Raw genomic sequence first — 222,317 nt, forward strand, 5'->3', positions numbered from 1 at the left:
CGGGACAGGGGCGGGCGATACACCGAACGATCCTGCCTGATGCGCCGGAATTGACCGTGGGCCAGCTGCGGCACCGGTTGCAGGCGGCGGCATTGGCGGTAGATGCCGAGAACGCCCAGGCGCGCCACGAAGAAGCGGTCAAGGACCGGTATGTGCGCGCCGAGCCGACCGAGGATGGGATGGCGTACCTGACGTTCTACCTACCGGCAGTGGACGCGGCGGCGGCGATGAGTGTGCTCGACGCGCTGGCGGTGAAGGACGGGCCGGAGGATGAGCGTCCGATCGCCGCGCGTCGGGTGGATGCGTTCATGGGGATCATCCGCCAGATTCTCAGTAGCGGGACCACTCCAGACGGGCAGGACCTTCCCACCCAGCACCGTAAGCGCCCGCAGATGGTCTTCACCGTGGCCCAATCCACCCTCGACGGAGACGATGATGCTCCGGGGTATCTGGCCGGGCACGGGCCGTTGGCCGCCGACATCATCCGTCATCTCGTTGGCACCGCCGATATCACCAGCAGGGTGGTGCACACGGATCTGCTCGATGGCACCGCGCAACCGCCGCCGGTGCCACCACAGCACACCACAGGGGAGCGGGCTGCGCTGCGGCGAACCGCGCCTGAGCAAGGCCTACCGGAGGGCGTCCCATCACAGCAGGGTGTACCGGAGCACGTCCCACCGCAGCCATGCCTACCCGACGATCCGGCGGCAGCGTTAGCCGCGATGGGGGTCCTCGCGTGTGACTCCTACCAGCCCGGGGTGGCGCTACGGGAGTTCATCCTCGACCGCGATGTCACCTGCAGGTTCCCGACCTGTCGCCAGCCAGGGCGGCGCTGCCAGATCGACCACATCGTTCCGTTCACCTCCGACCTGCCGGCGTGGGCACAGACGCATCAGGGCAACCTGCACCTGCTGTGCGCACGCCACCACGGGCTGAAGACCGCCGGAGCCTGGAGCGTCACTCGTGAGCCGGCCACCGGTGACACCCACTGGACCTCCCCGCTCGGCTACACCTACACCCGCGCCGCGCAGGTCGTCGACCCCGCTCATGACCTACCGGTCCTGCATCGGCAGCTCCAGGCGATACGTGTCGAGCACGCCGACCAGCCAGAGATGTTCACCGAGTCCGCCCCCCTGTCACCCGGGATAGTCAGCGAAGTCGAATGGGCACGAGCGATGTGCCGAACCCCTGCCCATGCCCGGCCCGGCGTCTGTGATTGCGCCGAACGCGCCGAGGACATCACCGCCATCCTCGCCCGGCTGCAACCGCCTGGCCTGCCCGATCGGCCAGACGCGGCCGGCTCGCCCGAGTTACCCCATCCGCCCGGCTCAGTCGACCTGCGCGCGGAGCCTCCCGCCACCAGCGACCCGGGCGAGTTCCCGACCAGCACCGACCCGCCGCCATTCTGAGCCCGGGCCCGCCGGGCGGGTTGTCCGCGACTCACAGAAGCGCGAACCCCGCTAGAGCTGCCAGCAGCACCACCGCCCAGGAGGGGGCCTTCCACCATGCCAACGCGGCGAACGCGGCCAGCGCGAGCACCAGCCCCCACAGGGTCGTGACGCCCTGGGTGATCACCGGGTTCACCAGGGCCGCCGCCAGCAGCCCGACCACGCCGGCGTTCACCCCGGCCAGCGCCCGGCGCACGCGGATCCGACGGCGCAACCGGTCCCAGTACGGCAGCAGCGCGAGCACCAGCAGCGCCGAGGGCAGGAAAATCGCCACCAGCGCGATCGCCGCACCGAGGATGCCCGATGGCGGCACCGAGCTGGCCGCGCCCAGGTAGCCGGCGAACGTGAACAGGGGGCCGGGCACCGCTTGCGCGGCACCGTAACCGGCCAGGAACGCCTCGGCATCCACCATTCCGGTGGTCACCACCTGGGTCTGCAACAGCGGGAGCACCACGTGTCCGCCACCGAACACCAGGGCGCCGGTGCGGTAATAGACATCGGCCATCTCCACCACACCGTGGCCGCTCCACCGGGCCAGCAGCGGCAGGGCAGCCAGCAACAGCGCGAACAGGCCCAGGCTCACCGCCGGCAGCGTGCGGCGCCCCCCGACGCTGCGGTGCCCCTCGGTCGCGCCGCGCCCGGCATTGTCCCGGCCGGCCTCGGTGGCGTCTTCGCTCGTCCCGGTGCCATTCCTGGTGCTCTCAGCCGCCCCCGCCCCGAAATCGCGGGGAAGCACGATCAGCCCCAGTAACCCGGCCGCCACGATGACCCCGACCTGCACCAGCGGGTGCGGCACGGCCAGGACGAGGACGAGGGCCGCCACCGCGATGAGGGCGCGGCGAAGGTCGGGAGTCAGGGTGCGCGCCATGCCCAAGACGGCGTGGGCCACCACGGCTGCGGCAGCGGCCTTCAGCCCGGCCAGCCACCCCTGCCCGAAGGCATCGAGGGCCTGCACACCGAAGGCGAAGGCCACCAACACAACCGCCGAGGGCAGCGTGAAGGCCAACCACGCTGCCACTAGCCCGGCCGCCCCGGCCCGCTGCAGCCCTATCGCCATGCCCACCTGGCTGGAGGCCGGTCCGGGCAGAAACTGGCACAACGCCACCAGGTCGGCGTAAGCGGTGTCGGTGAACCACCGTCGGCGCTGGACGAACTCGGTGCGGAAGAAGCCCAGGTGCGCCACCGGTCCGCCGAAACTGGTCAGGCCCAGGCGCAAGAAGATCCAGAACACCTCCAGCACTGAACCGCCCGAACGCGCCGAGGCAGGGGGAGCCACGGGTATCAATCGTCCTCGGCCGGCGCGGGAGCGGGCGCAGGCTTGGGAGGATCAGTAGCAGCGCGGGACGCAGGGTTCGCCGTCGCGCCGGGCGCAGGGCCGGGGCCGGCAGGCTTGCGTGCGAGCAGCCAGAACCGACGCCGCTCCACCAGCAGCGGTTCGCCCCGGGCCGGACCGCGCTGGTGCAGGGAGTGCAAGGCCTGCGCATAGCGGTCCACGGTGAAGTCGGCCGGGGCCTCCCAGGGGATCAACTGCAGGTAGGCCACCAGGGCGGCGATGTCAGCGAACGCGTAGTGGCCCACCGACTCGGCGCCGTCGACGATCTCCAGACCAGCCCCGAGCAGGCCCTCCCGCAGCACCCGGTAGGTCACGCCCGGAGCGTGCGGTCCCAGGCCGAAGGCCCCGCGGACCTCACCGAACTCGCGGCCGTCCACCTGCTGGGTGAGGAAGTACCCCCCGGGCCGCAGCACCCGGGCAACCTCCACCGGGTGATAGGACTCGTGCCGGTTCAGCACCAGGTCGAACCGGGCGTCGGGAAAGGGCATCGGAGCCGGGTCGGCCGCATCATCCGGCTGGGCGAAGGCCACCAACTCGATCCCGTGGCCGGCCAGTGCTGCCCGGGCGATCGGCACGTTCGGCTCCCACCCCTCGGTGGCGATGGTGTCGGGAGGTAGGAGGTCGACGAACCGCAACAGGTGCTCGCCACCACCGGTGCCCAGGTCCAGGACCGACCGGGCGCCGGCGAGGCGCTCGCGGTAGAGATCGTCGAGGTCCCATGGAACCGGCGACTCCTCCACCCGGCCGGCCAGCGCGGAGAAATCCCACCCCTGGGCCGGGCCGGTCTCCTCGGCCCGCCACGCTGTGAGCAGGGCCTCGGGTATGGCCATGGGCGGCAGGTCCGGGGCCGAGTTGGATCGGGGTGGTGTCATCACCGCCAGGCTAGCGCGCGGGCAGCACAGCCTGCCGGCGGCCGGAGCAGCACGGATATGTCCGCTCCGGCCCACCCGGCCGCGCCCGCCCGCGGACCACCCCATAGGCTGGTGAACAGTGGCGTGCACCGGCCCCAGCGGCCGCGCCGGCGGACCACCCGGCCCGCCCCAAGCCCCGAGCGACGACTTTCCAAGGAGTTGGCACCGTGTCTGCCCCGAAAATCCCCTCTACCGCCGCGCCCACGGAGGGATCTGGCCGAACGTCTCACCAGCTTCACCCCGGGTGCCGGTCGCCTCGCACCCCGGGCCACCGCCCGGACCAGCGCCCAGGTGATCGACCTGGACGGCACCTGGAAGTTCCATTACGCACCCAGGGCGGACGCCGCGGTCGCCGGCTTTGCCGAGGAGGCCTTCGATGACGCCGGCTGGGACGACATCACCGTGCCCAGCGCCTGGCAGATCGAAGGGCTGCGCGACGCCGACGGCACCCTGCTGCCGCGCGGCCGGGCCCGCTACTCCACCCCCGCCTACACCAACGTCATCTACCCATTCCCGCTGGACGTCCCGCACGTGCCGCACGACAACCCCACCGGGCAGTACCGCACCACCTTCACCGTCGATGACCCGGGCCTGGACCGGTGGGTGCTGCGGTTCGAGGGTGTCGACTCGATCTTCACCGCCTGGGTCAACGGGGTGGAGTTGGGCTGGTCCACCGGCTCGCGGCTGGCCGCCGAGTTCGACGTCACCGAGCACCTGCGCGCCGGGGCGAACACCCTGGCGGTCCAGGTGCACCAGTGGTCGGCCGCCAGCTACCTGGAGGACCAGGACATGTGGTGGGTCTCGGGCATCTTCCGCTCGGTCTCGCTGCGCCAACGTCCGCTGGGCGGTATCGAGGACGTCCGGGTGCGCGCGGGGTATGACCACGCCACGGGCACCGGCACGCTCCGGATCGATGCCGACCTCGCCGAAGGGACGACATCGGCACGGGTGGCCATCCCGGAACTGGGCATCGACGGGGAGGCCGGTACCGACATCGACGCGGGCCCGGTGCAGCCGTGGAGCGCCGAGTCGCCGCAGCTGTACACCGCGACCGTGACCACCGACGCCGAGACCCTGACCCTGCGCATCGGGTTCCGCTCCATCGAGGTCAAGGACGCGCAGGTTCTCGTCAACGGCCGCCCGATCCGGTTCAAGGGTGTGAACCGGCACGAGTGGCACCCCGACACCGGGCGCACCCAGAGCGAGGAGATGATGCGCACCGACGTCGAGTTGATGAAGCGCCACCACATCAACGCCGTGCGCACCGCCCACTACCCGCCCGACCCGCGCTTCCTGGACCTGTGCGATGAGTACGGGCTGTGGGTGATCGATGAGTGCGACCTGGAGACCCACGGGTTCGAGCAGGTGGGCTGGGTGGGCAACCCCAGCGACGACCCGCGCTGGACCGAGGCCTACCTGGACCGGATCCGGCGCACCGTGGAGCGGGACAAGAACCACCCCAGCATCATCATGTGGTCCCTCGGGAACGAATCGGGGACGGGAGCGAACCTGGCGGCCATGGCTGAGTGGATCCGTTCCCGCGACGATGACCGGATGGTGCACTACGAGGGCGACCGGGAGAGCACCTACGTGGATGTGTACTCCCACATGTACACCCATCCCGATGAGGTGGCCCGGATCGGTGTGCACGCCGAGGACGCCACCCGCGAGGGCGCAGCGGACGCCCGGCGCCGCCAACTGCCCTATCTGTTGTGCGAGTACGGGCACGCGATGGGCAACGGCCCGGGCGGGCTGGTGGACTACGAGCGACTGTTCGATGCCCACCCGCGCCTGATCGGGGGCTTCATCTGGGAGTGGATCGACCAGTGCATCCGGCAGGTGGACGAGCAGGGCCGGGAGTTCTTCGCCTACGGCGGGGACTTCGACGAGCCGGTCCACGACGGCACCTTCATCGCCGACGGCCTGATCTTCCCCGACCGCACCCCCTCCCCGGGGCTGGTGGAGTACGCCGCGGTGATCGCCCCGATCCGGATCACCATCGGCGAGGGCACCGCGGTGATCGAGAACCGCCGCGACATCATCGACACCTCCGACGTCACCTTCACCTGGACCCTGCACCGGGACGGGCACGTCGTCACCGAGGGCGAGTTGGACGTCCCGGCGGTTCCGGCACGCTCGGCGGTGGAGGTGGACCTGCCGCTGGAGGCGCTGAAGGCCGAGGGCGCGGGAGAGTGGTGGCTCGACGTGCGGGCAACTTCTGCCGCTGAGGCCCCCGGGGTGCCGGCGGGCCTCCAACTGGGCCTGGGCCAGCGACGCCTGGCCGAACCGGCTGTCGTTGATCTGGCCGGTGGGGTCGCCCCCGAGGCCGACGACGACGGGTGGCGCCTCGGGCCCGCGCGGTTCAGTCCCGATGGGCTGCTGCAGGCAGTGGGACAGGTGCGTCTGGACGGCCCCCGTGCCGACCTGTGGCGCGCCCCCACCGACAACGACCTGAGCAAGCGGGGGCAGGCCCGGAACTGGCGCCAACTGGGCCTGGACCGGCTGCTGCACCGCACCGAGTCGGTGGCCGCCGAGGGCGATGAGTTGGTGGTCGTGACCATGTCGATGGCCGCCGGCCGGGACGCCGGGGTGCGCACCACCTACCGCTGGAGCAGCGACGGCACCGCGCTGGGTCTGCGGGTGCAGATCGACCCGGTGGGGCAGTTCCGCACCAACCCCCACGACCGGGGACGCATCCCCGGCCCGGTGATCACCTGGCCCAAGGTGGGTCTGCGCCTCGCGGTGGCCGGCCCGGTGCAGCAGGTGTCCTGGTTCGGCCGCGGCCCCGGCGAGGCCTACCCCGACACCTCCGCCGGCACCCGTGTGGGGCGGTTCAGTTCCGACCTGGCCGGGCTGCAGACCCCGTACGTGCACCCGCAGGAGAACGGCAACCTGACCGACGTGCGGGAGCTGGCGCTCGGGGCTGAGGGCGAGGCGGGTCTGCGCATCCGCGCCGCCGGAGGTTCCCCGGGGTTCAACGCCACGGTGCGCCCGTGGACCGCCGAGGCGCTGACCGCCGCCGCCCACACGCAGGAACTGGTACCCGATGAGGTGTCCTGGCTGACACTGGACCCCGCGGTGAACGGCATCGGTACCGCCGCCTGCGGTCCCGACGTGTTCGTGGCCGATCGGTTGGTCCCGCAGCGGGTCGGCTACGCCGTCACCATCGAAGCGGTCTGAGCCCGGCACGGCCGGCCTCAGATCCCGAGCACCAGCCTGGCGGTGACGAAGTAGATCACCAACCCGGTGGCATCGACCAGGGTGGTCACCATCGGGGCGGACACCACGGCCGGGTCGATCCCGAACCTGCGGGCCAGCAGCGGCATGGTGCCCCCGATCGTGGCGGCCCAGGCGCAGATCAGGATCAGCGAGATGCCCACCACCACCGCGATCGGGAAGTCCACGAACGCCGCACCGATACCCAGGCCCAGCACGGCGAGCATGGTTCCCAGCAGGAGACCGACCCGCGCCTCACGCCAGATCACCCGGCCCAGGTCCGAGATCCGAATCTCACCCACCGCGATGGCGCGCACGCACGCGGTGGCGGCCTGGGCGCCGGCGTTGCCCCCTGCGCCGATGAGCATCGGGATGAACAGGGCGAGGGCGGCCACCTGGGCCAGGGTCTCCTCGAACGCCTGCGTCACACCGACCGTGAGCGTGGCCGCGAGGAGCAGCAGGCTCAGCCACACCGCACGGGTGCGGGCCAGGCGCAGCACGCCCACCGCCATGTAGTGCCCCTCCCACGGGGCCGACCCGGCCTGGCGGGCCACGTCCTCGGACTCGGCCTCCTCGAGCACCTCGATCGCGTCATCGAAGGTGAGCATCCCCACCAGGCGCTTCTCGGAGTCCACGATCGGCAGGTTCAGCAGGTTCGCCTCGCTCATCAACCGGGCGGCGTCCTCGGCCGGGTCGGTGGCGAACATGTAGGTCGGGGCCGTCGAGACCAGGTCGGAGACCATCGCCGTCGGGTCGGACAACACCAGTTCGCGCAACTCGGCCACGCCGCGGAGCCGGCGGGAGGAGTTCACCACCGGGAGGGTGTAGACCGTCTCGGCTTCACCACCCTTGGCGCGCACCACCTCCAGCGCCGCGGCCACCGACAGGTCCTCGGCCAGGGCGACCACCTCCGGCGTCATGTAGTGGCCCACCGAGCCGTCCGGGTAACCGAGCAGAGCCGCCGTCATCTGGTGCTCGCTCGCGCTCAGGCCGGCGAGCACCCGCTTGGCCACCTTGGCCGGGGCCTCCCGGAGCATCCGGGCGCGGTCGTCCGGGTCCATCCCCTCCACGAGCTCGGAGAACCGGGGCCCCCGCATGCCTTCCAGCAGGGCCTGCTGGTCGGTGGGTTCGAGCTCCTCGAACACCTCCAGGGCGTCGTCCTTGGCGAGCATCCGGAACGCGACCGCTGCGGTGTCCGGGGGAATCCGGGCCAGTTCGTCGGCGATGACGTGTGCGGCGTGTTCGTTCAGCCAGGCGGCCGCCGCGGTGTACTGGTGCTCGGTGAGCAGGTCCTCAAGCGAACCGGTCGGTTCGGTGCGGCGCTCGCCGGGAAGGGTGTGCTGTGGCATGGCGGATCCTCGAGGTCAGCGGGACGAGACGCGGGGCGCCGCGGGCACCGGTGCGTCAGCGGGTGACGACGATGCCGCGCGGCCGGCAACTAGGAGGGTCGGTGCGCATCGCACTCACCTCCTGCGCTCGGGACTGCCGGGATCTGCTACCAGTGTGCCCTTGTCGCGGGACGACGGCAATCGTGAGCGTCACACCGGGACGGATCGCCTGGTGCTCAGCCCCGGTGGTCTCCGGTTCGGAAGTGCTCGGCGGAGCTGTCGATCCAGGTCGTCATCGTCCCGATGAGGAGTTCGGGGCGCCGGGCCCACCGCAGGTGTCCCGGCGGCTCCTGCTCCTTCGCACCCAGGTGCAACCGGGTGATCCGGGCGCGGTCGAACTTGGCCAGCAGGCCCTCGAGGGCCTTCGGTGGGGCGAAGGAGTCCCCTTCGAAGGAGACGGCCAGGATCGGCAGCTCCAACCTCGCCAGCCCCGGGTCGTGGTTGACGCGGGGAGCGCCGAATTCCAACCGCCCGGTCCGGTTGAAGCGGATCCAGTCGCGCATCTGGCCGCGGGCCTCCCGGCCGGCGAAACCCAGCCGGTGGCCGGGGAAGTACCCCAGCAGCGCCGTCAGCAGGCTCATCAGCACCCCGATGGCGTACATCCGCCAGTCCCACAGCCGCCACCACACCGACCCCGTGGCCACCAGCATCAACCCGGCCAGGGTGCCTGGGTGCTGGGCGGCGTAGACCGACCCGACGTGTCCGCCGAGGCTGTGCCCGAGCAGCAGGATCTGCGCCCCGGGCACTCGCACGCGCAGTTCGTCCACCGACCGGCCCACGTCCTCGACCAGGTCGGCGTAGCCGAAGTCGTAGCGGCGCGAGGGCCTGCGCCCCCCGGACGTCTCGTGTCCGCGTAGTTCGGTCACCGCCACCGACACCCCCGCCTCGCGCAGGGCCGGTGCGAGCTTGTTGTAGTACCCGGCCTGCACCCCCATCGCCGGCACCACCAGCACCACGGGTGCACCGGCCGGCCCCGGATACCACCGCAGGGTGAAACAGGTGCCCTCCGGGCGGTGGATCAGGATGTCCTCTGGGCTCGGAGCGCTCACTCCGCCTACGCTAAACCCCTACGAGGAAGGTGGGGACATGAACACCACGACCGACGCCGGTGCGGGCCTGGGCCACCCGGTCCCGGTGCTGCGCATGTTCGATGAGGGCGCCGCCGCGCGCTTCTACCAGGACTTCCTCGGGTTCACCGTGCTGTGGGACCACCGCTTCGAACCCGGCCTGCCGCTGTACCGGCGGCTGCGCCGGGACCAGATGGTCCTGGACCTGTCCGAGCACCACGGCGACGGCACCCCGGGGACGGTGGTGTGGGTGCCGGTGGCAGACGTGGCCACCCTGCACGCCGACCTGTCCGCCACCAGCTACTCCGCGCAGTTGCCCGCTGTGGAACCGGACGCCGCCGGTGGGCCGACACTGAGCGTGACCGACCCGTTCGGGAACGTGCTGCGGTTCTGCCAGCCCCAGACCTGACCCGCGGTTCGGACCCTGTGGGTGGGACGACGTAGGCTCAGCGGTGCTATGACCTCACTGTTCGACAACCTGCACCTGGCCTCCGGCGAACCGAGTGCGGCCGCCCACCTGCCCACCACCATGCCCCCGCGCAACGGCCACGACGGTGAGGAGATCCCGGTCGGGCCGGAACCGGTGGGACCGGAGCAGGCCCAGGAGGCCGCCGCCCGGGCCGCCCGGGAGCGTGCCGAGGAACTGCTCGAGGGCCTCAACCCCGCCCAACGGGCCGCCGTGGTGCACGAGGGCGGGCAGCTGCTCATCATCGCCGGCGCCGGGTCCGGGAAGACCCGGGTGCTGACCCACCGGGTCGCCTATCTGCTGGCCACCGGACGGGCCCGGCCGGGCCAGATCCTGGCGATCACCTTCACCAACAAGGCCGCTGCGGAGATGCGCGAGCGGGTCGCGGACCTGATCGGGCCCAGGGCGCGGTCGATGTGGGTGTCCACGTTCCACTCCGCGTGCGTGCGGATCCTGCGCTCGGAGGCCAAGACGCTGGGTCTGCGTTCCTCCTTCTCCATCTACGACGCCGCGGACTCCCAACGGCTGATGACCCTGGTCTGCCGGGAACTGGACCTGGATCCCAAGCGGTTCCCGCCCGCCCAAGGCCTTCAGCAACCGGGTCTCGGACCTGAAGAACGAGTTGATCGACCCCGACGACTACGCCGCCACGGTCAACGACTCCAACCCCTATGAGCAGAACCTGGCCGCCGCCTACCGGGCGTATCAGGAGCGTCTGCGCCAGGCCCACGCCCTGGATTTCGACGACCTGATCATGACCACGGTGAACCTGCTGCAGGCCTTCCCCGCCGTGGCCGAGCACTACCGGCGCCGGTTCCGCCACGTGTTGGTCGATGAGTACCAGGACACCAACCACGCCCAGTACGTCCTGGTGCGCGAACTCGTCGGGGTCTCCCAGAACGACGACGACGCAACCGGCGGCGGCGGGGTGCCTCCCGCAGAACTCACCGTGGTCGGTGATGCCGACCAGTCGATCTACGCCTTCCGCGGCGCCACCATCCGCAACATCGTGGAGTTCGAGGCCGACTACCCCCGGGCCACCACCATCCTGCTGGAGCAGAACTACCGCTCCACCCCGACCATACTGTCCGCCGCGAACGCCGTGATCTCCCGGAACACGGGCCGCCGTGCGAAGAACCTGTGGACCGACTCCGGCGCCGGACCGCAGGTGGTGGGCTACGTCGCGGACAATGAACACGAGGAGGCCCGCTTCATCGCCTCCGAGATCGATCGTCTCGCTGACTCCGAGGGCATCACCCCGGCGGATGTGGCCATCTTCTACCGGACCAACGCCCAGTCCCGGGCGCTGGAGGAGGTCCTGATCCGGGTGGGCCTGCCCTACCGGGTGGTCGGGGGCACCCGGTTCTACGAGCGCCGCGAGATCAAGGACGCCGTGGCCTACCTGCGTGCGATCGCCAACCCCGACGACGCCGTGAACACCCGCCGCATCCTGAACGTGCCCAAGCGCGGCCTCGGGGACCGTACCGAGGCGATGCTGGCCGCCCACGCCGAGCGGGAGCGGGTCAGTTTCGGCGCCGCCGTCGACGACGCCGAGAACGCGATCGGACTGGGCACCCGGGCGCTGTCCGGGGTGCAGGCGTTCGCGGAGATGATGGCCGGCCTGCGCGCGCTCGCCGACGGTGGGGCCGGGCCGGCCGAGGTGCTCGATGCCGCCCTGGAACGGTCCGGCTACCTGGCCGAACTCCGCGCCAGCGAGGACCCCCAGGACGCCTCCCGGGTGGAGAACCTCGCCGAGTTGCACGCGGTGGCGATGGAGTTCACCGAGGCGGAGCCGGAGGGCGACCTCGGTGACTTCCTCGAGCGGGTGGCCCTGGTGGCCGACGCCGACCAGATCCCCGACGCCGAGGACTCCGGCGTGATCACCCTGATGACGGTGCACACCGCCAAGGGCCTGGAGTTCCCGGTGGTCTTCGTCACGGGGCTGGAGGACGGCACCTTCCCGCACCAGCGGTCCCTGGCCGACGAGGACGAACTCGCCGAGGAGCGGCGCCTGGCCTATGTGGCCCTGACCCGGGCCAAGCAGCGGTTGTACCTGTCCCGGGCGGCGGTGCGTACCTCCTGGGGGATGCCGAACGAGTTCCCGCCCAGCCGTTTCCTGGACGATGTGCCCGTGGAACTGCTGGACTGGAAGCGCGCGGAGTCCTCGATCAGTCTGCTGCGCGGCGGTCCCTACGCCGGCCGCGGCAGCGGCGGGCCCCGGCACGGAGGTTCGCGCGGCCCCTCCGCCCCGCCGAGCGCGGGGGAGGGCACGCCGTCGTTCGGTTCGGCCACTCCCCGCACCGACATCCCCTCCCTGGCGATAGGGGACCGGGTCACCCACGACTCCTACGGCATGGGCCGGGTGGTCGGGCTGGAGGGTGCCGGGCACAACGCGGTGGCGAAGGTGGACTTCGGCGGTGAGACCGGCACCAGGCGCCTGCTGCTGCGCTTCTCCCCGGTCGCCAAGCTCTAGCGCGATTTCTCCGTGACGTCCGGCGGCGTTCGTGGGAAGGTGCCGATGTCAGTCGTGCGTCCGCACAGGGGAGGACCGATGGAGGCCAGCACGGGGTCGTGCCTGGTGATGATCGCGGCGGGAGCGCTCCTGCTCGCCGGGTGCACCGGAGCCGAGGGGGACGAACCGACGCCCGAGCCCACGAGTGAGGGGCCGAGCGCGCCCTCGGAAGCAGAGGAGCCCGAGGAGAAGGCTGAGGAGGAGCCCGAGGAGGAGCCGACCGGTGCGACCACTCTCGGTGAGTGGGCCGAACTTCCGGCGCGGACCTACTTCGTCACCGCCACCGCGGATCTGGCGTTGCTGGCCACCGGGGACCAGTCCTTCGGTGAGGTGATCACCCGGGACGTGATCGCCGTCGACGCAGACGGGCAGCAGGTATGGACCCACGCCGATGTGCGGGAGCGGCACAACCTTCCCGAGGCCGCCTCGGCCGGGGAGTACGTGGCGCTGATCGACGCCGACGGCGACGTCACCACGCTGCGCGGCCTGACCTGGGCCGAGGGGAACCAGGTGTGGGAGCAGCCCGTGGCGGCGTTGTTCTCCTGCACCGAGCAGGCCTCGGTGCACCGGGCGCGCCCGGCTCGGTCCTGGTGGACGCGCTCGGTGAGCCGTGTGCCGGTGCCGGTGCCGAGCCTCGCGCGGCAGCGGCCAGCATCGACGCCGCCACCGGCGAGGTGCTGGGACTGCTGGAGGTCACCGGCGAGGTCACCGGGGTGTCCTCGCCCGATGGCACGCGGGCCTGGTACTGGCAGATGGACGGGAACGAGGTGCAGGTGCACAGCCTCGACCTCGACACCGGGCAGGTGGGCACCGACGTGATCGAATTCGACACCGAAACCCGCGTGGCGCTCACCGAGGGTGCGGTCGAGATGATCTCCATGTGGCCGGTCTCCGAGCACCAGGTTGCGCTGCAGGCATGGCACAGTGCCACCACCAGCGTGCTCGCCCTGGCGGACTTCGACACCGGCCGGGCGCGGATGTACCCCGAGGGCCAACCCTGCGGGCACTTCACCGCGAGCCGGGACGTGGCCAGCCGCACGTGCGTGGTTGAGGACGAGGGCGCCGTCGCATATGACTTCGATGGCAACGAGTTGTGGAGCACCGAGGGCTCGATCGGGCTGACTCTGGACACCGGCGTCCCGGTCCGAGCGGTGGAGGTGGACGGGGAGCGTGCCTGGCTGGTGAGCGTGGGCACGGACCTGATCCAGGCCCGCGCAGCCTCCACCGGATCCCAGTTGTGGGCGGCCGGGGCCGGGGAGGGGGCCGGGTCGCCCGGTTCACGACAGGTCTCCGGCACCGACGTGATCGTGCTCGGTGTCCAGAGGGGTTCTCCGGCCACCGAACTACTGCGGCTGGACGCCGCGACCGGCGCGGAACTGGACCGGACCGGCCTCACCGACGCCTGGGTGCACGGCAACGACGACGCGATCGCGGTGCACGCCGACGAGGCCACCCTCCTGGCGTTCCCCGCCGCCGCGGAGCACTGACGTACACCGCCTAGGGTGGGGTGGTGACTGTCGATGAGCCGGGCGTGCAGGCGCCGCCGGGTAGCGGTCCGCACTGGGGGGGGGTCTTCCTGCGCAACGCGGCGCTCGTCGTCGTCGTGCTGGTCATGTTGTGGCTGGCATTCAACGTGCGCCTGCCCGCCATCGAGGACTTGCGTGAGGGTCTGGAGCAGTGGGGCTGGGCGGCCCGGATCGTCTTCGCCGTCTCCTACGCCCTGGTTGCCACCACCCCGATCCCGGTGTCGATCATGGCGGTCAGTGCCGGTGTGCTGTTCGGGGTGCTGGAGGGCTCGATCCTGTCGGTGATCGGGGTCCTGGCCGGGTGCTGGGGGGCCTACTGGCTCGCCCGCGGCCTCGGGATGGCCACCGTCGAGCGGATGCTGGGCCGGCACGGACCCACCGTGAAGGAGCGACTCAGCAGCAAGGGCTTCCACGCCGTGTACACCTTGCGCCTGATGCCGGGGGTGCCGTACTGGCCGGTGAACTACGGCAGCGGTGCCTTCGGCGTGGGCCAGCGCGACTTCGTGGTCGCCAGCGTGCTGGCCACGGTTCCCGGGCAGGTCTCGCTGGTGGCCGTCGGGGCGTTCGCCGCCGACCCCACCGTGGTCACTGGGGTGGTCGTGGCGATCGCCTGGGCCGTGGTCCTGGCGATGACGATCTGGGCCTGGCGAAGCTGGCGGGGTACCTCACGGCGGCCGCTGCCGGGTGCCGGGCTGCGGTAGCGGACAGGTGTGATGCCGGCCTCACGAACGTTCAGGCCCATGTGAAACCGCGATAGGCTGCGATGCGGTGACCCGTGGCTGTCACGGAGGGAACAACGGAAGGCGCACATGGACCTGTTCGAGTACCAGGCACGTGATCTGTTCGAGAAGCACGGGGTCCCCGTGCTCGGCGGCATCGTCGCCACCACCCCCGAGGCGGCCAGAGCAGCCGCCGAGGAGTTGCTCCCGGCCGACGGCGGGGTCGTCGTGGTCAAGGCCCAGGTGAAGGTCGGTGGCCGCGGCAAGGCCGGTGGGGTCAAGGTCGCCCGCTCCGCCGATGAGGCCCAGGCACACGCCGAGGCGATCCTGGGCATGGACATCAAGGGGCACACCGTGCAGCGGGTGATGATCGCCGAGGGCGCCGACATCGCCGAGGAGTACTACTTCTCGGTGCTGCTGGACCGTGCCGAGCGCCGCTACCTGGCCATGGCCAGCGTCGAGGGCGGCGTGGAGATCGAAGTGCTCGCCGAGGAGCGCCCGGAGGCGCTGGCGCGCATCGCGGTGGACCCCAGCGAGGGCATCGACGAGGCCAAGGCCGCGGAGATCGTCTCCGCCGCCGGGTTCGCCGACGACGTGTCCGCCGGCGTGACCGAGGCGATCAAGAAGCTGTGGACCGTCTACGCCGAGTCCGACGCCACCCTGGTGGAGGTCAACCCGCTGGTACGCACCGCATCCGGTGACGTCGTGGCACTGGACGGCAAGGTCACCCTGGACGACAACGCCGAGTTCCGCCACCCCGAGTGGACCGAACTGGCCGAGGTCGCCGAGACCGACCCGCTGGAGGCCAAGGCAGCCGAGTCCGGCCTGAACTACGTCAAGCTCGACGGTGAGGTCGGCATCATCGGAAACGGCGCGGGCCTGGTGATGTCCACCCTGGATGTGGTCGCCTACTCCGGCGAACAGCACGGTGGTGTCAAGCCCGCCAACTTCCTCGACATCGGAGGTGGCGCCTCCGCCGCCGTGATGGCCGCCGGCCTGGACGTGATCCTGGGCGACGAGCAGGTCAAGAGCGTGTTCGTGAACGTCTTCGGTGGCATCACCGCGTGCGACGAGGTCGCCAACGGCATCGTGCACGCTCTGGAGATCCTCGGCGACGCGGCCACCAAGCCGCTCGTGGTACGCCTGGACGGCAACGCCGTGGAGGAGGGCCGCCGCATCCTCGAAGAAGCCGGCCATCCGCTGGTGACCGTCATGGACACCATGGACGGTGCCGCCGACAAGGCCGCCGAGCTGGCCGCTTCCTGACCGAACCCGCACACGACACAGAACGCAGAGACACACACCATGGCGATCTTCCTCAACTCCGCTTCCAAGGTCATCGTGCAGGGCATGACCGGCGCCGAGGGTCAGAAGCACACCCGGCGCATGCTGGCCTCGGGCACCACCATCGTCGGCGGGGTCAACCCGCGTAAGGCCGGTACGTCGGTCGACTTCGACGTCGACGGCGAAACCACCTCGGTGCCGGTCTACGGCACCGTGGCCGACGCCGTGGAGCAGACCGGTGCCGACGTGTCGGTGCTGTTTGTGCCGCCGCCGTTCACCAAGGCCGCGGTCGTGGAGGCCGTGGACGCCGGGGTGCCGCTGGTGGTCATCATCACCGAGGGTGTGCCGGTGGCGGACACCACGGAGTTCTACAACTACGCCACAGCCAAGGGCGTTCGCCTGATCGGCCCGAACTGCCCCGGCCTGATCAGTCCCGGCAAGTCCAACGTCGGCATCATCCCGGCCAACATCGCCGGCGCCGGCCCGATCGGGCTGGTGTCCAAGTCCGGGACGCTGACCTACCAGATGATGTACGAGCTGCGCGACTTCGGTTTCTCCTCCGCGATCGGGATCGGCGGTGACCCGGTGATCGGGACCACGCACATCGACGCGCTGGCCGCGTTCGAGGAGGACCCGGAGACCTCGGTCATGGTGATGATCGGTGAGATCGGCGGGGACGCCGAGGAGCGTGCCGCCGAGTTCATCAAGGCCAACGTGACCAAGCCCGTGGTGGGCTACGTGGCCGGGTTCACCGCCCCGGAGGGCAAGACGATGGGACACGCCGGCGCCATCGTGTCCGGGTCCTCCGGCACCGCCGAGGCGAAGAAGGACGCCCTGGAGGCCGCCGGGGTCAAGGTCGGCAAGACCCCCTCGGAGACCGCCGCGCTGGTGCGCGAGCTGCTGGAGTCCCGCGCCTCCTGAGGCGCCCACCGCGGAACCGGGGGCGGCCCCGCTGCGCCCAGGCGGCGTCGTGTGGCGCCGCCCCGACGGTGAGCCTAATCTGATCCTGTCGGTATGTTCGGTGACCCGTGAGGGGGCGTTGTTGTGGTGTCAGGCACTTCGGCACGTCTGATCGCTGCCGTCTTCGTCGGGACCGGCCTGCTCGCCGGGTGTGCGAGTGCCGAGGCGGACGAGGAGACCGCCGCCTGCGCCGCGCCCGTGCTCAGTGTCAGCCCGGCCAGCGCCACCGCCGGCGAGGAGGTCCTGGTGATGGGGGAGAACTTCCTGGACGGATGTCCGGGGGCCTCGGCCTCGGACCGGGAGGTACTCCGCCTCGCCGAACCGGCCGTGCCCTACCTCGACGTCGCCATCCAGATGGTCGACTCGGCCGGGTCGGTAACCCTGACGACGGTGGACGCCGGCACCGACGGCACCTTCGAGGTCACCGTGCCGGTTCCGCAGGACCAGCAGCCCGGCGTGGTGGAACTGATCGCCGACGTGCCCGGCACCAGACCGGCCGAACTGGTGATCGGCCTCTCCTGAGGCCCACCGCCCGCCGGCGGAGCGGTGCAGACACGCCGTTGCCCCTCGGCCCGTGAGCGCCCTGGGCAGGCGACGATGGGTCTTGTCATGACCACCACCGCCAGACCACCGTCCTATCAGCCGCGGTTGATCGAGCACGTCGGGGACCACGGCCGATCCGGCCGAGCCATCCGACTGCCCGCCCAGTGGCTGCGGGGACTGCTCGCCGGTGCCGAAGCACTGATGCTGGGCTGGTTGGTGCTGGTGGTGCCGGCGATCGCGACCTACATCGCCACCGCGGCCTCCCCGGCACTGGGATCGGCGGGCTGGGTCGAGGCCGCCCAGATGGGCACCGCCGGCTGGTTCCTGGCGCACGGGGCCTCACTGCACGGTGCGGATGCGGCGATCTCGGTGACCCCGCTGGGACTGACGGTGTTGTACACCTTCCTGGTCTCGGCCGCTGTCCGCCGGGCCCGGCTGGTCAACTGGGCGCCGGTACTGGTGGCGATCTGCACCTACGTCGCCCTGGGAGCGCTGCTGCTGGCGCTGGCCACCCCGCCGGGGGCGCCGTTCGGGCTGAGGGGGGGCGGGTGTGGTCGCCGTCGTCGGTTCGGTGTGGGGGATGCGGGGACGCTACCCGCGGGCGCCCGGAGCCCTGGCACGGTGGCGCCTTCCGCAGTGGCTGCGGCTGGCAGGCCGGGCGACCTGGCGGGCCACGGCGGCGCTGCTGGCCGTGGCCACCGCGCTGCTGATCGTGGCGGTGGCGCTCGGCTTCGACCAGATCGTCCAGATCCAGCGCAGCCTGCAGGCGGACCCGGTCAGCACGGTGGTGATCGTGCTCGCCCAGGTGGTGCTGCTCCCGGTGCTGATCGTGTGGGCGCTGGCGTTCCTGCTCGGGCCCGGCTTCACCGTCGGTGCCGGCACGCTGTTCTCCACCGCCGGGATCGAGTCGGGCCCACTGCCGGTGATCCCGGTGCTGGGGGCGCTTCCGGAACCGGACAGCCTGGCCGGGAGTCTGCCGCTGACGGCGGGGGCCGGGGTGGTGGTCGGTCTGCTGGTCGGCTGGTGGCTGCTGCTGCGTGGGAACGCCAGGCGCCGCTGTGGCAGTCGTTGGCCGGTGCGGTGCTCGCCGTGGTCGCAACGGCAGCGCTGGTGGGCGGGCTGGGCTGGTTGTCCTCCGGTGGGGTCGGCCCGGGTGCGATGGCCGTCACCGGTCCGGAGCCGTTCCGGATGGCCCTGGCGGTGGCGTGGCAGGTGGGTTCCGGGGCTACCGTGGCCGTGATCGGCCTGCACCCCGGCACGCATCGCGCACTGGTGCGCCTGGTGCAGTGGGTCCGCGCGCAGGTGGGCGCACGAGCGAGCGCGGAGGCAGGCTCGGCGAAGGACTGAGGCGGTTCCCAGGTTCACCTCCCAGGTTCACCTCCCCACTGCCACGACCGGCAGGAAAATACTCATCCATTACGCTTCCTTTGCGTGCGCGGGTGTCATAGGGTCCTGAGCATCGACACGGGAGGGCTTCATGGTCAACGTTTCATCGACGGTGGATGTGGCAGATCTTGACCTGGGCGGCGGGTACCGCATCCGCGGTAGCGATCTGCGCGGGGAGGTGACCGACCTGGCAGCCTTCCGCGCCGCCGCCGGGGACGACCCGGCTGCGGAGGTCATCATCGCCCTGAGTGAGGAGCGCTTCGACGACGCCCTCCAGGAACTGGACGAACTGCACACCAAGGACCCGGACTCGGTCCGGTACCAGGCGCTGCGGGCCGACGTCCTGCGTGATCAGGGTCAGCTCGACGCGGCCGAGGCGATCTACACCGACCTTCTCGCCCGTGCCGGTGACGATCCCGTGCGCAGCGCCGTCATTCGTCAGCACCGGGCCAAGGTGTGGTTCCACCAGGGCAGGCTGCGAGATGCCGAGGCCGAGTTCGCCGAGGTGCTGGCCCTGCGTGAGGCCGCCGGCGTCGACGAGGGCCAACTGGCCTCCACCCGGCAGAGCCTGCAGCGGTTGGGGATCGCCGTCGCGATGCAGGACGCGGCCGAGTAGGGGCGACCGAACCGGCGACTCACGACGGTGGGGCTACCGCCGGGGCGTCGTCGTCGTCGGGCATCCGGGCGGTGCGGAAGGGCGAGAAGGTGACCACGCACGCCGCCACCACCAGCCCGCCGACGGCCAGCGCGATGGTGGCGCGATTGCCCCACCACACGGCCAGGAACCCGGCCAGCGGGGCCGAGAACGCCAGCATGCCCCAGTTGAAGGTGCGGATGGTGGCGTTCATCCGGCCTCGCAGCCGGGCGGCGGTGACGGCGTTGCGGTAACTGCCCTCCAACGGCCCCTTCAGGCCCATCCCCACCCCGTGCAGGGCGAATGCCGCGCTGAGCACCACCACCGCCATCGGGCCGGCCGGGGCCAGCAGCACCACCAGGTAGGCCAGCGGGCTGAGCCAGTCGCTGAACACGCACACCCGCCCGATGCCGAAGCGCATCCCGGCCCACGGCGCCAGTCCGGCGCCGACCACTCCCGTGACGCCGGCAAAGCCCAGGGTGAGGCCGACGGCGAAGGAGTCCAGACCCAGGTCCTGGTTGGCGTAGAAGACGTACAGCGTCATGACCAGGGAGTTGAAGAAGAACCACAGGTGCAGCCCGATCGCGTACGGCGCCAGCGTGCGATGCCGGTAGACCCAGGAGGCCCCTTCGCGCAGGTCGGTGATCAGGTGCCGGCGGCCGGCCGCCTCCGGTGCGGTCTCCGGTTGGCGGATGCCGGCCAGCAGCAGCGCCGAGGCGGCGTGCGTGGCCGCGGCCACCACGATCGCCACCGGCGCGGAGGTCAGGCGGATGAGTGCACCGGCCAGGATCGGACCCACCGACTCGGCCGCCGTCATGGTCTGCTCGATGCGGGCCCACGCGCGCGGCAGGACCCGGGTGGGCACCAGGGCCGGCAGGTAACTCTGCTGGGCGGCGCGGAAGAACATCGTCGTGAACCCCAGCACGAACACCAGGGCGGCCAGCACGGGCACGGTCAGCAGATCGGTGAAGGCCAGGCCGGCGATCGTGCCCAGCACCACCGCGGCCAGGGTGTCGGCGGCCACCCAGCACCGGCCGGCGCCGCATCCGGTCCAGCCACACCCCGGCGAGCAACCCGAAGATCAGGGTGGGCAGCCACTGGGCCGACCGTACGATCCCGATGTCGGCCTGGTCGGCACCCAGGTGGTGGATCATCAGGAACTGCATGCCCAGGTTCACCACGAACAGGCCCAGGCTGGATACGGCGTCGGCGATCCACAGCCGCACGAAGGCCGGGTAGGCCAGGATCGGGAACCGGCGACGCGGTTCTGCTGGCACGCCGCAGTCCCCTTCCGGCGCGTCGATGGGATGGCATCGATGGGATGGATCGGTGACGAGGAATCGCCACCGCCCGGCCACCCTATCGGCCAGCGATTGGCGCCTGGCAAACCGCGCTGGCACACTACTGCGCGATGCGTGCCGCGAACCAGCCCGAGGTGCCGTGGTGGGCCCGAACCCCGGAATTGATAGCCGGAATCGGCGTGGTAGCCCTGGTGATCAGTGCACTCATGCCCTGGTTCACCGGACCCTACGACCATGCCCGCCCAGGGCCATGGGTGTCGATCTGGCTGGTCGTGGCCAGCGCGGTGCTGGCCTTGGTGCTGATGTATCGCCGCTCGCGTTGGTCCTGGGCGCCGGGTGTGTTCGTGCTGGCCGCGACGTTGATGATCCTGATCGGACTGCATGCCCAGGTGGTCTGCCCCACCGACGTGGAGATCGAGGGCAACATCGCCCAGGCGTGCTTCACCGAGGAATGGACCTCCGGTTCGACGTTCTTCGCCGTGGGTGGCTCCGCCTCATCCCTGGCGAGTTTCATCGCACCGTGGCTGATGGGCTACGCCGAGGACCGCTCCTGGGAGGGTCGCGGCCCCTGACCGCCCGGACCTCACGGCAGCGAACCGATTTGGTCGGGCGTGTCTGTGCGTCGACGCTACCGGCTCGACTCGTGGCTCGGCCCTGAGCCGTTTACGCTGGCGAGCAGGTCGATGTCGCTCAATCCGCACGATCTGGAGGTGCCCGTGCCCGACTTCCGCAGCAGCGCCCGCGCCCGGCGGCAGAGTTGGTTCGGGCTGAAACGCCACATCAAACGTGCGCTCAGCCTTCCCGGTCTGCACCCGATCATGCGCACGGTGGCCCTGCGGGTGCCGGGGGTGCGGGTGGGCCGGTTGCCGGCGCCGTGGCGGGTGCGGGAGGTGCGCGGACAGGTCGACGGCGGTGAGTACGTCCTCGTGGGCCCGGACCGTTGTGAGATCGCCAAGGAGATGTACTGGGGGCAGGGCCGCCGTCCCGAACCGGCCGATGCCTTCGCGCTCGATGTGATGGTGGCCCTGGGCAAGCACGCCCGGACGTTCTTCGACATCGGTGCCTACACCGGGGTGTTCACCATGGCGCTCACCGCGGCCAACCCGGCGTTGCGCGCGCACGCCTTCGAGATCGTCCCGGCGGTGGCCCAGGCCCTGGCCCGCAACGTCGCGCGCAACGATGTGGCCGAACGCACCCAGGTGCACACCGAGGGGGTGGGCGATCCACGGATGGGCATGCTGGTACCGGCCGGTGACCACGGGTCGGCGCTGCCCTCCTTCTACTCCTCCGACATGGCCTTCGACGACGGGGTACGGGTGGATTTCGTGGCGCTGGACGACTTCACCGACCAGGTGGCCGGCCCGGTGCTGCTCAAGATCGACGTGGAGGGCGGGGAGGAGACGCTGTTGCGGCACGGGCAGCGGTTCCTCGCCGCACACGCTCCCGACATCCTCTGTGAGGTGCTCACCGATGCCGACGGCCGGGAGCTGGAGGCGCTGCTCACCCCGCACGGGCTGGGCTGCTACGCCGTCGGTGAGGAGGCACTGCACCCCCGGGAGCACCTGCGCCCCAGCGCCGAGCACCGGGACTGGCTGTTCAGCGCGCGCAGCCCCGCCGAACTGCGCGCCCGGGGAGTCTCCGTGGCCGATGCCTGAACCGCAACCCGACCCGGCGCGGCGCACCGGCGCGCGGACCGTGGTGCGCGCCGTGCTGGGGTCGGGGGTGGTGGCCCTGGGGGGTTACTCAGCCTGATCTGGTCCTGGCAGCGTTCACTGATCTACTTCCCCGACGAAGGCACGGTTCCGGCGGCACATCAGGTGCTGCCGGCAGGTCAGGATGTGCGGCACCGCACCGCCGACGGCCTGGACCTGGGCGCCTGGTACGTGCCCGCACAGCCCGAGGCGGATCGGCAGAAGGCGGTGCTGTACCTGCCCGGCAACGGTGGCAACCGCGCCGGGCGCACGCAGATCGGCGAGGAACTGGCCCAGCGTGGCTTCGCGGTGCTGCTGGTGGACTACCGCGGCTTCGGCGCCAACCCGGGCCGTCCCAGCGAGGAGGGCCTGGCCGCCGACGCACGCTCCGCCCAGCAGGCCCTGACGGAGCTGGGGTACGGCCCCGATCGCACCATCTACGTGGGGGAGTCGCTGGGGACCGGGGTGGCCGCACGGTTGGCCGCGGAGGTGCCGCCGGCCGGGTTGGTGCTGCGCTCCCCGCTGACGCACCTGGCCGACGTGGCACGGGCGCACTATCCGTTCCTGCCGGTGGGAGTGCTGTTGCGGGAGGACTACGACGTCGTGGGTCACCTGGGGCGCGTTCGGGCTCCGGTGGCGGTGATGTACAGCCAGGCCGACGAGGTGGTCCCGGCCGAGCAGAGCGCCCGGGTCGCCGGTGCCGAGCCGGTGGTGGACACCCTGGTCCTGGACGGTGCCGGGCACAATGACCCGGTCATGTTCGGCGCGCCGTTGGCCGATCTGGTTGCGGACCTTGCCGACCGCACCGGCGGTTCGTAGCCTGGCGCCTCCAGCACCTCATCCTCGAGGTGCTCGGCTACGCCGCGGAGGAGGCGCAGGCCCTGGGGCGCCCCGGGCGGTGCGAGGTGCGGATCCACCCGGACGGCTCGGTCTCGGTCACCGATGACGGGCGCGGCCCGGCGATCCATCGGGACGACGACGGCCGGATCATCCGCAAGCCCGTGATGGCCACCCGGGATCTGCGGTTCTTCGATACCGACGAGCAGGTGCTGCCGGACGGTCGACCCCGCCGGGGCATGTCCACCGTGGCGGCCCTCAGCGTGTGGCTGGAGCACACCAACCACCGACTCGAGGGGGCCTGGTGCCAGCGCGACGAGTACGGCGTGCCGGCCTCGGACCTCGTGGAACGGCCAGCGGGGGGGGCGAACCGGGACCACGGTGCACTTCCTGCCCGCACCGGACGTGCCGGCCGGCTCGCGACCGGATCCGGCGGTGCTGGGTGCGTTCGACTCCCTGACGGTGAACCTGCAGGAGTGAGTCGAGCCCGCTCAGCCGCCCGGGATGGTGCCGAACCGGTCCTCGATCGCCTCCTGGTAGATCCGCTCACACCGGTCCTGGGCGGAGACGGTGATCGCCGAGCGCAGGCACTCCTGACGCTCCATCTGCTCGTTCCACACGGCCAGGCTGCCCAGGGTGGTGACCACCAGCATGCCGCTGAGCATCAGGCCGAACACGAGCAGGACCACGATCCCCGCCGCGGATCTGCTCCTTGAACACCCGAACCAGGGCCCTGACCCCGACGACCACGGCGCCGATCGCGAACGCCAACGACATCAGGTGCCAGGGCAGATCCACCTGCATGGTCAGCACCGCCGCCAGCATGAACAACCCGAAGTGCAGCACCGAGCGGGAGACCGAGGCCAACTGCTCCGGGGTGGGCTTGGGGCGTTCGGGCCGCCCGGCCCGACCCTGCCGGCCGGGTGCCTTCCCGGGGCCCGGTCCGCCGTCGGCCGGGCTGGGCGCATCAGGGCCGGTGTGTTCGCGCTGCTTCGGTGGGCGGGATGCCGGATCCGGTGGCGCATACGGGTTCGACACCCATGACCCCTTCCCAGTTCTGTGGATGCGATGGTTTCGACGGCTGCAGGTACGGCGCCGCTATTGTCCCAGATCGCGGCCGTGCTACTAAAGTCGGCTCTCGTGACCACCCCAGCGCGCCTCGTCGTCCTGATCTCCGGCGGGGGATCGAATCTGGCCGCCCTCCTGCGAGCGTGCGACGATCCCGGCTACGGGGCCGAGGTGGTGGCGGTGGGGGCGGACCGGCCCAGCGCCGCGGGCCTGGCACTGGCCGAAGCCGCCGGCGTGCCCACCTTCGTGGAGCGCGTGGGCGGCTATCCCGAGCGTGCCGACTGGGATGCGGCCCTGACCGATCAGGTCGCCGCGCACGAACCGGACCTGGTGATCGCGGCCGGCTTCCTCAAACTGGTGGGCCCGAGGTTCCTGGCCGAATTCTCCGGCCGGTACCTGAACACCCACAACTCCCTGCTGCCGGCGTTCCCGGGCATCCACGGGCCCAAGGAGGCGCTGGAGTACGGGGTGAAACTCGCCGGTGCCACACTCTTCGTGGTCGACGACGGCATGGACACCGGCGCGATCATCGCCCAGGTGGCCGTGCCGGTGCTCGACGACGACGACCTGGAGGCACTCACCGACAGGATCAAGGTGGCCGAGCGGGAGCAGTTGGTGCACACCCTGGGACGGATGGTCCGGGAAGGGTGGCGCGTGCAGGGGCGCCGGGTCCGCCTCGGCTCGGCCTGAGGTGCCACCGGGCGGGCGGTCCCGCACGCTAGGCTGGGCGGTGGCCGTGACTGGCGCCTGAGGTGGAGCACCACCGGGGAGCGGCCGCCTGGAGAACTCCTCGTGCACCGCTCGCCTGGGTGCCGGGGCGATGAGACACCACCCAACCCAGGAGCCCGCCGAACCATGACCGACAAGATCCGCCTGCGCCGCGCCCTCATCTCCGTCTACGACAAGACCGGGCTGGCCGACCTCGCCCGCGCGCTGCATCATGCCGGCGTGGAACTGGTTTCCACCGGTTCCACCGCCGGGGTGATCGCCGGGGCCGGAGTTCCGGTGACCCCGGTGGAGGAGGTCACCGGGTTCCCGGAGTGCCTGGAAGGCCGGGTCAAGACCCTGCACCCGAGGGTGCACGCCGGCATCCTGGCCGACCGGCGCAAGCCCGACCACGTGGACCAGCTCGAGGACCTGGGCGTTGCCCCGTTCGACCTGGTGGTGGTCAACCTCTACCCGTTCACCCGGACGGTGGCCTTCGGCGCCGGCCCCGATGAGGCCGTGGAGCAGATCGACATCGGCGGCCCGGCGATGGTGCGCGCGGCCGCGAAGAACCACCCGAGCGTGGCTGTGGTGGTGGACCCGTCCAGATATTCGGACGTGGTCGCCGCCGCCGGAGGGCAGGGCTTCACCCTCGCGCAACGACGACACCTGGCCGCCCAGGCGTTCCGGCACACCGCCACCTACGACGTGCACGTGGCCTCCTGGATCGGCAACGTGCTCGCACCCGACGACGACGGATCGGGCTTTCCGGGGTGGGTCGGGGCCACCTGGGAGCGTGCCTCGGTGCTGCGCTACGGGGAGAACCCGCACCAGCGAGCCGCGCTGTACACCGACGGCTTCGGACCGAGCGGGCTTGCCGGGGCGGAGCAGTTGCACGGCAAGGAGATGAGCTACAACAACTACGTCGTCGACGCCGATGCCGCCTGGCGCGCCGCGCACGACCACGGTGACGTGGCCACCGTGGCGATCATCAAGCACGCCAACCCGTGCGGGATCGCGGTGGCCGAGGGCATTGCCGCCGCCCACGCCAAGGCCCACGCCACCGACCCGGTCTCGGCCTTCGGGGGAGTCATCGCCGCGAACCGCGAGGTGGACGCGGCGATGGCGGCCCAGGTCGCGGAGGTGTTCACCGAGGTCATCCTCGCCCCGTCCTTCAGCGCCGAGGCGCGCGAGATCCTGACCCGGAAGAAGAACGTGCGCCTGCTCACCGTCCCGGGTACCGGGGCCGAGGGCGGCACCGAGTTGCGCAAGATCTACGGCGGCATGCTGATGCAGAGCGCCGATGCGATCGACGCCGACGGCGACTCCGCCCCGAACTGGACCCATGCCGCAGGTGAGCCGGCGGACGAGGACACGCTGGCGGACCTGGAATTCGCCTGGCGGGCGGTGCGGGCGGTGAAGTCCAACGCCATCCTGCTCGCCGATGCAGGCGCCGCGGTCGGGATCGGTATGGGCCAGGTGAACCGCGTGGACTCCTGCCGGTTGGCGGTGGAACGGGCCAACACCGGTGAGCACGAGCGGGCACGTGGGGCGGTGGCTGCCTCCGATGCGTTCTTCCCGTTCGCCGACGGGTTGCAGGTGCTGCTGGACGCGGGCGTGCGCGCCGTCGTCCAGCCCGGCGGGTCGGTGCGCGATGACGAGGTCATCGCCGCCGCCCGGGAGGCCGGTGTCACCCTGTACCTGACCGGCACCCGCCACTTCGCGCACTGATTCGGGTGCCGGTGGATCATCCCAGCACAGCGGCGCGCAGCCGCACCGCGGGGTCCTCGGCAGCAGCCAGGTCCAGGTCGGGAAGGGCGCCGGTGCCGAGGAGTCTGCGCGCGGCGGACACATCCCGGGGCATGTCGGCGATCACCGCCCCGACCAGCTTGGGGCCATCGGTGACCAACGCCGTCCAGGGTCCGGTCTGCGCCATCGGGGGCTCGCCGTACTCGCGGACGACCAGATCGCCGTGGACCCGCCCGAACACGCTCAGGTGGTGGCCCAGTTGGGTGGAGTAGATGAACGGGGCCGGGCGTTGCTCGGGTACGTCGAGCCCGAGCATCGCCGCACCGAGCCGGTCCGGGTCGTGCAGCGCGGCGGACCAGTGCCCACCGGGGACCTGCCCGAACAACGGGTCCTCCCGCCAGGCACAGTCACCCACCGCCCACACCCCGGGCACCTCGGTGCGGCCGTTCGCGTCGGTCAGCACGTGCCCCCTGGCGCCCAGCGGCACCGCGCCGGTCAGCCACCCGGTGGCCGGCACCACCCCCACGGCTGCCAGCACCACATCGGCACCGATGCGCTCCCCGTCCCCCAGTTCCACGCCGTCGGACCGGACGGTCGCCACCGATGTGCCGGTGCGCAGCTCCACCCCGGCCTCGGCGTACCAGGGGCGGGTGCGTTCGCCGAGCTCGGCGGGCAACTGTCGCGACAGGGGCTGGGCGGCGGCCTCCACCACCGTGACCCGGCCGCCGGCAGCGGCCGCCACACCGGCCACCTCGGCCCCGATCCAGCCGGCGCCGATGATGAGCAGGCGCTGCCCGGTCGCGGCCAGTCTGGCCCGGAGACCGACCGCGTCGGCGGCGGTGTGCAACGCTGAGGCCCGCGGCCAGGGGTTCAGCGGCACCGAACCGCACGCCAGCACCACCGCATCGGCGTTCAGCTCGGCGCCACTGGCCAGGCTGAGCCGGTGGCGGCGCCCGTCGGGACGCAACTCCACGGCGTGCTCGCCCAGGTACACCTCCTGGGCCAGGTCGTGCAGGTCCTGGCCCAGTTCCTCGTGCAGCCACGCCGGCTCGGGCCGGCTGAACAGTTCCTTGGACAGCGGTGGCCGGTCGTAGGGGCCCACGTCCTCGGCCCCGACCACGCTGATCCGGCCCTGGTAGCCACGTTCTCGGAGCGCCGCGCAGGTGCGCAGGCCGGCGAGGCCGGCGCCGACGACCACGACATGCGCTGGGGGCGTGCTGGTGTTCACGCACACAACGGTAGTCTCGGTGCCGCCATGAGCCGCAATCCCGCGCCGGAGATCCACCGGCCCCCGCCGCCCCGGACGTGGGCGTTGTGGTGGGCCCTCGGCGGGGTCGTGGTGGCGGTGCTGCTGGCCCTGATGGTCGGGGCGCGGGTGGCAGGGGTGGCGTTCGCCGTGCACCTGGGAGTGCTCGGTGCGATCCGTCTGGCGCTCCCGGCGCCGGGCCCGCTCGGGATCAGCGCGCGCTCACGGCTCTTCGATGTGGCCTTCCTGTGGCTGGGCGCCGTCGGTATCGCGCTGATGGCGCTGACAGCGGACAACCTCTAGCCGGGTGCACCCGAGCCGGCTCAGCCCCGTCGGCCCGGATCGGCGCCGGCGTCGCCGAACTCGTCCTCGTCGACGTCCACCTGGGCGACCGGCTCGGCGTCATCGGGGTCGAACTCCACGGTGGTGCGCTCCTCGGCGTCCAGGTCCGGCAGCGCCGCGGCACTGGAGACCTCCTCGGTGTCGGGAACCTCCTCGGCCCAGTCGTCGTCCCCGGCCCAGTCGTCCTCCTCCACCAGTGCCATCTCCGGGGTCGGCGCGAACAGCAGGTAGGCCAGTCCGGCCACCCCGCCGCCGATCATCGGAGCGAGCCAGAACAGCCACAACTGCCCCAGTACGGCCGGCTCGGCGAAGATCGCCGCAGCGGTGGAGCGGGCCGGGTTCAGACCGCCCCCGGTCACCGGGTCCAGGGCCAGGATCAGCCCGGTCAGGGTCAGTCCGGCCGCCACCGGGGCCACGTGCGTGCGGCCGCGGTGGGAGGTCGCCAGCACCACCGCGGTCAGCACCGCGGCACCCACCGCCTCCAGCAGCAGCACCTGGACCAGGCCGAAGCTCATCTGCCCGCCGGAGATCTGGGCGAGGTAGGACTGGTCGCCGAAGGTGTTCGCGGCCTGGCTGAACAAGGCCTGGCACTGGCGCCCACCTGGGTCGCCAAACCGGCCGGCAACGTGGCGAACAGCACCGCCGCGGCGGCGATCGCACCGACGAGCTGGCCCAGCCAGTACGCCGGCAGATCACCCCAGCCCAACTGCCCCTTGACCGCCGCGCCCAGGGAGATCGCCGGGTTGATGTGGCCGCCGGAGACCCTGGCGAACAGCGCGATGGCGGCCGCGAACGCGACCCCGAAGGCCAGTGCGTTGATCAGCGGGTCCACCTCCCGCAGGGTGCCGCTGTACAGCAGCGCCCCCAGTCCGATGAACACCAGGATGAAGGTCCCGGCGGCTTCCCCGGCCACCCGCGTTATCAGCGGGTACGCCGCCGGGGCGGCGGCCGGGACAGTGGTGGGCTGTTCGCTCATGGTTTCCTCTCGAGCGGAATTGAGGTCGCAGTTGATCCTCTCACCCCGACCACGGTGGCCACGCCACCGGGGTCGGGGTGCAGGTGGAAAGGTGGTTGTGAGCGCCCGCGGCGGCTGCCAGGGTTGTCAGGTCACCTGTCAGCCCGGTCTGCGCCGGCCACGCAGCAGACGAACCAGCCGGCCACGCAGCAGACGAACCATCCGACGACGGCGAGGCACCCTCGCGAGGAGTGAAGGCATGCACGACACCACCGACCGCACCCTGGGGCGCCTGCGGCGATTCGTGGACGAGTGGCTGTTGGCGGCGCAGTACCGCCACCGCGCCGCGCTGGAGGTCACCTCCTGGGAGGTGCCGGACGAACCGGTGCCGTTCAGCCAGGCCATCCAGGGCCGGTACCGGCCGCACCCGACCGGCACCCCGTGGGGCAAGCCGTGGGGCACGGTATGGTTCCACGTCACCGGCACGGTCCCGCCGGAGTGGTCCGGCGAGATCGGTGCTGGGCAGGTGCGTCCGGAACTGGTGGTGGACCTGGGCTTCTCCGGGGCCAACCCGGGGTTCCAGGCCGAGGCGATCGTCTACTCGGCCCAGGGGGAGATCCTCAAGGCGCTGGACCGCGCAACCAGTACGTGGTACTGCCGGCGGCCGCGGGGGACCGGATCGATGTCTACATCGAGGCCGCCGCGAACCCCGACGTCCCCCAGGGCTCCTTCACCAAGCCCACCACGATGGGTGAGAAGTCCACCGCCGACCCCAGCGAGCTCTACACGCTGCGCACCGTGGACGTCGCCCTGCTCGATGTGCCGGTGTGGGAACTGGTCCAGGACGTAACCGCACTGGGCGGGCTGGTCGAAGAACTCAGCGCCCAGGTCCCCCGCCGCGCCCAGATCGTGGCGGCGCTGGAGGACATGCTCGACGCGATCGACCCGGCCGACCTGCCCGGCACCGCACAGGCGGGCCGGGCGACCCTGGCCAAGGTGCGGGCCGCCCCGGCCTACGCCTCCGCCCACTGCGTCCACGCCGTCGGGCATGCCCACATCGACTCGGCCTGGCTGTGGCCGGTGCGCGAGACGGTGCGCAAGTGCGCGCGCACGTTCGCCAACGTGCTGGCGCTGATGGAGACCGACCCCGACTTCACCTTCGCCTGCTCCTCGGCCCAGCAGTACGCCTGGATCGAGCAGTACTACCCCGAACTGTTCGCCCGGATCGCCGAGAAGGTGCGCGAGGGCCGGTTCATCCCGGCCGGCGGGATGTGGGTGGAGTCCGACACCAACATGCCCGGCGGGGAGGCGATGGCCCGCCAGTTCCTCGAGGGCAGCGGCTACTTCCTGGACACCTTCGGGGTGGAGACGACCGATGTGTGGCTACCGGACTCCTTCGGCTACACCGGTGCCCTGCCGCAGATCGCAGCCGCCGCGGGCAAGGACGCCTTCTTCACCCAGAAGATGTCCTGGAACGACACCAACGCGATGCCGCACCACACCTTCGACTGGGAGGGTATCGACGGCAGCCGCATCTTCACCCACCTCACTCCGGTGGATACCTACAACTCCGACCTGTCCGCCCGGGAACTGGCCCGCGCCCAGCGCCAGTACACCGAGAAGGGCCGGGCGAACACCTCGCTGGTGCCCTTCGGCCACGGCGACGGCGGGGGCGGACCCACCCGGGAGATGATCGCCGCCGCCCGGCGCACCGCGGACCTGGAGGGTTCACCCACGGTGGTGCTGTCCTCACCGGCGAGGTTCTTCGCCGCCGCCCGGGCCGAGTACACCCACCCGCCGGTGTGGTCCGGGGAGCTCTACCTGGAGTACCACCGCGGCACCTACACCTCCCAGCACCGGACCAAGGCGGGCAACCGGCGCACGGAGCACCTGCTGCGCGAGGCCGAGCTGTGGGCCGCCACCGCCACCGTGCGCACCGGAGCGGCCTACCCCGCCCAGGACCTGCAGCGGCTGTGGCGCCTGGTGCTGCTGCACCAGTTCCACGACATCCTGCCCGGCACCTCCATCGCCTGGGTGCACCGCGAGGCCGAGCAGCGCTACACCGAGACGATCGCCGAACTGGAACAGATCATCGCCACCGCGCTGGCGACCCTGGCCGGCGCGGGCAGCGAGGAGGGAGGTGACGTTCAACTCCGGTCCGTTCCCACGTGGGGCAGTGCCCGCCCTCGGCGCGGGCACGGCTGCCGGAACAGCCGACGACGGCGTGACCGACCTGGTCCGGGACGGTACCGGCGTGGTGCTGGACAACGGACGGCTGCGGGTCGGTATCGACGGGCGCGGGCTGATCACGTCCGTCCTGGACCTGCGCACCGGCCGCCAGGCACTGCCGCCGGGGCAGGTAGCCGGCCTGCTGCAGGTTCATCGGGACATCCCGAACCAGTGGGACGCGTGGGACATCGATGAGCACTACCGGCGCAACGTCCGCGACCTGACCGAGGCGACCTCGGTGCAGGAGATCACCGAGACGTCCGGCGGCGCGGGGGTGCAGGTGCAACGGCGGTTCGGCGACTCCCGCATCGTGCAGCGCTACCTGCTGCCCGACGGCGCCCACCGGGTGGAACTGACCACCGAGGTGGACTGGCACGAACGGCACACCCTGCTGAAACTGGCCTTCCCCCTGGATGTGCGCGCCGAACAGGCAGCCAGTGAGATCCAGTTCGGTCACATCCACCGCCCCACCGCGGCGAACACCTCCTGGGACCATGCCCGGTTCGAGACGGTGGCGCACCGCTGGGTGCACGTGGGTGAGCCGGCGTACGGCTTCGCCGTCGGCAACGACTCCACCTACGGCCACGACGTCACCCGGACCACCCGCGCCGATGGCGGCACCACCACCACGGTGCGCCAGAGCCTGCTGCGCGCCCCGATGTTCCCCGACCCCGACGCCGACCAGGGCAGGCACACGCTGCGTTCGTCCCTGGTGGTGGGCGCGGAGATCGCCGACGCGGTCACCGAGGGGTACCGGATCAACCTGCCCGAGCGCACGGTGACCGGTTCCGGGGCGGTGGACCCGCTGGTGCAGGTGAGCGATCCGGCGGTCGTCGTCGAGGCGGTCAAGTTGGCCCGCGATGGCAGCGGGGACGTGATCGTGCGGCTGTACGAGTCCCGGGGCGGGCGGGCCAGGGCCACGGTGACGCCCGGGTTCGAGGCCACCGGCGCGCTCGCCACCGACCTGTTGGAGCGGCCCGGCCGGGACCGCGGGGTCGAGGTGAACCCGGACGGGCGGGTCGAGCTGGACCTGCGCCCGTTCCAGGTCGTCACCCTCCGGTTCGCCCGGTCCTGACCGTCTCGCCGGTCCCCGGTGCGACGACCGGTCGATTCTGCCCTCAGCGGTCGTGCACTATATAACTAGGGAGCACCGCACCACATCCCCGGAGCGCACCCGGGCCGACGGCACCGACCCGGGGCCCGTGCAGCGCCCGGCTGCGACCAGGCAGTCCCGGGGCAACCCGACCTCGAAGGAGCACCGATGTCTGAAGCACCCACCACCGCGCCGGTCAACGTCACCGTCACCGGAGCCGCCGGTCAGATCGGGTACGCCCTGCTGTTCCGGATCGCCTCCGGTCAGCTGCTCGGACCCGACGTGCCGGTCCGGCTGCGGTTGCTGGAGATCCCGCAGGCGGTCAAGGCCGCCGAGGGCACCGCGATGGAACTGGAGGACTGCGCCTTCGGCTTGCTGCGCGGGGTCGACATCTTCGACGAGGCCGCCGCGGCGTTCGACGGCGTGAACGTGGCACTGCTGGTCGGCGCCCGGCCCCGCGGTGCGGGCATGGAGCGCGGCGACCTGCTGGAGGCCAACGGCGGCATCTTCAAGCCCCAGGGTCGGGCCATCAACGCCGGTGCGGCGGACGACGTGCGCGTGCTGGTGGTAGGCAACCCCGCCAACACCAACGCCCTGATCGCCCAGGCGCACGCCCCGGACGTGCCCGCGGAACGCTTCACCGCGATGACCCGCCTGGACCACAACCGGGCGGTCTCCCAGATCGCCACCCGCACCGGGGCTGCCGTAGCGGAGATCGAGAACCTGACCATCTGGGGCAACCACTCCGCCACCCAGTACCCCGACATCTTCCACGCGCGCATCGCCGGGCGCCCCGCCCCCGAGGTGATCGACGACGAGGACTGGCTCGCGAACACCTTCATCCCCACCGTGGCCAAGCGCGGAGCGGCCATCATCGACGCCCGCGGTGCCTCCAGCGCCGCTTCGGCCGCCAACGCCGCGATCGACCACGTGCACGACTGGGTGAACGGCACCGGAACGGACTCCTGGACCTCGGCGGCGATCCCCTCCGACGGTTCCTACGGGGTGCCGGAGGGGCTGATCTCCTCCTTCCCGGTGCGCAGCACCGATGGTCGATGGGAGATCGTGCAGGGCCTGGAGATCAACGAGTTCTCCCGCACCCGGATCGATGCCTCGGTGGCCGAGCTCACCGAGGAGCGCGACGCGGTGGCCGGACTCGGGCTGATCTGAGCAACGCGCACTAACCTCTCGGCCATGACCAGTCACACCGATCGTCCCCACCCGGATCAGCTCGCTGCCCTCGCCGGGCGGCGCCGACGCAACCTGTTCATCACCACGGTGATCCTGGAGGTCATCGGCTTCACCCTGGTGGTGTGCTGGGCTGGGTGGTGGTCGAGGAGATGACGCTGGTCTGGGTCGGTGCGGGACTGGTGTTGCTGGCTGCGGTCTACCTGCCGGTGGGGCTGGTGGCGCTGAGCCGGGTCGGGGCGGATGCCCGGCACATCACCCCACCGGGCGGGCGCACCTGAGTCGAACGGGTCGCCGGTAGGCGGTTCTGCCGGCCTCCTCGCCTTTCGGGCCGGGCCCGGGTGAACTATCGTCGGGTTCATGGCGCGCGTCTTCAACCCCCCACCCGGCTGGCCCAAGCCCGAAGAGGGCTGGACGCCGCCGCCGGGATGGAAACCCGACCCGAGTTGGCCCGAGCCGCCGCAGGGTTGGGACTTCTGGCTGGAGAAGGCAGACGACGTCGGCTCGAGCCTGTTCGGCAGTTCGGCCCTGTCGTCCGGATCCTCCCTGTTCGAGACCAGCGACACCGCTGCCTCCTACGGCAGCGTGTCCCCTTCCGGTGAGGCACACATCCCCGGGGCGCCCAGCGGTCCGGACTTCCACGTCTCCAACCGCGAGCCGCGGTCGGCCTCCGACGGCGTGAGCCAGTCCTCCGCCGGGGCGCCGGCCTCACCCTCGAGCGCCTCGCCGGGTCCGGGCGGATCCGCGGGCGGGTCGCCGTACACCGCCGGTGCCTCCACGCCGAGCGGGGTGCGCGCCGGTGCCACCTACGGTCAGAACGGCCCGACGGTGTCCACCCATTCCGGTTCGTCCACCCCGGGCGGCAACCCCAACGCGGCGCCTCCGGTGGGCCCGCAGGGTGGTGGCAAGACGGTACTGCTGGGTCTGGTGCTGGTGCTCGTCGGCGTCGGGGTGACCGGTTACAGCTACTTCAGTGCCACGCCCGGTGAGGAGTTCCGCCTGCTGTGGGTCCCGGTCGTGTTCGGTCTGATCCTGATGATCCAGGGCGCGGTGCGGATGGCGCGTGCACGTGCGAAGCGACAGCAGTTGGGCACCGTGTCCACCGGGTACAACCCCGGCGGGCACCTCACCCAGCCCGGCGGTGGCGGCGATGCCTCCGGCGGTCTGCAGACCGGTCACTCCTCCACAGTGCCGATGCAGAACCCGACCGACCCCAAGGGCTACAAGAACCGCTGAACCCGACCCCGCGCGCAGGTGTCAGCGGAACACCACGGTGCGGTGACCGTCCAGCAGCACCCGGTGTTCGGCGTGCCAGCGCACCGCCCTGGCCAGCACGCGCCGCTCGACGTCCTGGCCCATCGAGACCAGGTCGGCGACCGTGTCGGCGTGGGTGACGCGCTCGACGTCCTGTTCGATGATCGGACCCTCGTCGAGGGAGGCGGTGGCGTAGTGGGCGGTGGCGCCGATGAGCTTGACGCCCCGGTCATGGGCCTGGGCGTAGGGGCGGGCGCCCTTGAAACTGGGCAGGAACGAGTGGTGGATGTTGATGACCCGCCCGGCCAGCTCCGCGCACAGCCAGGGTGAGAGGATCTGCATGTACCGGGCCAGCACCACCAGTTCCACGTCCAGGTCACGCACCAGGCGCAGCAGCCGGTGCTCGGCGGCGTCCTTGGTCTCCTTGGTGACGCCGATGTGGTGGAAGGGCACCTGGTAGAACTGTGCCAGCGGCGCCAGGGTGGTGTGGTTGGAGACCACCCCGAGGATGTCCACCGGCAGGCGCTGGGAGCGCTGCCGGAACAGCAGGTCACCCACACAGTGCTCGGTGGTCGAGCCCAGCACCAGGGTGCGCAGCGCCCGTCCGGCCACATCCAGTTGCCACGTCATCGAGAACCGCTCGGCTATCTCGCCGATCGCCCAGTGCAACTCTCCCCGGGGTGTGCTCGCCTCCACCTGCACGCGCATGAAGAACAGTCCGGAGTCGGGATCGCCGAACTGCTGGGACTCGGTGATGTTGCCGCCGTGCGCGGCCAGGGCCCCGGCCACCGCGTGCACGATTCCGGAGCGGTCGGGGCAGGACAGCGTCAGCACCCAGTGCACCGGGGAGGAAGTCTCGATCGTCACGCCCACGGGGTACCGGCAGGGCCCAGCGCCCGGATGCGCCCCACCGGCGCCGTTGGCGCAACGGACGCGCCCGCGGATGCCAAGATGGGGGTATGGATGACCAGTTGCGGATCGACGTCGTCGACGATGCCCACGCCGGGGAGTTGCTCACGGTGCGCCGGGCCGCGTTCGTGACCGAGGCCCAACTCTACGGCGACGCGCACATTCCTGCGCTGACCCAGACCCTGGAGGAGTTGCGCGCCGACCTGCAACGCCCGGACGTGGTAACCCTGGCCGGTTGGTCGGGCACACGCATGGTCGGTTCGATCCGGGTGGGCCTGGAGGAGGACCGTGCCCTGCTGGGACGCCTGGCGGTGGTGCCGGACCTGCAGGGCCGGGGCATCGGCACCCGGTTGCTGATGGCGGTGCTGGCCTACCTGCCCGAGGGCACCAATGAGGTGTGGGTGTTCACCGGCCAGGACTCCAAGCAGAACCTGTCCCTGTACGCCAAGGCCGGCTATGAGCACCAGTACGACCAGAACGCCGGCGACCTCACCTATGCCTACCTGCGCAAGATCCTCGGTGACGTGGAGGTGGCCGAGGACGGCGACGACGGTGACCCGGAGGCCGACGACGGCGACCCGGGGCCCGACGACGGCGGCCGGGAGTCCGATGGCGACCCGCAGTCCCACGGCCGTGCCCCGGGCGAAGCGGCGCAGGGCTGACCCAGCCGGGGGACTACCGGTGGCGGCCGGGCCGATCTGCGGTTGTTAGGGTAGTGCCGTCGCGACTGGCGCCGAGGTGGAGTCACCACCGGGGAGCGACGGCAACAGGACTGCAGGTCGCCCGCCTGGGCCGAGGTCCACCACCTACCCTTGTCGATGCGTTGCCGAACCGGAGGAACCGATGAGCCAGTCCCCACATTCCGACGTCCCGATCAACGAGCAGTCACTGGCGGACCTCGATCCGCAGATCGCTGCCGTTCTGGAGGGAGAACTGACCCGCCAGCGGGACACCCTCGAGATGATCGCCAGCGAGAACTTCGTCCCGCGTGCGGTGCTGCAGGCCCAGGGCAGCGTGCTGACGAACAAGTACGCCGAGGGCTACCCGGGCCGGCGCTACTACGGCGGCTGTGAGCAGGTGGACATCGCCGAGTCGTTGGCCATCGACCGTGCGCTGAGCGTCTTCGGAGGCACCTACGCCAACGTTCAACCACACTCCGGCGCCAGCGCCAACGCGGCCGTCCTGCACGCCCTGATCCGCCCCGGGGACACCATCCTGGGCATGGAACTGGCCCACGGCGGGCACCTGACCCACGGCATGAAGCTCAACTTCTCCGGCCGGTTGTACAACGTGGCCGCCTACGGTGTGGACGAAACGACCCACCAGGTCGACTACGACGCGCTGCGGGCCAAGGCCATCGAGGCCCAGCCCAAGGTCATCATCGCCGGATGGTCCGCCTACCCCCGGCACCTGGACTTCGCGGCCTTCCGCGAGATCGCCGATGAGGTCGGTGCCTACCTGTGGACCGACATGGCCCACTTCGCCGGCCTGGTCGCGGTGGGGCTGCACCCCAACCCGGTGCCGCACTCCGACGTGGTCTCCACCACGGTGCACAAGACGCTGGGCGGGCCGCGCTCGGGGATGATCCTGGCCAACGACGCCGAGCGGTTCGGCAAGAAGCTCAACTCCGCCGTCTTCCCCGGCCAGCAGGGCGGGCCCCTGATGCACGTGGTGGCCGCCAAGGCGGTGGCGATGAAGGTGGCCGGCACCGCCGAGTTCGCCGAGCGCCAGCAGCGCACCATCGCCGGTGCGCAGGCCCTGGCCGAGCGGCTGGGCGCCGAGGACGTCACCGACGCCGGGGTCTCGGTGCTCACCGGGGGCACCGACGTGCACCTGGTCCTGGTGGATCTGCGCCACTCCGAACTGGACGGTCAGCAGGCCGAGGACCTGCTGCACGCTGCCGGCATCACCGTCAACCGCAACGCGGTGCCGTTCGACCCCCGGCCCCCGATGGTCACCTCCGGGCTCCGCATCGGCACCCCGGCACTGGCTGCACGCGGGTTCGGCGAGGCCGAGTTCACCGAGGTCGCCGACATCATCGCCGGGGTGCTGGCCGCCGGCGAGGGTGCCGACATCGACGCCGCCAAGGCCCGCGTGCAGGCACTGACCGCCGCCTTCCCGCTCTACCCCGGCCTGGAGCAGTGAGCAGCCGATGACTGAGGCAGCACCTGTCGGTGAAACGTCGCCCGCCCGCATGCTCCCGGGCCGCCCGGTGGCCGATGCGGTGATCGCCGAACTGGCCCCACGGATCACCGCCCTCACCGGGGCCGGCCGGCGCCCCGGGCTGGCCACCATCCTGGTGGGAGGTGACTCGGCCTCGGCCGGGTACATCCGGATGAAGCAGGACAAGGCAGCCGAACTCGGCATGACGTCCCCGCACACCCATCTGCCCGAGGACGCCACCCAGGCCGACCTGGAGTCCGCGATCGCCGACTTCAACGCCGCCGAGGAGGTGCACGGCATCCTGGTCCAGCACCCCACCCCGTCGCAGATCGACTTCGACGCGGCGATGCTCACCATGGACCCGGACAAGGATGTGGACGGGTTGCACCCGGTGAACATGGGTCGCCTGGCCCTGGGCATGCCCGGTCCGGTCCCGTGCACCCCGGCGGGCATCGAGACGCTGCTGGCACACTATGAGATTCCCGTCGCCGGCCGTGAGGTGTGCATCCTGGGCCGGGGTACCACGCTGGGGCGGCCGCTCGCGCTGCTGCTGTCCCAGAAGCGGCCCACCGCCAACGCGGCCGTCACCGTGGTGCACACCGGGGTGAGCGACTGGCACCGCTATACCCGACGGGCCGAGGTGGTCATCGCCGCGGCCGGGGTACCGGGGATCCTGCAACCGGAGCACATCAGCCCCGGCGCCACCGTGATCGGCGGCGGAGTGCGCTACTCGGGACGCAAACTGCTACCGGACGTGGACGAACGGTGTGAGCAGGTGGCCGGGGCGATCACCCCGGGCGGGGGAGTGGGCCCCACGACGATCGCGATGCTGCTGCGCAACACCGTCGAGGCCGCGGAACGGTGACTCCCCTCACGCTGAGCCGGCGTGGGCCGGGCGGTGACCCCCGCTGAGATGCTCAGGTACCCGGCCGGCGGTCCAGGCGCTCGGCCTCGGCCCGTGCCTGCTCCTGGAGGCGGGCCCGCTCGGTCTCATCCAGGCTGTCCAGTTCTTCTTGGTGTCTGGCCAGGCCCTGCTGGGCGACCCGGGCGAAATCCTCGGACTCGGCCAGGTCCCGGGCCGAACGCCGTCCGGCGAGGATGTCGTCGTAGAACGCGGCGGACTGAGCATCGGGTGCCTGGTCGCGTAGGATCCGCATCGCCTCGGCGAGTTTCTTGTGCGCCGGGCTGCCGACCGGGATCGAGGACAGCATCGGCTGATCGGGTTCGGGGGTCTGATTGCTCATGAGGTCACCAATGCGTGGTTGTAGCCGGAGGGGAGTTCGGTGTCCCTGAATCCGTGGATGGCGCCCAAGTACCCGGGGACCACACCCGCGAAGACGTTGATCACGGCCTGCCCGGCGGAGAGTGCGTCGGCCGCGGTGCTGACGGTTTGGATCGTCTTGGCCACCGCGGCCGCGGTGGCCCCGCCGCCGATGACCGCGCCCACTCCCGTCCAGGAGGACGCGGCCGCGGCGGCGGCGACCGCGGCGGTGTAGATGATCCAGTCGGTCACCGCGGTGAACGCCGAGATCGCCGCTTCGGAGGTGCGGTGCATCCCCACGGCGACGGCGCGGAAGTCCCCGGCGGAGTTGTTCAGCGACGCAGCGAGCTCGGTCAGCGCCGGGATCAAGGTGTCGTTCATGTAGCCGGCGGCGGCCTCGGCGGCCTGACCTTCCCAATCGGCTTGGACCTTGCGGGTGTCGGCACCGATGTGGGCGCCGGCCTCGCTGGAGAAGCTCGCCAGGTTCTCGTACGCCCGGGCGGCCTGGGCCACGGAGTTCCAGTCGCCACTGAAGGTCTTGGACACCTCCGCCAGCGGGTCCCAGTCGAAGACCCAGTTCACCACGGTGCGGATCCAGCCGCTGGGGCTGAGGATCGTGCCCATCGAACTGATCACCAGTTCGGCCAGATCCGGGATGATCGGCTCGTCACTCGGCGTGACGAGTGCGTCGGCCGGGCCGCTCATCTGGGGTACTTCCCGTCCATCTCGGCGGCGACGTCGTCGTCGGTCTCGGCGTAGTAGTCGGCCGAGGCCTCCAACTCCGCCCCCGAGGACCGCAGGACATCCTGCATGTGGTCCAGGGCGTCATCGACGGCGCTCCGCACCTGCGCGGCGAGGGAGGTGAAGTTCTGGAAGATCCCGTGGCCGCCGGTCAGGGTGCACCAGGTTCCGTGGTAGGTCTTGGCGGTTCCGGTGTCATCGGCATAGCCATCGATCGACCTGCCGAACTTCCGGAGCGCCTCCGGGTCGACGTACAACTCAGTCACGCGCGTCTCCTCCTTGTTGGGCTCGGTCCCAGTGGACCATGCTAGGAGGGTGAGACACCAGGGGAGAACTACCCACCGCAGCGCCGTGATCCACCTCCTGGCCGCCGGGGTGATCGGGCTGGTGGTGATCGGCATCCAGTTGGCCACCGCCGGCGTGACGCCGTGGTTAGTGCCGACGGTGGCGCTGGTGGGCTTCGGGGCCTACGCACGCTACCGCGCGGCGCTGTCCCAGGCCCGGGTGGTCGAGGCCCTGGGCTCCGGCCCCCCGGCGCCCTCCGGCGCTGCCCTCGGCTGGGTGCTCGGCGCAGCAGGATCGGTGATCGCGGCGCTCGCGATCACGTTCTGGTTGATGTCCTAGCCCCCGCGCCAACCCATCGCACCGCCGGACCCGAGGTCCGCGGTCACGCTCGGATGCCGCCTTGCCGGCCTTCTTCCGCGCCCTCGAGTACCGCCTCCGGTGCGGGTCGACGGCGTGCACGGCTTGACAGGGACGGCGGATGCAGTTCATGATTCATGAAACCTGAATCACCTGTCATGTCCGGGCCAGACGCCCGGCACGGCACTCAACGAAGAGGCGGTCCCCCGTGCGTGTACGAACCAAGACCCTCGTGGCCACGATGGGCCTGGCGGCCCTCCTGGCCGTCGGCGCCTGCGCCCCCAGTGCCGACGGTGGTGGCGGCGGAAGTGATGACGGCGACACCGACGGCGACCAGGGCGAAGCCGATCCCGCCTCGGCCGAGGACGCGGCGGGCGGCGGCGATCCGGTCGAGGTCGCCCTGATCACCTCCACCACCGGCCCCCTGGCCGCCTACGGTGACACCTTCATCGAGGGCTTCCACGCCGGCTTGGACTACGCCACCGACGGCACCGGGGAGATCGACGGCATGGAGATCGTCGTGGAGATCCTCGACGACGGCGGCGACACCGACCGCGCCATCACCGCCGCTCGCGACGTCATCGGCCAGGGCTACACGATCATGACCGGCACCGCCGTCTCCGGTGTGGCGCTGGCGCTCGCCGAGCAGGCCGAGCAGAACGAAGTGCTCTACATCTCCGGTCCGGCCGCTGCGGACGCGGTCACCGGGATCAACGACTACACCTTCCGCTCCGGGCGCCAGTCCCTGCAGGACGTGGCCACCGCCGGCTCCTTCATCGACGTCGAGGGCTCGGAGATCCTCGTCTTCGGCCAGGACAACGCCTTCGGTCAGGGCAACTTCGCCGCCGTCGACGGCATCCTGGGCGCCCAGGGCGCCGAGGTCTCCTCGGTGATGATCCCCGAGGACGTCACCGAGTTCACCCCGTTCGCCGCGCAGGTTCTCGATGCCGATCCGGACATGGTCTTCGTGGCCTGGGCCGGCGCCACATCCGGTGCGATGTGGCAGTCCCTGAGCCAGCAGGGCGTACTGGACGACATCACCGTGGTCACCGGACTGGGCGATGCCTCCACGTTCAACGCCTACGGCGAGGCATCGGACCAGATCGACTTCCTGAACCACTACTTCCCCGGCGCCCCGGACAACGCGATCAACGACTTCCTGGTCGCCCACGTCGAGGAGGCCGGTGGCACCCCGGACCTGTTCACCCCGGACGGGTTCACCGCAGCCCAGATGGTCGTGCACGCGATCAGCACCGCCGGCGGCGGCGATGACGTCGACGCGATGATCGCGGCGCTGGAGGGGTGGAGCTTCGAAGGGCCCAAGGGTGACTACACCATCCGGGTCTCCGACCACGCCCTGATCCAGCCGATGTACCAGGCCCGGCTGGCCCAGGACGACGAGGGCAACTGGGTTCCGGAGCTGGTCTCCACCGTCGACGGCGCGGACGTCGAGCCGCCCGAGGCGAACTGACCCTGCGCTGACCCGGGCCGGTCCGCACCAGGCGCGGACCGGCCCTACCCAGGAAGGCCCCCCATGGCTCCCACCCCAGTTGCGTTGAGCGTGCAGAACCTGAGCTTCGCCGTCGGTGGTATCAGGATCCTCACCGACGTGAACCTCACTGTCCCCGCCGGGGAGATGCTCGGCGTGATCGGCCCCAACAACGGGGCAGGCAAGACCACGCTGTTCAACATGATCTCGGGCATCCACCGGCCCACCGCCGGCAGGATCGAACTCGCCGGCCGCGACATCACCACCGCAGCGATCCACCACCGGGCCCGGGCCGGGCTGGGCCGCACCTTCCAGACCTCCAACCTGTTCCCGGGACTGAGCGTGCTGGAGAACGTGCGGCTGGCGGCCCAGCGGGAACTCGGTGGCAACCTGTCGGTGCTGCGCTTCCCGCGCTGGCGCGACGAGGCCACCACCATCGCCCGTGACCACCTGGCCGAGGTCGGCCTGAGCGATCTGGTGGACGTGCAGGCCGGCGGCCTCAGCCACGGGGACAAGCGCAAGCTCGAGATCGCGGTGCTGCTGGCGATGAACCCTCGCGTGATCCTGCTCGACGAGCCGATGGCCGGGGTATCCCGCGCCGACGTGCCCGGACTGTCCGAGGTGATCCGTGGCATGCACCGTGACCACAACTGCACCGTGCTGATGGTCGAGCACCACATCGACGTCGTGATGGACCTGGTCCAACGGGTGGCCGTACTGCACCAGGGCGCCATCCTGGCACTGGACTCCCCGGAGGCGATCATGGACGACCCGGCCGTGCAGAGTGCCTACCTGGGGACGGCGGCATGAGCGCGCTGCTGCAGGTCGAGCACCTGTCCGCCGCCGTCGGTGGCCAGCAGGTCGTCGAGGATGTGTCGTTGAGCGTGCCGGAGGCCGGGGTGACCGCGGTGCTCGGCCGGAACGGCGTGGGCAAGACCTCCACGCTGAAGGCGATCATGGGCTTGATCACCCGGTCCGGCCGGGTCACGTTCGCTGGTGAGCGCATCGACTCCGAGCACACCCACAAGATCGTCCGCCGCGGCATCGGGTACGTGCCCGAGGACCGGGAGGTGTTCGCCGGGTTGACCGTGGCGGAGAACCTGCGCCTGGCGGTCCGCGACGCCGACCCCCGCCACGATCTGGTCGAGGCCCTCTTCCCCGACCTGGCCCGCGGGCCGACCAGCGCGCCGGGACGCTGTCCGGCGGGCAGCAGCAGATGCTGTCCCTGTCCCGGGCCCTGATCAACCACAACCGGCTGCTGCTGGTGGATGAGCCCACCAAGGGTCTGGCGCCACGGATCGTGGACCAGGTGGCGCAGGCGCTGGAGGAAGCCGCCCGCACCGCCCCGATCCTGCTGGTGGAACAGAACCTGCCGGTGATCGAACGCCTCGCCGACGACGTCGTGGTCATCGACGCCGGCGTGGTGGTGCACACCGGCAAGGCCGCCGACCTGCTGGCCGATGAGGACGCCGTCCAGCGCTTCCTCGGCGTGGCCACCCACCCGACCACGGAGGTGCAGACATGAGCACCGTGGTGCTGCTGCTCGTGACCGGCCTGGGACTGGGCGCGCTGTACTTCCTGATCGCCTCCGGGCTGTCACTGATCTACGGCCTGATGCACGTGCTGAACTTCGCGCACGGGGTGTTCCTGTCGCTGGGCGCGTTCGTCGGCTGGGAGGTCGCCAAACGGTTGGATCCCGGCACCTGGGGCGGCTTCGGCCTGGCCCTGCTGGCCGGGGCGGTCGCTGGCGCCGTGATCGCCGCGCTCACCGAGTTGTTCCTGATCCGCCCGCTGTACAACCGGCACATCGAGCAGGTCCTCATCACCGTGGGCCTGGGTCTGGTGGGGGTGGCCCTGTTCGAGGGTGTCTGGGGCACCGACCCGGTGTTCATCTCCGGGCCCAGCTGGTTCGGCCAGACCACCTCGATCATGGGGGCCAGGGTCCCCAACACCGTGTTCATCACGATCGCCGTCGCCGCGGCGCTGCTGCTGGGCCTGGTGCTGTTCCTGCGACACACCCGGTACGGCCTGATCATCCGCGCGGGCGTGGAGAACAGGTCCATGGTGACCGCGCTGGGGATCGACGTACGCCGCTCCTTCACCCTCGTCTTCGCCATCGGCGGCGCCGCCGCCGGCCTCGGCGGGGTGCTGGCCTCGCAGTACTTCGGGTACGTCTCGGCACACATGGGCCAGACGCTGCTGATCTTCGCCTTCATCGTCACCGTCATCGGTGGGCTCGGCTCACTCGGCGGTGCCGCGATCGCCGCGATCCTGGTGGCGGTGCCGCAGCAGTTCGCCAACTACTACTGGAGCGTGGGTGACCTGATCGCGGTGCTGGCCCTCGCCGTCGTCCTGTTGCTGCGCCCCTCCGGCCTGCTGGGAGTGAAACGAGCATGAGTACCGACACCCGGGACCACACCGAGGCCACCGCTGCCGCCGAGCCGGCCGAACCCGGCGCCGACCGGGTACGCCGACCCAGCCGCCGGGCCCCACTGATCGTGGGCCTGGCGATGGTGGTGGCCGTGGCGTGCCTGCCGCTGCTGGATGTCTCCGTCCCCGGGGCGCTGCCCGGCGCCACCTATACCCCCGGCACCATGCACCTGCTCGCCCTGTGCATGATCTACGGCGCCCTGGCGCTGACCTACCACCTGGTCTACGGGGTCGCCCGGGATGCTCAGTTTCGGGCACGCGCTGTACTTCGCCGCCGGCGCCTATGGTCTGGCGATCGTGCTGCAGCGCACCGACATGCCACTGCTGATCGCCGCGGTGCTGGTCCTGGTGGCCGCGATCGCGCTGGCCACCCTGGTGGGGGCGGTGTCGTTGCGGGTCTCGGGGGTCTCCTTCGCGATGGTGACCCTGGCCTTCGCGCAGGCCGGCAACGTGATCGCCCGGCGGAACCTGGGCGGCTACAGCGGCGGGGAGGAAGGCATCGGTCTGGCCACCGCGAACGTGCCGGACGCGCTGGTGGGCGTGGTGAACACCCGCAACATGTACTGGTTGGCGCTGATCCTGCTGGTGGTGGTCTACGTGGTGGTCACCTGGGTGCAGCGCTCCCGTGCCGGGCACGTGGTGGAAGCCACCCGGGAGAACGAGATGCGGGTGCGGGTGCTGGGTCAGGCGCCCTACCTGATCCGGCTGCTGACCTTCGCCATCGCGGGCACCCTGGCGCCGCGATCGGGATGACCTACCTGCTGCTGCAGTCCCAGGCGGTCCCGACGATCTCCTCGGCCGAGTTCACCATCCAGGCGCTGATCATGGTGGTGCTGGGCGGCGTGGGGTCCCGCTGGGGCGCGATCATGGGGGCGGTCACCTTCACCATGCTCAACCAGCGGTTGTCGGTGCTGGCCTCCTCCGAGGCCGTCGAGGGTCTGCCCACGGTGCTGCGGATCCCGATGAGCGAACCGGCCTTCATCCTCGGTACGCTGTTCATCCTGGTGGTGCTCTTCCTGCCGGGTGGCATCGCCGGCGGGCTGCGGCGGGTGGCCACCCGGGTGGTCGGTGGCAAGGGTGCCGCGCAACGGCGCAAGGCACGCGAACGACGCCGGCTGGAGGAGATCGCGTGAACGCACTCGAGCCCGGCGGTCACACCCTGGGTCGTTGGACCGCCGATCACGCCCGGTTGACCCCGGAGAAGGTGGCCATCGACGAGCGCGGCGTGCGCACCACGTACGCCGACCTCGACGCCCGCGCCGCTGCGCTGGCCGACCGGCTGCTGCGGGCCGGTTACCGCAGTGGTGACCGGGTGGCCACGCTGACCCGCAACAGCACCGCACACGTGGTGCTGTTCTTCGCCTGCGCCAAGGCGGGCCTGGTGCTGGTGCCGTTGTCGTGGCGGCTCGGCACCGGTGAACTGACCTATCTGCTCGGGCACGCACGCCCGGCGCTGATCGCTGTGCAACGCCCCTTCGCCGACGATCTCGACGCGACCGGGGCCTCCGGTAGCGCGCCGGTGGTGTTCCTGGAGGACCTGGACGAGGGGGAGGTGCCGGCGCCGGCCCGCACCCAAGCCGGACCGGGCCGTGCACCCCGGGACGACGACCCGCTCCTGATCGTCTATACCTCCGGCAGCACCTCCAGCCCGCGCGGGGCGGTGCTCACCCACGCCAACTGCTTCTGGACCAACCTGTCCCTGTCCGGGGTGGCCGGGATGACCACCGAGGACGTGGTCCTGGCGGTGCTGCCGCAGTACCACGTGGGCGGGTGGAACGTGCAACCGTTGCTGGCCTGGTGGCGGGGGGCCACCGTGGTGCTGGAACCGGACTTCGACCCGGAGCAGGTGCTCGGCGTGCTCACCCAGCACCGGGTGAGCACCATGATGGGCGTGCCCTCCCACTACCGCATGATCTCCGAGGTGCCCGGATTCGCCGAGGCGGACCTGTCCGGCCTGACGCACATGGTGGTGGGCGGTGCCCCCATGCCTGTCGGGCTCCTGCGCACCTGGCACGATCGCGGGGTGCGGGTGATCCAGGGCTACGGCCTCAGCGAAGCCGCCCCGAACGTGCTGCTGGTGCCGCCCGAGGATGCCTTCACCCGCGTCGGCTCGGTCGGCAAGCCCTACCCGCACGTCGAGGTGGCGCTGGCCGAGGTCGGTACCGGGGACCTGATCACCGGCGCCGGTAGCGGGGAGCTGCTGGTCCGCGGCCCGGCCGTGTTCGCCGGCTACCACGACGACCCGGAGGCCACCGCCGCCGCGTTCACCGGCGACTGGTTGCGCACCGGCGACCTCGCCACCAGGGACGAGGCCGGCTACTACCGGGTGGTGGACCGGCTGTCGAACATGTACATCACCGGCGGGGAGAACGTGGCACCGGCGCAGGTCGAGGACGTCCTGCGGAGACATCCGCAGGTGGCCGACGCCGCCGTGATCGGGGTGCCCGACGAGCGCTGGGGTGAAGTGGGCCATGCCGTGGTGGTGCCCACCGACCCGGACCGGCCACCGGCATCGGAGGAACTGCTCGCTCATTGCCGCGCCGAACTGGCGACGTTCAAGGTTCCCCGCTCGGTGCGGTTCGTCACCGAGTTCCCGCGTACCGCGCTGCACAAGATCCGCCGCGGCGCCCTGATGCCTGAGCCGAAGGAGACCCGATGAGCGCCCCACCGCGTACCGAGCGAGGATCGCGGACCCGCACGCGAATCCTGGCCGTGGCCACCGAGGTGTTCGCCGAGTACGGGTACCACGAGGCCTCGATCGTGAAGATCACCACAGCGGCTGACGTCGGGCAGGGCACCTTCTACCTGTACTTCACCTCCAAGCAGCAGGTGTTCGAGGAAGTGGTGCGGGACCTGAACTCACGGGTGCGCCAGGCGATGCACGAGGCCTCCAGCGCCGAGACCGGCCGCATTGCCGCTGAGCGTGCGGGCTTTCGCGCATTCTTCCGCTTCACCGCCCAGAACCCCGCGCTGTACCGGATCATGCGCCAGGCCGAGTTCGTCGCCCCGGACGTGTTGCACGTGCACTACGAGACCATCGCCCGCGGTTACGTCGCCGGCCTCACGGCCGCCCAGGAACGTGGCGAGGTGGCCGCCGACCTGGACCCGGAAGTCACCGCATGGGCCTTGATGGGCATCGGCGAACTGGTCGGGATGCGCTGGGTGACCTGGACCGAGGGCCAGGCTCCGGAGGAACTTCCCGAGGATGTCTTCGACGGCATCATGACGCTGATCGAGCGCGGGCGCTGGAGCCCGGAGAGGCAGGGCAGGGCGATGACTGACCTGACCGGGAAGCACGCGGTGGTGACCGGGGGCGCCGCCGGGATCGGGGCGGCCTGTGCCCGCGCGCTCGCGCGGGCCGGTGCCCAGGTGCTGGTCGCCGACCGTGACGAGCGTGCCGCCGAAGCGCTGGCCGCCGAGATCGGGGGCCGGGTCTGGGCCGTGGACCTGGACGAGACCACCGTCCTGACCGAAGCCACCCTGCAGGCCGACATCCTGGTCAACAACGCCGGGATCCAGGTGGTGGCCCCGATCCAGGAGTTCGACCCGGCCGACTTCCGCCGGATCCAGCGGATCATGGTCGAGGCCCCGTTCCTGCTCATCCGGGCCGTCCTCCCGCACATGTACGCCCGGGGTTGGGGTCGTATCATCAACATCTCCTCGGTACACGGGCTGGTGGCCTCGCCGTACAAGAGCGCCTACGTCACCGCCAAACACGCCCTGGACGGGTTGAGCAAGGTGACCGCCCTGGAGGGTGCCGCCCACGGTGTGAACAGCGTGTGTGTCAATCCCGGGTACGTGCGCACCGCCCTGGTGGAGAGGCAGATCGCCGACCAGGCCCGGGTGCACGGCATCGGTGCGGAGGAGGTGCTGGAGAAGGTGCTCCTCACCCAGCAGGCGGTCAAGCAACTGGCCGAGCCAGACGACGTCGCCGACCTGGTGCTCTGGCTCACCGGCCCGCACTCGACCATGGCCACCGGTTCCTCCTTCGGCCTGGACGGGGGGTGGCAGGCCAGATGAGGACGCACACCTACCGCACCGTGGACGTACCGGTGGACGGGGGGTACCTGCGCGCGGGGATCTGGGAGCCCGAGGCGCCCGCACCCCTCACGCAGGAACCCCCGGTGCTGGCCGTCCACGGCATCACCGCCACCCACCAGGGCTGGTTACGGCTGCCCGCGCTGCTGCCCGGCAGGCGCATCATCGCCCCGGACCTGCGCGGCCGGGGCCGCTCGAACACGCTGCCCGGCCCGTATGGCATGGTGCGGCACGCGGCGGACCTGACCGCCCTGGTGCGGCACCTGGGCCTGACCGAGGTCACCGCGCTGGGTCATTCGATGGGCGCCTTCGTGGTCGTGGTGCTGCAGGACCGCCAGCCGCACCTGGTGCGGGACATGGTGCTGGTCGATGGCGGTCTCCCGCTGGAGATCCCGGCCGACGCCGACCCGGACCTGCTCATGCGGGCCGTCCTGGGCCCGGCGCTGCAGCGGCTGCGGATGACGTTTCCCGACCAGGAGGCCTACCGCGACTTCTGGAGCGGCCACCCGGCCTTCAGCCCCGGGCTGGTGGCCGAACTGGCGCCCTACTTCGACTATGACCTGGAGCCGGACGGCGACGGCTGGCGGCCGACCTCGGCCGTCGAGGCGGTCGCGGCCGACCAGCGCGAACTGGTCACCGGAGACCTGGTGCACCGGGCCCTGGCGCATCTCGCGACCCCCACCACGTTCGTGCACGCCCCCGCGGCCTGCTCGATGACGCCCCGTTGTACCGTCCCGAGCACGTACGGGCCTGGGCCGAACGTCTGCCCTGCCTTACTATGGAATGGGCCGACGACGTCAACCACTACACCGTCGTGATGTCCGCCGCGGGAGCGCGGCTGGTGGCCGCGCACCTGGCCGGGCGCCCCGCGGCGGATCCGACGATGACGACGGAAGGAGTACGACGATGACGACGACCACAGCAGGGCCGCCGGCGCAGAGCGCCGGCTTGGACAAGGTGGTGGATTCCCCGGCGACCGCGGTCGACGATATCGCCGAGGGGGCCTCGATCGCGGTGGGCGGGTTCGGGTTGAGCGGTAACCCGGTGGCACTGATCGAGGCGTTGCTGGCCCAGGGGGCGAGTGAGTTGTCGGTGGTGTCGAACAACTGCGGGGTGGAGGACTACGGTCTCGGGCTGCTGCTCGGGGCCGGACGGCTGGCGAAGATGACCGCCTCCTACGTGGGGGAGAACAAGGACTTCGAGCGCCAGTACCTCTCCGGTGAACTGGAGGTGGAGTTGACGCCGCAGGGCACGCTGGCGGAGAAACTGCGAGCCGGAGGATCGGGGATCGCGGCGTTCTACACCAGGGCCGGGGTGGGCACCCAGGTCGCGGAGGGCGGATTGCCGATGCGGTACGCCCCCGATGGGTCGGTGGCCAAGGCCTCCCCGGCCAAGGAGGTGCGCACCTTCGGTGCCGGCGGCACGGAAGCCGAGTACGTCCTGGAGGAGGCGATCAGTTGCGACTTCGCCCTGGTGCACGCGATGAAGGGGGACCGCTACGGCAACCTCGTGTTCAACAAGGCCTCGCGCAACTTCTCCCCCTTGGCGGCGATGGCGGGGCGGGTGTGTGTCGCCCAGGTGGAGGAGCTGGTGGAGCCGGGCGAGATCGATCCGGACGAGGTCCACCTGCCGGGCATCTACGTGCACCGGCTGGTGCATGTGGGCAGCGACTTCGAGAAGCGGATCGAACGGCGCACGGTGCGCCAGGAAGCGGGGCGGTGACCATGGCTCTGACTCGTGAGCAGATGGCGGCCCGGGCGGCCCTGGAGCTGCCCGATGGGGCCTACGTGAACCTGGGCATCGGGATGCCGACGCTGGTGCCGAACTACGTGCCGGCCGACAAGGCGTTGGTGTTGCAGTCCGAGAACGGGATCCTGGGGGTGGGTCCCTACCCGCTGGAGGAGGAACTGGATCCGGATCTGATCAATGCCGGCAAGGAGACGGTGACGGTACTGCCCGGGGCGGCGTTCTTCGATTCGGCGATGAGTTTCGGAATGATCCGCGGCGGCAAGATCGATGCGGCGATCCTGGGAGCGATGCAGGTCTCGGCCGCTGGGGACCTGGCGAACTGGATGATCCCGGGCAAGATGGTCAAGGGCCCCGGCGGGGGGATGGACCTGGTGTACGGAGCGCGCAAGGTCATCATCCTGATGACCCACACCGCCAAGGACGGCAGCGCCAAGATCGTCGATGAGTGCTCGTTGCCGCTCACCGGTAAGGGCGTGGTGGACCGGATCATCACCGACCTGGCCGTCATCGACGTCACCGCCGATGGGCTGGTGCTCGTCGAAACCGCACCGGGAGTGAGTGTGGAGGAGGTCAAGGCAGCCACCGAACCCGGGCTGACGGTGGCCAGTGACCTGACCAAGGTGGAGGTACGGGCATGAGTGACATCGTGATCGTGGCCGCGGCGCGCACCCCGCAGGGGCGGATGAACGGTGCGCTGTCGACGCTGCCGGCCACCGAACTGGGTGGCCACGCGATCAAGGCGGCCCTGGAACGCGGCCGGGTGCCGGCCGAGGCCGTGGACGCGGTGTTCATGGGCCAGGTGCTGCAGGCCGGCGCCGGGCAGGCCCCGGCCCGGCAGGCCGCGATCGCCGCCGGTGTGGGGTGGCGAGCCCATGCCACCACGGTCAACAAGGTCTGCCTGTCCGGCTTGAGCGCCATCATCGACGCCACCCGGCTGGTGCGCTCCGGTGGGCCCAGGTGGTGGTGGCCGGCGGGATGGAGTCGATGAGTCTGGCCCCGCACCTGCTCACCGGATCACGCAAGGGCTGGGCCTTCGGTCCCACCACCGCGATCGACCACATGGCTTATGACGGGCTGACCGATCCCTGGAGCGGTGAGGCGATGGGGCTGGGCACCGACCGCCGTCGGGACGTCTTCCCCACGACCCGCGGCGAGCAGGACGCGTTAGCCGCCGCCTCCCACCAGCGCGCCCAGGCCGCGTGGCAGGCCGGACGGTTCGACGCCGAGGTAGCCCCGGTCACGATCCGCACCCGCCGGGGGGAGACGGTCGTGGAGCGCGATGAGGGCATCCGTCCCGACACCACCGAGGAATCGCTGGCGAAACTGCGGCCGGCGTTCACCCCCGAAGGCCACATCACCGCCGGGAACGCCTCCCAGATCAGCGACGGGGCCGCGGCCGTGGTGGTCACCACGGCGCAACGGGCCGCTGCCGAGGGCTGGGATGTGCTCGCCGCTGTGGGGGCCTGCGGGCAGGTCGCCGGCCCGGACGCGTCATTGCAGGAGCAGCCCGCCGCGGCGCTCGAGGTGGCCCTGGACCGGCAGGGCTGGGCTGTCGGTGAGGTGGACCTGCTGGAGATCAACGAGGCCTTCGCCGCCGTGGTGATCGGCTCGGCCGCCCGCCTCGGCGTGGACGTGTCCGTGATCAACCGCGACGGCGGCGGGATTGCCCTGGGCCACCCCATCGGCGCCTCGGGCACCCGCCTGGCCGTCCACGCCGCCCACCGCATCGCCGCCGGGGACGCCACCCGCGCCGCCGTCGCCCTGTGCGGCGGTGGCGGGCAGGGCGAGGCACTGCTGCTGCACACCCCCTAGGCGTGCACGCGCCCCGCACGGCCAGACCCGAGGAGAGACCATGACCACCCCGACCAGCACGGCCGTCACCGAGACCGACGTGGACACACCCCGGCTGCGCACGCACGTCCGGATGGCCGGGGAGGCATCCGCTGAAGGCGGCACGGTGATCCTGGTGCACGGGAACTGTTCCTCCTCGGCGTTCTTCCACCGGTTGCTCACCACCCTGCCCGAGGGCTGGCGCGGCATCGCCCCTGACCTGCGCGGCTACGGCGACACCGAGGTGGCACCACTGGACGCGACCCGCGGCATGGGCGAGCTCTCCGATGACGTGATCGCCCTGATGGACGCACTCGGGGTGGAGCGGGCCGCGTTCGTCGGCCACTCCGCCGGGGCGGGTGTGATCATGCAACTGGCGATCGACCATCCCGGCCGGGTGGCCCGGATGCTCCTGGAGGCGCCCGCCTCGCCCTACGGTTTCGGCGGCACCGCCGGCACCGACGGCACACCGGTGTGGCCCGACTTCGCCGGCTCCGGGGGAGGCACCGCCAACCCGGACTTCGCCGCGGCCATCGCGGCAGGGGACCGCAGCACCGACCACCCGCACTCACCGCTGTCGGTGTTCCGGGCGCTGTATGTGGCGCCGGGCACCGAACTGGCCGATGAGGATCTGCTGCTGGACTCGGTGCTGTCCACCACCATCGGTGCCGGAAACTATCCGGGCGATTCGGTGACCAGCGAGAACTGGCCGGGTGTGGCGCCCGGCACCACGGGGATCAACAACGCCTTGTCACCGAAGTACTACGACGTCTCCGCATTCGCGGAGGTGCCGCAGGTGGGTCCGGTGCTGTGGGTGCACGGGGACGCGGACGCGATCGTGTCCGACACCTCCTCGCTGGACTTCGGCCAGCTCGGCGCCCTGGGCGTGGTACCCGGCTGGCCTGGCGCCGACACCTACCCGCCGCAGCCGATGGTCAGTCAGATGCGCGCGGTGCTGGAGACCTACGCCGCGAACGGCGGTACCTACCGCGAGGTGGGACTGCCCGGCATCGGCCACAGCCCCCACATCGAGGCCCCGCAGGTGTTCGGGCACCTGCTCGAAGAGTTGCTGACCGGCTGAGCGCGGCCCGCCCGCGGGCTCGCTGGCCGCCCGCTGAGTGAGTCTGCGGTCGTGGTTGCCGCTGCTGCCGGCGCTGGACAGCGGTCGCGCGACCGGTCACCGGTGCCGCGCCCGCGGACCGGCACGACGGCGACGGCACGGTGGTCGTTGATGCACTCGGTGCAAGCCCGCCAGGTGTGTGTGGCACATCACACATCCGGAATCTTCGGAGCGGGGCCGACGTTGGAACACATGACGACGTGTAGTCAGATTTGAAGGAGGACATATTGGCCCGCAGGCGGCGCAAGTACGAGGAATTCGAGGACGACGACGGCACCCTGCTCCGGTATGCCTACCACCCCAACGGAGGTGGCCTGGTCTCGTCCAAGGCCACGGTGCACCCGACCGCATCGGTGGGTCCGGCAGCCTACGTCGACCCGGGCGCACGCGTGGGTGAGCGCGCCCGGTTGGACCAGCGTGCCTGGGTGGACCGCGAAGCGGTCGTGGCCGCCGAGGCCGTCGTCGGTGCGAACACCCACATCGGAGCCCGCGCGGTGATCGGTCGCGGAGCGCGTGTGCGCGATGGCGCGGTGGTCGCGGCCGGGACGAAGGTGCCCGACCACCGGGTGGTCGAGCCGGACACGGTCTTCACGGTCGAGGAGGCCAGCGGCTACGGCACCGCCGCCTGAAGCCGGCCGGGGCACCCGTGCCGGTGGGCGAGGATGGGGGGATGCTGAAAGTCTCCACCGTGAACGTCAATGGCATCCGAGCCGCCTATCGCCGCGGGATGGCCGACTGGCTGGCCACCGCCGATCCGCAGATCCTGCTGCTGCAGGAGGTGCGGGCCAGCGATGAGATTATCACCGAGCACCTCGGGTCCGAGTGGCACCTGATCCACCGGGCCGGTGCCGCCAAGGGTCGCAACGGGGTGGCCGTGGCCTCCCGGTACCCGCTCACCGCCGTGCGCTCGGGGCTGGGGCCTCCCGAGACCGAGACCGAGGACCAGGTGGGCCGCTGGGTCGAAGCCGACCTGGAGGTGCCGGGACCGGGGAGGATCACGGTGGCCTCGGCCTATGTGCACTCCGGCACCGCCGGCACTCCCGCCATGGATGACAAGTACGCGTTCCTGGACAAGGTGACCGCTCGCCTGGGTGAGTTGATCGCCGGCGGCCGCGGCGTCGTCGTCGGCGGGGACGTCAACATCGCCCACCGCGAGGTGGACATCAGGAACTGGAAGGGCAACCTGAAGTCGGCCGGCTTCCTGCCCGCCGAACGGGCCTACCTCGACGCCTGGTTGGAGCAGGGGTGGGTGGATCTGGGCCGGCGGCACGGTGGAGACGGGCCCGGCCCCTTCACCTGGTGGTCTTGGCGCGGCCAGGCCTACAACAACGACGCCGGCTGGCGCATCGACTACCAGTACGCCACGCCGGAGCTGGCCGAGAGCGTCACGTCGGTCCGGGTGGACCGAGCCCCGTCCTACGCCGAACGCTTCTCCGACCACGCGCCGCTGACGGTGGCCTACGGCCGCTGAGCCATGCCCGGGCGTCAGTGCGCCGGCGCGGCGGCCTCGGCTCTCAGGAACGCCGGATCCCGGTGCCCGGCGGCGCTGAACGCCTCGGCGACGTGTGCGGCGATCCGTTCGGCGCCGCCGCGGGGAATCAGCGCGATCGCCGAGCCACCGAACCCGCCGCCGGTCATCCGCGCACCCAGCGCACCGGCCTCGCGGGCCGCCTGCACCGCGGTGTCCAGTTCGGCTGCGGAGACCTCGTAGTCGGTGGCCAGGGAGGCGTGCGAGGCATCCATCACCGCGCCGGCCCGTGCCCAGGAGCCCGCCCCCAGCAACCCCACGAACTCCTTCACCCGGGCGATCTCGGTGACCACGTGGCGCACCCGGGCCCGGGTGGTCTCATCCGGCAGCGCCGCGAGGGCTCCGGGGAGCTCTGCCGCGCTGACCTCCCGCAGCGTCTGCACCCCCAGCGTCGCGGCCGCCGACTCACAGGAGGCCCGGCGCTGCGCGTACTGACCATCGACCAGGGCGTGCTCGGCGCGGGTGTCGATGACCAGCAGTTCCAGGTCCGCAGCGGCCAGGTCGAAGGGCACCTGTTCCACCTGGCCGGACCGGGTGTCCAACAGCAGCGCGTGCCCGGCGGTGGCCCGCAGCGCCGCCGCCTGGTCCATCCCACCGGTGGGGGCGCCGGCGATCTCGTTCTCGGCACGCACGCACACCTGCGCGGCCCATGCCCTGCCCGCATCGGTCCGTAGGTCCGGTCCGGTCCAGTCGCTCCCGACCAGGCGCGCCAGGGCCATCACGGTGGCGCAACCCAGCGCCGCGGAGGAACTCAGCCCCGCGCCGTAGGGGACGCAGGAGGCCACCGCCAGGTCGAACCCGGGTACCGGGACCCCCTCCTGGGCCAGCGCCCACGCCACCCCGGCCACGTAGGTGCCCCACCCCGAGACCGAACCGGGGCTCACCTGGGACAGGGAGGCCTCCCACATCCGGTCCTCCTTCTCCGAGACCAGGCGGACCCGGTCATCAGCCCGGGCCCGAGCCGTCACGAAGGTGTGCGGTGCGGCAGCGCGATCGGCAGGCACAGGCCGCCGTTGTAGTCGGTGTGCTCCCCGATCAGGTTCACCCGGCCGGGTGCCGAGGCGACCACCACCGGGCCCCCGGCTGTGCCGCCGTGGTCCGCTGCGTCGTCGTGGGCCGCTGCGTCGGCTGCTCCCGTCCGCGAGCCGGCGCGGGCGCCGAAGGCGGCCGCGAAGCCCTCCTCGCCCCTGCTGCGCCCGTGAGCATCGGTCCAGGCCTGGATGAGTGCTGAACTGTTCATGACCTCATCCTCTCAACTCGAACACGGCGCCGGCAGCCCCGCCGCGGCACAAGCCGGCAGCCCCGCCGCGGCACAACACGGCAGGATCGGCGTACTCACGCACCGGAGCCGCAGAGTAGCGTGGGAGGAGAACGCGGGCAGATCAGAGGCGGGCGAGGCCCGGGGCCGGACGAGAGGGAGCAGGTGCCGATGTCGATGTGCCGACCCGAGCATCCGGAGAGGTGCCCGCGGTGACATTGCCCGAACGGGTGGGGGACCAGTTGCGGATCGGGGTGTCGATCCCGATCCCCGAGCCGTACAACTCCCGGCTGACGCGTGCCCGCGTCGAGGCCGGTGACCCGCACGCCTACTCGGTCCCGCCCCACGTCACGCTGCTGCCGCCGGTGGTGGTCGAGCCCGACCAGATGGGCGTCGTGGTGGACCACCTGAGCAACGTGGCCGACCTGTCCCGGCCGTTCGTGATGGAACTGAGCGGCACCGAGTCCTTCCGCCCGCTGAGCCAAGTGGTGTTCGTGAGCCTGCGCGCCGGTGCCCAGGAGTGCACGGCGCTGCACGAGGCGGTCAATGCCGGCCCGTTGCGCCAGGACCTGCAGTTCCCCTACCACCCGCACGTGACCATCGCCCACGACGTGCCCACGAACGACCTGGACCGTGCCGAGGCGGACATGGCCGGTTTCGACGCGCTGTTCGCGGTGGCACACTTCTCCCTGTACGAGTTCGGGGACGACGGCGTCGGGGGGATGTGAGTACGTTCGTGCTGTCCTCCTGACCCGGTCGGCAGCGGCCGATCAGTCCACCGACAGGAGTGCCCCGGCAGTCCGGACCGGGCATGCTGGAGGTATGGCGAAGATCAAGGAACTCCTCGAATGGGCCGTGCGCACCCGGGTGGTGCGGGCGCTGGGCCGGTACGGCAGCGCGAACGGGGCGCTGCTGTCCGGTGGGATCGCCTTCTCGGGCCTGTTCTCGATCTTCGCCGCCCTGGTGATCGGGTTCACCGTGTTCATGGCGGTGCTGGGGGGCAACGAGCCGTTGCGTGACTCGGTGCTGGACCAGCTCGACGAGGTACTCCCCGGGATCGTGGACACCGGCGACGGCGGGATGGTCACGCCCGACCAACTACAGCTCACCACCGCCGGCGGGATCGCCGGGGTGATCGCGGTGGTGGTGCTGCTGAACACGGCGATCGGGGTGATCACGGCGCTGCGCAGCGGTGTGCGGGCGATGTTCGGGATGGTGCGGCCCAAGGAGAACCCGGGGCTGGCGATGCTGCGTGACCTGGGCGGATTCGCCGTCCTGGCCCTGAGCGTGCTGGTCACGGCCGTTCTGGGCGTGGCAGCCGGGACGATGGCCACCTGGTTGCTGGACCTGATCGGCCTGGGTGATGCTCCCGGCGTCGGATTCCTGTTGCGCGCACTGGGCCTGCTGGTGGCCCTGGCGGTCGACACGTTGATCTTCATCTTCATCTACCGCGGACTGGCCGGGGCGCGCCCGCGCCGCCGGGACCTGATCATCGGAGCCGTCATCGGCGGGATCGGAGCCGGCGTGCTGCGGTACCTGGGCACCTCGGCGGTAGGGGCCGTGGACAACCCGCTGCTGGCAGGTTTCGCCGCCATCATCACGTTGCTGCTGTGGGTCAACCTGCAGGTGCGGATCGTGCTGATGGTCGCGGCCTGGACCGCCAACCCGCCGAAGAAGTTCAAGGTCACCCCGGACATGATCACCCACTACGACGAGGTTCCCAACTACGTCACGGTCTCGGCGCCGCACACGTTCACCTGGGCCCATGACCCGGTCACCGGCCGGGTCCTGCCCATCGTCGAGGATCCGGTCCCGGAGCCGGAGGAACCGTACTGGGGCGGCCTGATCGGTTGGGTGCGGGATTCGACCCGTCGCGCGAAGGGCTCGGAGCCCGAGCCGGCGGGGCCCGACCCGGAGGACCTGGCCGCCGAGCACTCCGCGCCCTTCGACCTCACCGACCCGAATGGGTCGAATCGGAGCGACCGGGGCTCCAGGCACGGGAACGGACCCGGAACCGGCGGCTCGTGAACTAGCCTGCGCTCCATGCACGCGATCATTCCCGCCGGTGGTGCGGGCACCCGGCTGTGGCCGCTGTCGCGCCGGGACCACCCGAAGTTCCTGCACGACCTCACCGGCACCGGACGCAGCCTGCTGCAGGCCACCATCGACCGGATGACTCCGCTGGCCCGCTCGGTCACGGTGGTCACCGGCGACCGGCACGCCCAGTCGGTACGGGAGCAACTCCCGCAGGTGCCCGCCGAAGCGGTCCTGGCCGAACCCGCCCCCCGGGACTCGATGGCCGCGATCGGCCTGGCCGCGGCGGTGCTCGCGCGCCGGCACGGCGGCGAGGACGTGATCGTGGGATCCTTCGCGGCCGATCATGTCATCACCGACGAGGAGGCCTTCGCCGAGGCGGTCGGGGCCGCCGAGGCCGCCGCCGCTGCGGGGTACGTGGCCACCATCGGGGTCGAGGCCTCCAGCCCCTCGACCGCCTTCGGTTACATCGAAGCCGGTGCGGAACTGACGCAGGTGCGGGCGGGGTTGCCCGTGCACCGGGTAGCGGCGTTCACCGAAAAGCCCGACGTCGACACCGCGACCGCGTACCTGGCCACCGGCCGGTACCGGTGGAACGCCGGGATGTTCGTGGTGGCGGCGCGGGTGCTGCTTGATCACCTGGCGCGGCACCAGCCGGACCTGGCCGCCGGCCTGGACGCGATCGCGGCCGCCTGGGACGGCCCGGAGCGTGAGCAGGTGCTGGCGAGGCACTGGGCCGGGCTCCCCGCGATCAGCATCGACCACGCGATCGCCGAACCGGTGGCCGCCCGTGGCGGGGTAGCAGTGGTTCCGGCGAGTTTCGGCTGGGACGACGTGGGGGACTGGGCTTCCATCCGGGCGGTTCTGGGCCCGGCCGGTGCCGATGCCGCGGTGCGGGTGCTCGGTGACGCCGACCGGGTGCTCGCCCTGGATGCCCCCGGTGGCATGGTGGTGCCCGGCAGCGGACGCACGGTGGTGCTGGTCGGGGTGCCCGATGCGGTGGTGGTCGACACCCCGGATGCGATCCTGGTCACCACGGCCGCGCACGCGCAGCGGGTCAAGGACGCCGTCGCGGCACTGGCGCGGCCCGGTGCGGACCACCTGCTCTGAACGCGCCGGCCCGGGCAGGTACCCTCGACGTCGTGGTTTCCCCTTCCCTGGCGGCTGCGGCCCTGGCCGAGCGCGTGCGCGCGCGTGCGGCTGACCTCAACGACGAACTGGTCGCGTTCCGCCGCGATCTGCACGCCCACCCCGAGCTCTCCCGCGCCGAGCACCGCACCACCGACCGGGTGGCCACCCGGCTGGAGGCGGCCGGGCTGACGGTCCGGCGGTTGGAGGGTACCGGGCTGATCTGTGACATCAGAGCCCGGGCCGAGAGTCCCTCCGGGGGCATGGTGGCCCTGCGCGCCGACCTGGACGCGCTGCCACTGACAGAGGTCTCCGGGCTCGGGTTCGCCTCCACTGTGCGCGGTGTGGCCCATGCCTGCGGCCACGACATGCACACCACCGTGGTGCTCGGGGCCGGGCTGGTGCTGGCCGACCTCGCCACCCAGGGTGACCTGCACAGCGACGTCCGCCTGATCTTCCAGCCCGCCGAGGAGGTCCAGCCCGGGGGCGCCCTGGATGTGATGCGCGCCGGGGGACTCGAGGGGGTCGAGGCGATCTTCGCCCTGCACTGCGACCCCAAGTTCGACGTCGGCCAGGTTGGGACCCGGATCGGACCGATCACCTCCGCCTCCGACACCGTGACGGTGACCCTGACCTCCACCGGGGGACACACCTCCCGCCCGCACCTGGCCGGTGATCTGGTGGCGGCCCTCGGGCACGTGATCACCGCCGTACCGGCGATGCTCACCCGCCGCATCGACCCGCGCTCGGGAGTCAACCTGACCTGGGGCGCGGTGCGGGCCGGCAACGCCCCCAACGCGATCCCCTCGGTGGGTAGCGTCACCGGGACGCTGCGCTGCCTGGACGCCGGGACCTGGGCGTACGCCCAGGAGCTCCTGGTCGATGTGGCCAAGCAGGTGGTGGCGCCGACCGGGGTGGAGGTGGACGTCCAGATCGTGCGCGGGGTGCCGCCGGTGGACAACGACGAGAAGTCGGTGCGATTCCTCGACGAGAGCGCCCGCACCGCGCTGGGGCCGGACTCGCTGCAACTGACCGAGCAGTCCCTGGGCGGGGAGGACTTCGCCTGGTACCTGACCGAGATCAAGGGTGCGATGGCCCGCCTCGGCACCCGGACCCCCGGCGGACGCACCTACGATCTGCACCGTCCCGATGTGATCTTCGACGAGGACGCGATCGGGGTGGGGGTGCGGTTCCTGACCCAGGCCGCTGCCCGCGCCGGCCGGGAACGCTGAGAACCGGCCCAGGCCCCGTGGCGGTGTGGCGGTGCCAGTGCCCGCCGGTGGAGGTACCAGTTGGATAACAACCGCACCCGGTACGACCCGAACCCGCCTGCGCCACCCCGTTTCGGGTCTACCATCAGGCCGGTCGCCGCATCCCTGGCGACGGCACCGACGCCACATGCCGCCCCGGCCTGTCCACCCCCACAGGAGTCCATCGTGAAGAAGTCCATCTACGCCACGGCCGGCCTGGCTGCTGCCGCGCTCGTCCTCGCCGCCTGCGGCGCCGCCCCGGAGGATGAGGACCCCGCCGGCGACACCGGTGCCGAGGGTATCGACCAGGAGTTCATGGCCTGCATGATCTCCGACGAGGGCGGTTGGCACGACGCCTCGTTCAACGAGTCCGGGTACGAGGGCCTGAACCGGGCCGCCGCGGAACTGGGTGTGTCGATCCAGGACGCCGAGTCCACCGACCCGGCCCAGTACGCGGGCAACGTTGACGCGATGGTCCAGGAGGGCTGCGACCTGACCTTCGGTGTCGGCTTCGCCCTGGAGGACGACATCCAGGCCGGCGCAGAGGCCAACGAGGACATCAATTTCGCGCTGATCGACTCTGCGTTCAGCGACGACGAGGGCAACCCGGTGGACCTGCCCAACGCCAAGCCGGTGCTGTTCAACACCCACGAGGCCGCGTACCTGGCCGGCTACCTGGCCGCCGGGATGACCGAGACCGGGACCGTGGGCACCTACGGCGGGCGCCCGTTCCCGTCGGTGACGATCTTCATGGACGGCTTCGTCGACGGCGTCGCCGGCTACAACGACACCCACGGCACCGACGTGGAGGTGCTGGGCTGGGACAAGGAGTCCCAGAACGGCTCCATGACCGGTGACTTCGAGAACCCCGAGAACGGCTACAACACCACCCAGCAGTTCATCGCCGACGGTGCCGACGTCATCCTGCCGGTGGCCGGACCGGTGGGCTCGGGCTCGCTGCGCGCCGCCGACGAGCACGAGGGCATCATGGTGATCTGGGTGGACGCCGACGGATACGAACAACCCGACAACGAGGCCTACGGCCAGTACATCCTGACCTCGGTGCTGAAGATGATCGGCAACTCCGTCTTCGACACCATCGAGGCCGCCGCGGCCGGCGAGTTTGACCCGACCCCCTACGTGGGCACCCTGGAGAACGGTGGGGTGGACATCGCCCCCTACCACGACTTCGAGGACCAGGTCCCCGACGAACTCAAGGCCGAGATCGATGAGTTGCGCGAGCAGATCATCAGCGGCGAACTGCAGGTGGACTCCCCCAGCGCGGTCGAGGTCGGCTGACGTTGACGATCACGGTGACCCGGGCTGCGAAAGGCCCGGGTCGCCGTCGTCCGCCCCGCTACAGTGCGGGCAGGACCGAAGGGAGCACAGGTGCGGCTCGAACTGCGCGGGATCACCAAACGCTTCGGCCCGCTGGTGGCCAATGACGCGATCGATCTGACCTTCGAGGCCGGGCAGATCCACGCCCTGCTGGGCGAAAACGGTGCCGGCAAGTCCACGTTGATGAACGTGTTGTACGGCCTGTACACCCCCGATGCCGGAGAGATCGTCGTCGACGGCGAACCGGTTTCCTTCGCGGGCCCCGGCGAGGCGATGGCCGCGGGCATCGGCATGGTGCACCAGCACTTCATGCTGGTGCCGGTGTTCACGGTGGCCGAGAATGTGGTGCTCGGCCACGAACCCACCGGGCCGCTGGGCGTGATCGACCTGGACCAGGCCCGCCGCATCGTGCAGGAGATCTCCGAACGCTTCGGGTTCGAGGTCAACCCCGACGCGCGCGTGGAGGACCTGAGCGTCGGTGCGCAGCAGCGGGTGGAGATCATCAAGGCGCTGTCCCGCGACGCCCGGGTGCTCATCCTCGATGAACCCACCGCGGTGCTGACCCCGCAGGAGACCGATGAGCTGATCGAGATCATGCAGCAGCTCAGTGACTCCGGTACCACGATCGTGTTCATCACCCACAAACTGCGGGAGGTCCGGGCGATCGCGGACCAGATCAGCGTGATCCGGCGGGGCAAGGTGGTCGGGGACGCCTCCCCGGCGGACTCCGAGGCCACCCTGGCCGCCCTGATGGTGGGCCGGGAGGTGAACCTGCGGGTCGATCGCGAACCCGCCCGCCGCACCGAGCACACCCTGACCATCAAGGATCTGAGCGTGCGCGACGTGGACGGGAGCCAGGTGGTGGACGCGGTGAACCTGCAGGCCCACGGCGGAGAGGTGCTGGCGATCGCCGGGGTGCAGGGCAACGGCCAGTCCGAGTTGGTCGAGGCGATTCTGGGGCTGCGCGAGGCGACCGGCGGTTCGGTCGACCTGGACGGGCAGGAACTGCTGGGACGCAGCGTGCAGGAGGTGCTGCGCGCCGGTGTGGGGTACGTCCCCGAGGACCGCTCCACCGACGGCCTGGTCGGACCCTTCACGATCGCGGAGAACCTGATCCTGGACCTGCACGACCAGGCCCCGTTCGCGCGGGGGTGGAGCATGGACCAGGACGCGATCACCGACAACGCCCGGCGTCAGGTCGAGGCGTTCGACGTGCGCACCTCCAGCATCCACGCTCCGGTCGCGACCCTGTCCGGTGGCAACCAGCAGAAAGTGGTGCTGGCCCGGGAGATGTCGCGCCCGCTGCGGGTACTGGTCGCCTCCCAGCCCACCCGCGGCCTGGACGTGGGATCGATCGAGTTCGTGCACGGGCGCATCATCGCCGAACGCGACGCGGGCACCCCGGTGCTCATCGTGTCCACCGAACTGGATGAGGTGATGGCGGTGGCGGACCGGATCGCGGTGATGTGTACCGCGGCCGTGTGGTCGGGGTGGTCGACGGCGACACCGATCGTGACGTACTCGGGCTGATGATGGCCGGGGTGGCACCGCAGGAGGCCGAGGAGCGGGCCGCCGCTGAGCACACCCGGATGCACGTCGCCGACACCGCAGGCCAGGTCGAGGAGGTCACCGGGGATCCGGTGGCGGTGGAGGACCCGCCCATCGGTTCCCGACCCGGTGAGCCCGCCCAGAGCCCGCCCGGCGATGATCCGCGCGACCGGGATCCCGGAGAGGCCGTCATGCATGAGGGCGGCAGTGCTGATCCGACCGGGGGCGACCGCGGCAACGGGGACGGCACCCAGGAGGGGCAGGTGCGCGATGTCTGAGCGACGCACCGAACCCGCGGGGGCCGGCCCGGACCCGGGTGAGCAGGGCAGCGAGATGCGCGGGGTGCTGCGGGAGATCCTCTCGGCCAGCTGGGTCACCGTGCTGCTGGCCATCGTGGCCGCGCTGGTGGTCTCCGCGGTCCTGGTGATGTACGCCGACCCGGACGTTCGTGGTTCCGCGGTGTACTTCTTCGACCGGCCCGGCGACACCTTCTCCGCGGCCTGGGGCGCGATCGTGGATACCTACACGGCCCTGTTCCGTGGCGCCGTCTTCGACTACCGGGCCGACTCGGTCAGCAGGGCGCTGCGGCCGGTCACCGAGACGTTCGTGGCCGCAACGCCGCTCATCTTCGCCGGCCTCGGGCTGGGCATCGCCTTCCGCGCCGGGATGTTCAATATCGGCGCCCAGGGGCAGGTGCTCGCCGGGGCCGCTGCGGCCGCCTACGTCGGCTTCGCCCTGCCGATGCCGCCCGTGGTGCACCTGGTGGCCGCGGTGCTGGCCGCCGCTGTGATCGGTGGGCTGTGGGCCGGGATCGCCGGGTTCCTCAAGGCCCGCACCGGCGCGAACGAAGTGATCACCACGATCATGCTGAACTGGATCAGCCTGTGGCTGGTGCGGTACCTACTCGATCAGGAGTACTTCGCCCCGGGTCCGAACCCGATCGCACCGCCGGTGTCGTCGAACTCGGTATTTCCGCTGTTGCTCGGTTCCGGGTTCAACCTGCACCTGGGTTTCCTGCTTGCCCTGGCCGCGGTGGCGGCGGTGTGGTGGCTGATGGAGCGTTCCACGATCGGCTTCAAGTTCCGGGCGGTGGGAGCGAACATGGACGCCGCCCGGACCGCGGGGATCAACGTCAACCTCACCTTCGTGATGGTCATGGTCAGCGCCGGCCTGCTCGCCGGGCTGGCCGGTGCCAGCCAGATCCTCGGCCCCACCCGGACCCTGCGGGAGACCACCGCGGGGAACATCGGCTTCGATGCGATCACGGTGGCGCTGCTCGGACGATCCCGGCCGGTGGGGGTGCTGCTGGCCTCGCTGCTGTTCGGGGCGATGCGCGCAGGTCTGCCCCTGATGCAGGTCAACTCGCACACGCCGGTGGACCTGATCCTGATCCTGCAGGCCACCATCGTGCTGATGATCGCCGCGCCGCCGCTGGTGCGTTCGATGTTCCGGTTGCCGCAGCCGCACGGTGAGAACCGGCGCCGCGAGGGAGCCCTGGTATGAGCGCCGCGACACACTTCCACGACCCGGCAGTGGCCGCGGCGGACCCCGCGGTCGGGAGGATCTCCTGGCGCACCCCGGTGCTGATGGCCGCCGTGACGATCGCAGGCCTGCTCGCCTTCGGGCTGTTCACCTCGGCCGGGCGTGAGTCGCGATTCAACCTCGGCGGCGGCGGGATCCCGTTCGACCCGCCACCCCTGGTGCTGCCCTCCCGGCTGACGGTCCTGGTGCTGGTGGCCATCGCGCTGACCCTGACCGCGCTGGCCTACTGGTACACCTCGACGCGCCGCACGGTTCCGCTGGCGATCCCGATCTCCTTCGGAGTGGTGATGCTGGCGGCCTTCCTGACCTGGGCGGTGGCCGGTAACGCCCGTGGCCTCACGCTGTCCTTCCTGCTCGCCACCACGATCACGGCCACGCTCCCGTTCGCGTTCGGCGCGATGGCGGGAGTGCTGTGCGAACGCTCCGGCATCATCAACATCGCCATCGAGGGCCAACTGCTGATGGGGGCCTTCATGGCCGCGATCGTGGCGAGCATGGCCGGCAACTTCTACTACGCCCTGATCGCCGCACCGATCGGCGGGGCGCTCGTGGGGTTGCTGCTGGCGGTGTTCTCCATCCGGTACCGGGTGGACCAGATCATCGTCGGTGTGGTGCTGAACGTGCTGGTGCTGGGGGTGACCACCTACCTGCTGCACTCGGTGGTGCGGGACAACTCCAGCACCATGAACGACCCGCCCCGGTTGACCCCGATCCGGATCCCGCTGCTGGCCGACATCCCGGTGGTGGGCCCGGCACTGTTCAACCACAACGTGATCGTCTACGCCATGTTCGCCACCGTGATCGGGTTGCAGTTCATGATCTTCCGCAGCCGTTGGGGCCTGCGGATGCGCTCGGTGGGCGAGCACCCGAAAGCGGCCGACACCGTCGGCATCAACGTGAACCGGACCCGGTACCGCAACGTGGTGTTCGGCTCCGCGGTGGCCGGCTTCGGTGGTGCCGCGCTGGTCTCAGCGGGCCTGGCGTTCCTGGAGAACATCACCGCCGGCCGCGGTTACATCGCCCTGGCCGCGATGATCCTGGGCCGGTGGAAGCCCGCCGGTGCCCTGGCCGCAGCGCTGCTGTTCGGCTTCGCCGACTCCCTGAACCGGATGCTGGTGAACATCAGTTCCCCGGTGCCGACCGAACTGCTGGCGATGTTGCCCTACCTGGCCACCATCTTCGCCGTGGCCGGACTGGTGGGCCGGGTGCGCCCGCCCGCGGCGGAGGGCAAGCCGTACCCGCCCTCATGAGAAGCCCGGGGAGCAGGGTCGAGCGATGAAGGAGGCTGAGCCGAATGAGCACGATCGACTGGCACGAACTGCGGGCGGCGGCCCGGGAGGTGGCGCAGCGCGCCTACGCCCCCTACTCGGGCCTGCGGTCGGCGCCGCGGCGCGGACCGATGACGGCCGGGTGCTGGTGGGGTGCAACGTGGAGAATGCCGCCTACGGGGTGACCCTGTGCGCGGAGTGCTCGCTGGTCTCCGCGCTGGTCACCGGCGGCGGGGGGCGCCTGGCGGCCTTCACCTGCGCCGGTGCCGAGGGGCAGTTGCTGATGCCCTGCGGGCGCTGTCGGCAACTCCTCTGGGAACACGGCGGAGCCGGGTTGCTGGTGGACACTCCCTCCGGCATCCGGCCGATGAGCCAGGTGCTGCCCGACGCCTTCGGTCCGGACCACCTCCCCTGAGCACCGCCCATCGGCCCTCCGGGCCGGGGCGCGGGGGAGCATTACCATCGGGTCATGAGCAATGAAGCCTTCGACGCCGTCGACATCATCCGCACCAAGCGCGACGGCGAGGCACTCAGCGAGGAGCAGATCCGCTGGGTGATCGAGGCCTACACCCGTGGGGCGGTGGCCGAGGAGCAGATGGCCGCGCTGAACATGGCGATCCTGCTGAACGGGATGGGCCGGGCCGAGGTCGCCACCTGGACCCGGGCGATGATCGACTCCGGAGAGCGGATGGACTTCTCCGTCCTGCCGGTGCCCACCACGGACAAGCACTCGACCGGCGGGGTCGGGGACAAGATCACCCTGCCGCTGGCCCCCCTGGTCGCCTCCTTCGGGGTGGCGGTCCCGCAGCTGTCCGGCCGCGGCCTGGGGCACACCGGTGGCACCCTGGACAAACTCGAGTCGATCCCCGGCTGGCGGGCGGACCTGAGCAACGAGGAGATGCTGGCCCAACTGCGCCACGTGGGCGCGGTGATCTGCCAGGCCGGCTCCGGCCTGGCCCCGGCCGACCGCAAGCTCTATGCGCTGCGCGACGTGACCGGCACCGTGGAGTCGATCCCGCTGATCGCCTCCTCGATCATGAGCAAGAAGATCGCCGAGGGAACCGGCGCCCTGGTGCTGGACGTCAAGGTGGGGTCCGGGGCGTTCATGAAGGACGCCGACGCCGCCCGGGAACTGGCCCGCACCATGGTGGATCTGGGCACCGACGCGGGCGTGACCACCCGGGCCCTGCTCACCGACATGTCGACCCCGCTGGGCCTGACCGCGGGCAACGCCCTGGAGGTCCGCGAGGCGGTGGAGGTACTCGGCGGCGGTGGGCCCCCCGACGTCGTCGAACTCACCGTCGCGCTGGCCCGGGAGATGCTCTCCGCGGCGGGCCGGGAGGATGTCGACGTCGCCGCGGCCCTGACGGACGGGCGGGCGATGGACACCTGGCGCGCGATGATCACCGCCCAGGGAGGCGATCCCGACGCCCCGCTGCCCACCGCCACCCACACCGACGTGGTCCTCGCCCCCGCCGACGGGGTGCTGGTGGGACTCGACGCGCTCGCCGTGGGTGTGGCCGCCTGGCGGCTGGGCGCAGGCCGGGCCCGTCGCGAGGACGCGGTCCAGGCCGGCGCCGGGGTGCAGATGCACGCCAAACCAGGCACGGCCGTGCGTGCCGGGGAGCCCCTGATGACCCTGCACAGTGACACCCCCGAACGTTTCGACCGCGCCAGGCAAGCACTCGCCGACGCTGCTGTCATCGCCCCGGAGGGCTCCCGCCCACCCGGGCGGCCCCTCATCCTGGACCGCATCGTCGCTGGGTGAGGAGAGGGTCACGATGACTGCGCAGGGGCGGGACCGCGGGCGCCCGGGGCTGTCCCTGAGTACGGTGCTGAGCCCGGTGTTCACCGGCCGGTACCTCGACCTCGCCCAGCGACTGCTCACCGCCCGCGCCGCGCCGCTGGCGCTGCCGCACTGGAACCTCTTCCGCCACGAGGACGGGAACCGCTCCGGGCCTGAGTTGGTGCGCATCGGCGGGCACGTGGCCCGTCAGCACGACGGCGTCACCTGCGGTGCGGCGGCCATCATGCTGCTGAACGCCGCGATCGACCCGCACCTGGCCGCCTGGCTCGAGCACGGCCGTCTGCCCGCCGCAACTCCGCCGGAGATCGCCACACTCGATGCCGCGGGCCTGGCCGCACCCACGGTGGCGGCCCGGATGGTCCTTGCCCAGGGCGCCACCCACCGCATCCTCACCCGCGCCGGGCCGGGCCGCCTGCCGTGGCCCCGGGCGCTGGGTACCCCGCCCTGGGGCGCGGCCCGCGGCGCCCGGGTACCCGGGGTGCGCTACACCCACCGGGCCGTGGACGATCACAACCCGGCGGTGCTGCGCGCCACCACCGACATGCTCGTGGCCGCCACCTCCGCAGGTGTCCCCGTCCCGCTCTACGCCGGCGGCAACAGGGCTCGTGGGTGGCGCACCGCGGTGCCGCGGCACGTGCTGCTGGCACTGCCCACAGCCGGGGACCGGCTGCGCATCTTCGACCCGGGGACGGGATACGTCCACCGGGTGCGGCCGGAGGAGCTGGCGGCGCGGCGCACCCCGCACCCGGCGCTGGGGAACTGGACCCACCTGGCCTGGACGCTGATCCCGCTGGTGGACTCCCACCGGTAGGGCCTGCACCGCACTGCCACAATGCCGCCATGACCTTCGTGCCCGGACACCGGTTGAGCGCCCACCTGCTGGACGTCGTCGAACCGGCCCTGACGCAGGAGTTTCCGCACCTGCGGTACGCCGCCGCCCTGATCGGGCGCGGCTCGGACGTGCTCGGCTACGACACCGCTCGTTCCACCGATCACGACTGGGGCCCACGCCTGGTGCTGGTGCTGTCCGAGCAGGACCACCGAACCCACGCCGAGCAGGTCCTGGACGCGGTCGAGGCGGTGCTGCCGGAGATGATCGCGGGGGTCGCGGTGGACCACCTGCCGGCCCAGCAGGTTCCCGGTGGCCCGGCCACCCACCACACCACCGCGGGGCGCCGGCGCCCGCACGGGGTGAGTGTGCGCACGCTGCCGGGCCTGTTGTCGGACCTGCTCGGCATCGACTCACTGGCCGAACTGGACCCCGCTACCTGGATGAGCATTCCCTCCCAGAGCCTGTTGGAGTTCACCGCCGGGCCGGTGCTGCGCGACGACGTGGGCCACGTGAGCCGCACCCGTGCGGCGTTGGCGTTCTACCCCGACCAGATCTGGCTGGTCATCATGGCCGGGTGGTGGCAGCGCATCGCCCAGCTGGAGGCCTTCACCGGTCGGGCCCGCGAGGCCGGCGACGACGTGGGTGCCGGGGTCATCGCCGCCGGCATCGTGCGCTGCGGCATGCACCTGGCGTTGTTGCAACAGCGCACCTACCCGCCCTATGCCAAGTGGTTGGGCACAGCCCTTGCCCGCACCACCGGCGGAGCGGACCTGCTCACCCTGCTGCGCGCCGCGCTGGACGCCCGGGGAACCGACCAGGAGCGGGCCGTGGTGGACGTGCTGCTCGCGCTCGCCGCAGGCCATGACCGGCTCGGCGTGACCGACCAGGTACGGGCCACGCCGTCGTCCTTCTTCGACCGGCCCTACCCGGTGATCTGGGCCGACCGGTTCACCGAGGCACTACGAGGTGCCATCACCGATCCGGCCGTGCGAGCACCCGGCAGGGCTCAGCGCTGCAGTTCCAGCCCGCGGGTGCGGGTGGAGATGCGCCACAGGCTCGAGGTCGCGGTGATGTACAACAGGGTGCCGAAGGGGCCCCCGAAGCACAGGTTCGCGGTGGTTTCGGGAGTGGGGATACGGCCCAGTTCGGTGCCGCCGTCGGGGGTGAGGACGTGCACCCCGTCGGCGGCGGAGGACCAGATCCGTCCCTCGATGTCCAGACGCAGCCCGTCGGTCTTACCCGGGTCCACCCGGAACCACTCGCGTTCGTAGGTGGCATTGCCGTCGGGGTCGATGCGATAGCCGAACGTGGCGGCATCGGAGCCGGTGTCGGCCAGCAACAGCAGGTCCGCGGAGGCGAAGGCCAGGCCGTTCGGCTTGTCCCGGTCCCGGATCGGGGCGGTCAGCGTGCCGTCACGGTCGAGCCGGAACACCCAGCGTCCGGGCAGTTCCTGCTCCCCGCCGTAGCCCTCCTCGGGCTTGTCGATGCCATAGGTGGGATCGGTGAACCACAAGGAGCCGTCCAAGGGGTGCAGGGCTACGTCATTGGGGCTGTTCAGTCGCTTGCCATCGAAAGTGCCGGCCAGGGTGGTCCAGGATCCGTCGTGCTCGTGCCGCACCAGAGCCCGCTCCCCGTGGGAGCAGGCGATCAGCAACCCGTCGATATCGGTGCAATGCCCGTTCTGGTGGTGGCTCGGCTCTGCCTCAACCTCCAGTGCCCCGTAGTCGGTCCATGCCCAGGTGCGGTTCTGCCGGACGTCGGAGAAGACCACCCGTTCCCGGTTGGCCACGTAGGTGGGGCCCTCGGCCCAGGTGAAATCCCCGGCGAGGTGCTCCAACGCCGCATCCGGGGGGAACAGCTCACTGAAGGACGGGTCGGTAGGCACAGGACCTGATGGCGTAGTCATGCCCGCCACGGTACCGAGCCCAGCGGCCAGCGGCACCCCGGTCCGGGCGCCGAACCTCCGGTGGGCTCAGTGGCCGTCCAGGTTCCACTCCTCGGTATCGACCTGCGGTACGGCTCCGCGGGTTCCGGCTCCGGCGCCGCCACCGGGACCCGGCGCAATCTCGTCGGGCTCGAGATCATCGACCGCCAGGTCCAGGCCGTGGTTGCGCCGTTTGCGCTTGCTGCCCTGGCCGTTTCCGGCGAACGCACCTCCGACGCCGCCCCGGCCGGCGCCGCCGGCACCCGCGCCGCCGCCCGCGCGGGAACTGCCAGGGGCGACCGCGGCACCGCCGCGTCCGGGTCCACCGGCACCGCCTCGGCCGGCTGCTCCCGGACCACCCCGGGCGGTCGAACCGGGCACCATGCCGCCGACGCCTCCGCGTGCACCGGGGGCACCGACGCCACGCGTGCCGGGTCCCCCGCGGCCGGTCTGACCGGGGACCATGCCGCCGACGCCACCGCGTGCCCCGGGGCCCACACCGCCCCGTGCTCCGGCACCGTGGGCCGGTGGGGCCACCCCGATCATGCCGCCGCGCCCGCCGGTCATCCCCGCACCGGGTCCGCCCAGCCTCGGACCGGCTCCGCCGGCACCGATCACCGCGCCGCCCACCGCGGCTCCGGGACCGCCCACGCCGGGGCCGCCCGCACCGGGACCGATCCCGGCGCCGGCGCCGCCGACGAGTGTGCCTCCGCCGGGACCATCCACGGAGGTGTCGATCATCGGGCCGGTGCCGGCCTCGGGGTTCCAGTGCTCACGACCTGTGCCGGCCCCGGTACCGCCGGGCCCGGCCGGTAGGTCCTGGACCGGCCCGCCGCCGCCGATCCCGGAGCCGGTGCCCACGGATGGACCGCCGCCGCCGATCCCGGGCCCGGTGCCCACGGATGGACCGCCGCCGCCGGGTCCGGGACCGGTTCCCACCGGAGCGCCGCCTCCGGAACCACCGGGTCCGGTGCCGCCCCCGCCACCGGACATCGAGAATCCGGGGGTGGCAGCGGCTCCGGTGTCGCCAGCGCCGCTGGTCCCGCTCGGGCCGGGCGTCGTCGGTCCGGCCGTGTTGCCGCTCATCCGCGCAGTGGCGTCGCGCAGCATGGCGTCCAGCCGGTTCATCTCCCTGCCGGCCTCCGCCTCGCGCTCCCTGGCGTTCTGCTCCCGGAAGTGCGCGCGCAAGTCGGCGGCGTCCTCGAACTCCACGTTGCCGCGGGCAGGGTGGCCTACCAGGGACGCCTGTTCCTCCTGGAACGCATCCAGGTCCTCGCTGGGCAGCATCGTGTAGGACACCGAGCCCTCCCGGACCGCCTCCCGCGCGTCGGAGAGGATGGTCACGACCTCATCGAGTTCACCGGCGAGTTCGGCTGCGCCGGAGGCGATCTCCGTGGCCAGTTCCCGGGCCGCCTGACCGGCCGACCCTTCCATGCCGGGATCACCGGCGGCGTTGCGCAGGGCCTCGGCCAGTGCGCTCAGGCTCCCGGCCCCGCCATACAGGTTCGACCGGTCGGTCGAGGTGCCGTCCCGGTTGGTGTCGTTGACGTCCAGGTAGCGCTTCAGTGCGTCGGCGTTGGCGCCCATCAGGCCTCCCCGGTCGGTGTGCCGGCCTCGGGGACGTGGATCTGCTCGGTGTCACGCCCGGCGTGAGCCATCACGGTCTCGACGTCGTCGTCCACACCCAGCAGGGCCTTCTCGCTCTCGGTCAGACCGGAGGTGAATTGATCGACCTTCGCCGCCAGCGTGTCCATCTTCTCCTGGATCGCCAGCAACCGGTCGCGGTAACTGGCCGCGAAGTTCATCGCCTCGGTGTTGATGGTCCAGCGCGAAGCGTTCTGGGTGTTGGCCAGTTCACTCGCGGTCTTGATCTCGTCCTGAAGATCGTCGTTGGCCTGTTGAGCCAGACCCGCGACGTGATACACGGTGTGCGAATCGATCAGTAGTGCCACGGCGCTTCTGTCCCTTCGGTTACTCCGAATCCAGGCTAACGGAGGATCGCGCAGGCGCCCATGGAGAGAACTCCCCATCGTCCCGCCCCGATGGCCCTGGTCACGTTGGCCGTTACGCTGCTGTGTCATGACGCTGCGCCCGGAACAGATAGCCGCCCTGCCCAAGGTCGTCCTGCACGACCACCTCGATGGCGGGCTGCGCCCGCAGACGCTGCTGGACCTGGCCGCAGCCATCGGTCACGATCTGCCCGCCCGGAACGCGCAGGACCTGGCGCGGTGGTTCGTCGCCTCGGCCAACTCGGGGTCCCTGGAGCGCTACCTGGAGACTTTTGCTCACACCACCGCGGTGATGCAGACCCCCGAAGGGCTGCACCGGGTGGCCAAGGAGGCGGTGCTGGACCTGGCGGCCGACGGTGTGGTCTACGCCGAACAGCGGTACGCACCCGAGCAGCACCAGCATCAGGGCCTGAGCCTGCAGGAGGTGGTCGATGCGGTCCGGTCCGGATTGGACGACGGCGTGGAAGAGGCCGCGCGCGCGGGTCACCGGATCCACGTGGGAACCCTGATCACCGCGATGCGCCAGGAGGACCGGACCCCGATGAGATCGCCGAACTCGCCCTGGCCAACCGTGACCGGGGCGCGTTCGGGTTCGACATCGCCGGACCCGAACTGGGCTTCCCCCCGACCCGCCAGGCCCGGGCCTTCCAGACGTTGCGGGAGGCCAACTTCCCCTTCACCATCCACGCCGGAGAGGCCGACGGGGTGGAGAGCATCTGGCAGGCACTCCAGCAGTGCCACACCCTGAGGTTGGGACACGGGGTGCGCATCATCGAGGACATCGCCGACGCCGAGGACCCCGGGCGTGCCCGCCTCGGCCGGGTGGCCCACTGGGTGCGGGACCGTCAGATCCCGCTGGAGGCCTGCCCGGTATCGAACCTGCACACCGGGATCGCCCCGACGGTGGCCGCCCACCCCATCACCGCGCTTCGCGACCTGGGCTTCGCGGTGACCATCAACACCGACAACCGGCTGGTCTCAGGCACCTCGATGAGCCAGGAGATGACCCTGCTGGTGACCGAGGCCGGCTGGGACCTGGCCGACCTGGAGGCGGCGACGCTGACGGCGGCGTGGAACGGGTTCGCCCACCACGACGTGATGCAGCAGATCGTCGCCGAACAGATCCTCCCCGGATTCGCGGCGGCCCGGGACGCCGTGTGACCGACGGCGCAGCCCGGTGCCCGGCCCGACCGCAAGCCCGAGCCGGCCCGGGCCCTGACTCTCGCTCGGGAAGGGCGCTGTCCCGACTCTGACGCCGGGGCTGACACGTATCGGTCCCACGTCTGGACCTGAGGCAGCGACCCTGCCCGGATCGGTCGCCGCGCCACGTGCGAGGGCGGCGGAGATCGTGCTCCGAAACCCCTGATCCGGCAGCCGGATCAGATAGGCTCACCCACACATGTGCTGAACCAACCGTCGGGGGTTGAGATGGCACCCACCCGGGCCGCTCATCGTCCGCCCGCGCTTCAGGGTCTCGTTGCCCGGGTGCCGGCGGAGCAGTTGTTGCGCCTGCGCGGCCCCAGCCGGCCCCTGATCACGTGTGACCGCGGCGCCCGGATGGGGCAAGACCACCGTCGTGGGGCGGTGGGCCAGCGCGCCGGGGACCCGCTGGCTGACCCTTGGGGCACAGCACGGCGACGCAACCCGCCTGGCACGCGAACTGGCCCGGCTCGCCCACCGAGATGAGGACGGCGAGTCATCCGGCGCCGATGCCGGGCACCCCCCGGACACCACCGACGTCGGCGTCCTGGCGCACTGGGTGGCCCGGTCCTGGGCACCGGAGGTCTCCGGACCGATCGTGCTCGATCACGCCCACGTGCTGATCGGCACCCCCGGGCACGACCTGCTGCGCCGCCTGGTGCGTTCCGGACCCACCCGTCCCCAGATCTGCGTGCTGTCCCGGTGTGACCTGGACCTGGTCGATGACCGCGACCGTGGCGCCGGGACCGTGCTGGAACTGAGCGCGGCCCACCTGGCCCTGGACGCCGACGCGGTGGCGTACCTGTTGGATGCCGATCCGGAGCCGGACCGCGCCCTGGCCGCGCGGATCGCCGAGGGGACCGGGGGCTGGCCGGCGATGGTCCGGATCGTGCTGGACGGCCTCGAGTCGGTGCCACCCCGGGAGCGCTCGGCGCGGTTGTCCGACCTCCTCGGCGCCGGGGGTACGGCGGGCAACTACGTGGTCAACGTGGTGCTCCCGGCCTATCCCGAACCGACCCTGTCCACCCTCTCCGCCCTTGCCCTGACCGGCCCGATCGACGCGGCCGGGTACGGCCGTGCCGTCGGCCTGAGTGCGGGCAAGGCCTCCACGGAGGCACTGACGCCCCTGGTGCGTCGTGGGCTGGCCCGGCTGCGGTACAGCGAACCGGCTCCGGAGGTGACCCTGTCCCCGCTGATCGCACGCAGCGTCACCGCCTACCGGTTGATGGCCGACTCCGACCACCACCTGGTCGAGCGGGTGACCACCGGTCTGGTCGAGGCCGGCGACGTGGTCCGTGGGCTGGGTGTCCTGGTCACCGCCCGGCGCGGCGCGGCCATCGCCGAACTCCTTCGCGAGCATGGCCAGGAGTTGTACTTCGCCGGTCATCTGGACCTGCTGTGTGCCGCGGTGGACCTGGTGCCGCCGGCCCTGCGCACCGCCGACATCCTGCTGGTCGGGGCGCGCGCGCTGGCCTACCGGGGGGACTGGCCGGCCGCGATGAATCTGCATGAGGAGGCCGGCGACGCAGGCCCGGGTGACCCCGCTGTGTTCGGCCTGGTCGGGGGACTGATCCAGCACCAGCGCGGTAAGTCGGCCGATGCCCTGGAATGGTACGACCGATACATCGAGAAGGCCATCGACCCCCGGGTCGAAGCCGAGATTGCGGGGTGGTCCGCCACCTGCCGCTGGGGCCGGGGGGAGTTGGACCGGGCCCGCGAACTCGCCGCACGCTCCTCCGCCGCGGCACGCGCCACCGGTGATGACCGGTCGTTGGCGTTGGCCCACACGGCTCGCGCCCTGATCGCGGCCAGCGACGGCGACAGCGCGGGGAACCGGGCGCACTACGACCTGGGGCTGGCTGCCGCCCGAAGGGCCGGGGACGCGTTACAGGAGGCCCGCATCCTGACCAACCGCGGCTCGCTGCACATGGAACGAGGCGTGTACCCGGCGGCACTGGCCGATACCGAGGCGGCGATCGACCTGGCCGAGGGGCAGTCCTCGGTGTACGTCGCCGGAATCGCCCGGTGCAACCGCGCCGAGATCCAGTTGCACGTGGGAACGTTGGACGAGGCGATCGTCGATGCCGAGATCGCCCGGGACCGGTTCGCCGCGGCCGGCTCCCCGTACGAGTCCTACGCCCTGCAACTGCTCGCCCAGATCCGCGCCGAGCAGGGCGAGTTGACCCTGGCGCGCGGCTCCTACGAGCGCGCAGTGCGCCTGGCGCAGGCCTCCAACGATCAGCAGGGCCAAGTGGCGATCCTGGTGGGGCTCGCCAAGTGCATCGCCGGAAGTGACCCGGAGGCGGCCGCGGCGGCGGCCCGCCGGGCCGCGAACCTCTATGACGGGATGTACCTGGGGCCGGTCCTGCTGGCTCGCGGCTGGGTCGCCCTGGCTGCCGGTGATCTGGAGGTGGCACGTGAATGCGCCACCGAGGCCGAGGCGACCGCCACCGCTCGCGATGAGCGCTCGGTCCTGGCTGAGGCGGCGACCCTGGCCGCCCTGCTCGACCCGGACCCCGCCGAGGGCCTGCAGGGCGCGTTGGCGCTGTGGAACGAACTGAATGCGCGCACCTGGGCGACCCGCATCGAACTGGGCATTGCCCGCCGCCGAGCCGTGCCCGGCTGGCGTGCGCGCGCCGCGGAACTGGAACGCCAGCTCGCCGCCTGGGGGTGTGCCGTGCGGCACGGGCCATTCCCGGCGATGGCCGTCCAGGGAGCCTCCGACACCGATGGTTGCGTGGTCAGGTTGCTCGGGCAGTTCACCATCGAGGTAGCCGGGCAGCCGGTGCCGATGTCCGCATGGGGTTCACGCAAGGCCCGGGACCTGCTGAAACTGTTGGCGCTGCGCGCCAACCGGGGCGCCACCCGGGAGGAACTGGCCGATGCGCTCTGGCCCGACCAGGCCTATGAGACGGTCGCGAACCGGCTCTCGGTGGCGTTGAGCGTGGTGCGAACCGTGCTGGCCCCGGGAGAGCAGCGACGCGACGACGCGCCGGTCCTGATCGCCGATGCGGGTACGGTGCGGATCGATCCCGAGCAGGTCGACATCGACGTGGCCCAGTTCGAGTTCCTGGCCACGCAGGGCCTGGCGGCGGCCCGCAGCGGGGACCGGACGCGGGCGGTGGAACTGCTCACCGCCGCCGAGGCGCACTATGGCGGGGACCTGCTCGAGCACGACCAGGACAGCCCGTGGCTGATCGATCGCCGCGAGGAGGTGCGCGCGGTCTACCTCTCCGTGGCCCGGACCCTGGCGGATCTGTGCAGGCGTTCCGATCCGGACCAGGCGCTGCGGCTGCTGTTGCGAGTGCTGGACCGGGATCCCTACGACGAAACCGCGCACCTGGCGGTGTGCACGGTCCTGATGGACAGCGGTCAGCACGGGGAGGCCCGGCGCAGGCACCGCCTGTACGCCCGGCGGATGGGCGAACTCGATCTGCCCGCAGTGCCCTTCAGCGACGTCGTCGGCCACTGAGGGCCGGGCGCCGTCGCCGGCGTCGCTCAGGCACCCTTGGGGTGCCAGACGGTCTTGATCTCGGTGAAGACCATGATCTGGGACAGGGACTGCTCGACGGCGAAGTCCGGCTCCTCGTCGGTGATCGGGCGCCGCACCCGCTTGAGGGTCTCGGCGGCGTCGGCCTCCAACTCGCCCCAGGTGATGCCCTCGGCACCCAGCGCCCCGGCCACGTCGATGGCGTTCACGTCGGCGTGCGTAGCCAGATGCGGGGCCACCTCGGCGGTGTGGCCGGTGAGGATGTTGACCACCCCGCCGGGGACGTCGGAGGTGGCCAGCACCTCCGCCAGGGTCACCGCGGGCAGCGGCCGCTCGGCGGAGGAGAGCACGACGGCGGTGTTACCGGTGACGATCACCGGCGCCAGCACCGAGACCAGCCCGAGCAACGAGGAGCGCTGCGGGGCGATCACGGCCACCACCCCGGTGGGTTCCGGGGTGGAGATGTTGAAGAAGGGGCCGGCCACCGGGTTGGCGTTGCCACCCACCTGGGCGATCTTGTCCGACCAGCCGGCGTACCAGACCCACCGGTCGATCGCCGCGGAGACCAGGTCCTCGGCCCGTTTGGTCGCCACGCCCTCACCGGAGCGCACCTGGGCGACGAACTGATCCCGGCGCTCCTCCAGCAGCTCGGCCACCCGGTAGAGCACCTGCCCGCGGTTGTACGCGCTCGCCGCGGCCCAACCGGGTTGCGCGGCCCGAGCGGCCCGGACGGCATCGCGGGCATCCTTGCGGGAGGCCTGGGCCACGTTCGCCTTGAACTTCCCGCGGCGGCTGCTGGCCGAGTAGGTGCGCCCGGACTCCGACCGCGGGAACTTCCCGCCGATGAACAGTTTGTAGGTCTTGCGCACATCCACCCGGCTCACTGGGTGCCTCCCTCGATCAGGTAGGGGAGCAGACCGTGACGCCCGCCCTCACGGCCGTACCCGGACTCCTTGTACCCACCGAAGGGACTGGCGGGGTCGAACTTGTTGAACGTGTTGGCCCAGACCACCCCGGAGCGGATCGCGTCGGCCATCGCCAGGATCCGCGACCCCTTCTCCGTCCACACCCCGGCGGACAGGCCATAGGGGGTGTTATTGGCCTTGGCGATCGCCTCGTCCGGGGTGCGGAAGGTCAGCACCGACAGCACCGGCCCGAAGATCTCCTCGCGAGCGATCCGGTGGGCGGTGGACACCTCGGTGAACACCGTCGGCGGGAACCAGTACCCCTTCTCGGGCAGGTCGCCCGGCGCGCTCCAGCGCACGGCCCCCTCGGCGTCACCGGCGTTGGCCAGTTCGGTGATCCGGCTCAGCTGGGCGGCGGAATTGACCGCGCCGACGTCGGTGTTCTTGTCCATCGGGTCGCCCACCCGCAATGTGCCCAGTCGCGCCTTGAGCCGGTCGATCACCTCATCGGCCACCGACTCGGCGACCAGCAGCCGCGATCCGGCGCAGCACACCTGCCCGGCGTTGAAGTAGATGCCGTTGACGATTCCCTCCACCGCCTGGTCCACCGGGGCGTCGTCGAAGATGATGTTCGCGGCCTTGCCGCCCAGTTCCAGGGTGGCTTGCTTATGGGTGCCGGCCACCTGCCGGGCGATCTGCTTGCCCACCTTGGTCGACCCGGTGAAGGCGACCTTGTCCACGTCCGGGTGGGCGATCAGGTCGGCCCCGGTGCGACCGGCGCCGGTGATGATGTTCACGACGCCGGGGGGCAGGTCGGCCTGTTGCAGCAGATCGGCGAACAGCAGCGCCGTCAACGGGGTGGTCTCGGCCGGTTTGAGCACCACCGTATTGCCTGCGGCCAGGGCCGGAGCGATCTTCCAGGCCAGCATCAGCAGCGGGAAGTTCCAGGGGATCACCTGCCCGGCCACCCCGTGCGGGCGGGGGTTCGCCCCGCGCCCGGCGTAGTCGAGCTTGTCCGCCCAGCCGGCGTAGTAGAAGAAGTACGCCGAGGCCATCGGGATGTCCATGTCCCGTGCCTCCCGGATCGGCTTGCCGTTGTCCAGGACCTCCAGCACCGCGAACTCGCGGGACCGCTCGGCCAGCAGCCGGGCGATCCGGAACAGGTACTTGGCTCGTTCCGGCCCCGGCATCGGACCCCAGGTGCGCTCGTAGGCGGTGCGGGCGGCCCGCACGGCGCGTTCGACGTCCTCGGTACCCGCCACGGCCACCTCGGCCAGATTCTCCTCGGTGGCGGGGTTGATGGTCTTCAGGGACTCCCCGGACGTGGCGTCGGTGAACTCCCCGTTGATGAACAACCCGTAGGAGGAGGCGATGTCCACCACCGAGGCTGACTCGGGGGCGGGGGCGTAGTCGAAGGCAGTCATGGGGTCCTTCAGTCGATCGTCACGTAGTCGGGGCCGGAGTAGGCGCCGGTGGCGAGTTTCTTGCGCTGCAACAACATGTCGTTGAGGAGGCTGGAGGCGCCGAAGCGGAACAGGTCGGGGGTGAGCCAGTCGTTCCCGGCCACCTCGTTCACGGCCACCAGGTACCTGATCGCATCCTTGGAGGTACGGATCCCGCCGGCGGGTTTGACGCCGACGCGGGTGCCGGTGGCGGCGTGGAAGTCCCGGACCGCCTCCAGCATCACCACGGTGACCGGCAGCGTGGCGGCCGGGGACACCTTCCCGGTGGAGGTCTTGATGAAGTCGGCGCCGGCGAGCATGGCCAGCCAGGAGGCACGCCGGACGTTGTCGTAGGTCGCCAGTTCCCCGGTCTCCAGGATGACCTTCAGGTGCGCCGGGACCTCGGTGTTCTGGCATTCCTGGCGCACCGCGACGATGTCCTGGTACACCTTCAGGTAGTCCCCGGACAGGAAGGCGCCGCGGTCGATCACCATGTCCACCTCCTGCGCGCCCGCGCCGACCGCCTCGCGGGTGTCGGCCAGGCGGATCGCCCGACTGGCCCGGCCGGCGGGGAACGCGGTGGCTACCGAGGCCACATTGATCCCGGCGTCCCCGATCGCCTCCAACGCCAGGGGCACCAGGTCGGAGTAGACGCACACCGCGGCCGGGCGGGGGCAGGTGGGATCGTCGGGGTCGGGCAGTTTGGCCTTGGCGACCAGAGAGCGGATCTTGCCGGGGGTGTCGGCGCCTTCCAGGGTGGTCAGGTCGATCATGGAGATGACCGTGTCGATCGCCCAGGCCTTCGCGGTGGTCTTGATGGAGCGGGTACCCAGCATCGCCGCCCGGGAATCGGCCCCCACCTGGTCCACACCCGGCAGGCCGTGCAGGTAGCGGCGCAGCGCCGTGTTGGTCACCGACTCCGCTCCGGTGATCACGCGCGCCTGGGTGGCCACCTCCCCGGCGCTGCGGGCCGAGGAGGAGGTCGCCGTCGTCGCCGTTGAGGTCATGCGCCCATCCTAGGTCCCCGCCGGCGCTTCTGCGGGCGGGCGCTGGGCCAGCAGGCTGTAGGAGTTCGGTAGCCGGCCGTCCCACGCCGCGGCCTCGGTCCCCTCCGGCTGCCAGAACGGTTCGGGGTGCTCGGCCAGGTGGGCGAGGGTGAAACCGGCGCCCAACACCGCCATCACCACCTCCGAGAGCCGGTGCTGGTGCTCCACGGCACCCCGTGCGGGGAAGGTGTCGTTGATGTGACTGCCGGCGAAGTAGGACCGATCCGGCCGGGCCCTGGCCTCGTCGGTGTCCCAGGCCCACAACGGCACCAACGGGTGGGCCTCGAAGACGAAGAGGTGCCCACCGGGGCGCAGCAGCCGGGCCATCTCCCGGGCCCAGCCATGGATGTCGGCCAACCAGATCAGTGCGCCCTTGCCGGTGTAGACCAGGTCCGCGCACCCGCTCAGCAGTGGTACATCCGGGACGCTGCCGGTGACGTAGTGGCACGGCAGGCCCAGCTCGGCGGCGCGCCGGTGCGCCGAGACCGCCACCCGGTGGGTGTAGTCCACTCCGATCACCCTGCTCGCACCCAGGCGCACCAGGGCGGCGTCGTCCACCCCGTGCCCGCTCTGTGGGTGCACCACCAGCTGGTCGGGTCTGCCCAGGATCGGCGCCAGGATCTCGACCTCGGCCGCGGCCAACTCGGTGGTCCGTGCCAGGTCGAGGAACTCGGTGTAGGCGCGGGTGTACTTGCGCGAGGCCAGGTCCCAGGCCCGCCGCGTCTCGTGCTCGCCTGCGTCCGGGTGATCGGTCATCACCGGAACGCTAGCGGGACCGGGACACATCCGGCCACGGTGTACGCCAGTTCTGAGCTGCGCCGGTGCCGCGCCGCTGCGGTCACCGGGCCGTTCAGGCGCGGAGCCGGGAACCGATGTCGGCGGACAGTGCCGCGAGCCGATCGGCGGCCCGGTGTCGCACCCGGGTGAGGTCCTGGTCGTCCAGCGGCAGGACGACCCCAGGTAGCACTTGAGCTTCGGCTCGGTTCCGCTGGGACGCACGATCACGCGATCGCCGGCCTCAGTGAGGTACATCAGCGCGTCGGTGGGCGGGAGGTCCCCGCCGGCGTTCAGATCACGGACCTGCACCACCGCGGAACCACCCAGATGGGTCGGGGGGTCGGCGCGCAGGCTCGCCAATATCGCGCTGATCAGGGCCAGGTCCGCCACCCGCACCGACAGCGGCGCGGTGGCGTGCAGACCGTGGCGCCGGGCCAGCTCATCGAGTGAGTCCATGAGCGTGGCACCGGCGTCCTTGGCGCGTGCGGCCAGGGCCGCCAGGTGCAGCGCCGCGGTGATGCCGTCCTTGTCCCGCACCCCCTGGGGGTCCACGCAGTACCCGATCGCCTCCTCGTACCCGAACACCAGGTCCGGCACCCGGGAGATCCACTTGAACCCGGTCAGGGTGGCCCGGTACGGCAGGCCGTGGGAGTGGGCGATCGCGGCCAGCAACCGGGAGGAGACCACCGAGGAGGCCAACACCGCGGTGTCCGCACCCGGCCCGGCTGTGGCGGTGGCGGCGGCCTGCTCCCCGAGCAGGGCGCCGGCCTCGTCGCCGCTCAACTGGCGCCAGCCGCCCTCCGCGCCGACGCCCGGCACCGCGACGGAGCAGCGGTCGGCGTCGGGGTCGTTGGCGATGATCAGGTCGGCACCCACGTCCTCGGCGGTCTCGATCGCCAGGTCCAGTGCGCCGGGCTCCTCCGGGTTGGGGAAGTCCACCGTGGGGAAGTCCGGGTCCGGCTGGCCCTGCCGGGCGACGACCGTGACGTCGGTGAAACCGGCCCGCTCGAGTACCTCCAGTGCCAGGGGCACCCCGACGCCGTGCAAGGGAGTGAGCACGATCCTGAGGTCCCGCGGGCCCGGCGGCACGGTGGTCAGCGCCCGTTCGACGTAGGCCCGGGCCACCTCCGGGCCCAGGTGTTCGATCGACCCCCGGGCGGACGCGGCCGGGTCGCGGCGGGCCGCGGCACCTGCGCCACCGACTCCACGGCAGCGATGTGGGCTGCGATCCGGGCGTCGGCGGGGGGAACGATCTGTACCCCGGTGCCGGAGTCATCGGTGAGCCGTCCGCCCAGGTAGACCTTGTACCCGTTGTCCCGGGGTGGGTTGTGCGAGGCGGTCACCATCACGCCGGCGTCGGCACCCAGGTGGCGGACCGCGAAGGCCAGCAACGGGGTGGGCACCGGTCCGGGTAGAACCAGGGCGTGCCCGCCCGCACCGGCGACGACGGCGGCGGTCTCGGAAGCGAAGATCTCGGAACGGTGCCTGGCGTCGTAACCGACCACCACCTTGGGCAGGTGGGGCACGCGCTCGTTCAGATACGTCATCACCCCGGCCGCGGCTCGGATCACCACCGCCCGGTTCATCCGGTTCGGGCCCGCGCCCAGTTCCCCCCGCAACCCGGCCGTGCCGAACTGCAGCGAGCCCGCGAAGGCTTCGCGCAACGTCTGCAGCGCCCGCAGCGCACCGGACCGGTCGGCGCCGGTCACCTGGGTCAGGAGTTCGCGCAGTTCCCTGGCGTCGCCCGGGTCGGGATCATCGGCGATCCATTCCCGGACACGCGCGAGCAGGTCCTCGCTGACCTGCTCGGCCCCGCCGACTGCGCCGACCTGCTCCTCCTCGCCGGCGGTCGCCGCAGCGGGCACCCCGGTGCTAGGCGCGCCCGCGGGTCCGGGGTGGGCGGCGTCGTCGGCGGTCACGACAGGATGGTACGCACGATCGCACTGAGCAGTGCGCTGATCCGGGGGCCGGCCTCCCGGCCGGCCTCGATCACCTCGGCGTGCGAGAGCGGCTCGGGTGAGATCCCGGCGGCCAGGTTCGTCACCAGGGACAGGCCGAGCACGTCCATACCGGCCTCCCGGGCCGCGATCGCCTCCAAGGCGGTGGACATGCCCACCAGATCAGCGCCCATCCGTTTGGCCATCTGCACCTCGGCGGGCGTCTCGTAGTGCGGGCCGCGGAACTGGGCGTAGACCCCCTCGGGCAGCTCCGGGTCCACCGAATGGGCGATCGCACGCAACCTTGGTGAGTACAGATCGGTCAGGTCCACGAACGTGGCGCCCTCCAGGGGAGAGGCAGCGGTCAAGTTCAGGTGGTCGCTGATCAGCACCGCCGTGCCGGGAGCCCACTCCCGGTGCAGCCCGCCACACCCGTTGGTCAGCACCACGGTGGACGCCCCGGCGGCGGCGGCGGTGCGCACCGGGTGGGCCACTGCCCGCACCCCCCTGCCCTCGTAGAAGTGCGTGCGGGCCCCCAGCACCAGTGCGTGCCTGGTGCCGGTCCCGGTATCCATGGCCACCGCCTGCAGCGTCCCGCGGTGCCCCGGCACGCCGGAGGGAGCGAATCCGGGCACGTCGGCTGCCGGGACGGCGGCGACGGTGCGTCCGATCAAGTCGGCTGCCTCGCCCCAACCCGAACCGAGCACCAGGGCGATGTCGAAGGAGTCCACCCCCGCCGCCTCGTGTGAGCACCCGGGCGGCCGCGGCCGCGGTCCGGGCGGGGTCGGCGTCGTCGTCATGTGTGTGCACAGCACGAACCTACTGGATCGGTGCCGGCCGCACGGGGTCCGGCGCCACTTGCCCGGGCCCGGTGACAAGGCACAATGGCACGCGTGACCTCCGAGATCCCGCCACCGGCCGAACCCCCCAGCGGCGTCCGACGTTCCACCACCCGGGAGGGGAGCCGGGTGGTGATCATCGGGGGCGGGCCCGGTGGCTACGAGGCAGCGCTGGTGGCCGCCCAGCTCGGGGCGGGGGTGACCCTCATCGAGCGCCAGGGCCTGGGTGGCTCGGCCGTGCTCACCGACGTGGTGCCGTCGAAGACGCTGATCGCCACCGCCGAGTGGATGACGCTGACCGAGAGTTCGCGGGAACTGGGCATCAAACCCACCGGGGGCCACGACGGGTCCCTGGAGGTGGACCTGAACCGGGTGAACCAGCGGGTGCTGCGGCTGGCCGGCGCCCAGAGCCGTGATATCCGGGCCCGTCTGCAACGGGAGGGGATCACCCTGGTCGACGGCACCGGACGACTGGACGGGCCCGGGGCCGTGATCGCCGAGACCGACCAGGGGCGACGCCGTTTCGCGGCCGATGTGATCCTGCTGGCCACCGGGGCCCGCCCGCGAGTGCTTCCCACCGCGGAGCCGGACGGGGAGCGCATCCTGACCTGGACCCAGATGTACGAGGCCGCCGACGACCTGGAGAAGCTCATCGTGGTGGGCTCGGGGGTCACCGGGGCGGAGTTCGCCGGTGCCTACAACGCGCTCGGGGTGCCGGTGGTGCTGGTCTCCAGCCGCGACCGGGTGCTGCCGGGGGAGGACGCCGATGCCGCCGAACTGATCGAGACGGTGTTCCGGCGCCGTGGTATGGACGTGATGTCCCGCTCCCGTGCCGCCGCGGTGCACCGGACGGGCGACGGGGTGGACGTAGAACTGACCGACGGCCAGGTGGTCACCGGATCGCACTGCCTGCTCGCGGTGGGCGGGGTGCCCAACAGCGAGGACCTGGGGCTGGCGCAGGCCGGGGTGGCCACCACCGAGTCCGGGCACATCGAGGTGGACCGGGTCTCCCGCACCACGGTGCGCGGGGTCTACGCCGCCGGTGACGTGACCGGGGTGCTGCCGCTGGCCTCGGTGGCGGCGATGCAGGGCCGGATCGCGATGTGGCACTCCCTGGGCGATGCGGTGTCGCCGCTGGATCTGCAGATGGTCTCGGCGAACATCTTCACCGCCCCGGAGATCGCTACGGTCGGGATCCCCGAGCGCGCGATCACCGAGCGGGAGGTCAACGGCAAGATCACCATGCTGCCCCTGGCCGGGAACCCGCGCGCGAAGATGCTGGGCATCACCGAGGGCTTCATCAAGGTCTTCTCCCACCGTTCCTCGGGCCTGGTGCTCGGCGGCGTGGTGGTGGCTCCGCGGGCCAGTGAACTGATCTTCCCGCTCACGCTGGCGATCAGTAACCGCCTCACAGTGGATGAGGTGTCGGCGGCGTTCACCGTCTATCCCTCGCTGTCCGGGTCCATCGCCGAAGCCGCACGGTTGCTGCACGCAACCGAGACCTGATCCCTCCCGACACCGGGTGGTCCGCCTCCCGACGTCGTGCGGCCGCCTTTCCGGGTACGGCGATTATGCTCGGCGGAATGACTCCGTCGCCCACCCCGCCCATCGACCCGGCAGCACCGGCGGGGCAGGACCAGCCCCAGGAACTCCCGGACCTGGTGACCACCGATGTCGTCGATCTGACCCAGTTGCTCTGCGACATCCCCTCGGTCTCCGGTTCCGAGGCGCCGCTGGCCGACGCCGTCGAGGCGGCCCTGGGCCGGTACGCGCACCTGCACGTGCTGCGCTCGGGGAACACCGTGTTGGCGCGCACCGAGCTGGGCCGGGCCGAACGTGTGGTGGTCGCCGGGCATCTGGACACCGTGCCGATCGCGGCCAACCTGCCCACCCGGCGCGAGCGGGGGTCCGGCGGCGCTGAGGTGCTGCGGGGCCGGGGCACGGTGGATATGAAGGGGGGCGTCGCGGTGGCGCTGCACCTGGCCGCCGCGCTGACCGAGCCCGTGCGCGATGTGACGTGGGTGTTCTACGACAACGAGGAGGTGGCCGCGGACCTCAACGGGTTGAACAGGGTGGTGGCCGAGCACCCGGACTGGTTGGCCGCCGACTTCGCCGTGCTGGGCGAACCCACCGCCGCCGGAATCGAGGCCGGCTGCAACGGTTCGCTGCACGTGCAGGTACGGACCAGGGGGCGCGCGGCCCACTCCGCGAGGGCGTGGATGGGGCACAACGCGATCCACGAGGCCGCGCAGGTGCTGACCCGCCTGGCCTCCTATGAACCCGAGCACGTCGAGGTCGATGGGCTCACCTACATCGAGGGCCTGAACGCGGTGGCCATCACCGGGGGGATAGCCGGGAACGTGATCCCCGATGAGTGCACCGTCGCGGTGAACTACAGGTTCGCCCCCGCCCGCACCCAGGCGGAGGCGCTGGCCCACGTCCGGGAGGTCTTCGACGGGTTGGAGGTGGACCCCACCGACTCCTCCCCGGGGGCCCGGCCCGGGCTGTCCCAGCCGGTCGCCGCGGAGTTCGTGGCGGCGGTGACCGCCCAGACCGGGGGGAGCGTGCGGGCCAAACAAGGCTGGACCGATGTGGCGCGGTTCACCGCGCTGGGCGTTCCGGCGGTGAATTTCGGGCCCGGCGATCCGCTGTTGGCCCATGCCGATGACGAGGCGGTGCCCACCGAGCAGATCCGAGTGTGCACGCGAGCGCTCCGGTCGTGGTTGAGTTACACCGGAACGACATGAGAGGAGGGCCGGAACAATGACAGCCGAATCGAAGAAGCGGCGGAATTACCTCAAGGGCCCGATCCGGCTGCGGGGTCGCCACATTCCGGAGAAGACCACCGATGAGCGGCTCCTGGAATGGAGCGGCCGGGACGCCGAATGGGTGCACACCGACCCCTGGCGGGTGATGCGGATCCAGGCCGAGTTCGTCGAGGGGTTCGGGGCACTGGCCAACCTCGGCCCGGCGATCAGCGTGTTCGGGTCTGCCCGTTTCGACGCCGACCATCCGTATTACGAGCTCGGGGTGCAGGTCGCCGAGGAACTGGTCAAGGCCGGATTCGGGGTGATCACCGGAGGCGGGCCGGGGGTGATGGAGGCGGCGAACATGGGCGCTCAGAACGCCGAGGGCACCTCGGTCGGGCTGGGCATCGAACTCCCCTTCGAACAAGGCATGAACGAGTACGTGGACCTGGGCGTGAACTTCCGCTACTTCTTCGCCCGCAAGACCATGTTCGTCAAGTACGCCCAGGGCTTCATCGTGCTGCCCGGTGGGTACGGCACCCTGGATGAACTGTTCGAGGCACTCACCCTGGTCCAGACCGGCAAGGTCAAGCGCTTCCCGTTGGTGCTGATCGGCACGGAGTTCTGGTCCGGGCTGCTGGACTGGTTGCGGGAGGTGCTGGTGAAGGAGGGCACTATCGCCGCTGCGGACGTGGATCTGGTCCAGGTCACCGACGACCCGGCCGAGGCGGTGCACATGGTGATCGAGGCAAACCATCACCGTCGTCGCGCCGAGGCCAAGGCGCAGCGGGAGGCCGGCTCCGAGGCCGCGGGCCGGCCGGAGTAGCGGAGCGCGCGATGGGCTGGGTCACCGGCATGACGGGACTGTTCCTGCTGGTCATCGCGGTAGTCGTGGTGATGGCCTGGGCGGTTTCGAGCGGGCGGGTGTCCGTGGCCTGGCAGGATCCGTATCCGCACCGGGCACCCCGCGAGAGCCTCCGGTGGCATAGAATGGAGGTCACACGATTCCGGACCGGACCGGTGCAGACCGCTTCCGGTTCGACTTCATTCAACCCACATAGGGAGCACGCCCATGGCCGCCATGAAGCCCAGGACCGGTGACGGACCGCTCGAGGTCACCAAGGAGGGTCGCGGGATCATCATGCGGGTACCGCTCGAAGGAGGCGGCCGGTTGGTCGTGGAACTCAAGCCGGACGAGGCTTCGGACCTGTCGAACGCACTGAGCGCGGTCACGAACTGACCGGTGCGTAGGACGTCTGCCCCGCACATCGCGCTGCAGACCGGGCCGCTGGATGCCGCCCGGCTGCGCGAGTTCGGAACCGAGGCGCTGCTGGCGGTGCTGATCCGCGCCGACGGCGACGCGGTCGCCCCCGTGGGCTCCACCGGGGACCACGGCATCGACCTGGGCGCCCTCGCGGTGCGCGCGGGCGCCGGCGCGAGCGCCGGTTCGGCGACCACCGTGACCCTGCCCGCCCTGGTCTCGGGTTCAGCTCCCTGGGCGGGAATGCCGGACCGGTTGGTCCTGGCCGGCGTCGGTGACGAGGGGACGACGGCGATGCGCCGGGCAGGTGCGGCCCTGGCCCGGGCAGCGGTGCAGGCCGAGCACCTGTTGGTGGACCTGAGCGGACTGGACGAGTCCACCGCGCCGGCGCTGCGCGCTCTCATCGAGGGGCTCCTGCTGGGCTCCTACCGGGCCCCGTTCACCGGTGCCGGGCCGGGCCCCGAGGCGCCGTGCCCGCTGATCACCCTGACCGGCCCGGTCAGCGCCGACGATCTGGACCGCGCCCGTACCAGCGCGGAGGCCACCGTACTGGCGCGCACCCTGGCTGCCACGCCGTCGAACATCAAGACACCCGCTTGGGTTGCCGAGCAGGCACGGGAGGCAGCCGAGGGGGTGGCCGGGGTCAAGGTGACCGAACACGACGAGAAGTGGCTTGCCGCCCAGGGGTTGGAGGGAATCCTCGCGGTGGGTGCGGCTGCGGCGGGCCCCCCGCGCCTGGTGACGGTGACCTACACCCCGCCCCGGCGAGCCCGGGCCGAGGGCGGTGCCCAGGACCCGATCGTGCTGGTCGGCAAGGGCATCACCTACGACACCGGTGGGCTCTCGATCAAGCCGCGCGAGGCGATGGTGCCGATGAAGACGGACATGTCCGGCGCCGCGGTGGTCCTGGCCGTCGTGCTCGGCGCAGCCCGGGCGCAGGTCCCGGTGCCGGTGGTGGCGGTGCTACCACTTGCGGAGAACGCCGTCGGTGCGCGGTCCTACCGGCCCGGTGACGTGCTCACCATGGTCGATGGCACCACGGTGGAGATCGCCAACACCGACGCGGAGGGCCGCCTGGTGTTGGCCGATGCGATGGCGTGGGCGCGGTCGGAGTACCACCCGCGGGCGCTGGTCGATGTGGCCACGCTGACCGGGGCGGCCACCCTGGGCCTGGGCAAGAAGCACGCGGCGCTGTTCAGCACCGATGCGGACCTGACCCGTGCACTGACCGCTGCCGGTGAGGTGACCGGGGAGGCGCTCTGGGCGATGCCGCTGGTACCCGAGTACCGATCCGCGCTGGACTCGCCGGTGGCGGACCTGTGCCACGTCAACACCGACCCGCACACCTCGGCAGGGGCGATCACGGCGGCGCTGTTCCTGCAGCACTTCGCCGGTGACACCCCGTGGGCGCACCTGGACATCGCCGGCCCGGGCCGGTCACCGAAGAACGAGCACGAGATCGCCGAAGGGCCCACCGGCTACAGCGCCCGGGCACTGCTGCACTGGCTGATCGAACGCGACTGAGTCGCTACCGCGCTGATGCGCTGCGCCACAACGCCAGCAGCGCATCGTTGATCGGGGCTCCGGTGAACTGGACCTCGTGGCCGGCTCCTTCGATGACCGAACGCGAGGCACCGATCTTCTCGGCGAGGTCGTCGCAGATCTCTTCGAAGCCTGGGTGATGACCGCCCGAGACCACCAGGCTGGGGTACGGGGCGGAGGACAACTCCGCGATCGGCAATTCGGCATCGGTCGGTCGCCTGGCGTTCCGCAGCAAGGGCACCAGGGGTAGTGCGGCGTCGAGGAGCCCGGGCGGCAACTCCTCCGGCCGGCTCCCCACGGACTCCAGGAACCGCACCAGCCAGGTACGGTCCGGGAGGTCCAGGTCGAGGATCTCCACACTCTTCGCCACCAGGTGCCGAGCCGCCGGCCGGTCCTGGCCCAGGGTGAACGCCGGAGGTTCCAGCAGCGCCAGGGAGCGGGTCTGACCGGGCCGCAGCGCGGCCGCGAACATCGCTGCGAGACCTCCGTAGGAGTGACCCACCAGGTGGGCACCGGTGTCCATCAACGCGGCGATGTCCTGCGCGTCGCGCAGGAAGTCCTCCCCTTCGGCGCCGGGACTGCGCCCGTATCCGCGCCGGTCCACCACGAGTAGCCGGAAGCCCTCCTCGGCGAGGGGCTGCTGGGCTTCCCACTCCTCGCGACCGGTGGCCAGGGACCCGTGGACGAAGATGACGTGCTCACCGCTGCCCGCGGCGTCGACGAACAACTCGCTCATGCCGATCCCTCCATCGGGTGCCCGCGCCGTGCACGCCTACGGTAACGCCGAACCTTCGATCTGTGAACGGCTGGGCGTGCACTACGTGCGCGCGCGGATCCCGAAGGTCAGCGGGATGGCCGCCACCGTGCACAGGAGCAGGGCGAACGTCCAGTTGCCGGTGAACCAGCCGGCGAGCAGCGATCCGCCCAGGTAGGCCGCGGCCAGGATGAACTGGGTGCCGGGTCGGGTGCCGGCCGGCACCGGTTCCTTGGCCACCACCCACAACAACAGGCCGCAGATCGCCGCCCCCACCATCGCCACCGGGATCACCAGAGCCCACGGCTGCTCCAGCAGGGCCAGGACGATCGCGGCGACCAGGCCGACGGCCCCGCCGATCCCGGCGGTGGCGCCGGCGCGCGGCAGCCGGCTCACCGGCGACCGGCCCGATGGGAAGGCCGTGATGAACTCGGTGCGGTCGGGGCGGCCTGCGTGGCCTGTGCGAGCCCTGTCGGTCCCGGTCACATCGATCACCCTCCCCTGACCCCCACCGTACACATCGGTGGTGCCGGTCGAGCAGACGTCAGCGCTTGACGGCGGCCAGGAGGCCCTCCCCGCTGGGTAACAGAGCGGGGAGCAACGTTCGTCATCACGGACGGACTTGCCCAGCTCCCGCATCGCCACGGTGGCCTCGTCCCGGCGTGCCGGGTCGGCGACCCGGTCGTACCAGAGCGCCCCGGTGATGGCCAGCACCCCACCGGAGCGCAGCATCCGGATGGCCTGCTCGGCGTAGTCGGACGCCTCGGAGGGTTCTCCGTCGATGAAGACCAGGTCGTAGGCGCCATCGGCCAACCGGGGCAGCACGTCCAGGCCCCGCCCGGAGATCGCCCGGGTGCGGGTGGCGCCGACCCCGGCCGCGGCGAAGGCCTCCTTCGCGGCGCGCTGATGCTCCATCTCCACGTCGATCGTGGTGAGCACGCCACCAGGCCGCATCCCCTCCAGCAACCACAGGCCGGAAACACCTGTCCCGGTGCCCACCTCGGCCACGGCGTGGGCGTCGGCGGCGCGCAGCCAGCAGACGCAGCGCCGCACCCACACCGGGCGGGACGGGCTGGATACCGAACTCCTCCGCGCGCGGTCCCGGCCTGGCGCACCGGCTCGGATTCAGTGATGAACTCCTCGGTGTAGGCCCAACTCTGGGCCTTGTCGGCAGCGATGATGAGCCTCCCGGATCGGTGTAGCGGTGCTCGTGATGGTATCGCTGCACCGCCCGGAAGGTCGCGGCGCCCCGACCCGATCTGATGGGAATCTCACCTGAAGAGGTGCTTCGTAGCCAAGATCGTAGAGAATGGGCCCATGACCCCACAGGACCGCGAGCCGTACCCCGGGTCGGAACCGGGCCGGCGAACCTCCGACGCCGTGCACGGCACAGCCGACCCGGGATCGGATGCCACAAGGGCTGAGGACACGGCTGCCGCACCCGGCCACGGGTGGGCCACGCCGTCCGGGCGGCCCGACAGCAGCGGCACCGCTCGGCCCGATGCCGACGCACCGGAAGCCGGCTCCCAGCAGCGGCTATCGGACTCCCGCGGCCCGGCACCTGAGGCCACGCGGCCGGGAACCAACCCGGAGCAGCGGGTGGGTGGGCCACCGCAGCCAGGAGGCGGCCCGGCCGAGCAGAGCGCCCCCCTGGCGTCCTACCCGGGCCCCCGGGCCACCCACGCCGCCGATCCTGGCCGCAGGCGGCGCGGCGTGGCCGGTGGGATCGTCGCCGTCCTGATGATCATGGCCCTGCTGGTGGGCCTGTTACTGGGCCTGCTGGGAGCGCAGTACCTACCGGCGGTACCCACCGGCTCATCCGCACCGGGTTCCACACCCTCCGATCCCGCAACCGGGCAGGGTACCTCGGCTCCGGCGCTCACCGACGCCTCCGTGGCAGACATCGCGGACGCGGTGCTACCGAGCACAGTGTTCATCCAGGTTCGCGCTAATGGTGAGGGTTTCACCGGCAGCGGCTTCGTCTTCAACGATCAGGGGCATATCGTCACGAACGAGCACGTCATCGCCGCGGCCCAGGAGGATCCGGAGGCACAGGTCGCGGTGATCTTCTCCGACGGCGCCGAGGAAGCGGCGGAGATCGTCGGGGCCACCTCCGACTACGACCTGGCGGTCCTGTCCGTCGAGCGCACCGACCTGGCCCCGGTCCCGCTCGGGGACTCCGACGCGCTGCGAGTGGGTGATCCGGTGGTGGCCATCGGCGCACCGCTGGGCCTGGAGGGCACCGTGACCACCGGGATCGTCAGCGCCCAGAACCGCCCGGTGCGGGTGGGTGCCGGTGGCGGTACCTTCATCAATGCCATCCAGACCGACGCGGCGATCAACCCGGGGAACTCCGGTGGGCCGCTGGTGGACGCCAGCGGGGCGGTGATCGGGGTGAACACCGCCATCGCCGCACAGCCCGGCCAGGGCGGCAGCATCGGGCTCGGTTTCGCGATCCCGAGTTCGCAGGTGGCGCGCACCGCGCAGCAGATCATCGAGACCGGGGAGGCAAGTTACCCGGTCATCGGAGCCACGCTGGATCCCACCTATGCCGGTGAGGGGGTGCGGGTGCACACCGAGACCACCGAGGGACAGGAACCGATCACCCCCGGCGGTCCGGCCGAAGCGGCCGGGTTGGCACCGGGGGATGTGATCGTGGCCCTGAACGGGAACCCGGTCACCAGCGCGGAGGAGTTGATCGTGCGCATCCGCGCCCACGCCCCCGGCGAGGTGATCACGTTGACCATCCGCGAGGACGGCGCCGAACGCGAGCTCGAAGTCACCCTCGGCGAGCAGCCGAGCGACTGACGCCCGCTCCCCGCCGGGATAGGATTGGGTGCATGAACATCAATGGTGAGGAACTGCTCCTCCTCATCATCATCGCCGTGATCGTGATCGGCCCGGAACGGCTGCCCATGTACGCCGAGCAACTCGGCCAGTTGGCACGGAACCTGAAGAAGATGGCCACCGGCGCCACCGAACGGGTCAAGGAGGAGCTCGGCGAGGAGGCCGCGGACCTGGACCTGTCCCAGTTGGATCCGCGCAAATATGATCCCCGCCGAATCGTGCGGGAGGCGTTGTCCGATGACATCCTGCCGACCACCCGCCCGGCCCGCGCCGCCAGGTCCACCACCCGGTCCGCCTCCACCGTGCGTAAGCCGAGTGAGAGCAGCCGGATCGCGCGCGAGAACGCAGCCCGCCGCCGCGCCGAGGTACAGGCGAGGAAGGAAGCCGCCGCTGCCGAGGCGGCCGCGGCCCAGGCCGCCGGCGCCGACTCGGCCACCGCCGATGACGCCGTCGGTCCGGACCAGGCCGCTGGTGACGACGCGCAGGCACCGGTGACGACGGCGTCGACCACCGCCGCCGAGACCGTTGCTACCGCCGAGTCGGACGCAGCGGGCGCGCGGAAGGCCGGTCCGGGTGCCGGTACGCCGGCCGTGGCGGGATCTGCTGCCGCCCGGACTGAGCAGGAAACCGGCGCGCGGACTGAGGCGAACGAAGCCGGCGCGCAGGAACTGGTCGCCGTCGGCGCCCCGTTCGACGACGAGGCCACCTAGGCACGAGCGAACGCCGCTCAGCCCACCGGCGAGATCGCCAACTTGCGGCCGCCGGCCAGGCCACGGGAGCGCTGGCCCAGGGTGGAGGCCACGTCTCGCAGTACCTGCGCGGCCGGGGACTGGCTCTCGGTGCCCACCAGCGGCGCACCGTTGTCGCTGCCCTCGCGCAGGGCCACCTCGATCGGCACCTGCCCCAGCAGCGGCACGTCGGTGCCCAGCACCTCGGTCAGCCGCTGCGCGACCTTGGCCCCACCGCCGGAGCCGAACAGGTCCAGGCGGGTACCGTCGGGCTGATCCAGCCAGGACATGTTCTCGATCACGCCGGCGATGCGCTGGTTGGTGGCCTGGGCCATCGACCCGGCGCGCTCGGCCACCTCGGCCGCAGCCAACTGCGGGGTGGTGACCACGAGCAGTTCGGCACTGGGAAGCAACTGGGCCACGGAGATCGCGATGTCACCGGTTCCCGGCGGCAGGTCCAGCAGCAATACGTCCAGGTCTCCCCAGAACACGTCCGCGAGGAACTGCTGCAGCGCCCGGTGCAGCATCGGCCGCGCCAGACCACCGCCTTGCCCGGCTGGGTGAACATCCCGATCGAGATCACCTTGATCTCCCCGGACAAGGGGGGAAGGATCATGTCGTCGACCTTGGTGGGACCGGTCTCCACCCCGAGCATGCGGGGGATGGAGAAGCCGTACACGTCCGCGTCGATCACGCCGACCTTCAGGCCCTGGGCGGACATCGCCGCGGCGAGGTTGGCCGTCACCGAGGACTTGCCCACCCCACCCTTACCGGAGGCCACGGCGTAGACCCGGGTCAGGGAGTCCGGTTGGGAGAACGGGATCACCGGTTCGGCCTTGCCGCCACGCAACTTGGTGCGCAGATCGGTGCGCTCCTCGTCGGTCATGACCGTCATCTCCACGGTGCAACTGGGCACCCCGTCCAGTTTCTCCACCGCCGCGCGCACGTCCTTGGTGATCGTCTCGCGCATCGGGCAGCCCGCGATGGTCAGGGCCACCAGCACCGTGACCACACCGGTCCCGGCGTCCACCTCGATCGAGCGGACCATGTCCAACTCGGTGATCGGACGGCGGATCTCGGGGTCCAGCACGGACCCCAGTGCGGTGCGGACTTCCTGCTCAGTGGCCATGCCCCGAGTGTACGTTCGGAATCGGTGCGAATCACATCCCGTGAGCCAGACCACCGCGGCACCCGGGCCGAGCCCTCATCCGGCCACGAGCACCTTCAAACCGGCGTCCAGCAGGGCCCGCCGGTCATCCTCCCTGATGGTGCGGTCGGTGACCAGCCCGGTGAAGTCCGACAGGGCGCCGACGGTGGCGAACGCCCGCACCCCCACCTTGGAGGAGTCGGCCACCAACCAGGCCTGATCGGCTCTCCGGGCCATCAGGCCGTTCACCTGGGCCTCGGTGTCGTCATGGACCATTGCGCCCAGGCCGGGCTGCAGGCCGTTGATTCCCACGAACGCCAGGTCCAGGTTCACCTGGTTGAGCATCAGGTCGGTGTAGGGGCCGATGAGTTCGTAGGAACGCGGCTGCACCACCCCGCCGGTGATGACCACCCGCAGGTGGGGGCGGATCAGCAGTTGGGCAGCGATGTTCACCGCGTTGGTGACCACCGTCAACGCCGGTGCGGTGTCGGTGGCGCTCAGATCGGCGCGCTGGCCCAACTCCGAGGCGATCGCGGTGCAGGTGGAGCCACCGGTCAGGCCCACCCGCGCCCCGACCGGTATCAGGTCCATCACCGCCGCGGCGATCTGCGCCTTCGCGCCGGCGTGCTGTTCGCGCTTGTACCGCAGCGGCAGGTCGTAGGCCACGGTGTGCGCCGTGGCCCCGCCTCGGGTGCGGTTGACCAATTGGCGCTCGGCCAGGGCATCCAGGTCCCGGCGTGCGGTGGCGGGGGAGACCCCGAAGGCCTCCACGATCTCCTCCACCTGCACCCGCTCGGCCTGGCCGAGCAGGTCCAGGATCGCCCCGAGGCGTTCGTCGCGGTTCATACCCGGCCGGCGATGAGCGCGATGACGGCGGCGGCCTCGGTGGTCATCGCCGCCCGGCCGGCACCGAGGTAGGCGCGGGAGTCCACCAGCGCCGGATCGGCATCCAGGCGCTCGCGGACGGCACCGGTGAAGGCCCGCACCAGTTGGGTGGAGACGTTGATCTTGCGCATTCCTGCTCCGATCGCGGCGGTGATGTCCGCGTCGGGCACTCCGGAGGATCCGTGCAGCACCAGGGGCACCGGCACCGCCTCGGCCAGCGCCGCCACCAGGGCGGTGTCGATGCTGGCGGTCTTGCTGGTCATCGCGTGTGAACTGCCCACTGCCACCGCCAGCGCGTCCACGCCGGTCTCGGCCACGAACCGGCCTGCTTCGTCCGGGTCGGTGCGCACTCCGGGAGCGTGCGCGCCGTCCTTGCCTCCCACCTCACCGAGCTCGGCCTCCACGAGCGCCCCGACGGCTCCGGCGGCCCGGACCACCTGTGCGGTGGTGGCCACGTTCTGGGCGTAGGGCAGCGCCGCGCCGTCATACATCACCGAGGAGAAGCCCAGGTCCAGCGCCTGGTGGACCAGGTCCACGTCCTCGGCATGGTCCAGATGCAGCGACAGCGGCGCATCGCAGGTCCGGGCCACCGCCCGGGCGGCCGCGGCGATGGGAGCCAAGGCACCGTGGTACTTCACGCAGTTCTGGGAGATCTGCAGCACCGCACCGTGACCGGCCCGTTCGGCGGCAGCGGCGATCGCCTCGGCCGATTCCAGGTGGATCACGTTCAGCGCGGGCACGGCGGTGCCCTGCGCGACGGCGTGATCGAGTAGTTCTCTGGTCGAGACCAGGCTCATCTGCTCTCCTCAGAATGCGCGGGCCCGGCGACCCGGTCGATGATGATCTGCTCGGTCAGCGGCGCCGGGTCGGCGATGCTGCCGGCGGTAGGGGTCAGCACGGCGGCCGCGGACCAAGCGGTCGCGGTGCGCAGGGTCTGTGGAAGGGAGGCCCCCTCCAGCGCCGGCCCGTGCCGGGCCAGCCCGACGGCAATGGCGGCGACCGCGGCGTCTCCGGCTCCGGTGGGGTTGCCCGACAGGGGCTGTGGCAACCGGGCATGCCAGATCGGGCCCGCTGCGGTGGCCGCGAGCATCCCCCCGGCGCCCAGGGAGGCGAACACAGCCGCACCGCTGCGCTCGGCCAGCGACCGGGCCGCGACCGGTGGCTCTGCCGGGCCGGCGATCTCGCGCAGTTCGTCCTGGTTCGGTTTGAGCACGTCGGCGCCGGCCTCGACGGCAGCCAGCAGCGCCGGGCCGGAGGTGTCCACGATCACCGGTACTGCGGCAGCCCGGGCCAGGGCGATCACGCGCGGGATGAGGTCGGCCGGGGCCCCGGCGGGGACCGAGCCGGAGCACACCAGCACCCGCGCCCCCGTCAGGGCCGTGGCGGTGGCCTGCAGGAGTTCATCGAGTTCCGCAGCCGTGGGGCTGTGCCCGGCCTCGTTCAAGGGGGTGGTGTGTTCGGGAGTGACCAGGGTGATGGTGCGCCGGGTTGGTTCCTGCACCGGGAGAAGTTGGTGGTCGATTCCCGCCCGGTCCAGGTCGGCGCGGAACTCTGCGCCGGTGGTCCCGCCGACCGGGGCCATGGCCCGGGTGCGGTAGCCCTGCTCGGTCAGTACCCGGGCCACGTTCACCCCTTTACCGCCGGCCCGTTGCTGGCCTTGGGGTACTCGGTGGCTGGTTCCCAGGGTCAGCGTCGGCAGGGTGTAGGTCAGGTCGATCGCCGGGTTCAGCGTCAGGGTGAGGATCATCGGCGCACCTCGGTCGTCCCCTCGGGCGCCGAGGGACCGACGGCCTGGGGCCGGGGTACGGCCCCGGCGGCGCGGCGGGCCAGGACCCCGGCGCCGACCAGGCCCGCGCTGGTGCCCAGGGTACTCAGGCGCAGGTCGGGGCGGCGTTGCACGGTCAGGATCGCCTCCAGGCGGCGGCGGACCGGGCTCAGCAGCGCGTCGCCGGCCCGGGAAAGCCCACCACCGATCACCACCACCTGCGGTGCCAGCATGGCCGCCACCTGGGCGATCGCCAGGGCCAGGGCGTCGGTGGCCTCGGACCAGACCGCCCGGGCGGTGGCATCGCCACTGCGGGCCGCCGCAAGGACCTCCCGGGCGCCGGGCACCGCGGTGCCCGAGCGAGCGGTGTAGCGGCGGGCGATCGCTCCGGCCGAGGCGATCGCCTCAAGGCAGCCCCGCCCCCCGCAGACACACGGCTCGCCGTCGGGCACCACCGGGGAGTGACCGATCTCGCCGGCGAACCCGCCACCACGGATGGCGTGCCCCCCGGAGAACAGCGCTGCGGCGATCCCGGTGCCCACCACGATCACCGCGGCGTCGCGCGCCCCGGTCGCGGCTCCGTAGGTGACCTCGGCAAGACCCGCAGTGGCCACGTCGTGGCCCAGGGCGGCGGGCATACCGGTGCGCTCGGCCAGCATCGCCGCGAACGGCACCCGGTCCCAACCCATGTTGGAAGCGAGCACCGCCACCTGGGCCTCGTCGTCGACGATCCCGGGCACCACCAGGGCGGACCCGACCAGATCGGGATGGCGGGTGTGCATCCGGCGGACGTGCCGGGCGCCCAGATCCAACACGCCCTCGACGATGTCCGGACGATGCGGGGTAGGGACGGTCTCGGTGTCGGTGAGGGACCCGTCCGGACGCACCAGGCCGGTCTTGGTGTCGGTCCCACCCACATCGATCACCGCCACCGGACCGATGGGAGCCTCAGGTGTGGTCATGGCGCGCTGGGTCAGTCGTCGAGAATGACCGAACGGGTCAGGCCCCGGGGCTGGTCCGCGTCCAGGTTCAACAGGCGGGCCCGCTCCAGGGCCACCCGTTGAGCCAACACCAGGTAGGCGAGGGGGTCGAGCGACTCATCGGCCAGGAACGTGGCACCGGTTCCCTCAACCTGCTCGCGCAGACCCTGCGGTGCTGCGCCGAAGATCCAGGCCAGACGGTTCGGCCCGGCGATCGCCACCGGGCCGTGCCGGTAGTCCATCGCCGGGTAGGACTCGGTCCAGGCTTGGGAGGCCTCGCGGTTCTTCAGCGCAGCCTCGTGGGCCAGGCCGATCGTCCAACCCGACCCCAGGAAGGTGATCTGCTCAGCGCTGAGGCCGGCCTCCGGCAGCGGTGCGTCCAGGACGTTGCTGCAGTCGGTGATCGAGGATGACAGGTCGACGCCCAGGCTCGCCCGCAGCAGGCTCAACGCGGTGGTGGCGAAGCGGGTCTGCACCACGGACTTCTCGTCGGCGAAGCCCAGGTCGATGACGTCATCGGTCAGCGAGGGCAGCGGGGTGGTCGAATCGGCCACGATGCTCAGCGTGCGGGCGCGTCCGCGCACCGGCTCCAGCGCCTCGATCACCTCGGTGGTGGTGCCGGACCGGGACAGCCCGATCACCACGTCGTAGTCACGGTGCAACGGTGCCTCGGTGGCCTGCCAGGCATCGGTCAACCCGGCGCCGGAGGCTTCCCGGAGGACGGCGTAGGACTGGGCCATGAACCAGGAGGTACCGCACCCGATGATGGCGACCTTCTGCCCGTGCTCCGGCAGCGGCGCGGCTGCGGCGAGTTCGCCGGCCCGACGCCACATCTGCGGCTGGCTGCGCAATTCGGCTTCCATCTGCGCGCCGAGTGCCCCCGGGCGGTCGTGACTGGTCATCGGTGCTCCTCCTGAATGTTCGACGGCACCAGTGTGACACAAGATGCAGGTTAGGTGCCTGCTGCAATCATTATGAGTCACTCCCAAGGGCTTGCCCGTGACCGCACGCAGCACAACCAGGGTTCGCGGCACCGTTAGCGCCACGTTCGGTCTGCAATTCCTCCAGCAGCGTGCGCAGTTCCCCGCGCAGGAAGTCGCGCGTGGCAACCTCACTCATCGCCATCCGGAGCGAGGCCACCTCCCGGGTGAGGTACTCGGTGTCGGCGAGGTTGCGCTCGGCGCGCTGGCGGTCGTGTTCGAAACTGACCCGGTCGCGGTCGGCCTGACGATCCTGGGGGCGGCAGGATCAAGGGCGCGGAGTAGGAGGCCTGGATCGACAGCATCAGCGTCAGCAGGGTGAAGTTCAGTGCCCGTGGGTCGAACTGTGCGGCCTCGGGCATCAGGGTGTTCCACAACAGCCAGGCCGCGCAGAACACCGTCAGGTAGAGCAGGAACCGGGGGGTGCCGATGAACTTGGCGATCGCCTCGGCGATGCGCCCGAAGGCGTCCCGGTCGGCGCTCCGGCGCGGCAGCAGTCGCCGTCGGGTGGTACGAGGGGTGTCCAACCGGTCAACTGTCATATCGGGTCGCCTCCATGGCGGCATCGATCACGGCTTCGTCCACGTCGCGCCAATCCTCCGGGAGGGTCTTGTCGAGGACGTCGTCGACGCTGACAGCGCCCAGCAGGTGACCTTCGTCGTCGGTCACCGGCAGCGCGGTCAGGTTGTAGGTGGCCATCAGGCGCATCACGGTGCCGTGCTTGTCATCGGCTCCCAGCGCCTCGATGTCGGTGTCCAGAATGGTGCCGATCGCCTGGTGCGGCGGTTCGCGCAGCAGCCGCTGCAGGTGCACCACGCCCAGCAGTTTGCCGGTCGGGGTCTCCAACGGCGGGCGCACCACGAAGATCATCGCCGCCAGCGCCGGGGTGACGTCCTGATTGCGGGCGTGCGCCAGGGCGGTGGCGGCACTGGCCTCGGGCGGCAGGATGATCGGTTCGGTCGTCATCAGGCCGCCGGCGGTGTGCTCGTCGTAGGCGAGCAGCCGGCGGATGTCCGCGGCCTCCTCCGGGTCCATCCGACCCAGGAGCAACCCGGCCAGCGCTCCGGGCAACTCGTTGTACAGGTCGGTGGCGTCATCGGGTTGCATGGACTCCAGCACCCGGGCGGCCCGGTCGGTGGGCAGGGCGGTCACGATCGAGACCCGGTCGTCGGTGCCCAGTTCCGCCAACACGTCGGCCAGCCGCTCATCGGGCAACTCGGCGGCTACCTGCAGGCGTCGGGTATCGGGGAGGCCCGAGAGCACATCGGCCAGGTCGGCGGCCTTCAGGTCATCCATGGTGGCCAGCAGCGCCGCCGCGCCCTGGGCGTTGCCGGTGCCGGCCAGACCGGTGACGTCGCCGACGTCCACCAGCAACGTCTCCCCGCGCTTGAACATCCCGGTGGCGGTACGGCGCACGAACAACTGGGTGGCCAGCCATTCCCGCTTGCGCCGTTCCAATGCCACATCCTGCACGGTGACGGTGCCGGAGTCGTCCCGCAGCTGCAGCCGCCGGTCCAGCAGTTCACCCATCACCAGCGTCTCGGCACTGCGTTGTTCGAACCGGCGCATGTTAACCAGCCCGGTGGTGATCACCGCGCCGGCGTCGATCGCGGTCACCCGCGTGAAGGGCAGGAACACCCGACGGCGACCACGCACCTCGATCACCATGCCCACCGCCCGTGGTGGTCCCTTCAGGCGGATCAGGACGACGACGTCGTGTACCCGCCCGACCTTGTCACCCATCGGGTCGAACACGGACGTGCCGGCCAGGCGGGCGACGAAGATGCGGTTCGGGGCGCGGCTCACGCCGCAAGAGTAGTTGGTCACGGCGACGAGGCTGGGGAACAATGGGGGGATGGCCGCCTTCTCGAACGCCCGCACCGCTCACAACGCGCAACCGCGAGGTGAGCAGATCGCCAGTTACGACACCTACGCCGAGGCGCAGCGGGCGGTGGACTTCCTGTCCGACAAGGAGTTCGCGGTCAAGGCCGTGACCATCGTGGGTACCGACCTGAAGATGGTCGAGCGCATCACCGGACGGTTGAACTACCCCCGAGCGGCTCTGTCCGGGGCGGCCTCGGGTGCCTGGTTCGGGTTGTTCGTCGGGTTGGTGCTGGCGCTCATCGGTGGTGGGAACCTGCTGAACACGCTGTTGTTCGCGCTGCTCATCGGTGCCGGGTTCGGGATGATGTTCGGTGTGATCGCCTACGCCCTGACCGGCGGTAAGCGTGATTTCACCTCCTCCTCCCAGGTGGTGGCCTCCTCGTTCGCGTTGCTGTGCCTGCCCGAGAGTGCCGGTCAGGCCCGTCGGCTGCTGAGCGAACTCAACGGCGGCAACGTGAGCCCGGGGCTCACCCCGCATGCCACCCCGACCGCCCCCGAGGCGGACCGCACCGCCGCGTTCCGCCGGCCCAGTGCACCTGCCGGGCCGCCGCCCACTGGTGCGCAGCAGCCCTCCAACCCCGAACAGGCGCCCACGGTTCAGCAGCCTGCCGCGGGTGGGCAGCCGACGCAGCCCGCGGGGGAGGGCCAGGGGGAGGAACCCCCGGGCCAGCGCTGAGGATGAGCAGCGCCGGAGTCCAGTTGGGACTCAGGGGCGCGCCCGCCGGCTGTGCCACAGCCCGATGAGCAACGCGAGCCCCCAGAGCACGAACAGCGGACCCCACAGGTAGGCGTGGCCCTGCTGGGCCTCGATATTCACCGCACCCTGCGGGACGACCCACCCGGCCAGGACCGCGCCGGAGACGATGACGTTCAGCAGGCCGTAGACCACCAGGGCGGCACCGCCGGCCCAGGTCAGGTACCGCCACAGACCAAGCCCGGGCAGCACGCCGCGCTGGGCCAGCAGCGGTACCCAGGCCGCGATCAGTTTGACCGCCGCCACCGCCCACAGTCCCAGCGTGACCTGCACCGACGGCTCCGCGGCGGCGTCCACGGCCCACTGGCCCACGCTGGCCAGCATCCACGTACCGCCGAGCGCCCAGTACACACTCCATCCGCCGTGCACGGTGCCCAGCACCGCCGCCACCCAGAACCAGCCCATGGGAGGCCACTATCGCGCCTGTGCCCTGGTGCGGGCCAGAAGATTCTCCCGGCCGTGCCGAACACGCAGGCCCGCGGCAGTTCCGGTGCAGTGGCCGCGCCGCACGCAGCCGCGCCGCACGCGGCCGGGCCGCACGCAGCCGAGGCGCCTTCAGCCGCGCAGTGCGGCCATCCAGGCCTCGACGTCGTCGGGCTTGCGCGGTAGTGCTGCGGAGAGGTTCTCCACGCCGTCGGCGGTGACCAGGATGTCATCCTCGATCCGCACCCCGATCCCGCGGTACTCATCCGGGACCGTGAGGTCGTCGGACTTGAAGTACAGGCCAGGTTCGATGGTGAAGATCATCCCGGGCCTGAGTTCGGCGTCCAGGTACATCTCCCGGCGGGCCTGGGCGCAGTCGTGCACATCCAGGCCCAGGTGGTGGGAGGTGCCATGCGGCATCCACCGGCGGTGCTGCTGGCCCTCGGGGCTCAGGCTGGTGGCGGCGTCCACCGGCAGCAGGCCCCACTCCTGCAGGCGGGTGGCGAGCACCTCCATGGCGGCGGCGTGCACATCGCGGAACCTCAGCCCCGGGCGAGCGCTGGCGAAGGCGTGGTCGGCGGCATCCAGCACCGCGGTGTACACCTTGCGCTGGATGTCGGTGAAGGTCCCGTCCACCGGCAGGGTGCGGGTGATGTCGGCGGTGTACAGGGAGTCGACCTCGACCCCGGCGTCCACCAGCACCAGCTCCCCGGCGCGCACCTGTCCGTCGTTGCGGATCCAATGCAGGGTGGTGGCATGGTTCCCGGCGGCGGAGATGGTGTCATAGCCGATCCCGTTGCCGTGCTCACGGGCGCGGGCGAAGAAGGCGCCCTCGATCACCCGCTCACCGCGGGGATGCCCGACGGCGCGGGGCAGGGACCGTGCCACCTCGCCGAAGGCGTCGATCGAGGCGTCCACGGCCTGGCGCATCTGCTCGATCTCCCAGTCGTCCTTGGTCAGACGCAACTCGCTGAGCACCTCGGCCAGGGCCTCATCGGCCTGCTGGGCCTCCTCGGTGCTCATCTGGGTGCGCAGTTCCTGCACCCGCGCTTGCACCGCGGCGTCCGCACCGGGCACCACCCGGATGGTGATCTGGCCGGCGTCCTTACCGATCGCATCGTCCAGGGAGTCCACGTGCGCACACGCCAGACCGGTGCGAGCCTCGATGTCGGCCAGACCGGGGCGGCGCCCGATCCAGAACTCCCCGTAGCGGGCGTCGGCGTAGAACTCCTCCGAGTCCCGCCCGCCCTGGGGGCGGAAGTACAGCGTGGCCTCGTGGGCGCCCTCGTCCTGCGGTTCGAGCACCAGCACCGCCCCCGGCTCCTCGTCGGTGCCCAGGCCGGTCAGGTGCGCGAAGGCGCTGTGCGGGCGGAACCGGTAGTCGGTGTCATTGGAGCGCACCTTGAGGTCCCCGGCCGGGATCACCAGCCGTTCGCCGGGGAAGGCCGCGCTCAGGGCGGCCCGACGGGCCGGGGTGTAGTCGGCCACCTGCTCGCGGGCCGGGGGCTGTTCCTCGCGCGGGGCCCAGCCGGAGGCGATGAAGTCCCGGAAGGCGGCGGAGGTGGGCCGCTGCGAACGGTTCGAGCCGCGGCTGGACACGTCCTGCTTGCCGGTCTGCTCGGTTTCCGGGGCGTTCTGATCGGTGGTGGAAGAGGTGCTCGTCATGCCTGCCATCGTCTCACGCACGGTGCGGGGGTGGGCGGCAGCATCCGCACCACCGGTAACCTTCCCCTTCCCCGGTGGTGCAACCGGGGCGCGAACCGGATGAGCCGAGTGAGGCGGTGGTGCCGATGGGCACCGTGACACCCGATGGCCGATCCGGTGCGGTCCCACACTCATCCGTTCGCACCGCGGCAGCCTTGCAACGGAGTCTCGCTGCTGCCGGGGTTCGCACCGTCGTCGGGGGTTCGGCCCTGCTGGCCTCCCTCGGGTTGACCGATCGGGTGCGTGACTGGGACCTGATCACCGACATGGCGCCGGAGCCGGCGCAACGGGCGCTGGCGGACCTGGGTCACCGGTACCGCAGGCTCGGCCCGAGCGATGTCTTCAGCAGCGCGGCCGCCTACTGCTTCGAGGTCAACGGTGTGAGCATCGACTTGATCGTGCGGTTCGCGATCAACACCGCCACCGGCCCGGTCCGGATCCCGGCCACGCCCGGGGCCACCTGGCGGGGCCTGACGATGGCCCGGCCGCACGACTGGGCCCTGGCCTATGCGCTGATGGGCAGACCGGAGCAGGCGGCCGCGCTCACCCGTCTCATCGAGAACAGGTGAACGGTCAGGTCCCGCCCGGCCCCCACCCGGCCGGGTGCACTCGCCATGGGCTGAGCTCAGGGTGCCTGCGCGGCTAGCCTGGCCGGGTGCGCATCGACCTTCATACCCACAGCCATCACTCCGATGGCACCGACTCCCCGGCCGTGCTCATGGTCAGGGCCGCAGCCGCCGGACTGGACGTGGTCGCCCTGACCGATCACGACACCACCGCCGGATGGGATGAAGCGGCCGACCAGGTCGCTCGAACCGGGGTTGCGCTGGTACCGGGGGCGGAACTGTCGTGCATGGTCGCCGGTGTCAGCGTGCACCTGCTCAGCCTGTTGCACGCCGACGACGACGCCGATCTCTCCGGTGAGATGGAGCATGCCCGCACCTCCCGGGACGCCCGCGCTCGGGAGATGGTGCGGCGCATCGCCGAGGATTACCGGCTGACCTGGGCGATGTGCAGGACCAAGCCGGTCCGGACGCCACCATCGGTCGGCCGCACATCGCTGATGCCCTGGTCGCCCGCGGCCACGTGCCGGACCGGTCGGCCGCGTTCGAGAACATCGTGGCCACCGGCGGGCCCTACTACGTGGGCCATTACGCCCAAGAGGCACGTGCCGCCATCGGCCGGGTCCGCGCCGCCGGCGGGGTGCCGATCCTGGCCCACCCCCGCGCCGCCGCCCGGGGCCGCACGATCGGCGATGCCGTGATCGCCGACCTGGCCGATGCCGGAATGGCCGCCCTGGAGGTGGACCACCGCGACCACACCGAGGCCGACCGGGCCCATCTGCGCGGCCTGGCCCGGGAACTGGACCTGCTGGTCACCGGCGCCAGCGACTACCACGGCACCGGCAAGCACAACCGGCTCGGGGAGCACACCACGAGCCCGGAGGTGCTGGAGGCGATCGAGGCCGAGGCGCGCGGCCGCACCATCCGGCCCTCGGACACCTGACTCACGCCCACCCTGATCCAGGACGCTTGGGCCCGCGGACGTTCCCACAGACCAGCGCTCGAAAGCATAGGTCCGCCCCCAGGGATGCCGTGATCCCCCAATCTGTTACTTGGTCCTCCAGTCGGGCAGTGCTGAAGTCGCCTATTCTGAAGGTGAGTAAAGGGGAGATAGCGGACGTCGAGGGGAGACGCTCATGCGTGGACGAAGTGTGGCATTGGTGGGTGCAGGTAGCGGAGCCCATGTGGTGCGGTGGAGCCTCATGGGGGGCGGTGTGTAGCGGAGTGTGTCTGGAAGATGATGCGTCCGGCCCAAGTCGGTGACTCCCGATGTCACGACGACGTCTGCCGGTGGCTGCGGTGATCCTGACCGGGGTCATGCTCGTCCTGGGCTGCACCGAGGAACGCCGGGAGCCCGCGACGTTCCCGAAAGAGGGACCCCACTGGCTGGTGATCTCGACAGGTGAGGGTTTCAGCGAAGGCGGGGCCGGCGACGTCCCGGACGGGTGGGTTCCGCTCCTCACCCACGACGACGGGTGCAGTGTCGCCGGCTACGGCGCGCAGATCGCCGAACCCCTGGAGGACGCGCGTGCGGTCACGGCGAACGAACTCGACCAGGTCATGGAATCCGAGGGTCTCCAGGCCGGCGAAATCCGTGAGGAGGAGTTCATCATCTCCGGTGGGGTGAACGAGGAGTACGACACCCTTCTGCCGTTCATGGTCGCCGACGGGCACAACGATGACGGTGGCGAGGTGAGGATTGCCTCGCGCGCCGGTTCCCGGGTCCACTACAGCGGTGACGTGACCACAGATCTCCTCCACCTGCGATTGGCCTGCCCCGGGTCGATCCAGGAACGCGTATGGGATGAGGGGCTCGCCGGACTACGTCCAGGCATGTCGACTGACGGAGTCACCCCCGATGACCCGTGGGGGTCCTGATGCGGTCGTCGAGGCCTGCCGCGTCAGGACTGTGCCGACCCCGAACCGGCGGAGCCGGAGGAGTTGTTCCGACGACGACGGCGCCGCCGGCGACGCTGTCCCTCGCCGGTGCCGGGCTGCTCCGAGCGCGTTCCCGCGCCGTTGCTCCGCCCGCCGGACCCTTGGCCGGATGAGCCGCTGCGGCCACCGCCCTCACGCCGTCGTCCGCCCTGACGGGAGCCGTCCCCGCGGCGGCCCCCCTGACGGTCGCGGCCACCGCCCTCACGCCGTCGTCCGCCACCGCCGCCACCGGAGGTGGTCCGGGTGCCGGTCTCGCCGATGTCCTCGAGCTGCTCGGCGTCCAGTCCGGCGCGGGTCCGCTCACCTCGAGGGAGTCGGCCCCGGGTGCCTTCGGGGATGTCCAGGTCGGAGTACAGGTGCGGGGAGGAGGAGTACGTCTCGATGGGCTCGCCGCGGTTCAGTTCCAGTCCCTTGTCGATCAGGGACCAGCGCGGCAGGTCGTCCCAGTCGACGAAGGTCACCGCGATGCCGGTGTTGCCGGCCCGCCCGGTGCGGCCGATCCGGTGCAGGTAGATCCGTTCGTCCTCGGGGCACTGGTAGTTGACCACGTGCGTGATGTCGTCCACGTCGATGCCGCGGGCGGCCACGTCGGTGGCGACCAGCACGTCGATCTTGCCGTTCCGGAAGGCCCGGAGCGCCTGCTCCCGGGCTCCCTGGCCCAGGTCGCCGTGGATCGCACCGGAGGCGAACCCGCGCTCGGCCAGGTCGTCGGCCACTCGGGCGGCGGTGCGTTTGGTGCGGGCGAAGACCAGTGTCAGCCCGCGGCCCCTGGCCTGCAGGATCCGGGCTAGGACCTCCACCTTGTCCATCGCGTGGGCGCGGTAGATGAACTGGCTGATCGCCTTCAGGGTGACGCCGTCGTCGTCGGGGTCCTGGGCGCGGATGTGCGTGGGCCGGTTCATGTACCGGCGGGCCATGGTGACCACGGGCCCGGGCATGGTGGCCGAGAACAGCATCGTGTGGCGGCTGGCCGCCGTGCGCGACAACAGTGTCTCCACATCGGGCAGGAAGCCCAGGTCGAGCATCTCGTCGGCCTCGTCCAGCACCAGCGTGCGCACCCGGGACAGGTCCAGGTGACCCTGCTTGAGCAGGTCGATCATCCGGCCCGGGGTGCCCACGATCACCTCGGTGCCCTTGGTCAGGGCCTCGATCTGGGGCTCGTACGCCCGGCCGCCGTAGACCTGGGTGATGCGCACGGTGCGGCGTCGGGTGGCGGTCACCAGGTCGCCGGCGACTTGCACAGCCAGTTCACGGGTCGGGGCGATCACCACGGCCTGGGGTTTGCCCGGGTCCGCCAGCGCGTCCCAACCCTCCTCGTCGGGGCCCACCACGGCCTCCAGCAGCGGGATACCGAAACCGAGGGTCTTGCCGGTACCGGTCTTGGCCTGGCCGATGATGTCGTGCCCGGCCAGGGCCACCGGCAGGGTGAGGGACTGGATCGGGAAGGGGTGGGTGATGCCCACGTCGGCCAATGCGCCCACGATCGATTCGGAGACGCCGAAGTCGGCGAAGGTCTTGGCCGCCTCGGCGGGGGTTTCGGGTGCCGCGGGGGCCTCGATGGTCTCATCGACCACCTCGGCCAGGGCGGCGTCATCGACAGCGGGGCTCTGAGTGCCCGCCTCGGTGAGGGTTTCGTTCTGCATCAGGGTTCACCTGTTCGCGTCATGGCGACGTCATGAGCCGTTCACGCGCGCGGCGGTCGTCACCGTAAGGGGCAGCCGATCGCGAAATGAACGTGCCGGCAACGGGGCCGGCGTGCAGGTGCGTGTACCGAACTGTCGTTACGACCGGGCAACCTGGTACATCCACACTGTATCGCGAAGGTGCGTACACCGTCTGCAACGTGACCAATCCCACCGCCGGCAGGCCGGTGGCATCGCGGGAGTTCGTCCCCGGTCAGCCCGGGAGTTCGTGCGCGGCCAGCCGGTCCAGACCCTCATCGATGCTGACCCCGGGCCGCCAGTTGAGCACCTGCTGGGTGTGGCGTTGGTCGAACCAGTGCGCGGTGGAGAGTTGTTCGGCCAGGAAACGGGTCATCGGCGGCTCATCGGGTCCGGGACGCACCGCCCAGAGGGCCTCGACCACACCCCCGGCCATCCGGGCCAGGGCGGCGGGTACCCGCCACGTCGGCACCGGCGCCCCGGCCGCACGGCAGATACCGGCGAGCAGGTCACCCACCGGTCGTGGTTCGGCGTTGGTCACCACCAACGCCTGCCCGTGGGCGTGTTCGGCGCGCTCCAGCGCCGCCACCAGTGCGTCTGCGGCGTTGTCGACGTACAGGGAGTCGATCAGCGCCGCACCATGGTCCAGCAGGGGTAGCCGCCGGGCCCGGGCCCGCGCCACGATCCGGGCGACCAGTTGGGTGTCACCGGGCCCCCACACCAGATGCGGCCGCAGCGCCACCACGACGAAGCCCGGCTGGTCCGCCGCGAGCGCCAGCTGTTCGGCGGCCGCCTTCGTGCGCGCGTAGTGACCCCGGGCGCGCTCCGGCTCGGCGGCTCCGGCTGCCACCCCGATGAGCGGATCCCCGGTGTGGGCCACGGACGGCGTGGACACCTGCACGAAGCGGTGCACGCCGGCCTGTCGGGCGGCATGCAGGAGTGCGCGAGTGCCCTCGATGTTCACCTGTTCGTACTCGGCGCGTGGTCCGCTGACCGAGACCTTCGCGGCGAGGTGCACGACGGCGTCGCATCCCTGGACGGCACGGTTGAGCGCGGTATGCGCACCGGAGCCGGTGAGCGAACCCCGGATGTCCGTGGCACCGGCGACCCCGGCCGGTCGCCGCTGGAAGGTGCGCACCTGGTGGCCGGCCGCCACCAGGTGCTCGGCGGTGCGACGACCGAGCATGCCGCTGGCACCGGTGACCAGCACCCGCATACGGGCGGTCACGGCGCCTGAATCCTTCCGCCGGCCAGCGCGCGCTCGGCCCACTGAGCCAGCCGGGCGCGGTCGACCTTGGCGTTGTGCCGCACGTCGGTGGGCAGTTCCGGTACCCGCAGCACAGCGGCCACGGTCAGGCCGCATCGGGCGCGCACCGCCTGGCGCACAACCCGCGTCAGGCCCGGGGTGGCCAGGGCGGGGGCGGCGCCGGCGTGCCGATCGATCTGCGGATCGGTCTCCAGGACGACGACGACGTGCTGGGTGCCCGCGGGACCGACACCGACGGCGGCCGCCCGTTGCACCCCCCGGATCTGCTGCGCGGCGTGCTCGATGGCCACCGGGGTCACCACGCCCCCGGCAGTACGAATGATGTGGGCCAGGCGACCCTCGATCCATAGCCGGCCGCGTGCGTCCAGGTGCCCGACATCCCCGGTGCGGTGCCAGCCGGCATGGTCGGCGCCGGCGGCCTGGGTGGCCCACAGCTGGTCGTAGGTGCGCTTCAGGTGGGCTGCGGTGACCAGCACCTCACCGGTGATGCCCGGTGCGGTGGTGGCATCGCCGGTGGCGGCGCCGTCGTCGTCCAAGGGAATGATCCGGGCCAGCGCCCCCGGGACGGGGTGGCCCACACAGCTGCCGCCACCGGCACCGGTGACGCCGGCCGCCTCGTCCTCGGCAGCGGCATGCAGACCGGTCAGGTCGATGTCGGTGAGGGGGAGCACCTCCGTCATGCCGTAGGGGGTGTGGGCCGAGGCATTGGGCATGATGCGACCGACCTGCGCGAGCAACTCGGGGGCGATCGGCGCACCGGCGGACAGGAACAGTTCCACCCCGGCCAGGGCACTGCGGTGCGTTTCGGTGAGGTCGGCAGCGGTGCGGAGCACGTTCGTCAAGGCGGCCGGGGAGGTGAAGACCGCGGTCGCGTCGCTGGCGGCGACGGCGTCGGCCAGCGCGGCGGCGGTGAGCGTGGCCGGGGCGACCACGTCCATGTCCGGGGTGATCGCCGCGGAACCGAGCGCGGTACCGATCAGGGCGAAGGGGGCGAATCCGACCACGAACGCCGAGCCCGGCCCCAGGTCATAGGTGGTGGCGAGCGCATCGCGCATGGCCGCCAGCCGGCGGTGGGTGTAGGTCACGCCCTTGGCCGGTCCGGTGGATCCGGAGGTGAACAGGATCGCCGCATCATCCTCCGGGTCCGGCTCAGCGGGCAGCGTGCCTCCGTGCTGCTCGATGCCCGCCCCGCGGGCGATCAGGTCGGCCAGGCCGGTGCGGGCACCGAGGGCTCGGTGCCGTGGTGTGGTGTGCCCGGTGGCGACCCGCCGGCCGGGCCACCCCAGCAGCCGTGCGCCGGTCAGGGCGCGGTCGACTCCGATGAGCCACTGCGGGCCGGCGCCGCGCAGGGCGCGGCTCATACCGCGCAGGCCCAGGCCCTGGTCGGCGAGCACGGCGACGGCTCCCAGACGCAGGCATGCGAACAGTGCGGTGGTCAGGTCCACACCCGGAGTGATGAGCAGGCTCACCCGCTGACCGGGGCGCACCCCGAGGTCGGCCAGTCCCAGCGCCAGGTGGCGCACCCTGGTCGCCAACTCCTGCCAGGTCACCGTCTCGGTACCGGCCCGGGACAGGGCCAGACCGCGCGGGCTCGGCGTCCTGGCCCCGTTCGTCCAGGACCGCGGTGAGGCGGCGGAGCCGGGGCGGGGCGGCGTCAGCGCTGCCGTCCGCGGCGGCGTTGTTCCCGGCCGCCGTGTGGCGCGTGGGGGCGCCGGTACCGGTCTCGGTGGGGCCGGTGCTGGTGGCGGGTAGGCGTTCGGCGAGCCAGCGAACCACGGTGCCGGCCACATCGGCGTCCTCGGGCAGCAGATGCCCGGCCCCTTCGAACCGGTGCACGTCGGCCTGGGGCAGCCGGGCGCGCAGGTCGCGCAGGTACCGCTCGGCGAAGACCGGATCTCGCGGCCCCCACAGCAGCAGCGCCGGGACGGTGAGCGCTGCGGTTCCGGCGGCGATCGTGGTCAACGCGTCGTGGGAGGGATGGCGGGGGTCCGCCGGGATGTCTGCGACGAAGTCGGCGATCGCGTGCCGGTCCCGGGCCTTGGCGTAGGGCGCGAGGTAGGCACCGGTGACCTCCTCGGGAGCGGGCGCTGGGCCAGGGCAAGGGTGGCGCGCAGGAAGGTGCGGGTGCTTCGGGTCGCCCAACGATGAATGACCGGGTGGCCCGCCAGGCGCAGCAGGGCGGGGATCGTGCTCGCCTCGTGGTCGTGATGGATGGCGGTGTTCGTCAGGACGACCCCGGCCAGCAGATCGGGGTGCCGGGTCGCCCAGCCGAGGGAGACCACCCCGCCCCAGTCGTGACCGACCGTCACCACCGGTCCGCCCAGTCCCAGGTGGTCGGTGAGGGCACCGAGCTCACTCACCCGGTCGGCCAGTCGGCGCATGCGCCCATCGCGCTGGGACCAACCCATCCCCAGCTGGTCCACCGCCACCACGCGCCACCCGGCGCCGGCTCCCGCGGTGAGCAGTTCTCGCCACAGGTAGGACCACGTCGGGTTCCCGTGCACGGCCAGCAGCGTGCCGCGCGCGGGTCCGCCCAGGTCGGCGATGTTGTCCAGCACGTGCCAGGTCACCGGCGAGGTCGCTGCGGTGCCGGGCACGGTGATGTGCCTGCTCCACCCCGGGGCGATACCGCGCAGGTCCGAGATGCTCACCACCGCAACTCGAGCATGGCGGTGTTCAGGCCGGATCCCACACCCATGCACAGCACCCGGTCACCGGGAGCGAGGTCGGCGGCCTGCGCGGCCAGGGTCATCGGTAGCGAGGCCGGTCCGACGTTCCCCCAGTGGTTGAACGTGATCGGCACCCGCTCGGCCGGCAGCTCGATGGCGTCGATGATCGCCTGCGTGTACGGGGTGGAGATCTGGTGGGTGATGTACCGGTCCATCCCGTCCCACTGGAAACCGGCCCCGTTGTTGGCCTCCTCCCAGGCGGCCACCACCAGCGGCAGTCCACCCTCGAGCAGGCCCTTGGTGTCGGTGAACATCCCCTCCAGGTTGCCCACGCACAGGCCATGGTGCTCGGTGGCGGCGCGGCTGACTCCACCGACGATGCGATGGCCGTTCGGATGCAGGTCGGTACGGCCAAGAACCGCCGCCGCCGCTCCGGAGCCCAGGGTGAGGGAGGCGAACTCGCGGCGGTAGTCCTCCCGGGTGGCCTCCGGCCGCCCGAGCCGGGCCAGGGTTCGCTCCTGGGTGGCGCGGGTGTCCTCGCTGTTGACGATGACGGCGTAGTCGATCTGGCCGGCGTCGATCATGGTCGCCGCGAGCATCATGCCGTTGACGAAACCGAGGCAGGCGTTGGCGATGTCGAAGTTCATCGCCGAGGACGGCAGCGACAACTCGTGATGCACCCGTACCGCGACCGAGGGCTCCAACTGCGTGCGGGTCACCGAGGTGTTCACGAGCAATCCCACCCCGGCCGGGTCGACACCGGCTTCAGCGATCGCCTTGGCGCCCGCTTCGATCGCCGGGTCGTCGAATCTGGTTCCCTCCTCCCACCAGCGCCGCTCGGTCACGCCGGAGATCCGCTCCAGCATGTTGTCCGGAAGTCGCAACCGCTTACGGGTGGTAGCCAGGTGTTGCTCGAAGCGGGCGGAGGGTATCCGCACCGGTGCTTCGATATGGGTCACCGACAGCACGGAGGTGTTGCGGTATCGGAAGTTCGCGTTCTTGCCTGTCACGACTTGAACCTAACTGCTCAAGCAGCGGCGCGCTCGCAGGGATCGGTCAGCGGCACCGTGCGGTCACTGTCGTCGACCGGCTCAGAGGGTGCCGAAGCCCACCTTGCGCTGCTCGTCGCCGCCGAACTCCACGAAACCGAGCGCGGCCACCGGCACGATCACCCGGCGGCCCTTGCTGGTGGTCAGGTCCAGGGCCGCGCCCGGGTCGCTCTCGGCCTTTGTGAGGGCCTTGTGCACGGATTCGGCCACTTCCTCGGCATCCTCCGACACGTCCAGGGTCAACTCTCGTGCCACGTTCCTGACTCCGATCGTGATCTCCACGTGTCCTCCTTCTGTGCGGGTCGGCCTGAACTTCCCCCATCGTAGGCGCCACCGGGCCCGGCGGTGACCGCAGCACGGTGACGGTGGCGACCACGGGAGGGGGTGCGCCGAAGGTGTCCGAGCACACCCCGGGGTCGAGACTTCGACGAAGGTTTGCCAGTATGGAGGTCATGCGTCGAGCGATCATCGTCCTCTGCGCCCTGCTGGGCGCAGTGCTGCTCGGTGCCCAGTCGCAGTCGATCGGGGCCGCACTGGTCGACGAACCCGACCCCTGGCCGACCCCGAGCGGCGATCCGGGGGGACCCGATGGGGTGTACGGGCCCAGGTTGCCCGCCCTCGAGGATCGGCTGCGTCCCGGCGACGCCTCGGCCGGGCTGCTCAGCCGGGTGGTACCCCAGTCCGGATCCGGCGAGTTCGATGCCGCCCGGATCGCCGAGGAGATTCCGGAGGACGCCGTCGAGGAGTCCGTCGATGTGCTGACGGTCGACATCGAGGTGGAGCGTGACCTGGCCATCGACCTCGAGCGGTTCGCCGACTTCGTGGTGACCACCCTGAACGACGAGCGCGGCTGGTCGGCGCAGATGGACGTCGCCTTCGCCCACGCCGGCGCCGGGACCGAGGCGGACCTACTCGTGCGGCTCGCCACCCCGGACACGGTCGATGACCTGTGCGACCCGTTGCCCACCGGCGGCGAGTACTCCTGCGCAACCCCGGACGGGGCGGTGCTGAACGCGTTGCGCTGGGCCGAGGGTGCCGAGACCTTCAGCGAAGCCGGGGGAAACCGGACCGAGTACCGGCACTACCTGGTCAACCACGAGGTGGGGCACCTACTCGGTCACGGTCACGCGCAGTGCCCCGCGCCGGGTGAGCCGGCGCCGGTGATGGTGCAGCAGTCGATCACCCTGGACGGGTGCGAACCCAACGGGTGGATCGTCCCGGACTGATCTGCCCGCGGCCGGTCCGGCGATGTCGGATCGAGATGATGGGATGGGGCCATGTCCTCCCCGGTGTTCACTCGTGCCGCCGTCGGCTCCGGCGTGCCGAGCCTGGACGTCTCCCAGCGCCGTGTCGCCCGGGCGGTGGCCGACGGCGGGCGGCACGTCGTGCACGGTGCGCCGGGCTCGGGCAAGACGCACCTGGCGGTGGCTCTGACGGTCACCGCGGCGTTGGCGGGGGAGCGACCCATCCTGCTGGTGCCCACCCGCACCGGCGCCGCGGACCTTCGCACCGAGGTCACCCGCCGGATCGGCCGCACGCTCGATGAGGCGGTGGTACGCACTCCGGCGGCCCTGGCGTTCGCGATCCTGCGGCTGCGCGCCAGTCACCTGGGCGAGCCGGCACCCACGCTGATCTCCGGACCGGAACAGGACCAGGTGCTCGCCGAACTGCTCGCCGGGCACGCCCAGGGGGAGGGCCGCCCGGCGACCTGGCCCGAGGGTGTGGGCCCGCAGACCTGGGGACTGCAGGCCTTCCGTAACGAACTGCGCGACGTGCTGATGCGCGCCGCCGAGGCGGGCCTCAGTGGCGCCGAACTGAGTGAGCTGGGCCGCTCCCGCGACCGGCTGGAATGGGGGGGGCGGACAGGTCCTCACCGAGTACACCCAGGTGATGGCCCTGGGTCAGATCACCCCGGACCGTGGCGCGCGGTATGACGCGGCCGGGATCGTCGACGAAGCCGTCAGTGCCCTGCTCACCTGGGATCGGGACCTGCCCGGGGTGGACCGGCCGAGGTGGTCCCTGGTGGTCCACGACGACTACCAGGACGCGACCCTGGCCACGGCCCGACTTCTGGGGGCGCTGGGTGACGACGGCGCCGGCCTGGTCGTCCTCGGTGACGCCGATGCCGCGGTGCAGTCCTTCCGCGGTGGCGTGCCGGCGCTCCTGTCCACCGCGGCCGCACCGCCGCCCCGACCCGGCGGCGCGGACTCGGCCGCATTCGCCGCGGACGCGGCCTGGGGTGCGACCGAGCATGTGCTCGACCGGGTGTGGCGCCACGGTCAGTCGGTGCGGGACCCCGTGCGCCGACTCACCCGCGCGCTACCGGTACTAGCGGCCGGCGCCCGCCGGGAGGCTCCGGGGCAGGACGATCACGCAGACCACCCACCGCGCGGGTTGCGCACAGCCGTGTTGGGCAGTCCGGCGCAGGAGGTCGCATTCGTGGCCCGCCAGTTGCGGATCGCGCGGCTGCATCACCAGGTGCCGTGGTCACAGATGGCGGTGGTGGCACGCTCCAGTGCCCAACTGGGGTCGGTCCGGCGGGGTTTGCGTGCCGCAGGAGTGCCGCTGGCGGCGGCGCCCGCGGACCGGCCGCTGCGTGAGGAACCCGCGGTCCGCCCGCTGTTGGCGGTCCTCCGCACCGCCCTGGCCGGGGAACTGGACCTGCCTACCGCCATCGACTTGCTGAGCAGCCCGATCGGGGGCCTGGACCCGGTGACGCTGCGGGGGTTGCGGCGGTACCTGCGCGCCCGGGAACGCCAGGAGGGGGGAACCCGCAGTTCCGCCGAGGCGCTTCTGGATGTGCTGTCCGATCCTGACTCCGCGGGCGAACTGCCCGCCCGGTACCGTCGCGGTCCCGCCGGGGGGTGGCCCGGGTGCTGAGTGCTGCCCGGGATGCCGTGACCGATCCCGAGGCAACCGCGGAGACGGTGCTCTGGGCGGCATGGGAGGCCACCGGGCTGGCGGGCATCTGGCAGCAGCAGGCGCTGTCCGGTGGCGTCGGCGCGGACCGGGCCGACGCGGACCTGGACGCGGTGCTGGCACTGTTCCGAGCGGCTGAGCAGTTCATGGACCGCACCGCCTACTCCTCCCCGGGCTCGTTCGTGGAGCATCTGATGGCCCAGGACTTCCCCGCGGACACCCTCGCCGCCCGCGGCCACCAGGCCGAGGCGGTGGCGGTGCACACCGCCGCCGGGGCCGCCGGCGGGCAGTGGGAGGTGGTGGCGGTGGTCGGTGTGCAGGAGGACGTCTGGCCGGATCTGCGGATCCGCGACACCCTGCTCGGCTCGGCGGACTTGGCCGACCTGGCCGCAGCACGTGAAGTGCGCGGGGAGGATGAGGCCACCCGGATGCGCCGGGCCCGCCGCGATGTCGCCGATGGCGAGTTGCGTGCGTTCATCTCGGCCTGTTCGCGCGCCCGGCGGCTGTTGTACGTCACGGCGATCCTGGACGAGGACGAGCGGCCCTCGATGTTCCTGGACCTGCTCACACCGGGCACCGATCACGAGACGACGGCGGTGCCGCCCCCGCTGGACCTGCGCGGATTGGTGGGGCAACTGCGGGCCGCGCTGCGCCCGGTGCTCGCCGGCACCTCAGGGGTCGGCTCCGCGAATCCGGCCCCGACACCCGCCGAGGTTGCGCAGGCCTCCGAGGCCGCCGCCGTACTGTCCTATCTGGCCGAGCACGGTGTCACCGAAGCCGACCCGAGCCGGTGGGGAGCCCTGTTCGCCCCCACCACCGAAGCCCCCCTGCTGGCGCAGGACCAGGTGCCCACCATCGGACCTTCGGCAGTGGAGCAGATCACCACCTGCCCGCTGCGGTGGGTGCTGACCCGTAACGGCGGTGAACCCGGAGTCTCCGACGTCAGCAACTCGGCAACCTCATCCACGAGATCGCGGCCGCCCACCCCGACGGCGATGAGGCCGGCATGCGGCAGATGCTGGAGCGTCGCTGGCCCGACCTCGGCCTGGCGGAGGGTTGGATGGCCACGGCGCAGCGTGCCCGTGCGGAGTCGATGATCACCCGGCTGTCCGAGTACATGGCCACCCGGCCCGGCCCGGTGGACGTCGAAGTGGCCTTCACCGCAGAACTCGACCAGGTACGGCTCCGCGGCCGGGCGGACCGGGTGGAGCATGTGGGCCAGGGCCAGGTCAGAATCGTGGACCTGAAGACCGGCGCCACCGCGGAGTCGGTGGCGAAGGCCCGCACGAACCCCCAACTGGGCGCCTACCAGGTCGCCACCGAGGCGGGCGCGTTCGGCGATGTGGGCAGCGCGGGTGCAGCGCTGGTCTATCCCGGGACCAAGGCCACGGCCGCCACCATCCGCTACCAGCCCCCACTGGCCGAGGCCGAGGACCCCCGGTGGGCGCATCACCTGCTGGCCGATGCGGGCAGGATCTTGCGTTCGGGCACGTTCGAGGCCCGGCCGAACGAACACTGCCCGCGCTGCCCGGTGCGCTCCTCCTGCCCCGCCTTCCCCTCCGGCGCCCGGGTGGAGCCGGTCCGATGACGACGGCGCAGGTCGCCTCGGCCGGTGCGGTGCCGGTGACGCACAGTGCTGCCCGGGTCGCCCGACTGCTGGGCCACCATCCGCCCACCGCCGAGCAGGCCCGCATCATCGAGGCACCCTTGAAACCCCTGCTGGTAGTCGCCGGAGCCGGCTCCGGCAAGACCGAGACCATGGCTGCCCGGGTGGTCTACCTGGTCGCCAACCGGCTGGTGCCACCGGGCTCGGTGCTCGGGCTGACGTTCACCCGCAAGGCCGCCGCGGAACTATCGCAGCGGATCCGCACCCGGCTGCACGAACTATCAGAGGCAGGTGTAGGCCCGGGTGTGAGCCTGGAGGATCAGCCACGGATCGCCACGTACAACTCCTACGCGGCCAGCCTGCTCACCGACCACGCCCTGCGCATGGGACTGGACCCCGACGCCCGGCTGATCAGCGACGCCGGACGGTTCCAACTGGCCGAACAGATCGTGCGCGCCTGGCCGCAGGACCTGGAGACCGGCTACGCGGGAAGCACGGTGGTGGACGCCGTCACCTCCTTGGCTGCCGAGCTGGCCGAGCACGGGTTGGAGCCGGCGGAGACGGCGAAGGACCTGCGAGCCCAGGCCCAGGACCTGCTCGCGGTCTCGGGCAAGATGGTCAAGGAGGTCAGCGACATCGCCGCATCGTTGGATCTGCGCGCCCGACTGATGGAACTCGTGGCCGAGTTCGGCGCACGCAAGGAGCGCGAGGGCGTCGTGGACTTCGGCGACCAGGTGCGGATGGCGGCCCGGATCGCCCGGGCCGTCCCCAAGGTCGGGGCCCTGGAGCGCACTCGGTATCCCGTGGTGCTCCTGGATGAGTACCAGGACACCTCGGTGGCACAGGTGCAGTTGCTCACCGCCCTGTTCGGTGGCGGCCACCCGGTCACCGCGGTGGGGGATCCGAACCAGGCGATCTACGGGTGGCGCGGGGCAGCGGCCGGAACCCTGCTGTCCTTTCCCGAGCACTTCCGGGTCGCCGACGGGCAACCGGCCGCGGTCACCCCGTTGAGCACCGCATGGCGCAACGACACCGCGATCCTGTCGGTGGCCAACCGGATCGCCGAACCACTGCGCAGCGGTGTCGCGGCCACCATGGTGCCGCCGTTGCGCCCCTCCCCGGCAGCGGGTCGCGGCACCGTGCTGGCCCACTGCGCCGAGACGGTGGAGGAGGAGGCCGCCCAGATCGCGCGGGTCCTCACCCGGCACTGGTCCGATGACCCCGAGGCCCCGGCGACGGCGGCCGTGCTGTGCCGGAAGCGCTCCCAGTTCCCCCTGATCGAGGAGGCGCTGCTGGCCGCCGGGCTGCCCTGCCAGGTGGTGGGCCTGGGTGGGCTGCTGGCCACTGCGGAGGTAGCCGACATCCGTGCGGCCCTCACTGTGGCGCACGACCCCTCCCGCGGCGATGCGATGATGCGCCTGCTCACCGGCCCCAGTGTGCAGTTGGGTGCGGCGGACCTGGCCGTGCTGTGGGAGTGGGCCGCCGCCCAGACCCGGGGCCGGCCCGAGGAGTCCGGGCAGGCGGCGCAGCCGCAGGCCGATCAAGTTCTGGAAGCCGACGAGCGCTCGAGTCTGGTCGAGGCGGTCGACCGGTTGCCCCGGGGCACCTGGACCGATCGCCACGGCCGTACCCTGAGCGGGAAGGCTCGGGAGCGGCTGCGCCGGTTGTCCGGGCAGATCCGGCGGATCCGGGCGCTCACCCACCTGGACATGGCCGAACTGGTCACCACCACCGAGCAGATCCTGGGCCTGGACATCGAGGTGATCGCGCACGTACCCGGTTCCGTCGCACACGCCCGGCGCAACCTCGACGCCTTCACCACCGCGGCGGCCTCCTTCACCGGGGGCACGGAGGAACCCGGCCTGGGCGCCTTCCTGTCCTACCTGGATGCGGTGGAGGAGGAGGAACGGGGACTGGACCTCATGGTCGCCGAACCCGACCCCACGGCCATCCAGATCATGACCGTGCACGCCTCCAAGGGCTTGGAGTGGGACACCGTGGTGGTGGCGGGCCTGAACACCGGTGACTTCCCCACGCTGGCCCCGAACAAGGACGGTCACTACCTGAACCCCGGGTGGCTGACCAACGTGCGCGCCCTGCCCTACGGCTTGCGCGGGGACCACGACTGGTTGCCGGACCTACCGATCCAGGGCGCCGGCACCATCGAAGAGGTACGGCAGGCGCGCACGCAGTTCTGCCACGAGGAGGGCGAGCGGCTGCTCGACGAGGAAAGGCGGCTGGCCTACGTCGCGATGACCAGGGCCAGACACGTGCTGATCCTGACCTCCTGCTTCTGGGGCACCCGCAAGAGGGTCTCGGTCCCCTCGCCGTTCCTGAAGCCACTGGTCCAGGACGGTCTCGCCGATCCCGGCCCGAACTGGCCCACGGCAAGCGCGCACCCAGAGAACCCGCGCACCGACGCCGACCAGGTCGCGACCTGGCCCCGACCCGCCCACGCGGTGGCCACCGCGTGGGAACAGATCTGGGACGGCGCCGATCAGCGGGAGCAGTCCGTGCCCACCACCTCCCAGGCCGGCCGATGGTGGGCCGATGCCGAACTGCTGCTCGCCGAGCGGGACGCCGTCGACCCGGCCCAGGTCACGATGCCCGAGCACCTGTCGGCCTCGGCGATGGTGGAACTGGCCCGGGACGCGCCGCAGTTCTGGCGCCACCGCCGCCGCCCGGTGCCGCGCCGCCCCAGGGGGTCCGCCCGGCGCGGCACCCAGTTCCACGCCTGGGTGGAGCAGTACTTCGGGGCGCGCACACTGCTGGACTGGGAGTTGCTGCCAGGGGCGGAGGAGGAAGGGCCCGATCAGGAACTGGCAGCACTGCGGCAGGCGTTCCTGGACTCCGACTGGTCCACCCGGACACCGGTGGCGGTAGAGGTCGACATCGAGATCCTGATCCGGGAGGTGGCGGTGCGCTGCCGCATCGACGCCGTCTTCCCCACCACCGACGGGGTGCACGTGGTGGACTGGAAGACAGGCACCCCACCGCACGATGACGCCGCGCGCCACGCCACCCAGGTGCAGTTGGGCCTGTACCGCCTCGCGTGGGCGCGCCTGCACCAGGTTCCGATCGAGACCGTGCAGGCATCGCTGCACTACGTCGCCCAGAACCGTACCGTCCACGCCGCCGAACTCACCGAGGCCGAACTGGAGGATCTGCTCCAGCCCCCCACCTGATGGGCGCGGCCGGGCCGTGCTCAGCCCGAGGGCAGCACAGGGTCCTCAGCGCGAGGGGAACTGGCCCGTGGGGGCGTCGTCGCCGCCGCGGCCGGGATCGGTGCGATCATAGTCCGGCTCGATCGGGTCCGGCGCGGGGACGTCGGCGGTCTCCGGCGCGTCTGCGAGGACCCCGGTGCCGTCGTCGCGCCTGCTGCGGTCGTGACCGCCGTCGTCGTTCCTGACCGGGATGCCACCTTCAACCGTCGGCTCGTCGATCCCGGCGGTCCCGTAGTCCATGTCCTCCGCGTGCGCATAGGCGGCGAACCGCGGATCGTCGGCACCGGCTTCTGCAGCGGCACCCGCGGCACCCGCGGCCTCCGCGGCCTCCGCGGTGTCGCGGGTGTCATCGAGGTCGCCGCCCGTACCGTCCGTGCCGCCGTCGAGGTCATCCTCGGCACCGGCGCCGTCGGTGCGCAGCGGCACCGGTCCGGTCACCCAGTCGGTGCTGACCACCGGCACCTGACCGATCGGGTCGGCGTCGGCGACCGCACGGTCCAGATCGGTGAGCATGTCGATGGCGTCGTCGATGACGGAGTTGTCCCGGGTGCGCACCCCGTGCATCAGCCAACGGGGCAGTGCCAGTTCGCTGGCCAGCAGCGTCCGCGCCGCCAGGAACTCATCGGTCCGGTCCCCGCGTGCCTGGGTGTAGGCGGCCAGGATCGCATCGCCGGTCTCCGGCGCCGCGGCCGCGATCAACCAGGACAGGTCGTCGGCCGGGTCGGCTACCCGGGCGTCGGCCCAGTCCAGGATCGCCGTCACCTCGTCATCGTCTACCAGGATGTGCTCCCCGGCGAGGTCCCCGTGCACCGGTGTGGCGATGAACTTCCACAACCGGACATCCTCCAGCGCGCGCTCCCACCGGCGCAGCAGATCGGTCGGGACGTGCCCGGTGCGCGCGGCCTCATCGAGTTCGGCCAGCCTCCGGGTGCGGTAGGACTCGGCGTCGTAGACCGGCAGACCGGCGTCGGCCACCACAGCAGTGTCCAGGTCGTGGATCCGGGCGAGGGTCTGCCCGAGCCGCCGGGCCAGGGCCGCCGAGACCGCCTGTACCTGCAGCGGGCGGCCGCGCAGTTCCCGGTAGACCATCGCACGGCCCCCCTCCGGCAGGCCGCGAACCCTGCCGGGCGGGGCACCTCGAAGGGCAGCAACTCGTTGTCCACTGCCTGGGCCAGCACGGCCAGGAGGTCGACCTCGCCCTCCAGCGCGGCACCGGCGACCGTGCTCCGGGGCGCGCGCACCGTCCAGCGCCGGCCCTGGGCGTCCATCAGGGAGGCGACGTCGAAGCCGGCCCCGGTGTGGTGCGGGGGCCGGGTGGCCACCACGTCCAGGCCGGGGATGGCTACGGTGGCCAGGGCCGCCAACGCGAGCGGCGAACGGGGACTGGTCGACACCCTCCCCACGGTATGCCCACCGGCGGGCGCCGGCCCTGTGAGGCGCCCGGTGTGTCCCGCTATGGCGGCGCGAGCCGGCGGGGCCGTCTACCGTGGAGGGGTGCGCTCAGACGACCTGCCCCTCTCTCGCTCCGGAGTGGACCGCGACGGCCTCGGCCGCGTCCGGGAGGGGTTGATCGCCCGCCTGTTGGACCTGCCCTCCACCCGGGTCCTGCACCTCATCGGTGGTGATGTGCTCACCGGATCCGATGACGCGCTGATGTTCACCGCCCCGCTCGGCACCGGTGGCGCTGACGCACCTGAGGCACCCGATGGTGCCGGCGGCGCGGCCGGTGGGGGCCCGGCCGCCCCGGGTGGTGCAACCCCGGTGCCCACCACCGGCGTCGGCACCGAGGATGTGCTCCTCTACCTGGGGCGCGACACCGAGCACGCCTACCTGGCCCAGGTCCACCCCGAAGCCACCGGCGTGAGCGACTGGGCCGAGGAGATCTCCCGCCGCACCGATGACCCGCAGGGCGCGCCGGGCGCCCGCCGCTCCCACCTGCGGGACGTGGGTTGGCGACTCCCCGCCCGCGATGCCGGACTCGCCACCGAGGCGGTGGCGCTGGCGAACTGGCACAGCACCCACCGGTACTGCCCTCGTTGCGGCGGGCCCACCGCGGTGGGCGAGGCCGGGTGGGTGCGCCGGTGCAGCGTGGACGGATCCCAGCACTTCCCCCGCACCGACCCGGCGGTGATCATGGCGATCACCGATGACGACGACCGGTTGCTCCTGGCCCACGGTGCCGCGTGGCCGCCCACACGGTTCTCAGTACCGGCCGGGTTCGTCGAGCCGGGGGAGTCCCTGGAAGCCGCCGTGCGCCGCGAGGTCGCTGAGGAGACGGGTGTGCTCGTCGGTGAGGTGACCTATCAGGCTTCGCAACCGTGGCCCTTCCCGGCCTCGCTGATGGTGGGTATGAGCGGGCGGGCCCGGACCACCGAGGTGACGCCCGACGGCGTGGAGGTCACCGAGGCCATGTTCCTAAGCCGAACCGCACTCGCCCGGGCCGTGACCGATGGCGACGTGGTGCTGCCGCGGGCCACCTCCATCGCCCACCACCTCATCGCCCAGTGGTACGGCGGGCCACTGCCGACGTAGGCGGCTCTGGGCGTCCCTTGCGGATTCGGAGCCGGGCGATACACGCATCGCTCGGCGCCGGTGCGAGCGGGTTCGCGCGCTCGGGTTCGGCCTGGCTGTCGCTGGGCCCTGGGCGATAGAGTCGGGCAATGGCTGTCGAGGTGCGAGCCGCCACCCGTTTCGAGGACGTGGCCACGATGGTGGGCCCCAGACGTCCCGGCGCCGAGGTGTGCTGGTGCCTGAGTCATCGCAGACTCACCGCCGCAGAGCGGGCGCTACGGGGCCAGGACCGCGTCGACCTGGTCCGAGACCTCGTCGCCCAGGATCCGCCGCCCGGCGTCCTCGCCTACGACGGCGCGGACGTGGTGGGCTGGGCCGCAGTGGCTCCGCGCCGGAACACGAGTTTCGCCCGCAGCCGCAAGATCCCGCACCTCGATGCGGTCGATGCGGTGGATGTGTGGTCCCTGTGGTGCCTGCGGGTGCGTCCCGGTCACCGTAAGCAGGGGATCGTCCACCACCTGATCGCCGGCGCGGTGGACTTCGCCCGCGCGAACGATGCCCCGGTGATCGAGGCCTACCCGCTGGACAACAAGGGCGCCAAAGTCGACCAGTCCATGGCCTACGCGGGCACCCGGGCTGCGTTCGAGGCCGCCGGGTTCACCAGAGCCGCCGGCACCGATTCGGTGCTGAGTGGCTTCCCGCGCGTGCTGATGCGATTGGACCTACGGCGCTAACGCCCGGCGCCGGCGCCGGTTGTGCCGGGCTCAGGCGATCCGTTCCTTGACCTCGGCCAGGGAGGGGTTGGTGGCCGTGGATCCGTCCGGGAACAGCAACGTGGGTACGGTCTGGTTGCCCTCGTTGGCCGTCATCACGAACGCGGCCGCGTCCTCGTCGTTCTCGATGTTGACCTCGGTGTAGGGGATCCCCTCCCGGTCCATCTGCGACTTCAGTCGCCTGCAGTAGCCGCACCAGGTGGTGCTGAACATGGTGGTGCTGCCTGCTTGGGGTGGGGTGGTGCTGCTCACGAAGTGCTCCCGTCGACAAACCGGTGACTGAACTGGATTCGATGCTACCCCGCACCCGCGCGGTGCCCCGGTGGGGTAGCACACACCATGGGTCGCACCTTCTGGCACGCCCCACCGGGCGCCGGCGCAGTCGCACGAACTCAACGATCCGTCAGCGCGGCGGACGTTCGGGCCGGCGTCGTATGACGAACCATCACGATGCTCGGCGAGGGCGGGGAGTGGTCCGCAGGAGGCAGTTCGCTGAAGCCCAGCCGGCGGTAGTAGTCCACGGCCCCCTCGTTGCTACGTCGAACGACGGCCCGCAGCACCTGCAGGTGCCGTTCGAGGCAGTTCCGCAAAGTCGTGTCCATCAGCAGCATTCCGATGCCTTTGCCCCGCGCAGGCTCGGAGACGAAGGTCGCGACGTCGACCCACCCAGGAGGCAGGTCGTCGTGGTATCCCTCAACGGCTTGGAATCCCAGGAACTGCTCCGACTCGGTGGCAACCACGCAGCCGAGACAGTGCTCCCCGGCAATGAACCACTCGGTGAAGGCCTCCGGACTCAGGTGCTGCTCGATAGCGGTCTTGTCTCCTTCGTCGACGATGCTGTTGAGCAACCGGGACAACGGATCGGCATCCTCAGGGCGAGCGTCACGGATCACGACGCCGACCATTTCGCCTCCCTCCGGTTGCTGCGTCGTCGAGGACCGTGACAGGCGGTCCGACCGGTACGCCATCGGCCTCATCCTAGGGTGAGGCGGGTCTCGGACCTGATGCGGGACAGTTTGTGAGGGTTGCGCACGTAGTACAGGCCATGGAATCGGCCGTCGGTGACGCGAGCGGTGAGGACTCCGTCGATGGCACCGTCGAGGCGCACGAGGAGCGCAGGGCTACCGTTGGTCACGATGGCCTGCGCGGCGAACTCACCGTCGAACTTCCCGAAGAGGGCGAGGATGATGCGTGCCACGTTGTCAGCGCCGAGGATCGAGCGGACCGGCGCCTTCTCCACCCCACCCCCATCGCCCACGAGGACGACGTCGGGGGCAAGCAAGTCCAGCAGACCCTGGAGGTCACCGGTTTCGACTGCACGTCGGAAGGACTCCAGGGCCGCGCGGGTGTCTCTTTGGGACACCACCTGGCGGGGGCGGCCTGCCTCGACACGTCGTCGCGCTCGGTGGGCTATCTGCCGGACGGCCGCCGCGCTCTTGTCGACGGCGACCGCGATCTCGTCATAGCCGACGTCGAAGACCTCGCGCAGGACGAAGACGGCGCGTTCCGTCGGCGACAGTGCCTCGAGGACCAGCAGCATCGCCATCGAGACGCTTTCGGCGAGTTCTACGTCCTCTGCCACGTCCGGTGTGGTGAGCAAGGGTTCAGGCAGCCACGGGCCGACGTAGGTCTCTCGACGGCGCTTCACTGTCCGCAGCCGGTCAAGTGCCTGCCGGGTCGCGACCTGGACCAGGTAGGCGCGCTGGTCGCGCACCTGGCCCAGGTCGACCGTAGCCCACCGTAACCATGTCTCCTGGAGGACGTCCTCCGCGTCGGCGGCCGACCCGAGCATCTCGTAGGCGACGGTGAAGAGCAGGTTCCGGTGACGGATGAATGTCTCGGTCGCCGCGTCCGTGGCGTGGTCGGTCACGGCCCACCCCTTCTCATTCGACGTTCCCCGGCGCTCACTGCCTCGCGCGCGGTTTGGAGGACCTCCTGGCGCTTGGGGTCGCGGAAGCGCCAGGTGAACGAGCCGGGCCTGCGCGCCTCCTCCGTGAGGAACTTGATAGATCCCTGCACCGCCTTCTCTTTGATCATCGCCGTGAGGCGTCCCGCGAGGTAAAGGCCTCTGGCGGTGTCGTCCCGGTGGGCGACCTGGAGGACGGCGTCGCGACGACCCAGACTGATGCACTGGCCGAAGAATCCGACGTCGATGCAAGCGGGCGTCACTCCGGCGATCCGGCTGAGCACCGTGTCGGCGGCATGTGCACCGAGTGGGAGGGCCGTCTGGGCACTCATCCTGAACGGTAGGTCCGACGGTGCCGCCGCGTCACCGGCGGCGACGATACGCGCGTCGTCCACGCTAGTCAGCGTCTCATCCGTCAGCAGGCGGCCTGATCCGTCTGTGCTCAGACCGCTGCCGGTGGCGAGGTCGGGGACCCCGAACCCTGCCGTCCAGACGGTGACCATGCTCGGGATCTGGCTGCCGTTGCTGAGCCCTAAGGACTCCGGGCTGACGGCAGCCACGTTGGATCCCTCCCGCACCGCGACTCCTAGTCTCGCCAAGCGGTGTTTGACCGATCGGCGAGCCCGCGGATGCAGGTACGGACCGAGTTCTGTTCCGCAGACCAGCGTCACATGACGACCGGCTTCGCCCAACTCTGCCGCGGTCTCGATCCCAGTCGATCCACCGCCGACGACCACGACCGGAGCCGTTGTGGCCCTCGCGTCGAGTGCTGCCCGGAGCCGACTCGCCTCCTCTAGGGTCGCCAGCGGGTGGGCGTGCTCCGCCGCCCCGGGTACGGGCGAGGCAGCACTGGTGCTCCCCACGGCGTACACCAGGTGGTCGTAGTCGACTGCCCCGCCGCTACCCACCGCGAGGCTGCGTCCCGGGGCGTCGATATGGGTGACGGTGTCGACCACCAGTCGGACGCTTGGAGCCAGCACCACCCGGTAGTCGACGACCGTTTCGTCGGAACCAGCGCCGAACTGATGCAGTCGGAGGCGTTCGACGAACGCCGGACTGCGAGCGATCAGCGTCACCGCCACGTCGTCGCGCTGGGTGAGGCGGTTGGCTGCCATCACGCCGGCGTACCCACCGCCGACCACGATGACATGGATGCTGTGCGTCATGGTCTCTCCTTCGTTCCATTGGCTTTGACCACCAGACGCCGCGCGATGGGAAGTTGTGACAGCCGAACCAGCGCGTCTCATCGACACATCGACGCACCGCTGAAACCGCAGGTCACCGCCCCCACACCTACTCGATCGACACCAGTCTGATCTCGTCTTCGGCCGGGAGTCGCTGATCGCCTTGCCACTCACGGCCGGCCTGGGCGTCGGTGGGGTAGTGGACGCAGAACGCCTCCACGTCCTCGTCGACGTCGAAGGTGCCACGCACGCCAGCGGGCATGTAGAGCGACTCCCCGACGGTGGCGGTGAGGGCCTCCTCGCCGATTCGCACGGTCAGACTGCCCATGGTCACCACGGCAACCTCGTCGTAGGCCCAGAGGAACTCGAATCTCACCCCTCGCCGGAAGCGGATGTAGGCCAGCCCCAGGTTTGACCCCTCTGGTTCGTCCGCGATGTAGCCGACGTAGGCCCGGTGGCCGCCAACCTGTAGCCACTCCGGCACGTCGTGGACGCTGAGTTGCTGGATCGTGCGTGCCTCGAAACTCAACTGCGGGTCTCCTATCTCGCTGTGCTGCGTAGTTCGGCGGTGAAGCCCGTACGCCACGAGGCGAACGCTGGCTGCCACCCGAGGATGCGCCTGGCGCGGTCGTTGGCCGCTCCGCGGAGCGCGGTCATGAAGGCCACACCCCACGGTCCGATGGCCCACCGGGCGAGGAACGTCGGTACCCGCCGGGGCTGCGGCGCGTCCAGTTCGCGGGCGAGGTAGGGGAGCCAGTGCCGCATCTGCGCCGGCTCATCGTCCACCACATTGAACACCCCCGGGTGTCCGGTGTCGATCACCGAGAGGACGGCGGCTGCGGCATCCCGCGTGTGGGTGAAGGAGAACGTCGCGGCCCCACCCCCGACGAGAGGCACCTGGCGGTCCCGCACCTGTCGCACGACGGAGCCATCGATTGCGAAGCCGGTACCCGGACCATAGAGGTGGCCGAGGCGCAGCACCGTGCCCCCGACCGCGAGCGTGTTCGCCTCCAGTTGTTTCAGCGCCTCCAGTGCGGGCGCGAAGGGAGTGGGCGGGTTCTGCCACAACGGGGCGTCCTCGCTCGCTGGCCCCTCGCCGCCCGGATCGTAGGCGAAGGCCAGGCCCTGGGACAGGAACTGGCGGACGCCGACCTCCGCTGCGGCGGTGATGAGGTTGCTCGTGCCCTGGATGCGCAGACGGTTGGTCAATTCGAACTGCTCGGCGAACCGCTTCGGATCCAACTGTCCCGGGATTGCGGTGAGCATGTTGACGATGACGTCGGGCCGGGTCTCGCTGACGATGCCGACGACGGCGTCGAGGTCCAGCGCGTCCGCCTGGACCACGCGCGCCGATGACGGGAAGGCGGCCCTGGCGAGCCCGACGACGTCGTGTCCTTCCTCCTGGAGCATGGGAGTGAGTTGGCTTCCGATGACGCCGCTGGCTCCGGCGATGAGCACTCGCATGTTTCCTCCTCGGTGACGTGGGCAATGCGGGCCGGAAGTGGTCGAGGAATCAGCGTGACCGCCGGCCGACTCGCCCATGCCCGTCCGGCCCGGTGCTGCTCACGGCGCCGCGTTCGGCCGGACGGTTGTTCCGATCAGGATGTACGCGAGTCCACCGATCGTGTGCATGCCCGCGAGCAGGAGACCGGTGGTGAGGTCGTGTGCGCCGGTGAGGACGAACGGGATGGTGATCAGGACGGCGACGGCGCCGGCGATGATCGCGATGGTCGTCCAGCGACGGGAGCGCCGTGCGAGCAGGGCCAGCACGAGCGCGCCGAGCGCGAGCGGTACGGCTGTCTTCCACGCCACGTCGCCGGGGATGATCAGGTGGTTGGCCTCACCAGCACCGGGATCGATTCGCAGCGCCGCGTCGGTGGCCCGTCCGATGGCATAAAGGCCCAGGTTCGCTGCGGTGGCAATGAGGATGCAGGCGATAATCACGAGTGCGGGACTCCTGGAGCGGCGGTCGGACTTCGTGGACGTGGCAATGGCACCAGACATTGGTCTTCTTTCGAGTTCGGATGGACGGCGGCACGTCTGCAACAAGACGCAGGGGGCTGGATGTGATGGCAATCCTCCGGTGTCGGTCGACCGCGCGGCATCGCCCGAAAGAGCCATTCGGGTACCACTTCTGCCAGGACGGGAGGCGCCGAACCGGCTGGGAGAGGTCGCGGGAGCCGATGACGACCCTCATGCCGGCGTGGGCCGGTCGGGTGATGGCGTCGGATCGGAGAGCGATCGCCTCGCACGGCTCACGAGCCGAAGGGCTCGAGGCTGAAGCGCCCCCACGCCACGAGGGCGAAGAGGGACAAGAACACGAGGTCGCCGATCAGGAACTTCCATTCGCTGCGGCGGAACCGGGTCGTGGCGGCGCCGGCCATCACCAGCATCAGTCCGCACGCGGCCACCGGGACCAGCACCGGTGCGACGTTCACCGCGGCCGGCAGGACCAGGCCCACAGCGCCCACGATCTTGATAACGCCGATGGCCTTGATGTGTCCAGGGGTGAAGTCATCGACCCAGTGCTGGCTCTCCGCGTAGGAGCGGTACTTCTCCTTCGACATCAGCAACTGGCTGGCACCTCCGATCAGGTAGGCGGCCGACAGCAATCCGGCGATGATCCACAGGGTGATGTGCATGTTCTCTCCTTGGTGTTACCAGCCCCCGCCGGGTCCGACCTGCAACCGATCTTCCGGCGGCGGCGTAGGGTGCGGCATCGCCCGATAGAGCCATCGGGGTACCAGTTCAGTCAGGACGGAATCCCGGCAGTCCCGGGTGCGGGTCAGTCGAGTAGTCCGAGGTCACGGCCGCGGGCGACCGCTTCGGTGCGGTTGCCGGCGTTAAGCTTGTCGAGGATGTGAGCGACGTGCCTCTTGATGGTGTGGGTTGAGAGGAAGAGGTCGCCGGCGATCTCCCGGTTCGCACGGCCCTCGGCCACGAGGCGAAGGACCTCGAGCTCACGGACGCTCAGCCGGCCGGCGGGCCCGGTGCTCTGCCTGCCTGCGGCGAGACCCTGGCGGCCCTGATGCGCCGTCCGGATCAGGCGGCGCTGGTGCGCGCCGGCCGCGGCTTCCGGTTCCAACCGGGATGGAGCGGTGTCCATATATCCTCCCTCGTGTTACCTCAGCCCCTGCGGGCTCGTCATACCTATGACGGATCTCGACCACGGAAGGTAACCCCGATGAGCCCAGACGCTGCCTGGACCGAGGCGTTCGAGCGCGAGCGCGAGCGCCTCATCGCGATGGCCCACCGGATGCTCGGTTCCCGGGCAGACGCCGAGGACGCCGTGCAGGAGGCCTGGCTGCGCCTGGCGCGCCAGGAGGCCGACGCCATCGAGAACCTCGCCGGGTGGTTGACCACGGTGGTGGGCCGGGTCTGTCTGGACGTGTTGCGCTCGCGCCGGGCCAGGCCGGAGGCGTCCTACGACGCCCGACTCCCGGATTTCGTCGTCACCGAGGATGACGACGACACACCCGAGGACAGTGCGGTCCTGGCGGACTCGGTCGGCTTGGCGCTGCTCGTGGTTCTGGAGACTCTGCGGCCCGAGGAACGTCTGGCCTTCGTGCTGCACGACGTCTTCGACGTCTCGTTCGCCGAGATCGGCGAGATCCTCGGCAAGTCCACCGACGCGGCCAAGATGCTCGCCAGCCGTGCGCGCCGGAAGGTCCGGGGCGCACCTCGGACCACAACGAAGCGCCAGGAGCAGCGGGAGGTGGTCGACGCCTTCGTCGCCGCGGCGCGAGAGGGGGACTTCGAGGGGCTTCTGAAGGTGCTCGACCCCGACGTGACCTGGCGCTCGTACACGCCGCGGGGCACGATCGTGCATCTCGGCGCCACCGAGGTCATGGCTGCGGCCGGGCGTGGCCGGCGCGCAGCGGTCGTCCCGCGCCGGGTCCTGGTCAACGGGGAGCCGGGCGTCCTCTTCTGGGGACGCAGCGGCAAGCCGCTCAGCGTGATGTCCTGCACCGTGGCCGACGGGCGGATCGTGGACGTCGTGGCGCTGGTCGATCCCGTCCGCCTGGCAGCGATGGACCTGCCGGCACCGCCCCAGGCGTAGTCAGACACCGCCCCTGGCGGGCACCTCAGCGGTATCCTTGCCGCGGCGGCGCAGCGCATAGCCGAGGGTGGCTACCCCGAGCGCCACCCCCCACAACGGCCACAGGACCATGGGGCCGTAGGCCGCCCAGCCGGCGATGAAGTCGATCGGGGCCCCGCCGCCGAACCTGCGGATCATCGAGATGCCGGCCGGCAGGATGATCAGCGCGACGAGGCTCGCGGGCACGACGGCCAGGGCCACCGGAACCGGCCGCCCGGCCAGACCCGGCACCCAACGGGGGACAACCTCACCCCAGCGCTGCACCAGGCCCAGCGTGAGCACCGCACCGAGCGCGGCGAACACGCCGAGCCAGACACCGGACCACAGGTCGCCGGTGGCCCGCGCCGCCTCCCACTGCGCACGGTCGAAGCCGAGCGGGTAGGCGATCCAGGCGACGCGCGTGGCCGCGTAGACGAGCGGCGGGATGACCGCGACGACGGTAGCCGCCCGCCCCCACCTGGCAGCGACTTCGGGACGCGCCCAGCCCGGGAGGGCACGGGGCCGGCTGCGCAGGTACTGCCTCGCGGCAGCGCCCCACAGGAACACCCCGACCAGGATCATCAACTGGAGTAACAGGCTGTGGTTGAGCACGTTCAGCAGGTCCACCCGCCAGCCCTCGTCGAACACGGCCATGACCAGGGCGAACGGGAGGTAGCCGGCCAGGGCGAGGAGGTCGGCGCTCATCGTGAGTACGACCAGGAGCGCCGTCGAGACGGCTCCTGCCATCAGCGCGGCCGGCACGGCGGCGGCCCGTGGCGCGGCGGACCGCGCCGCGGCTGCCGTCGTCGCGGTGGTCGCGGCGAGCACCAGGGCCAGGACGGCGACGACGACGAGCAGCACCGACCGGGGCAGCAGCCCGGCGAGGGCGTACTCGGGTACGGGGTGGTGGTCTCCGATGGCGAGTTCGGCGCCGGTGACGACGGCGACCAGGGCGCCGAGGGCGAGCAGAAGCCAGTACAGGGCGGTGGCAGTGATGGTGCGCATGCGCCAACGATCGCTGCGACGACTGCTCGTACGGATCCCCCGTCGGAGTGGACGTGGCCGGACCGCTTCCCTCGCAGGAGGGATCGTTCAGCCGCCCGGTCGGACGAACCCGGACTCGTAGGCGAGGACCACCGCCTGGGTGCGGTCGCGTACCCCGAGCTTGGCGAGCAGGTTGCCGACGTGCGTTTTGACCGTCTCCACCCCGAGGAACAGTTCGGCGCCGATCTCGGCGTTGGACCGGCCCGCCGCCATCAGCCGGAGCACGTCGGACTCCCGTGCGGTGAGCCCGGCCCGCGCCAACCGGTCGCCACCCGTGGCCGGGGACGTGGTGGCGACGAGGCGGCGCAAGGCGTCGGGGAACAGCAGTGCGTCGCCTCGGGCGACGACCCGGATCGCCTCCAGGACCTGGTCGGGGTGCGCCCGTTTGAGGATGAAGCCTGCGGCGCCGGCTCGCAGGGCCTCAAGCACGTAGTCGTCGTTCTCGAAGGTGGTGACCACCAGGACACGGGGCTGGCGGGCGCTCGTCCGGTCGCCGTGCGCCCGCAGCGCACGGGTGGCCGAGATCCCGTCGAGCCCAGGCATCCGCACGTCCATGAGGACGACATCGGGGCCCGACCCGGCGACGGCGGCAGGCACGTCGGCGCCGTCGGCGACCTCGCCGACCACCTCAAGGTCCGGTTCGCCGTCGATGATCACCCGCAGTCCGCTGCGGACGAGGGCCTCGTCGTCGACGAGCAGCACTCGCACGGTCATGGCACCTCCCGGGGGAGCGCCGCGTCGACGTGCCACTCGCGGTCCCGGCGGCCCGAAGTCAGCACGCCACCCAGGGCTTCGGCGCGCTCCTGCATGCCCATCAGGCCCCGGCCCGATCCCCGGGTGAGGTCGCGCAGCCCGTTGCGGATGGTGAGGATGAGGTGGCGCTCGGCGAGTTCGACGTGCACCTCGATGGTTCCGTCGCCGTGGCGCAGCGCGTTGGTGAGCGCCTCGCGCACGATCGCGTAGGCCTCGCGCGAGACGGTGCGAGAGACCGCACCGTCGGCATCCGGCGGAAGGACGAGCGCGACGCGCGCCCCGGTCGCGCGTGCCTCCTCGGCGAGAGCGGGGACCTGGGAAAGCCCGCGGTCGTGAGCGGCGGCCTCATCGGCAGGCGGCGGTGCACCCGTTCTCAGCACGCCGAGGACCCGGTCGAGCTCGGCGACGGCCTCGCGGCCCGTCGCGCCGATTGCCCCGAGCGCCGAGCGGACGAACTCCGGGTCGCGGCCGAGGGCACGCTCGGCCGCGGCCGCCTGCAACGTCGTCACGGTCAACGCGTGGCCGACGCTGTCGTGCAGGTCGCGGGCCAGGGCGTTGCGGGCGGCGAGTTCGCGCTTGTCGGCCTCCAGGCGGGCAATCCGGTCCTGCGCCGATGGTCCGAGCAACACCGGCGCGGACGTGCGCAGCAGCGCCCGCAGGGTCCAGATGAGGTAGGGCGGCACGAGGAGGAACACGACCGCCAGGACGACGGCGAGTAGCGCGGGGAGGTCGGCGAGCGGCCCGAGCGCACCCTGCAGTGCGCTCGAGCCGAGGTGCCAGGCGATCAGACTCACGGCGAACGGGATCGCGGTGAGCAGCGACAGCGCTGCGAGGGCTCCGGTGGCGAGGTGTAGCAGGAACCACACGAACCCGCGCGCCACCGCGCCTCGCCCCCGGCCGGGGGTGTCGGCGATGTCGGTGTCGAGCAGGGTGCGCGCGGCGTTCACCTGGAGGACGCGTACGGGATGGAGGAACGGCGGGACCAGCACGATCACCGCCGTGACCGCGGCGAGCGTGACGATGACCGGACGTCCCAGCGTTGGGTCGCGGAACATCTGCACGAACCCGGCAGCCAGGAGACCGTACGCGGCCGCGACCAGGCCCCCGATGACGAGGTAGACCCCGCAGCGCAGTGTCGCGGCACTGGTCAGCGGGGTCAGAGCCCGGGGCACGGCCATGAGAGGCAGTCTGCCGCACGTGGTCGGCGCGGCGCGAGGGTCGAAGTCGCCGACCCACGTGGGTGTGGCAAGGGGCCGCCGCCGGAGCCCGGCCCCGACCTGCGTCGGCGGATGCGGATCCCCGTGTCGGTTGCGCCTGGGACAATCGATGACGATGAGCACCCGTACCGACGTCGAGGCCTTGCTCGACGCCCTCGACCCCGACCAGCGCGCCGTTGCCGAGCAACTGACCGGCCCGGTGTGCGTGCTCGCCGGCGCCGGCACCGGCAAGACCCGCGCGGTGACCTACCGGATCGCACACGGCGTGCTCACCAGCACCTACAACCCGACCGCGGTACTGGCGGTGACCTTCACCGCCCGGGCGGCGGGTGAGATGCGCTCACGGCTGCGTGACCTGGGCGTGGGCGGCGTGCAGGCCCGCACCTTCCACGCCGCGGCGCTGCGGCAACTGTCCTACTTCTGGCCCCGGGCGATCGGTGGGTCGGTGCCCAGGATCGCCGAGCACAAGGCCTCCATGATCGGGGAGGCAGCCGGCCGGCTCGGCCTGGAGGTGGACCGGCTCATGATCCGGGACCTGGCCGGGGAGGTGGAGTGGGCCAAGGTCACCATGATCACGGCGGAGAACTACGCCCGTGTCGCCGCAGCCCAGGGCCGCCAGGACATCGCCGGTCAGGATCCCACCACGATCGCCCGGCTGCTCAGCGTGTACGAGCAGGTCAAGACCGAACGCGGGGTGATCGACTTCGAGGACGTGCTACTGCTGACCGTGGGCATCCTGGCCGAGCAACCCGAGATCGCCGCCACCGTGCGCCGGCAGTACCGGCACTTCGTGGTCGATGAGTACCAGGACGTCTCCCCGCTGCAGCAGCGGCTGCTGGAACTCTGGCTCGGTGATCGCGCCGAACTGTGTGTGGTGGGTGATGTCTCCCAGACCATCTACTCCTTCACGGGCGCGACCCCCGCCTACCTGACCGACTTCTCCCGGCGTTACCCCGAGGCCAGGGTGATCACCCTGGCCCGCGACTACCGGTCCACCCCGCAGGTGGTGTCCCTGGCCAACAACGTGCTGGCCCGGGCCGGAAAGGCTCGCTCCAGTGCGGCGGTGGAACTCATCGCACAACGGCCCAGCGGGCCGGCCGTGCGGTTCGAGACCTATCTCGACGACGACGCCGAGGCCGCTGGGGTGGCAGCCCGCACCGCCGAACTCATCCGCACCGGCGTCAAGGCGAGTCAGATCGCGGTGCTGTACCGCACCAACGCCCAGGCACCGGCCTACGAGCAGGCGCTGAGCCAGGCCGGGATCGGGTATCTGGTCCAGGGCGGGGAACGGTTCTTCTCCCGCACCGAGGTCCGCGAGGCGATCGTGCTGCTGCGCGGGGCGGCCCGGGCACCCGGGGAAGCCACGATGCCCGAGACCGTGCGTGATGTGCTGGCCAGTGCCGGCTGGACCCCGGAGCCGCCGGCCGCCCGGGGCGCGGTACGGGAGAAGTGGGAGTCGCTCAACTCCCTGGTCGCACTCGCCGACGAACTGGCTCGCACCCGGCAGGCGGACATGGTCGAATATGTGGCCGAACTGGCAGAGCGTGCCAGCGCGCAACACGCCCCCACCGTGGAGGGGGTCACCCTGGCCTCCCTGCACGCCGCGAAGGGCCTGGAGTGGGACGCGGTGTTCCTGGTCGGCATGTCGAGGGGCTGATGCCGATCTCACTGGCCGAGGGCATCGAGGCGATCAACGAGGAACGCCGTCTGCTCTACGTGGGCATCACCCGTGCCCGGGAGCACCTGCAGTTGTCCTATGCCCTGGCCCGCAACGCCGGGGGTGGGTCGAGCCGCAAGGCCTCCCGGTTCCTGGACGGCATCTGGCCGGCGGCCGAACCGGCGCAGCGCGCCCGCGGCAAGCACACCCTATCCAGGGCGGGACGACGGCGTCAGGTCGCCGAGCAGGTTTCGGCGGCCGAGGCGGATCCGGAGGTCTTCGAACGCCTGCGCACGTGGCGGGCCGAGGTCGCCACCGAGACCGACAAACCCGCCTTCACCATCCTGCACGACGCGGCCCTGGTGGCGATCGCCGCCGCATGCCCCAAGGATCTGCGGCAACTGGCCATTCTGCGCGGGATCGGCCCCACCAAGATCGAGGCCTACGGGGCCACCATCCTGGCCCTGGTCCGTGGTGATCGACCTGCCCGGTCCTGACAGCCGGCAGTAGGCGGAGATGACAACTGTCAGGAAGTTCGGAAAAAGACTGGGCAGGCATCCCGGGCACCTCTACTCTGTAACACGTTCCTGATTCGCCGAACCGCGCCTAGCCAGCACACCCGGTTCCTGAGCACCGAGGAGGTGAGCACCCAGATGAAGACCATGACTACGGCGACCGGCATCTCCCGGACCGTGCACGTTGCACCGGTAAGCGCGTTCGTGCGTCTCCGTGCCGATCTTGCCCCGGGTGCCACGTCCGGCTACGCCGGCTCCGGCCTCGCCACTCCCGGCACCACGGATACCGACCCCAACTTCACCGGCCTCGCGGCCATCGGGTAACTCTCCGAGCAGAGCGCTCTCTCGCCGCGAAGCCCCGATGGGTTCGCGGCCCTTTGTCAGTCGTGACAAGTGCGGTTGCCGACCCGGCTGACCATCACAATCGCTCAGGAGCATCTCGTGCAGTACACATCGATTCTCGACCACCGGTCGGGATCGTCCACCACCTGGCCCCTCGACAGCCTGCCGTTGCCCACCGAGGCTGACCTGACCCTGCCCTGCCAGGACCTGGAGACCGCGGACCTGTGGTTCGCCGAGGGCACGGCGCAGGTCGAGAAGGCCAAGGCCATGTGCCAGACCTGCCCGATCAAGGCCGAGTGCCTGGCGGGGGCGGTGTCCCGCCGGGAGCCGTGGGGCGTCTGGGGCGGAGAGGTCTTCGTCGACGGCGTCATCGTGGCCCGCAAGCGCGGCCGTGGCCGTCCTCGCAAGACCGACCGGCCCGCCGCCGCCCGGCACCGGTCCACGCCCGCGGCGTGAGGTAGCCGGGACCCTCAGCCGGCAACGGCTGGGAGCAGCGCGCTTGCCGAACACCCGCACTGCGGGTGCACTCGCCACCGGCGCTGCACCGGTACCGGGTCCCAGGCCGACACCTCCAGGGAGGTGTCGGTCAGGGTGTCGCGGCCGTCCACCAGCGCCAGCAGTTGATGGGCGGCCAGTGCGGCACCCAGCCAGGCCAACGACGTCTCCGCGGCCGGTGCGGCACGGGTGGTGGCTTGGGTGGCCACCGCCGGCCAGCGCGGATCCCGATCGCAACGGTGCAGATCCAGGCACCGCAGGCAGACGCCCTCGCCGGGGCGCACCAGCGGGCCGATCACCACATCCAGTTCCCGCGCCAGGACCGGCAGGTGGCAGACATCCTGACGCATCAGGTCGCGATAGTCGACCGGATCGGCCACTCCGGCGCGGACCAGCACCACCACATCGGCGTCGGTGCCCGGCCCGCGGCGGGTCCGGACCTTCGGGTCGATGCCGCGCAGCACGGCGGTGGCGCTGTCCTGGCGCATCCGGCCGACGTCGCCGGCCCGGTAGAGCCCGCCGCCGACGTCGTTGTGACGCACCCGTCGTTCGTCATGCAGGAGGACCGCGCCCACACCGGCGTGCGTGAGCACGCAGGCCAGCCGCAGCCCGAGCGGGTCCAGCCCGTGCACGTGCACGGCCACCACCGCATCGGAGCGGTCGGACGGCCGGGTGTGACCAGCCATCGCCGCCCGGTGCCAGTAGCCCTGGTCCGGACCGGTGACCAGGCTCGGGTGGAGATCCGGGGCCGGGCCCTCGAGCACGTACCCGGCCGTCCGCAACCGATCGAGCAGGGACTTCACCTGTCGTGCGGGCACGCCCAGGTCCCGAGCATGAGCCCGCAGCTCCTCGGGGCCGGCGCACTCGGGGAGGCGCTCCAGGAGACGCTGCTCACCGCCGGACAGCCCGTCCAGCAAGAGCGCGCAGCGCGGATCCAACCCGATCTGGCTGGAGCCGGGAGCGCGCCAATACACCTCGAAACCCGGTCTGATCCACATCATGGCCACCTCTCGAACGACTCGTTCGCCGAGGTTCGCACACCCACCCATCTATTGCCGGGCCACCGGTCGATCTGTGGATGAACCCTGTGGATGGAACCCTCAGGGTCGGGGCTGTTCAGCCGCGCTCGGGGTTCTCATCGTCCTCCGGTTCGGCCTGCTCCGGGCTCCCGGCGCTCTCGGCAGCGGCAGAGCCGGCAGCGCGGGCGGCATCGTGCTCACGCGCACCCTCGGAGTAGCCCAGGTTGCCTTCCAGCATCATGGCCAGGGCCTCGTCGACGTCGGCTCCCTCAGCCCGGGAACTCTCGCGCCGGCTCAGGTAGGTACCCGGATCGTCCAGGTCCTCGGCAGTGGGGAACACGTCGGGATGGGACCACAACTCATCGCGCTCGGCGGCGCCCAGTTCCCGTGTCACCGCCGCCCACAGCAGCGCCGCGTCCCGAGCGCGGCGCGGCCGCAACTCCAACCCCACCAGGGTGCGGAAGGTGTCCTCGGCCGGTCCACCGGCCGCCCGCCGACGACGCAGCATCTCCCGCAGCGGGACCGCGTGCGGCAGGTGCGGGGCCACCGCGGCGGCCGTGACCTCCTCCACCCAGCCCTCGATCAGGGCCAGGATGGTCTCCAGCCGGCTCAGCGCCCGCTCCTGACTCTCGGTGCGCTCGGGGGAGAAGATCCCGCCGGCCAGGGCCGAGCGTAACTGCTCCATGTCGGTGGGGTCGATGTCGCGCACGGCGTCCTCGAGTTGGCGCAGGTCGATCTCGATCCCGCGCGCGTACTGCTCCACCGCGTTGAGCAGTTGCGAGCGCAACCACGGCACGTGGGTGAACAGACGGGCATGTGCGGCCTCGCGCACAGCCAGGAAGTGCCACACCTCATCGGTGGGCACGTCCAGGTCCTCGGCGAAGGCGTCCAGGTTCGCCGGCACCAGCAGCACCGCCGGGTCGGTCAACAGCGGCAACCCGGTGTCCGTGGCACCGAAGACCTCGCGCGCCAGGGTGCCCGCCCCCTGGCCCACCTGCATCGCGAAGGAGAGCCGGCCGAGTTTGCGGACCATCGCGCCCATGTCCACACCACCGAGCAGTCCGGCGGCCGCCGGATCCAGACCCTCGGGCAGACCGGGGCCATCGGTGCCCATGGTGGTGGCCAGCGCCTGAGCCACCGAGACACCCACGGGGTCTGCCACCTGACGCCACACCGGCAGGGTGCGCTCGACCCACTCGGCCCTGGAGACCGCCTGTTGCGGCCCACCGGAGGGCGGTAGGTCGGTGGCCACGTCCAGCCACAGGTCCGCCGCCTGCAGCGCCCGGCGGGCACTTACGGCCTGCGCCGCCGAGACCGCCGGATCCCCGCCCAGGTGGGCGACCTGGCGGGCCACGTCGTGGGCGACCTTCCAGTCCGAACTACCGCCGTCGTCGTCGGCGGACAGGACCTGGCGCATCTGCGCCATGGCGGCGGCGAACTGGCTCGGGTCCGAGGGCATGCCCGGCATCGACTCCAGCCGGGACAGGTCCATCCCGCTGGACTCCAGGGCGCGCATCGCCTCCGCGGCGGCGTCCGGTCCGAGCATGGACTCCAGCATGCGTCGCCACTGCTCTGCGCCTGAGGGCTGTTCGCTCATGGTCAACGGTAATCACAGGTACGCCCGATCACCGAATCACCGGGCCACCCTTTCGCTCTGGGCGCAGTCGGTGGCGCGGTGCGATCCAGACTCGAGGGAAGATAGTGGGCATGACGGACCTGAGTTTCCGCGCCGAGCACGAGCCCCGCCGGCGCCGCCGACGCCTGAGATGGGTCAGTTTCACCCCGCGGTTCGTCACCATGCTGATCTCCGGCGTGGCCACCTTCGGGCTGCTCGGGACGATGCTGGTGCTGCCGCTGCCCTACGCGGTGCAGGGGGCAGGTCCCACGTTCAACACCCTGGCCGGGCATCGGCCGGCGGACCAGGGTGACTCCGATGAGGTGGGCGACGGCGAGCCGACCCTGATCAGTATCGAGGGCGGCCGGGCGCACCCGGCCGCGGGGGAGTTGCGCCTCACCACGGTGGTCACCTCCGGGGGGCCGGGCTACCCGGTGCGGGCAGCGAACGTGATCGTGGGGTACTGGAGTTCGAACCAGATGGTGCAGCCGTTGGAGGCCGCGATCGATCCCGACCTGACGCAGGAGCAACGGGACCAACTGGCGGCCCAGCAGATGATCACCTCCCAGGAGCATGCCACCGTAGCGGCACTGACGGATGTGGGCTTCGAGGTGCCCGCGGTCCTGGAGGTCGTCGATGCTGCCCCGGGGACCGGCGCCGAGGGTGTGGTGGCCGAGGGCGACCTGATCCTGGGCATCCAGGCCCCCGGGGAGCAGGTGGCGCAGGTGGAGACCTACGCCGATCTGTCCGTGCCGTTGCTGGCCACCCCGCCGGGGGAGGAGATGCGACTGCTGGTGGAACGCGATGGGCAGGAGGTCACGCTACCGATCATCACCACCGACGACGGTCGGGGCCGCAGCCAGCTGGGCATCTTCCTGAATGCCGATTTCGACATGCCAGTCGAGGTGAGCATCGCGATCGACAACGTCGGCGGACCCAGCGCCGGCCTGATGTTCGCCCTGGGCATCATCGACGTGCTCACCCCAGAGGACCTGACCGGCGGGCACTCCATCGCCGGCACCGGCACGATCAGCCTGGACGGGCGGGTCGGCCCGATCGGCGGCGTGGGTCTGAAGATGATCGGGGCCGTGGACGACGGCGCCGACTACTTCCTGACCCCCGCGCTCAACTGCTCCGAGGTGGTGGGTCACATCCCCACCGGCCTGCAGGTGATCGCGGTGGACACGCTGGAGCAGGCTCGCAGCGCCGTGGAGTCGATCGCCGCGGGCGACACCGACGATCTGCCCGGCTGCGCCGACTGGGAGCACCTCGAGCCGACCTGAGCCGGCGCCAGGGCAGGGCCGCGCTCGGGTCGGCTCAGCTGAACGTGGCGGCCAGGGCGTGCACCAACCCCGGCACCGCGTCGGGGGCACCCGCGACGGCGTCGTCGGAGTCGTTGGCGCGTGAGCGCAGGACGCACCAGGACTCGCCCGAGCGCAGCACCCCGGCCGCCACCCGCACGTCCTGACGGTCCGGGTGGCCCATCAGGTAGGCGACCGCTTCCTCGGGGTCGTCGCTGGGCATGCCCTGCTCCGCCTCGGGCGGTACCACGATCCGCTCCACCACGATCGCGGCCCCATGCACCGTCTCCGGCCACGCCAACTGGGCCAGCAGCTCCTCCAGGTTCGCAGACTCCGGGAGCCCGTCCTGCTCGATCGAGGTCAGGTGCTCGGGGTCCGCTTCGGCGGCTGCGACCACCTCGGCGCCGAGTTGGGTGGCAACGGCGGGATTCTCCGCGAGGGCGTCAGCGGTGCGGACCAGGGCGTAGATGCCCACCGGTGCGTCCCAGCCGCCGGCAGCGGCATGGCGTTCCAGTTCAATGACGGCGGCGGCCAGTGCGTGGGAGCGGGATTCGTCGTTCACATAGACATCGTTCCAGCACACCGAATGTATGGGAAACTGGGAGGGCCCAGGGGTGCCGTGCCTCTGGATCCATCTGCCCGCTCTGATCGTTCTCGAGGTTGAGCTCTAGTGTCCTTTGCTTCCTCCCGTCCCGCTGCCTCCTCTCCGCGACCGGCGCGCGCGCGGGCGCCGCGGTCCGCTGCTACCCACGATCGGTGTGCTGGCCGGGGTGGTCATCGCTTTCCTGGTGATGTCCCGGTTCTGGACCGAGTGGCTCTGGTTCGACCAGGTGGGCTACTCCAACGTGTTGCTCACCCAGTGGTCCACCCGGGGTGGGCTGTTCGTCGTCGGTCTGCTGTTGATGGGCGGCGTCGTCTGGTTCAACCTGCGCCTGGCGTACAAGAACCGGCCCATGTATGTCCCGACCACTCCCCAGCAGCGCGACCTGGACCGGTACCGGGAGGCGTTCGAGCCGCTGCGCAGACTGGCCTTCATCGCGGCCCCGATCGTGGTGGGCTTCTTCGCAGGTTCGGCGGCGGCCACGCAGTGGCAACCCATGCTGGAGGCTTTCAACGGCCAGCCGTTCGGGCAGGTGGACCCGCAGTTCGGGCTGGACGTCGGCTTCTACGTCTTCATCTTGCCGTTCCTGCGGTTCGTGATCTCCTTCCTGCTGTGGACCACGATCTTCGGGCTGGCCGCGGCCGCCTTCGTGCACTACCTCTACGGCGGCATCCAGGTGACCGGGCAGCGGCGGGCGGAGAAGCCCGCACGGATCCAGTTGAGCATCCTGGGTGGTCTGGTGGTGCTGCTGGTCGGCGTGAACTACTGGCTGGACCGGTACACACTGCTGAACTCACCCGGGGAACGGTTCGACGGCGCCACCTACACCGAGGTCAACGCTGTGCTTCCGGCCCGGTGGATCCTGGCCTTCGCCTGCGTCTTCGTGGCGGTGCTCATCTTCGCCTTCGGCGCCCGGGGCCGGTGGCGGCTGCCGGTGGTCGGGCTCGGTCTGGCCGTGGTGACCGGACTGGTGGCCGGGATGGCGATCCCGGCGATCACCCAGGCCGTGGTGGTGAGCCCGAACGAGCAGGACAACGAGGCCGAGTTCATCCAGCGCAATATCGACGCCACCCTGGCCGCGTACGGCCTGGAGGACGTTGAGACCGAGGTGTACGAGGCCGAACTGGAGGGGGTGGCCGGTGCTCTGGCCGACGATGAGGAGTCGACCGCCCAGATCCGGTTGCTGGACCCCAATATCGTCTCGCCCACATTCCGGCAGGACCAGCAGAACCGGCACTACTACACCTTCCCGGAGACCCTGAATGTGGACCGGTACCAGATCGACGGTGAACTCAACGACACCGTGATCGCCGTCCGCGACATCAACCTGGATGCCGTGGCGCAGCGGAACTGGACCAACGACCACACCGTCTTCACCCACGGGTTCGGCGTGGTGGCCGCCTACGGCAACACCACCACCAACGACGGGCGGCCGCAGTTCTTCGAGGGCGGTATCCCCAGCATTGGGGCGTTGGGCGACTACGAACCGCGGATCTACTTCTCGGAGAACTCCCCGGACTACTCCATCGTCGGGGCGCCCGAGGGCGCAGACCCGTGGGAGTTGGACTACCCCGACGACGACGCCGAGGGCGGTCAGGTCAACAACACCTACGAAGGTGACGGTGGCCCGGGTATCGGGAACGTGTGGCGCCAGTTGCTCTACGCCGCCCGGTTCGGCAGCGAACAGATCATCTTCTCCGACCGGGTGAACTCCGAGTCCCAGATCCTCTACCACCGCGACCCCCGCGAACGGGTGGCCCGGGTGGCACCGTTCCTCACCCTGGACGGTCGGACCTACCCGGCTGTGGCTGACACCGACGGGGACGGCATGAAGGAGGTGGTCTGGGTCGTCGACGCCTACACCACCTCGGACGACTACCCCTACTCCGAACGACAGCAACTCGAGGACGCCACCATCGACGCGTTGACCGGTCCGGACGGCCAGGCGATCCAGGCCCAGTTGCCCGAGTTGGTCAACTACATCCGCAACTCCGTCAAAGCGGTGGTCAGCGCCTACGACGGGTCGGTCACGTTGTACGCGTGGGACATGGAGGATCCCATCCTGCAGACCTGGATGGAGATCTTCCCGGACATGATCCAACCCATGTCGGACATCAGTGGGGACCTGATGAGTCACCTGCGCTACCCCGAGGACCTGTTCAAGGTGCAGCGTGAACTGCTGAACCGGTATCACGTGACCGATGCCCGGAACTTCTTCTCCGGTGGTGACTTCTGGCGCACCCCACCGGACCCGGCTGAGCCGCAGTTCAACCAGCCACCGTTCTACCTGAGCCTGCGGATGCCCGAGCAGGAGGAGGCGACCTTCTCCCTGACCACCTCGTTCATCCTGAACGATGATCAGCGCAACGTGCTGACCGGTTTCATGGCGGTGAACTCCGAGACGGGGGACCAGGACGGTGAGGTCCATGAGGACTACGGCACGATCCGTCTGCTGGAGTTGCCTCGTGACCTGACCGTCCCCGGACCCGGGCAGGTGCAGAACGACTTCAACACCGACACCACCGCGGCCACGGAACTGAACATCCTCAGTTCCGGTGGCTCCCAGGTGCTGTCCGGCAACCTGCTCACGCTGCCGGTCGGCGGCGGGCTGCTGTATGTGCAGCCGGTCTACGTGCAGTCCGAGAGCGGCACCCAGTTCCCGTTGCTGCGGCGGGTGCTGGTGGCCTTCGGGGACTCGGTCGGGTTCGCGCACACGCTCGATGAGGCGCTGGACCAGGTCTTCGAGGGCGACGCCGGTGCGGCAGCGGGTGACGCCGACGTGGTGCCGGTGCCCGATGACGAGGTCGACCTGGACGCCGAGGACATCGATCCCGACGGTGAGCCGGTCGACCCGGACGCAACGGACCCGGACGATGAGCCCACCGAGACCGAGACCGCCGACCCGCCGGCGGCCGACCCCGGTGACGGCGATGCCCAGACGCGGCTGAACCGCGCCCTGGCTGATGCCCGGGAGGCGATGGAAGACTCCAACGAGGCACTCGTCGACAGTGACTGGACCGCCTACGGCGAGGCCCAGGAGCGGTTGGCCGATGCGCTGGAGCGGGCCCTGGAGGCGGACGAGGAACTCAACGGCTGAACCTGGATCCGCTGAGCTGCTTTTGGAGCGTCTTGAGCGGTGAAGTGAGGAGGGGTTTTCGGTCGGTCCTGCCGAAGGGCGTGAGTGAGTTGCCGGTCTGCCCGGCCTTTCCACTTTCGGTTCCTTCTCGTCGGTGCAGGGGCTGAAGGTCAAGCCGGCGCTGGTAGCGGGCTGCCTGCGGCGTCGAATAGCGCGTCCCAGGCGTGCTGCCAGGGCCAGTTCCTGGGTAGGTGCAGCAGCCAGGAGCGGGCGCGGTTGGCGATCCGGGCTGGGGTGTTGATGAGTTGGGCGCGGATCGTGGCGGTGCGTGCCCGAGCGTGGAACTTGGAGGCCAGTACTCCGGCGGCGCGGGTGAGGTTGAACGAGATCGCCGCAAGCACGGCCCAGGCACTGTTGGCGCTGAAGGCGCCCGAGGGGCAGTGGGCCAACGGCCCGGTCTTCAGGTCGGCGATGACCTGTTCGATGATCGCATGGTCGCGGTGGGCGGCCTCGGCGGCCAGCATCGACAGTGGGGAGTCGGTGAAACACCGCATGGTGCCGGTAGGCGGTGAGTAGGTCGCCCTGCTCGGCGGTGGCCGAGGCCGGATTCAGGCGCTTGACCCGGCGCACGATCAGCCGTGCAGCCACGTGGTCGGCCTTCTTGCGGGAGGTGAAGGCGGTGTAGGGGATCTCGGCAACTTCAGCATCGGAGATCCACCGCTGTTCGTCCTGGTCCCAGATCGCCTCGGGGTACTTGATGCCCACCCAGTCCTCCTCGCCGATGCGGGAGATGGCGGCGACCACGGCCTTGTCCATCCGGGCGGTGATCGAAAAGCGCGCCCCACCACGGCGGATGGCGGCCACCACGTGGTGCAGGTAGAACGCGCTGTCAGCCCGCCCGGTGACCAGCCCGCCTGTCCCGGCCCGGCGTGCGGTGGCCAAAGCCTCAGCGATCATCTGCCCCGCGCCCCGGTCGGACTTCACCGAGCCCTTACGCAGTCGCATCCCGGCGATCACCGGCGGCGCCGCCGGCGTGGACAGGGTTGCGACCAGCGCGTTGAGGCCCTTGATGCCGCTGTAGCCGTACCCGGTGCCCTGCTTGGCATACCCGTGGGTCTGGCGGATGGTGTCGTCGATGTCCAGGTAGGTCACCTCATCACCGCCGCGCAGCAGGCCCGGCACCCGGGCGGCCAGGGCGACCAGCAACCGCGAGGCGATCGCGTCCAACTGGCGCACATGGCCAAACTTGTAGCCGCGCAGATGGGTGCCCAGAGTCGTGGGCGCCCGGTGCTCAGTGAACGCCCGGTCCATGCCGCCGTGGCGCAGCAGATCCATGTCGCTGATGCTGTCCGCCCCAGCCACCATCCCAGCCACCAGCGCGCCCACCTTCACATCGGCGTTGGCCCCGGCACTGCCGGCCACGGTGACGTACTCATCGACCAGCCCCGAAAGCCCGGCGGACTCCGCCAGCAGCATCACCGGGACCAGACCCGCGGTGGCGATCAAGTTGTCATCGTCGAACTCAGCGGAGAAGTTATGGAAACTCGCACTACCGGTGCTCCTGTTGCTCAGCGGTTTGGAACTCTCAACAAGTCCATTTTCGCTGGTCACAGGAGCATTCGGCTGTCACGACCCGCCGCCCACACCGCCCCGACCGGCGGATCCAGGCTGAACCCTGGCCCGGGAGGCGATCGCCGACGTGGCTGACGTCACGCTGATAGGCACGGCCACGATTTGCTTCCCGGGCCGGTGCCGCCGTAGTCTGGGGTTACCGACGCGGGGTGGAGCAGTTCGGTAGCTCGCCGGGCTCATAACCCGGAGGTCGGAGGTTCAAATCCTCCCCCCGCCACTAATTTCAGGCTCGGAATCTGCGGATTCCGAGCCTGAAAGCATTTAGAGACTTGATCGAGTGTCCACTTGGTGTCCAGCAACCCGGTCCAGGAACCCTCTGGTGGCGGGCGCTGAGGCCCGGCCTATGCAACGTGAGGTCCCGGCAGGCAGACACCCGACGTCGATCGGTCGCTGGATCCCGCCCCGGCCGGGATTCGCTCTCACGCCGCGACGGCGGTCAATGGCGCAGTTGCTCGGCCAGAAACGCCACTACCCGGTCGAGGGCAACCCGGGTCGGATGCCCCGGCTCGTCGACGAGGGAGACCGTGAGCACCGCGTGCGCCGACGGCGCGATACCAGCCGCGTTGCCCGGCGAAGAGTCGATCTCGATCCCCTCAAAGGATGTCCCGAGCCTCGCCCGGAGGGTCTCGAACCGCTCCGCAGGGCAACCCCGGTCGTTGGTGAAGCGGAGCCCGAGCACGCGCAGGCCGTCGCCGGCTCGTTCCGTGATGGTCGAGAGATCCTGAGCATCCATGCCGAGGGCGGCACGGCCACGCTTCCCGATTGGCGCAGGCATGACCGGCTGGCTCATGACGGACGCGACGACTGAGGGTTCGAGAGCTGTTGCCAGCGCGAAACCTCCGGTGAAGCACATCCCGACCACGCCGACCCCGGGACCGCCACACTCACGGTGGGCCGACGCGCGGCGAGTGCTCGCAGCCACCCGACGACGGGGCTCGTACGGTCGGCGAGTTTGGTGAACTCCCGCGTCACGCAGACCTGCACGATCGATCGCAGGATCTCGCGGCCATTCGCCGGGGCTGCGGGGCGCCCGTACAGGGACGGGAGGTACACGGTGTACCCAACGGCGATCAGCCGACGGGCGAAATCGATGACGCCTGGATGCAGGCCGGGGATCTCATGGAGCACGAGAACCGCTGACCCCGAACCACCTCGAAAGACCTCATACGTGCGCCGGTCGTGCGTGAAGTCGAATGCCCGGAACTCCGGGCCGATCGGCTTGCTGAGATTCATACCGACTGCTCCCATCCATGGTTCGCCCAGCATGGTCGCAGCCACCCCCGACCGCAATGGCGAGCCGCAGGGCCACCAGCGAAGCACCAGGCGTACTCCTGGCCAACTACCCAACGCCCTCGACTGCGTCGCCTGAGGCCACCTGCGACTGACATCCGACCGCATGGCTGTCCAAGTTGGGGTCGCGCCGTTCGGCATCCCGGAGGAATCCGGCTGGGACTGAATTCGCCGCTGCCGCTGAGGCCGCCGGTTACACCCACGGCCATCCCACAGGGAAGGTGGCATCAGGTGCGTTCGCCGTCCTGATCGGGGCGATTGTTCGTGGCCAGAGTCTGACTGAGGCCGTCGACACCACGTTGCGGTTGCTACGCCGGCAAGATGATCACGAGGAGACTGTTCACGCCTTGGAGCAAGCCATCCAGGCCGCCCGGGGGAGTGCCAGTGCCGACGTCATCGAATCACTGGGCGGAGAGTGGGTCGCAGAAAAGGCGCTCGCGATGGACCTCTACGCCGCTCTCGCCCACTCCGGTCCCGATGAGGTGCTCGACGCGCTGTCACTCGCGGCAACCCACTCCGGTGACAGCGACTCGACCGGTGCGATGTGCGGCAACATCCTCGGTGCGTTCCACGGTGAAGCAGCACTGCCCCCCGAACTCACGTTCGAGGTCGAGGGACGAAGCACGATCCTCACGCTGGCTGACGACTTCATCTACGAGTTCACCGCCGGCAACACCCTCCATGGTGACGTCGGGCCACTCACGAGGTGGACCGACCGCTACCCGGGCTGGTGAGGAGACCGCCCGAGCACGACGGAAGCAGGCCTTCGCCCTAGCCCGGAGGCTGGAGACTGGTGTTACCCCGCGGGGGCGATCCCGCGGATATAGGCCGCCTGGCCAAGGTGCTGCAGGCAGTCCCCGATCACACTGACCAGGCGGATCGCGACGGTCACCGGTGGGTCCCAGTCGGAGTTGACCACGCGCTCCAGTTCGTCGCCGTCCAGCCTCCCGACGTACTCCAACGTACGGGCGTGCACCTGAGCGTGGTAGTCACGCAGATCCGCAGCGGAGATGCGGACGGCTGCCACGTCGTCCGGAGAGTGGCCGAACCCGGTGTCGCTGACGTCCAAGGGCAGGTCCAGGCGCTCATGCCACTGCGGCCACACCTGCTCGGTGCCGGCGAGGTCGCTGACGTGATCGTCCTGGACCCGGCTCTGGTGCCAGAGCAGCCAGGCGATCGTGTTGGCGTCCGCGGCAGGACGCCACCGGGAAGTCTCCGGGCTCAGCCCATCGGTGAGGTCCTCGACCAGTTCGTCGATCCTGCCGAAGTGGTCGGTCAGCATTGCTCTCGCGTGCTCAGTCATTGATCTAGCATCCCCGCCGGCCGTGACGAGCGCCAGCCCGCACGAGCAGGTGATGCGGTCGGTTGTCCACGACGCCCCGAGCGGGACGTGGATCCTGGGACCGCTGGTACACCCGAGACCAGTTCGCCGACGCCCTGCTGGCGCGGGATCGTTGGCCCGCTGGTGCCCTCCTGCCCCGGAGGGCACCCGCACGGGCGCAGGATCAGCGCCTTGGAAACAGTGCCAGCGCGTCGTCGATCATCCGGTGCCCCTGCGCCTCAAACGCCTCGTCGCCCACCGAATAGGCCCACGCTGCCGTTGCGATCGCCTCGGTGAGCAGGATGAAGCGCCAGTCCGGTCCACGTGGGTCGGACCCGTACCCCTCGATGAAAGCGCGTTCCAGGTCCCCACGGGTACGGAACTGCTGCACGGCGAGCCGGGCCAGGTCGGTCTGCGCCGGCCGCCACCCGGCGCGACCGAAGTCGATGACGGCGAGTTTCCCGGCGTGCACCATCCAATTGCGGGGTTGGTAGTCGCCGTGGGTGGGCACGAGCCGCACCGCTTTGGTGGGGTGGTCGGCGAGCAGGGCACGCAATCGCCTCACCGTGGCCGACGGGATGCGATGCTCCCCGGCCAGCCACCGCAGCGCCCGCTGCTTGCGGGCAGTGTTGAATTCGATCCCCAGGTCGGAGTCCATGCGCCGATCCTGACCATGGAACGCCGCCAGGAGTGCGCCGGCCTGCCGGTAGGTCTGCGGTTGCTGCTCGGAGTCGTTGCCTTGCACGAGTTCCCCGGGCAGGAACTCGGCCACGAGGACGCGTGCGTCGTCGTCCACGTGATGCAGCACCGGCGCCGCACCCAGGTGGCGCAGTGGCCCCACCCAGTGCCGGTAGGCGTCCAACTCCCGGGAGAAATGGTGGTTGCCCGGACCGCATGCCTTGACGATGACGTCCTCGGCGATGCCCGGGGTGCGGACCCGCAGCACCGTGGAATCGATCAACCCCCAACTCAGGTCCGCCACGACATGCGCGCCGGGCAGCCACCGCTGCACCAGGAGCCGCTGGTCCGGCCTCAGCCCAGGCAATGCCGTGTCCCGGTCCGGGCCGCCGTCGGGGCCGGTCATGCCTTCGCGGCCGTGGTGACGGTCTCGAGCCGGCGCAGGTCGGTGGCGGAGAGCCGGAGGTCGGCTGCGGCGACGTTCGCGTGCAGGTGGCGCATGCTCGCGGTCCCGGGCAAGGGAACGACTCGGACGCCGTGTTCCTGCTGTCGGTGGTGCACCCAGGCCAGCGCGACCTGACCGATTGTGGCGTCGTGGCCGGTGGCGATCTCACCCAGCGCTGCCCGGAGCCCGGCGGTTACGGGACCGTCGGTGCGGCGCTGCGGCTGTGCGTGCAGGAGGCCCTGGCCGGTCGGGGAGTGCGCCACCACCACCACGCCCAACTCCGCCGCGGTGGGCAGCAATTCATCCTCGATACCGCGCTGGACCAACGACCATTGCTCCTGCAGGGCCGCAACAGGGTGTACCGCGTGGGCACGCCGCAGATCCTCAGCGGTGACGTTGGACAGCCCGATGGCGCGGATCTTGCCCTGATCGACCAGTTCCGCCATCGCTCCGACGGTGTCCTCGATCGGTACCGTCTCACTGCGCAGGTGCAGGTAGTACAGATCGATCGCCTCGACTCCCAGCCGCTGAAGACTCGCCTCGCTCGCCGACCGCACGTAGGCAGGGTCGGCCCGGGCCTCGAAGCCTGCTGCCAGATCATCGCGCCGCACCAGGCCGAACTTGCTCGCCAGCACCACGTCATCGCGTCGCGTCCTGATCGCGCGGCCGACCAACTCCTCGTTCTGGTAGGCGTCCGCGGTGTCGATCATCGTGACACCGAGATCGAGGGCGGCGTTGAGAACAGCCACCGGATCCCGGTCAGCAGTGCCGGCGTCGTCCTCGCTCAACCTCATCGAGCCGAAACCCTGACGGCCGTAGGTGTCGCCTTCCGGTACGGACCCCGTCTGCGCTGCTGCCATGAGGAAAGCCTATGACCCGCGCCGCAGGAGAGGTCCGGGACGGTCCGGCGCCTTAGCGCTCCTGCAGCTCCTTGCCCGTCCACTCCGGCAGGAACAGGGCCGCTACCCCGGCCAGCACGAAGAAGAAGGCGAACACCCCGAACGCCAGCGGGGCACCACCGATCGAGATGAACACGGGGGTGGACAGCGGCGCAAGGATCGCTGCGACCCGCCCGAACGCCGCGGCGCTCCCGGACCCGGTGCCCCGCAACCGGGTCGGGTAGATCTCCGGCGTCACCGCATACAGCGCACCCCAGGCACCCAGGTTGAACGCCGACATCGCCATCCCGGCGGCGATGATGGTCGCCACCGTATCCGCTTGGCCGAAGAGCACCGCGGCGACCGCCGACAGACCCAGGAACGAGGCCAGCGTGGCTCGCCGTCCCCACTTCTCGATCAGGATCGCCGCCACCGCGTACCCGGGCAGCTGGGCCAGGGTGATGATCAGGGTGTACTCGAAGGACTGGACCAGGTCATACCCCTGCTGTAGCAGCAGCGTGGGCAGCCAGATGAACGCCCCGTAGTAGGAGAAGTTCACCCCGAACCAGGCCAGCCAGATCGCGATGGTGCGCCGGCGCAGGCGCGGGGACCACAACTCCCGCCAGTTCGGCGGCGGCGCGGGATCTCCCACCGGTGGGGAGGGGGCCGCCGGGGTAGCAGTGGAGGCCTCGAAGTAGCGCACCGACCTCTCCGCCTCCTCCTCCCGGCCACGTTGTTCCAGGAAGCGCACCGACTCCGGCAGCGCGTAGCGCACCACCAGGGCGTAGGCCGCCGGGACCATCCCGATCACGAACGCCCAACGCCACCCGGTGCCGGGGTTGACCACGAAGTAGCCGATCACCGCGGCGGCCAGCCATCCCACCGCCCAGAACGCCTCCAGGATCACGATCATCCGGCCCCGGATCCGCTTGGGTGCGTACTCACTCACCAAGGTGGAGGCCACCGGAAGTTCGGCCCCCAGGCCCAGACCGATGATGAAGCGCAGCACGATGAGCATCACCAGGCCGGTGGACAGCGCCGCCGCCCCGGTGGCCAGCCCGTAGATCAACAGCGTCAGGGCGAACACCTGCCGGCGCCCGATCCGGTCCGCGAGCAACCCGCCCAGGCTGGCGCCCACCGCCATCCCGACGAACCCGATCGAGGCCACCACCGAGAGTTCGGTGCTGGTCAGGTTCCAGGCGATGCCCAGGGCGGCCATGATGAACGAGATCAGCGCCACGTCCATCGCATCCAGCGCCCAGCCGATCCCCGAACCGACCAGGAGGCGCCCGTGGGCCCGTCCGAACGGGAGACGATCCAAGCGCTGGGCGCGGGTCATCGTCCCCGCGGAGCCGGCGTCGGCGGGCGCGCCAGGACCGTCGCCAGGGACGGCCGGGTTGGGACTGGTGTTCTGATCGGTCATCGGAACCCTCCTGCGGACACGTGCGGGCGGCCCCGGTACGGGACCCCGTCGAGACTAGCGCCCGGCGCCGGTGCCCCCGAAGACCCAGGTGTCCAGGAACTCGTTGCGGAAGCACCCGTGGGGATCGCACCGGGCCGCCAGGTCGCGAAAACGCCCCAGCATCGGGTAGCGGCGGGCCAGGCGCAGCGGATCGGTGCGGAACCACTTGGCCCAGTGCGGACGGGCCTCGAAGGGGGCCAGCACCTCGTCGATCACCGGCAGTACCGCCGCCACCGGCTCCGGGTCCATGCCCATCGTGAAGTGCACACTGATGCTCCGGCGCCGGTAGGCGGGGGAGAGCCACAAGTCATCGGCGGCGATCGTGCGCACCTCACTGATGTGCAGCAGCGGACCGACCCGCTCGCGCAGGGTGCTCGACCCACGTAAGGCATCCAGCGCCGGGATCGCCAGGTCGCGCGGGAGCGCGTACTCGACCTGGATCTCCGCGCCGGAGGAGGGGGTGAACCCCATCCGGAAGTGCGGCAGCCGCTCGTGCCACGGCCCGGCCACCCCCTGCTGCGGGGTGCACACGCGCGCGTCGGCCGAGCGAACCGGGTGCTGGTCGGCCGGCGCCGCATAGGCGCCCAGCACGCCGGGGGAGGCGCCGCCGTCGGGCCCATCGGTACGGCGCTTCACCCAGACCGAATCGACCGAGTCGGCCCGCCAGGAGGGGAACAGGCTGACCGAGGTGCCCAGCGCGGTGAGGGCGTCGAAGTCCTCCAGCACCAGGTCCCAGGGCACGTCGTTGAAGACCCACTGGCGCACCCGGTACGCCGGCTCGATCCGCATCGTCACGCGCGTGGTCACCCCCAATGCGCCCAGGCTCACCACCGCGCCCTCGAAGTCCGGCTCGCCCCGGGCGATCCGGTGCACCTGCCCCTGGGCGTCGATGAATTCCAGCCCGACGACGGCGGCTGCCAGGCTCCTGACCCCGTCGCCGGAGCCATGGGTGCCGGTGGCGATCGCCCCGGCTACCGAGATGTGTGGCAGTGAGGCCATCGCGTGCAGCGCGAAACCGGCCCGGTCCAGCGCCTCGGCGAGATCGCCGTAGGTGACCGCTGCGCTCACCGTGACAGTCCCTGCTCGCTCGTCGATCTCGATCTGCGGCTCCAGCCCGGCCAGGCTGATCAGGTCACCGGGGGAGTCGGGCAGGGCGTTGAAGGAGTGCCGCGTGCCCAGGGCGCGGATCCTCGGCGCTGCGGCGATGATCCGCCGGGCCTGGTCGAGGCTGGTCGGGCGGTGCAGGGTGCGGGCGCCGAACACGTGGCTGCCCGCCCAGTTGATCCCCGGGCCGGTGTGCGCGCTCATGTCAGGCTGCGCAGTGCGCGCACCATCACCGCAGTGAGACCTACCAGCACCGCCAGGACCACGACGGCGATCCAGACCACCGAGTCCCCGACCCGCGGCAGCGCCAGGGCCAGGTGCATGAACGTCTGCGCGATGACCTGTAGTACCAGGAACGGCCATCCCACCCGCGCCAACACCCGCAGCTCCACCACCGCGTCCCAGCTCACCCCGCCGACCACACGCGAGAGCACCAGGAACCCGTGCACGCAGAACACCACGACGGTCGATTCGGCCACCGTGGGCTCCCCGACCATCAGCCCCCAGCCGAGGAACGCGGCCACCCCCACCGGCAACCCGTAGCCCGGCCAGAACGCCACGGTCAGCGAGAACAGGATCATCAGCACCATCGTCACGACCGAGCTCGCGACCAGCACGCTCGCGCTCACCGCCAGCAGCAGGGCGGCGAGGCGCAGCACCCAGGCCGCCACGACCGGCCCCAGGTGCAGCCGCATCGCCGGCGGCCGCTGCTCGGGCAGGCTCGCCTCGGCCCGGCGCGCCCAGTTCGACACCCGCCCCATCAGCGACCACCCCGCTGCACCGTCGAGGCGACCATGAGGGCCTCCTCGGGGTTCATGGCGGTGCCGTGCCCGTCCGGGTCGCCGACCCAGTGGACCACGTCGATGCCCTGCCGGCGCAGCTCGGCCAGCCGCAACCCGCGCTCCAGCCGGATCAGTTGGAACGATGTGGCAGCGTAGGGATCCAACCGTGCGGTGTTGAGCGCGGGGAGCACGTCCACGGCGATCACCCGGTGCCCCTGGGAGCGCCACAGAGTGGCCACGGCACTGGCCTCGTCGTCCAGGAAGGTGGAGAAGATCACCGCCAGCGCACCGGAGGGCAGTCTCGGGGAGCGCTGGCGTGGCTGCGGGCTGCCCTCCGGTGCGATCCGGGCCAGGCGCTGGGTGATCCGTTCGAGGTGCTTGCCGCCCGCGGCCGGGGCCACCGGGCGTCGTCGCCTGCCCAGGTCGTCCAGCCCCACCCGGTCCCCGCCCTTCAGGTAGAACTGGGCCACCGACGTCGCGGCCTCCCGCGCCAGGTCCACCGAGGTCGCGTGCGTCATCCTGGCCGGGGTGCCGCCGGACCACGTGTCCACGTCCGGGCCGACGTCGTCGCGGGAGTCCACCACCAGCATCACCGTGGCGTCGGCGCTGGCCAGCGTGCGCCGCACGTACAGCGCGCCCAGCTTCTGGGTGCGCGGGTCCAACGAGCGACGCACGGTGGTGCGCCAGTCGATCCGGCGCAGCCGGTCCCCGGGGGTGAACTCGTGGATGTCGTGCAGTTCCATGCCCTCGCCCACGCGGCGTGAGGTGTGCGGTCCCACCAGCCCTTGCAGCCGGAACGGCAGCGGCATGCGCCGCAGCGGACGCGCCGGCGGGCGCACCATCATCGGCACCGGGCCGGCAGGGGGGCAGTGCGAGGCGAGCAGTTCGTCGTGGCTGGTGGCGATGTAGTCCACCCGGAAGCACTCCAGGACCCCGGTGCGAGCGGTCTCCAGGGACATGCCGATGGAGCGGTCCGGCTCGGCCACGACCACCGCCTCGGTGGTGCGATAGCCATTGGTGGCCACCCGCATCCGGACCACCGAGGTGCCCGGCGGGGTGCGCAGGGTCAGGGTGGCGCCGACCGTGCCCGGTTCGGCGGTGCCGGGCGCGCCGGGAGCCGTGCCGGCGCCCGGGGACAGGCCCGGCCGCAACTGCGCCTGCACGTCCTGGCGGGGTTGGGAGAACCACGCCCACGCCGTCCCGAGCACCATCGGCAGGGCGAGCGCGGCGAGGTCGGGCCGGGACGTCGTGACGCCCAGCACGAGTAGCACCATCCCCAGACCCCCGGTCAGCACCGCCGAGGTGCCCGGCACCCAGACGGTCGCCGCACCGCCCGGCCCGGCTGAGCCAGCCGCCCCGCTCGAGCCGCCCGGGGTGCCTGCCTCACCCGAGCGGGCCGCCCCGCTCGAGCCGCCCGGGGTGCCCGGCCCATCAGAGCGGGACCGGGCCGGCTCGGCAGAGGTGGGTTGCGCAGTCGTCGGCCCCGCACCCGGTGAGTGCGCGGAACTCACGACGAAGCGCCGACCGGGGCCTCGGCGCGCGCTGTGGCCGGGGTGGGGACCTCCTCGAGCAGACGCGCCACGATCTGGTCGGCCGAGGCCCCCGCAGCCCACGCCGCGGGGGTGAGCACCAACCGGTGCGCCAGCGCCGGTACGGCCACGTCCTTGACGTCCTCCGGGGTGACGAACTCGCGTCCGTCCAGGACCGCCCGGGCCCGGGCCAGCAGCACCAGCGCCTGGGAGCCGCGCGGGGAGGCCCCGACCTCCACAGTGCTCAGCTCCCGGGTCGCCCCGGCCAGCCGCACGCAGTAGTCCAGGATGTCGGCGTCCACGTCCACCGCCTCCACCCCGGCCTGCATGGCCAGCAGCGTCGTGTCGTCGACGACCTGGTCCACCTCGGCCCACTCGGTGCGCCGGGCGATCCGGCGGGCCAGCACATCGGCCTCCTGGGTCGCATCGGGGTAGCCGACGGACAGTCGGACCATGAACCGGTCCAACTGGGCCTCGGGCAGGGGATAGGTCCCCTCGTACTCCACCGGGTTGGCCGTGGCCAGCACGTGGAAGGGCGCGGGGAGCTTGTGCGAGGTGCCCTCCACACTGACCTGGCGCTCGGCCATCGCCTCCAGCAGTGCCGACTGGGTCTTGGGCGCGGTGCGGTTGATCTCATCGGCCAGGAACAGCCCGGTGAACACCGGCCCGGGACGGAAGGTGAACTCGGTGGCCGCCGGATCGAACACGTAGGAGCCGGTGATATCGGCCGGGAGCAGGTCCGGGGTGCACTGCAGCCGCCGGAAGTCCAGACCGAGCGCTCCGGCCAGGGCACGGGCCGCGAGCGTCTTGCCCAGCCCGGGTACGTCCTCGAACAACACGTGCCCACCGGCCAGGATCGCCGCCAGTGCGGTGCGCAGCGGCTGGGTCATACCGACGACGACGCCGGCCACCTGATCCAGGACGTCATTGCCCAGCCGGGATACCTCCGGCACGGGGAGCGGGGTGGGAACGGGTGTGGTCATGCCAGGCCCTTTCTGAGGTCGAGTCGTTCGAAAGCGGTCAGGTAGTGGCGCATCCGGCCGGCGTCCACGGGGGTGGCGCGCGGGTCGTCCAGGAATGCCACGACCTCCTCACCCAGCACCTGGCGGGCCCGCTCGCGCCCCGGTCCGGACTCGAGATCCACACCGGCGTGGCGGCAGGCTCGCACTCCCGCTGAGTGCAGGCGACGCACGGCGGGTTCGCGCAGCGTGGTGCGGTTGCCGTAGATCGCCCAACTCAGGGTGGAGACCTCCCGCCGGGCGCCGTCGCGGCTCTGGTAGGGCAACCGACGGAAGCGCACGACGGCGGGGACCCCGCTGATCGGGATGGCGGCGGAGATCAGGAGCAGGCTCACGCCGAGCAGGACGGAGTGCCGCCCGCTGAGGCCGATCCAGTACAGCAGGCCGGACAGTGCCACCGCGATCGATGCGGTGATGATCATCCACCGCCGGGACTGCTGGGTCGGGGTCCGGACCGGTTCGGACGTCGCGATGCTCATAGCCGTACCCGGTCCCAACTGCGGGCCAGCGCCTCGAGGTGGGTGACTGCCTCGTTCTGCTCGGCCGGACTCATCGGCTCGGTGCCGAACCGGGCTCGGTGGTACAGGCTGAGCAGGCCGGTAGTGGCCTCCGGGTCGGCCTCGGTGCGGGTCAGAACCGCCACGGTCAGGTCGGTCGGGGTGTCCGCGGGCCGGCGGCTCATCCCGGACTGGGCCGCAGCGTCCTCCAGGGCCAACCAGGCACGGATGATCGCATCGGTGGGGTCGGTTGCCCGGCGCACCTCCTCCCGCGCACTGGTGGCCGCCTCGGTCAGGATGGGGATCTGGTCCTCGGGCGCGACCTCGGCGTCCACCTGCAGGTCGCTGCGCCCCACGTCGGGCGTGAGCGACCTGCGATAGCGCACGAACAACCAGATGGCGATCGCGGCAGCGGCCACCGCCATGAGGATCACCAGCCCCAGGAGCAGCTGGCCCCAGATCGGGCTGATCTCGATGGGCTCGGCGTCTGTGGGGGGCTCGAACGTCTCGTCCCCGGACTCCTCGTAGGACTGCTCCTCGGGTGGGGGGCCTTCCTGGTCCGGCTCCGGTGCGGAGACCTCGAACTCGCGCGCATCCATCTCCCAGGTTCCGATGGAAGGAGCGACCAGGATCGCCAGACCCAGGAGCAGGGCCACCAGGGCAGTGGGCACCAGCGGCGGTACACGGTGTTGCCGTTCGCGCTCGTTCACCATTGACTTCCTCCCCGGAGGATTCCTCCCCGGAGCACTCTAACCGTTTGCCGGGGCCACCTCACTCGGCCAGGATCTCGAGCGGTGCGGCTCGGCCGCACCCCCGGTGCGCCCCGCCCTACTCCCCGGGTACAGCCCGCTCGAACCGCAGGATCCGGAACCGGATTCCGGACTCGCTCTCTCGCCACGCGCCGGTCTCGACCACCTGCCAGGGCGGAGTGATCGGTGGGGCGAAGACGTCGCCGTCGACCTCCAGGTCGATCTCGGTGACGACCAGCACATCAGCCAGGTCCATCCCCTGGGCGTAGACCTGGCCGCCTCCACAGATCCATGCCTCGCTCTCGTGCACCAGCGCCGCCGCTGTGGGAAGGTCCCGGACCACCTCGGCGCCCGGTGCGCGGTAGTCCTCCTGGCGGGTCAGCACGATATTGCGCCGGCCCGGCAGCGGCCGGAACCGCAGGGGGAGCGATTCCCACTGCCGCCGACCCATGATCACCGGGTGTCCGTGCGTGGTTGCCTTGAAGTGCGCCATGTCCTCCGGCAGGTGCCACGGCAGATCGTTGGCGCGCCCGATCACCCGGTCATGGGCCTGCGCCCAGATCATTCCCAGCATGGCAACGTCCCCTCCCAGCGCATCGTCCCTGCGGGTCGACTCAGACCGCGATCGGCGCCTTGATGCCGGGGTGATGCTGGTAGCCGGTCACCTCGACGTCCTCGAAGCGGTAGGAGAAGAGGTCGTCGGCCTTGCGCAGCTCCAACTGCGGGAACTCGAACGGCTCGCGCGTCAACTGTTCGCGTACCTGCTCGGTGTGGTTGGCATAGATGTGGCAGTCGCCACCGGTCCAGATGAACTCGCCCAACTCCAGATCCACCTGTTGGGCCACCATCTGGGTGAGCAGGGCGTAGGAGGCGATGTTGAACGGCACGCCCAGGAACAGGTCGGCGCTGCGCTGGTACAACTGGCACGACAACTTCCCGTCGGCCACATAGAACTGGAAGAACGCGTGGCACGGCGCCAGCGCCATGGCATCCAAGTCGGCCACGTTCCAGGCCGAGACGATGATCCGGCGCGAGTCCGGGTCGGAGCGGAGTTGTTCCAGGACACCGGTGATCTGATCGATATGACCGCCGTCGGGCGTGGGCCACGAACGCCACTGGACACCGTAGACGGGGCCGAGTTCGCCGTCGTCGTCGGCCCACTCGTCCCAGATCCGCACCCCGTTCTCGCGCAGGTAGGCGATGTTGGAGTCCCCCCGCAGGAACCACAGCAACTCGTGCACGATCGACTTCAGGTGCACTCGCTTGGTGGTGATCAGCGGGAACGCCTGCGCGAGGTCGTAGCGCAACTGGTGCCCGAACCGGGACAACGTCCCGGTGCCGGTGCGGTCGGACTTGACCGTACCCTCTCGCAACACCAGGTCGAGCAGGTCCTCGTACTGTCTGTCCGCCATGGGACTCATCGTAGGCCGGGCTCGTCCGCTCCCGGCCCAGGCGCCCCGGCGGTGCCGAGCGCGCGCGGCGCTGGTTGGGTGATCAACTTGGGGGTGGCGCCGATCTCGCGGGTGAACTCCATGGGTGGCGGTCCGAACGCGGAGTCGATCCCCCGGATCATCGACCTGCCCATCACCCGACCGCCGGTGTACCCCACCACCGCGCCGACACCGAAGGGCAGCAACCGGCCGAGCATGATCGAACCGGCCTTGGCCGTGCTGGTGGCGATCACCCGTTTGCGGAGCGTGCGGTTCACGGCCTTGACGGTGCCCAGCGGAACCCGCGTCATCAGTGCCCTGCCCCAGGTCACACTGGTGACTCCGATCTGCTCCTGGAGCAGTTCGGGACCCTTCGGGCCGAGCAGGGCGGTCAGCAGCACGGCTTTGCGGCGCGGGACGTCCTCGACGTCGATCCCGTGCACATCCGCCACCCCCAGCGCGAGCACGCCCGAGGCGCCCAGGAACGCCGCCACCTGCCCGGAGGTGATCAATAGGGCCGCGCCGGTACCCAGCGCGGGCACCGCAGCCACCGCACCGACCGCGCCGCCGGACCCGCCGACCGCCAGCAGGTATCGCCTGTGCAGGATGGCCAGGATCTGCTCCGGAGACGCCTGGGGGTGTTTCGTGCGGATGTCATCGACGTAGGAGTGCACCCGCGCCGAGGGGATCGTGACCGCGGTGTTCAGGAGATCATCCAGCCGGCTCGGCATCGATCTCACCCCTCGGAGGTGACCCGCAGGGTCTGGGGCATGCCCTTGTCCAGGGTGCGCCCCACCGTGCAACCGCGGTCGACGGCCTTGTGCACCAGGTCGATCAATGTGGCGCGCTCGTCCTCATCCAGAGCCTCCATGTTCACCACGATCTCCACCTCACCGCGGCTGTACCGGTTCTGGCCCGCCACGGCCGTGGTCTGCACGCCGACGTAGGCGTCGAAATCGTCACCGAGGGCGCGGGCCAGGGCCCGGTCGGCGCTCATCAGGTTGCACGCGGCCAACCCCATCGCGAACAGGTCCGAGGGGGTGAAGGTGCCGTCGGCTCCCCGCGGACCGATCTTCACCTCGGCTCCGGTGGAACTGCGCCCGGTGTAGGTGTTGGTGCCGGTGCGCTCAGCCCATAGCGCGCTCTGCGAAGTGTTCATGTGCCGATGGTGACACGATCCGTGGGACTTGGCCCACCCGGAACCGGCTCGCCCAACTCGGCCAGGATCTGCAGGTATCGCACCCGGTGGGCGTTCACATCCGTCATCTTGGTGGCGATGTCGGAGATGAAGTCCTCCCGGTAGATCGAATCGGTCAGTACCGAGACCGCGTAGTACAGGCCGGTGAACATCGCCATCGCCACCGAGACCCGCAGGTGCGTCTGGGTGATCACGAGCCGCTCGTCGCCGAAGACGATCTGGTATTGCCAGCCGCCGTCCTCGATCCGCCACAACTCCTGCAGCGTCGGGGTGATGGTCAGTACGCCGAGGGCGAAGAAGAACAGCCCGACTCCCAGGCTGATCACCACCACCTGGAGCAACTGGTTCGAGGCGACCATCACCGCCACGTTCACCAACTGGGCCCGGGACAGTCTGGGCAACCGATCGGCCTGCGGGGTGTTCCGCTTCGCCTGGCGCAGGATCTGTGCGGTCTCGGTGCGCAGCCGGATCCGAAGGATGAGCAGGATCAGCACGGCGAAGAAGACCACGAGCGCCACATCCGAGGCACCGGGGGTGTGGTGGAAGAGCTGCCAGACCTCCGCTGAGTAGAACAGGGCCATCGAGAAGATCAGCAGCAACGGCAGGAAGCGCACCAGGCGCAGCAGCGAGGATCCGAGTTCGTTGCCCACCCGGCTGGCGCCCCACCACAGGGTTGCGGCCAGCCCGTACCGCACCACCAGTCTGATCAGGCCGAGCAGGAGCAGATTGGACCCGGCGATCATCAATCCCGCCCGCCATTGCCCACCGGAGAGGAACACCAGCAGCGCCGGCGCCAGCACGAAGAACGCCAACTCGGACTTACCCACGCTCTGCGGCAGTGTCGACCAGTGGCGCCCCCGGGCCACGTTCAGCCCGGCATAGCCCAGGAAGAGGCCGAGCAGCACCAGCAGGATCGCAGTGGTGTTGAGCCACCACGGCCAATCGAACCGTGCTGCGACCGATATCTCGAACAGCAGCACCGCGACCAGCACCGGGGCGGCGCGGCCGAACACGTCACGGCGAGCCGAGTGATCGTGCACCAGCAACGGCAGCCCGTAGCGACGGAACGTGCGCTCACACGCGGCACGCTCCTCCTTCAGCGTCATGGCGGCAAGCGTACTCACCGGGTCGTTACGCCAGACTGGGGTCGTGACATGTGTTTTCGTTCTCGGCAAGCCGGCCGAGCGGTCCCCGACGATCGCCGCTGCGATCCAGGACCTTCGCGGGCGCGGGATCGACGTGCGCACGCTCGTGCCCGAGGCGGCGAGCGCCGGTGCGGGGAGCTCCGGTGCGACGGGCTCTGGCGGGGAAGCAGGGCCCGACGACGGTGCGTGGCGGGTGGACGGCAAGATGCGGCTGGTGCGGCAGGACCTGACGGGGGCGCGGTTGATCGCCCAGCGTGGCCTGGCCCCCGAGGTGCTGGACCTGTTGACGCCCTGGGCCCGGCGGTGCTGTAACGATCCCGTAGCCACGGCGCTGACCCATCGTCGCGCCGTGCTCCTCGACGTGCTGGCCCGGGCCGGGCTGGCCGTGCCCCGCACGAGCCTGGAGCCTGATTACCAAGACGCGCGCGCCGCCGGCGCCGTGATCAAAGCCGCCGATGCCCGAGCCGGCCGTGGGGCGGGGGTGCTCCTGCCCGGCACCGCTCCGGCCGAGCCCCCGTTTCCGGGCCCCTACCTCCTGCAGGAGCACCTGGAGGGCTGGGAGGCCAAGATGTACGTCTTCGGCGCACAGGTACGGTCCGCCCGCCGGCCCGGCGGCCGGCAGTCCGGCGGTGAGGTCTACACCCCTGCGGCCGACCACGCCGACCTTGCCCGTGCCGCAGCCGGGGCGGTCGGTGTGGAACTGTGCGGGGTGGACCTGATGATCACCGCAGACGGACCCGTGGTGATCGACGTGAACGCCTTCCCCTCGGCCACGAAGATCCCCGGCGCGGCGGGATTGATCGCCGCGCACCTGGTGACCCGGCTCTGAGGCCGGGAGAGTCCGGTGGCCGGGGCCGCGGGTTCGCGTCCCGGACGCCGGCCCTGCCCGTCCCCGATGTTCAGGCCGGTTCCCGAGCGCCGGAGAGGTCGTCGCTGCCGTCCCGCGGGATGGGCTCGGCGCCGCGTCCACGCGCCTCCGCTACCGGCATCAGGTACCGGTTGCCCGGATCCCACGGCCGGGTCCAGCCCAACTGGGTGAAGAGGTGGTCGAGCAGATTCCCGGTGAACCCCCACACCCATCCCACCGGGAGCCGGAACCCCACCGAGGTGAATCTGGTCAACCCGGCTACCTGGACCGAACGGCGCAGCTGCGGGTCCAGCAGACCGGCTACCGGGACGCGCAGCGCATGCAGGACCTCACCGGGTTGGGCCCGCTCGAACCCGGACGCCTCGGTCCAGGCCAGCACCGGATGCACCACGAACGAACTGACCGGTACCAGCGCCGGCGGCAACTCACCGATCACCTCTGCCCGGTCCGGATGCAGACCGATCTCCTCGTGGGTCTCCCGCAGGGCGGCGGTGACGACGTCCTCCCCGGGCTCGATCCGCCCACCCGGCAGGGAGATCTGCCCGGGGTGGTCACGCAGTACGGTGGAGCGCTGGACCAGGAACAGATCGGCCGCGGGCACCGACTCCTCAGCCCCCGGTGCCTCGTCGGACTCCTGCGCCGGTGCCAGCAGGACCAGCACCGCGGCCCGTCGGAACCCGCGGGCACTCTCGGGATCGAACCGGTGCGGTCCCGGCCAGGGCGGAAACCGGCGTGCCAGGTTCTGGCGGTTCAGGTGCGCCAGACCGTCCCGAGCCGGATGTGGGCTCACAGGTCACGACCCGCCAAGGCGCTCCAGTCCCACCTTGTACTCGGCCTCCAGCACGCGCTGGACGGCCTGCACCACCGCCTTCTCCACCGCCGGACCCACCAGGGGGATCGGCGCGCTGACCTCACCCTCGTACCGGACCCGGGTCGTCTCGGCGTCGCCGGACAGCCTCGTGCGGGCCGTGCACCGCGCCGGCGCCCCGGTGATGTCCATGCTCACGGTGGCGGTGCGCCCGGCCTCGGCATCTGCCGGGCCCCAGGCCTGCACCATCTTCAGTTCGATCGTTGAGCCGACCAGTGAGCGCATGGAGTGCGGGATGGTGTCGGTGGGCATCCGTCGCGTAGCCGAGACGATGAAGGCGCCGTCCTCACCGTGGGCCACCTCATGCCGCGCGGACACCGAACCGGAGGCGCGGGCGCTGTCACGCAGGTAGTCCTCGTCACCGAGCATCCGGGCCACACGGGCCGGATCGGCGGGGTAGTCGTGCGTGACCTCGAAGCGCATAGGGCCACGATACCCCCGCCCGTCCGGTCACCAGGTGCGCACGGCCGGAGCCCGTGCTGGAAGTAGGGTGGTCCGGTGTCCACGATGAGTGCATTGATCGCCCGCATGAGTGACCTCGGAGCGCAGGACGTCGAGTGGCTGCACCTGTTGGTCGCCGACTGGCAGGTGATCTCCGATCTGGGCTTTGCCGATCTGGTGCTCTGGCTTCCCACCAAGGACGACGACGTGGTCGCGATCGCCCACGCCCGCCCGTCCACCGGGGCTACGGTCCATCACGACGACGTGGTCGGCCAGTCGGCCCCGCCCGGCCTGCGCACGATGCTCCTGGCCGCCGCACAGTCCAAGACGCAGTCCCGGTTGCGGGAGGCACGCTGGGAGGGTTCCTTCGCGATCCGGGAGGAGGCGATCCCGGTGGTGCGCGGTGGGCGCACTCTGGCCGTCGTCGCCCGGCAGACCTACCTGGGTGGCAACCGCACCCCGTCGCGGCTGGAGTTGAACTACGTCGAGTCCGCCGATGAGTTGTGCGCCATGATCGCCCGTGGCGAGTTCCCGCTCGCCCATGCCGCTACCGGTCCGCGCCGGGGCGCGCCACGGGTTGGCGATGGCCTGGTCCGCCTGAACGCCGAGGGCGAGACGCTGTACGCGAGCCCGAACGCGGTCAGCGCGCTGCACCGGCTCGGCGTGACCGATGAGATCGTGGGCGTGTCGATGGCGGAGGTCATCACCCCGCTGATCGAGGACTCCTCCCCGGTGGATGAGTCGCTGCCGCTGGTAGTGATGGGCCGGGCCGCCTGGCGCACCGAGGTCGAGGCGCGCGGGGTGTCGCTGTCCCTTCGCGCGTTGCCGATCACCGAACACGGGGAACGGACCGGGGCGGTGCTGCTGATCCGGGACGTCTCGGAATTGCGGCGCCAGGAACGCGAACTGCTGACCAAGGACGCCACCATCCGCGAGATTCACCACCGGGTGAAGAACAATCTCCAGACAGTGGCGGCTCTGCTGCGACTCCAGGCACGCCGCACCGGTTCGAGCGAGGCGCGCACCGCGCTGGAGGAGGCCATGCGCCGCGTCGCGACGATCGCGACGGTGCATGAGGCGCTGTCACAGACCATCGATGAGGCGGTCGACTTCGACGCGGTGTTCGGACGCACGTTGCGGATGGCCGCCGATGTGGCCTCCGGTGAGGCCCGGGTGGTCACCGAACGCACCGGGGAGTTCGGCGGGGTGCCGGCCACCGACGCCAGCGCGCTGGCGGTGGTGCTGACCGAACTGGTCACCAACGCCGTCGAGCACGGGCTGGCGGGCCAGAACGGGACGGTTCGGATCGACGCCAGGCGTGCGGGCAACCAGTTGCGGGTGCGGGTCAGCGACGACGGCGTGGGCATGGACGCGGAGCAGGCAGCCGACGGGCTGGGAACGCAGATCGTGCGGACCCTGGTGGCCACCGAACTCGACGGCTCGATCGAGTGGGAACCCCTCGAGGGCGGGGGCACCTCGGTGACGTTGAGGGCCACCTTGGCCGACGTCCGCGATGCCGGCTGATCAAGAAGCAGACGTGCCGGTGAAGAAAAACAACCATGGTTGGAAAAGCCGGTTGGCAGAGACGTAAGAAAAAGCCGGCCGGATCCCTGTCGAGATCCGGCCGGCTCGTTCTGTCAGGTGTGGAGTCGGCTCAACCCGCGCGCCGTGCACGAGCGGTGCGACGCTTCAGCGCCCGGCGCTCGTCCTCGGACATCCCGCCCCAGACACCAGCGTCCTGGCCGGATTCCATCGCCCACTTCAAGCAGGTGTCGATAACGTCGCAGCGCCGGCAGACGCCTTTGGCTTCCTCGATCTGAACGAGGGCGGGCCCGGTGTTCCCGATCGGGAAGAAGAGTTCGGGGTCCTCGTTCAGACAGGCAGCCTGATTACGCCAATCCATCTGTGGTGCACTCCTTGGTAGGCATGACGATCAACGCGGTGACAGCCTGAGGCTGTGCTCGACGACCGCTGAGCGGGTGTGCGGGACGCGTTGATCGGCTCGGTAAAAAGTCCTTCTTTAGGTTCACACGACACGTGCTGTTTCACAAGGGGTAGCCGGTAGCTTTCCACTGCACCGTCGTGAGACATCCCTCACATTCCATGGAATGAGAAGGTGCCGAATCCGAGCGCAGGCCCTGCCCCGGAATACCCCCATTAGGGTAGGGCCATGCCCGAGAAGTCACCGTCTCCGCGCCCGATCCTGCTGACGGTGGCCCTGGTCCTGGTCGGGCTGCAGGTGCTCGGTCTGATCGTCCTGGCGATCGGCGGTCTGGGCGGACTGCTCCGTGCCGCCAGCCTTGAGCAGGTCACGATCGTCACACTCGCGGTGGTGCTGTTGGGGCTGGCCCTGTTGGTCGGTGCCGCCGGCTGGGGGTTGTGGCAGGGCAAGCGGTGGGGCCGCGGGCCCGTGGTCACCTGGCAGTTGCTGCTGCTGGCGGTGGGCGTCAGCGGTCTGGGCGGCCAGGAGTGGTGGGCCACCGTGGTACCGATCGTGATGTCGCTGGTGATCATTGCCGGGGTGCTCGCGCCGTCCTCCCGTGCGGCGACCGATCGCGGTGGCCGTCCCGACGCGGTGCTCTAGGTCGCCTCGACCCCATCGGGGCGGGCCACCTGCACCGGAACCACCCGTGGGCCTTCCACCAACACGCCGCGCCCCGGTTCCGGGTCGGGGTCCAGCCGGCTCCGGATGTCCACGCCGGTCAGGTGCGGGCTGACCGCACCGAGCGCCACCACGACGTCGGCTTCACGCAGGCGAGCCGCCAGGTCGTGGTAGGTGTTCAGCAACCGGTCCGGGTGTGCTGCCCCTACGACGACGCGGGTCCGGTCGGCCAGGAGAGTGAGGGTCCGGGTGACCTGGGCGGGCGTGAGCCGGTCGACGTCGTCGATCATCAGCACGTCAGTGCGCTGACGTACTTGGGCACCGATCGTGGCCAGCGTGGTGCTGCGGCCCCTTCCGGGCATACCGGCGATCAGCCAGGTGGCGCCGGGCGGCAGGTGAGCACCCACCCAGGTGGCGTCGTCATCGCCGATGCCCAGCCAGATGCGTTGTGGCTGTTCCGGGGTGGCAGGACGATCGGTCAGCGCCACCTCCTGCGGCAGCGGGCGCAGGCGCAGGACCGGCCCGTCCGGTGGGGGCCACGTCTCGGCGCCGGCATCCTCCGGTAGTGCCACCTGGCACACCACCGAGGTGCGGGGGGTCAGCAGTACCCCACGCCCCGGTGGCCAGCCGCTGCCGGTGAGTTCCTTGGGCACCCCGGCCAGCGCGGCGTCGGCGGGATCGCGGGGAGCCAGCACCAGGTGCTGGTCCACCTGGGCGGCCCAGCGGTGCGCCGGTACCGGGGCGGTGAGCACCGCCGACAGACCCCTGCGGCGCGCCCGGCGCAGCAGCGTGGCGATCAGGTCGGTGCCCGCGCCGGCACCGGCGACCTCATCGAGTGCGCCGGCCCAGGCGTCGACGTCGTCGATCACCAGCATCTCAGCGCCGCGGCGGCCGGCCAGCAGGTGCAGCAGCCGCCCGGCCCGGCGCACATCGGCACTGGCGCACCAGGTTCCTGCTGCGGGCGCGGTCTCGGGGATGAGGGGGTCCTCGGCGAGCACATGGACTGCCACGCCCCGGCGCAGCGCGAGGCCGGCCAACGTCGCCGCGGCCGTGGACCGGCCCGAACCGGGTGGCCCGCTGATCACGATGCTGGCCGGCAGGCAGGGTGCCCACGCCCAGACGTTGCTCCTCGGGCAGGTCGGTGCGCAGCCAGCCCTGCGCCGGGCCAGCCGGCAACTCGGTAACCGTGAGGGACTCCGGCAACGGCGGCGCCCAGGGCGGGGGAAGATCCGCTCGCCACGGCTCGGTCCTGATCAGGTCCTCGGCGGCGGATCGGATGGCGTCCACCAGTTCCCCTACCGCAGCGGTATCCCCGCCCCAGGCCGACTGGAAGGTGGTGGTGGTCTCGGTGCGCAGGATCGCCCGACCCGGTACCGCCGGCAGCCGGGCCGCGGCCGTCATGCCGATCGTGTCGGTGGAGTCGGCCTCCTCCAGGACGCGCAGGCAAAGCCGGGTGGTCAGGTTCGCGCGCATGTCGGCGCTGATCGCTCCGGCTGGGCGCTGGGTGGCCAGCACCAGGTGGATCCCCAGGGACCGCCCCTGAGCAGCCAGGCGGACCAGGTCGTCCAGATGCTCGGGGTGGTCATCGGACATCGCGCGGAACTCATCGACGATCACCATCAGCCGTGGCAGCCGCCCGCCGCCGCCCTCGCCGTCGGGACGGCCGCGCTGGTACTCGGCCAGGTTCGTCGCGCCCGCCCGGGCCAGGATCTGCTCGCGCCGGAGCAGTTCGGCGCGCAGACTGGCCAGCGCTCGTGAGGTGGCCGACCCGTCCAGGTCGGTGAGGACCCCCAGCACCTGTGGCAACGGGCTGATCGGGGCGAACGTGGCACCGCCCTTGTAGTCCACCAGCAGGAACGCCAGGTTCCCCGGTGGGTACCGCGCGGCCAGTGCCAGCACCCAGGAGAGCAGCAGTTCGGACTTGCCCGACCCGGTGGTGCCGGCCACCACGGCATGCGGACCCTCGCGGACCAGGTCGAGGCACACCGGGCCGCTGCCGTCGTGGCCGATGTGGGCGGCCAGACCGGTGTCGGCGCTGCGCCACCGCTGCCCGATGTCGGTGGCGGTATGCGGGCCGATCAGTTCGGCAAGCGGTGCCACCCGGGGGATGGCCACCACCGCGTGTGCGCCGGTGGCCAGCACCGAGCACACGGCACCCGCCCACCGGGAGGAGACCCGGCGGTCGTGACCGGGCCGCACCTGGATGATCCGGGCGCACCACGGCGGCACCTGCCCCAGGTGGCGGGCCAGCACCAGGTGCGCCGCCGCGACGTCGGCTCCGTCTGCGGCGTCCTCGGCCTCCAGCACCCGGAGCACGCGGGCAGGTCCATCACCGCTGTCCGGCAGCGCCGTCGCCCAGGCCCACCCGTCGGGCACCTCGGTCCGCCAGTGCCCGGGTGGGGAGCGCACCACGAGTTGGCAGAGCAGGTAGCGCGCTAGGGACTCACTCTCCGCTCGGCCGCCCACCAGGGCCACGCCGGCACCATCGGCCGGGACCGGCAGGCAACCAGCCCGGCGGGTTCCCGACCGGCCCCCGTGGGCGGGCACCGCCGGCAGACCCGCGTCCGCGGTGCCGACGTCCCATCCCGCCTCCTCGGCCGGGCACTGCCCCGGTGCGGGGACGAGGCTCCCGCGCTGGGCGGCCACGATCAGCGCGGCCGGGTCATCAACGCGCGGACACCCGGTCGGGGCGTCCGGGCTGCTCGGGCCAAGCGGGCCGGTCGGGCCGGAACCGGTGGGCGCCTCCGGTCCCTGCGGCCGATGGCGCCGTCGTCGCCGGTTCAGGGCCGGCCAGGCAAGGGCGAGCCCCATCGGGATCAGCAACAACGGCAGCAGCCGCCAGAGGCCGGCACCACCGGCCAACAGCGCCGGCACCATCCCTACGCTCATCAGTAAAGGCAGCACCATTCCCGGCATGGCCGGATCCACGCTGCCGGCCCGCGCACGTGCGGGTTCGGCTGCGCGTAACGACGGGTGCGGACGGACCTGCAGGGTGCTGGTGCCCACGTGCAGCAGGTCCCCGGCCCGTATCCGCCGCCAGCGGCCGGTGACGCGCCGGCTGCGCCGCCGCCATCGCAGGCCCGAGCCCCCAGCACCCGGGCCGACTGTGCCCGCGAACGCCCACGGGCCGGGCGCCACCGTGAGCCGTTGGCGCTATCCAGGTCCCGGACCTGTATCCGCCCGCTTCGGTGCCGCAGGTGCAGGTGGTTCCGGGACAGGTGCGCATCACACAGTCGCAGACCCGCATCCGCACCGCGGCCCACGATGATTCCCCGACTGTCCAGACCGGCGACCCAGCCGGCATCGGGCCCGGCGATCACGGCGATGTGCACGTGGGTGCGCATCGCCCCACGGACCCGGGCTGCGTCGTCGTCGGCCATATCCCTCAGCCTGCGCGGGTGCCCCGGCCGGTACACGGGACCGGCCGGGGCGTTGTGGACACCGGGATCGGTGATCCACAACCGCGTCCCGGTGCTAGGGGCCGGCCAGAGCCACCACGGGGGCATCACGCACCGCTGACCGGGCCGGCAGCACCGAGGCCGCCAGACCAGCGGCCAGGGCACCGGCCAGGACCAGGCCCAGGTCGCGCCAGGGCACATCAGCGTGACGTCCCCGAGTCCGGAGAGCATCACCGTGGAACCGGCCCAGCCGTACGCCACACCGGCGACGATCCCGATCACGGCGCCGGCGAAGGAGATCAGCACCGCCTCGGCCGCGAGCATGCCGCGCAGCCGACCCCGGGACAGTCCCATGGCCCGCAGCGTGGCTGACTCCCGCCGTCGTTCCAGCACGGACAACGACAGTGTGTTGGCCACCCCGACCAGGGCGATCACCACCGACACCCCGAGCAGGGCGACGACGATGGCCAGCAACGTGCTGATCACCTCTTGGTACCCGGCCCGCTCCACACCGCTGCCGCCCAGCCACGCGGTGGGGTTCCCGGGTGAGGCGGCCTGCAGATCGGTCAGGGCCGTCTGCACCTCACGGACCACATCCATTTCGTCGGCGCCGTCGGCAAAGCGTGCCCAGGCCGTGGTGATCTGTGCCGACTCGTCGAGTTCGGCCAGCACCTCGGGTGAGACCAGGGCGGTGCCCGGATGCCGGACAGGTGGACACGCAAGGACACCTCGGTGCCGTCCTGGGCGGTGATGGTGACCTCGTCCTCGTCCTCCAGGTCGTACCAGTCGTGGTGACTGTGCGGCAGCACGACGGTCCCCTCGGGGATGCCCCCGGCGAGGTCGGGATCGCGCACCACCTGCTCGAGGCTGCCCTCGGCCACAGCGCCGACGAACTGGGTGGTCTCGGTGCCGGTGCGCGCCGAGCGGAGTTCGACGACGGCCTGCTCGATCAGGACTGTCTCGCTGATGTCGGGATGGTCGGCGAGGACCTGCACCTGCCCGCGAGAAGGTTCCGCGCCGTTGTGACCAACCGACATGGTCAGGTCGACGCCGAAGCGCTCGTCCAGGTTCCGCGACAGGGACTCCTGTGCGGTCAGCGCACCAGTGGACATCATGGCCACCAGCGCCACGCTGATCATCAGGGCCGATGCGGTGGCGCCGGTGCGCCGCGGGTTGCGCACAGCGTTGGCGGTAGCGAGCCGTGCCGGCACCGATCGGCCCAGGAGGCGGCCGTTGAGACGGATCAGCGCGGGCACGATGAACATCGCCCCGATCAGTAGCCCCAGCAGCGACAACAGCCCCCCGAGCACGCCGATCCCCAGGGCCAGGAACACCGCGTCGGAACCCTCACCAGCCCCGACCGACAGGACGAGGGCGCCGGCGAGCAGCGCCGCGCCGGTCACCAGGGAACCGATCGCCAGTGCGATGCGTGCTCGTCCGGCGCGGCGCTCGGGCTTTCCCTCCACCGGCTGCAGGGCCGCCAGTGGTGCCACCCGGGTGGCCAGCCGAGCCGGGATCGCGCAGGCTCCCACGGTGACGATCAGGCCGGTGAGCAAGGTGGCCGCCACGATGCCCGGGCTCAGGTGCACCGTGGTGTCCAGGGGCACCTCGTCGTTCGCCCCCGCGAGCAGGTTGAGCCCGCCGGCGACCACGGCCACGGCCAACCCCAGTGCCACCGCGGCGGCGAGCAGGCCCAGCACCGCGGCCTCGAGGAGCACGGAGCGGCGGATCTGCGCTCTGGAGGCACCGACACAACGCAGCAGGGCCAGGGTGCGGGTGCGCTGGGCGATCAGCACGGTGAAGGTGTTGGCGATCACCAGCGCAGCCACGGCGAGAGCCACCGCGGCGAATGCGAGGCCCAGAGCGGTCAGCATGCCATCCCCGGTGAAATCCGCGGCCATGTCCTCAGCCCGCTCGGTGACGGTCTGCACCGTGACGCCCGGGAGGCTCTCCTCGAGACCGGTGCGCACCTGGGCCAGGTCGGCGTCGCCTGACATCAGCACGACCGCCTCGGTGAAGTGCAGCCGGTCCGCTGCGCCACCCGTGCGGTCCCACGCCTCGAATGTGACCGCATCGGTCAGGACCTGCTGGGCCATCGCGAAGAAGGACGACGGTGCCTCGAGGAGTCCCACGACCTGCACCGTGCGTTCGTGTTCGGTGGGCTCCGCGCCGTCGTCGAGACCTGCCGGATCCTCCCAGGTCAGGGTGATCTCGTCGCCGAGCCCGGCACCCAGCCGTTGGGCGAGGTCGGCCACCACGGCCACCTGGCCCTCAGCCTCGGGGAGCGCACCGTCGGTCAGGGTGGGCACGGACAGCCGGGCATCGGAGGGGACCGGACCCATCATCGCCCACTCGCTACGCTCACCGGCGTGCAGGTCGATGAAGGCTCGGGAGACCGGGTTCACCGCGGTGACCCCGTCCACCTGACCCAGTTCGTGCACCTGGTCCAGGCTCATCCCGCCCGAGCCGATCACCAGGTCCGCCTCGGCGTAGCCGGCTGCCATGGTGTTGTGCGTGGTGGCCTCGACCGTGGCCCCGGCCAGCAGGGTGGTCGCCACGAATGCCGAACCGAGCACGATCGCCAGCGCGGCTGCGCCCAGCCGCCCGGCGGAGGAGCGCATCTGGTGCAGCGCGACGCGCCACATCAGCGGGCCCCCACGGTGGGACGCAGCGACTCCAGCCCGGCGATCACCGAATCCGCGGTGGGGTCGGTGATGGCGCCCGCGATGCGCCCATCGGCCAGCAGCACCACCTCGTCGGCGTAGGCGGCGGCGGTGGGGTCGTGGGTGACCATCACCACCGTCTGGGTGAGTTCGCGCACACTGCGGCGCAGGAACGCCAGCACCTCGGTGCCGGAGCGGGAGTCCAGGTTGCCGGTGGGTTCGTCGGCGAAGATCACCTCGGGCCGGGTGGACAGGGCCCGGGCGATCGCGACCCGTTGCTGCTGTCCGCCGGAGAGTTCGTGGGGCTTGTGATGCAGCCGCTCGTCCAGGCCGAAGGATGCGGTCAGCAGGTCCAGCCAGTCCGGGTCCACCGTGCGCCCGGCGAGTTGGCTCGGCAGGGCGATGTTCTGTGCTGCGGTGAACATCGGAAGCAGGTTGAAGCTCTGGAAGACGAACCCGATCCGGTCCCTGCGTACCTTGGTCAGTGCCGCATCGGACAGGGCCGTCAGGTCGGTGTCGCCGAGGAAAGCCTGACCGGAGGTGGCCGAGTCCAACCCGGCCAGCAAGTGCATCAAGGTGGACTTACCGGATCCGGAGGGGCCCATGATGGCGGAGAATCTGCCGGCGGCGAAGGAGATGTTCACGGCGTCCAGGGCGCGCACGGACACCTCCCCGCGACCATAGATCTTGGTCAGGTCGGCCGCGCGTACCGCGGTGGTCTCATCGGTTCTCATGTTGGAGACGTTAGATCTGCGCCGCCTCGGTCACATCGGGCCGTGGACGGGTTCGTCTCTCATCCCCCGGGATGACGCCGGGGCGGGTCACCGACCCACGGGGGAGGTCAACGCAGCCTGACGAAGGCCCACTGCCCGGGCAGATGCTCGGTGCGGACCTCCTGACCGGCCCGGGTGACCACAGCCATCCGTCCGGCCGCGGGAATGACCATGCGACCGCCGTCGTCGAGCTGGCTGACCAGTTCGGTCGGGATCTGGCCGCCGTCGGCCGAGACCAGGATCCGGTCCCAGGTACGTCCGGCGTGCCCAGCACGTCGGGTGTGGCCAAGTCGACGCGCACCCAGGGAAGGTCGTACCCACTCAGTGCCGTGCGGGCGAAACCGACCAGGAAATCGGTGAGGTCCAGGCCCAGGACCTCGCCCCCGGGCCCGGTCAACTGGCCCAGCAGGGCGCTGGTCCAGCCCGACCCGGAACCGATGTCCAGCACCCGGTGACCGGGGCGGACGTCCAGGGCCTGCAGCATCCGTCGTACGGTGCTGGGTTGGGAATTGGTGGAACCGTCGGCCAGCGGTAACGGGTGGTCCTGGTGGGCCTGATCGCGCAGTGCCTCCGGCAGGAAGTCGGCGCGCTCGATCGCCCTCATCGCGGCCACCACCGGGTCGGTGGGGCGGTGCGGGCGCTCGCTGAAGGTGGCCATGCTGCGACCGTACTGCGCGATGTGGCCGTGCGCTTGCCGGCTCAATTGCCGGCGTGGACCAACCCGGTCTCGTAGGCGATCACCACGGCCTGGACCCGGTCGCGCGCGCCGAGTTTGGCCAGCACCCGGCCCACGTGGGTCTTCACGGTTGCCTCGGCGACATAGAGCCGGGCGGCGATCTCGGTGTTGGTGTGACCGCGTGCGATTAGTTCCAGCACCTCCCGCTCCCGGCTGGTCAGCACCTCGAGCACCTGCGCCGGCGCCCGCTCCTGCGCCGGGGCCATGGTGGCCAACTGTCCGAGTAGCCGGCGGGTGGCCGAGGGAGCGATCACCGCGTCACCGGAGTGCACCGTGCGGACGGCCGCGAGCATCTGCTCCGGCGGGGTGTCCTTGAGCAGGAACCCACTGGCACCGGCCTTGATCGCTCGCAGCACGTACTCATCGAGGTCGAAGGTGGTCAGGATGATGACCTTGGGACCGCTGTCGTCGCCGGCGGTGCCCCCGCCGGTGAGTTCGGCGGTGGCGGCGATGCCGTCCATCGCCGGCATCCGGACGTCCATCATCACTACATCCACGGGGTGGGACCCCAGCAGTCGTAGGGCTGCGCGCCGTCGCCGGCCTCGACCGACACCTCCATGTCCGGCTGGGAGTTGATCACCATCGCCAGGCCCGCGCGGACCAGATGCTGATCGTCGACCAGCCCGACCCGGATGGTCTGCGCGCTCTCGCTCATCTGCGCTCCTGTTCTTTCTGTGCTGCGGGCCCGGCGCCGGGTGGTTGCCCGGAGGCGGGTGCCGGGAGGCGGGCATGCACCTGCCAGCCGCCGGTGGGTCCGGGGCCGGCGGTGAGGTCGCCACCCGCCATCGTGGCACGTTCGCGCATCCCGGACAGGCCGTGGCCTGCGCCGGGCGGAGCCGCCGCGCCGTAGCCGTCGTCGATGACCCACACCTCCAGGTGGGTGGGGTGCCAGCCCAGGTGCACCCGGACCTGGGCGCCGGGCCCGGCGTGCTTGAGCACGTTGGTCAGGGACTCCTGCACGATCCGGTACACGCTCAGCCCGGTGCTGGCCGGAACGGGGCGCGGGGTGCCGGAGCGTCCCAGTGACACCTGTAAGCCGGCCTGGCGCACCGGGGTGAGCAGCGTGTCCAGGTCATCGGTGCCCGGTTGGGGCACGAACTCGGGTCCGGCGCCGCCCTCGCGCAGGACGCCCAGGATGCGGCGCAGGTCGGCCAGCGCGGTGCGGCCGGACTCGGCGATGGTGCTCAGGGCGGCCTCGGCGGCCCTGGGGTCGCCGGCCGCGGCGTACCGGCCGCCGTCGGCCTGCGAGATCACCACGGCCAAGGAGTGGGCGACCACGTCGTGCATCTCCCGGGCGATCCGGGCCCGCTCGGCTGCGGTGGCGATCTGGGCCTGCTGGTCGCGTTCGATCTCCAGCCGCAGGGCACGTTCGGCGAAGGACTCCAGCTGTTGCACCCGGGCCTTGCGCACCAGGGCCAGGGCCCAGACGGCCAGCACGAGTGCGGCGGGCAGCGCGAAGGATATGCCGCCGGTGAGGATGCTCTCCGTGTCCAGTTCGGCCAGGCTCATTGATCCGTAGAAGGTCATGCTCGCCACTGCCAGAAGCAGGCAACCCAGCAGCGCGCCGCCGAGCCCGGCAAGGCGCGCCCACCGCGGCCCGTAGACGGTGACGGAGTACAGCGCGGCGAAGATGAGCACATCGGCCGGGAGCAGCGGGGTCCCGGTGGCGAAGTGCAGCAGCGCGCCGCTGTAAACCACGATGGCCGATATCGCCGGGTGGGAGCGGCGCCAGGCCAGCGCGCCCGGCATCGCCACCGAGGCGACGACCGCCCCGAGGCCCGCTGCGACGGTGGTGGGGCCCACGCCCCCGGCCAGGCCGTACGTCAGCGGGCCGAGCAGAAGGAACGCGCCGATGGCCAGGATGACGTCGCTCGACCGCGGCCTGGTGGGGCGGATCAACGCCACGGCGCCGGGGTGCGGCAGGCCCCGGCGCTGGTGGTCCGCATGCGTCATGGCGCCACGATAGGCCCGACCACCCCGGCGCAGCGTCCACCCGCGGTCGGACCCGGGGTCAACACGTGGGTGCAGGCTCAGACCGGTTCGATCAGGTGGGCGGCCTGGTTGCGCACCGAACCCACGGCACGGTCCACCTCGTGCCAGGTCAGCGGCGGGCAGGGGCGGGAGAGGATGTCCAGGGCCGTCTCGGTGCCGGCGTCCCGGTCGATCCAGGCACCGACCAGATCGTGGTCCAGCACGGCCGGCTCCCGGTCGTGGATCTGCTCCAGGCCGTCCCGGGCTGCCTGGGTGATGATCGTGGCGGACAGCACCCACCGGCTGGGGTCGTCGGGGGCCTTGGTCGGGTCCGGCCACCAGGAGTACAGCCCGGCGAACGCGATCGGGGCGCCGTCGGTGGGATGGATGTAGTACGGGGTCTTGACCGGCTTCTTCCCCCCGGCCGGATCCGGGGCGGTGTGCCACTCGTAGTACCCGTCGGCCACCACCAGACAGCGGCGCTGGGCCAGGGACTTGGAGAAGGCCGGCTTCTCGGCGACCGACTCACTGCGGGCGTTGATCATCCGTGCGCCCATGGTGGGGTCCTTGGCCCAGTGCGGGATCAGGCCCCAGCGGGCCACGTGCATCGCCCGGGTCGCCTGCCCGGCACCGTCCCGGGAGGAGGACTCGCCGCCGTCGCGGCGCTCCAGCACTACCCGCACCGGATCGGTGGGGGCGATGTTGTACCCGGCGGCGACCCGGGCCGCGGCGTCGCTGATCTGCTCCACGTCGAAGGTATCGGCGAGGTCCTGGGCGCTCCGGAAGGAGGCGTAGCGTCCGCACATGTTCCTACTGTGCCACTGCCGGGGTCAGATCAGCCCGCGCACCATGAGCACTACTCCGGCCAGCAGGGAGGCGCCCAGGGTCAGGGTCTCGAACCGGTGCTGGGGCAGGCGGCGCAGGAACGTGCGGCCCATCCAGGTGCCGACCAGCACTGCCGGCGCCAGCGCGAGGGTGAGCCACAACGTGGTGGTGGTCATCAGCCCGAGCCCGATCGAGAACGGCACCTTGGCCACGTTCACGATCAGGAAGTACCAGGCCATGGTGCCCACGAAACGCATCTTGTCCGCCCGGACCGCCAGTAGGTACAGCGCCATCACCGGGCCGGCGGCGTTGGCCACCATCGTGGTGAAGCCGGCCGCGAACCCGGTACCGAGGGTGGCCCCCAGGTTCGGTGTGGTCCCCAGGAGCGGTGCGGCCTCGGGATGTGGTGCCTGCGCCGGGACATGAGCCTGCCGTCTGCGCATCACGATCTGGATGGCCAGCGCGACCAGGATGCAGGCGGCGATCAGCAGCGTCATGGTGCGGTCGTCGATGAAAGCCATGATCAGCGCGCCGGCCCCGATGCCGGGCAGGACCGCCGGGAGCAACCGCCGAAGCATCGCCCAGTCCGCACTGCGCCGGTACAGGGCCACGGCCACCAGGTCCCCGATGATCAGCACCAGCAGCACCGCCGCGGTGGACTCCCGGGCCGGGATGAACACCGCGAACCCGGCCACCGCCAGCGCCCCCAGACCACCGATGGAGGTCTTGGCGATCCCGACCGCCAGAGCCGCGACGCCCAGCACGATCCAGCCGAGCACACTGAACTCCAGGCCGGTCATCGCGCTCCTCCGATCCATACTCCGCACGCCGTACTACCGGACACCGAGCCTGCCGCATCGGGGCGCGAAGGGCCGAATCGGTCTCACCCTCCGGCCGGGCGGGCCGGCACAGCGGGATCAGCCGCCGAGAGCGGCACAGATCCTGCTATCGCCGACCTGCACCCACTCGTGGCACAAAACCAGCCACGGTTCGCCGTCGTCGGCCACATGCAGGGTGCCGTCCGGACACTCCGAGTCGCTCGGGGCCACGGCGCCGGCGCTGCGGCAGGAACGGCTCGGCCGGGTCCCGGGCGATGAGCACCTGCGTGCCGCGACGTATCAGGCCGCCCTTCCCGAGCGTGGCGCCACGAAACCGGGCCCGGAGGCGACGGTGAACTCGCCGCCGTCCAGTTCAGCGCGCCGGTTCGCGGCCAGGGTGAGTTCCCACCGCTGGTCCCCGTGGGTCAGCACCCCGGTCACCGGGCGCGGGGACAGGCCGACGACGGCGAGGGGCACGCCGCGTAGGTCGGTCTCCACCCGCCATCCCGGGGGAAGGACAGGTGCGGGCTGCCCGCGCGGAAGGATCTCGAGGCGGCGTCGTCGCTACCCAGTTCGTAGTGGACGCCGGCGACGGTGCGCGCGTAGGCGGTGGCCGTGGCGGCGCTGCCACCACCGAGACGGGTGGGGGCCATCGAGGTGAACCAGATCCGGCCGGCCGGGGTGGGCAGGATCCCGAAGTTGCGCTCCACGGCGTCCAGCAGCCACAGCAGCGCGGGGGAGTAGGAACTGGTGTAGCCGGCCTCCCCGCTCCAGGGGTCGAGGCACTGGGGGAACCGGTCAGCGCGCAGGAGCGCGGCGAGCACGGGCCTGGTGGCCAGTGCCAGTTCGGCGCCATGGCCGTGGTGGTCGAAGGCGTGCGGGGCGCGGATCTGGGTGAGGAAGTTCACCGGCCCGGCCCAGGTGTTGCGGGTGTGGTCGCCGTTGAAGCGGGGGTCGTCCATGGCCACCGAGGTGAACCCGTAATGGGACAGGAACGCGGTGGTGTTCATCAGGTATCGGCGCAGCGCGGCGGTGAAGAAGTCGCCGTCGCCGATCTCGCAGGCCAGCACCCGCATCAGCACGTCCGACTTCACCCGTACCAGCGCCCCGGTGGCGTCCCGGTCGAAGAAGGTGCCCTCGGCGGCGTCGAAGCAGTGCTCGAACAGCGCCGCCGTCGAGGCCTGCGCGGCGCGGAGCCACGGGGCGTCCTCGGCGCCGAGTTCGGTGGCGATGCGGCCCAGGTAGGTGCGTTGGCACGTCACGTTCGCGGTCAGGTCCGGGGCCAGATACGGGATGGTGGCCGACTCCGGGTCGTATCGGCTCGCCTCGCCCTCGTGGCAGTGCTCGGGGGTGAACCAGTGGCGGGGGGACAGGTCGTGCCCGGTGTCGTAGGTGCAGAAGGCCTCCACCGCACCGCTGCCACGGGTGTCGCGGTGCCGGGCAAGCCAGGCGTCGTTGCGGGACATCGCCGCGTACATGGTGGCCAGCCAGCCCCGGGCAGCGGATGGCTCCGCACCGTGATGCAGGCGGTAGTGGCGCCACACGGACCGGGCGAACGGGGTGACGATCTGGATCTGACGGTATGCCGGCCCCTCCGGGCTGACCTTGTAGGGCAGCAGGCCGTCGTCGCGTTGATGGTGGGCGAACAGGGTGAAGGTGTCCTCGGCGACGCCGGGGGCGAACCGGGACAGGACCTCGGCACTGATGGTGCCGGTGGACTCGAGCCAGCACCCGTCGTACGTGCCCCCTTCATGCAGCACCGCCGGACCGCCGGCCAGGGGGCGCACGCACTGGTTGAGTTCGCCCAGCGCCTGCACCCAGCGGTCCTGGACCGGCCCGCCCACGGCGGCGAAGTTGACGCCGGCGGCCTCGATCTGCTCGGCCAGGGGGCCCTGGAGGCCGGCACGTTGCGGCGCGGGATCGGCGGCGCGGAGCCGCATGAGCGACTGCTCTATCGTCACGATGGGATTCTTCCGGTCGGTGGTGGTGCCCGGCGCGCGCCGTGCGGTGCAGCGAGGGGGCGCGCCGGGCCGGAATCAGCTGAGGTGGTCCTCCATATACTCGATCCAATACTCCCCGCTTCCTCCACGGTGCGGTTGCCGAACAGGATGTCGGTCTCCATCCGCTGGGAGACGTTGTTCATCTCCGCACCACCGGCCGGCTGCGGCGGTGCGAGCACGCCCTGCTCCAGCACGTCCAGGATGTAGGTGGCCGCTTCGGCGTGACCGGGTCCAGCTGCGGCTGGACCACTGCGAGCATCTCGGGGTGAACTGCAGCCCGCGGTCGTCCCTGATGATCTCGGCCGCATCGGGATCATTGAGACCCTCCCAGTTGTCGATCCCCAGAACCCTTTCAATCGCGACAGTCGGCGGCGGTTCCCGTGGTGCGCGAAGTGCTCGCCGCCGCGATGGGAACCGGTCCGATCCTCGGTTTCGGTCGCCCGCGCATGCGGGGGAATCGCAGGTTTGGAAACGTTTCCGCCCGAGGCGAGCCCAGAGATTTGTTCTTGTCAGCAACCTTTTCCGGGCTGGTTGATTCGGGTTGCATCCGGAGGGCTGCCGGCTCCGGCCTCGGCTAGGATCATGGGGCTGTTGAAGGCCCAGGGGATCAGGCGGAGGATGGATGAGCACTACCGGCTCGGCGGCCGATGAGGTCCCCGCGGTCCCGGCGTCATCCGAGCCCGCGCCGGCGTCCCGGGCCCCCGTTGCCGAGATGGTGCTGCGCTGGCGGATCCACGTCTTCGCCGCGATGGCGCTGGCCGGGCTGATCGCCCTGGCGGTGGGCTGGTCCGCCGGCCGGGACGGCTGGTACCTGGCCGGGATCCTACTGACCGCGCTCGGTGTGGCCGGTGTGGCCTGGGTGCTGCTGTGGCGCAGGCCCGCGCTGATGGCCGCCGCCGTGGTGGCGGTGGCGGTGCTGGTGCTGGGGCTCGGTCTCGGCGGGCCGTGGCGGGAAGTGGCTGTGGCTTACGGACATGGCGGGGCACTGCTGCATGAGGTCAGCTGGGGTGAGCCTGCCGATGTGGACCGGCGGTTGCTGCTGCACCGGAACGACCACCTCATGATCGTCGATCCCGACGGCGAAATGCGTCCCTGGTGGGACGGCAGCGTGACCGAGCACACCCGCATCGTGGCGATGCCCGGTGGGGGAGTGCTGCTGCACCACGCCCCGGGCCAGCGGGCCACCGTGCGGACCCTGGATCGCACCGGTGCCGAGGTCGCCCGGTGGCACTATGACCTGCCCGAGGAGCGTAGTGGCACCTGGTGGGACGGCGGGGTGGTGGCCACCGCCCCCGGCATCGTGGTGAACCAGTGGTGCCAGGACCCGGAGGACTGCACCTGGACCGGCCGCGACGCCGAGACCGGCGAGGAGGAGTGGAGCGTGTCCGCGGAGCCGGTGCCGAATGTGGCTTGGGTTACCTGGGCATGAGCGCGGCCGGTGACATCACCGGCGTGCACCGGTTCTGGGTGGCCACGACGAACGATGACGACGCCACCGAGTTGCGTGACCCGGCGACCGGGTCCGTAGCGCACACCCTGGCGGCCGACCGGCCCGTTGCCGTAGCCGGCGCCGCCGCGGCGGTGGCCACCATCGAGGAGGAGTGCAGCGTCGAGGTGCTGCGCACCGACGCCCCGGCCGAGGATGAGGAGGACGCCGAGGACCTCTTCACCCCGGTGGATTGCGACGTGGCGCGGGCGCTGGAGGACTTTCCCACCCAGAACTCCTTCCTCGACGGTGACCTGCTCTGGCTGCCCGGGTCCGGGCGCTCGCACGTGATCGGCCTGACCGGTGCGCAGGTGCACAGTGTCGATCACCGGGTGCACACCGGGCGCAGCGACGGCAACTGGACCGCCGGGGCGCGCGTGCTCACCGTGGTGGAGGGCGACCGGGTGCGGGCCCTGCACCCGCTGACTGGAAACTCGCTGTGGCGGGCGACGCTGGAAGCCGGCGCCGACGCCATGGACGAGACCGACGACGAGGTGGACCTGGGCCGCCCGGTGGTGATCGCTGCCGACGGGGTGGTGACCGTGCAGGTCCCGGTGCCGGGATGGCTGCTGGAGGACTCGCTCACGGAGAAGACCGAGCCCTCGATGGTCCTGCACGCCTTCGACGCCGCTACCGGGGAGCCGCTGACCGAACCGGTACGGCACCGGCAGGACCCGGCCGGGGTCGAGATTCACGATGGACACGTGCTGGTCAACGTCACCGGGGAGGACGGCACGATCACCTACCTGTTCCGGGCGGAGAGTTCCGACGACGCCTGAACCGGCGTCGCGAGGGTGCTAGGTTATCCACAGGCATTGTGCACAGTGTGGGAAGTTGTCCACAGGCAGTTGCCTGGGCAGTGTGAACGGGGCCGACCCATCGCCAGGGGCGTGATGGTTGTCTCCGGACTGGTGGTTCGTGATGAGGCGGTGACCTTCCATGCCTTTGCCTCAGAACTGATGCTGTGAGCGGCGGCTTCTTGGATGCCTACCGGCGGCGGGTAGCAGTGGCAGCGTGCACGAGCACGGCCTGGCGTAGTTATCCCCAATTTGATTGCGAATGCTGGGCAGGCGCACGGCCGCTGGGCTAGGTTGGCCGCACGGTCACTGCGGAATGAGGTGGGCGAGCATGACCGACGGCGTGGGGCTGGTTGAGGATGAGGTGCGTGAACTCATCCGTCGTCGCGGACTGGATCCGGTGCGAGATGCCGGAGGAGTGCATGCCCTGATCGCCGAGGTGGTCGCCGACTACGACGACCGGGCGCTGGTCGGCCTGGTCCCCAGGCTGAGCGATCCGACGCACACGGCCAAACTGGTCCACGACGCGGTGGTGGGCCTGGGACCCCTGCAAAGTTACCTGGACGATCCGGAGATCGAGGAGATCTGGATCAATGAACCGGGCAAGGTGTTCATCGCCCGTAGTGGGCGAGCCGAACTCACCACCACGATTCTGGAGGCTGACCAGGTCCAGGACCTGGTGGAGCGGATGCTGCGTAGTTCCGGGCGGCGCCTCGACCTCTCGACCCCGTTCGTCGACGCGGCCCTGCCCACCGGGGAGCGTGTGCACGCCGTGATCCCCGATGTCACCCGCAAGCACTGGGCGGTCAACATCCGCAAGTACATCGCGCGGGCCCGGCGGCTGTCGGACCTGGTAGCGATGGGTTCCCTACCCGCGGGGGCCGCGGCGTTCCTGGACGCCGGTGTGGCCAGCGGTCTCAACGTGGTGGTCTCAGGCGCCACTCAATCGGGCAAGACGACCATGGTCAACGCGTTGGCCGGCTCGATTCCATCGCACGAGCACATCATCACGTGTGAGGAGGTCTTCGAGTTGCAGCTGGCCGCCAGGGACGTGGTGGCGATGCAGTGCCGTCAACCGAACCTGGAGGGCACCGGGGAGATCCTGCTACGCCGCCTGGTCAAGGAGGCCCTCCGGATGCGTCCGGACCGCCTGATCATCGGGGAGGTTCGCGAGGCCGAGGCCCTGGACATGCTGATCGCACTCAACGCAGGCAACCCGGGCATGTGCACAGTGCACGCCAACTCCGCCCGGGAGGCGGTGATGAAACTGTGTACCCTGCCGCTGCTAGCCGGGGAGAACGTCTCGGCGAACTTCGTGATCCCCACCGTGGCCTCCGCCGTGGACCTCGTGGTGCATCTGAGCCTGGACCGGCTCGGGCGCCGGCGTACCGAGGAGATCGTGGCGTTGACCGGCCGCGTGGAGGGGGAGGTCATCGAGACCGCCGCGATCTTCACCCGCGGTCCGAACGGACTGATCCGGGCCTCGGGGTACCCGCCGCATGAGGAGCGCTTCGCGCGCGCCGGCTTCGACCTGCGTGCACTGCTGGCCGCATCGGTGCATGGGTGATCGATGGGAACACTGGCCGGGCTGCTCCTGGGAGCGGGACTACTGTGCATCTGGTGGTCCTGCTGGCCCAGGACGCCAGGCCGGCCCGCCGCCAGGCCGCGGACGGCCAGAACTCAGGATCGGCTCATCCAGGCCGGGATGGCAGGGGTGAGACCGTGGGCGTTCCGGACCACATCGGTCGGAGCCGGTGCCGGGGTGGGCCTCATCGTGGGCGCACTGAGCGCCTCGCCCACCATCGGGGCGGCATTCGGGACGATTGCCGGCTTGGTGCCGAGCGCCTACGTGCGCTCCCGAGCCCGTAAGCGCCGCGCCGAACTGCGTGAGTTGTGGCCAGAAGTCATCGACGACCTCATCTCGGGGGTCCGGGCCGGACTCGCCTTACCCGAGTCGTTGACCGCTCTCGCTGAGCGCGGACCCGAGCCGATGCGGCCGGCGTTCGGCGTGTTCGCCGAGGACTACCGTGCCACCGGGAGGTTCACCGAGGCTCTGGATCACCTCAAGGCCCGGCTGGCCGACCCGGTGGCGGACCGTTTGATCGAGGCGCTGCGCCTGACGCGCCAGGTGGGCGGCACCGACCTGGTCCGTCTGCTGCGCACTCTCTCCCAGTTCCTGCGCCAGGACTTGCGCACCCGGGGTGAACTCGAAGCGCGCCAGTCCTGGACGGTCAACGGTGCGCGTCTCGCCGCGGCCGCGCCGTGGGTGGTGCTGGCCATGCTGAGCAGCCGGCCCGAAACAGCAGCCGCCTTCAACACCGTGCTCGGTGCGGTGGTGCTGCTGCTCGGAGCCGGCGCTTCGGCGGGCGCCTACCTCGTCATGGTGCGCATCGCTCGCCTTCCGGAGGAAGTGCGGGTGCTGCGATGACAGCCATGAACCAGCCGGGGCTGGTCGGCGGGGCCCTGGGCCTGCTCGCGGGCCTGGGTATGTGCTTGGTGCTGTGGCGGTTGGCGGCCAGGCGGGTGCGGTTGGTGGACCGGGTGGCTCCGTATCTGCGGGAGCGGCCCGTCACCTCCCGGCTACTCGCCCAGGACACCACACTGACGCCGTTTCCGACGCTGGAGCGGATGCTGCGGCCGTTGGTGGCCGACGCCGCGGGCCTGTTCGAACGGATCGGCTCCCCCGCTGCGGGTACCCGTCGCCGCCTCGCGCGGGCCGGTTCGCGACTCAGCGTGGAGCAGTTCCACATCGAACAACTGATCTGGGCCACGTTGGGGTTGGTCGGGGGACTGCTGCTGGCGTTGCTGTTGGCGGCCACCCGCGGCAGTTCCATCCTGGTCCTGGCCGCGCTCGTGCTGCTCTCGACCATCGGAGCCGCGCTAGCGCGGGATCAGTGGCTGAGCCGTCAGATCAAGCGGCGCGAGGAGACGATGATCGCCGAGTTCCCGACGGTGGCCGAGTTGCTGGCGCTCGCGGTCGGCGCGGGCGAGACGCCACTGGCGGCACTGGACCGGGTGGCCTCCAGCATGCACGGAGAACTGGCCGCTGAGATCCGCACGACCCTGGGTGACATCCGCTCTGGAGTCCCCTTGACCCAAGCCTTGGAGCGGATGGCCGGACGTACGAACTGTCCAGCATCGCCCGTTTCACCGAAGGCGTGGCGGTGGCCATCGAGCGCGGCACCCCGCTCTCGGAAGTGCTGCGGGCCCAAGCCGAGGACGCCCGCGAGGTAGGCCACCGGGCATTGATGGAGGCCGGCGGGCGCAAAGAGGTCTACATGATGATCCCGGTGGTGTTCCTGATGCTTCCGGTGACGGTGCTGTTCGCGATCTTCCCGGGGCTCTCCGTGCTTCGGGTCGGACTCTGAGAGGTCAACGAGGAAAGGAGTGTGACGATGACGTCATGGCAAAGGTGGTGGCGCAGCCGCCAGGATGACCCCGAGCGGGGCGACGTGCCCGGGTGGGTGCTCATCACGTTGATGAATGGTGCCAGTGTTCACCCTTGATTCTGGTGGGTAAAGATGCCGGCCTTGATCGCGCCCCCGGTAGAATGACTTGCTGCAAGTGATGCTGCGGACGCGGCAGTTCCGGGACCGGGCCGGACGGCTGAAGGCTGAGCATGCGATCGAGCGCGTGGTTAGGCACATCGACGGTGGCAGGCAGTTGCCTCTGGACTTCGACGACTTGGACGACTAGCCCCTGAACGCACTAAACCGCCCCCACCCGGCCCGTGGTGGGCTAGGTGGGGGCGTTCGTCTCGGAGGCCGGGTCAGTCCAGGTCGTCCCCCGTGCAGCAGGTCAGCGCGCCTGCCCGCGTGGGCTGCTCACGGTCACACTGCGGGCAGGGGTACATCACGGCTTCCTTGCGGTGGGGATGAGCCCGCGACTCAATGCCACCACCACGGGGTCTTGGCCGGTGTGACGGGCCAGGTCAAGAACCAGGCCCCACATCAGGGCCAAGAGGTCATCCCGGTCCCGGTCACAGTCCGCCAGGGGGTGCATCATTCCCACCAGCAGCACTCCGACGCCGCCAGGCGTGCACCCTGGCCGGTGTACTCATACCCACACTCGGGGCACACGGCCACCACCTCCCGGTCGTCTACCTGGATGCGGGGGTCCAGCGGGCGGCGCATGGCACACTACCCGCCCATCTCATCCGGTGCGCCCGGTGGCGGGTTCACGACGGTGACGTGCGGGGCGGGGGTGGCGTCCACCTTTGACTGTGCGGCGAACCCGAACGCGACACCGACATAGGCGAACACCGCCAGGGCCACGGTAAGCCACATGGGCTGCCCGGTCTCGGCGGCACTGAACCCGACCTGGGTGGAGCCCAGTCCCAGGCCCACGATGGCGTAGGCGGCGTACAGGACGCGGCGCAGTTTGGGGTTGCCTTGGACGATCTCTTGCATGGTTCAGTCCTCCTCGGGTGCGGCTGTCAGGGTGATACGCAGGTCGGCGAGCGCTTCGGCCACGCCCTTGTCCGCGGCCTCACGCACGGCGCCGATGATCTGTTCGGGGTCGGCGCCTTGGTTGGCTGCCAGGGATGCCACGGCGGCGCGCAGGGAGGCGAGTTCACCGTGCAGCGCGGTGAGTTCGCTGGACATGGCGTGCACGCTCCGCGCCGCGGTTCTGCCGGGCGGCGTGATTCTCGGCGGGCAGGGTGACACCGCCGCCGGTGGTGGGTGCCAGGTCGAATCGGTGCACGGCGGCACCGGCGCGGGCGTCGAGTGCTTCACCGACGACGCGGCGTAGGTCTGCTTCGGTGGCCATGGTGAACCAATCTTTCTGTGAGGTGGTGGTGTTCTTGGTGCGGCCGAGAACGGCTGCGATGCGGGTGCGCCCGGTGGCGGTGGTGTAGCCGAGGCGGTCTACTTTGCGGGTGGTCCAGGTGGAGTGCTCCAGGTGCGCGCTGGTGGGCAGGTTGAACACGTCCAGGAGCGCGGCGTTGCACCGGGCCATCCAATCGTGGTAGTCGTCTTGAGCCCAGTCCGATGCCCGCAGCCCACCCTCGTACTCAGTGCCCCAGAAGTACGGGCGGCCGTTGTCGCGGGGGATGCGGCGACCGGCCAGGGTGATGGGCCCGCCAGCGCCGGGGTGGTTGGCCCAGCCCATGGTGATGACCCGGTAGACCTTGTCCCAGCCGCCGTAGCCGTTGGCGAGCGGGCCGGGGATGCCGGGGCGACCGTTGCGCACGAGGTTGTAGAACGGGGTGGTGCCGTGGGTGCGGGCGGACACGATGTGGTGGGACATCACCCCGGCGCGGGTGGACATGGGGGTGAGCCAGCCCGAGGACGAGGCGCCCTGGCGTAGTTGGATGACGCAGTTGACGCCGTAGTCGGCCATGGCGGTCTGGATCTTGCGGGCCTCGCGTAGTGCGGGGTCCCAGGGGTTGCTCACTTCTCCACCCAGTCGGTCAGGTCGGCACCGGCGGTCTCGCTGGCGGCGATGGTTGCGGGGTCGGGGTTCGCTGCCTCTTCGGCTAGCAGTTCCTCACCGTCGCGCCACACCTTCGGCGGTTCGTCCAGTTCGGGCAGGTCGATGGGTTCGGTCATGGTGGGCTCCTTGTGGTCAGGTGAGGTCGGCTGCCACGTCGGTCGGTGGCGTGGGCGGTGGGACCCCCGGCGATGCCTGCCTGCCCATGCCAGGACGTCCCGCAGGTAGCGGACCGTGGACCGGTGGCGGACCTCGAAGGCTTCGCGCTCTTGCCGGCGCTCCCGCCGCTCCTTTGCGAGTTCGGCCTCCAGGTGGGTCACGCGGCTCTCAACGGCCTCCAAGCGCTTCTCCATGCGGTCCACCAGGCCCTCGTACTGGTGCAGGCGGAGGCGGTCACGGTCCACCTCGTTCTCGGCGGCCTTGGCGCGCCGCTCCACGCGGGTGGCGCGGTCGGTTTGTTTGGTGGACAGCCACACACCAAGGAAAGTCAGGGTCCCGGCGAGGATCGTCGCCAGCGCACCCCACACGGGGCCGGGGATATCACGCAGCATCGGCGACACCTCCGGGCGTTGGGTGCTCGACCGCTCTCACCGTCCCGTCGTCCGGGCCAGCCAGGATGATCAACAAGACCGCGAACCCCGCGTACTGCAGCGCCTGCGCCCACCCGGTGGGGGTCCCGGCCGCGCCTTCGGACATCACCCACACCACCCACCCGGCCGCGAGGGACGCGCCCCGGAAAGCGACCACCCCGACCAGGGCGGCGAAACCCAGCCGGTAGCGGCGGGTGAACGCGGCGGTGGCGGCGATGGCAGCGGCGACCACCCATTTGCCGACCTCGACCACCGGCGGCAGGTGCGTGTGGACGACACCCTCCACCGGCACGGTCGGGAGCCGCAGCCACGTAAGGGCGCCCAGCGTGAGCGCGATCCACGCGAAAACGACGAGCACCTGGCCGCGCTTCTCGAGGGGGCAGCCGGTCATTCGGGCATCCGGATCCACGACCCGGAAACCAGCAGGTCATCGGTGGTGGTGCGGGAGTGGGAGGAGTGCGCCAGACGCAGGCCGCCACCGGCGAGGACCTGGTAGGTCTGCGTGGTGCCGCCGTTGGAGCCGATGGCGGCGCCTTGGGTGGTGGGGCGGTGCGCGGTAGGGATGGTGGCGATCGTCTGGTTAAGCGGACCCTCGGCGAAAGACACTCCTCGGATGGTGGCGCGGAAGGTGAACGTGGCGGTGCCGTCAGGGCCGGTGTCGCGGACCAACTCGGCCGAGACAATGGTGGACCCGCCCGCCGGCGCCAACGCTGCCGGGCCGGTGAACACTTCCCTCGTGGTGGTCTCCGGGGTGCCCGCCAGCCTCGCCACCGGCCGCTGCGCGGTGCTGATGCTGACACCGGACGCGTTGGTGTCAGAAGCCCCGGCGGTGACCTGTGCGCGGCCGATCTCGGTCGCACCAGCCGGTAAAGGCGGCACGGTGGGTGATCCGCCGCTGGTGCCTTGGGTGACACCCACAACCACCTGGTTGTCCTCGTCTCCGGCGTCCACGTCGTTCTGGCGCACCCAGATGCGGTCCCAGCGTGACCCGGTGCCGGGTGCCGGGGTGGTGGGCACGTCCATGGGTGCGTCGTTGCCGACCAGCACCGACCCGTCACCGCTGCCTCGTGTCAGGGCCACGGCACCGGCGCCGACACGGTATGCCCACCCGGTGGTGCCGGTGATGGGCAGGCCCCTGAGGGTGCCGTGGTCCTGGATGAGCCCACCGAGCGCGATGCGGGCACCCACTGGGGAGGTGCCCACGATGTCGTCGCCGGTGACCTGCTCACGGACAAAAAGGCCGGTGTGGAACGTCATGGCTTTTTCCTATTCCTCGGTCTGCTCAGGTTCTTCACGTGGGCGCTCGACCTCGAACTGGCCGGCTTGGTCGCCGCGGCGGGCGTTGACTCGCACGAACACGTCCCGGCCCGCCTGCCCGTACACGCGCACTTGCCCGCCGGTGGGTTCGTCGGCGCCGATTGGGAACGGGCGGCCTACGGGTGTGACTTGCACGCCGCGCCCGTCGGTGTGGGCGAGGTGCTCGAAGTACTCGGGCAGGTCGATCGTGGCCTGGCCGTCGTCGTTGAGGGTGGCGCGGTAGTGGTATTCCAGTCCGGACACGGGGGACTCGGTGGTGGCGTGCACGAGTTCCATGCCGGGTTTTTTGGTGGGGTGGGGGAGGCGGAAGTTCTTCGCACCGTCCACTGTGAGGTCGCCACTCACGGACAGGTTGGTGCCATCCACGAGAAGCATTGTCGTGGGGGCCTTGACCTGGACCTGGTTCGTGGTGGTGCTGATGTGGTGCGATTCGTCGAGTGTGCGCAGCCGGAACGTTGTGCCCGCATGCAGTTGCAGTTGTCCGGAGGTGCGGAGCATGGCGATACCGTCACTGAGGCTGCTGGCGTCCTCCAGGTACAAGACGGTGTAGTCGTCGTCGGTGGCGTCTTGCCCTCTCGGCGGGATCAGTCGCATCGCTGTGCGCACACCGGTGGCCCCGAGATAGGCGTCGATCATCCCGGGCTGTTCCAGGGTGGGGCGACGAACGAACAGGCGGCCCACGACTTCCAGGCCTTCGGGTGTGGCGGTCACCCCGGAGGCGCGCAGGGGGCCGCCGCGTTCCAGGTTGGACACGCGGGCGTCCACTTGCCGGAGCGTGGCGAGGAGTTGTGCGAATCCTCCCGGCCCGGCGGGTGTGGTAGGGCCGGCGGGGAAGTCCTCAGATAGTGACACGCGTGCTCCCTTATCTTGAATCCATGGCGGGGATGGTTTCCAGGTCCACGAACGCCTCCCCGTGGCTCCCGGAGATGGAGGCGATGCGGACCTGGTGCGCCCCGCCCGGCAGCCACACATGGTCAGAGCCCACGTGGATGGTGGCCAGGTCACCGGGGGAGTACTCGCCCAGGCGGGGTGTTTCATCGCGCCCCACCCGGATTTTCCAGGTGGACCAGGGGGCCGCGCCTTGGGCCACGGCCGCCCTGGCGTGGGAGGTCAGGGTCGGTTGCTCGATCACGGACGTGTGGGGGAGTGTTGCGTGCATCAGGGGGTAGCCGCGGTCCCACTGGTCTGGGTCTTGGTGTGATCCCAGCCGTAGGGCTTGTTCGTGCCCCTCACCCACGGCGAAGGCGTAGTTGGTGCGGCGGGAGAAGTCGGAGGTGACGGACACCGGAAACGGGGCCGGTGGGGTTGGTGGTGTCCCATACCCAGTCTGGGCCGTCCTGGGTCAGGAGCGGCTCAGTATTGGTGCCGGTGCGCAGGGCCCACTCGACGCCTTCGCCGTCTTCGCGGAGGCGGGGGGTGAACGCGATGTCGGGGCCGTTCTCCACCTGGGTTAACTCGGTCAACCGTTGCCGGGTGGTGGCCAGTTCATACCCGGGGTAGGTGCGTTCGTGGGTGCCGACCTGGTCCGGTGGCAGCACGATCGGTAGGTGCCCGCCGGTGTGGGCGGTGGCGGCTTGCACGAGTCGTTTCGCGATGGTGCCCAACGACAGCCCAGTCCAGGACAGTTGCCGGGACTGGGGGCCTTGCCCGGGGCCGAGGACGGGGATCACGAGCCGGTAGTCGAACAGGGACCACAGCCCGGATGCTCGGATGCGCAGGTCCCCGGTGGTGTCGTCGTAGTCGTGCACCCAGATCGGTCCGGCCTCCACGACCCGGCGGCCCACCTGGTAGGCCAGATAGCAGCGGGCCCCTTCGACGGCGGCGCGTATCTCCGCCCGTTCCTGTGCTGGGAGGCGCCGCAGTGGGATGGTGGCTTCCAGGGTGCCCGGTGCGTTCAGGACCGCGGAGAACGAGCCCGCGCTGATGGGGAGGTGGCGCAGCCGGTTGCCTGTGGTGAGTTCACCGGTGAAGAACTCCCCGGGGTCGTGGAGGGGCGCGACTTCTGCGGGCAGTGGCGGACCCGGAGGGGTGGGGCCGGGTGCGGGACCGGGGTCGTCGGTGTTCCAGGTGAGGGCGGCCCACACCATGTGGTGGTCTGAGGGCAGGGGGGTGCGCAGCGGCAGTCCGGTGCCGTCGGCGTAGTCGGCGTCCAGGCCGGCGGCGGGCACGTCCACGCCGGCGTCGGTGACTACAGCGTCGATCCAGCGCCCGTTGAGGCGCCCGTCCATCTCCGGGTCCCACCCGTTGAAGGAGTTGAACTCATCCCGCACCACCGGGGCCTGGCTGCGTTGGCGGGTGTTTGGGTACCCGCGTGCCCACAGGTCGGAGTCGGGGCCGTGTATTTCGTGGGAGCCGTTGGTGTCCAGGGCTGCGATGCCGTGGCGGTGCCCGTCGCGGCGGGCGTCCAGGAAGTCCGCGACGATCTGTGCATTCTCGATCCTGGACTCAAGGGTGCCGGTGGAGAAGTGCGCGGTGACGAACACGAACTCGGCGCCGGTGGGCCGGTGGGCGAAGATGGCGCCGGTCATGGCGCGTTGGGCGCCAGAGCGGGTGTGCACCACGTTCAGGTCCCACGTTTCGGGGTCTGAGCGGCGCTCCACGAGGATGTTGTTGTGGATGATCGCGTTGTACCGGGTCCCTGGTGTCACTTGCCAGGACACCCCGGGTGTGGCCGCGTTGATCGAATCGCACAATTGCTGTGCCTGGGAGGTGGTGGCGTTGTTCAGGTTGGACACTTCTTGTAGGCCGACGATGGCTGCGCCGGAGCGGATCACGGCTTGCGCTGCGTGTTCCCGCCGCTGCGCCCAGGAGTGTCCTTCTGGGTGGTGCAGGGACGCGAGGGTGATGTTGTAGGTCCCGGCGATGAGTTCGACGGTGCTCACCAGTACGTCGCCTTGACTTGGGCGTGCAACACGGCATCGGTGCGTTCGGGCGCGGTGAACACGTACTCGGCTTCGCCCTCGCGGGGGACGGTGGACCACTCTCGTACGACGAGGCGGCCGGAGCGGTCGGCCACGCCGTCCAGCAGGACCGTCCCGGTGGATGTGTCGATGGACAGCACGGACCCGGCGGGGATTTGGTCGCGGTAGAGGAGCCTGCGGCCGGTGGAGACGTGGGTAATCATGAATCCCCCTTCGCCTACGGGTCCGTGGATGTGGAAGGTGGGGTGGGCGTCGGCGGTGCCGGGGTTGGCCAGTCGCACCCTGCCGGTGCCGGAGGTGGGGCCGAACAGCAGCGGGGTGCCGGTGCGGGTGCGGATTTCCTCCGAGGTCGACGCGTGCGCTTGACCGGTCCATCGGTAGGCGGTGATCGTGCCGTCGGGGTTGGATACCCATGGGGAGTCCCCGTCGAAGTACCCGCTCACCATCGCCAGCGCCTCTTGCTCGGTGTCGGCCACGCACGCGATCCAGGCGTCGGTGTGATAGCGCCCGGGCCCGGGGGCCACTCCGGAGTCGGGGTCTGCTGATGGTCGCAACCACATGCGCACATTGTCCGCGCCGTGGGGTATCTGCACCGCAACTGTCCTGCGTGGTTGCTCGCTGTTCGGGTCCGTCGTCAGCCAGAACCCGCGCAGGTAGTCTTGTTCCAGTGTGGTAGTCCCCTGGCGGGCTTGGTAGTAGAACCGCAGAGCCTGGATCCCTATGCTGCGCCGAGCGACGACCGAGAAACCCATCCAACGTCCCACCTGATCCGGGCCACACCATGCATCCTGCAGGATCCAACCCGCGCTAGCGCCTGAGTCCGTGATCTCCACAGAAAGCGCCTGCGACCCTGCCGCTACGGCGATATCCCCCCCGACCTGGGAGAGCGTGACGTTCCCGGAGGTAAACAAACCCTCAACGCCATTTTCGAACGAAGGGTTCGCTATCAGGTTGGTCGTGATCACACCAGACACAGGATCACCACCCCCCCGTGAATAATGGGAACCGGACCCCACCCGTGGGCACCGGCAAAGACGCGGAAGCGGCGGAAACGTCGCCATACCGGAACGGGTCATCACACGACCACTGCGCAGCCCACAGGAACCCGCCATGCCCCGACCCAAGCCCAGCCCACCGGCCACGCTCCGGATTCGCCGCGAAACGCAACAACCTCGCCCTCGCCGTCAACGTCCGGCCCGCGTGCTCAACCGTCAGGTCCTCCGGCTCAACATCGAAACCCATGTTCCGGTCAAGGTGAGCCAACAACTCATCCCGAGCCGTCGAGATGTGCGCGGTGCCCTGCACCAACACATGCCGCGCCTCAGCCCACACCGGCCCCCCGAACACACCATGCCCAGGGCGCGGGTCGGTGCGCTGCCTCGGTGAGGGCCGCTCCTCCCACCCGTCCAGGGAATAGATCGTCACCGGGCCGTCCCCACCCCCGATGCTGAGGCCACGCCAATGGATCACCGTACGGCTCACAACGCACCCACCATCTGCCACTTAAACGCGGCCTCAACCTGAGACAAGTCCGCGCCGCCGAGACGCTCCACGTGCACCAGCGGGCCACTGATAGACCGTGGCTGGCCGGTAGGCGCGCTCACGTGCACCACCTGTGGGGCCGCCGGGCGGGCGTGGTACGCAGGGGTCCCACCCTGAGCGAACCCACGAACACCACCCAACGCAGCCCGCAAACCCCCGCCACCACGCGCCCACGCCCGCATCTGCTCCATCGCCGCATGCCCACCGGCGCCGCGAACCTCCGCCGCGGACCACACGTGCTCGTTGTGGCTAAGGCGGGCGGCGATGGAGTCCGACGTCTCCGAACCAGGCCCGAACACCGGGCCGCCCGAAGCGCGCATAAGGGTCAGCACCAACCTGCACCCGCTGGTTATTCAACTGTCGGATGCGGGCCTGCGCGGCGGACACGTTCGCGGTCACGTTCACGCTCACCGGATAGGTGGACGCCCACGACCCGAATCCGCGCACTGTGCCGCGAGCGGGGCTGTCGTTGGCGTCAAGGTTGGTGTCGGTGACGTCTTGTTCCCACTCGCCGGTGAGGATGTTGTAACGCAGGTTCGCCCGGGACGGGTCGATGTCCAGGGGGGTGTCGGTGACGTCTTGTTCCCACTGGCCGGTGAGGATGTTGTATCGCAGGTTCGCGCGCGAAGGGTCGATGTCCAACCCGGTGTCGGTGGTGGTGCCCGAGAAGTCGTCCACCACGGTCTCAAAGCCGCTGCGCGCCGGGGTGGTGTCGACGTCGACTTCGATTGGTGCGGGTGGCCCGAACGTCCAGGCGTCGATCTCCTCCTGGATGGTGGTCTCACCCGACCGCAACCGCTCGGCCAGTTCCGCGATCGATTCGTCCCCCATGCCGGCCATCGCGGCGCGGATTAGCGGGATGGACTCGATCAGGGAGGCCGCGAACGCGGTGCCGGCGTCGGCGGACCCGGCTGCCATTAGTTCCTCGAACCGGGACAGTTCCTCATCGGAAGCATCCACCAGAGCAGCGACAAGCGGCGCGCCTTCGGGGCCAAGTTTCGCCAGTTCGTCCAGGGTGCCAGCCGAGACGCGCCCAGCCAGGACGGTCATGTTCGCTTCCCACTCGCGCTGGGCGTCGACCTGGGCCTGCAACTCGTCCAGGTAGTCGGCGATGGCCACCGTGTGGCCGTCGTAGTAGTCCTCCCACGACGCAGACGCCTTGCCGGACTCTTCGGCGGCGGACTGCGCGAGTTCGCGGTTCTTGTCGATCACCGCATCCCACGCACCCAGCGCGTCCACAAACCCAGTGGAGGCGTCGGCGAGGGAGTCAGTCAGGGCCTCGATCGCCTCAGCAGCGGCCAACGCGGCAGGGTCAATCTCCTCCAGGCCGCCGGCGAGTTCACCGGTGCCATCGGCGGCGAGTTCAGACTCTGCTGCCACCCGGGCCAACGCGTCAGCGTACCCGGGCATCAGGGCCATCAATTCTTCGGTCGAGACGCCCTGTGCCTCAGCGGCGGCGGCGATCAACTCGAACTGGGCCGCGGCCAACTCGGCGTTTCCGCCGTCCACCAGTGCGGCAAGGGCGTCACCGGTGGCCTCGAACTGTGCGCGGGCCTCACGGACGGGGTTGTGCACGTTCTGGAACCCTGGGATCACATCGGCAAGACCGGATCCGAGGCGCTCCATCCAGGAGTTCACGTCGTTGCTGGTGAGGACGACGAGTGCGGAGTCGAGGTCCTGGACGGCGCCGCCGAAGGCGAACATGTCGTCCAGGTCGCCGACCTGCTGCATGCGTACCAATGCCAGGCGGACCTCGTCCACGCTGGAGGCTGCGGGGCTGCCGCTGGTGGAGATCTCGGCTAGTTTCCCGACCAGCATGGAGAGTCCGCCGAGGACGGCGGCTCCGACCATGAGGCGGGGAAGCGCCCGGCCCACCCCGCGGATGGCGCCCTGCGCGGTCTGACCGACCTGACCGAGTGCGCCGAGGTTGTTCCACAGGCGCAGGACGCGGGGGTACAGGGTGAGGAAGCCTCCGGCGGCGATGGTCGCGGCGGTACCCAGTCCGAGGATGACGGCGCCGGCGGTCAACACCGGGGTGGGGAGGTCGCGGAGCGTGAACAGGAAGTCAGAGACGCTGTTCATCAGCCCGACGAATAGGCCGCCGCCTTCGGGGTCCACGAACAGGGACATGGCGTTGGCGGACAGGTCCCGGAACGCGGCCAGGACGTCATCGACGGCGCCACGGAACGTGTCGCGCACCAGGTCGCTGCTGCCTTCGAAGTTGGTCATCATGCCCTGAGCGAGGGCATCCAGGGCCGTTTCGGCATCGAGCGCACCGGAGGTGATTTGTTCGCGGATTTCACCGCCGGTCATGCCCATGTCGTCGCCGATCATCTGCGCGGCATCGATACCACGCACACCGAAGCGGCGGAGTTCCTCGGCGGTGATACGGCCCTGGGACTGGATCTGGCCCATGATTTCGGCCAGTTCCAGGAAGTCCTGGTTACTGCCGCCGGCGGCGGCCACACCCTCGGCGAGTGCGTCGATGTACGGGACGACGCGGGAGGTTTCGATACCGAACCCGGTCATGCGGCGTTGCGCCTCGACCAACGTGTCGCGCATCAACCAACTGGTTTGCCCGTACTCGTCCAACCGCGCCATCTGCGCAGCGGCTTCCTCAGTGCTGCCGGTGATGGCGGTCAGGCCCTGGGTGGCGACCTGCCGGAGACTGTTATAGGAGATGCCGGTCTTGCCGATGACCGCGAGCATCCCCGCGCCGGCGGCACCCACACCAAGCAGGGCCGTGCCCACGCTGGTCCACGCCTGCTCGTTGGTGCGAGCGTGCTCGTTCAGCCGCTGGGAGAACGAACGGGCGGCGGTGGTCTGCTGCTGCGTAGACTGCTGGGTCTGCTGGGAGGCTTTCTGCGCGGCGGTGCCCACACTCTCGGTGGCCTGCGCGGCCCGGCCCATGGCCGACTCGTACTGCCCGATATCGGCGCGCAAGATCGCCCGTACTGATCGCTCCACAGGTCCACCTCCGTTCGCAGGTCGTGTGTGGATGAGGCGGGATACGATCAGGGGCCCTGGTTCACCCAAGAAAGGGGCGTGGTCACGTGGGCTTCCTGGGATTTCTGTTCATTTGTGGACTGATAGGCCTCGCCGTCGGGCTCGGCCTAGCGGTGTGGTACGCGGTGAAGACCTCGGATCAGAAAGGCGCGGAGTCCGCACCAGAGCGCCTTGACGCGCTGTTCGACGGGGCCGATCAGGTTGTGTACGAGCACGACATCCGCAAGCCGTCAGTGGCAGATCTGACCGCGGCCGCTCACCGAAACGGGTACCGGCTGGCCCAGACGGTGGCGACAGACAGGTCCGCATGGCAGCGGGCCACCCTGGTCTTCGAGAAGGCCTAACTTTCCGGCCCCTGGTCGGGTTCGGTGCGGGGGTCGTGCAGGTACAGGAACGCCCCCGGCTCCTTCAACTCGGCCTCGTGGTCTTTCTTGCCCTGGTCGAGCGCGGCCTGCCGCCACGCGTGACCAACCCGCGGCTCCCACACGTCCTGCAGGTCACGGTCCAGGCACTCATCGACCCACCCGCCACACCCGCACGAGCACTTGGAGTCTTCAAGGATGGTGAGGGCTTGGGCGGCGATGAGGTCGGTGTGGGTCCAAGTGCCGTCCTGCGACCGGCCCCACCAGTAGGTGACAGGTAGGCGGAGCCGGTCAGCAGTGCGCAGACTGGTTAGCGCCCCCGCCCACGCCGGTTGGCGGAGGACGAGGGCGAGGTAGGGGCCGACACCACGGGCGCCTGGGAGCACGCTTCGAAGAACTTGCCCACCAACGCCCGGTACTGGGCACCACTGGCTTCCTCGAGCATGGCCAGGTGTTCGACGGTGACACCCTCGGGTTGCACGATCGACCGCGCCAACTGGTGGCGGGTGACCTCGGCGGTCTTGTCGTCCTTGGACATGCCCCGGGTCTCGGGCCCGTTCTTGATGTCCTTCTCCACGGTGGTGAGCCAGTCCACGGAGCGGCCTTGGACGCGGAAGGTGACGGTGGAGTCCAGGTAGGCGCGGTACAGGTCGTCCAGGCGGGCGTTGAGGGCTTCCTTGCTGTTGGTGCCGGTGTCTTCGATGCCGTACTCGGCGGCGTCATCAGCCTCAGCCAACTGTAACTGGCGTTCGGTGGCTTCGATGTCAGCGAGCAGGTCGCCGCGTTGGGTGATGTTGATGGACCGCTCGGTGGGGCGGACACCACTAAACCAGGCGCCAAGGTCGAAGTCTGCGGGGGGCGGCAGGTCCGGGGCTTCGGGCGGGGTGGGGGTGTCCGCCGGGGGTGCGTCGTCGATGTGTTCGGTGTTCATGTCAGGTCCAATCGTCAGGTCTCGATCTTCTTGATGGTGGTGGTGGCCTCGTCGTCCGCGTGCTCGCGGACTGGGATGAATACGCGGTGCTTGGCATACTCGACGTCGTTGCCACCGGTCAGGTAGCGGGCACCGTTTTCGTCTAGGTCGAATATCAGCGCGTGCACGCCATTGGGTGCGAACCGGAGTTCGACGACGTTGTTGGGTTCGAACCCGTACTCGCGGATCATCTGGACCCATTGGTCGCGTTCGAGGTATTCAGGGATGCCGTGGATAGTTTTGCTCATTATTTCTTGCCGCCTCTGCGGGTCGATTGTCAGGTCGTGAAGGGCGGTGACCCTGGTGGGGCAGGGACCTGACCACCTGCCCCACCTGGGCGTTCATCCGGCGCTTAGGCGCCGGCGGTCACCTCGGCGCGCAACGACACTTGCCCGGTCACCCTCGCGGGCTGCTGCACCTTCTGGTAACCGGTCAGGTCGGTGGGCTGCTGCGGGTCGTCCAGCACAACGGGGTAGTAGTTGTACGGGTCACCCGCCTCCCACTCCTTCGACGCCGGGGGGCCGATGCGCTCCACCAGGTGCAGGACGACGCCCTTGCCGGTGAACACGTTGTAGGCCACATCCTGCTCAGGGTGGGACTGGCCGGTGTCGTCGAAGTACCGGAACAGCGGCAGCATCACCTCGTAGTTGGAGGCGCCGTAGGAGCCGGTGTTACCGGTGTCTTCCAGGCCCGGTTCGTCGATCGTGTCCGACCCGGTCGGGGACAGCCGGTACGCATTGCGCATGATGGCGCGGGACACCCGCACACCGTCGCCCAGTTCGGTGACGGTGATGGCGTCGATGTCGGCGGGGGCGGTGGAGAGTGCTTCGAGGCGGATGTTGCCTTCGTACAGTGAGCGGACGGCGGTCATGACCGGGCCTCCTTGGTGTCAGCCTTCCCACCGGTGCGGGTGGCGTTGGTGGCGCCCTGTTGGGTGCCGGTGAGGTTGGGGAAGACGTTGTTGTCGAGCCACTTCTTCGGCACCTTGTTGGGCAAGGGCTGCCCGGTGCGTTTGTCCCAGGCGGGGACCATTTTCGCCATGATTCCTCCATGGATCGGGGTGGGTGGTTTCCTGCCCGCCTGGGGCGGGAGGTTCTGTGTGTTCAGGTGTGGGTGCGGAACTGCAACGGCACGAACCACCTGGTGGGGGTGGTGTCGGTGTCGGCCTGGACGGTGACGCCGCCGGTGTCAACCTCGCCCAGCACGCTGCCGGGAAGGACACGCCACCCTTCGAGGCGGCCCCGGACAAGTTGGATCGCCTGCAACGTCCAGGTGGGGTCACCGGAGGCGACGGTCACCCTCGCGTCCCAGGTGAGCCCGCCCTGGGGGTCCGCCTCGAGGTTCCTCGCAGCGTCGGGGGTGTTGCCGGGGACGGGCCACAGCACGGCGTAGGGGAACACCCGCCCGTCGGTATCGGCCGGGGGGCTGCCCGGGACGGTGGAGTCGTACACGTTCACCGTCGACAAGCCTCGGAGGCGATCCAGGTGGTGGTGTGCAGGCCTGCGGGGGTCATGGGAGGGACCGTTCGATGACTTGGGCCATCGCCGCCTCGAACATGGGGGTGACCCGGTCGAGGGCGGGGAACAAGTACGGTTGCGGGCCCATGCGGCTCGTGCCCATCTCTTGGTAGATGCCGTAGTGGGCGGTGGGGCCGACCTCAGCCTCCAGGCCACGGTTGGTGGTGCTGATGGACGAGCGGAGGAACCCGGTATCCACCGGTGCGGCGCCCTGGGCCTGGGCCTGCAGCATGGTCGCGGTGGCGGCCACGGCGGCCCGGGCGAGGGGCTCGGCACGTGAGCCGGCGGCGCGGAGGTCGGCGGCGAGGGCCTGGAACTCGGAGAAGTCGAAGTCAGCCACAGCCCCCACCCCGCTCTCTACTGGTTGGACAGGTCGAGGTCGGCGTACAGGACACGTTCGATGCCGAGGTCGCCGTACGCGGTGCCGGTCACGGTCAGGGCCTTGCCGACGACGTGGGGGTCGGTCGGGTGTGCGGTGACGGTGACCCGGGCGCCAACGGGCAGGTCGGGGGCGTCGTGGGGCAGCGCGATCTTGTACGGGCGGACCGTGACCGCCTGGCCCGCGGCCTCGCGGGGTTGGGCGCTGTTGCGGACAGCCTGCACCCGCGCCGGCTTATCCGGCCCGTACAGCGGCGGCCCGTCGCCTGGGGTGCCGGGGCCGGTGCCGGGGTCCCAACCGCCGCCCTCATCGTCCCTGACGGTGATGGTGGCGGTGTACGACTCGGCAGCCAACTCCCGCATGCCGGCCAGGTCGGTGTCAGTCAGCATTCGTGGTCACACCATCAAACGCCGACCGTGGGTTCGCCAACGGCGACAGTGGGTTCATTTCGATCACGGTGATGCCGCCATTCTGTGCGGACTTGGCCCTGTACCGATCAGCCAGGGCCATGAAACCGGCGTACCCGGTCCCAGCCCGCCGACGGAAAGCCGACCCCTCACTGGTGAAGGATTCGATACCGCCGGTGTCGGAGGCCATTGATGCCACAGCCTTGGCCTCGAATGCCAGCGCGGCGGCGTGGTTGAGGTCGAACGTCTCTTCGTAGTCCTCATCGACTGGTGCCCGCCCGTCGGCGTCCACGATGCGCGAGACGTCCAGAAAGCCGTCCAGTTCGGGCTCGGTGAGTTCGGGCGGGGTGGTGGCCTTGACGGTCGTTTCCAGCCACGTGAGTGCTTCTGTGCGGTCCATGACCACCACCCCTTCCCGGTGCTACTTCTTGCCCGCGGGCTTCTTGTCGCCCTCGGTCGTGTTGCCCTTGCCGTCCTCAGCCTTCTCGGCCTCGGCCTTGAGTTCGGCGCGGATCTGCTCCTCGAGTTCGGCACGCAGGCTCGCCGCGATCTCCTCGCGGGCCGCCTCCTCGTCAAACGACGTCTCGGCCTTCGCCTTGCGGCGGGGCTTGCCCGGCTTCGAGCCGGACTCGACCTTCCAGCCGAGCGACTCGAGAGCGGTGATGCCGCCGTAGGTGGGGCGTGGTGACCTCGAGGGTCTCCTTGCCGCGCTTGAGCGTGACCTTCTTCTGCTCGGCCATGGGTCAGCCCTCCGGGGTGGTCGTGGCCGGGGTGAGCACACCCGCCGGGTAGCGGTTGCCGTCACCGATCCGGGTAAGGGGGTTGGCGATCTGGAAACCGACCCGCATCACCACGCGCATGATCTGCGAGTCCTGCTGCGGGGCGTTGAAGATGACCCGCCCGTCGTCATCGGTGATGACGGCCTGGTCGAGCATCTTGAACGTGATGTCCTGGCGGATACCGACCGCGAACTTCGACCAGTCCGCGGCGATCAGGTCGGCGACCTCGCCCTGCCAGGACCCGTTGACTACCTCATTGAGGGGGTAGCCGTACAGCCCGGACGGGGCGCCGGCGGACAGTGACGGGGTGTAGATCGGCACGCCCTGTTCGGAGCGCAGCCCCACCAGGCGCCACTGCAAGCCCGGGCGGGAGGCGAACCCGTTGACGGCGAACCCGTCCTCGGCCACCTGACCTGCCAGGGCTGCCACGTCCACGCCGTAGTCGGCGCCGGTGCCAGCCTCCACGGTGTTTCCGGCAGCGATCGCGCCGGGGACGATGGCAGTGGGCCAGGAGGTCGGCTTACCGAGCCCCCACACGGCGGCGAGGTCCACCAGTTTGCCGATGGCCTCCACCAGCAGCGGGCGCACCTGATCCCACAGGGGCACGTTGGTGTCGTCCACGACCGCGTCGGGGATCGGCACGAGGGCGGCGACCTCTTCGGCGGTCATGACCACGTTGTCCCAGTCGGACTTGGTGGTCTGCTTCAAACCGGTGTCACCGTTGACCCAGTACGCCTCCGGCAGGGAGGTCAGTACGGGCTGCTTGAGGGTCTTGGAGGACATCGGCACGCGCTGGGCGCGCTCCAGGATCACCGAGGACTTCGGGGTTTCCTGGATGATCTCGTTGGCGACCGGTTCGGGGATGAGTGCCCCGCCGGTGTCGGACCGGCTGATGACGCTGTTGTAGGTGGGCATGGTGGTTCCTTTCACTACGGGATGAGGGGGTGTGCCCCCATGCCCATGTGGCTTGGGGTGCGAGTTGTTACCGCCCAATGGCGGCGCGTAGCCAGTCCTTCTCGGTGCTGGCTGGCGGTGTGCTTGCGGCGGCGTCTCGCACGCCGGGGGTGCCCTGCTGCGCCTGGGTGGCGTAGCGGGGGTGTTCGGTCACGAACGCCTCGATGTGTGCCTTCACGGCCGCGGCGTCGGTCACGTCGATGTTGGTCAGGGAGTCGGTGAAGCGTCGAGAGTCAAGTAGTGCCTCGGTGTCAGCGATGCCTACGCCGTGACGCAGGACGGCGTTCTCGGCGCGCTGTGCGGTCAAGTCGGCGGCCAGTTGCTCGGGGTCGGCGTCGGCGTTCTTGTTGATCCCAAGGGCTTCCAGGACGGCGGTGAGTTGGGACTGAGCCTGTTGACGTTCGTCACGTTCGCGAGCGAGGTCCGCCAGTACCGCATCCTTGGAGCCTTTACCCTTGTCGTCCTTGCCGTTGTCGTCGGCAGGCTTCGGGTCAGACTCGGGCTTGGTGGGCGGCGGGGTTGGCTTGGGCGCCTCAGGTTTGGCTGGGGCGGGCTGTGCGCTGGGTTGGACGAACGTGCCCTGGCTGGTGGGGGTTGCCCCGCCGGGTGCAGGGTCGGTGTTGGTGTCGGTCGGGGTCGGGGTGTCGGCCATCTCGGCTTCCTCCTGGGGTTGGCCCACCAGCCCTCGCGGCTGGCGGGTGGTCTAAAATGGCCAGTCATGGGTGACGACGACGCCAACGACGGCCGCGGTGTGCCCGGTGAGTGTCCGGGGCACCGGTTCGTGCTGGTCGGGTTACAGATCAGCCGGGCGGGGTCTGGGATGACCCATGAATGCGCCTACTGCGGGGCGGTGACGTACCGTGCACCCGGTTGGACCGGACGGCGGGAAACATCGCCCGGCTTGGACGGTTAAGCCGCGGCCGGTGGCCGGGTGGGGACCATGCTGTCTCGCCATCCGTCAGTGGTGCGGCGCCTAGTCCATGCGTCCATGGGGTAGTCCCCGGCCTGCCAGGCGGCGTATCCGTTGTCGCCGAGGATGTCGCGCTGCTGGGACTCAGACAGGCCCGCGAACCACGCTTCGGCGTCCGGGGTGGTGTCGGGTGGGTCGGGGATGCCTTCGAAGCCGAGTTCGGCCCACGTCTTCGTCTTGGGGACGCGGGCGCAGCGGCCTTGTTGGTGGTCGATCGGCCCCGGTTCCTCGATCGGGTGCAGGGTGCCGTGGTTGGCGATGCAGGATCGGCACGTCAGGGGGTCCAGGTGCGCCGTCCACGTCCAACCGGCCAACACCTCCGCGTTAGCCTCGTCGGCCCACCGCTGGGCCGCCCTAGCGGCGTCGAGCAACTCTGTCCGTGCTATCACGAGAGCCCGGTTCGCGCCGCCAAGGAACTGGTCTTCCACGCCGCGCAACATCCGCCGTGCCGCTTGCCTCGGGTTCTCACCCACGGTGATCCCACGCAGCAGGAGTTCGCGGCGGACGGCGGCGGTGGCTTCCGGGCCCAGGGGCAAGGCGGTGGAGGTGATCTGACCGGTGGCGCGTTCAACCATGGCCGCGATCTGGGAGGCGTCTGCGCGGACCAGGGCGGCCCGTAGTTCGGTGCGACGGGTCCCGGTGAGTTGGGTGGCGATCATGTCCACCTCAGCCACAGTCGCGGCCTCCACCACTTGGGCCAGACGGCTGGTGACGGTGAATCCGGTCCGGGCGGCCAAGTCCTCCAACGCTTCACCCATCACGGCCAGGGCGGCTTGGGCGCGGTGGGAGCGGAGGACCTGGGTGCGGGTCACGCGGCCACCTTGTGCGGCCTGGGTGAGTTCCAGGGTCGCGGCGTCAACCTCGGCGGCGACGGCGTCCCAGGCGTTGGACCAGGACTCGACGATGTCCCTGACCGCCTGGTCTTCCACGGTCTGCAGAAACGCGTTGAGTTCACGCTCGACGCGCAGGGTGCGGGCGTTAATCGCCACGGTCGGTCTCATCACGCAACGTGATCGGCTGACCGGACACCTTGATGCCCGCCGGCAGGCCAGCGATACGCGCCGCGTCCTTCGGGTCCACTCCGGCGCGCCGGCCGATACCGAACGCGTCCAACCGCTTCCTAACCTCGTCCGGATCGTCGCCGCGGACGGTGGCGGCGGGGTCGCGGCCCTGCCGGAACGCTTCCACCGCGGCCCTACCGATGCTGGCCTCCTGTTCGGCGATCTTGCCCAGGATGCGTTTGATGTCGTCGGGGTCCTCACCCAACGCCGGCAAGACCTCTTCAAGGGGGTAACCCAGGTCCACGCGCTGTTGGGCCGCTTCGAGTCGTTCGGTGTCGTCCATGGGGGCGGGGTCGGCCCACTCGGGGTACACGTCCGGCACACCAAGGAGGCCCATGAGGTCGGTGATGGCGTGGGTGTTGTCGTCGTGGAAGTCCCTGACGGCGTTGGTGCGACGGTTCGACAACAGCCGCAACGCGGCACCACTGGGGACGTTGCCGACCTCGGGCATGATGTCGGTGGGTGGGATGCCGGCGACGCGGCCGATCTTGGTGACGAACGCCTCCTGGACGGCGATCAACTTGGTGGCGTCCGGTGGGTCCAACTGGGTGAGTGGGCCGGGGCCGCGGATCCCGAGGACGGTTTGTTTCGTCGGGTCGTACTCGAGGCGGGTCTCTTCCGGTGTGCCCGTCCGGGGGTTGATCGTGACTTCCTGCTGGTAGTTCATCAGGGCCCGCAGCGGCCGCGCGAACGATTCACCACCCACGATCAGGTCAGCCACGGACTTGTTGAGCCCGTCCTGCAGTGGGATCACGTCGTGTAGCACCGACCGGCCGTGCCCGCCTTGGGTGGTGGGGCTGTTCGCCAGGTGCACCCACGGCACCCGGCCGCGGTCGTGTTCCAGCACCGGGCCGCCGTCGACGTTGCTCCGGTAGGGCCCCCACGCGTTTTCGTTGGTGGACCACTGCGGCGCGTGTGTTGTCGTCGTGGCGGACTTTGGCTTGGGTGACCCAACGCTCCACGGTCGCGTTGTAGTAGACGTTGACGCGGCCGTGATGGTCGGGGGTGACCCAGATCTTCGCGACCCACTCGAACTCGTCCGGGTCGTCCTCGGCGGCCTTGTAGGCGACTTGGGTGGCCTGGTGGTACCAGGGCCGCCACACGCCCCGTTTGTCGGGCCAGGCCAGGATGTACCCGTCACCGGACCGGTGGGCTTCGCGGGCGGCGAGGTTGATTGCCCGCCGCACCTGCACGGCCTCGTCGACTTTCGCGGCCTGGACCACGTTCGTGCCGGCCCACGCGTCGATGCGGATGAGGTCGGTGAAGGAGTGGATCACCGCTGGGCACATGTTCTCCCGGGCGTGTTCCAGGACCCACAGGTAGTCCTTCTTGAACGCCGGGCTGGCGAAGGGGTAGCGGTGGCGGCCTTCGTCGTAGTCGACGTACGTGGAGTATCCGGGGGCCCGTTTGGTGTGGTCTTTGATGGCGGTGATGACGTCGGCGATCGGCAACGGTGTCACCGCCCTTCGGGTGCTTAGTGGAGTGTGGTGATACCGGTCGTGGCGCGACTGTTGTGGTCAATCTTGATGAGCAGTTGGTTGAGCGCCTGGGTCAGGGAATCGACCATGTCGTCGTGAGTGCCGTGGGGGAACTGGGCGGCTTCCTCGATCAGGTCACCAACCCAAGGGGCGAGTTCGGGGGAGGGCAGGTGCACGTTCCCGGCCTCCACCAGCGGGGACACTGCTTGGGCGCGGGCGACTTTGCCGCCTTCGGGGTTGATGGGGATCAGACCGTGCAGGGTGCCGGCCAGGGCGTCCATGACAGCGGGCCCGTTGGCCTTGTCCTCGACGTATTTAGCGACGGCTTGGGGCCACCTGGCGGACATCTCACGCATGCGCTGGGAGGTCTCGGTGAAGCCGAACCGGCCGCGGGTCTGGTCGAGGAGGTAGACGTTCGCGCCGCGCCGTAACCAGATCTGGCCGACGACGTAGTCGGAGGTTTTGGTGTCCTTGAACGCCAGGTCCCACGACTGGATGAGTTCGGTGTCGAGGTCGATGTTCGGGACTAGGCGCGTGCCGTTGGGTTGCTCGAGCCACATGGGGACGTCGTACCTTGCCCAGGCGGTGCGGTCGAACAGTCCACCCTCGTCAGGGGATGGCCGGCCTTGGTACAGGGCTGCCCAGGTTCGGGACCCTGATCGGGTTTTGATCGCGTCCCACTGCTCGGCCGTCCTACCCCGGGCGGAGTGCATGTACTCGCCGGGCTGGCGGCCTAGCGGGTCATTGTCGGTGTCGGCCTGGGCGGGGATGTTCAGGACCTGCCACAGGTGCCCGTCCTGCGCGGCCAGGAGACGGCCGATGAGGTCGTCGTGGTGCCACCTGGTGGCGATGACCACGACGGGTGCGCCGGGGGCTAGGCGGGTGGCGCCGACTTCGGTCCACCAGTCCCACGCGCGTTCCCGGTACGTGGGGGAGTCGGCTTGGGCGCGCGGTCCTTGATCGGGTCGTCCACGATGAGGAGGTCCACGGCGCGGCCGGTGAGTGCGCCGCCGATGCCGACGGCGTACACGCCGCCTTCGTGGCCGGCGAGTTGCCATTCGTGTTGGGCGGCGAGGTCGTCGCGCACCTTGAGGCCGAGGTCGGGGCCGTGGGTGGTGATGTCGTCACGGATGGTGCGCCCCCACCTGCGGGCGACGCCGTGTTCGTAGGAGGCGATGGCGACACGCAGGTCAGGGTTGCGGGTCAGTGCCCACAGGGGGAAGCGGCGGGAGGCGCGTTGGGACTTGCCTTCCTGGGGTGGCATGGACAGGGCGAGGCGCCCGTCGGGGGTGTTGAAAAGGTCGACGAGGGCGGAGTCGATGAGGTCGAGGGCGGGGGTCGCGACGGTGGTGGGGTCGAGGTGTTTGGCGAGGGCGCCGGGGGTGGGCCAGCGCGGTGGGGGTGGGGGTTCGAACTGGCGGGCGGCGTACTCGGCCCAATCGGTGGGCGCGGGTGGTGGTCATCCTCTCCACCTCACTCCTGGCGGACCGTGATGCCCTCCTTCGTGCCGATCGCTACGCCGTGGCCGCAATAGACGACGTCGTCGACCATCTGGCCGGCCATCACGCCACCGAGCGTACACTCGTGAACACCCTCGTCGTGGTCGCTCATGTCGCGATCCTCTCGCGTCCGGGCACGCCCGTATGCAGAAAGCGTGACACTACGAAGCATATACCACACCAGCCACACTCACCCCACCTCCCGCACATTGCGTGTGTCGCTAACGCGGCGGGTAGCCAGGGCTGCGAGGTCCCCGACGTGGTACATCGACCTGCCCCGCTCGTCCCGCCGTCGTTCGATCATGTGGCCGCGCTCCTTCCACTTGCGCCACGTTGGTTTGGGGACGTCGGGGAAGATGAGCCAGGCGTCCTCGAGGGTGACGTACTGCTCGGGCTTGACCTCCGGGAGGGCTTGGAGGGTGGTGCGGTTGACGGTCATCCACCACGACCGGTCACCCCAGGTGATGCCGCACCCAGTGCACCGGTGCATGTCCGACAGGCCGGTGGGCAGGGGTTGGAAGTCCCGGTCGGCCCAGTCCCGGACCACGGTGGCGCCGCAATGCACGCAGGGCCCGTTCTGGCGCTGCGGGAGCAGGTGGGCGATCCTCCTGGCGGCGTGCCTGAGTTGGCGCATGGCGGGCCGGTAGGCGGCCCACTGCGCGGCCTGGGGGTTGTGCGCGGCCCACAGGGTGCGCGCTTTGAGGTGGTCCAGGACGGCCGCGTTGGCGGTGCCACCGGTGCGCTGCGCCCAGGAGCCGGCCCACTCCCACAGCGCTTCGAGGACGTCGGCGGGGTGGGTGATGCCGTCCTTTGGGCCGTCGCCGGCGCCTTCGGTGCGGTCCCGGTCGTACCGGATGGCGGGGACGAGGGAGCGGGGTTGGTGTTGCCAGTGGCCGAGGGCGTCGGCGATGTCGTCCAGTACGCGGTGTTCGTGGCGTAGGCACGGTGGGCAGATGGGCAGATGAGGTTGGCGTCCCCGGTGGGGTGTGCGCCTTTTTTGGGGTGGTCGGTGATGACACAGGTGGGTGTGGTCTCTTCGCATTCGGTGCAGTGCCAGACGTCATCGTTGGCTTGTAGCCAGAAGTGGCGGTGGTGGGTGTTCAACGGTCCTCCTGGGGGTTGGTGAAGATGGGGCCAGGCACGACGACGGCGTACTCGGCCTCCCACCCGGCTACAGAATGAGAGTCGCCCTCGCCGAAGACGGAGGTGGAGATGTAGCCAGTGGGGCGGGCGGGCCGTGTTCTCACGACGTGGTAGACGGTGGGGGGCAGGCCGGCGGCGTCTGCGATCCGTTCGGCGGCGGGGTCGAGTTCGGGGACGGTAGGGGCTGTGGCGAAGAACTGGGCGAGAGTTGGGGGTTGATCAGTCACTGGTACTCCTGGTGTAGGTGCTGGACGAGGTCGCCGTCAGGCACGACGTGGCCGTGGCGGCAGGTGAGGGTGCCGTCCGGGTGTGCGGTGAAGTGCGCGGCGGCACGGGCTTGGCGTTGCATTTCGGCCCGGAGTTGCTTCCTGACGTAGGCCATGGCGTCCTGCCAGGTGCGGTGAGGCTTCAACATCCGCTCCGGGTGCGGGTTCGGTGCGATCCGCACTGGCGGGCTCATGGTGACCCAGCACGAATTCCCCCCGAACCGTGCGGCCGCGACGAAGCGTCGAATCTGCCACTTGCGCTGCGTGCTCACTGGCCCTCACCCCCCGCCAGCAACCGCAACTGTTCGGGCACGACCTGCGGCACCAAGGCCCACTGCTCCGCCGACAGGCCCAGGGCTTCGAGGATCGCCCGGACAGCCCCGGCAACGAGGGCCCCTTGGGTCTCAGCCAACCTGACTTGCCGTTCGGCCACACCCGCCTTCAACGCCGCCGTGGCGTACTGCGCGAGACGGTCCTGCGCCGCGTAGAGCATCACGTATGCCACGTTCGGCTTCGCCTCGGCGGTGGTGCCGTAATCATCACCGCCGGACTTCTCCCGGGTGATGCCCCACGTCAGGCTGCTGGGATCCTCGACGGCCAGGGCACGGACCTGCTCACGCCAATACTCGACTTCACCGGCGGTCCAGTGCACCAGGTCCAGGAGCGCCTGGGCGGGGTCCACGTCGCGGGGGGCGCCGAACAACGCCACCGCCCGGGCGGCGGCCTCCTGCTGGCGCCTACGGGCGGCTGCCGCCTTCACCTGGGGTGCGGACCCGCCGTGCATGCGGCAGGTCGTGGCGCCCAGGATCGCCGCGCTGCGGCACCGTTGCCCGGTTCGTGTCTTCGCGGTGCATTGGCGGTCCTCACGCATGGGGTGCCGCCTGGGCGGGTGGTTGCATGAGGTCTGGGTGGTGCAGGTGTGCCCGGTCGCGTCGGTGCTGTCTGGGTTGGGAGGCTGACGGGCGGGTCATGCTGCTGGCTCCTGTTCGAGGGTGTCGGCGGCGTAGACGGCTAGGGCGTATGCCTGCCAGATGTCGGCGCGGAAGCCGTGGAACCATCCCGGGTCTGTCTTGGTGCCTTTGCCGTGGTTGGGGGCGCCTGGGGCGAATCTGTCGACGAGGGCTTGGCGGATGTTGGAGTCTTTGGCGCGGGCGGTGTGGCAGTGGTGGAGTTTGACCGGGTGGCGCTTGATGAGGGCGGCGTGAACGTCCCATTGGCGGATCATCTGGTGGAAGCGGCCGATCCACACGCAGGTCTCGAAAACGTCTGCGCCGACGGCCATGCCGTAAGAGGCGACCATCTCGATGACGGCTTGGTCGAAGTTGAGTGCCCCGAGGCCGATCTCGGCCAGGAGGTCGGGGTTGGTGCTCTTGTCGAATTCCAAGGGCCGGCGGGTGGTGGTGTCGATGACGACCCATCCGGATTCGGTATTGCCGGGGTCTATTGCTAATAGGCGCATTACGTGTGTCCTTTCTCTAGTAGGGCGGTTTGGTGTTGTGGGGTATTGGTTTTGGTTTGGGCCGGGTGATGGGAATGGGTGGTGCGAGGAACGGCTTATTGCACTTGTGTTCGGGGATAACAATGCATTCGGGGCCTGGGGGTGGGTGGAGTTTGCTTATGGGGCCGGTGGGGGTGCCTCGGGGTGTGATTTCGAAGTGGCCGGGGGTGTGGTGGAGTTGGTAGGTCCAGCGGCCGAGGAGGAGGGCGGCTTGTTCGAGGGCGTGTGTGAGGGGTGTGGGGTCGAGGCGGGTCATGGTGTTGTTGAGGCCGTAGAGGGTCCACGTGCGGCAGTTGGGGCAGCGGTCGGGGTGGAAGGTGCCGTTGGCGTAACGCAGGGGTGCGCCGAGTTTGCGTTCGATGTTCTTCTGGACGTGGGCGGGTATGCGGGTCATGGGGTGCCTGCCGGTGCGTGACGCATGTGACGCTGGTTCTGTATGGAGCCGATAGCGCGCGCGTTAAGGGGTATGTCGAGAAGTTGTGTCACTTGCGTCACGCTGTGCGGCGCTATCGGCTGTGACCTGCGGTAATACCGGTGACACATGTGCGGTGTGGATGCGTCACGAAGCGTCACTTTTTGGGGGGTATGCGTCACGATTTGGGGGTTCATCGTTGCCACCAGGCCTCTTCGTCGTCTTCGAGTGACGCTTCGGGTGACGCTTCTTCGAAGTCCTTCAGGCGGATTCCGTCGAGGTAGCGGGCCGCGTTGGTGCGGGTGGTTTCGACTCCGAATTGGGATTTGAGTGCCAGGGTGAAGGATCGTGGTGCGACGGGTTCGACGCCCTCTTCGGTGCACCAGGATTCGTAGGCTGCGCGCAGTTGGGATGATCGGATGTGCATGTGTTGGTGGTTGGGGTCTCCGACGTCGCACATGTCTTCGACGAAGCGGCCGACGGTGTTTTGGCCGGCTTCGTAGTCTTCGGTGGCGGCGAGTACGGCTGGGGGTTCGTGTAGTGCTCCGCGGTCGAGGTAGTCGGCGGCTCCGCGGATTGCCCAGGCGAGTATTCCGGGGCCTTCGTTTTTGATGAGTTGTTCTTCGAGGTCGGGGATTCGTGCGTGTTCTGGGACGGTGTGTACGAACGGGAGCATTCTTACTCGGCGCCAGAACGCCATTCCGCCGACGCGGACTTGTGGTTGGTGGTTTGCGAGGAGCCAGAGGGTGTGCGTGGGGGAGAAGTCAAAGAAGTCTTGTCGCATGAATCGTGCGGTGATGTGGTCTTTGCCGGTGAGTTCTTTGATTCGGGCTTCGTCGAATCTTTGGCCGTCGTCGAGTTCTGAGGTGACGACGAGGCGTTGTCCGGAGAGTCTGGCGAGTTCGGTGGGGTGGCCACGGTTTCTGGTGGCTAGGAGCATTTCGGCGGGGGCGGTGCCGGCGTATCCGCTGGCGCCGGTGCCGATGATGTGTTGGAGGACGGCCATGAGGGTTGATTTGCCGTTGGCGCCGGATCCGAAGGCGAAGAAGAACACCTGGTCGCGTACTTGGCCGATGAGGGACATGCCGACGGCGCGGGCGATGAAGGTGGTCATGTCGGGGTCGCCGGCGAAGGTGTCGGCGAGGAAGCGGTCCCACATGGGGGTGGGTTGGTTGAAGTCGGGGGCGATGATGGTGGAGCGGGTGTGGAGGGCCGCGGGGTCTGGTGGTCTGAGTTCGCCGGTGCGGAGGTTGATGACGCCGGTGGGTGTGTTGAGTTCGTAGGGGTGGGCGTCGAGGTGTTCGGCGGGGGTGACGGTTCGCCGGTCTGAGCGGGCGAGGCCTGCGATGGAGCGGATGCCGTTGTAGGACAGTGCGCGTTTCTTGTAGGTGGCCCAGCCTTCTCCTTCGGGTAGGTTGCGGGCGATGGTGCGGATGAGTTCGTGGATGTGGTCGTTGTCGTCGTTGCTCCAGCGGTGTCCGGTCCAGGTGAGCCAGGTGCCGCGGCCGGAGCAGTGGCGGATTTCGTGTTGGTGGCGGTCTACGAGGAGTAGGGCGGTGTTGTCTTCGTTGGGGGCCGGTAGGCGTTGCGGTGGCGCTGGCTCTGGGTCGGGTTCCTGTGCGGCCAGGGCGGTGGCGCCGTCGGTGGGTGGTGGCACGGGGGTGAGGTGGTGTGGTGGGGGTGGTGGGGGTGGTGGGTTGGTGATGAGGCCTTGGAGGGGGTTGTGTTGGTGGGGGTGGTCGCCGACTTCGCGGCGGGCTCGGGTTTCGGGCATGGTGGCGATGCGTTGGGTGCCCCATTGGAGGGCGCCGTGGAACTCTCCGCGGGCTTCTTCCCGGGGCGGGTTGTTGGTCAGGAGGTGCCGGAAGCGGTCTCGGAGGGCTTGGGCGGCTTGGTGGTGGTCTTCTTTGGTGAGGCAGCCGAGGCGGTGTAGGGCGGCGAGGCGGGTGGCTTGCGCGAGGAGCCAGGGGTGGCGGGCGGTGGGTGTGTCGGCGGCCCAGCCGGTGACCATTTTCTGTGCGTATAGGCAGGTGTGTTCGGCGTGTTCCCAGGTGGCTGGTGGGGAGAGGGTTTCGCCGAGTTGCTCTTGGTCTTCGGGTTGTTCGGGGACGCCGTAGCCCAGGAGGGTGTCGTTATTGTGGCGGCGTCAAGGGGGTAGCCGGTGTCGGTGACGGCGACGACGGGTACGGGTTGGGCGGGGTTTTTGTGGTTGGTGGTGCCTGGTGCGCGCAGGATCCGGGGTAGGTCGAAGACGTGGTCGGCTTGCCCGCCGTGGGCTGCGGCGACGGTGGTGACGAGGCGGCCGAAGCGGCGTAGGAGCGCGGTGGTGGTGGTGTGGTCGGTTAGTGCGGGGTCGTCGGGGTCGGTGGCCCAGATGGGTTGTAGGCCGTTGCCGGAGTTGACGATCGCGGTGGGGCGGGTGCCGAGCATGGTGGAGAGGTCGTTGATGACTGCTCGGGCGGTTTCGAATGAGTCGAGGCCGTCGGGTTTGATGTCGAGGTCGACGTAGAGGGCGGCTAGGCGGGTGATGTCTTCGGCTTTGCCGCGGCCGGTGGCGCTGGGTCTGATGGGGTTGACCCCGTACCAGATGTTGACGTTTTGGAGGGTGGCTGCGTAGGCGCCGGCTGTGGTGCTGGGCAGGATGCGGGAGGTGAATTGTTGTCTTGGGCCTTGGTGGTTGATGGAGGTGTGTTCGCCGGGGGTGTGGATGAGGTTTAGGAGGTCGGCCAGGGTGAGGATCTGTGGTGCTGTCATGGGGTTGGTCCGTTCTGGCCGTGTTCGAAGCGGGCGGAGCGGGCCGCGGTGTAGGCGACTTCGACGTGGGTGTTTTGCCGGGTCTGTAGGCCGGTGAGGAGTTGTTCTCCGGTGGCGTGGATGTCGCCGCTGTCGCAGGCGACGGTGTTGTAGGTGATAGGACCGGGGCCTGACCCGTGGGGGTCGCCGTCGTATTGACCGCAGTCCCACGGGGTGGCGATGAGGTCGCCTTTGTGCATGTGGAGCCGTATGGGGCGTGTTGTTCGGGTTCGGCCGGGGCGGGGCACGGGCCCTAGGACGAGGAGGTCGTTACCGCCGGCGTCGTGGCAGCCGCCGCCGTCGTTGCTCGAGAGGGAGGCGGCGGCGTTGATGAGGCTCTGAGCCTCTGCTGGAGTGAGGTGGCCTTTGACCTCTGCCCAGAGGCCGAGGTCGGGGAGCCAGAAGTCCGGTAGGTAGGGGTGTTCGTTGACGCTCATGCCGGTGATGCGGTCGGTGACTATGACGCCTTGGGGTTCGTATTCCCAGGTGATGCCGAGGTGGTCGAAGAAGACGGCCCAGCGGGCTTCGAGGCGGGAGCGGAAGTGGCATCCGGCGTAACGGGTTTGGATTGCTTTGACGGCGGTCACTGTTTGTGCTCCTGTACGGGGATGCGGACGTGTAGTGCTGGGTGTTGGCCGTGGGTGAAGGTCCAGGTGGGTCGCCCTTGGGGGGTGAGTCCGTGGGTGGTGAGGGTGAGTTGGAGGCTGTTGTGGGCTTCTGCGCGTAGTTGTTTGAGGGTTTGGTCGGGGTTTTCGATGGGCCAGGTGATGTGGAGGTTCACGCCCGGTCTCCTCTCTCGTTCGTGACGGCTTCCAGTTCCCCGGCCCGGTGCCACGTCCTGCGCCCGTCCACGTTGACGGCGAACTGTCCGCCGTAGGGGTCTTGGAGGTGCCCGGTGATGGTGCCGGTGCGGCCGGTGGCGCGGATGATGACGGGGGTGTTTGGGGGGAGGGTGGTCATTGCGCACCGCTGTGTTCGCTGGCGATGCGGGCGCACATGAGCAGGGCGTCTTTGCGATCCAGCACTGATCGTTCGTCAATAGCCTCGATAGCCTGCGCGATCTGCTCGGCGATCTCGGCGCGGACCTGGGCGTCGTGGGCTGCGAGCCATGTGTCGAAGTCCCCTTCGGCAGCCTCACGTGCGCCGGGGTTGTCGCCAGCACTCAGCCAGGCGTACCCGTGACGCACGTCCTCGGTGGTGGGCGTGCGCTCGCTCATCGGTCGGTCCTTTCGGTGTAGGCGGCGGCGAGGTCACGTAACGCGACCTGCGCCTCATCGATTGCCAGGCTGTAGACCTCGCGGTGCACCTGGGGCCATCTGGCGGTGCCTTCGCGCTGCGGGCCTTCGGTGGCCCCTGATAAACGGTCTGCCGCATCGGTGAGTGCCCGTGCCTGCGCCTCGCGGATGAGTGGCATGAGGGCGTCGGCAATCATCAGCGGAGTCATGTCGCCCCATCGCCGCCCCCTCACCGATGCGACGATCTCTCGCGCCACCTGCTCGCGTAGGCCGTCGTTGCTCATTGCTGCCTCTCGGTGATGTGGAAGTGGGCTAGGAGGGCTTGGGCTTGGCGGCGCACGTTTTCGCGTGAGCGATCCGTGAGCCCCTCCCACGGCTTGCCCTTGGTCAGCGTGAAGCCGGTCCCGGATTCGTAGAGCACCCGCGCCACGGTTTCGGTATCGGCCTCGGGGCGGGCCGTGGCGAGCAGGCCAGCGAGGGCGTCGCGGAGCACGGAAACGCGCCACGCAGGCGTCGTGCCCAGCGCGTTGTCGTGCTCCCACAGCACTCGCGCCGCGTCCTCGACGGTCGCGGTGGGCGGCTCGGCGCGGCCAGCGGACAGGTACGGGTTGCGAGGAGCAGGCCCGAGTTCGTGGCGACGGGTCGCCAGGTGCCCGGTGCGCTCCAGTCCCTGGCCGCGCTCGATACCCGCGCCGTAGCCCTCGGCCCATGCCTCGGCGCGGGCGTTGTCGGTGACGGACGGGCGGTCAGCGGCGGTCACCGGGACACCTCCTTGCGGACGAGGTTGAGGTTGCCCTGCATGTGGTCGATCTCCTCGTGCACGTCGATCGCCCCGCCGTAGCGGTGCATGTCGGCCATGAGGCGCGCTGCTGCCTGGGCGATGCGGGCGAGGGACTGGATCGAGTCGTTCGGGTCGGTGTGTGGCATGTCAGTTCTCCTTGGTGGTGTCGGTGGGGGCCGCGAGAGCAGCACGGACTTCCCGGGCGGCGGTGGCCCAGCAGTAGCGGGCGTTCTCGTCTCGGATGCGGTACTCGTCCAGTTCGCGCTGCCATTCGTCGGCGAGGGCTTCGACGGCGGCGAGGCGGGCTTCGAGGCGGCGCTGGTACTCAAGATCGGCCTCAGTGGTGCAGCGCAGGTTCTCGACCTCAGCGAGCAGGGCCGGGAGCGCCAGCAGTGCGGCATGACCGTCCTCGTCGGTCCAGGACGGGAGGTCTGCGAACTCACGCAGAGCGGCCAGGTCGATACTCATGACGTTCCTTCGATGGGTGCGTAGGTGAGGGTCACGTGGTCGCCGCCGCGCTCGGTGAAGGTGAGGGTCAGCGTCTTGGGGTCGGCGTGGTGCTCGGTGCCGGCGTCCCGTAGGCGTTTGCGGCGGCTGTCGAATGCCTCGCGGGGGGTGGGCCTGCCGGTGGTGGTCCATTGGCTGACGGTGGTGACGTGCACGGCGTGCTGGTGCGGTGCGGTCCTGGCGGCGCTGATGGCTTCCCAGTCGGGGCCGCGTCCGCCGAGGGTGGGGGCGATGGTTGGCTCGGTCATCGGCCACCGCCCACCTGGTCGTGCGCTAGTCGCTCGGCTGGGCTCATGCGGGCACGCTCGCGATCCACACGAGTGCGTAGATGACGGCGACCCAGGCCAGGACACCGAGCGAGCCGGCGAGTAGGTGGCCGAGTGCGCGGGCGGGGTTGGAGTCGCGGCGGTCGATGGGGCGGCGTGCGTCGCGGTTGCCGAAGTGGGGGGCTGGTCGGCGTGCGTGGAGACGGTGGCTCACGAATCGGCCCTCGTCGCTGCCCACACGCCAACCCATGCGAACGATAGGCCGACGAACACGCCGCCGGCCCATGCTTGGAGCGTGGAGCCGGAGTAGAAACCCGAGGCGCTTGTGACGACACCGATGACGGCGCTGAGTGTGGCGTGGATCAGGTCGCGGCTCATCGCAGCGCCTCCTCGATCAGCCCCTGGGCGCGTGCCAGCACCACCAGCCCGTCACCGGTCGGCGGGGCGTGGATCTCGGTTTCGCTGGTGGTCATCAGGTCGCGGGCGGCTTGGGTGGGGTGGGTGTCGATGGTGTGCAGGGTGGTCATCGTTGGGTCTCCAGTTCGTTGGCGCGGGCCCTGAGTTGGTTGATGCGGGCCTGTAGGTCGATCACGGTTTGGGGGTTGTCGCAGTGGGGGGCGGCGCGGTTGAGGCGGTCTTGTGCGGCGTCCAAGGCCATGCGGACCACGTCGCGGCTGACGGGTGCCACCTGGGCGCTCCTTTCCGTGGGTGTGGTGTTGGTGCCACGCCCCGGGCTCGCACCGGGGATGCCGCTAGTTCGTGGCTGCCGCCTGTCAAGCGGCGATGAGCATTTGGACGACGGAGGTGTCCAGGCCCAACTGGGCGGCGATCTGCTCCTCCGACAAACCCAGGCCCTTTAACTGTTTGGCTTTGTCCGCCGGAGACTCCGCCGCCGCCGCGGGTGCGGGTGCGGGGGCCGAAGCCGGTGCGGGCGCGGACACCGGGGGGGGCGTGGCGGGTGCGGACGGCTGCCCACCCACCTCCTGGTCACCCATGAGGGCGGCGTTCCCTGCGGGTGTGTAGACGATGGTCCAGTTGCGCCCGCTGCGGCGATCGCCCGGGGTGTCGTAGTGGGTGAGGGTGATGTCCAACTTCCCGCCCACCTCGAGGCCGTTTGCGCCGGCGGCGCGCACAGCGGCCCGGGTGGCCTCTTTCAATCGTCGGCCTTCCAGGTACAGGGTGCGGACGCCCTCGTCGTTGTCCACCGACGGGTCGCGTTCGTCGGTTTGGACTTCCACGACGATGCCCATGATCGGGTCGCCGGAGGGGAAGAATTTCGGGGCGCCCCCGCCGGGGTTGTTCGGGTCGTACTCAGTTTCCTGACGGGCAGTCGGCGGGGACGCGATCGTGCCGACCTTGCGGACGCCTTCGGAGTCGAACTTCCAGGTGGGGCCACCGCCGCCACCCATGAGGTACTGATTAGCCTGATCTGCTGTCGTCTGAGACATCTTCTGCTTCTTCCTCTTGTGTGTAGGTGCCGCGCTAGGCGGCGTTGGTCCCACGGGCGGTGTTGCCGGTGGGGGGTATGAGGCCGGCCAGGTCGTCATGCACACGGACCGGCCGGGGCGGGGCAGACCTGCGGGCTTGTCGCTGTAGCGGTGGCATTCGAAGCAGCCGTCGGCGCGGTCCAGGTTCGTGATCCACGCATCGCGCACCTCGGTGCCGACCTGGGCGAGGGCGGCGAGGTTGGTGTGCAACCTGTTGGCCCGCTCGAGCGCCTTGACGGCGACCGTTTCGTTGTACGGCTCGGTCCACCAGATGGCGTCGTTGAGGGTGACGGACCCGCGAGGAAGGTAGGCGATCGCTACGTGCTCCACCCGGTGCCCAGCGTTGGCGTACCCGCGCCCATACAGATGAGCCTGGGTGCGGTAAACCTGGGAGGGTCCGGAGCGGGCGCGTTTGAGGGTGGTGGGCCCGACGATCTTCCAGTCCAGGGTCATGCCGACGGCGGTGTCGAAGAGGTCGCAGGAGCCCCAGATCTCTTCCCCGCCGATGTGGCCGACCATCACCTTCTGCTCGACGAGGTAGCGGCGCCCACCAGTGTGGTTGGCGTTGCGGGCGTTTTCGTGGGCGATGAATGCTTCTTCGAGGGGGCGGTGTGTGCGGCGGTGCCGAGGAACGGCAGCCAGGGGACGCCGTCCTCGGTCTGCTTCCAGCCGGCCAACTTGGCGGCGAGGCAGTGGTCGCACGGGTTCCCGATCTCGGAGGGTCCGATGCGTTCTTGGAGGGAGCGGGGCTGGTGGGTGATGGCGTGTTCGATCACCCACCGCGCCTCGCGTAGGGCCTCGTCGGCGTCACCGCCCACGTAGGGGGCGTGGCGTGGGGGCAGCGCTGTTGTGGCGGTCATGACGCCCTCGCCTTCTGCACGCTGGCGGGCATGACGCCGTCCTCGTTCGTCTGGCCGGGCATGTTGTGCGTCTCGCACGGCCGCTCGGCGGCGAAGCCGTGGTTGCGGCAGTGCGGGTCTGAGCCCACCCGGGTGCCGTACTCGGTGTTATCGCACGAGCAGCAGAAGCAGTCGGTGCGCTCCTCGACCCAGGGCTGGGCCACTACGAGGCGGCGGCGGATGAGGCCGGGTGTGTGCTCCTCCTCGGTCCAGAACTCGCCGCCGGCTATGTTGCGCTGACGGTCGACGATCTTCGTGCGCGGGTAGATGCCCATGTCAGCGCACCGTGACCGTGGGGTTGCCGACCGTCTGGAACCGCTCGAGTTCGGCTGGGGAGAGGTGGCGCTTCAACAGCGCGCTGCTGATGCGGGCCTCGTACAGGCCCGGCCGGTCAGTGAACGGGAGCGCCTTTTCGGCGGCCTTGGTGTCGAGGCGGCGGGGGCGGGTGACGATCACCTTCGACCCTGCGAGGTCGTGGGTGCCGTCGCCCAACTCCTCGGCGAGGACGGCTTTGATCTGGGCGCGGCGCTCCTTGACGGCTTCTTCCTGCTCCCGCAGTTTCAGGTCCTCAAGGACCAGTTGTTCGAGTTCGGTGATGCGGTCGGTGTCGGTGGTGGTCATGGGTTCAGGTCCCCTTCTGGGTGGTGTTGGTTCGGAGGCGGGAGGCGATGCGGTGCTGCCCGTGGCGGTGCAGCATGCGTTTCAGGCCGTTGACGCTCAGTCCGAGGCGTTTGGCTGCGCCGGGGAGGGTTTCGCCGGTGTGTGCCATGAACGCGGCGTCTTCGATGGCTGCCCGGGTGCGGGGGGTGGCGTTGGGGGTGAGGCGGGGGTCGCCGGTTTCGCCGGTGAGGAGCGCGTGCACCAACGGGGCGTCCAGGTGGGTGCTCATTGGTCGGCCCCTTCTTTCCAGCGGGCGCGGAGTTCGTCGCCGCGTTCGGCGATGAGGTCCTCGACGTAGGTGGCCTGGTCGATGAGGCCGTCGTCGCCGGTGTAGTGGGCGGGGTTGAGTCGGCTGGTGGTGCTCATCGGTCCCCCTTGCGGTACAGGGGGCGGGTGGTGGGGTCCACGTGCCCGTCGACGTCGAACTCGACCATGCGCGCCACCACACCCTCGTTGGTGGTGTGGGTCAGGTAGCGGGCCCGGTACTCCTCACCGGACTCGTGGGGGGTCGGGGTAGGGGTGCACCCACTCCGGGGCGGGTTCGGTGGTGGCGGTGTCGCGGCCGAGGCCCAGGAGTTGGGACAGGGACGGGAAGCGGAGGATGCTCATGACGCCACCACCTGGGCCAGTTCGGCGACCATCGCGTCGGCGGCGTCCAGGTACCACTGGGGTGCGTCGGGGATGCCGTGGGGCAGGTCGGTCAGGGTGTAGATGGAGCGGTTGCTGGCGTCGTCTGCGAACACGGTCGTGACGCGCACGGTGTGCCCGTCCGGCCAGAGGATCGTCTGGTATTGCACGGCCGTGGCCGTCATGGGCCGGTCGGCGTAGTCCTCCATGTCCACCGGGACCGGCAAGGGCAGGTTGATGGAGAGGGTGCGGGTTGTGGTGCCCATTGGGTAGGCTTCCTTTCGTTCGGTGAAGCCCTCACGTCGTCTTGGTTGGTGGTGTGGGGGCTTCGCTATTGGGTGGTTCAGGCGGCGTCGTTGTGCCGCTTGGCGCGGCGTGCGCGGATGCGTGCCTCGAGTTCGGCCAACGGCGGGCCGGTGGGGGTGTAGGCGCGGCGTGCGGCCTCCTCCACGGGCAGTTCGTCCAGGAGTTGGTACGCCTCGGCGAAGGCCTGCCCGGCGGCCTTGATCGCCTGCTCGCGGCTGGTGCCCATCAGGCGGCGTCCTGGTCGGACAGGCCGGGCTGGTAGCGCACGTACACGCGCACTGAGCCGTCGTCGCTGGTGCGGGCGGTGGCTTCGAATCCGCCGCCGGGTGTGTTGCGGAAGTCGACCAACTTGCCCGAGTTGATGACGGACGCGAAGGACCAGGCGCGACGCTTGGAGGCCGACTTGAAGGTGCGCAGCACGGCCCACTGTCCGGGCTTGGCCTTGAGTGCTGCGGCGACTGCGGCGTAGATGCCGGCGTCTTGCTTGCGCTCTGGGGGGTTCTCCCAGACCAGGTCAGCGGGGGTGATGGTGCGATCGGTGCTGTTCAGGGTGATGACGGACATTGGTATGGTTCCTTTCGTTGTGAGTTGCCCTCGTTGCGTCTGGACGGACTGGCGGGGGCTTCTTGCTGCCTGGGGTTAGGCGGCGTCCTGGTTGGTGACCACGTAGGTGATCGCGTCGAGGGGTTGCCCGAGACGCTTGGCGATGGCCACTTGAACGTGCGGCGCCGGTTGCTTGCGGCCCTTTTCGATGTTGGTCAGGTAGCCGGGGGTGATGTCGCAATCGATGGCGAACACCCCGTGCTTCACCCCGAGCAACTCGCGTATGGCCCGGACCGCGGGGCCGTTGATCAGTCGTTTGCTCATGTGGAAGAGCATAGGCAACAAGAGGAAAGACTGTCAAGCAGGAAAGGGCAATATGGTGAAAGTGGGCGCTG

Annotated in this window: 228 protein-coding genes, 1 tRNA gene, 20 pseudogenes and 2 riboswitches (1 of these 251 cut by a window edge); of the genes and pseudogenes, 94 read left to right on the top strand and 155 right to left on the bottom strand. The window is 70.5% G+C overall.

The window, feature by feature from the left end; all coding sequences use genetic code 11:
* Positions 1 to 1,409 carry the 3' portion of a DUF222 domain-containing protein gene (locus tag ACRRRO_RS11875; protein WP_424797068.1) on the top strand. Its footprint begins 436 nt before the window's first position, so only the last 1,409 of its 1,845 coding nucleotides appear in the window; its start codon lies beyond the left edge, outside the window; its stop codon occupies positions 1,407 to 1,409.
* Between the two features lie 31 nt (positions 1,410 to 1,440).
* Here ACRRRO_RS11875 and chrA read toward each other — a convergent pair whose 3' ends face one another.
* Both chrA and ACRRRO_RS11885 read right to left on the bottom strand, forming a co-directional pair.
* Positions 1,441 to 2,730 (bottom strand): chromate efflux transporter, encoded by a 1,290-nt coding sequence (chrA, locus tag ACRRRO_RS11880; protein ID WP_424797138.1) that lies wholly within the window; start codon positions 2,728 to 2,730, stop codon positions 1,441 to 1,443.
* On the bottom strand, positions 2,730 to 3,653 hold the full coding sequence (locus ACRRRO_RS11885; RefSeq protein WP_424797067.1) for a class I SAM-dependent methyltransferase: 924 nt from the start codon (positions 3,651 to 3,653) through the stop codon (positions 2,730 to 2,732). The genes chrA and ACRRRO_RS11885 overlap by 1 nt, the downstream gene beginning before the upstream one ends.
* Before the next feature lie 330 nt (positions 3,654 to 3,983).
* Here ACRRRO_RS11885 and ACRRRO_RS11890 point away from each other — a divergent pair, with 330 nt between their 5' ends.
* Positions 3,984 to 6,872: a glycoside hydrolase family 2 TIM barrel-domain containing protein gene (locus ACRRRO_RS11890; protein ID WP_434080312.1), complete on the top strand. Its 2,889-nt coding sequence runs from the start codon at positions 3,984 to 3,986 to the stop codon at positions 6,870 to 6,872.
* Positions 6,873 to 6,889: 17 nt separating this feature from the next.
* Here ACRRRO_RS11890 and mgtE read toward each other — a convergent pair whose 3' ends face one another.
* Positions 6,890 to 8,257 (bottom strand): magnesium transporter, encoded by a 1,368-nt coding sequence (gene mgtE / locus ACRRRO_RS11895; protein WP_424797065.1) that lies wholly within the window; start codon positions 8,255 to 8,257, stop codon positions 6,890 to 6,892.
* A gap of 215 nt (positions 8,258 to 8,472) precedes the next feature.
* Positions 8,473 to 9,345 carry an alpha/beta fold hydrolase gene (locus ACRRRO_RS11900; protein ID WP_424797064.1) on the bottom strand — a complete coding sequence of 291 codons (873 nt, stop codon included), beginning with the start codon at positions 9,343 to 9,345 and terminating at the stop codon, positions 8,473 to 8,475.
* 37 nt (positions 9,346 to 9,382) lie between these two features.
* Here ACRRRO_RS11900 and ACRRRO_RS11905 point away from each other — a divergent pair, with 37 nt between their 5' ends.
* From ACRRRO_RS11905 to ACRRRO_RS11950, 10 genes and pseudogenes are all read left to right on the top strand, one after another.
* Positions 9,383 to 9,772 (top strand): glyoxalase superfamily protein, encoded by a 390-nt coding sequence (locus ACRRRO_RS11905; RefSeq protein WP_424797063.1) that lies wholly within the window; start codon positions 9,383 to 9,385, stop codon positions 9,770 to 9,772.
* 48 nt (positions 9,773 to 9,820) lie between these two features.
* A pseudogene (pcrA, locus tag ACRRRO_RS11910) lies at positions 9,821 to 12,302 on the top strand (DNA helicase PcrA).
* A gap of 713 nt (positions 12,303 to 13,015) precedes the next feature.
* Positions 13,016 to 13,828: a hypothetical protein gene (locus tag ACRRRO_RS11915; protein ID WP_434080313.1), complete on the top strand. Its 813-nt coding sequence runs from the start codon at positions 13,016 to 13,018 to the stop codon at positions 13,826 to 13,828.
* A 23-nt stretch (positions 13,829 to 13,851) separates the two neighbouring features.
* Positions 13,852 to 14,568 carry a TVP38/TMEM64 family protein gene (locus ACRRRO_RS11920; protein ID WP_434080314.1) on the top strand — a complete coding sequence of 239 codons (717 nt, stop codon included), beginning with the start codon at positions 13,852 to 13,854 and terminating at the stop codon, positions 14,566 to 14,568.
* A gap of 108 nt (positions 14,569 to 14,676) precedes the next feature.
* Entirely contained in the window at positions 14,677 to 15,852 is a 1,176-nt protein-coding gene (gene sucC / locus ACRRRO_RS11925; protein WP_424797059.1) for an ADP-forming succinate--CoA ligase subunit beta, read from the top strand.
* Positions 15,853 to 15,891: 39 nt separating this feature from the next.
* Positions 15,892 to 16,791: a succinate--CoA ligase subunit alpha gene (gene sucD / locus ACRRRO_RS11930; protein ID WP_424797058.1), complete on the top strand. Its 900-nt coding sequence runs from the start codon at positions 15,892 to 15,894 to the stop codon at positions 16,789 to 16,791.
* Between the two features lie 126 nt (positions 16,792 to 16,917).
* Complete coding sequence (locus ACRRRO_RS11935; protein WP_424797057.1) at positions 16,918 to 17,352, top strand: hypothetical protein; 435 nt, start codon at positions 16,918 to 16,920, stop codon at positions 17,350 to 17,352.
* A 222-nt stretch (positions 17,353 to 17,574) separates the two neighbouring features.
* Positions 17,575 to 17,841 (top strand): annotated as a pseudogene (locus ACRRRO_RS11940) (cell division protein PerM); the annotation flags it as partial.
* Between the two features lie 82 nt (positions 17,842 to 17,923).
* On the top strand, positions 17,924 to 18,613 hold the full coding sequence (locus ACRRRO_RS11945) for a cell division protein PerM (RefSeq protein WP_434080315.1): 690 nt from the start codon (positions 17,924 to 17,926) through the stop codon (positions 18,611 to 18,613).
* Between the two features lie 237 nt (positions 18,614 to 18,850).
* A complete protein-coding gene (locus ACRRRO_RS11950; RefSeq protein ID WP_424797055.1) occupies positions 18,851 to 19,375 on the top strand; it encodes a tetratricopeptide repeat protein in 525 nt (174 codons plus the stop codon).
* Positions 19,376 to 19,394: 19 nt separating this feature from the next.
* Here the strand turns inward: ACRRRO_RS11950 and ACRRRO_RS11955 are convergent, their stop codons facing one another.
* Both ACRRRO_RS11955 and ACRRRO_RS11960 read right to left on the bottom strand, forming a co-directional pair.
* Positions 19,395 to 20,417 (bottom strand): MFS transporter, encoded by a 1,023-nt coding sequence (locus ACRRRO_RS11955; protein WP_434080316.1) that lies wholly within the window; start codon positions 20,415 to 20,417, stop codon positions 19,395 to 19,397.
* 13 nt (positions 20,418 to 20,430) lie between these two features.
* Positions 20,431 to 20,793: pseudogene (locus ACRRRO_RS11960) on the bottom strand (MFS transporter); the annotation flags it as partial.
* A gap of 11 nt (positions 20,794 to 20,804) precedes the next feature.
* Between ACRRRO_RS11960 and ACRRRO_RS11965 the strand changes: the two are divergent.
* From ACRRRO_RS11965 to ACRRRO_RS11975, 3 genes are all read left to right on the top strand, one after another.
* Entirely contained in the window at positions 20,805 to 21,266 is a 462-nt protein-coding gene (locus tag ACRRRO_RS11965) for a hypothetical protein (RefSeq protein WP_424797053.1), read from the top strand.
* Positions 21,267 to 21,377: 111 nt separating this feature from the next.
* Positions 21,378 to 22,349, top strand: coding sequence for an FkbM family methyltransferase (locus ACRRRO_RS11970; RefSeq protein ID WP_424797052.1), 972 nt, complete (start codon positions 21,378 to 21,380; stop codon positions 22,347 to 22,349).
* Positions 22,350 to 22,532: 183 nt separating this feature from the next.
* The gene (locus tag ACRRRO_RS11975) at positions 22,533 to 23,204 is read left to right on the top strand and encodes an alpha/beta hydrolase (RefSeq protein WP_434080317.1); all 672 of its coding nucleotides are present in this window, start codon (positions 22,533 to 22,535) and stop codon (positions 23,202 to 23,204) included.
* Between the two features lie 509 nt (positions 23,205 to 23,713).
* Here the strand turns inward: ACRRRO_RS11975 and ACRRRO_RS11980 are convergent.
* Entirely contained in the window at positions 23,714 to 23,911 is a 198-nt protein-coding gene (locus ACRRRO_RS11980; RefSeq protein WP_434080318.1) for a hypothetical protein, read from the bottom strand.
* Positions 23,912 to 24,362: 451 nt separating this feature from the next.
* On the opposite strand from ACRRRO_RS11980, the gene purN reads away from it, so the two are divergent.
* Positions 24,363 to 24,980, top strand: a complete 618-nt coding sequence (purN, locus tag ACRRRO_RS11985) for a phosphoribosylglycinamide formyltransferase (RefSeq protein ID WP_424797049.1) — start codon at positions 24,363 to 24,365, stop codon at positions 24,978 to 24,980.
* A gap of 36 nt (positions 24,981 to 25,016) precedes the next feature.
* Positions 25,017 to 25,108: riboswitch (ZMP/ZTP riboswitch) on the top strand.
* A 37-nt stretch (positions 25,109 to 25,145) separates the two neighbouring features.
* Positions 25,146 to 26,726, top strand: a complete 1,581-nt coding sequence (purH, locus tag ACRRRO_RS11990) for a bifunctional phosphoribosylaminoimidazolecarboxamide formyltransferase/IMP cyclohydrolase (RefSeq protein ID WP_434080319.1) — start codon at positions 25,146 to 25,148, stop codon at positions 26,724 to 26,726.
* A gap of 16 nt (positions 26,727 to 26,742) precedes the next feature.
* Here purH and ACRRRO_RS11995 read toward each other — a convergent pair whose 3' ends face one another.
* A complete protein-coding gene (locus tag ACRRRO_RS11995; protein ID WP_424797047.1) occupies positions 26,743 to 27,972 on the bottom strand; it encodes an NAD(P)/FAD-dependent oxidoreductase in 1,230 nt (409 codons plus the stop codon).
* Between the two features lie 27 nt (positions 27,973 to 27,999).
* On the opposite strand from ACRRRO_RS11995, the gene ACRRRO_RS12000 reads away from it, so the two are divergent.
* Complete coding sequence (locus tag ACRRRO_RS12000) at positions 28,000 to 28,293, top strand: DUF3017 domain-containing protein (protein WP_424797046.1); 294 nt, start codon at positions 28,000 to 28,002, stop codon at positions 28,291 to 28,293.
* A gap of 20 nt (positions 28,294 to 28,313) precedes the next feature.
* On the opposite strand, the gene ACRRRO_RS12005 is transcribed toward ACRRRO_RS12000, so the two are convergent.
* Both ACRRRO_RS12005 and ACRRRO_RS12010 read right to left on the bottom strand, forming a co-directional pair.
* Positions 28,314 to 28,913 (bottom strand): aquaporin, encoded by a 600-nt coding sequence (locus tag ACRRRO_RS12005; protein ID WP_434080320.1) that lies wholly within the window; start codon positions 28,911 to 28,913, stop codon positions 28,314 to 28,316.
* Positions 28,844 to 29,308, bottom strand: a complete 465-nt coding sequence (locus ACRRRO_RS12010; protein WP_434080321.1) for an aquaporin — start codon at positions 29,306 to 29,308, stop codon at positions 28,844 to 28,846. The genes ACRRRO_RS12005 and ACRRRO_RS12010 overlap by 70 nt, the downstream gene beginning before the upstream one ends.
* A gap of 238 nt (positions 29,309 to 29,546) precedes the next feature.
* On the opposite strand from ACRRRO_RS12010, the pseudogene ACRRRO_RS12015 reads away from it, so the two are divergent.
* From ACRRRO_RS12015 to ACRRRO_RS12035, 5 genes and pseudogenes are all read left to right on the top strand, one after another.
* Positions 29,547 to 32,591: pseudogene (locus ACRRRO_RS12015) on the top strand (alpha-mannosidase).
* A 186-nt stretch (positions 32,592 to 32,777) separates the two neighbouring features.
* Complete coding sequence (locus ACRRRO_RS12020; protein WP_424797043.1) at positions 32,778 to 33,779, top strand: malate dehydrogenase; 1,002 nt, start codon at positions 32,778 to 32,780, stop codon at positions 33,777 to 33,779.
* Between the two features lie 24 nt (positions 33,780 to 33,803).
* Positions 33,804 to 33,953 carry a hypothetical protein gene (locus ACRRRO_RS12025; protein ID WP_434080322.1) on the top strand — a complete coding sequence of 50 codons (150 nt, stop codon included), beginning with the start codon at positions 33,804 to 33,806 and terminating at the stop codon, positions 33,951 to 33,953.
* Positions 33,923 to 34,078 (top strand): hypothetical protein, encoded by a 156-nt coding sequence (locus tag ACRRRO_RS12030; protein ID WP_434080323.1) that lies wholly within the window; start codon positions 33,923 to 33,925, stop codon positions 34,076 to 34,078. Before ACRRRO_RS12025 ends, ACRRRO_RS12030 begins: the two co-directional genes overlap by 31 nt.
* A 79-nt stretch (positions 34,079 to 34,157) precedes the next feature.
* Positions 34,158 to 35,033, top strand: a complete 876-nt coding sequence (locus tag ACRRRO_RS12035; protein ID WP_424797041.1) for a hypothetical protein — start codon at positions 34,158 to 34,160, stop codon at positions 35,031 to 35,033.
* Between the two features lie 21 nt (positions 35,034 to 35,054).
* Here ACRRRO_RS12035 and purU read toward each other — a convergent pair whose 3' ends face one another.
* Positions 35,055 to 35,918, bottom strand: a complete 864-nt coding sequence (gene purU, locus ACRRRO_RS12040; protein WP_424797040.1) for a formyltetrahydrofolate deformylase — start codon at positions 35,916 to 35,918, stop codon at positions 35,055 to 35,057.
* A gap of 92 nt (positions 35,919 to 36,010) precedes the next feature.
* On the opposite strand from purU, the gene ACRRRO_RS12045 reads away from it, so the two are divergent.
* The 3 genes from ACRRRO_RS12045 to ACRRRO_RS12055 all read left to right on the top strand — a co-directional run bounded on the left by ACRRRO_RS12045 (position 36,011) and on the right by ACRRRO_RS12055 (position 38,988).
* A complete protein-coding gene (locus ACRRRO_RS12045; protein ID WP_424797039.1) occupies positions 36,011 to 36,622 on the top strand; it encodes a GNAT family N-acetyltransferase in 612 nt (203 codons plus the stop codon).
* Positions 36,623 to 36,673: 51 nt separating this feature from the next.
* A riboswitch (ZMP/ZTP riboswitch) is annotated at positions 36,674 to 36,760 on the top strand.
* A 43-nt stretch (positions 36,761 to 36,803) separates the two neighbouring features.
* The gene (gene glyA, locus ACRRRO_RS12050; protein ID WP_424797038.1) at positions 36,804 to 38,105 is read left to right on the top strand and encodes a serine hydroxymethyltransferase; all 1,302 of its coding nucleotides are present in this window, start codon (positions 36,804 to 36,806) and stop codon (positions 38,103 to 38,105) included.
* Positions 38,106 to 38,112: 7 nt separating this feature from the next.
* Positions 38,113 to 38,988, top strand: coding sequence for a bifunctional 5,10-methylenetetrahydrofolate dehydrogenase/5,10-methenyltetrahydrofolate cyclohydrolase (locus ACRRRO_RS12055; RefSeq protein WP_434080324.1), 876 nt, complete (start codon positions 38,113 to 38,115; stop codon positions 38,986 to 38,988).
* 52 nt (positions 38,989 to 39,040) lie between these two features.
* Here ACRRRO_RS12055 and ACRRRO_RS12060 read toward each other — a convergent pair whose 3' ends face one another.
* From ACRRRO_RS12060 to ACRRRO_RS12070, 3 genes are read right to left on the bottom strand one after another with little or no spacing between them, the layout of a single operon-like run.
* The gene (locus ACRRRO_RS12060) at positions 39,041 to 39,367 is read right to left on the bottom strand and encodes a hypothetical protein (RefSeq protein WP_424787451.1); all 327 of its coding nucleotides are present in this window, start codon (positions 39,365 to 39,367) and stop codon (positions 39,041 to 39,043) included.
* Positions 39,364 to 40,089: a hypothetical protein gene (locus tag ACRRRO_RS12065; protein ID WP_424797036.1), complete on the bottom strand. Its 726-nt coding sequence runs from the start codon at positions 40,087 to 40,089 to the stop codon at positions 39,364 to 39,366. Before ACRRRO_RS12065 ends, ACRRRO_RS12060 begins: the two co-directional genes overlap by 4 nt.
* A complete protein-coding gene (locus ACRRRO_RS12070; protein ID WP_424797035.1) occupies positions 40,086 to 40,391 on the bottom strand; it encodes a WXG100 family type VII secretion target in 306 nt (101 codons plus the stop codon). The genes ACRRRO_RS12065 and ACRRRO_RS12070 overlap by 4 nt, the downstream gene beginning before the upstream one ends.
* Before the next feature lie 85 nt (positions 40,392 to 40,476).
* Here ACRRRO_RS12070 and ACRRRO_RS12075 point away from each other — a divergent pair, with 85 nt between their 5' ends.
* The 17 genes and pseudogenes from ACRRRO_RS12075 (at position 40,477) to ACRRRO_RS12155 (ending at position 54,894) form a co-directional block, all read left to right on the top strand.
* Positions 40,477 to 40,749: a hypothetical protein gene (locus ACRRRO_RS12075; protein WP_424797034.1), complete on the top strand. Its 273-nt coding sequence runs from the start codon at positions 40,477 to 40,479 to the stop codon at positions 40,747 to 40,749.
* Between the two features lie 226 nt (positions 40,750 to 40,975).
* Positions 40,976 to 42,238 (top strand): substrate-binding domain-containing protein, encoded by a 1,263-nt coding sequence (locus ACRRRO_RS12080; protein ID WP_424797033.1) that lies wholly within the window; start codon positions 40,976 to 40,978, stop codon positions 42,236 to 42,238.
* A gap of 63 nt (positions 42,239 to 42,301) precedes the next feature.
* Positions 42,302 to 43,066, top strand: coding sequence for an ABC transporter ATP-binding protein (locus ACRRRO_RS12085; RefSeq protein ID WP_434080325.1), 765 nt, complete (start codon positions 42,302 to 42,304; stop codon positions 43,064 to 43,066).
* Positions 43,063 to 43,781: pseudogene (locus ACRRRO_RS12090) on the top strand (ABC transporter ATP-binding protein). Before ACRRRO_RS12085 ends, ACRRRO_RS12090 begins: the two are co-directional and overlap by 4 nt.
* Positions 43,778 to 44,653, top strand: coding sequence for a branched-chain amino acid ABC transporter permease (locus ACRRRO_RS12095; RefSeq protein ID WP_424787458.1), 876 nt, complete (start codon positions 43,778 to 43,780; stop codon positions 44,651 to 44,653). The pseudogene ACRRRO_RS12090 and the gene ACRRRO_RS12095 overlap by 4 nt, the downstream one beginning before the upstream one ends.
* 273 nt (positions 44,654 to 44,926) lie before the next feature.
* Complete coding sequence (locus ACRRRO_RS12100; protein WP_434080326.1) at positions 44,927 to 45,439, top strand: branched-chain amino acid ABC transporter permease; 513 nt, start codon at positions 44,927 to 44,929, stop codon at positions 45,437 to 45,439.
* A complete protein-coding gene (locus tag ACRRRO_RS12105; protein WP_434080327.1) occupies positions 45,436 to 45,819 on the top strand; it encodes a hypothetical protein in 384 nt (127 codons plus the stop codon). Before ACRRRO_RS12100 ends, ACRRRO_RS12105 begins: the two co-directional genes overlap by 4 nt.
* The gene (locus ACRRRO_RS12110; RefSeq protein WP_424797029.1) at positions 45,816 to 47,345 is read left to right on the top strand and encodes an AMP-binding protein; all 1,530 of its coding nucleotides are present in this window, start codon (positions 45,816 to 45,818) and stop codon (positions 47,343 to 47,345) included. Before ACRRRO_RS12105 ends, ACRRRO_RS12110 begins: the two co-directional genes overlap by 4 nt.
* Positions 47,342 to 47,470 (top strand): annotated as a pseudogene (locus tag ACRRRO_RS12115) (TetR/AcrR family transcriptional regulator); the annotation flags it as partial. The gene ACRRRO_RS12110 and the pseudogene ACRRRO_RS12115, both read left to right, overlap by 4 nt.
* 489 nt (positions 47,471 to 47,959) lie before the next feature.
* Entirely contained in the window at positions 47,960 to 48,706 is a 747-nt protein-coding gene (locus tag ACRRRO_RS12120; protein WP_424797028.1) for a 3-hydroxybutyrate dehydrogenase, read from the top strand.
* The gene (locus ACRRRO_RS12125; protein WP_434080328.1) at positions 48,703 to 49,542 is read left to right on the top strand and encodes an alpha/beta fold hydrolase; all 840 of its coding nucleotides are present in this window, start codon (positions 48,703 to 48,705) and stop codon (positions 49,540 to 49,542) included. Before ACRRRO_RS12120 ends, ACRRRO_RS12125 begins: the two co-directional genes overlap by 4 nt.
* Before the next feature lie 88 nt (positions 49,543 to 49,630).
* Positions 49,631 to 50,446 carry a CoA transferase subunit A gene (locus ACRRRO_RS12130; RefSeq protein ID WP_424797026.1) on the top strand — a complete coding sequence of 272 codons (816 nt, stop codon included), beginning with the start codon at positions 49,631 to 49,633 and terminating at the stop codon, positions 50,444 to 50,446.
* Between the two features lie 2 nt (positions 50,447 to 50,448).
* Positions 50,449 to 51,111: a CoA transferase subunit B gene (locus ACRRRO_RS12135; protein ID WP_424787465.1), complete on the top strand. Its 663-nt coding sequence runs from the start codon at positions 50,449 to 50,451 to the stop codon at positions 51,109 to 51,111.
* Positions 51,108 to 52,285 (top strand): annotated as a pseudogene (locus ACRRRO_RS12140) (acetyl-CoA C-acyltransferase). Before ACRRRO_RS12135 ends, ACRRRO_RS12140 begins: the two are co-directional and overlap by 4 nt.
* Before the next feature lie 40 nt (positions 52,286 to 52,325).
* Positions 52,326 to 53,384 (top strand): alpha/beta hydrolase, encoded by a 1,059-nt coding sequence (locus tag ACRRRO_RS12145; protein ID WP_424797024.1) that lies wholly within the window; start codon positions 52,326 to 52,328, stop codon positions 53,382 to 53,384.
* Positions 53,385 to 53,650: 266 nt separating this feature from the next.
* Entirely contained in the window at positions 53,651 to 54,052 is a 402-nt protein-coding gene (locus ACRRRO_RS12150; RefSeq protein ID WP_424797023.1) for a transferase, read from the top strand.
* A gap of 41 nt (positions 54,053 to 54,093) precedes the next feature.
* Positions 54,094 to 54,894: an exodeoxyribonuclease III gene (locus ACRRRO_RS12155; RefSeq protein ID WP_424797022.1), complete on the top strand. Its 801-nt coding sequence runs from the start codon at positions 54,094 to 54,096 to the stop codon at positions 54,892 to 54,894.
* 14 nt (positions 54,895 to 54,908) lie between these two features.
* Here the strand turns inward: ACRRRO_RS12155 and ACRRRO_RS12160 are convergent, their stop codons facing one another.
* Together ACRRRO_RS12160 and ACRRRO_RS12165 are read right to left on the bottom strand one after the other, a co-directional pair.
* A complete protein-coding gene (locus ACRRRO_RS12160; RefSeq protein WP_434080329.1) occupies positions 54,909 to 55,955 on the bottom strand; it encodes a galactokinase in 1,047 nt (348 codons plus the stop codon).
* Complete coding sequence (locus ACRRRO_RS12165; protein ID WP_434080330.1) at positions 55,916 to 56,191, bottom strand: galactokinase family protein; 276 nt, start codon at positions 56,189 to 56,191, stop codon at positions 55,916 to 55,918. Before ACRRRO_RS12165 ends, ACRRRO_RS12160 begins: the two co-directional genes overlap by 40 nt.
* Positions 56,192 to 56,421: 230 nt before the next feature.
* Between ACRRRO_RS12165 and ACRRRO_RS12170 the strand changes: the two genes are divergently transcribed.
* From ACRRRO_RS12170 to ACRRRO_RS12225, 12 genes and pseudogenes are all read left to right on the top strand, one after another.
* Positions 56,422 to 56,937, top strand: coding sequence for a 2'-5' RNA ligase family protein (locus ACRRRO_RS12170; protein WP_434080331.1), 516 nt, complete (start codon positions 56,422 to 56,424; stop codon positions 56,935 to 56,937).
* Between the two features lie 94 nt (positions 56,938 to 57,031).
* Positions 57,032 to 58,237 carry a YihY/virulence factor BrkB family protein gene (locus tag ACRRRO_RS12175; RefSeq protein ID WP_424797019.1) on the top strand — a complete coding sequence of 402 codons (1,206 nt, stop codon included), beginning with the start codon at positions 57,032 to 57,034 and terminating at the stop codon, positions 58,235 to 58,237.
* A 15-nt stretch (positions 58,238 to 58,252) separates the two neighbouring features.
* Positions 58,253 to 59,353: a mannose-1-phosphate guanylyltransferase gene (locus ACRRRO_RS12180; RefSeq protein WP_424797018.1), complete on the top strand. Its 1,101-nt coding sequence runs from the start codon at positions 58,253 to 58,255 to the stop codon at positions 59,351 to 59,353.
* Between the two features lie 32 nt (positions 59,354 to 59,385).
* Positions 59,386 to 60,603, top strand: a complete 1,218-nt coding sequence (locus ACRRRO_RS12185) for an amidohydrolase (RefSeq protein WP_424797017.1) — start codon at positions 59,386 to 59,388, stop codon at positions 60,601 to 60,603.
* A gap of 204 nt (positions 60,604 to 60,807) precedes the next feature.
* Positions 60,808 to 61,920 carry a BMP family lipoprotein gene (locus ACRRRO_RS12190; RefSeq protein ID WP_424797016.1) on the top strand — a complete coding sequence of 371 codons (1,113 nt, stop codon included), beginning with the start codon at positions 60,808 to 60,810 and terminating at the stop codon, positions 61,918 to 61,920.
* 90 nt (positions 61,921 to 62,010) lie between these two features.
* Positions 62,011 to 63,536: pseudogene (locus tag ACRRRO_RS12195) on the top strand (ABC transporter ATP-binding protein); the annotation flags it as partial.
* Between the two features lie 241 nt (positions 63,537 to 63,777).
* Complete coding sequence (locus tag ACRRRO_RS12200; protein WP_424797014.1) at positions 63,778 to 65,010, top strand: ABC transporter permease; 1,233 nt, start codon at positions 63,778 to 63,780, stop codon at positions 65,008 to 65,010.
* Positions 65,007 to 66,299 (top strand): ABC transporter permease, encoded by a 1,293-nt coding sequence (locus ACRRRO_RS12205; RefSeq protein WP_424787478.1) that lies wholly within the window; start codon positions 65,007 to 65,009, stop codon positions 66,297 to 66,299. Before ACRRRO_RS12200 ends, ACRRRO_RS12205 begins: the two co-directional genes overlap by 4 nt.
* A gap of 44 nt (positions 66,300 to 66,343) precedes the next feature.
* A pseudogene (locus tag ACRRRO_RS12210) lies at positions 66,344 to 66,732 on the top strand (cytidine deaminase).
* 54 nt (positions 66,733 to 66,786) lie between these two features.
* A complete protein-coding gene (locus tag ACRRRO_RS12215; RefSeq protein WP_424797013.1) occupies positions 66,787 to 68,085 on the top strand; it encodes a thymidine phosphorylase in 1,299 nt (432 codons plus the stop codon).
* A gap of 13 nt (positions 68,086 to 68,098) precedes the next feature.
* On the top strand, positions 68,099 to 68,935 hold the full coding sequence (locus ACRRRO_RS12220; protein ID WP_424797012.1) for a hypothetical protein: 837 nt from the start codon (positions 68,099 to 68,101) through the stop codon (positions 68,933 to 68,935).
* A 461-nt stretch (positions 68,936 to 69,396) separates the two neighbouring features.
* Positions 69,397 to 69,678 (top strand): annotated as a pseudogene (locus ACRRRO_RS12225) (DUF4037 domain-containing protein); the annotation flags it as partial.
* A gap of 284 nt (positions 69,679 to 69,962) precedes the next feature.
* Here the strand turns inward: ACRRRO_RS12225 and ACRRRO_RS12230 are convergent.
* The 3 genes from ACRRRO_RS12230 to ACRRRO_RS12240 all read right to left on the bottom strand — a co-directional run bounded on the left by ACRRRO_RS12230 (position 69,963) and on the right by ACRRRO_RS12240 (position 72,832).
* Complete coding sequence (locus tag ACRRRO_RS12230; RefSeq protein WP_424797011.1) at positions 69,963 to 70,862, bottom strand: SMP-30/gluconolactonase/LRE family protein; 900 nt, start codon at positions 70,860 to 70,862, stop codon at positions 69,963 to 69,965.
* 66 nt (positions 70,863 to 70,928) lie between these two features.
* Positions 70,929 to 72,467, bottom strand: a complete 1,539-nt coding sequence (locus ACRRRO_RS12235) for a hypothetical protein (RefSeq protein WP_424797010.1) — start codon at positions 72,465 to 72,467, stop codon at positions 70,929 to 70,931.
* Positions 72,467 to 72,832, bottom strand: coding sequence for a hypothetical protein (locus tag ACRRRO_RS12240; protein ID WP_424789940.1), 366 nt, complete (start codon positions 72,830 to 72,832; stop codon positions 72,467 to 72,469). The genes ACRRRO_RS12235 and ACRRRO_RS12240 overlap by 1 nt, the downstream gene beginning before the upstream one ends.
* 127 nt (positions 72,833 to 72,959) lie before the next feature.
* On the opposite strand from ACRRRO_RS12240, the pseudogene ACRRRO_RS12245 reads away from it, so the two are divergent.
* Positions 72,960 to 74,050, top strand: a pseudogene (locus ACRRRO_RS12245) (adenosine deaminase).
* Positions 74,051 to 74,429: 379 nt separating this feature from the next.
* Entirely contained in the window at positions 74,430 to 77,561 is a 3,132-nt protein-coding gene (locus tag ACRRRO_RS12250) for a BTAD domain-containing putative transcriptional regulator (protein WP_434080332.1), read from the top strand.
* A gap of 26 nt (positions 77,562 to 77,587) precedes the next feature.
* On the opposite strand, the gene ACRRRO_RS12255 is transcribed toward ACRRRO_RS12250, so the two are convergent.
* The 6 genes and pseudogenes from ACRRRO_RS12255 to ACRRRO_RS12280 all read right to left on the bottom strand — a co-directional run bounded on the left by ACRRRO_RS12255 (position 77,588) and on the right by ACRRRO_RS12280 (position 84,439).
* The gene (locus tag ACRRRO_RS12255) at positions 77,588 to 78,463 is read right to left on the bottom strand and encodes an aldehyde dehydrogenase family protein (RefSeq protein WP_424787488.1); all 876 of its coding nucleotides are present in this window, start codon (positions 78,461 to 78,463) and stop codon (positions 77,588 to 77,590) included.
* Complete coding sequence (locus tag ACRRRO_RS12260) at positions 78,460 to 79,908, bottom strand: aldehyde dehydrogenase family protein (RefSeq protein WP_424797007.1); 1,449 nt, start codon at positions 79,906 to 79,908, stop codon at positions 78,460 to 78,462. Before ACRRRO_RS12260 ends, ACRRRO_RS12255 begins: the two co-directional genes overlap by 4 nt.
* 8 nt (positions 79,909 to 79,916) lie before the next feature.
* Positions 79,917 to 80,933 carry a deoxyribose-phosphate aldolase gene (deoC, locus tag ACRRRO_RS12265; RefSeq protein ID WP_424787490.1) on the bottom strand — a complete coding sequence of 339 codons (1,017 nt, stop codon included), beginning with the start codon at positions 80,931 to 80,933 and terminating at the stop codon, positions 79,917 to 79,919.
* 9 nt (positions 80,934 to 80,942) lie between these two features.
* Positions 80,943 to 82,874, bottom strand: coding sequence for a methyltransferase domain-containing protein (locus ACRRRO_RS12270; protein ID WP_434080333.1), 1,932 nt, complete (start codon positions 82,872 to 82,874; stop codon positions 80,943 to 80,945).
* The gene (locus tag ACRRRO_RS12275) at positions 82,844 to 83,668 is read right to left on the bottom strand and encodes a hypothetical protein (RefSeq protein WP_434080334.1); all 825 of its coding nucleotides are present in this window, start codon (positions 83,666 to 83,668) and stop codon (positions 82,844 to 82,846) included. The genes ACRRRO_RS12270 and ACRRRO_RS12275 overlap by 31 nt, the downstream gene beginning before the upstream one ends.
* Positions 83,665 to 84,439: pseudogene (locus ACRRRO_RS12280) on the bottom strand (purine-nucleoside phosphorylase). The gene ACRRRO_RS12275 and the pseudogene ACRRRO_RS12280 overlap by 4 nt, the downstream one beginning before the upstream one ends.
* A 131-nt stretch (positions 84,440 to 84,570) precedes the next feature.
* Between ACRRRO_RS12280 and ACRRRO_RS12285 the strand changes: the two are divergent.
* The 5 genes from ACRRRO_RS12285 to ACRRRO_RS12305 all read left to right on the top strand — a co-directional run bounded on the left by ACRRRO_RS12285 (position 84,571) and on the right by ACRRRO_RS12305 (position 90,057).
* The gene (locus tag ACRRRO_RS12285) at positions 84,571 to 86,031 is read left to right on the top strand and encodes an NAD(P)H-quinone dehydrogenase (protein WP_424787493.1); all 1,461 of its coding nucleotides are present in this window, start codon (positions 84,571 to 84,573) and stop codon (positions 86,029 to 86,031) included.
* 77 nt (positions 86,032 to 86,108) lie between these two features.
* A complete protein-coding gene (gene dapE / locus ACRRRO_RS12290) occupies positions 86,109 to 87,272 on the top strand; it encodes a succinyl-diaminopimelate desuccinylase (protein ID WP_424797004.1) in 1,164 nt (387 codons plus the stop codon).
* 16 nt (positions 87,273 to 87,288) lie between these two features.
* Entirely contained in the window at positions 87,289 to 88,098 is an 810-nt protein-coding gene (locus ACRRRO_RS12295; RefSeq protein WP_424787495.1) for a TIGR00730 family Rossman fold protein, read from the top strand.
* Positions 88,099 to 88,344: 246 nt separating this feature from the next.
* Complete coding sequence (locus tag ACRRRO_RS12300; RefSeq protein ID WP_424787496.1) at positions 88,345 to 88,512, top strand: DUF3117 domain-containing protein; 168 nt, start codon at positions 88,345 to 88,347, stop codon at positions 88,510 to 88,512.
* A 3-nt stretch (positions 88,513 to 88,515) separates the two neighbouring features.
* Positions 88,516 to 90,057, top strand: coding sequence for a leucyl aminopeptidase family protein (locus ACRRRO_RS12305; RefSeq protein ID WP_424797003.1), 1,542 nt, complete (start codon positions 88,516 to 88,518; stop codon positions 90,055 to 90,057).
* 4 nt (positions 90,058 to 90,061) lie between these two features.
* On the opposite strand, the gene ACRRRO_RS12310 is transcribed toward ACRRRO_RS12305, so the two are convergent.
* The gene (locus ACRRRO_RS12310; RefSeq protein ID WP_424797002.1) at positions 90,062 to 90,811 is read right to left on the bottom strand and encodes an alpha/beta fold hydrolase; all 750 of its coding nucleotides are present in this window, start codon (positions 90,809 to 90,811) and stop codon (positions 90,062 to 90,064) included.
* An 81-nt stretch (positions 90,812 to 90,892) separates the two neighbouring features.
* Positions 90,893 to 91,882: an O-methyltransferase gene (locus tag ACRRRO_RS12315; RefSeq protein WP_434080335.1), complete on the bottom strand. Its 990-nt coding sequence runs from the start codon at positions 91,880 to 91,882 to the stop codon at positions 90,893 to 90,895.
* A 264-nt stretch (positions 91,883 to 92,146) separates the two neighbouring features.
* Here ACRRRO_RS12315 and ACRRRO_RS12320 point away from each other — a divergent pair, with 264 nt between their 5' ends.
* Positions 92,147 to 93,637, top strand: coding sequence for a trypsin-like peptidase domain-containing protein (locus ACRRRO_RS12320; RefSeq protein WP_424797000.1), 1,491 nt, complete (start codon positions 92,147 to 92,149; stop codon positions 93,635 to 93,637).
* A 32-nt stretch (positions 93,638 to 93,669) separates the two neighbouring features.
* Positions 93,670 to 94,386, top strand: a complete 717-nt coding sequence (locus ACRRRO_RS12325) for a twin-arginine translocase TatA/TatE family subunit (protein WP_424796999.1) — start codon at positions 93,670 to 93,672, stop codon at positions 94,384 to 94,386.
* A 17-nt stretch (positions 94,387 to 94,403) separates the two neighbouring features.
* Here the strand turns inward: ACRRRO_RS12325 and ACRRRO_RS12330 are convergent.
* The 8 genes and pseudogenes from ACRRRO_RS12330 to ACRRRO_RS12365 form a co-directional block, all read right to left on the bottom strand.
* Positions 94,404 to 95,533, bottom strand: a pseudogene (locus ACRRRO_RS12330) (Mrp/NBP35 family ATP-binding protein).
* A 75-nt stretch (positions 95,534 to 95,608) separates the two neighbouring features.
* Complete coding sequence (locus tag ACRRRO_RS12335; RefSeq protein WP_424796997.1) at positions 95,609 to 96,397, bottom strand: DeoR/GlpR family DNA-binding transcription regulator; 789 nt, start codon at positions 96,395 to 96,397, stop codon at positions 95,609 to 95,611.
* Positions 96,394 to 97,233 carry a class II fructose-bisphosphate aldolase gene (locus ACRRRO_RS12340; RefSeq protein ID WP_424796996.1) on the bottom strand — a complete coding sequence of 280 codons (840 nt, stop codon included), beginning with the start codon at positions 97,231 to 97,233 and terminating at the stop codon, positions 96,394 to 96,396. The genes ACRRRO_RS12335 and ACRRRO_RS12340 overlap by 4 nt, the downstream gene beginning before the upstream one ends.
* Entirely contained in the window at positions 97,230 to 98,183 is a 954-nt protein-coding gene (locus tag ACRRRO_RS12345) for a 1-phosphofructokinase family hexose kinase (RefSeq protein WP_424796995.1), read from the bottom strand. The genes ACRRRO_RS12340 and ACRRRO_RS12345 overlap by 4 nt, the downstream gene beginning before the upstream one ends.
* On the bottom strand, positions 98,180 to 99,163 hold the full coding sequence (locus tag ACRRRO_RS12350) for an ROK family protein (RefSeq protein WP_424796994.1): 984 nt from the start codon (positions 99,161 to 99,163) through the stop codon (positions 98,180 to 98,182). The genes ACRRRO_RS12345 and ACRRRO_RS12350 overlap by 4 nt, the downstream gene beginning before the upstream one ends.
* Positions 99,164 to 99,174: 11 nt before the next feature.
* Positions 99,175 to 100,083 (bottom strand): SIS domain-containing protein, encoded by a 909-nt coding sequence (locus ACRRRO_RS12355; protein ID WP_424796993.1) that lies wholly within the window; start codon positions 100,081 to 100,083, stop codon positions 99,175 to 99,177.
* Positions 100,084 to 100,153: 70 nt separating this feature from the next.
* Positions 100,154 to 100,703, bottom strand: a pseudogene (locus ACRRRO_RS12360) (DUF1003 domain-containing protein).
* A complete protein-coding gene (locus tag ACRRRO_RS12365) occupies positions 100,693 to 101,967 on the bottom strand; it encodes a magnesium transporter MgtE N-terminal domain-containing protein (RefSeq protein WP_424796991.1) in 1,275 nt (424 codons plus the stop codon). Before ACRRRO_RS12365 ends, ACRRRO_RS12360 begins: the two are co-directional and overlap by 11 nt.
* 49 nt (positions 101,968 to 102,016) lie before the next feature.
* Here ACRRRO_RS12365 and ACRRRO_RS12370 point away from each other — a divergent pair, with 49 nt between their 5' ends.
* Positions 102,017 to 102,721, top strand: coding sequence for a general stress protein (locus ACRRRO_RS12370; protein ID WP_424796990.1), 705 nt, complete (start codon positions 102,017 to 102,019; stop codon positions 102,719 to 102,721).
* 30 nt (positions 102,722 to 102,751) lie between these two features.
* Here ACRRRO_RS12370 and ACRRRO_RS12375 read toward each other — a convergent pair whose 3' ends face one another.
* Positions 102,752 to 103,204 (bottom strand): DUF3995 domain-containing protein, encoded by a 453-nt coding sequence (locus ACRRRO_RS12375; RefSeq protein WP_424796989.1) that lies wholly within the window; start codon positions 103,202 to 103,204, stop codon positions 102,752 to 102,754.
* 150 nt (positions 103,205 to 103,354) lie between these two features.
* Positions 103,355 to 104,887 (bottom strand): aminopeptidase P family protein, encoded by a 1,533-nt coding sequence (locus ACRRRO_RS12380; protein ID WP_424796988.1) that lies wholly within the window; start codon positions 104,885 to 104,887, stop codon positions 103,355 to 103,357.
* Positions 104,888 to 104,961: 74 nt separating this feature from the next.
* On the opposite strand from ACRRRO_RS12380, the gene ACRRRO_RS12385 reads away from it, so the two are divergent.
* From ACRRRO_RS12385 to ACRRRO_RS12395, 3 genes and pseudogenes are all read left to right on the top strand, one after another.
* A complete protein-coding gene (locus ACRRRO_RS12385) occupies positions 104,962 to 105,495 on the top strand; it encodes a hypothetical protein (protein ID WP_424796987.1) in 534 nt (177 codons plus the stop codon).
* Positions 105,496 to 105,581: 86 nt separating this feature from the next.
* Positions 105,582 to 106,432, top strand: a pseudogene (locus ACRRRO_RS12390) (PHP domain-containing protein).
* Between the two features lie 326 nt (positions 106,433 to 106,758).
* A complete protein-coding gene (locus ACRRRO_RS12395; RefSeq protein ID WP_424796985.1) occupies positions 106,759 to 107,367 on the top strand; it encodes a hypothetical protein in 609 nt (202 codons plus the stop codon).
* A gap of 23 nt (positions 107,368 to 107,390) precedes the next feature.
* Here the strand turns inward: ACRRRO_RS12395 and ACRRRO_RS12400 are convergent, their stop codons facing one another.
* From ACRRRO_RS12400 to ACRRRO_RS12430, 7 genes and pseudogenes are all read right to left on the bottom strand, one after another.
* The gene (locus ACRRRO_RS12400) at positions 107,391 to 109,070 is read right to left on the bottom strand and encodes a DEAD/DEAH box helicase (RefSeq protein ID WP_424796984.1); all 1,680 of its coding nucleotides are present in this window, start codon (positions 109,068 to 109,070) and stop codon (positions 107,391 to 107,393) included.
* 253 nt (positions 109,071 to 109,323) lie between these two features.
* Complete coding sequence (locus tag ACRRRO_RS12405; RefSeq protein WP_424797136.1) at positions 109,324 to 110,304, bottom strand: NAD-dependent epimerase/dehydratase family protein; 981 nt, start codon at positions 110,302 to 110,304, stop codon at positions 109,324 to 109,326.
* A gap of 8 nt (positions 110,305 to 110,312) precedes the next feature.
* The gene (locus tag ACRRRO_RS12410; protein WP_434080336.1) at positions 110,313 to 111,905 is read right to left on the bottom strand and encodes an AMP-binding protein; all 1,593 of its coding nucleotides are present in this window, start codon (positions 111,903 to 111,905) and stop codon (positions 110,313 to 110,315) included.
* A gap of 304 nt (positions 111,906 to 112,209) precedes the next feature.
* Positions 112,210 to 112,317 (bottom strand): annotated as a pseudogene (locus ACRRRO_RS12415) (hypothetical protein); the annotation flags it as partial.
* The gene (locus ACRRRO_RS12420) at positions 112,314 to 113,006 is read right to left on the bottom strand and encodes an alpha/beta fold hydrolase (RefSeq protein ID WP_434080337.1); all 693 of its coding nucleotides are present in this window, start codon (positions 113,004 to 113,006) and stop codon (positions 112,314 to 112,316) included. The gene ACRRRO_RS12420 and the pseudogene ACRRRO_RS12415, both read right to left, overlap by 4 nt.
* Positions 113,003 to 114,034, bottom strand: a complete 1,032-nt coding sequence (locus tag ACRRRO_RS12425) for a 3-oxoacyl-ACP synthase III (protein WP_424787518.1) — start codon at positions 114,032 to 114,034, stop codon at positions 113,003 to 113,005. The genes ACRRRO_RS12420 and ACRRRO_RS12425 overlap by 4 nt, the downstream gene beginning before the upstream one ends.
* 81 nt (positions 114,035 to 114,115) lie before the next feature.
* The gene (locus tag ACRRRO_RS12430) at positions 114,116 to 114,355 is read right to left on the bottom strand and encodes a DUF3107 domain-containing protein (protein ID WP_424787519.1); all 240 of its coding nucleotides are present in this window, start codon (positions 114,353 to 114,355) and stop codon (positions 114,116 to 114,118) included.
* 161 nt (positions 114,356 to 114,516) lie between these two features.
* Here ACRRRO_RS12430 and ACRRRO_RS12435 point away from each other — a divergent pair, with 161 nt between their 5' ends.
* The 5 genes from ACRRRO_RS12435 to ACRRRO_RS12455 all read left to right on the top strand — a co-directional run bounded on the left by ACRRRO_RS12435 (position 114,517) and on the right by ACRRRO_RS12455 (position 121,783).
* Positions 114,517 to 115,299 (top strand): DUF3152 domain-containing protein, encoded by a 783-nt coding sequence (locus ACRRRO_RS12435; protein WP_434080338.1) that lies wholly within the window; start codon positions 114,517 to 114,519, stop codon positions 115,297 to 115,299.
* A gap of 51 nt (positions 115,300 to 115,350) precedes the next feature.
* Positions 115,351 to 116,007, top strand: a complete 657-nt coding sequence (locus ACRRRO_RS12440) for a UvrD-helicase domain-containing protein (RefSeq protein WP_434080339.1) — start codon at positions 115,351 to 115,353, stop codon at positions 116,005 to 116,007.
* Entirely contained in the window at positions 115,964 to 116,953 is a 990-nt protein-coding gene (locus tag ACRRRO_RS12445; protein ID WP_434080340.1) for a hypothetical protein, read from the top strand. The genes ACRRRO_RS12440 and ACRRRO_RS12445 overlap by 44 nt, the downstream gene beginning before the upstream one ends.
* Before the next feature lie 1,009 nt (positions 116,954 to 117,962).
* Complete coding sequence (locus ACRRRO_RS12450) at positions 117,963 to 118,580, top strand: RecB family exonuclease (RefSeq protein ID WP_434081583.1); 618 nt, start codon at positions 117,963 to 117,965, stop codon at positions 118,578 to 118,580.
* Positions 118,577 to 121,783, top strand: a complete 3,207-nt coding sequence (locus ACRRRO_RS12455) for a UvrD-helicase domain-containing protein (RefSeq protein ID WP_424796980.1) — start codon at positions 118,577 to 118,579, stop codon at positions 121,781 to 121,783. Before ACRRRO_RS12450 ends, ACRRRO_RS12455 begins: the two co-directional genes overlap by 4 nt.
* A gap of 45 nt (positions 121,784 to 121,828) precedes the next feature.
* On the opposite strand, the gene ACRRRO_RS12460 is transcribed toward ACRRRO_RS12455, so the two are convergent.
* On the bottom strand, positions 121,829 to 122,911 hold the full coding sequence (locus ACRRRO_RS12460) for a phosphotransferase (RefSeq protein WP_434080341.1): 1,083 nt from the start codon (positions 122,909 to 122,911) through the stop codon (positions 121,829 to 121,831).
* Positions 122,912 to 123,316: 405 nt separating this feature from the next.
* Between ACRRRO_RS12460 and nudC the strand changes: the two genes are divergently transcribed.
* Both nudC and ACRRRO_RS12470 read left to right on the top strand, forming a co-directional pair.
* Positions 123,317 to 124,354: an NAD(+) diphosphatase gene (nudC, locus tag ACRRRO_RS12465; RefSeq protein WP_424796978.1), complete on the top strand. Its 1,038-nt coding sequence runs from the start codon at positions 123,317 to 123,319 to the stop codon at positions 124,352 to 124,354.
* A gap of 128 nt (positions 124,355 to 124,482) precedes the next feature.
* Entirely contained in the window at positions 124,483 to 125,067 is a 585-nt protein-coding gene (locus tag ACRRRO_RS12470) for a GNAT family N-acetyltransferase (RefSeq protein WP_424796977.1), read from the top strand.
* A 30-nt stretch (positions 125,068 to 125,097) separates the two neighbouring features.
* On the opposite strand, the gene ACRRRO_RS12475 is transcribed toward ACRRRO_RS12470, so the two are convergent.
* From ACRRRO_RS12475 to ACRRRO_RS12515, 9 genes are all read right to left on the bottom strand, one after another.
* Positions 125,098 to 125,319, bottom strand: coding sequence for a mycoredoxin (locus tag ACRRRO_RS12475; RefSeq protein WP_424787598.1), 222 nt, complete (start codon positions 125,317 to 125,319; stop codon positions 125,098 to 125,100).
* 179 nt (positions 125,320 to 125,498) lie between these two features.
* Positions 125,499 to 126,011, bottom strand: coding sequence for an N-acetyltransferase family protein (locus ACRRRO_RS12480; protein WP_424796976.1), 513 nt, complete (start codon positions 126,009 to 126,011; stop codon positions 125,499 to 125,501).
* A 68-nt stretch (positions 126,012 to 126,079) separates the two neighbouring features.
* On the bottom strand, positions 126,080 to 126,976 hold the full coding sequence (locus tag ACRRRO_RS12485; protein ID WP_424796975.1) for an RNA polymerase sigma-70 factor: 897 nt from the start codon (positions 126,974 to 126,976) through the stop codon (positions 126,080 to 126,082).
* On the bottom strand, positions 126,973 to 128,178 hold the full coding sequence (locus tag ACRRRO_RS12490) for an NAD(P)/FAD-dependent oxidoreductase (RefSeq protein WP_424796974.1): 1,206 nt from the start codon (positions 128,176 to 128,178) through the stop codon (positions 126,973 to 126,975). The genes ACRRRO_RS12485 and ACRRRO_RS12490 overlap by 4 nt, the downstream gene beginning before the upstream one ends.
* Positions 128,179 to 128,305: 127 nt before the next feature.
* The gene (locus ACRRRO_RS12495; RefSeq protein WP_424796973.1) at positions 128,306 to 128,725 is read right to left on the bottom strand and encodes a hypothetical protein; all 420 of its coding nucleotides are present in this window, start codon (positions 128,723 to 128,725) and stop codon (positions 128,306 to 128,308) included.
* Positions 128,726 to 128,736: 11 nt separating this feature from the next.
* Entirely contained in the window at positions 128,737 to 129,660 is a 924-nt protein-coding gene (locus tag ACRRRO_RS12500) for an NAD-dependent epimerase/dehydratase family protein (protein WP_424796972.1), read from the bottom strand.
* Between the two features lie 99 nt (positions 129,661 to 129,759).
* On the bottom strand, positions 129,760 to 130,140 hold the full coding sequence (locus ACRRRO_RS12505; RefSeq protein ID WP_434080342.1) for a DUF6069 family protein: 381 nt from the start codon (positions 130,138 to 130,140) through the stop codon (positions 129,760 to 129,762).
* Between the two features lie 311 nt (positions 130,141 to 130,451).
* Positions 130,452 to 130,838, bottom strand: a complete 387-nt coding sequence (locus tag ACRRRO_RS12510) for a DoxX family protein (protein WP_424796970.1) — start codon at positions 130,836 to 130,838, stop codon at positions 130,452 to 130,454.
* A 143-nt stretch (positions 130,839 to 130,981) separates the two neighbouring features.
* On the bottom strand, positions 130,982 to 131,302 hold the full coding sequence (locus ACRRRO_RS12515; protein ID WP_424796969.1) for a response regulator transcription factor: 321 nt from the start codon (positions 131,300 to 131,302) through the stop codon (positions 130,982 to 130,984).
* A gap of 78 nt (positions 131,303 to 131,380) precedes the next feature.
* Between ACRRRO_RS12515 and ACRRRO_RS12520 the strand changes: the two genes are divergently transcribed.
* Positions 131,381 to 132,256 carry a sigma-70 family RNA polymerase sigma factor gene (locus ACRRRO_RS12520; RefSeq protein ID WP_424796968.1) on the top strand — a complete coding sequence of 292 codons (876 nt, stop codon included), beginning with the start codon at positions 131,381 to 131,383 and terminating at the stop codon, positions 132,254 to 132,256.
* Here ACRRRO_RS12520 and ACRRRO_RS12525 read toward each other — a convergent pair whose 3' ends face one another.
* From ACRRRO_RS12525 to ACRRRO_RS12535, 3 genes are all read right to left on the bottom strand, one after another.
* Positions 132,257 to 133,279 (bottom strand): hypothetical protein, encoded by a 1,023-nt coding sequence (locus ACRRRO_RS12525; protein ID WP_424796967.1) that lies wholly within the window; start codon positions 133,277 to 133,279, stop codon positions 132,257 to 132,259. It abuts the gene before it with no gap.
* A gap of 87 nt (positions 133,280 to 133,366) precedes the next feature.
* Positions 133,367 to 134,032 (bottom strand): response regulator, encoded by a 666-nt coding sequence (locus ACRRRO_RS12530; RefSeq protein ID WP_424796966.1) that lies wholly within the window; start codon positions 134,030 to 134,032, stop codon positions 133,367 to 133,369.
* Positions 134,029 to 135,249 (bottom strand): sensor histidine kinase, encoded by a 1,221-nt coding sequence (locus ACRRRO_RS12535; RefSeq protein WP_424796965.1) that lies wholly within the window; start codon positions 135,247 to 135,249, stop codon positions 134,029 to 134,031. Before ACRRRO_RS12535 ends, ACRRRO_RS12530 begins: the two co-directional genes overlap by 4 nt.
* A gap of 148 nt (positions 135,250 to 135,397) precedes the next feature.
* Between ACRRRO_RS12535 and ACRRRO_RS12540 the strand changes: the two are divergent.
* The 3 genes and pseudogenes from ACRRRO_RS12540 (at position 135,398) to ACRRRO_RS12550 (ending at position 138,258) form a co-directional block, all read left to right on the top strand.
* Positions 135,398 to 137,442, top strand: a pseudogene (locus ACRRRO_RS12540) (ATP-dependent DNA helicase UvrD2).
* A 144-nt stretch (positions 137,443 to 137,586) separates the two neighbouring features.
* Positions 137,587 to 137,784, top strand: a complete 198-nt coding sequence (locus tag ACRRRO_RS12545) for a hypothetical protein (RefSeq protein ID WP_424796963.1) — start codon at positions 137,587 to 137,589, stop codon at positions 137,782 to 137,784.
* A gap of 117 nt (positions 137,785 to 137,901) precedes the next feature.
* Positions 137,902 to 138,258, top strand: coding sequence for a WhiB family transcriptional regulator (locus tag ACRRRO_RS12550; protein ID WP_424796962.1), 357 nt, complete (start codon positions 137,902 to 137,904; stop codon positions 138,256 to 138,258).
* 14 nt (positions 138,259 to 138,272) lie between these two features.
* Here the strand turns inward: ACRRRO_RS12550 and ACRRRO_RS12555 are convergent, their stop codons facing one another.
* Together ACRRRO_RS12555 and ACRRRO_RS12560 are read right to left on the bottom strand one after the other, a co-directional pair.
* Positions 138,273 to 139,298, bottom strand: coding sequence for a hypothetical protein (locus ACRRRO_RS12555; protein ID WP_434080343.1), 1,026 nt, complete (start codon positions 139,296 to 139,298; stop codon positions 138,273 to 138,275).
* 115 nt (positions 139,299 to 139,413) lie between these two features.
* Positions 139,414 to 140,913 (bottom strand): zinc-dependent metalloprotease, encoded by a 1,500-nt coding sequence (locus ACRRRO_RS12560; protein WP_424796960.1) that lies wholly within the window; start codon positions 140,911 to 140,913, stop codon positions 139,414 to 139,416.
* 110 nt (positions 140,914 to 141,023) lie between these two features.
* On the opposite strand from ACRRRO_RS12560, the gene ACRRRO_RS12565 reads away from it, so the two are divergent.
* A complete protein-coding gene (locus ACRRRO_RS12565; RefSeq protein ID WP_424796959.1) occupies positions 141,024 to 142,214 on the top strand; it encodes a YlbL family protein in 1,191 nt (396 codons plus the stop codon).
* Positions 142,215 to 142,248: 34 nt separating this feature from the next.
* Here the strand turns inward: ACRRRO_RS12565 and ACRRRO_RS12570 are convergent, their stop codons facing one another.
* Positions 142,249 to 142,815: a PPA1309 family protein gene (locus ACRRRO_RS12570; protein WP_434080344.1), complete on the bottom strand. Its 567-nt coding sequence runs from the start codon at positions 142,813 to 142,815 to the stop codon at positions 142,249 to 142,251.
* Between the two features lie 175 nt (positions 142,816 to 142,990).
* Here ACRRRO_RS12570 and ACRRRO_RS12575 point away from each other — a divergent pair, with 175 nt between their 5' ends.
* The gene (locus ACRRRO_RS12575) at positions 142,991 to 145,930 is read left to right on the top strand and encodes a UPF0182 family membrane protein (RefSeq protein WP_434080345.1); all 2,940 of its coding nucleotides are present in this window, start codon (positions 142,991 to 142,993) and stop codon (positions 145,928 to 145,930) included.
* A gap of 149 nt (positions 145,931 to 146,079) precedes the next feature.
* Here the strand turns inward: ACRRRO_RS12575 and ACRRRO_RS12580 are convergent.
* Positions 146,080 to 147,385 (bottom strand): annotated as a pseudogene (locus tag ACRRRO_RS12580) (IS1380 family transposase).
* A 299-nt stretch (positions 147,386 to 147,684) separates the two neighbouring features.
* Here ACRRRO_RS12580 and ACRRRO_RS12585 point away from each other — a divergent pair.
* Positions 147,685 to 147,758, top strand: a tRNA-Met gene (locus tag ACRRRO_RS12585).
* 219 nt (positions 147,759 to 147,977) lie between these two features.
* Here ACRRRO_RS12585 and ACRRRO_RS12590 read toward each other — a convergent pair.
* Together ACRRRO_RS12590 and ACRRRO_RS12595 are read right to left on the bottom strand one after the other, a co-directional pair.
* Positions 147,978 to 148,331 (bottom strand): hypothetical protein, encoded by a 354-nt coding sequence (locus ACRRRO_RS12590; RefSeq protein ID WP_434080346.1) that lies wholly within the window; start codon positions 148,329 to 148,331, stop codon positions 147,978 to 147,980.
* On the bottom strand, positions 148,328 to 148,774 hold the full coding sequence (locus ACRRRO_RS12595; RefSeq protein WP_434080347.1) for a dienelactone hydrolase family protein: 447 nt from the start codon (positions 148,772 to 148,774) through the stop codon (positions 148,328 to 148,330). The genes ACRRRO_RS12590 and ACRRRO_RS12595 overlap by 4 nt, the downstream gene beginning before the upstream one ends.
* Before the next feature lie 176 nt (positions 148,775 to 148,950).
* Here ACRRRO_RS12595 and ACRRRO_RS12600 point away from each other — a divergent pair, with 176 nt between their 5' ends.
* Positions 148,951 to 149,565: an ADP-ribosylglycohydrolase family protein gene (locus tag ACRRRO_RS12600; RefSeq protein WP_424796955.1), complete on the top strand. Its 615-nt coding sequence runs from the start codon at positions 148,951 to 148,953 to the stop codon at positions 149,563 to 149,565.
* A 62-nt stretch (positions 149,566 to 149,627) separates the two neighbouring features.
* Here ACRRRO_RS12600 and ACRRRO_RS12605 read toward each other — a convergent pair whose 3' ends face one another.
* The 15 genes from ACRRRO_RS12605 to ACRRRO_RS12675 form a co-directional block, all read right to left on the bottom strand.
* Complete coding sequence (locus ACRRRO_RS12605; protein WP_424796954.1) at positions 149,628 to 150,134, bottom strand: mycothiol transferase; 507 nt, start codon at positions 150,132 to 150,134, stop codon at positions 149,628 to 149,630.
* Positions 150,135 to 150,336: 202 nt separating this feature from the next.
* Positions 150,337 to 151,236 carry an aminoglycoside phosphotransferase family protein gene (locus ACRRRO_RS12610; RefSeq protein WP_424796953.1) on the bottom strand — a complete coding sequence of 300 codons (900 nt, stop codon included), beginning with the start codon at positions 151,234 to 151,236 and terminating at the stop codon, positions 150,337 to 150,339.
* Complete coding sequence (locus ACRRRO_RS12615; RefSeq protein ID WP_424787545.1) at positions 151,233 to 152,135, bottom strand: aldo/keto reductase; 903 nt, start codon at positions 152,133 to 152,135, stop codon at positions 151,233 to 151,235. The genes ACRRRO_RS12610 and ACRRRO_RS12615 overlap by 4 nt, the downstream gene beginning before the upstream one ends.
* A 52-nt stretch (positions 152,136 to 152,187) precedes the next feature.
* Positions 152,188 to 153,576, bottom strand: coding sequence for an MFS transporter (locus tag ACRRRO_RS12620; protein ID WP_424796952.1), 1,389 nt, complete (start codon positions 153,574 to 153,576; stop codon positions 152,188 to 152,190).
* A 54-nt stretch (positions 153,577 to 153,630) separates the two neighbouring features.
* Complete coding sequence (locus ACRRRO_RS12625) at positions 153,631 to 154,923, bottom strand: FAD-binding protein (RefSeq protein WP_424796951.1); 1,293 nt, start codon at positions 154,921 to 154,923, stop codon at positions 153,631 to 153,633.
* A complete protein-coding gene (locus ACRRRO_RS12630) occupies positions 154,920 to 155,480 on the bottom strand; it encodes a hypothetical protein (RefSeq protein ID WP_424796950.1) in 561 nt (186 codons plus the stop codon). The genes ACRRRO_RS12625 and ACRRRO_RS12630 overlap by 4 nt, the downstream gene beginning before the upstream one ends.
* The gene (locus tag ACRRRO_RS12635) at positions 155,480 to 156,814 is read right to left on the bottom strand and encodes a DUF58 domain-containing protein (protein WP_434080348.1); all 1,335 of its coding nucleotides are present in this window, start codon (positions 156,812 to 156,814) and stop codon (positions 155,480 to 155,482) included. The genes ACRRRO_RS12630 and ACRRRO_RS12635 overlap by 1 nt, the downstream gene beginning before the upstream one ends.
* Before the next feature lie 194 nt (positions 156,815 to 157,008).
* Positions 157,009 to 158,013 (bottom strand): AAA family ATPase, encoded by a 1,005-nt coding sequence (locus ACRRRO_RS12640; protein ID WP_424787549.1) that lies wholly within the window; start codon positions 158,011 to 158,013, stop codon positions 157,009 to 157,011.
* Positions 158,010 to 158,528, bottom strand: coding sequence for a hypothetical protein (locus tag ACRRRO_RS12645; RefSeq protein ID WP_424796948.1), 519 nt, complete (start codon positions 158,526 to 158,528; stop codon positions 158,010 to 158,012). The genes ACRRRO_RS12640 and ACRRRO_RS12645 overlap by 4 nt, the downstream gene beginning before the upstream one ends.
* Complete coding sequence (locus ACRRRO_RS12650) at positions 158,525 to 159,217, bottom strand: DUF4129 domain-containing protein (protein WP_434080349.1); 693 nt, start codon at positions 159,215 to 159,217, stop codon at positions 158,525 to 158,527. Before ACRRRO_RS12650 ends, ACRRRO_RS12645 begins: the two co-directional genes overlap by 4 nt.
* A 157-nt stretch (positions 159,218 to 159,374) precedes the next feature.
* Entirely contained in the window at positions 159,375 to 159,869 is a 495-nt protein-coding gene (locus ACRRRO_RS12655; RefSeq protein ID WP_424796946.1) for a dihydrofolate reductase, read from the bottom strand.
* A gap of 40 nt (positions 159,870 to 159,909) precedes the next feature.
* On the bottom strand, positions 159,910 to 160,707 hold the full coding sequence (locus ACRRRO_RS12660; protein WP_424796945.1) for a thymidylate synthase: 798 nt from the start codon (positions 160,705 to 160,707) through the stop codon (positions 159,910 to 159,912).
* Between the two features lie 5 nt (positions 160,708 to 160,712).
* On the bottom strand, positions 160,713 to 161,456 hold the full coding sequence (locus tag ACRRRO_RS12665; protein ID WP_424796944.1) for a hypothetical protein: 744 nt from the start codon (positions 161,454 to 161,456) through the stop codon (positions 160,713 to 160,715).
* Between the two features lie 5 nt (positions 161,457 to 161,461).
* Positions 161,462 to 161,884, bottom strand: coding sequence for an OsmC family protein (locus ACRRRO_RS12670; RefSeq protein WP_424787555.1), 423 nt, complete (start codon positions 161,882 to 161,884; stop codon positions 161,462 to 161,464).
* Positions 161,881 to 163,029, bottom strand: a complete 1,149-nt coding sequence (locus ACRRRO_RS12675; RefSeq protein ID WP_424796943.1) for a hypothetical protein — start codon at positions 163,027 to 163,029, stop codon at positions 161,881 to 161,883. Before ACRRRO_RS12675 ends, ACRRRO_RS12670 begins: the two co-directional genes overlap by 4 nt.
* A gap of 43 nt (positions 163,030 to 163,072) precedes the next feature.
* On the opposite strand from ACRRRO_RS12675, the gene ACRRRO_RS12680 reads away from it, so the two are divergent.
* Positions 163,073 to 163,897 (top strand): hypothetical protein, encoded by an 825-nt coding sequence (locus tag ACRRRO_RS12680; protein ID WP_424796942.1) that lies wholly within the window; start codon positions 163,073 to 163,075, stop codon positions 163,895 to 163,897.
* A gap of 70 nt (positions 163,898 to 163,967) precedes the next feature.
* Here the strand turns inward: ACRRRO_RS12680 and ACRRRO_RS12685 are convergent, their stop codons facing one another.
* Together ACRRRO_RS12685 and ACRRRO_RS12690 are read right to left on the bottom strand one after the other, a co-directional pair.
* Positions 163,968 to 164,726 (bottom strand): NUDIX hydrolase, encoded by a 759-nt coding sequence (locus ACRRRO_RS12685; protein ID WP_424796941.1) that lies wholly within the window; start codon positions 164,724 to 164,726, stop codon positions 163,968 to 163,970.
* A 3-nt stretch (positions 164,727 to 164,729) separates the two neighbouring features.
* The gene (locus ACRRRO_RS12690; protein WP_424796940.1) at positions 164,730 to 165,227 is read right to left on the bottom strand and encodes a DUF2505 domain-containing protein; all 498 of its coding nucleotides are present in this window, start codon (positions 165,225 to 165,227) and stop codon (positions 164,730 to 164,732) included.
* An 84-nt stretch (positions 165,228 to 165,311) separates the two neighbouring features.
* Between ACRRRO_RS12690 and ACRRRO_RS12695 the strand changes: the two genes are divergently transcribed.
* Complete coding sequence (locus ACRRRO_RS12695; protein WP_434080350.1) at positions 165,312 to 166,769, top strand: sensor histidine kinase; 1,458 nt, start codon at positions 165,312 to 165,314, stop codon at positions 166,767 to 166,769.
* A gap of 130 nt (positions 166,770 to 166,899) precedes the next feature.
* Here the strand turns inward: ACRRRO_RS12695 and ACRRRO_RS12700 are convergent, their stop codons facing one another.
* Entirely contained in the window at positions 166,900 to 167,148 is a 249-nt protein-coding gene (locus ACRRRO_RS12700; protein ID WP_424787560.1) for a WhiB family transcriptional regulator, read from the bottom strand.
* 267 nt (positions 167,149 to 167,415) lie between these two features.
* Between ACRRRO_RS12700 and ACRRRO_RS12705 the strand changes: the two genes are divergently transcribed.
* Positions 167,416 to 167,829: a hypothetical protein gene (locus ACRRRO_RS12705; protein ID WP_424796939.1), complete on the top strand. Its 414-nt coding sequence runs from the start codon at positions 167,416 to 167,418 to the stop codon at positions 167,827 to 167,829.
* On the opposite strand, the gene ACRRRO_RS12710 is transcribed toward ACRRRO_RS12705, so the two are convergent.
* The 13 genes and pseudogenes from ACRRRO_RS12710 to ACRRRO_RS12770 form a co-directional block, all read right to left on the bottom strand.
* Complete coding sequence (locus tag ACRRRO_RS12710) at positions 167,826 to 168,776, bottom strand: hypothetical protein (protein WP_434080351.1); 951 nt, start codon at positions 168,774 to 168,776, stop codon at positions 167,826 to 167,828. The genes ACRRRO_RS12705 and ACRRRO_RS12710 overlap by 4 nt on opposite strands.
* Entirely contained in the window at positions 168,724 to 170,736 is a 2,013-nt protein-coding gene (locus ACRRRO_RS12715) for an FtsK/SpoIIIE domain-containing protein (protein WP_434080352.1), read from the bottom strand. The genes ACRRRO_RS12710 and ACRRRO_RS12715 overlap by 53 nt, the downstream gene beginning before the upstream one ends.
* On the bottom strand, positions 170,736 to 171,917 hold the full coding sequence (locus ACRRRO_RS12720; protein WP_434080353.1) for an FtsX-like permease family protein: 1,182 nt from the start codon (positions 171,915 to 171,917) through the stop codon (positions 170,736 to 170,738). The genes ACRRRO_RS12715 and ACRRRO_RS12720 overlap by 1 nt, the downstream gene beginning before the upstream one ends.
* Positions 171,812 to 173,890 carry an FtsX-like permease family protein gene (locus ACRRRO_RS12725; protein ID WP_434080354.1) on the bottom strand — a complete coding sequence of 693 codons (2,079 nt, stop codon included), beginning with the start codon at positions 173,888 to 173,890 and terminating at the stop codon, positions 171,812 to 171,814. Before ACRRRO_RS12725 ends, ACRRRO_RS12720 begins: the two co-directional genes overlap by 106 nt.
* Positions 173,890 to 174,642, bottom strand: coding sequence for an ABC transporter ATP-binding protein (locus tag ACRRRO_RS12730; protein ID WP_424796936.1), 753 nt, complete (start codon positions 174,640 to 174,642; stop codon positions 173,890 to 173,892). Before ACRRRO_RS12730 ends, ACRRRO_RS12725 begins: the two co-directional genes overlap by 1 nt.
* A 107-nt stretch (positions 174,643 to 174,749) precedes the next feature.
* Entirely contained in the window at positions 174,750 to 175,103 is a 354-nt protein-coding gene (locus tag ACRRRO_RS12735) for a hypothetical protein (protein ID WP_434081584.1), read from the bottom strand.
* Positions 175,049 to 175,339, bottom strand: a pseudogene (locus ACRRRO_RS12740) (protein-L-isoaspartate O-methyltransferase family protein); the annotation flags it as partial. The pseudogene ACRRRO_RS12740 and the gene ACRRRO_RS12735, both read right to left, overlap by 55 nt.
* A 41-nt stretch (positions 175,340 to 175,380) precedes the next feature.
* A pseudogene (locus ACRRRO_RS12745) lies at positions 175,381 to 176,072 on the bottom strand (response regulator).
* Entirely contained in the window at positions 176,069 to 177,370 is a 1,302-nt protein-coding gene (locus ACRRRO_RS12750; protein WP_424796933.1) for a sensor histidine kinase, read from the bottom strand. The pseudogene ACRRRO_RS12745 and the gene ACRRRO_RS12750 overlap by 4 nt, the downstream one beginning before the upstream one ends.
* A 77-nt stretch (positions 177,371 to 177,447) precedes the next feature.
* Positions 177,448 to 178,194, bottom strand: a complete 747-nt coding sequence (locus ACRRRO_RS12755) for an SOS response-associated peptidase (protein ID WP_424796932.1) — start codon at positions 178,192 to 178,194, stop codon at positions 177,448 to 177,450.
* A 24-nt stretch (positions 178,195 to 178,218) separates the two neighbouring features.
* Complete coding sequence (locus ACRRRO_RS12760) at positions 178,219 to 179,013, bottom strand: sulfite exporter TauE/SafE family protein (RefSeq protein ID WP_424796931.1); 795 nt, start codon at positions 179,011 to 179,013, stop codon at positions 178,219 to 178,221.
* A gap of 318 nt (positions 179,014 to 179,331) precedes the next feature.
* On the bottom strand, positions 179,332 to 179,472 hold the full coding sequence (locus tag ACRRRO_RS12765) for a hypothetical protein (RefSeq protein WP_434080355.1): 141 nt from the start codon (positions 179,470 to 179,472) through the stop codon (positions 179,332 to 179,334).
* A complete protein-coding gene (locus tag ACRRRO_RS12770) occupies positions 179,469 to 180,992 on the bottom strand; it encodes an MGH1-like glycoside hydrolase domain-containing protein (protein ID WP_434080356.1) in 1,524 nt (507 codons plus the stop codon). Before ACRRRO_RS12770 ends, ACRRRO_RS12765 begins: the two co-directional genes overlap by 4 nt.
* Before the next feature lie 661 nt (positions 180,993 to 181,653).
* Here ACRRRO_RS12770 and ACRRRO_RS12775 point away from each other — a divergent pair.
* The 7 genes from ACRRRO_RS12775 to ACRRRO_RS12805 all read left to right on the top strand — a co-directional run bounded on the left by ACRRRO_RS12775 (position 181,654) and on the right by ACRRRO_RS12805 (position 187,010).
* Complete coding sequence (locus tag ACRRRO_RS12775) at positions 181,654 to 182,460, top strand: hypothetical protein (protein ID WP_434080357.1); 807 nt, start codon at positions 181,654 to 181,656, stop codon at positions 182,458 to 182,460.
* The gene (locus tag ACRRRO_RS12780) at positions 182,442 to 183,296 is read left to right on the top strand and encodes a hypothetical protein (protein WP_434080358.1); all 855 of its coding nucleotides are present in this window, start codon (positions 182,442 to 182,444) and stop codon (positions 183,294 to 183,296) included. The genes ACRRRO_RS12775 and ACRRRO_RS12780 overlap by 19 nt, the downstream gene beginning before the upstream one ends.
* A gap of 349 nt (positions 183,297 to 183,645) precedes the next feature.
* Entirely contained in the window at positions 183,646 to 184,881 is a 1,236-nt protein-coding gene (locus ACRRRO_RS12785) for a CpaF family protein (RefSeq protein WP_424796928.1), read from the top strand.
* 138 nt (positions 184,882 to 185,019) lie between these two features.
* Complete coding sequence (locus ACRRRO_RS12790) at positions 185,020 to 185,742, top strand: type II secretion system F family protein (RefSeq protein WP_424796927.1); 723 nt, start codon at positions 185,020 to 185,022, stop codon at positions 185,740 to 185,742.
* The gene (locus ACRRRO_RS12795; RefSeq protein WP_434080359.1) at positions 185,739 to 186,548 is read left to right on the top strand and encodes a type II secretion system F family protein; all 810 of its coding nucleotides are present in this window, start codon (positions 185,739 to 185,741) and stop codon (positions 186,546 to 186,548) included. Before ACRRRO_RS12790 ends, ACRRRO_RS12795 begins: the two co-directional genes overlap by 4 nt.
* A complete protein-coding gene (locus ACRRRO_RS12800; RefSeq protein ID WP_434080360.1) occupies positions 186,479 to 186,682 on the top strand; it encodes a hypothetical protein in 204 nt (67 codons plus the stop codon). The genes ACRRRO_RS12795 and ACRRRO_RS12800 overlap by 70 nt, the downstream gene beginning before the upstream one ends.
* A gap of 199 nt (positions 186,683 to 186,881) precedes the next feature.
* Positions 186,882 to 187,010 (top strand): hypothetical protein, encoded by a 129-nt coding sequence (locus tag ACRRRO_RS12805; RefSeq protein WP_434080361.1) that lies wholly within the window; start codon positions 186,882 to 186,884, stop codon positions 187,008 to 187,010.
* A gap of 156 nt (positions 187,011 to 187,166) precedes the next feature.
* Here ACRRRO_RS12805 and ACRRRO_RS12810 read toward each other — a convergent pair whose 3' ends face one another.
* The 13 genes from ACRRRO_RS12810 to ACRRRO_RS12870 form a co-directional block, all read right to left on the bottom strand.
* Entirely contained in the window at positions 187,167 to 187,319 is a 153-nt protein-coding gene (locus tag ACRRRO_RS12810) for a hypothetical protein (protein ID WP_434080362.1), read from the bottom strand.
* A 134-nt stretch (positions 187,320 to 187,453) separates the two neighbouring features.
* A complete protein-coding gene (locus ACRRRO_RS12815; RefSeq protein WP_424796924.1) occupies positions 187,454 to 187,723 on the bottom strand; it encodes a hypothetical protein in 270 nt (89 codons plus the stop codon).
* A 3-nt stretch (positions 187,724 to 187,726) separates the two neighbouring features.
* Positions 187,727 to 187,918 carry a hypothetical protein gene (locus ACRRRO_RS12820; RefSeq protein WP_434080363.1) on the bottom strand — a complete coding sequence of 64 codons (192 nt, stop codon included), beginning with the start codon at positions 187,916 to 187,918 and terminating at the stop codon, positions 187,727 to 187,729.
* Positions 187,887 to 188,711, bottom strand: coding sequence for a hypothetical protein (locus tag ACRRRO_RS12825; RefSeq protein ID WP_434080364.1), 825 nt, complete (start codon positions 188,709 to 188,711; stop codon positions 187,887 to 187,889). The genes ACRRRO_RS12820 and ACRRRO_RS12825 overlap by 32 nt, the downstream gene beginning before the upstream one ends.
* On the bottom strand, positions 188,708 to 189,298 hold the full coding sequence (locus ACRRRO_RS12830) for a hypothetical protein (protein WP_434080365.1): 591 nt from the start codon (positions 189,296 to 189,298) through the stop codon (positions 188,708 to 188,710). Before ACRRRO_RS12830 ends, ACRRRO_RS12825 begins: the two co-directional genes overlap by 4 nt.
* The gene (locus tag ACRRRO_RS12835; RefSeq protein WP_424796920.1) at positions 189,288 to 189,728 is read right to left on the bottom strand and encodes a hypothetical protein; all 441 of its coding nucleotides are present in this window, start codon (positions 189,726 to 189,728) and stop codon (positions 189,288 to 189,290) included. The genes ACRRRO_RS12830 and ACRRRO_RS12835 overlap by 11 nt, the downstream gene beginning before the upstream one ends.
* Complete coding sequence (locus ACRRRO_RS12840; protein WP_434080366.1) at positions 189,725 to 190,594, bottom strand: hypothetical protein; 870 nt, start codon at positions 190,592 to 190,594, stop codon at positions 189,725 to 189,727. Before ACRRRO_RS12840 ends, ACRRRO_RS12835 begins: the two co-directional genes overlap by 4 nt.
* 9 nt (positions 190,595 to 190,603) lie before the next feature.
* Positions 190,604 to 191,506, bottom strand: coding sequence for a hypothetical protein (locus tag ACRRRO_RS12845; protein ID WP_434080367.1), 903 nt, complete (start codon positions 191,504 to 191,506; stop codon positions 190,604 to 190,606).
* 10 nt (positions 191,507 to 191,516) lie between these two features.
* A complete protein-coding gene (locus ACRRRO_RS12850) occupies positions 191,517 to 191,939 on the bottom strand; it encodes a hypothetical protein (protein ID WP_434080368.1) in 423 nt (140 codons plus the stop codon).
* Positions 191,884 to 193,536 carry a hypothetical protein gene (locus ACRRRO_RS12855; RefSeq protein WP_434080369.1) on the bottom strand — a complete coding sequence of 551 codons (1,653 nt, stop codon included), beginning with the start codon at positions 193,534 to 193,536 and terminating at the stop codon, positions 191,884 to 191,886. Before ACRRRO_RS12855 ends, ACRRRO_RS12850 begins: the two co-directional genes overlap by 56 nt.
* Complete coding sequence (locus ACRRRO_RS12860; RefSeq protein WP_424798188.1) at positions 193,533 to 194,327, bottom strand: hypothetical protein; 795 nt, start codon at positions 194,325 to 194,327, stop codon at positions 193,533 to 193,535. The genes ACRRRO_RS12855 and ACRRRO_RS12860 overlap by 4 nt, the downstream gene beginning before the upstream one ends.
* A 726-nt stretch (positions 194,328 to 195,053) precedes the next feature.
* A complete protein-coding gene (locus tag ACRRRO_RS12865) occupies positions 195,054 to 195,179 on the bottom strand; it encodes a hypothetical protein (protein ID WP_434080370.1) in 126 nt (41 codons plus the stop codon).
* A 187-nt stretch (positions 195,180 to 195,366) separates the two neighbouring features.
* A complete protein-coding gene (locus ACRRRO_RS12870; RefSeq protein WP_434080371.1) occupies positions 195,367 to 198,084 on the bottom strand; it encodes a tape measure protein in 2,718 nt (905 codons plus the stop codon).
* Positions 198,085 to 198,248: 164 nt separating this feature from the next.
* Here ACRRRO_RS12870 and ACRRRO_RS12875 point away from each other — a divergent pair, with 164 nt between their 5' ends.
* Complete coding sequence (locus ACRRRO_RS12875; protein ID WP_424798186.1) at positions 198,249 to 198,467, top strand: hypothetical protein; 219 nt, start codon at positions 198,249 to 198,251, stop codon at positions 198,465 to 198,467.
* Here the strand turns inward: ACRRRO_RS12875 and ACRRRO_RS12880 are convergent.
* The 48 genes from ACRRRO_RS12880 to ACRRRO_RS13115 form a co-directional block, all read right to left on the bottom strand.
* The gene (locus ACRRRO_RS12880) at positions 198,464 to 198,610 is read right to left on the bottom strand and encodes a hypothetical protein (protein ID WP_424798185.1); all 147 of its coding nucleotides are present in this window, start codon (positions 198,608 to 198,610) and stop codon (positions 198,464 to 198,466) included. The genes ACRRRO_RS12875 and ACRRRO_RS12880 overlap by 4 nt on opposite strands.
* A gap of 185 nt (positions 198,611 to 198,795) precedes the next feature.
* The gene (locus ACRRRO_RS12885; RefSeq protein ID WP_424798184.1) at positions 198,796 to 199,416 is read right to left on the bottom strand and encodes a hypothetical protein; all 621 of its coding nucleotides are present in this window, start codon (positions 199,414 to 199,416) and stop codon (positions 198,796 to 198,798) included.
* Positions 199,417 to 199,430: 14 nt separating this feature from the next.
* On the bottom strand, positions 199,431 to 199,703 hold the full coding sequence (locus tag ACRRRO_RS12890) for a hypothetical protein (protein WP_424798183.1): 273 nt from the start codon (positions 199,701 to 199,703) through the stop codon (positions 199,431 to 199,433).
* 104 nt (positions 199,704 to 199,807) lie between these two features.
* On the bottom strand, positions 199,808 to 200,326 hold the full coding sequence (locus tag ACRRRO_RS12895; RefSeq protein WP_424798182.1) for a hypothetical protein: 519 nt from the start codon (positions 200,324 to 200,326) through the stop codon (positions 199,808 to 199,810).
* Entirely contained in the window at positions 200,323 to 200,496 is a 174-nt protein-coding gene (locus ACRRRO_RS12900; RefSeq protein WP_424798181.1) for a hypothetical protein, read from the bottom strand. Before ACRRRO_RS12900 ends, ACRRRO_RS12895 begins: the two co-directional genes overlap by 4 nt.
* Before the next feature lie 62 nt (positions 200,497 to 200,558).
* Complete coding sequence (locus ACRRRO_RS12905; RefSeq protein ID WP_434080372.1) at positions 200,559 to 200,912, bottom strand: hypothetical protein; 354 nt, start codon at positions 200,910 to 200,912, stop codon at positions 200,559 to 200,561.
* Positions 200,913 to 200,964: 52 nt separating this feature from the next.
* On the bottom strand, positions 200,965 to 201,312 hold the full coding sequence (locus ACRRRO_RS12910; RefSeq protein ID WP_424798179.1) for an HK97-gp10 family putative phage morphogenesis protein: 348 nt from the start codon (positions 201,310 to 201,312) through the stop codon (positions 200,965 to 200,967).
* A 17-nt stretch (positions 201,313 to 201,329) separates the two neighbouring features.
* Positions 201,330 to 201,740, bottom strand: coding sequence for a DUF6093 family protein (locus tag ACRRRO_RS12915; protein ID WP_424798178.1), 411 nt, complete (start codon positions 201,738 to 201,740; stop codon positions 201,330 to 201,332).
* Positions 201,730 to 202,158: a hypothetical protein gene (locus ACRRRO_RS12920; protein WP_424798177.1), complete on the bottom strand. Its 429-nt coding sequence runs from the start codon at positions 202,156 to 202,158 to the stop codon at positions 201,730 to 201,732. The genes ACRRRO_RS12915 and ACRRRO_RS12920 overlap by 11 nt, the downstream gene beginning before the upstream one ends.
* A gap of 21 nt (positions 202,159 to 202,179) precedes the next feature.
* Complete coding sequence (locus ACRRRO_RS12925) at positions 202,180 to 202,539, bottom strand: hypothetical protein (protein ID WP_434080373.1); 360 nt, start codon at positions 202,537 to 202,539, stop codon at positions 202,180 to 202,182.
* Positions 202,502 to 203,452, bottom strand: a complete 951-nt coding sequence (locus tag ACRRRO_RS12930) for a phage major capsid protein (protein ID WP_424798175.1) — start codon at positions 203,450 to 203,452, stop codon at positions 202,502 to 202,504. The genes ACRRRO_RS12925 and ACRRRO_RS12930 overlap by 38 nt, the downstream gene beginning before the upstream one ends.
* A 67-nt stretch (positions 203,453 to 203,519) precedes the next feature.
* A complete protein-coding gene (locus ACRRRO_RS12935; protein ID WP_424798174.1) occupies positions 203,520 to 204,143 on the bottom strand; it encodes a hypothetical protein in 624 nt (207 codons plus the stop codon).
* Positions 204,144 to 204,400: 257 nt separating this feature from the next.
* Positions 204,401 to 205,462, bottom strand: a complete 1,062-nt coding sequence (locus ACRRRO_RS12940; RefSeq protein ID WP_434080374.1) for a phage minor head protein — start codon at positions 205,460 to 205,462, stop codon at positions 204,401 to 204,403.
* Positions 205,440 to 206,276, bottom strand: coding sequence for a hypothetical protein (locus ACRRRO_RS12945; RefSeq protein ID WP_434080375.1), 837 nt, complete (start codon positions 206,274 to 206,276; stop codon positions 205,440 to 205,442). The genes ACRRRO_RS12940 and ACRRRO_RS12945 overlap by 23 nt, the downstream gene beginning before the upstream one ends.
* On the bottom strand, positions 206,236 to 206,982 hold the full coding sequence (locus ACRRRO_RS12950) for a hypothetical protein (RefSeq protein ID WP_434080376.1): 747 nt from the start codon (positions 206,980 to 206,982) through the stop codon (positions 206,236 to 206,238). Before ACRRRO_RS12950 ends, ACRRRO_RS12945 begins: the two co-directional genes overlap by 41 nt.
* Positions 206,983 to 206,996: 14 nt before the next feature.
* A complete protein-coding gene (gene terL, locus ACRRRO_RS12955) occupies positions 206,997 to 207,857 on the bottom strand; it encodes a phage terminase large subunit (RefSeq protein WP_434080377.1) in 861 nt (286 codons plus the stop codon).
* Between the two features lie 17 nt (positions 207,858 to 207,874).
* A complete protein-coding gene (locus ACRRRO_RS12960; RefSeq protein ID WP_434080378.1) occupies positions 207,875 to 208,264 on the bottom strand; it encodes a hypothetical protein in 390 nt (129 codons plus the stop codon).
* 209 nt (positions 208,265 to 208,473) lie between these two features.
* Positions 208,474 to 208,611: a hypothetical protein gene (locus ACRRRO_RS12965; RefSeq protein ID WP_424798170.1), complete on the bottom strand. Its 138-nt coding sequence runs from the start codon at positions 208,609 to 208,611 to the stop codon at positions 208,474 to 208,476.
* Between the two features lie 78 nt (positions 208,612 to 208,689).
* Positions 208,690 to 209,541, bottom strand: a complete 852-nt coding sequence (locus tag ACRRRO_RS12970) for a hypothetical protein (protein ID WP_434080379.1) — start codon at positions 209,539 to 209,541, stop codon at positions 208,690 to 208,692.
* A 58-nt stretch (positions 209,542 to 209,599) separates the two neighbouring features.
* Entirely contained in the window at positions 209,600 to 209,869 is a 270-nt protein-coding gene (locus ACRRRO_RS12975) for a hypothetical protein (protein ID WP_424798168.1), read from the bottom strand.
* Positions 209,866 to 210,180 carry a hypothetical protein gene (locus ACRRRO_RS12980; RefSeq protein WP_434080380.1) on the bottom strand — a complete coding sequence of 105 codons (315 nt, stop codon included), beginning with the start codon at positions 210,178 to 210,180 and terminating at the stop codon, positions 209,866 to 209,868. The genes ACRRRO_RS12975 and ACRRRO_RS12980 overlap by 4 nt, the downstream gene beginning before the upstream one ends.
* Positions 210,177 to 210,779: an HGGxSTG domain-containing protein gene (locus tag ACRRRO_RS12985; RefSeq protein ID WP_424798166.1), complete on the bottom strand. Its 603-nt coding sequence runs from the start codon at positions 210,777 to 210,779 to the stop codon at positions 210,177 to 210,179. Before ACRRRO_RS12985 ends, ACRRRO_RS12980 begins: the two co-directional genes overlap by 4 nt.
* Positions 210,780 to 210,875: 96 nt before the next feature.
* Positions 210,876 to 211,367: a hypothetical protein gene (locus tag ACRRRO_RS12990; RefSeq protein ID WP_424798165.1), complete on the bottom strand. Its 492-nt coding sequence runs from the start codon at positions 211,365 to 211,367 to the stop codon at positions 210,876 to 210,878.
* A gap of 644 nt (positions 211,368 to 212,011) precedes the next feature.
* Positions 212,012 to 213,475, bottom strand: a complete 1,464-nt coding sequence (locus ACRRRO_RS12995) for a DNA primase family protein (RefSeq protein WP_434080381.1) — start codon at positions 213,473 to 213,475, stop codon at positions 212,012 to 212,014.
* Between the two features lie 194 nt (positions 213,476 to 213,669).
* Positions 213,670 to 214,572 carry a hypothetical protein gene (locus ACRRRO_RS13000; protein WP_434080382.1) on the bottom strand — a complete coding sequence of 301 codons (903 nt, stop codon included), beginning with the start codon at positions 214,570 to 214,572 and terminating at the stop codon, positions 213,670 to 213,672.
* The gene (locus ACRRRO_RS13005) at positions 214,569 to 215,198 is read right to left on the bottom strand and encodes a hypothetical protein (protein ID WP_424796661.1); all 630 of its coding nucleotides are present in this window, start codon (positions 215,196 to 215,198) and stop codon (positions 214,569 to 214,571) included. The genes ACRRRO_RS13000 and ACRRRO_RS13005 overlap by 4 nt, the downstream gene beginning before the upstream one ends.
* Positions 215,195 to 215,392, bottom strand: coding sequence for a hypothetical protein (locus ACRRRO_RS13010; protein WP_424796662.1), 198 nt, complete (start codon positions 215,390 to 215,392; stop codon positions 215,195 to 215,197). The genes ACRRRO_RS13005 and ACRRRO_RS13010 overlap by 4 nt, the downstream gene beginning before the upstream one ends.
* Complete coding sequence (locus ACRRRO_RS13015) at positions 215,389 to 215,571, bottom strand: hypothetical protein (protein WP_424796663.1); 183 nt, start codon at positions 215,569 to 215,571, stop codon at positions 215,389 to 215,391. The genes ACRRRO_RS13010 and ACRRRO_RS13015 overlap by 4 nt, the downstream gene beginning before the upstream one ends.
* Entirely contained in the window at positions 215,568 to 215,828 is a 261-nt protein-coding gene (locus tag ACRRRO_RS13020; RefSeq protein WP_424796664.1) for a hypothetical protein, read from the bottom strand. Before ACRRRO_RS13020 ends, ACRRRO_RS13015 begins: the two co-directional genes overlap by 4 nt.
* The gene (locus ACRRRO_RS13025) at positions 215,825 to 216,130 is read right to left on the bottom strand and encodes a hypothetical protein (RefSeq protein ID WP_424796665.1); all 306 of its coding nucleotides are present in this window, start codon (positions 216,128 to 216,130) and stop codon (positions 215,825 to 215,827) included. The genes ACRRRO_RS13020 and ACRRRO_RS13025 overlap by 4 nt, the downstream gene beginning before the upstream one ends.
* Positions 216,127 to 216,606: a hypothetical protein gene (locus ACRRRO_RS13030; RefSeq protein WP_424796666.1), complete on the bottom strand. Its 480-nt coding sequence runs from the start codon at positions 216,604 to 216,606 to the stop codon at positions 216,127 to 216,129. Before ACRRRO_RS13030 ends, ACRRRO_RS13025 begins: the two co-directional genes overlap by 4 nt.
* Complete coding sequence (locus ACRRRO_RS13035; protein ID WP_424796667.1) at positions 216,603 to 216,773, bottom strand: hypothetical protein; 171 nt, start codon at positions 216,771 to 216,773, stop codon at positions 216,603 to 216,605. The genes ACRRRO_RS13030 and ACRRRO_RS13035 overlap by 4 nt, the downstream gene beginning before the upstream one ends.
* A gap of 1 nt (position 216,774) precedes the next feature.
* Positions 216,775 to 217,095: a hypothetical protein gene (locus ACRRRO_RS13040; RefSeq protein WP_424796668.1), complete on the bottom strand. Its 321-nt coding sequence runs from the start codon at positions 217,093 to 217,095 to the stop codon at positions 216,775 to 216,777.
* The gene (locus ACRRRO_RS13045) at positions 217,092 to 217,382 is read right to left on the bottom strand and encodes a hypothetical protein (RefSeq protein WP_424796669.1); all 291 of its coding nucleotides are present in this window, start codon (positions 217,380 to 217,382) and stop codon (positions 217,092 to 217,094) included. Before ACRRRO_RS13045 ends, ACRRRO_RS13040 begins: the two co-directional genes overlap by 4 nt.
* 43 nt (positions 217,383 to 217,425) lie before the next feature.
* Positions 217,426 to 217,614 (bottom strand): hypothetical protein, encoded by a 189-nt coding sequence (locus tag ACRRRO_RS13050; protein WP_424796670.1) that lies wholly within the window; start codon positions 217,612 to 217,614, stop codon positions 217,426 to 217,428.
* Positions 217,611 to 217,778: a hypothetical protein gene (locus ACRRRO_RS13055; protein WP_424796671.1), complete on the bottom strand. Its 168-nt coding sequence runs from the start codon at positions 217,776 to 217,778 to the stop codon at positions 217,611 to 217,613. Before ACRRRO_RS13055 ends, ACRRRO_RS13050 begins: the two co-directional genes overlap by 4 nt.
* Entirely contained in the window at positions 217,775 to 217,927 is a 153-nt protein-coding gene (locus ACRRRO_RS13060; protein WP_424796672.1) for a hypothetical protein, read from the bottom strand. Before ACRRRO_RS13060 ends, ACRRRO_RS13055 begins: the two co-directional genes overlap by 4 nt.
* Entirely contained in the window at positions 217,924 to 218,088 is a 165-nt protein-coding gene (locus ACRRRO_RS13065) for a hypothetical protein (RefSeq protein ID WP_424796673.1), read from the bottom strand. The genes ACRRRO_RS13060 and ACRRRO_RS13065 overlap by 4 nt, the downstream gene beginning before the upstream one ends.
* An 85-nt stretch (positions 218,089 to 218,173) precedes the next feature.
* A complete protein-coding gene (locus ACRRRO_RS13070; RefSeq protein ID WP_434080383.1) occupies positions 218,174 to 219,406 on the bottom strand; it encodes a hypothetical protein in 1,233 nt (410 codons plus the stop codon).
* Positions 219,406 to 219,747, bottom strand: a complete 342-nt coding sequence (locus tag ACRRRO_RS13075) for a hypothetical protein (protein WP_434080384.1) — start codon at positions 219,745 to 219,747, stop codon at positions 219,406 to 219,408. Before ACRRRO_RS13075 ends, ACRRRO_RS13070 begins: the two co-directional genes overlap by 1 nt.
* Positions 219,744 to 220,061 carry a hypothetical protein gene (locus tag ACRRRO_RS13080; protein WP_424796676.1) on the bottom strand — a complete coding sequence of 106 codons (318 nt, stop codon included), beginning with the start codon at positions 220,059 to 220,061 and terminating at the stop codon, positions 219,744 to 219,746. The genes ACRRRO_RS13075 and ACRRRO_RS13080 overlap by 4 nt, the downstream gene beginning before the upstream one ends.
* 1 nt (position 220,062) lies before the next feature.
* Positions 220,063 to 220,407: a hypothetical protein gene (locus ACRRRO_RS13085; protein WP_424796677.1), complete on the bottom strand. Its 345-nt coding sequence runs from the start codon at positions 220,405 to 220,407 to the stop codon at positions 220,063 to 220,065.
* A 4-nt stretch (positions 220,408 to 220,411) separates the two neighbouring features.
* Complete coding sequence (locus ACRRRO_RS13090; RefSeq protein ID WP_424796678.1) at positions 220,412 to 220,675, bottom strand: hypothetical protein; 264 nt, start codon at positions 220,673 to 220,675, stop codon at positions 220,412 to 220,414.
* Positions 220,672 to 220,812 carry a hypothetical protein gene (locus ACRRRO_RS13095; RefSeq protein WP_424796679.1) on the bottom strand — a complete coding sequence of 47 codons (141 nt, stop codon included), beginning with the start codon at positions 220,810 to 220,812 and terminating at the stop codon, positions 220,672 to 220,674. The genes ACRRRO_RS13090 and ACRRRO_RS13095 overlap by 4 nt, the downstream gene beginning before the upstream one ends.
* 239 nt (positions 220,813 to 221,051) lie before the next feature.
* On the bottom strand, positions 221,052 to 221,339 hold the full coding sequence (locus ACRRRO_RS13100) for a hypothetical protein (RefSeq protein ID WP_424796681.1): 288 nt from the start codon (positions 221,337 to 221,339) through the stop codon (positions 221,052 to 221,054).
* Between the two features lie 77 nt (positions 221,340 to 221,416).
* Complete coding sequence (locus ACRRRO_RS13105) at positions 221,417 to 221,605, bottom strand: hypothetical protein (protein WP_424796682.1); 189 nt, start codon at positions 221,603 to 221,605, stop codon at positions 221,417 to 221,419.
* A complete protein-coding gene (locus ACRRRO_RS13110) occupies positions 221,605 to 221,943 on the bottom strand; it encodes a hypothetical protein (protein ID WP_424796683.1) in 339 nt (112 codons plus the stop codon). The genes ACRRRO_RS13105 and ACRRRO_RS13110 overlap by 1 nt, the downstream gene beginning before the upstream one ends.
* Before the next feature lie 75 nt (positions 221,944 to 222,018).
* Positions 222,019 to 222,246, bottom strand: a complete 228-nt coding sequence (locus ACRRRO_RS13115; protein ID WP_424796684.1) for a helix-turn-helix domain-containing protein — start codon at positions 222,244 to 222,246, stop codon at positions 222,019 to 222,021.
* Positions 222,247 to 222,317 lie beyond the last annotated feature (71 nt).

Origin of the sequence: Sanguibacter sp. Z1732 (assembly GCF_051020515.1) — a bacterium.
Lineage (GTDB): Bacteria > Actinomycetota > Actinomycetes > Actinomycetales > Beutenbergiaceae > CALKWS01.

Bases quoted from the DNA above. Each gene is read 5' to 3' on its own strand.
- ACRRRO_RS12965 (WP_424798170.1), bottom strand. From the start codon at position 208,611: ATGAGCGACCACGACGAGGGTGTTCACGAGTGTACGCTCGGTGGCGTG.
- ACRRRO_RS12805 (WP_434080361.1), top strand. From the start codon at position 186,882: ATGCTGCGGACGCGGCAGTTCCGGGACCGGGCCGGACGGCTGAAGGCT.
- ACRRRO_RS12940 (WP_434080374.1), bottom strand. From the start codon at position 205,462: ATGAGACCGACCGTGGCGATTAACGCCCGCACCCTGCGCGTCGAGCGT.
- ACRRRO_RS12455 (WP_424796980.1), top strand. From the start codon at position 118,577: ATGACGACGGCGCAGGTCGCCTCGGCCGGTGCGGTGCCGGTGACGCAC.
- ACRRRO_RS13060 (WP_424796672.1), bottom strand. From the start codon at position 217,927: ATGACCACCCTGCACACCATCGACACCCACCCCACCCAAGCCGCCCGC.
- ACRRRO_RS13080 (WP_424796676.1), bottom strand. From the start codon at position 220,061: ATGGGCATCTACCCGCGCACGAAGATCGTCGACCGTCAGCGCAACATA.
- ACRRRO_RS12560 (WP_424796960.1), bottom strand. From the start codon at position 140,913: ATGAGCGAACAGCCCTCAGGCGCAGAGCAGTGGCGACGCATGCTGGAG.
- dapE (WP_424797004.1), top strand. From the start codon at position 86,109: ATGACTCCGTCGCCCACCCCGCCCATCGACCCGGCAGCACCGGCGGGG.
- ACRRRO_RS12435 (WP_434080338.1), top strand. From the start codon at position 114,517: ATGGAGGTCATGCGTCGAGCGATCATCGTCCTCTGCGCCCTGCTGGGC.
- ACRRRO_RS13100 (WP_424796681.1), bottom strand. From the start codon at position 221,339: ATGGGCACCACAACCCGCACCCTCTCCATCAACCTGCCCTTGCCGGTC.
- ACRRRO_RS11885 (WP_424797067.1), bottom strand. From the start codon at position 3,653: ATGACACCACCCCGATCCAACTCGGCCCCGGACCTGCCGCCCATGGCC.
- ACRRRO_RS12095 (WP_424787458.1), top strand. From the start codon at position 43,778: ATGAGCACCGTGGTGCTGCTGCTCGTGACCGGCCTGGGACTGGGCGCG.
- ACRRRO_RS12055 (WP_434080324.1), top strand. From the start codon at position 38,113: ATGACTGAGGCAGCACCTGTCGGTGAAACGTCGCCCGCCCGCATGCTC.
- ACRRRO_RS12300 (WP_424787496.1), top strand. From the start codon at position 88,345: ATGGCCGCCATGAAGCCCAGGACCGGTGACGGACCGCTCGAGGTCACC.
- ACRRRO_RS12590 (WP_434080346.1), bottom strand. From the start codon at position 148,331: ATGAGCCAGCCGGTCATGCCTGCGCCAATCGGGAAGCGTGGCCGTGCC.
- ACRRRO_RS12375 (WP_424796989.1), bottom strand. From the start codon at position 103,204: ATGGGCTGGTTCTGGGTGGCGGCGGTGCTGGGCACCGTGCACGGCGGA.
- ACRRRO_RS12285 (WP_424787493.1), top strand. From the start codon at position 84,571: ATGGCACGCGTGACCTCCGAGATCCCGCCACCGGCCGAACCCCCCAGC.
- deoC (WP_424787490.1), bottom strand. From the start codon at position 80,933: ATGACCTCAACGGCGACGACGGCGACCTCCTCCTCGGCCCGCAGCGCC.
- ACRRRO_RS12890 (WP_424798183.1), bottom strand. From the start codon at position 199,703: ATGAGCAAAACTATCCACGGCATCCCTGAATACCTCGAACGCGACCAA.
- ACRRRO_RS12835 (WP_424796920.1), bottom strand. From the start codon at position 189,728: ATGACCGGCTGCCCCCTCGAGAAGCGCGGCCAGGTGCTCGTCGTTTTC.
- ACRRRO_RS12235 (WP_424797010.1), bottom strand. From the start codon at position 72,467: ATGGGCGCCAACGCCGACGCACTGAAGCGCTACCTGGACGTCAACGAC.
- ACRRRO_RS13015 (WP_424796663.1), bottom strand. From the start codon at position 215,571: ATGACCACCCTCCCCCCAAACACCCCCGTCATCATCCGCGCCACCGGC.
- ACRRRO_RS12165 (WP_434080330.1), bottom strand. From the start codon at position 56,191: ATGAACAGTTCAGCACTCATCCAGGCCTGGACCGATGCTCACGGGCGC.
- ACRRRO_RS12045 (WP_424797039.1), top strand. From the start codon at position 36,011: ATGGATGACCAGTTGCGGATCGACGTCGTCGACGATGCCCACGCCGGG.
- ACRRRO_RS12595 (WP_434080347.1), bottom strand. From the start codon at position 148,774: ATGAATCTCAGCAAGCCGATCGGCCCGGAGTTCCGGGCATTCGACTTC.
- sucD (WP_424797058.1), top strand. From the start codon at position 15,892: ATGGCGATCTTCCTCAACTCCGCTTCCAAGGTCATCGTGCAGGGCATG.
- ACRRRO_RS12380 (WP_424796988.1), bottom strand. From the start codon at position 104,887: ATGACGAGCACCTCTTCCACCACCGATCAGAACGCCCCGGAAACCGAG.
- ACRRRO_RS12205 (WP_424787478.1), top strand. From the start codon at position 65,007: ATGAGCGCCGCGACACACTTCCACGACCCGGCAGTGGCCGCGGCGGAC.
- ACRRRO_RS13070 (WP_434080383.1), bottom strand. From the start codon at position 219,406: ATGGTCGGCCACATCGGCGGGGAAGAGATCTGGGGCTCCTGCGACCTC.
- ACRRRO_RS12490 (WP_424796974.1), bottom strand. From the start codon at position 128,178: ATGACGCACAGCATCCATGTCATCGTGGTCGGCGGTGGGTACGCCGGC.
- ACRRRO_RS12605 (WP_424796954.1), bottom strand. From the start codon at position 150,134: ATGACTGAGCACGCGAGAGCAATGCTGACCGACCACTTCGGCAGGATC.
- ACRRRO_RS12695 (WP_434080350.1), top strand. From the start codon at position 165,312: ATGAGTGCATTGATCGCCCGCATGAGTGACCTCGGAGCGCAGGACGTC.
- ACRRRO_RS12895 (WP_424798182.1), bottom strand. From the start codon at position 200,326: ATGACCGCCGTCCGCTCACTGTACGAAGGCAACATCCGCCTCGAAGCA.
- ACRRRO_RS12135 (WP_424787465.1), top strand. From the start codon at position 50,449: ATGGCTCTGACTCGTGAGCAGATGGCGGCCCGGGCGGCCCTGGAGCTG.
- ACRRRO_RS13095 (WP_424796679.1), bottom strand. From the start codon at position 220,812: ATGAGCACCACCAGCCGACTCAACCCCGCCCACTACACCGGCGACGAC.
- ACRRRO_RS12610 (WP_424796953.1), bottom strand. From the start codon at position 151,236: ATGACCGGCCCCGACGGCGGCCCGGACCGGGACACGGCATTGCCTGGG.
- purH (WP_434080319.1), top strand. From the start codon at position 25,146: ATGACCGACAAGATCCGCCTGCGCCGCGCCCTCATCTCCGTCTACGAC.
- ACRRRO_RS12130 (WP_424797026.1), top strand. From the start codon at position 49,631: ATGACGACGACCACAGCAGGGCCGCCGGCGCAGAGCGCCGGCTTGGAC.
- ACRRRO_RS12260 (WP_424797007.1), bottom strand. From the start codon at position 79,908: ATGACTGCCTTCGACTACGCCCCCGCCCCCGAGTCAGCCTCGGTGGTG.
- ACRRRO_RS13075 (WP_434080384.1), bottom strand. From the start codon at position 219,747: ATGACCGCCACAACAGCGCTGCCCCCACGCCACGCCCCCTACGTGGGC.
- ACRRRO_RS13105 (WP_424796682.1), bottom strand. From the start codon at position 221,605: ATGGGCACCAGCCGCGAGCAGGCGATCAAGGCCGCCGGGCAGGCCTTC.
- ACRRRO_RS12820 (WP_434080363.1), bottom strand. From the start codon at position 187,918: ATGTCCAGCGAACTCACCGCGCTGCACGGTGAACTCGCCTCCCTGCGC.
- ACRRRO_RS12660 (WP_424796945.1), bottom strand. From the start codon at position 160,707: ATGGCGGACAGACAGTACGAGGACCTGCTCGACCTGGTGTTGCGAGAG.
- ACRRRO_RS12220 (WP_424797012.1), top strand. From the start codon at position 68,099: ATGACTGCGCAGGGGCGGGACCGCGGGCGCCCGGGGCTGTCCCTGAGT.
- ACRRRO_RS12665 (WP_424796944.1), bottom strand. From the start codon at position 161,456: ATGCCGAGCCGGCTGGATGATCTCCTGAACACCGCGGTCACGATCCCC.
- ACRRRO_RS12620 (WP_424796952.1), bottom strand. From the start codon at position 153,576: ATGACCGATCAGAACACCAGTCCCAACCCGGCCGTCCCTGGCGACGGT.
- ACRRRO_RS13040 (WP_424796668.1), bottom strand. From the start codon at position 217,095: ATGAGTATCGACCTGGCCGCTCTGCGTGAGTTCGCAGACCTCCCGTCC.
- ACRRRO_RS12795 (WP_434080359.1), top strand. From the start codon at position 185,739: ATGACAGCCATGAACCAGCCGGGGCTGGTCGGCGGGGCCCTGGGCCTG.
- ACRRRO_RS12230 (WP_424797011.1), bottom strand. From the start codon at position 70,862: ATGACTACGCCATCAGGTCCTGTGCCTACCGACCCGTCCTTCAGTGAG.
- ACRRRO_RS11905 (WP_424797063.1), top strand. From the start codon at position 9,383: ATGAACACCACGACCGACGCCGGTGCGGGCCTGGGCCACCCGGTCCCG.
- ACRRRO_RS12760 (WP_424796931.1), bottom strand. From the start codon at position 179,013: ATGACCGGCCTGGAGTTCAGTGTGCTCGGCTGGATCGTGCTGGGCGTC.
- ACRRRO_RS12125 (WP_434080328.1), top strand. From the start codon at position 48,703: ATGAGGACGCACACCTACCGCACCGTGGACGTACCGGTGGACGGGGGG.
- ACRRRO_RS12510 (WP_424796970.1), bottom strand. From the start codon at position 130,838: ATGCACATCACCCTGTGGATCATCGCCGGATTGCTGTCGGCCGCCTAC.
- ACRRRO_RS12790 (WP_424796927.1), top strand. From the start codon at position 185,020: ATGGCAGGGGTGAGACCGTGGGCGTTCCGGACCACATCGGTCGGAGCC.
- ACRRRO_RS12655 (WP_424796946.1), bottom strand. From the start codon at position 159,869: ATGCTGGGAATGATCTGGGCGCAGGCCCATGACCGGGTGATCGGGCGC.
- ACRRRO_RS13115 (WP_424796684.1), bottom strand. From the start codon at position 222,246: ATGAGCAAACGACTGATCAACGGCCCCGCGGTCCGGGCCATACGCGAG.
- ACRRRO_RS12515 (WP_424796969.1), bottom strand. From the start codon at position 131,302: ATGGACACCGCTCCATCCCGGTTGGAACCGGAAGCCGCGGCCGGCGCG.
- ACRRRO_RS12755 (WP_424796932.1), bottom strand. From the start codon at position 178,194: ATGTGCGGACGCTACGCCTCCTTCCGGAGCGCCCAGGACCTCGCCGAT.
- ACRRRO_RS12730 (WP_424796936.1), bottom strand. From the start codon at position 174,642: ATGAGAACCGATGAGACCACCGCGGTACGCGCGGCCGACCTGACCAAG.
- ACRRRO_RS12340 (WP_424796996.1), bottom strand. From the start codon at position 97,233: ATGAGCCTGGTCTCGACCAGAGAACTACTCGATCACGCCGTCGCGCAG.
- ACRRRO_RS12460 (WP_434080341.1), bottom strand. From the start codon at position 122,911: ATGGTCTACCGGGAACTGCGCGGCCGCCCGCTGCAGGTACAGGCGGTC.
- ACRRRO_RS12520 (WP_424796968.1), top strand. From the start codon at position 131,381: ATGAGCCCAGACGCTGCCTGGACCGAGGCGTTCGAGCGCGAGCGCGAG.
- ACRRRO_RS12750 (WP_424796933.1), bottom strand. From the start codon at position 177,370: ATGACGCATGCGGACCACCAGCGCCGGGGCCTGCCGCACCCCGGCGCC.
- ACRRRO_RS12885 (WP_424798184.1), bottom strand. From the start codon at position 199,416: ATGAACACCGAACACATCGACGACGCACCCCCGGCGGACACCCCCACC.
- ACRRRO_RS12355 (WP_424796993.1), bottom strand. From the start codon at position 100,083: ATGACCAGTCACGACCGCCCGGGGGCACTCGGCGCGCAGATGGAAGCC.
- ACRRRO_RS12625 (WP_424796951.1), bottom strand. From the start codon at position 154,923: ATGAGCGCGCACACCGGCCCGGGGATCAACTGGGCGGGCAGCCACGTG.
- ACRRRO_RS12500 (WP_424796972.1), bottom strand. From the start codon at position 129,660: ATGCGAGTGCTCATCGCCGGAGCCAGCGGCGTCATCGGAAGCCAACTC.
- ACRRRO_RS12960 (WP_434080378.1), bottom strand. From the start codon at position 208,264: ATGCCACCCCAGGAAGGCAAGTCCCAACGCGCCTCCCGCCGCTTCCCC.
- ACRRRO_RS12640 (WP_424787549.1), bottom strand. From the start codon at position 158,013: ATGACCACACCCGTTCCCACCCCGCTCCCCGTGCCGGAGGTATCCCGG.
- ACRRRO_RS13020 (WP_424796664.1), bottom strand. From the start codon at position 215,828: ATGAGCGAGCGCACGCCCACCACCGAGGACGTGCGTCACGGGTACGCC.
- ACRRRO_RS12725 (WP_434080354.1), bottom strand. From the start codon at position 173,890: ATGTGGCGCGTCGCGCTGCACCAGATGCGCTCCTCCGCCGGGCGGCTG.
- ACRRRO_RS12475 (WP_424787598.1), bottom strand. From the start codon at position 125,319: ATGTTCAGCACCACCTGGTGCGGCTACTGCAGGCGACTGAAGTCGCAG.
- ACRRRO_RS12000 (WP_424797046.1), top strand. From the start codon at position 28,000: ATGAGCCGCAATCCCGCGCCGGAGATCCACCGGCCCCCGCCGCCCCGG.
- ACRRRO_RS12860 (WP_424798188.1), bottom strand. From the start codon at position 194,327: ATGGGTTTCTCGGTCGTCGCTCGGCGCAGCATAGGGATCCAGGCTCTG.
- ACRRRO_RS13025 (WP_424796665.1), bottom strand. From the start codon at position 216,130: ATGAGCAACGACGGCCTACGCGAGCAGGTGGCGCGAGAGATCGTCGCA.
- ACRRRO_RS12990 (WP_424798165.1), bottom strand. From the start codon at position 211,367: ATGCGCCTATTAGCAATAGACCCCGGCAATACCGAATCCGGATGGGTC.
- ACRRRO_RS12010 (WP_434080321.1), bottom strand. From the start codon at position 29,308: ATGAGCGAACAGCCCACCACTGTCCCGGCCGCCGCCCCGGCGGCGTAC.
- ACRRRO_RS12705 (WP_424796939.1), top strand. From the start codon at position 167,416: ATGCCCGAGAAGTCACCGTCTCCGCGCCCGATCCTGCTGACGGTGGCC.
- ACRRRO_RS12775 (WP_434080357.1), top strand. From the start codon at position 181,654: ATGAGCACTACCGGCTCGGCGGCCGATGAGGTCCCCGCGGTCCCGGCG.
- ACRRRO_RS12325 (WP_424796999.1), top strand. From the start codon at position 93,670: ATGAACATCAATGGTGAGGAACTGCTCCTCCTCATCATCATCGCCGTG.
- ACRRRO_RS12065 (WP_424797036.1), bottom strand. From the start codon at position 40,089: ATGAGCGGCCCGGCCGACGCACTCGTCACGCCGAGTGACGAGCCGATC.
- ACRRRO_RS12935 (WP_424798174.1), bottom strand. From the start codon at position 204,143: ATGGCCGACACCCCGACCCCGACCGACACCAACACCGACCCTGCACCC.
- mgtE (WP_424797065.1), bottom strand. From the start codon at position 8,257: ATGCCACAGCACACCCTTCCCGGCGAGCGCCGCACCGAACCGACCGGT.
- ACRRRO_RS12395 (WP_424796985.1), top strand. From the start codon at position 106,759: ATGTCACGACGACGTCTGCCGGTGGCTGCGGTGATCCTGACCGGGGTC.
- ACRRRO_RS12930 (WP_424798175.1), bottom strand. From the start codon at position 203,452: ATGCCCACCTACAACAGCGTCATCAGCCGGTCCGACACCGGCGGGGCA.
- ACRRRO_RS12440 (WP_434080339.1), top strand. From the start codon at position 115,351: ATGTCCTCCCCGGTGTTCACTCGTGCCGCCGTCGGCTCCGGCGTGCCG.
- ACRRRO_RS12525 (WP_424796967.1), bottom strand. From the start codon at position 133,279: ATGCGCACCATCACTGCCACCGCCCTGTACTGGCTTCTGCTCGCCCTC.
- ACRRRO_RS12830 (WP_434080365.1), bottom strand. From the start codon at position 189,298: ATGCTGCGTGATATCCCCGGCCCCGTGTGGGGTGCGCTGGCGACGATC.
- ACRRRO_RS12470 (WP_424796977.1), top strand. From the start codon at position 124,483: ATGGCTGTCGAGGTGCGAGCCGCCACCCGTTTCGAGGACGTGGCCACG.
- ACRRRO_RS13090 (WP_424796678.1), bottom strand. From the start codon at position 220,675: ATGAGCACCCACCTGGACGCCCCGTTGGTGCACGCGCTCCTCACCGGC.
- ACRRRO_RS13110 (WP_424796683.1), bottom strand. From the start codon at position 221,943: ATGTCCGTCATCACCCTGAACAGCACCGATCGCACCATCACCCCCGCT.
- ACRRRO_RS12370 (WP_424796990.1), top strand. From the start codon at position 102,017: ATGGCCGCCTTCTCGAACGCCCGCACCGCTCACAACGCGCAACCGCGA.
- ACRRRO_RS12535 (WP_424796965.1), bottom strand. From the start codon at position 135,249: ATGGCCGTGCCCCGGGCTCTGACCCCGCTGACCAGTGCCGCGACACTG.
- ACRRRO_RS11970 (WP_424797052.1), top strand. From the start codon at position 21,378: ATGTCGCTCAATCCGCACGATCTGGAGGTGCCCGTGCCCGACTTCCGC.
- ACRRRO_RS12785 (WP_424796928.1), top strand. From the start codon at position 183,646: ATGACCGACGGCGTGGGGCTGGTTGAGGATGAGGTGCGTGAACTCATC.
- ACRRRO_RS12215 (WP_424797013.1), top strand. From the start codon at position 66,787: ATGAGCAATGAAGCCTTCGACGCCGTCGACATCATCCGCACCAAGCGC.
- ACRRRO_RS12105 (WP_434080327.1), top strand. From the start codon at position 45,436: ATGACCTACCTGCTGCTGCAGTCCCAGGCGGTCCCGACGATCTCCTCG.
- ACRRRO_RS12810 (WP_434080362.1), bottom strand. From the start codon at position 187,319: ATGATGCACCCCCTGGCGGACTGTGACCGGGACCGGGATGACCTCTTG.
- ACRRRO_RS12970 (WP_434080379.1), bottom strand. From the start codon at position 209,541: ATGCGAAGAGACCACACCCACCTGTGTCATCACCGACCACCCCAAAAA.
- ACRRRO_RS12985 (WP_424798166.1), bottom strand. From the start codon at position 210,779: ATGCGTGAGGACCGCCAATGCACCGCGAAGACACGAACCGGGCAACGG.
- ACRRRO_RS12155 (WP_424797022.1), top strand. From the start codon at position 54,094: ATGCTGAAAGTCTCCACCGTGAACGTCAATGGCATCCGAGCCGCCTAT.
- ACRRRO_RS12295 (WP_424787495.1), top strand. From the start codon at position 87,289: ATGACAGCCGAATCGAAGAAGCGGCGGAATTACCTCAAGGGCCCGATC.
- ACRRRO_RS12405 (WP_424797136.1), bottom strand. From the start codon at position 110,304: ATGCGGGTGCTGGTCACCGGTGCCAGCGGCATGCTCGGTCGTCGCACC.
- ACRRRO_RS13085 (WP_424796677.1), bottom strand. From the start codon at position 220,407: ATGACCACCACCGACACCGACCGCATCACCGAACTCGAACAACTGGTC.
- ACRRRO_RS12615 (WP_424787545.1), bottom strand. From the start codon at position 152,135: ATGGCAGCAGCGCAGACGGGGTCCGTACCGGAAGGCGACACCTACGGC.
- ACRRRO_RS12145 (WP_424797024.1), top strand. From the start codon at position 52,326: ATGACCACCCCGACCAGCACGGCCGTCACCGAGACCGACGTGGACACA.
- ACRRRO_RS12345 (WP_424796995.1), bottom strand. From the start codon at position 98,183: ATGATCCTCACCCTGACGCTGAACCCGGCGATCGACCTGACCTACACC.
- ACRRRO_RS12670 (WP_424787555.1), bottom strand. From the start codon at position 161,884: ATGAACACTTCGCAGAGCGCGCTATGGGCTGAGCGCACCGGCACCAAC.
- ACRRRO_RS12645 (WP_424796948.1), bottom strand. From the start codon at position 158,528: ATGAGCATCGCGACGTCCGAACCGGTCCGGACCCCGACCCAGCAGTCC.
- ACRRRO_RS12100 (WP_434080326.1), top strand. From the start codon at position 44,927: ATGCTCAGTTTCGGGCACGCGCTGTACTTCGCCGCCGGCGCCTATGGT.
- glyA (WP_424797038.1), top strand. From the start codon at position 36,804: ATGAGCCAGTCCCCACATTCCGACGTCCCGATCAACGAGCAGTCACTG.
- ACRRRO_RS12840 (WP_434080366.1), bottom strand. From the start codon at position 190,594: ATGACGTTCCACACCGGCCTTTTTGTCCGTGAGCAGGTCACCGGCGAC.
- ACRRRO_RS12025 (WP_434080322.1), top strand. From the start codon at position 33,804: ATGACCAGTCACACCGATCGTCCCCACCCGGATCAGCTCGCTGCCCTC.
- ACRRRO_RS12060 (WP_424787451.1), bottom strand. From the start codon at position 39,367: ATGAGCAATCAGACCCCCGAACCCGATCAGCCGATGCTGTCCTCGATC.
- ACRRRO_RS13045 (WP_424796669.1), bottom strand. From the start codon at position 217,382: ATGACCGAGCCAACCATCGCCCCCACCCTCGGCGGACGCGGCCCCGAC.
- ACRRRO_RS12310 (WP_424797002.1), bottom strand. From the start codon at position 90,811: ATGAGCGAGTTGTTCGTCGACGCCGCGGGCAGCGGTGAGCACGTCATC.
- ACRRRO_RS12920 (WP_424798177.1), bottom strand. From the start codon at position 202,158: ATGGACCGCACAGAAGCACTCACGTGGCTGGAAACGACCGTCAAGGCC.
- sucC (WP_424797059.1), top strand. From the start codon at position 14,677: ATGGACCTGTTCGAGTACCAGGCACGTGATCTGTTCGAGAAGCACGGG.
- ACRRRO_RS12555 (WP_434080343.1), bottom strand. From the start codon at position 139,298: ATGATGTGGATCAGACCGGGTTTCGAGGTGTATTGGCGCGCTCCCGGC.
- ACRRRO_RS13000 (WP_434080382.1), bottom strand. From the start codon at position 214,572: ATGACAGCACCACAGATCCTCACCCTGGCCGACCTCCTAAACCTCATC.
- ACRRRO_RS12400 (WP_424796984.1), bottom strand. From the start codon at position 109,070: ATGCAGAACGAAACCCTCACCGAGGCGGGCACTCAGAGCCCCGCTGTC.
- ACRRRO_RS12020 (WP_424797043.1), top strand. From the start codon at position 32,778: ATGTCTGAAGCACCCACCACCGCGCCGGTCAACGTCACCGTCACCGGA.
- ACRRRO_RS12700 (WP_424787560.1), bottom strand. From the start codon at position 167,148: ATGGATTGGCGTAATCAGGCTGCCTGTCTGAACGAGGACCCCGAACTC.
- ACRRRO_RS11965 (WP_424797053.1), top strand. From the start codon at position 20,805: ATGCGTGCCGCGAACCAGCCCGAGGTGCCGTGGTGGGCCCGAACCCCG.
- ACRRRO_RS12320 (WP_424797000.1), top strand. From the start codon at position 92,147: ATGACCCCACAGGACCGCGAGCCGTACCCCGGGTCGGAACCGGGCCGG.
- ACRRRO_RS12715 (WP_434080352.1), bottom strand. From the start codon at position 170,736: ATGAGCGTAGGGATGGTGCCGGCGCTGTTGGCCGGTGGTGCCGGCCTC.
- ACRRRO_RS12335 (WP_424796997.1), bottom strand. From the start codon at position 96,397: ATGAACCGCGACGAACGCCTCGGGGCGATCCTGGACCTGCTCGGCCAG.
- ACRRRO_RS12815 (WP_424796924.1), bottom strand. From the start codon at position 187,723: ATGCAAGAGATCGTCCAAGGCAACCCCAAACTGCGCCGCGTCCTGTAC.
- ACRRRO_RS12180 (WP_424797018.1), top strand. From the start codon at position 58,253: ATGCACGCGATCATTCCCGCCGGTGGTGCGGGCACCCGGCTGTGGCCG.
- ACRRRO_RS12900 (WP_424798181.1), bottom strand. From the start codon at position 200,496: ATGGCGAAAATGGTCCCCGCCTGGGACAAACGCACCGGGCAGCCCTTG.
- ACRRRO_RS12445 (WP_434080340.1), top strand. From the start codon at position 115,964: ATGGCCCTGGGTCAGATCACCCCGGACCGTGGCGCGCGGTATGACGCG.
- ACRRRO_RS12200 (WP_424797014.1), top strand. From the start codon at position 63,778: ATGTCTGAGCGACGCACCGAACCCGCGGGGGCCGGCCCGGACCCGGGT.
- ACRRRO_RS12630 (WP_424796950.1), bottom strand. From the start codon at position 155,480: ATGGGGCGGGTGTCGAACTGGGCGCGCCGGGCCGAGGCGAGCCTGCCC.
- ACRRRO_RS12565 (WP_424796959.1), top strand. From the start codon at position 141,024: ATGACGGACCTGAGTTTCCGCGCCGAGCACGAGCCCCGCCGGCGCCGC.
- ACRRRO_RS12915 (WP_424798178.1), bottom strand. From the start codon at position 201,740: ATGCTGACTGACACCGACCTGGCCGGCATGCGGGAGTTGGCTGCCGAG.
- ACRRRO_RS12530 (WP_424796966.1), bottom strand. From the start codon at position 134,032: ATGACCGTGCGAGTGCTGCTCGTCGACGACGAGGCCCTCGTCCGCAGC.
- ACRRRO_RS12085 (WP_434080325.1), top strand. From the start codon at position 42,302: ATGGCTCCCACCCCAGTTGCGTTGAGCGTGCAGAACCTGAGCTTCGCC.
- ACRRRO_RS12480 (WP_424796976.1), bottom strand. From the start codon at position 126,011: ATGGTCGGCGTCGTGATCCGTGACGCTCGCCCTGAGGATGCCGATCCG.
- ACRRRO_RS12690 (WP_424796940.1), bottom strand. From the start codon at position 165,227: ATGCGCTTCGAGGTCACGCACGACTACCCCGCCGATCCGGCCCGTGTG.
- ACRRRO_RS12035 (WP_424797041.1), top strand. From the start codon at position 34,158: ATGGCGCGCGTCTTCAACCCCCCACCCGGCTGGCCCAAGCCCGAAGAG.
- ACRRRO_RS12175 (WP_424797019.1), top strand. From the start codon at position 57,032: ATGGCGAAGATCAAGGAACTCCTCGAATGGGCCGTGCGCACCCGGGTG.
- ACRRRO_RS12350 (WP_424796994.1), bottom strand. From the start codon at position 99,163: ATGACCACACCTGAGGCTCCCATCGGTCCGGTGGCGGTGATCGATGTG.
- ACRRRO_RS12675 (WP_424796943.1), bottom strand. From the start codon at position 163,029: ATGACGCTGAAGGAGGAGCGTGCCGCGTGTGAGCGCACGTTCCGTCGC.
- ACRRRO_RS11950 (WP_424797055.1), top strand. From the start codon at position 18,851: ATGGTCAACGTTTCATCGACGGTGGATGTGGCAGATCTTGACCTGGGC.
- ACRRRO_RS13035 (WP_424796667.1), bottom strand. From the start codon at position 216,773: ATGCCACACACCGACCCGAACGACTCGATCCAGTCCCTCGCCCGCATC.
- ACRRRO_RS12120 (WP_424797028.1), top strand. From the start codon at position 47,960: ATGACTGACCTGACCGGGAAGCACGCGGTGGTGACCGGGGGCGCCGCC.
- ACRRRO_RS13055 (WP_424796671.1), bottom strand. From the start codon at position 217,778: ATGAGCCGCGACCTGATCCACGCCACACTCAGCGCCGTCATCGGTGTC.